At 27.0% G+C, this 230,686-nt stretch carries 216 protein-coding genes, 15 tRNA genes, 6 rRNA genes, 1 pseudogene and 1 CRISPR repeat array (2 of these 239 cut by a window edge); of the genes and pseudogenes, 149 read left to right on the top strand and 89 right to left on the bottom strand.

Annotation, left to right across the window (positions count from 1 at the left end; all coding sequences use genetic code 11):
• The 5 genes in view from AELL_RS11685 to AELL_RS11665 are tightly spaced (at most 10 nt apart) and all read left to right on the top strand, a layout consistent with a single transcriptional unit that may run on beyond the window.
• Positions 1–109 carry the 3' end of an efflux RND transporter periplasmic adaptor subunit gene (locus AELL_RS11685; RefSeq protein WP_118918123.1) on the top strand. 599 nt of this gene lie to the left of the window's left edge, so the window shows 109 of its 708 coding nt (coding positions 600–708); its start codon lies beyond the left edge, outside the window; the stop codon is at positions 107–109.
• Positions 96–1,802, top strand: coding sequence for a molybdopterin-dependent oxidoreductase (locus tag AELL_RS11680; RefSeq protein WP_118918122.1), 1,707 nt, complete (start codon positions 96–98; stop codon positions 1,800–1,802). The genes AELL_RS11685 and AELL_RS11680 overlap by 14 nt, the downstream gene beginning before the upstream one ends.
• A complete protein-coding gene (locus tag AELL_RS11675; RefSeq protein WP_118918121.1) occupies positions 1,789–2,970 on the top strand; it encodes an MFS transporter in 1,182 nt (393 codons plus the stop codon). Before AELL_RS11680 ends, AELL_RS11675 begins: the two co-directional genes overlap by 14 nt.
• A complete protein-coding gene (locus AELL_RS11670; protein WP_118918120.1) occupies positions 2,961–3,185 on the top strand; it encodes a hypothetical protein in 225 nt (74 codons plus the stop codon). The genes AELL_RS11675 and AELL_RS11670 overlap by 10 nt, the downstream gene beginning before the upstream one ends.
• Positions 3,186–3,195: 10 nt before the next feature.
• Positions 3,196–3,759, top strand: a complete 564-nt coding sequence (locus AELL_RS11665; RefSeq protein ID WP_118918119.1) for a flavin reductase family protein — start codon at positions 3,196–3,198, stop codon at positions 3,757–3,759.
• Between the two features lie 32 nt (positions 3,760–3,791).
• On the opposite strand, the gene mscL is transcribed toward AELL_RS11665, so the two are convergent.
• A complete protein-coding gene (gene mscL, locus AELL_RS11660; protein ID WP_118918118.1) occupies positions 3,792–4,223 on the bottom strand; it encodes a large conductance mechanosensitive channel protein MscL in 432 nt (143 codons plus the stop codon).
• Positions 4,224–4,422: 199 nt separating this feature from the next.
• Here mscL and AELL_RS11655 point away from each other — a divergent pair, with 199 nt between their 5' ends.
• Positions 4,423–7,344, top strand: coding sequence for a methyl-accepting chemotaxis protein (locus AELL_RS11655; protein ID WP_118918117.1), 2,922 nt, complete (start codon positions 4,423–4,425; stop codon positions 7,342–7,344).
• A 12-nt stretch (positions 7,345–7,356) separates the two neighbouring features.
• On the opposite strand, the gene AELL_RS11650 is transcribed toward AELL_RS11655, so the two are convergent.
• The 7 genes from AELL_RS11650 to bioD all read right to left on the bottom strand — a co-directional run bounded on the left by AELL_RS11650 (position 7,357) and on the right by bioD (position 16,713).
• Complete coding sequence (locus AELL_RS11650) at positions 7,357–8,196, bottom strand: DUF5718 family protein (RefSeq protein ID WP_118918116.1); 840 nt, start codon at positions 8,194–8,196, stop codon at positions 7,357–7,359.
• Positions 8,197–8,335: 139 nt separating this feature from the next.
• A complete protein-coding gene (locus tag AELL_RS11645) occupies positions 8,336–9,829 on the bottom strand; it encodes a fumarate hydratase (RefSeq protein WP_118918115.1) in 1,494 nt (497 codons plus the stop codon).
• Between the two features lie 185 nt (positions 9,830–10,014).
• Positions 10,015–10,998 carry an HpcH/HpaI aldolase/citrate lyase family protein gene (locus AELL_RS11640; RefSeq protein ID WP_118918114.1) on the bottom strand — a complete coding sequence of 328 codons (984 nt, stop codon included), beginning with the start codon at positions 10,996–10,998 and terminating at the stop codon, positions 10,015–10,017.
• 32 nt (positions 10,999–11,030) lie between these two features.
• Entirely contained in the window at positions 11,031–12,089 is a 1,059-nt protein-coding gene (locus AELL_RS11635) for a MaoC family dehydratase (RefSeq protein ID WP_118918113.1), read from the bottom strand.
• A 10-nt stretch (positions 12,090–12,099) separates the two neighbouring features.
• Positions 12,100–14,619, bottom strand: a complete 2,520-nt coding sequence (locus AELL_RS11630) for an aldolase/citrate lyase family protein (protein ID WP_118918112.1) — start codon at positions 14,617–14,619, stop codon at positions 12,100–12,102.
• A gap of 19 nt (positions 14,620–14,638) precedes the next feature.
• Entirely contained in the window at positions 14,639–15,769 is a 1,131-nt protein-coding gene (locus tag AELL_RS11625; RefSeq protein ID WP_118918111.1) for an HpcH/HpaI aldolase/citrate lyase family protein, read from the bottom strand.
• Positions 15,770–16,077: 308 nt separating this feature from the next.
• On the bottom strand, positions 16,078–16,713 hold the full coding sequence (gene bioD / locus AELL_RS11620) for a dethiobiotin synthase (protein WP_118918110.1): 636 nt from the start codon (positions 16,711–16,713) through the stop codon (positions 16,078–16,080).
• Positions 16,714–16,785: 72 nt separating this feature from the next.
• Between bioD and AELL_RS11615 the strand changes: the two genes are divergently transcribed.
• From AELL_RS11615 to AELL_RS11575, 9 genes are all read left to right on the top strand, one after another.
• A complete protein-coding gene (locus AELL_RS11615; RefSeq protein ID WP_118918109.1) occupies positions 16,786–17,085 on the top strand; it encodes an ATP-dependent Clp protease adaptor ClpS in 300 nt (99 codons plus the stop codon).
• Positions 17,086–17,087: 2 nt separating this feature from the next.
• Positions 17,088–19,316 carry an ATP-dependent Clp protease ATP-binding subunit ClpA gene (clpA, locus tag AELL_RS11610; protein WP_118918108.1) on the top strand — a complete coding sequence of 743 codons (2,229 nt, stop codon included), beginning with the start codon at positions 17,088–17,090 and terminating at the stop codon, positions 19,314–19,316.
• Between the two features lie 72 nt (positions 19,317–19,388).
• A complete protein-coding gene (locus AELL_RS11605) occupies positions 19,389–20,027 on the top strand; it encodes a c-type cytochrome (protein WP_118918107.1) in 639 nt (212 codons plus the stop codon).
• Positions 20,028–20,531: 504 nt separating this feature from the next.
• Positions 20,532–22,049, top strand: a 16S ribosomal RNA gene (locus tag AELL_RS11600).
• Positions 22,050–22,130: 81 nt separating this feature from the next.
• Positions 22,131–22,207 (top strand) — tRNA-Ile (locus AELL_RS11595).
• A gap of 31 nt (positions 22,208–22,238) precedes the next feature.
• A tRNA-Ala gene (locus AELL_RS11590) sits at positions 22,239–22,314 on the top strand.
• A gap of 319 nt (positions 22,315–22,633) precedes the next feature.
• A 23S ribosomal RNA gene (locus AELL_RS11585) occupies positions 22,634–25,546 on the top strand.
• A gap of 144 nt (positions 25,547–25,690) precedes the next feature.
• Positions 25,691–25,806 (top strand): 5S ribosomal RNA (rrf, locus tag AELL_RS11580).
• The 16S, 23S and 5S rRNA genes sit together here with 2 tRNA genes alongside, the layout of an rRNA operon.
• 224 nt (positions 25,807–26,030) lie before the next feature.
• The gene (locus AELL_RS11575; protein ID WP_118918106.1) at positions 26,031–27,800 is read left to right on the top strand and encodes a hypothetical protein; all 1,770 of its coding nucleotides are present in this window, start codon (positions 26,031–26,033) and stop codon (positions 27,798–27,800) included.
• 30 nt (positions 27,801–27,830) lie between these two features.
• Here AELL_RS11575 and AELL_RS11570 read toward each other — a convergent pair whose 3' ends face one another.
• The 7 genes from AELL_RS11570 to tlyA are packed head-to-tail and all read right to left on the bottom strand — an operon-like array spanning position 27,831 to position 33,813.
• Entirely contained in the window at positions 27,831–28,625 is a 795-nt protein-coding gene (locus AELL_RS11570) for a YihY family inner membrane protein (RefSeq protein WP_118918105.1), read from the bottom strand.
• Between the two features lie 6 nt (positions 28,626–28,631).
• Positions 28,632–30,020, bottom strand: coding sequence for an FAD-binding oxidoreductase (locus tag AELL_RS11565; RefSeq protein ID WP_118918104.1), 1,389 nt, complete (start codon positions 30,018–30,020; stop codon positions 28,632–28,634).
• Positions 30,020–31,018 carry a plasminogen-binding N-terminal domain-containing protein gene (locus AELL_RS11560; protein WP_118918103.1) on the bottom strand — a complete coding sequence of 333 codons (999 nt, stop codon included), beginning with the start codon at positions 31,016–31,018 and terminating at the stop codon, positions 30,020–30,022. Before AELL_RS11560 ends, AELL_RS11565 begins: the two co-directional genes overlap by 1 nt.
• A gap of 11 nt (positions 31,019–31,029) precedes the next feature.
• Positions 31,030–31,536 carry a thioredoxin-dependent thiol peroxidase gene (gene bcp, locus AELL_RS11555; RefSeq protein ID WP_118918102.1) on the bottom strand — a complete coding sequence of 169 codons (507 nt, stop codon included), beginning with the start codon at positions 31,534–31,536 and terminating at the stop codon, positions 31,030–31,032.
• A 17-nt stretch (positions 31,537–31,553) separates the two neighbouring features.
• Positions 31,554–32,264 (bottom strand): carboxy-S-adenosyl-L-methionine synthase CmoA, encoded by a 711-nt coding sequence (cmoA, locus tag AELL_RS11550; protein ID WP_118918101.1) that lies wholly within the window; start codon positions 32,262–32,264, stop codon positions 31,554–31,556.
• Positions 32,265–32,288: 24 nt separating this feature from the next.
• Positions 32,289–33,134 carry a bifunctional riboflavin kinase/FAD synthetase gene (locus AELL_RS11545; protein ID WP_118918659.1) on the bottom strand — a complete coding sequence of 282 codons (846 nt, stop codon included), beginning with the start codon at positions 33,132–33,134 and terminating at the stop codon, positions 32,289–32,291.
• The gene (gene tlyA, locus AELL_RS11540; RefSeq protein ID WP_118918100.1) at positions 33,103–33,813 is read right to left on the bottom strand and encodes a 23S rRNA (cytidine-2'-O)-methyltransferase TlyA; all 711 of its coding nucleotides are present in this window, start codon (positions 33,811–33,813) and stop codon (positions 33,103–33,105) included. The genes AELL_RS11545 and tlyA overlap by 32 nt, the downstream gene beginning before the upstream one ends.
• Positions 33,814–33,827: 14 nt before the next feature.
• Between tlyA and AELL_RS11535 the strand changes: the two genes are divergently transcribed.
• Together AELL_RS11535 and AELL_RS11530 are read left to right on the top strand one after the other, a co-directional pair.
• Positions 33,828–34,400: a YigZ family protein gene (locus AELL_RS11535; RefSeq protein ID WP_118918099.1), complete on the top strand. Its 573-nt coding sequence runs from the start codon at positions 33,828–33,830 to the stop codon at positions 34,398–34,400.
• Between the two features lie 43 nt (positions 34,401–34,443).
• Positions 34,444–36,150, top strand: coding sequence for a secretin N-terminal domain-containing protein (locus AELL_RS11530; protein ID WP_192941196.1), 1,707 nt, complete (start codon positions 34,444–34,446; stop codon positions 36,148–36,150).
• Positions 36,151–36,159: 9 nt separating this feature from the next.
• On the opposite strand, the gene AELL_RS11525 is transcribed toward AELL_RS11530, so the two are convergent.
• The 3 genes from AELL_RS11525 to murA form a co-directional block, all read right to left on the bottom strand.
• Positions 36,160–36,783, bottom strand: a complete 624-nt coding sequence (locus AELL_RS11525; protein ID WP_192941195.1) for an HNH endonuclease — start codon at positions 36,781–36,783, stop codon at positions 36,160–36,162.
• Between the two features lie 9 nt (positions 36,784–36,792).
• Positions 36,793–37,887 (bottom strand): DUF5644 domain-containing protein, encoded by a 1,095-nt coding sequence (locus AELL_RS11520; protein WP_118918098.1) that lies wholly within the window; start codon positions 37,885–37,887, stop codon positions 36,793–36,795.
• A gap of 98 nt (positions 37,888–37,985) precedes the next feature.
• Positions 37,986–39,251, bottom strand: coding sequence for a UDP-N-acetylglucosamine 1-carboxyvinyltransferase (gene murA / locus AELL_RS11515; protein WP_118918097.1), 1,266 nt, complete (start codon positions 39,249–39,251; stop codon positions 37,986–37,988).
• A 126-nt stretch (positions 39,252–39,377) separates the two neighbouring features.
• On the opposite strand from murA, the gene AELL_RS11510 reads away from it, so the two are divergent.
• From AELL_RS11510 to AELL_RS11415, 20 genes are all read left to right on the top strand, one after another.
• Entirely contained in the window at positions 39,378–40,262 is an 885-nt protein-coding gene (locus AELL_RS11510) for a DMT family transporter (RefSeq protein ID WP_118918096.1), read from the top strand.
• A gap of 1 nt (position 40,263) precedes the next feature.
• Complete coding sequence (locus AELL_RS11505; RefSeq protein ID WP_118918095.1) at positions 40,264–42,000, top strand: FMN-binding glutamate synthase family protein; 1,737 nt, start codon at positions 40,264–40,266, stop codon at positions 41,998–42,000.
• On the top strand, positions 41,987–42,367 hold the full coding sequence (locus tag AELL_RS11500) for a DUF6394 family protein (RefSeq protein ID WP_118918094.1): 381 nt from the start codon (positions 41,987–41,989) through the stop codon (positions 42,365–42,367). Before AELL_RS11505 ends, AELL_RS11500 begins: the two co-directional genes overlap by 14 nt.
• A 145-nt stretch (positions 42,368–42,512) precedes the next feature.
• Positions 42,513–44,066 carry a potassium channel family protein gene (locus tag AELL_RS11495; RefSeq protein ID WP_226805986.1) on the top strand — a complete coding sequence of 518 codons (1,554 nt, stop codon included), beginning with the start codon at positions 42,513–42,515 and terminating at the stop codon, positions 44,064–44,066.
• On the top strand, positions 44,063–44,863 hold the full coding sequence (gene kdsA / locus AELL_RS11490) for a 3-deoxy-8-phosphooctulonate synthase (RefSeq protein WP_118918092.1): 801 nt from the start codon (positions 44,063–44,065) through the stop codon (positions 44,861–44,863). Before AELL_RS11495 ends, kdsA begins: the two co-directional genes overlap by 4 nt.
• A 29-nt stretch (positions 44,864–44,892) precedes the next feature.
• Complete coding sequence (ribH, locus tag AELL_RS11485; protein WP_118918091.1) at positions 44,893–45,363, top strand: 6,7-dimethyl-8-ribityllumazine synthase; 471 nt, start codon at positions 44,893–44,895, stop codon at positions 45,361–45,363.
• 2 nt (positions 45,364–45,365) lie between these two features.
• Positions 45,366–45,761: a transcription antitermination factor NusB gene (gene nusB / locus AELL_RS11480; protein WP_118918090.1), complete on the top strand. Its 396-nt coding sequence runs from the start codon at positions 45,366–45,368 to the stop codon at positions 45,759–45,761.
• A gap of 3 nt (positions 45,762–45,764) precedes the next feature.
• Entirely contained in the window at positions 45,765–46,463 is a 699-nt protein-coding gene (gene pyrF / locus AELL_RS11475; RefSeq protein ID WP_118918089.1) for an orotidine-5'-phosphate decarboxylase, read from the top strand.
• A gap of 89 nt (positions 46,464–46,552) precedes the next feature.
• Positions 46,553–46,643 (top strand) — tRNA-Ser (locus tag AELL_RS11470).
• A 4-nt stretch (positions 46,644–46,647) separates the two neighbouring features.
• Positions 46,648–46,724: transfer RNA gene (locus AELL_RS11465), tRNA-Ile, on the top strand.
• Between the two features lie 276 nt (positions 46,725–47,000).
• Complete coding sequence (locus tag AELL_RS11460) at positions 47,001–48,212, top strand: tyrosine-type recombinase/integrase (RefSeq protein ID WP_118918088.1); 1,212 nt, start codon at positions 47,001–47,003, stop codon at positions 48,210–48,212.
• Between the two features lie 287 nt (positions 48,213–48,499).
• A complete protein-coding gene (locus AELL_RS11455; RefSeq protein WP_118918087.1) occupies positions 48,500–48,751 on the top strand; it encodes a type II toxin-antitoxin system Phd/YefM family antitoxin in 252 nt (83 codons plus the stop codon).
• Entirely contained in the window at positions 48,741–49,025 is a 285-nt protein-coding gene (locus AELL_RS11450) for a type II toxin-antitoxin system RelE family toxin (protein ID WP_118918086.1), read from the top strand. The genes AELL_RS11455 and AELL_RS11450 overlap by 11 nt, the downstream gene beginning before the upstream one ends.
• Before the next feature lie 273 nt (positions 49,026–49,298).
• Complete coding sequence (locus AELL_RS11445; protein ID WP_118918085.1) at positions 49,299–50,513, top strand: ATP-binding protein; 1,215 nt, start codon at positions 49,299–49,301, stop codon at positions 50,511–50,513.
• A gap of 449 nt (positions 50,514–50,962) precedes the next feature.
• Entirely contained in the window at positions 50,963–52,243 is a 1,281-nt protein-coding gene (locus AELL_RS11440; protein WP_118918084.1) for a type II toxin-antitoxin system HipA family toxin, read from the top strand.
• A gap of 1 nt (position 52,244) precedes the next feature.
• Entirely contained in the window at positions 52,245–52,622 is a 378-nt protein-coding gene (locus AELL_RS11435) for a hypothetical protein (RefSeq protein WP_118918083.1), read from the top strand.
• A gap of 293 nt (positions 52,623–52,915) precedes the next feature.
• A complete protein-coding gene (locus AELL_RS11430) occupies positions 52,916–53,128 on the top strand; it encodes a helix-turn-helix domain-containing protein (RefSeq protein ID WP_118918082.1) in 213 nt (70 codons plus the stop codon).
• A complete protein-coding gene (locus AELL_RS11425; protein ID WP_118918081.1) occupies positions 53,128–53,454 on the top strand; it encodes a HipA N-terminal domain-containing protein in 327 nt (108 codons plus the stop codon). Before AELL_RS11430 ends, AELL_RS11425 begins: the two co-directional genes overlap by 1 nt.
• A 2-nt stretch (positions 53,455–53,456) precedes the next feature.
• Positions 53,457–54,455, top strand: coding sequence for a HipA domain-containing protein (locus AELL_RS11420; RefSeq protein WP_118918080.1), 999 nt, complete (start codon positions 53,457–53,459; stop codon positions 54,453–54,455).
• A gap of 211 nt (positions 54,456–54,666) precedes the next feature.
• Positions 54,667–55,878 (top strand): tyrosine-type recombinase/integrase, encoded by a 1,212-nt coding sequence (locus tag AELL_RS11415; protein WP_118918079.1) that lies wholly within the window; start codon positions 54,667–54,669, stop codon positions 55,876–55,878.
• 54 nt (positions 55,879–55,932) lie between these two features.
• Here the strand turns inward: AELL_RS11415 and AELL_RS11410 are convergent, their stop codons facing one another.
• The 6 genes from AELL_RS11410 to AELL_RS11385 all read right to left on the bottom strand — a co-directional run bounded on the left by AELL_RS11410 (position 55,933) and on the right by AELL_RS11385 (position 61,295).
• Complete coding sequence (locus AELL_RS11410; protein WP_118918078.1) at positions 55,933–56,229, bottom strand: hypothetical protein; 297 nt, start codon at positions 56,227–56,229, stop codon at positions 55,933–55,935.
• A 116-nt stretch (positions 56,230–56,345) separates the two neighbouring features.
• Positions 56,346–57,755: a DnaB-like helicase N-terminal domain-containing protein gene (locus AELL_RS11405; protein WP_118918077.1), complete on the bottom strand. Its 1,410-nt coding sequence runs from the start codon at positions 57,753–57,755 to the stop codon at positions 56,346–56,348.
• Entirely contained in the window at positions 57,755–58,438 is a 684-nt protein-coding gene (locus AELL_RS11400) for a hypothetical protein (RefSeq protein ID WP_118918076.1), read from the bottom strand. The genes AELL_RS11405 and AELL_RS11400 overlap by 1 nt, the downstream gene beginning before the upstream one ends.
• Positions 58,439–58,581: 143 nt before the next feature.
• Positions 58,582–60,288, bottom strand: a complete 1,707-nt coding sequence (locus AELL_RS11395) for an N-6 DNA methylase (RefSeq protein WP_118918075.1) — start codon at positions 60,286–60,288, stop codon at positions 58,582–58,584.
• A gap of 567 nt (positions 60,289–60,855) precedes the next feature.
• Positions 60,856–61,038 carry a hypothetical protein gene (locus AELL_RS11390; RefSeq protein WP_118918074.1) on the bottom strand — a complete coding sequence of 61 codons (183 nt, stop codon included), beginning with the start codon at positions 61,036–61,038 and terminating at the stop codon, positions 60,856–60,858.
• Complete coding sequence (locus AELL_RS11385) at positions 61,038–61,295, bottom strand: hypothetical protein (RefSeq protein ID WP_118918073.1); 258 nt, start codon at positions 61,293–61,295, stop codon at positions 61,038–61,040. Before AELL_RS11385 ends, AELL_RS11390 begins: the two co-directional genes overlap by 1 nt.
• Positions 61,296–61,429: 134 nt before the next feature.
• Between AELL_RS11385 and AELL_RS11380 the strand changes: the two genes are divergently transcribed.
• Genes AELL_RS11380 through AELL_RS11370 form a run of 3 tightly spaced genes read left to right on the top strand, consistent with a single transcriptional unit; the run spans position 61,430 to position 63,171 of the window.
• The gene (locus AELL_RS11380; protein WP_118918072.1) at positions 61,430–61,834 is read left to right on the top strand and encodes a hypothetical protein; all 405 of its coding nucleotides are present in this window, start codon (positions 61,430–61,432) and stop codon (positions 61,832–61,834) included.
• 31 nt (positions 61,835–61,865) lie between these two features.
• Entirely contained in the window at positions 61,866–62,648 is a 783-nt protein-coding gene (locus AELL_RS11375; RefSeq protein WP_118918071.1) for a P-loop NTPase family protein, read from the top strand.
• Positions 62,649–62,652: 4 nt separating this feature from the next.
• Positions 62,653–63,171, top strand: a complete 519-nt coding sequence (locus AELL_RS11370; RefSeq protein WP_118918070.1) for a hypothetical protein — start codon at positions 62,653–62,655, stop codon at positions 63,169–63,171.
• 390 nt (positions 63,172–63,561) lie between these two features.
• Here the strand turns inward: AELL_RS11370 and AELL_RS11365 are convergent, their stop codons facing one another.
• A complete protein-coding gene (locus AELL_RS11365) occupies positions 63,562–63,807 on the bottom strand; it encodes a hypothetical protein (protein WP_118918069.1) in 246 nt (81 codons plus the stop codon).
• A 114-nt stretch (positions 63,808–63,921) separates the two neighbouring features.
• Here AELL_RS11365 and AELL_RS11360 point away from each other — a divergent pair, with 114 nt between their 5' ends.
• Positions 63,922–64,251 carry a plasmid mobilization protein gene (locus AELL_RS11360; RefSeq protein WP_118918068.1) on the top strand — a complete coding sequence of 110 codons (330 nt, stop codon included), beginning with the start codon at positions 63,922–63,924 and terminating at the stop codon, positions 64,249–64,251.
• Complete coding sequence (locus AELL_RS11355) at positions 64,252–65,976, top strand: hypothetical protein (RefSeq protein ID WP_118918067.1); 1,725 nt, start codon at positions 64,252–64,254, stop codon at positions 65,974–65,976.
• A 71-nt stretch (positions 65,977–66,047) separates the two neighbouring features.
• On the opposite strand, the gene AELL_RS11350 is transcribed toward AELL_RS11355, so the two are convergent.
• On the bottom strand, positions 66,048–66,527 hold the full coding sequence (locus AELL_RS11350; RefSeq protein WP_118918066.1) for a ribonuclease H family protein: 480 nt from the start codon (positions 66,525–66,527) through the stop codon (positions 66,048–66,050).
• Between the two features lie 457 nt (positions 66,528–66,984).
• On the opposite strand from AELL_RS11350, the gene AELL_RS11345 reads away from it, so the two are divergent.
• The 30 genes from AELL_RS11345 (at position 66,985) to AELL_RS11205 (ending at position 90,951) form a co-directional block, all read left to right on the top strand.
• Positions 66,985–67,566, top strand: a complete 582-nt coding sequence (locus AELL_RS11345) for a Wzz/FepE/Etk N-terminal domain-containing protein (protein ID WP_118918065.1) — start codon at positions 66,985–66,987, stop codon at positions 67,564–67,566.
• Complete coding sequence (gene galE, locus AELL_RS11340; RefSeq protein ID WP_118918064.1) at positions 67,567–68,598, top strand: UDP-glucose 4-epimerase GalE; 1,032 nt, start codon at positions 67,567–67,569, stop codon at positions 68,596–68,598.
• Entirely contained in the window at positions 68,595–69,968 is a 1,374-nt protein-coding gene (locus tag AELL_RS11335; RefSeq protein WP_118918063.1) for a mannose-1-phosphate guanylyltransferase/mannose-6-phosphate isomerase, read from the top strand. Before galE ends, AELL_RS11335 begins: the two co-directional genes overlap by 4 nt.
• A 3-nt stretch (positions 69,969–69,971) precedes the next feature.
• The gene (locus AELL_RS11330; RefSeq protein ID WP_118918062.1) at positions 69,972–70,433 is read left to right on the top strand and encodes a GDP-mannose mannosyl hydrolase; all 462 of its coding nucleotides are present in this window, start codon (positions 69,972–69,974) and stop codon (positions 70,431–70,433) included.
• Between the two features lies 1 nt (position 70,434).
• Positions 70,435–71,580, top strand: a complete 1,146-nt coding sequence (gene gmd, locus AELL_RS11325; RefSeq protein WP_118918061.1) for a GDP-mannose 4,6-dehydratase — start codon at positions 70,435–70,437, stop codon at positions 71,578–71,580.
• A gap of 8 nt (positions 71,581–71,588) precedes the next feature.
• Positions 71,589–72,644 (top strand): GDP-L-fucose synthase family protein, encoded by a 1,056-nt coding sequence (locus AELL_RS11320; protein WP_118918060.1) that lies wholly within the window; start codon positions 71,589–71,591, stop codon positions 72,642–72,644.
• Positions 72,641–73,516 carry a glucose-1-phosphate thymidylyltransferase RfbA gene (gene rfbA / locus AELL_RS11315; RefSeq protein ID WP_118918059.1) on the top strand — a complete coding sequence of 292 codons (876 nt, stop codon included), beginning with the start codon at positions 72,641–72,643 and terminating at the stop codon, positions 73,514–73,516. The genes AELL_RS11320 and rfbA overlap by 4 nt, the downstream gene beginning before the upstream one ends.
• Positions 73,509–74,552: a dTDP-glucose 4,6-dehydratase gene (gene rfbB / locus AELL_RS11310; RefSeq protein WP_118918058.1), complete on the top strand. Its 1,044-nt coding sequence runs from the start codon at positions 73,509–73,511 to the stop codon at positions 74,550–74,552. The genes rfbA and rfbB overlap by 8 nt, the downstream gene beginning before the upstream one ends.
• A complete protein-coding gene (locus tag AELL_RS11305) occupies positions 74,549–74,953 on the top strand; it encodes a sugar 3,4-ketoisomerase (RefSeq protein ID WP_118918057.1) in 405 nt (134 codons plus the stop codon). The genes rfbB and AELL_RS11305 overlap by 4 nt, the downstream gene beginning before the upstream one ends.
• Positions 74,943–75,455 carry an acyltransferase gene (locus tag AELL_RS11300; RefSeq protein ID WP_118918056.1) on the top strand — a complete coding sequence of 171 codons (513 nt, stop codon included), beginning with the start codon at positions 74,943–74,945 and terminating at the stop codon, positions 75,453–75,455. The genes AELL_RS11305 and AELL_RS11300 overlap by 11 nt, the downstream gene beginning before the upstream one ends.
• Positions 75,455–76,555 carry a DegT/DnrJ/EryC1/StrS family aminotransferase gene (locus tag AELL_RS11295; protein ID WP_118918055.1) on the top strand — a complete coding sequence of 367 codons (1,101 nt, stop codon included), beginning with the start codon at positions 75,455–75,457 and terminating at the stop codon, positions 76,553–76,555. Before AELL_RS11300 ends, AELL_RS11295 begins: the two co-directional genes overlap by 1 nt.
• A complete protein-coding gene (locus AELL_RS11290; RefSeq protein WP_118918054.1) occupies positions 76,542–77,153 on the top strand; it encodes an acyltransferase in 612 nt (203 codons plus the stop codon). The genes AELL_RS11295 and AELL_RS11290 overlap by 14 nt, the downstream gene beginning before the upstream one ends.
• A gap of 1 nt (position 77,154) precedes the next feature.
• On the top strand, positions 77,155–78,060 hold the full coding sequence (locus tag AELL_RS11285; RefSeq protein WP_118918053.1) for an alpha-1,2-fucosyltransferase: 906 nt from the start codon (positions 77,155–77,157) through the stop codon (positions 78,058–78,060).
• Positions 78,057–78,932 (top strand): glycosyltransferase family 2 protein, encoded by an 876-nt coding sequence (locus AELL_RS11280; protein ID WP_118918052.1) that lies wholly within the window; start codon positions 78,057–78,059, stop codon positions 78,930–78,932. Before AELL_RS11285 ends, AELL_RS11280 begins: the two co-directional genes overlap by 4 nt.
• Positions 78,929–80,182: a lipopolysaccharide biosynthesis protein gene (locus AELL_RS11275; protein WP_164967254.1), complete on the top strand. Its 1,254-nt coding sequence runs from the start codon at positions 78,929–78,931 to the stop codon at positions 80,180–80,182. The genes AELL_RS11280 and AELL_RS11275 overlap by 4 nt, the downstream gene beginning before the upstream one ends.
• On the top strand, positions 80,170–80,892 hold the full coding sequence (locus AELL_RS11270) for an FkbM family methyltransferase (RefSeq protein WP_118918050.1): 723 nt from the start codon (positions 80,170–80,172) through the stop codon (positions 80,890–80,892). Before AELL_RS11275 ends, AELL_RS11270 begins: the two co-directional genes overlap by 13 nt.
• Positions 80,893–81,066: 174 nt before the next feature.
• Positions 81,067–82,074 (top strand): hypothetical protein, encoded by a 1,008-nt coding sequence (locus AELL_RS11265; RefSeq protein WP_129096293.1) that lies wholly within the window; start codon positions 81,067–81,069, stop codon positions 82,072–82,074.
• Positions 82,067–82,852, top strand: a complete 786-nt coding sequence (locus tag AELL_RS11260) for a family 6 glucosyltransferase (RefSeq protein ID WP_118918048.1) — start codon at positions 82,067–82,069, stop codon at positions 82,850–82,852. Before AELL_RS11265 ends, AELL_RS11260 begins: the two co-directional genes overlap by 8 nt.
• 1 nt (position 82,853) lies before the next feature.
• Positions 82,854–83,660 (top strand): alpha-1,2-fucosyltransferase, encoded by an 807-nt coding sequence (locus AELL_RS11255; protein WP_118918047.1) that lies wholly within the window; start codon positions 82,854–82,856, stop codon positions 83,658–83,660.
• Positions 83,657–84,472, top strand: coding sequence for a glycosyltransferase (locus AELL_RS11250; protein ID WP_118918046.1), 816 nt, complete (start codon positions 83,657–83,659; stop codon positions 84,470–84,472). Before AELL_RS11255 ends, AELL_RS11250 begins: the two co-directional genes overlap by 4 nt.
• A gap of 10 nt (positions 84,473–84,482) precedes the next feature.
• Positions 84,483–85,445, top strand: a complete 963-nt coding sequence (locus tag AELL_RS11245; RefSeq protein WP_118918045.1) for an MraY family glycosyltransferase — start codon at positions 84,483–84,485, stop codon at positions 85,443–85,445.
• Positions 85,446–85,500: 55 nt separating this feature from the next.
• Positions 85,501–85,983, top strand: a complete 483-nt coding sequence (locus tag AELL_RS11240; protein WP_118918044.1) for a hypothetical protein — start codon at positions 85,501–85,503, stop codon at positions 85,981–85,983.
• The gene (locus tag AELL_RS11235; RefSeq protein ID WP_118918043.1) at positions 85,980–86,270 is read left to right on the top strand and encodes a nucleotidyltransferase family protein; all 291 of its coding nucleotides are present in this window, start codon (positions 85,980–85,982) and stop codon (positions 86,268–86,270) included. Before AELL_RS11240 ends, AELL_RS11235 begins: the two co-directional genes overlap by 4 nt.
• Positions 86,267–86,839, top strand: coding sequence for a dTDP-4-dehydrorhamnose 3,5-epimerase (gene rfbC / locus AELL_RS11230; RefSeq protein WP_118918042.1), 573 nt, complete (start codon positions 86,267–86,269; stop codon positions 86,837–86,839). The genes AELL_RS11235 and rfbC overlap by 4 nt, the downstream gene beginning before the upstream one ends.
• A gap of 14 nt (positions 86,840–86,853) precedes the next feature.
• Positions 86,854–88,620 carry a polysaccharide biosynthesis protein gene (locus AELL_RS11225; RefSeq protein ID WP_118918041.1) on the top strand — a complete coding sequence of 589 codons (1,767 nt, stop codon included), beginning with the start codon at positions 86,854–86,856 and terminating at the stop codon, positions 88,618–88,620.
• Positions 88,621–88,761: 141 nt separating this feature from the next.
• On the top strand, positions 88,762–89,952 hold the full coding sequence (locus tag AELL_RS11220; protein WP_118918040.1) for an ATP-binding protein: 1,191 nt from the start codon (positions 88,762–88,764) through the stop codon (positions 89,950–89,952).
• Between the two features lie 60 nt (positions 89,953–90,012).
• Positions 90,013–90,168 carry a hypothetical protein gene (locus AELL_RS14325; protein ID WP_164967253.1) on the top strand — a complete coding sequence of 52 codons (156 nt, stop codon included), beginning with the start codon at positions 90,013–90,015 and terminating at the stop codon, positions 90,166–90,168.
• Positions 90,169–90,684: 516 nt separating this feature from the next.
• Positions 90,685–90,761: transfer RNA gene (locus tag AELL_RS11215), tRNA-Gly, on the top strand.
• A gap of 29 nt (positions 90,762–90,790) precedes the next feature.
• Positions 90,791–90,867 (top strand) — tRNA-Met (locus AELL_RS11210).
• Positions 90,868–90,874: 7 nt separating this feature from the next.
• Positions 90,875–90,951 (top strand) — tRNA-Met (locus AELL_RS11205).
• 335 nt (positions 90,952–91,286) lie between these two features.
• Here the strand turns inward: AELL_RS11205 and AELL_RS11200 are convergent.
• The 12 genes from AELL_RS11200 to AELL_RS11150 all read right to left on the bottom strand — a co-directional run bounded on the left by AELL_RS11200 (position 91,287) and on the right by AELL_RS11150 (position 106,084).
• Positions 91,287–92,372 carry a Card1-like endonuclease domain-containing protein gene (locus tag AELL_RS11200; protein WP_118918039.1) on the bottom strand — a complete coding sequence of 362 codons (1,086 nt, stop codon included), beginning with the start codon at positions 92,370–92,372 and terminating at the stop codon, positions 91,287–91,289.
• A gap of 53 nt (positions 92,373–92,425) precedes the next feature.
• Complete coding sequence (locus tag AELL_RS14320) at positions 92,426–92,599, bottom strand: hypothetical protein (protein ID WP_164967252.1); 174 nt, start codon at positions 92,597–92,599, stop codon at positions 92,426–92,428.
• A gap of 137 nt (positions 92,600–92,736) precedes the next feature.
• A CRISPR array of direct repeats spans positions 92,737–94,378; the repeat unit is 37 nt; unit sequence GTCTCAAAATAACTACCTCTCTTGGAGAGAGGTTTTC.
• Positions 94,379–94,792: 414 nt separating this feature from the next.
• On the bottom strand, positions 94,793–95,068 hold the full coding sequence (gene cas2, locus AELL_RS11195; RefSeq protein ID WP_118918038.1) for a CRISPR-associated endonuclease Cas2: 276 nt from the start codon (positions 95,066–95,068) through the stop codon (positions 94,793–94,795).
• On the bottom strand, positions 95,068–97,299 hold the full coding sequence (cas1, locus tag AELL_RS11190) for a CRISPR-associated endonuclease Cas1 (protein ID WP_118918037.1): 2,232 nt from the start codon (positions 97,297–97,299) through the stop codon (positions 95,068–95,070). The genes cas2 and cas1 overlap by 1 nt, the downstream gene beginning before the upstream one ends.
• A gap of 12 nt (positions 97,300–97,311) precedes the next feature.
• Positions 97,312–98,121, bottom strand: a complete 810-nt coding sequence (gene cmr6 / locus AELL_RS11185) for a type III-B CRISPR module RAMP protein Cmr6 (protein ID WP_118918036.1) — start codon at positions 98,119–98,121, stop codon at positions 97,312–97,314.
• A 9-nt stretch (positions 98,122–98,130) separates the two neighbouring features.
• A complete protein-coding gene (locus AELL_RS11180; RefSeq protein ID WP_118918035.1) occupies positions 98,131–98,487 on the bottom strand; it encodes a type III-B CRISPR module-associated protein Cmr5 in 357 nt (118 codons plus the stop codon).
• Positions 98,484–99,308, bottom strand: a complete 825-nt coding sequence (cmr4, locus tag AELL_RS11175; protein WP_118918034.1) for a type III-B CRISPR module RAMP protein Cmr4 — start codon at positions 99,306–99,308, stop codon at positions 98,484–98,486. Before cmr4 ends, AELL_RS11180 begins: the two co-directional genes overlap by 4 nt.
• Positions 99,308–100,288: a hypothetical protein gene (locus AELL_RS11170; RefSeq protein ID WP_118918033.1), complete on the bottom strand. Its 981-nt coding sequence runs from the start codon at positions 100,286–100,288 to the stop codon at positions 99,308–99,310. Before AELL_RS11170 ends, cmr4 begins: the two co-directional genes overlap by 1 nt.
• Positions 100,285–101,625: a type III-B CRISPR-associated protein Cas10/Cmr2 gene (gene cas10, locus AELL_RS11165; RefSeq protein WP_118918032.1), complete on the bottom strand. Its 1,341-nt coding sequence runs from the start codon at positions 101,623–101,625 to the stop codon at positions 100,285–100,287. The genes AELL_RS11170 and cas10 overlap by 4 nt, the downstream gene beginning before the upstream one ends.
• Entirely contained in the window at positions 101,622–102,755 is a 1,134-nt protein-coding gene (locus AELL_RS11160; RefSeq protein ID WP_118918031.1) for a hypothetical protein, read from the bottom strand. Before AELL_RS11160 ends, cas10 begins: the two co-directional genes overlap by 4 nt.
• The gene (locus AELL_RS11155; protein WP_118918030.1) at positions 102,752–105,091 is read right to left on the bottom strand and encodes a CorA family divalent cation transporter; all 2,340 of its coding nucleotides are present in this window, start codon (positions 105,089–105,091) and stop codon (positions 102,752–102,754) included. The genes AELL_RS11160 and AELL_RS11155 overlap by 4 nt, the downstream gene beginning before the upstream one ends.
• A gap of 69 nt (positions 105,092–105,160) precedes the next feature.
• Positions 105,161–106,084 carry a helix-turn-helix transcriptional regulator gene (locus AELL_RS11150; protein ID WP_118918029.1) on the bottom strand — a complete coding sequence of 308 codons (924 nt, stop codon included), beginning with the start codon at positions 106,082–106,084 and terminating at the stop codon, positions 105,161–105,163.
• Between the two features lie 147 nt (positions 106,085–106,231).
• On the opposite strand from AELL_RS11150, the gene AELL_RS11145 reads away from it, so the two are divergent.
• From AELL_RS11145 to AELL_RS11120, 6 genes are all read left to right on the top strand, one after another.
• Positions 106,232–106,609 (top strand): hypothetical protein, encoded by a 378-nt coding sequence (locus AELL_RS11145; protein ID WP_118918028.1) that lies wholly within the window; start codon positions 106,232–106,234, stop codon positions 106,607–106,609.
• Positions 106,610–106,622: 13 nt separating this feature from the next.
• A complete protein-coding gene (locus AELL_RS11140) occupies positions 106,623–107,024 on the top strand; it encodes a hypothetical protein (protein WP_118918027.1) in 402 nt (133 codons plus the stop codon).
• Positions 107,025–107,120: 96 nt separating this feature from the next.
• Entirely contained in the window at positions 107,121–107,618 is a 498-nt protein-coding gene (locus AELL_RS11135) for an outer membrane protein (RefSeq protein ID WP_118918026.1), read from the top strand.
• 14 nt (positions 107,619–107,632) lie between these two features.
• Positions 107,633–108,181, top strand: coding sequence for a hypothetical protein (locus tag AELL_RS11130; protein WP_118918025.1), 549 nt, complete (start codon positions 107,633–107,635; stop codon positions 108,179–108,181).
• A 358-nt stretch (positions 108,182–108,539) separates the two neighbouring features.
• Positions 108,540–108,616 (top strand) — tRNA-Thr (locus tag AELL_RS11125).
• Positions 108,617–108,635: 19 nt separating this feature from the next.
• A tRNA-Gln gene (locus tag AELL_RS11120) sits at positions 108,636–108,710 on the top strand.
• Positions 108,711–108,795: 85 nt separating this feature from the next.
• Here the strand turns inward: AELL_RS11120 and AELL_RS11115 are convergent.
• The 7 genes and pseudogenes from AELL_RS11115 to AELL_RS11085 all read right to left on the bottom strand — a co-directional run bounded on the left by AELL_RS11115 (position 108,796) and on the right by AELL_RS11085 (position 120,006).
• Positions 108,796–110,220 carry a methyl-accepting chemotaxis protein gene (locus tag AELL_RS11115; protein ID WP_226806038.1) on the bottom strand — a complete coding sequence of 475 codons (1,425 nt, stop codon included), beginning with the start codon at positions 110,218–110,220 and terminating at the stop codon, positions 108,796–108,798.
• A gap of 71 nt (positions 110,221–110,291) precedes the next feature.
• Positions 110,292–112,487, bottom strand: a complete 2,196-nt coding sequence (locus AELL_RS11110) for a response regulator (protein WP_118918023.1) — start codon at positions 112,485–112,487, stop codon at positions 110,292–110,294.
• Positions 112,487–112,885 carry a PAS domain-containing protein gene (locus AELL_RS11105; RefSeq protein WP_118918022.1) on the bottom strand — a complete coding sequence of 133 codons (399 nt, stop codon included), beginning with the start codon at positions 112,883–112,885 and terminating at the stop codon, positions 112,487–112,489. The genes AELL_RS11110 and AELL_RS11105 overlap by 1 nt, the downstream gene beginning before the upstream one ends.
• A 12-nt stretch (positions 112,886–112,897) precedes the next feature.
• Positions 112,898–113,638, bottom strand: a pseudogene (locus tag AELL_RS14465) (methyl-accepting chemotaxis protein); the annotation flags it as partial.
• Between the two features lie 666 nt (positions 113,639–114,304).
• Entirely contained in the window at positions 114,305–115,897 is a 1,593-nt protein-coding gene (locus tag AELL_RS11095) for a PAS domain-containing sensor histidine kinase (RefSeq protein ID WP_118918020.1), read from the bottom strand.
• A 12-nt stretch (positions 115,898–115,909) separates the two neighbouring features.
• Positions 115,910–116,599, bottom strand: a complete 690-nt coding sequence (locus AELL_RS11090; protein ID WP_118918019.1) for a response regulator transcription factor — start codon at positions 116,597–116,599, stop codon at positions 115,910–115,912.
• Positions 116,599–120,006 (bottom strand): ABC transporter substrate-binding protein, encoded by a 3,408-nt coding sequence (locus AELL_RS11085; protein ID WP_118918018.1) that lies wholly within the window; start codon positions 120,004–120,006, stop codon positions 116,599–116,601. Before AELL_RS11085 ends, AELL_RS11090 begins: the two co-directional genes overlap by 1 nt.
• Before the next feature lie 113 nt (positions 120,007–120,119).
• On the opposite strand from AELL_RS11085, the gene AELL_RS11080 reads away from it, so the two are divergent.
• A complete protein-coding gene (locus AELL_RS11080; RefSeq protein WP_118918017.1) occupies positions 120,120–120,656 on the top strand; it encodes a hypothetical protein in 537 nt (178 codons plus the stop codon).
• 8 nt (positions 120,657–120,664) lie between these two features.
• Entirely contained in the window at positions 120,665–121,402 is a 738-nt protein-coding gene (locus tag AELL_RS11075; RefSeq protein ID WP_118918016.1) for a hypothetical protein, read from the top strand.
• Here the strand turns inward: AELL_RS11075 and AELL_RS11070 are convergent.
• A complete protein-coding gene (locus AELL_RS11070) occupies positions 121,399–121,722 on the bottom strand; it encodes a hypothetical protein (RefSeq protein ID WP_118918015.1) in 324 nt (107 codons plus the stop codon). The two genes, AELL_RS11075 and AELL_RS11070, sit on opposite strands and share 4 nt — an antisense overlap.
• Positions 121,723–121,832: 110 nt before the next feature.
• Between AELL_RS11070 and AELL_RS11065 the strand changes: the two genes are divergently transcribed.
• Positions 121,833–122,717, top strand: coding sequence for a radical SAM/SPASM domain-containing protein (locus tag AELL_RS11065; protein WP_118918014.1), 885 nt, complete (start codon positions 121,833–121,835; stop codon positions 122,715–122,717).
• 1 nt (position 122,718) lies between these two features.
• Positions 122,719–123,549 carry an EI24 domain-containing protein gene (locus tag AELL_RS11060; protein ID WP_118918013.1) on the top strand — a complete coding sequence of 277 codons (831 nt, stop codon included), beginning with the start codon at positions 122,719–122,721 and terminating at the stop codon, positions 123,547–123,549.
• Here the strand turns inward: AELL_RS11060 and AELL_RS11055 are convergent.
• On the bottom strand, positions 123,535–124,221 hold the full coding sequence (locus tag AELL_RS11055; protein WP_118918012.1) for a response regulator transcription factor: 687 nt from the start codon (positions 124,219–124,221) through the stop codon (positions 123,535–123,537). The genes AELL_RS11060 and AELL_RS11055 overlap by 15 nt on opposite strands.
• Positions 124,222–124,286: 65 nt before the next feature.
• Here AELL_RS11055 and AELL_RS11050 point away from each other — a divergent pair, with 65 nt between their 5' ends.
• Both AELL_RS11050 and AELL_RS11045 read left to right on the top strand, forming a co-directional pair.
• Positions 124,287–125,876: a cache domain-containing protein gene (locus tag AELL_RS11050; RefSeq protein WP_118918011.1), complete on the top strand. Its 1,590-nt coding sequence runs from the start codon at positions 124,287–124,289 to the stop codon at positions 125,874–125,876.
• On the top strand, positions 125,863–126,570 hold the full coding sequence (locus AELL_RS11045) for a glycerophosphodiester phosphodiesterase family protein (RefSeq protein WP_118918010.1): 708 nt from the start codon (positions 125,863–125,865) through the stop codon (positions 126,568–126,570). The genes AELL_RS11050 and AELL_RS11045 overlap by 14 nt, the downstream gene beginning before the upstream one ends.
• 29 nt (positions 126,571–126,599) lie before the next feature.
• Here the strand turns inward: AELL_RS11045 and AELL_RS11040 are convergent, their stop codons facing one another.
• From AELL_RS11040 to AELL_RS11030, 3 genes are read right to left on the bottom strand one after another with little or no spacing between them, the layout of a single operon-like run.
• Positions 126,600–127,880, bottom strand: coding sequence for a TRAP transporter large permease (locus AELL_RS11040; RefSeq protein ID WP_118918009.1), 1,281 nt, complete (start codon positions 127,878–127,880; stop codon positions 126,600–126,602).
• 1 nt (position 127,881) lies between these two features.
• The gene (locus AELL_RS11035) at positions 127,882–128,427 is read right to left on the bottom strand and encodes a TRAP transporter small permease (protein ID WP_118918008.1); all 546 of its coding nucleotides are present in this window, start codon (positions 128,425–128,427) and stop codon (positions 127,882–127,884) included.
• Positions 128,428–128,439: 12 nt separating this feature from the next.
• Positions 128,440–129,432 carry a TRAP transporter substrate-binding protein gene (locus AELL_RS11030; protein ID WP_118918007.1) on the bottom strand — a complete coding sequence of 331 codons (993 nt, stop codon included), beginning with the start codon at positions 129,430–129,432 and terminating at the stop codon, positions 128,440–128,442.
• 279 nt (positions 129,433–129,711) lie between these two features.
• On the opposite strand from AELL_RS11030, the gene gltB reads away from it, so the two are divergent.
• From gltB to AELL_RS10990, 8 genes are read left to right on the top strand one after another with little or no spacing between them, the layout of a single operon-like run.
• Positions 129,712–134,148, top strand: coding sequence for a glutamate synthase large subunit (gene gltB, locus AELL_RS11025; RefSeq protein ID WP_118918006.1), 4,437 nt, complete (start codon positions 129,712–129,714; stop codon positions 134,146–134,148).
• A 4-nt stretch (positions 134,149–134,152) separates the two neighbouring features.
• Complete coding sequence (locus AELL_RS11020) at positions 134,153–135,529, top strand: glutamate synthase subunit beta (RefSeq protein WP_118918005.1); 1,377 nt, start codon at positions 134,153–134,155, stop codon at positions 135,527–135,529.
• Positions 135,530–135,533: 4 nt separating this feature from the next.
• Complete coding sequence (locus AELL_RS11015) at positions 135,534–136,286, top strand: inositol monophosphatase family protein (RefSeq protein ID WP_118918004.1); 753 nt, start codon at positions 135,534–135,536, stop codon at positions 136,284–136,286.
• A 43-nt stretch (positions 136,287–136,329) separates the two neighbouring features.
• Positions 136,330–136,584 (top strand): YfhL family 4Fe-4S dicluster ferredoxin, encoded by a 255-nt coding sequence (locus tag AELL_RS11010; protein WP_118918003.1) that lies wholly within the window; start codon positions 136,330–136,332, stop codon positions 136,582–136,584.
• On the top strand, positions 136,584–138,053 hold the full coding sequence (locus AELL_RS11005; protein ID WP_118918002.1) for a Ppx/GppA phosphatase family protein: 1,470 nt from the start codon (positions 136,584–136,586) through the stop codon (positions 138,051–138,053). The genes AELL_RS11010 and AELL_RS11005 overlap by 1 nt, the downstream gene beginning before the upstream one ends.
• Positions 138,053–138,961 carry an LpxL/LpxP family acyltransferase gene (locus AELL_RS11000; protein ID WP_192941194.1) on the top strand — a complete coding sequence of 303 codons (909 nt, stop codon included), beginning with the start codon at positions 138,053–138,055 and terminating at the stop codon, positions 138,959–138,961. The genes AELL_RS11005 and AELL_RS11000 overlap by 1 nt, the downstream gene beginning before the upstream one ends.
• Positions 138,936–139,814 (top strand): ELM1/GtrOC1 family putative glycosyltransferase, encoded by an 879-nt coding sequence (locus AELL_RS10995; protein ID WP_118918000.1) that lies wholly within the window; start codon positions 138,936–138,938, stop codon positions 139,812–139,814. The genes AELL_RS11000 and AELL_RS10995 overlap by 26 nt, the downstream gene beginning before the upstream one ends.
• Before the next feature lie 3 nt (positions 139,815–139,817).
• Positions 139,818–140,903, top strand: a complete 1,086-nt coding sequence (locus tag AELL_RS10990; RefSeq protein WP_118917999.1) for a glycosyltransferase family 4 protein — start codon at positions 139,818–139,820, stop codon at positions 140,901–140,903.
• Positions 140,904–140,906: 3 nt separating this feature from the next.
• Here AELL_RS10990 and AELL_RS10985 read toward each other — a convergent pair whose 3' ends face one another.
• Both AELL_RS10985 and AELL_RS10980 read right to left on the bottom strand, forming a co-directional pair.
• Complete coding sequence (locus AELL_RS10985) at positions 140,907–141,950, bottom strand: hypothetical protein (RefSeq protein WP_118917998.1); 1,044 nt, start codon at positions 141,948–141,950, stop codon at positions 140,907–140,909.
• A gap of 9 nt (positions 141,951–141,959) precedes the next feature.
• On the bottom strand, positions 141,960–143,438 hold the full coding sequence (locus AELL_RS10980; RefSeq protein ID WP_118917997.1) for an MBOAT family O-acyltransferase: 1,479 nt from the start codon (positions 143,436–143,438) through the stop codon (positions 141,960–141,962).
• Positions 143,439–143,817: 379 nt separating this feature from the next.
• Here AELL_RS10980 and AELL_RS10975 point away from each other — a divergent pair, with 379 nt between their 5' ends.
• From AELL_RS10975 to AELL_RS10880, 20 genes are all read left to right on the top strand, one after another.
• On the top strand, positions 143,818–144,738 hold the full coding sequence (locus AELL_RS10975) for an O-antigen ligase family protein (protein WP_164967251.1): 921 nt from the start codon (positions 143,818–143,820) through the stop codon (positions 144,736–144,738).
• Complete coding sequence (locus AELL_RS10970; RefSeq protein ID WP_118917995.1) at positions 144,735–145,547, top strand: polysaccharide deacetylase family protein; 813 nt, start codon at positions 144,735–144,737, stop codon at positions 145,545–145,547. Before AELL_RS10975 ends, AELL_RS10970 begins: the two co-directional genes overlap by 4 nt.
• Entirely contained in the window at positions 145,544–146,530 is a 987-nt protein-coding gene (locus tag AELL_RS10965; protein ID WP_118917994.1) for a glycosyltransferase, read from the top strand. Before AELL_RS10970 ends, AELL_RS10965 begins: the two co-directional genes overlap by 4 nt.
• Positions 146,514–147,575: a glycosyltransferase family protein gene (locus tag AELL_RS10960; RefSeq protein WP_118917993.1), complete on the top strand. Its 1,062-nt coding sequence runs from the start codon at positions 146,514–146,516 to the stop codon at positions 147,573–147,575. Before AELL_RS10965 ends, AELL_RS10960 begins: the two co-directional genes overlap by 17 nt.
• Complete coding sequence (locus AELL_RS10955; RefSeq protein WP_118917992.1) at positions 147,572–148,558, top strand: glycosyltransferase; 987 nt, start codon at positions 147,572–147,574, stop codon at positions 148,556–148,558. The genes AELL_RS10960 and AELL_RS10955 overlap by 4 nt, the downstream gene beginning before the upstream one ends.
• Before the next feature lie 5 nt (positions 148,559–148,563).
• The gene (locus AELL_RS10950; RefSeq protein ID WP_118917991.1) at positions 148,564–149,349 is read left to right on the top strand and encodes a polysaccharide deacetylase family protein; all 786 of its coding nucleotides are present in this window, start codon (positions 148,564–148,566) and stop codon (positions 149,347–149,349) included.
• Complete coding sequence (locus tag AELL_RS10945; protein WP_118917990.1) at positions 149,346–150,098, top strand: glycosyltransferase family 2 protein; 753 nt, start codon at positions 149,346–149,348, stop codon at positions 150,096–150,098. Before AELL_RS10950 ends, AELL_RS10945 begins: the two co-directional genes overlap by 4 nt.
• 3 nt (positions 150,099–150,101) lie before the next feature.
• Positions 150,102–150,971, top strand: a complete 870-nt coding sequence (locus AELL_RS10940; RefSeq protein ID WP_118917989.1) for a glycosyltransferase — start codon at positions 150,102–150,104, stop codon at positions 150,969–150,971.
• A 61-nt stretch (positions 150,972–151,032) separates the two neighbouring features.
• On the top strand, positions 151,033–151,221 hold the full coding sequence (gene rpmB, locus AELL_RS10935; RefSeq protein ID WP_014474993.1) for a 50S ribosomal protein L28: 189 nt from the start codon (positions 151,033–151,035) through the stop codon (positions 151,219–151,221).
• Between the two features lie 23 nt (positions 151,222–151,244).
• Positions 151,245–152,372: a potassium channel family protein gene (locus AELL_RS10930; protein WP_118917988.1), complete on the top strand. Its 1,128-nt coding sequence runs from the start codon at positions 151,245–151,247 to the stop codon at positions 152,370–152,372.
• Between the two features lies 1 nt (position 152,373).
• The gene (argJ, locus tag AELL_RS10925; RefSeq protein WP_118917987.1) at positions 152,374–153,564 is read left to right on the top strand and encodes a bifunctional glutamate N-acetyltransferase/amino-acid acetyltransferase ArgJ; all 1,191 of its coding nucleotides are present in this window, start codon (positions 152,374–152,376) and stop codon (positions 153,562–153,564) included.
• Positions 153,565–153,643: 79 nt separating this feature from the next.
• Positions 153,644–153,859: an HP1242/YdcH family protein gene (locus tag AELL_RS10920; RefSeq protein ID WP_118917986.1), complete on the top strand. Its 216-nt coding sequence runs from the start codon at positions 153,644–153,646 to the stop codon at positions 153,857–153,859.
• Positions 153,860–154,008: 149 nt separating this feature from the next.
• Entirely contained in the window at positions 154,009–156,603 is a 2,595-nt protein-coding gene (gene gyrA, locus AELL_RS10915) for a DNA gyrase subunit A (protein WP_118917985.1), read from the top strand.
• 3 nt (positions 156,604–156,606) lie between these two features.
• Positions 156,607–157,644, top strand: coding sequence for an aspartate-semialdehyde dehydrogenase (locus AELL_RS10910; RefSeq protein WP_118917984.1), 1,038 nt, complete (start codon positions 156,607–156,609; stop codon positions 157,642–157,644).
• Position 157,645: 1 nt separating this feature from the next.
• Positions 157,646–158,152 carry a YqhA family protein gene (locus tag AELL_RS10905; RefSeq protein WP_118917983.1) on the top strand — a complete coding sequence of 169 codons (507 nt, stop codon included), beginning with the start codon at positions 157,646–157,648 and terminating at the stop codon, positions 158,150–158,152.
• A gap of 41 nt (positions 158,153–158,193) precedes the next feature.
• Positions 158,194–159,234, top strand: a complete 1,041-nt coding sequence (hemE, locus tag AELL_RS10900) for a uroporphyrinogen decarboxylase (RefSeq protein ID WP_118917982.1) — start codon at positions 158,194–158,196, stop codon at positions 159,232–159,234.
• A 77-nt stretch (positions 159,235–159,311) separates the two neighbouring features.
• Entirely contained in the window at positions 159,312–160,229 is a 918-nt protein-coding gene (locus tag AELL_RS10895; RefSeq protein ID WP_118917981.1) for a radical SAM protein, read from the top strand.
• Between the two features lie 65 nt (positions 160,230–160,294).
• Positions 160,295–160,369, top strand: a tRNA-Asn gene (locus tag AELL_RS10890).
• Between the two features lie 33 nt (positions 160,370–160,402).
• Positions 160,403–160,477, top strand: a tRNA-Asn gene (locus AELL_RS10885).
• Positions 160,478–160,514: 37 nt separating this feature from the next.
• A tRNA-Asn gene (locus AELL_RS10880) sits at positions 160,515–160,589 on the top strand.
• Between the two features lie 2 nt (positions 160,590–160,591).
• On the opposite strand, the gene AELL_RS10875 is transcribed toward AELL_RS10880, so the two are convergent.
• From AELL_RS10875 to AELL_RS10865, 3 genes are read right to left on the bottom strand one after another with little or no spacing between them, the layout of a single operon-like run.
• The gene (locus tag AELL_RS10875; RefSeq protein ID WP_118917980.1) at positions 160,592–161,164 is read right to left on the bottom strand and encodes a TetR/AcrR family transcriptional regulator; all 573 of its coding nucleotides are present in this window, start codon (positions 161,162–161,164) and stop codon (positions 160,592–160,594) included.
• A complete protein-coding gene (locus AELL_RS10870; RefSeq protein WP_118917979.1) occupies positions 161,151–161,552 on the bottom strand; it encodes a cupin domain-containing protein in 402 nt (133 codons plus the stop codon). Before AELL_RS10870 ends, AELL_RS10875 begins: the two co-directional genes overlap by 14 nt.
• Positions 161,553–161,555: 3 nt before the next feature.
• Positions 161,556–161,936, bottom strand: a complete 381-nt coding sequence (locus AELL_RS10865; RefSeq protein WP_118917978.1) for a tautomerase family protein — start codon at positions 161,934–161,936, stop codon at positions 161,556–161,558.
• Between the two features lie 501 nt (positions 161,937–162,437).
• Between AELL_RS10865 and AELL_RS10860 the strand changes: the two genes are divergently transcribed.
• The 7 genes from AELL_RS10860 (at position 162,438) to AELL_RS10830 (ending at position 168,915) form a co-directional block, all read left to right on the top strand.
• Positions 162,438–163,955: ribosomal RNA gene (locus AELL_RS10860) — 16S ribosomal RNA — on the top strand.
• 81 nt (positions 163,956–164,036) lie between these two features.
• Positions 164,037–164,113 (top strand) — tRNA-Ile (locus tag AELL_RS10855).
• A 31-nt stretch (positions 164,114–164,144) separates the two neighbouring features.
• A tRNA-Ala gene (locus tag AELL_RS10850) sits at positions 164,145–164,220 on the top strand.
• Positions 164,221–164,539: 319 nt separating this feature from the next.
• Positions 164,540–167,452: ribosomal RNA gene (locus AELL_RS10845) — 23S ribosomal RNA — on the top strand.
• Positions 167,453–167,596: 144 nt separating this feature from the next.
• Positions 167,597–167,712, top strand: a 5S ribosomal RNA gene (gene rrf / locus AELL_RS10840).
• Positions 167,713–167,858: 146 nt separating this feature from the next.
• On the top strand, positions 167,859–168,077 hold the full coding sequence (locus AELL_RS10835) for a VF530 family protein (protein WP_118917977.1): 219 nt from the start codon (positions 167,859–167,861) through the stop codon (positions 168,075–168,077).
• 91 nt (positions 168,078–168,168) lie between these two features.
• Positions 168,169–168,915, top strand: coding sequence for a ferredoxin-thioredoxin reductase catalytic domain-containing protein (locus AELL_RS10830; RefSeq protein ID WP_118917976.1), 747 nt, complete (start codon positions 168,169–168,171; stop codon positions 168,913–168,915).
• A gap of 19 nt (positions 168,916–168,934) precedes the next feature.
• Here AELL_RS10830 and AELL_RS10825 read toward each other — a convergent pair whose 3' ends face one another.
• Genes AELL_RS10825 through panB form a run of 3 tightly spaced genes read right to left on the bottom strand, consistent with a single transcriptional unit; the run spans position 168,935 to position 171,830 of the window.
• Positions 168,935–169,987: an AI-2E family transporter gene (locus AELL_RS10825; RefSeq protein ID WP_118917975.1), complete on the bottom strand. Its 1,053-nt coding sequence runs from the start codon at positions 169,985–169,987 to the stop codon at positions 168,935–168,937.
• Complete coding sequence (gene ruvB, locus AELL_RS10820) at positions 169,984–171,021, bottom strand: Holliday junction branch migration DNA helicase RuvB (protein ID WP_118917974.1); 1,038 nt, start codon at positions 171,019–171,021, stop codon at positions 169,984–169,986. Before ruvB ends, AELL_RS10825 begins: the two co-directional genes overlap by 4 nt.
• Positions 171,021–171,830 (bottom strand): 3-methyl-2-oxobutanoate hydroxymethyltransferase, encoded by an 810-nt coding sequence (panB, locus tag AELL_RS10815; protein ID WP_118917973.1) that lies wholly within the window; start codon positions 171,828–171,830, stop codon positions 171,021–171,023. Before panB ends, ruvB begins: the two co-directional genes overlap by 1 nt.
• Positions 171,831–172,008: 178 nt before the next feature.
• On the opposite strand from panB, the gene trpA reads away from it, so the two are divergent.
• The 4 genes from trpA to AELL_RS10795 are packed head-to-tail and all read left to right on the top strand — an operon-like array spanning position 172,009 to position 174,082.
• Positions 172,009–172,749, top strand: coding sequence for a tryptophan synthase subunit alpha (gene trpA / locus AELL_RS10810; protein ID WP_118917972.1), 741 nt, complete (start codon positions 172,009–172,011; stop codon positions 172,747–172,749).
• 2 nt (positions 172,750–172,751) lie between these two features.
• Entirely contained in the window at positions 172,752–173,489 is a 738-nt protein-coding gene (locus AELL_RS10805; protein WP_118917971.1) for an arginyltransferase, read from the top strand.
• Positions 173,479–173,706, top strand: coding sequence for a hypothetical protein (locus tag AELL_RS10800; protein ID WP_118917970.1), 228 nt, complete (start codon positions 173,479–173,481; stop codon positions 173,704–173,706). The genes AELL_RS10805 and AELL_RS10800 overlap by 11 nt, the downstream gene beginning before the upstream one ends.
• Complete coding sequence (locus AELL_RS10795) at positions 173,699–174,082, top strand: hypothetical protein (protein WP_118917969.1); 384 nt, start codon at positions 173,699–173,701, stop codon at positions 174,080–174,082. The genes AELL_RS10800 and AELL_RS10795 overlap by 8 nt, the downstream gene beginning before the upstream one ends.
• A 36-nt stretch (positions 174,083–174,118) precedes the next feature.
• On the opposite strand, the gene feoB is transcribed toward AELL_RS10795, so the two are convergent.
• A complete protein-coding gene (gene feoB / locus AELL_RS10790; RefSeq protein WP_118917968.1) occupies positions 174,119–176,227 on the bottom strand; it encodes a ferrous iron transport protein B in 2,109 nt (702 codons plus the stop codon).
• Positions 176,217–176,444, bottom strand: a complete 228-nt coding sequence (locus tag AELL_RS10785) for a FeoA family protein (RefSeq protein WP_118917967.1) — start codon at positions 176,442–176,444, stop codon at positions 176,217–176,219. Before AELL_RS10785 ends, feoB begins: the two co-directional genes overlap by 11 nt.
• A gap of 142 nt (positions 176,445–176,586) precedes the next feature.
• Here AELL_RS10785 and AELL_RS10780 point away from each other — a divergent pair, with 142 nt between their 5' ends.
• Complete coding sequence (locus AELL_RS10780) at positions 176,587–177,039, top strand: Fur family transcriptional regulator (protein ID WP_118917966.1); 453 nt, start codon at positions 176,587–176,589, stop codon at positions 177,037–177,039.
• Between the two features lie 35 nt (positions 177,040–177,074).
• On the opposite strand, the gene AELL_RS10775 is transcribed toward AELL_RS10780, so the two are convergent.
• From AELL_RS10775 to AELL_RS10760, 4 genes are all read right to left on the bottom strand, one after another.
• Entirely contained in the window at positions 177,075–177,572 is a 498-nt protein-coding gene (locus tag AELL_RS10775) for a flavodoxin (protein WP_118917965.1), read from the bottom strand.
• 21 nt (positions 177,573–177,593) lie between these two features.
• Positions 177,594–178,352: a hypothetical protein gene (locus tag AELL_RS10770; protein WP_118917964.1), complete on the bottom strand. Its 759-nt coding sequence runs from the start codon at positions 178,350–178,352 to the stop codon at positions 177,594–177,596.
• Complete coding sequence (locus AELL_RS10765; protein ID WP_118917963.1) at positions 178,346–178,681, bottom strand: DUF2325 domain-containing protein; 336 nt, start codon at positions 178,679–178,681, stop codon at positions 178,346–178,348. The genes AELL_RS10770 and AELL_RS10765 overlap by 7 nt, the downstream gene beginning before the upstream one ends.
• 245 nt (positions 178,682–178,926) lie before the next feature.
• The gene (locus tag AELL_RS10760; protein ID WP_118917962.1) at positions 178,927–179,424 is read right to left on the bottom strand and encodes a transglycosylase SLT domain-containing protein; all 498 of its coding nucleotides are present in this window, start codon (positions 179,422–179,424) and stop codon (positions 178,927–178,929) included.
• Between the two features lie 164 nt (positions 179,425–179,588).
• Here AELL_RS10760 and AELL_RS10755 point away from each other — a divergent pair, with 164 nt between their 5' ends.
• Positions 179,589–179,798 carry a hypothetical protein gene (locus AELL_RS10755; protein ID WP_118917961.1) on the top strand — a complete coding sequence of 70 codons (210 nt, stop codon included), beginning with the start codon at positions 179,589–179,591 and terminating at the stop codon, positions 179,796–179,798.
• 13 nt (positions 179,799–179,811) lie between these two features.
• Here AELL_RS10755 and AELL_RS10750 read toward each other — a convergent pair whose 3' ends face one another.
• From AELL_RS10750 to AELL_RS10740, 3 genes are read right to left on the bottom strand one after another with little or no spacing between them, the layout of a single operon-like run.
• Positions 179,812–180,534, bottom strand: a complete 723-nt coding sequence (locus tag AELL_RS10750) for a carbon-nitrogen hydrolase family protein (RefSeq protein WP_118917960.1) — start codon at positions 180,532–180,534, stop codon at positions 179,812–179,814.
• Complete coding sequence (locus AELL_RS10745) at positions 180,509–181,918, bottom strand: phosphomannomutase/phosphoglucomutase (RefSeq protein ID WP_118917959.1); 1,410 nt, start codon at positions 181,916–181,918, stop codon at positions 180,509–180,511. The genes AELL_RS10750 and AELL_RS10745 overlap by 26 nt, the downstream gene beginning before the upstream one ends.
• A complete protein-coding gene (locus tag AELL_RS10740) occupies positions 181,911–182,441 on the bottom strand; it encodes a methylated-DNA--[protein]-cysteine S-methyltransferase (protein WP_118917958.1) in 531 nt (176 codons plus the stop codon). The genes AELL_RS10745 and AELL_RS10740 overlap by 8 nt, the downstream gene beginning before the upstream one ends.
• A 41-nt stretch (positions 182,442–182,482) precedes the next feature.
• Between AELL_RS10740 and AELL_RS10735 the strand changes: the two genes are divergently transcribed.
• Positions 182,483–183,163, top strand: a complete 681-nt coding sequence (locus tag AELL_RS10735; RefSeq protein ID WP_118917957.1) for a response regulator transcription factor — start codon at positions 182,483–182,485, stop codon at positions 183,161–183,163.
• Positions 183,156–184,472 (top strand): sensor histidine kinase, encoded by a 1,317-nt coding sequence (locus tag AELL_RS10730; protein WP_118917956.1) that lies wholly within the window; start codon positions 183,156–183,158, stop codon positions 184,470–184,472. The genes AELL_RS10735 and AELL_RS10730 overlap by 8 nt, the downstream gene beginning before the upstream one ends.
• Position 184,473: 1 nt before the next feature.
• Here AELL_RS10730 and ccoG read toward each other — a convergent pair whose 3' ends face one another.
• Positions 184,474–185,790, bottom strand: a complete 1,317-nt coding sequence (ccoG, locus tag AELL_RS10725) for a cytochrome c oxidase accessory protein CcoG (protein ID WP_118917955.1) — start codon at positions 185,788–185,790, stop codon at positions 184,474–184,476.
• 125 nt (positions 185,791–185,915) lie between these two features.
• On the opposite strand from ccoG, the gene AELL_RS10720 reads away from it, so the two are divergent.
• Positions 185,916–186,605 carry a hypothetical protein gene (locus AELL_RS10720; protein WP_118917954.1) on the top strand — a complete coding sequence of 230 codons (690 nt, stop codon included), beginning with the start codon at positions 185,916–185,918 and terminating at the stop codon, positions 186,603–186,605.
• A 34-nt stretch (positions 186,606–186,639) separates the two neighbouring features.
• Here the strand turns inward: AELL_RS10720 and AELL_RS10715 are convergent, their stop codons facing one another.
• From AELL_RS10715 to AELL_RS10700, 4 genes are all read right to left on the bottom strand, one after another.
• On the bottom strand, positions 186,640–188,523 hold the full coding sequence (locus tag AELL_RS10715; protein ID WP_118917953.1) for a glycoside hydrolase family 17 protein: 1,884 nt from the start codon (positions 188,521–188,523) through the stop codon (positions 186,640–186,642).
• Positions 188,524–188,530: 7 nt separating this feature from the next.
• Positions 188,531–189,766: a glutamate-5-semialdehyde dehydrogenase gene (locus tag AELL_RS10710; protein WP_118917952.1), complete on the bottom strand. Its 1,236-nt coding sequence runs from the start codon at positions 189,764–189,766 to the stop codon at positions 188,531–188,533.
• Between the two features lie 21 nt (positions 189,767–189,787).
• Positions 189,788–190,087, bottom strand: a complete 300-nt coding sequence (locus AELL_RS10705) for a hypothetical protein (RefSeq protein ID WP_118917951.1) — start codon at positions 190,085–190,087, stop codon at positions 189,788–189,790.
• A 74-nt stretch (positions 190,088–190,161) separates the two neighbouring features.
• The gene (locus tag AELL_RS10700; protein WP_118917950.1) at positions 190,162–190,380 is read right to left on the bottom strand and encodes an XRE family transcriptional regulator; all 219 of its coding nucleotides are present in this window, start codon (positions 190,378–190,380) and stop codon (positions 190,162–190,164) included.
• A 391-nt stretch (positions 190,381–190,771) separates the two neighbouring features.
• Here AELL_RS10700 and AELL_RS10695 point away from each other — a divergent pair, with 391 nt between their 5' ends.
• Positions 190,772–191,086 carry a hypothetical protein gene (locus AELL_RS10695; RefSeq protein ID WP_118917949.1) on the top strand — a complete coding sequence of 105 codons (315 nt, stop codon included), beginning with the start codon at positions 190,772–190,774 and terminating at the stop codon, positions 191,084–191,086.
• Between the two features lie 9 nt (positions 191,087–191,095).
• Complete coding sequence (locus tag AELL_RS10690) at positions 191,096–191,491, top strand: hypothetical protein (protein WP_118917948.1); 396 nt, start codon at positions 191,096–191,098, stop codon at positions 191,489–191,491.
• A gap of 19 nt (positions 191,492–191,510) precedes the next feature.
• Here the strand turns inward: AELL_RS10690 and AELL_RS10685 are convergent, their stop codons facing one another.
• From AELL_RS10685 to AELL_RS10650, 8 genes are all read right to left on the bottom strand, one after another.
• Positions 191,511–193,346 (bottom strand): PAS domain-containing sensor histidine kinase, encoded by a 1,836-nt coding sequence (locus AELL_RS10685; protein WP_164967260.1) that lies wholly within the window; start codon positions 193,344–193,346, stop codon positions 191,511–191,513.
• On the bottom strand, positions 193,339–195,228 hold the full coding sequence (locus AELL_RS10680; RefSeq protein ID WP_118917946.1) for a mechanosensitive ion channel family protein: 1,890 nt from the start codon (positions 195,226–195,228) through the stop codon (positions 193,339–193,341). Before AELL_RS10680 ends, AELL_RS10685 begins: the two co-directional genes overlap by 8 nt.
• Positions 195,229–195,343: 115 nt before the next feature.
• Complete coding sequence (gene trxA / locus AELL_RS10675) at positions 195,344–195,661, bottom strand: thioredoxin (protein ID WP_118917945.1); 318 nt, start codon at positions 195,659–195,661, stop codon at positions 195,344–195,346.
• An 18-nt stretch (positions 195,662–195,679) separates the two neighbouring features.
• Positions 195,680–196,276: a peroxiredoxin gene (locus AELL_RS10670; RefSeq protein WP_118917944.1), complete on the bottom strand. Its 597-nt coding sequence runs from the start codon at positions 196,274–196,276 to the stop codon at positions 195,680–195,682.
• A 159-nt stretch (positions 196,277–196,435) separates the two neighbouring features.
• Positions 196,436–198,631, bottom strand: coding sequence for a catalase/peroxidase HPI (katG, locus tag AELL_RS10665; protein ID WP_118917943.1), 2,196 nt, complete (start codon positions 198,629–198,631; stop codon positions 196,436–196,438).
• A gap of 135 nt (positions 198,632–198,766) precedes the next feature.
• Positions 198,767–198,851 (bottom strand) — tRNA-Leu (locus AELL_RS10660).
• Between the two features lie 64 nt (positions 198,852–198,915).
• Positions 198,916–201,039, bottom strand: a complete 2,124-nt coding sequence (locus AELL_RS10655) for a methyl-accepting chemotaxis protein (RefSeq protein ID WP_118917942.1) — start codon at positions 201,037–201,039, stop codon at positions 198,916–198,918.
• A 140-nt stretch (positions 201,040–201,179) separates the two neighbouring features.
• On the bottom strand, positions 201,180–201,494 hold the full coding sequence (locus tag AELL_RS10650; protein WP_014474953.1) for a F0F1 ATP synthase subunit C: 315 nt from the start codon (positions 201,492–201,494) through the stop codon (positions 201,180–201,182).
• A 179-nt stretch (positions 201,495–201,673) separates the two neighbouring features.
• On the opposite strand from AELL_RS10650, the gene AELL_RS10645 reads away from it, so the two are divergent.
• From AELL_RS10645 to AELL_RS10615, 7 genes are all read left to right on the top strand, one after another.
• Positions 201,674–203,743 (top strand): hypothetical protein, encoded by a 2,070-nt coding sequence (locus AELL_RS10645; RefSeq protein ID WP_118917941.1) that lies wholly within the window; start codon positions 201,674–201,676, stop codon positions 203,741–203,743.
• Between the two features lie 101 nt (positions 203,744–203,844).
• Positions 203,845–205,194: an imelysin family protein gene (locus tag AELL_RS10640; RefSeq protein WP_192941193.1), complete on the top strand. Its 1,350-nt coding sequence runs from the start codon at positions 203,845–203,847 to the stop codon at positions 205,192–205,194.
• Positions 205,172–206,563 (top strand): di-heme oxidoreductase family protein, encoded by a 1,392-nt coding sequence (locus AELL_RS10635; protein WP_118917939.1) that lies wholly within the window; start codon positions 205,172–205,174, stop codon positions 206,561–206,563. The genes AELL_RS10640 and AELL_RS10635 overlap by 23 nt, the downstream gene beginning before the upstream one ends.
• Positions 206,563–207,510 carry an imelysin family protein gene (locus tag AELL_RS10630; protein WP_118917938.1) on the top strand — a complete coding sequence of 316 codons (948 nt, stop codon included), beginning with the start codon at positions 206,563–206,565 and terminating at the stop codon, positions 207,508–207,510. Before AELL_RS10635 ends, AELL_RS10630 begins: the two co-directional genes overlap by 1 nt.
• A 5-nt stretch (positions 207,511–207,515) precedes the next feature.
• Positions 207,516–208,478 (top strand): sterol desaturase family protein, encoded by a 963-nt coding sequence (locus AELL_RS10625; protein ID WP_118917937.1) that lies wholly within the window; start codon positions 207,516–207,518, stop codon positions 208,476–208,478.
• Positions 208,420–209,541, top strand: coding sequence for a cytochrome-c peroxidase (locus AELL_RS10620; RefSeq protein ID WP_118917936.1), 1,122 nt, complete (start codon positions 208,420–208,422; stop codon positions 209,539–209,541). The genes AELL_RS10625 and AELL_RS10620 overlap by 59 nt, the downstream gene beginning before the upstream one ends.
• Positions 209,542–209,614: 73 nt before the next feature.
• Positions 209,615–209,875, top strand: coding sequence for a hypothetical protein (locus AELL_RS10615; RefSeq protein WP_118917935.1), 261 nt, complete (start codon positions 209,615–209,617; stop codon positions 209,873–209,875).
• 2 nt (positions 209,876–209,877) lie between these two features.
• Here AELL_RS10615 and AELL_RS10610 read toward each other — a convergent pair whose 3' ends face one another.
• The gene (locus tag AELL_RS10610; protein WP_118917934.1) at positions 209,878–211,770 is read right to left on the bottom strand and encodes a sensor histidine kinase; all 1,893 of its coding nucleotides are present in this window, start codon (positions 211,768–211,770) and stop codon (positions 209,878–209,880) included.
• A 98-nt stretch (positions 211,771–211,868) separates the two neighbouring features.
• Between AELL_RS10610 and AELL_RS10605 the strand changes: the two genes are divergently transcribed.
• Together AELL_RS10605 and AELL_RS10600 are read left to right on the top strand one after the other, a co-directional pair.
• Entirely contained in the window at positions 211,869–212,573 is a 705-nt protein-coding gene (locus AELL_RS10605) for an SDR family NAD(P)-dependent oxidoreductase (RefSeq protein ID WP_118917933.1), read from the top strand.
• A 13-nt stretch (positions 212,574–212,586) separates the two neighbouring features.
• Positions 212,587–213,834 (top strand): dicarboxylate/amino acid:cation symporter, encoded by a 1,248-nt coding sequence (locus AELL_RS10600; RefSeq protein WP_118917932.1) that lies wholly within the window; start codon positions 212,587–212,589, stop codon positions 213,832–213,834.
• A gap of 24 nt (positions 213,835–213,858) precedes the next feature.
• Here AELL_RS10600 and nhaA read toward each other — a convergent pair whose 3' ends face one another.
• Complete coding sequence (gene nhaA / locus AELL_RS10595) at positions 213,859–215,151, bottom strand: Na+/H+ antiporter NhaA (RefSeq protein ID WP_118917931.1); 1,293 nt, start codon at positions 215,149–215,151, stop codon at positions 213,859–213,861.
• A complete protein-coding gene (locus tag AELL_RS10590; RefSeq protein ID WP_118917930.1) occupies positions 215,148–215,525 on the bottom strand; it encodes a Fur family transcriptional regulator in 378 nt (125 codons plus the stop codon). The genes nhaA and AELL_RS10590 overlap by 4 nt, the downstream gene beginning before the upstream one ends.
• 121 nt (positions 215,526–215,646) lie before the next feature.
• Between AELL_RS10590 and AELL_RS10585 the strand changes: the two genes are divergently transcribed.
• Positions 215,647–216,555: a metal ABC transporter solute-binding protein, Zn/Mn family gene (locus tag AELL_RS10585; protein WP_118917929.1), complete on the top strand. Its 909-nt coding sequence runs from the start codon at positions 215,647–215,649 to the stop codon at positions 216,553–216,555.
• On the top strand, positions 216,552–218,012 hold the full coding sequence (locus tag AELL_RS10580; protein ID WP_118917928.1) for a nickel/cobalt transporter: 1,461 nt from the start codon (positions 216,552–216,554) through the stop codon (positions 218,010–218,012). The genes AELL_RS10585 and AELL_RS10580 overlap by 4 nt, the downstream gene beginning before the upstream one ends.
• Positions 218,013–218,019: 7 nt before the next feature.
• Here the strand turns inward: AELL_RS10580 and AELL_RS10575 are convergent, their stop codons facing one another.
• Positions 218,020–218,574: a GNAT family N-acetyltransferase gene (locus AELL_RS10575; protein WP_118917927.1), complete on the bottom strand. Its 555-nt coding sequence runs from the start codon at positions 218,572–218,574 to the stop codon at positions 218,020–218,022.
• A gap of 100 nt (positions 218,575–218,674) precedes the next feature.
• On the opposite strand from AELL_RS10575, the gene AELL_RS10570 reads away from it, so the two are divergent.
• The 5 genes from AELL_RS10570 to AELL_RS10550 all read left to right on the top strand — a co-directional run bounded on the left by AELL_RS10570 (position 218,675) and on the right by AELL_RS10550 (position 223,462).
• Positions 218,675–219,337, top strand: coding sequence for a response regulator transcription factor (locus AELL_RS10570; protein ID WP_118917926.1), 663 nt, complete (start codon positions 218,675–218,677; stop codon positions 219,335–219,337).
• 90 nt (positions 219,338–219,427) lie between these two features.
• On the top strand, positions 219,428–220,822 hold the full coding sequence (locus AELL_RS10565; protein ID WP_118917925.1) for a c-type cytochrome: 1,395 nt from the start codon (positions 219,428–219,430) through the stop codon (positions 220,820–220,822).
• Positions 220,819–222,144: a c-type cytochrome gene (locus AELL_RS10560; protein WP_118917924.1), complete on the top strand. Its 1,326-nt coding sequence runs from the start codon at positions 220,819–220,821 to the stop codon at positions 222,142–222,144. Before AELL_RS10565 ends, AELL_RS10560 begins: the two co-directional genes overlap by 4 nt.
• Entirely contained in the window at positions 222,141–222,617 is a 477-nt protein-coding gene (locus AELL_RS10555) for a TlpA family protein disulfide reductase (RefSeq protein ID WP_192941192.1), read from the top strand. Before AELL_RS10560 ends, AELL_RS10555 begins: the two co-directional genes overlap by 4 nt.
• On the top strand, positions 222,596–223,462 hold the full coding sequence (locus tag AELL_RS10550; protein ID WP_118917923.1) for a 4Fe-4S binding protein: 867 nt from the start codon (positions 222,596–222,598) through the stop codon (positions 223,460–223,462). Before AELL_RS10555 ends, AELL_RS10550 begins: the two co-directional genes overlap by 22 nt.
• Positions 223,463–223,621: 159 nt before the next feature.
• Here the strand turns inward: AELL_RS10550 and AELL_RS10545 are convergent, their stop codons facing one another.
• On the bottom strand, positions 223,622–224,440 hold the full coding sequence (locus tag AELL_RS10545) for a LysR family transcriptional regulator (protein ID WP_118917922.1): 819 nt from the start codon (positions 224,438–224,440) through the stop codon (positions 223,622–223,624).
• A gap of 91 nt (positions 224,441–224,531) precedes the next feature.
• Between AELL_RS10545 and AELL_RS10540 the strand changes: the two genes are divergently transcribed.
• On the top strand, positions 224,532–225,407 hold the full coding sequence (locus tag AELL_RS10540; protein WP_118917921.1) for an AEC family transporter: 876 nt from the start codon (positions 224,532–224,534) through the stop codon (positions 225,405–225,407).
• Between the two features lie 14 nt (positions 225,408–225,421).
• Here the strand turns inward: AELL_RS10540 and AELL_RS10535 are convergent, their stop codons facing one another.
• The 4 genes from AELL_RS10535 to AELL_RS10520 all read right to left on the bottom strand — a co-directional run bounded on the left by AELL_RS10535 (position 225,422) and on the right by AELL_RS10520 (position 229,984).
• A complete protein-coding gene (locus AELL_RS10535; protein WP_118917920.1) occupies positions 225,422–225,817 on the bottom strand; it encodes a PAS domain-containing protein in 396 nt (131 codons plus the stop codon).
• Positions 225,818–225,832: 15 nt separating this feature from the next.
• The gene (locus AELL_RS10530; RefSeq protein ID WP_118917919.1) at positions 225,833–227,212 is read right to left on the bottom strand and encodes a methyl-accepting chemotaxis protein; all 1,380 of its coding nucleotides are present in this window, start codon (positions 227,210–227,212) and stop codon (positions 225,833–225,835) included.
• Between the two features lie 120 nt (positions 227,213–227,332).
• A complete protein-coding gene (locus tag AELL_RS10525; protein ID WP_118917918.1) occupies positions 227,333–228,832 on the bottom strand; it encodes a PLP-dependent transferase in 1,500 nt (499 codons plus the stop codon).
• Positions 228,833–229,984, bottom strand: coding sequence for a trans-sulfuration enzyme family protein (locus AELL_RS10520; protein ID WP_118917917.1), 1,152 nt, complete (start codon positions 229,982–229,984; stop codon positions 228,833–228,835).
• A gap of 131 nt (positions 229,985–230,115) precedes the next feature.
• On the opposite strand from AELL_RS10520, the gene AELL_RS14315 reads away from it, so the two are divergent.
• Positions 230,116–230,280 (top strand): hypothetical protein, encoded by a 165-nt coding sequence (locus AELL_RS14315; protein ID WP_164967261.1) that lies wholly within the window; start codon positions 230,116–230,118, stop codon positions 230,278–230,280.
• Positions 230,277–230,686, top strand: partial view of a L,D-transpeptidase gene (locus AELL_RS10515; RefSeq protein ID WP_118917916.1) — the 5' portion only. It continues 328 nt past the right edge of the window; only the first 410 of its 738 coding nucleotides appear in the window; its start codon is at positions 230,277–230,279; its stop codon lies beyond the right edge, outside the window. Before AELL_RS14315 ends, AELL_RS10515 begins: the two co-directional genes overlap by 4 nt.

Here is a 230,686-nt window from a genome sequence, read left to right as displayed (position 1 = left end):
AAAAATTTATGATGTAGCAGATAGTACAAATATTTCAGCATATAAAGTTGAATTGATTGTAACAAATGCTCAACAATTTTCAAGGTTGGTAAAAATTGAATTCAAATAATAAAGTAGCATGTCCACTTGATTGTTACGATGCTTGTCAAGGACAAATGATTGAAAATAATATAAAAGGCTCAAAAGAACATAAAACTACAAATGGAAAATTATGTGTTAATTTTGCAAATTTGTTAAAAGAAAAAAATTTAGAAAAAGCTATTTATGAAGGTAAAGAGATTTCATTGGATGAATCTTTAAATATTTTAGTAGATAAATTAAAACAAACAACACCAATAAAAACACTATTTTATAAAGGAAGTGGAAATATTGGAGTTATGCAAAGTGTAACTAAAAACTTTTTTACTTTATATGGTTCAACTTTAACACGTGGAAGTTTATGTGATGGCGGAGGCGGAGCTGGAATTGAAGCTGGTCGTACAAATGTAATAAATCCTCCACTTGAAAAACTTCTTAATGCTGATGTAATAGTCGTTTGGGGAAGAAATTTTAGTGTTACTTCTTCTCATATGTATAATTTGGTTAAAGATAAAACTTTTGTAACTATTGACCCAGTTTGCACGGATATTGCAAAAAAATCAAAAATTCATATGCAAATAAATCCAAAAACAGATTATGAATTGGCTTTATTACTTACAAGATTTGCTCATATGCAAGATTTGGAAGATAAAGAGTTTATTGAAGAGTTTGGAAATAATGCAGATGATTTTTTTGATATTTCAAGGGGAAGACCAGTTGTTTCTTATGAAGCAACAACTGGAATTCCTCTTTCTTTAGTAAATGATTTTTTTGATTTAATAGAGAATAAAAACGTTGCAATTATGGTTGGTCTTGGAGTTCAGAAATATTTTGAAGGTTCACAAATTATGAGATGTATTGACTCCTTTGCTGCTTTTATGGGTTATCATAAAAAAGAAGCAGGTGGAGTTTGGTATTTAAGTAATTCGGCTTTTGGATATAAAAAACCTTTTGAAATAAAAGGAAACAATAAAAAAGTTTCAATTCCTAAAGTTGATTTTGGCTCTTATGATTTAGTATTTATTCAAGGTGCAAATCCTGTTGTTTCACATCCAAATACAAAAAAAGTGATAGAGGGTTTAAAAAATAGTTTTGTAGTATATTTTGGGACAACTTTAAATGAAACTTGTGAATATGCAAATTTGATTATTCCCTCAACTTCATTTTTAAGTAAAAAAGATGTTAGATTGTCTTATGGACATGAATTAAAATCTATTTCTCAAATTGTAAAAGAGAAAACTCAAGAGAGTTTGAGTGAATATGAATTAACAAACTTTTTATTGGAAAAATTTGGATTTGAAAAATTAAAAGATGAAGATGAGATAATCTCTTATTTTGAAAATCATAAACCAGAATTAGAAGAGTTTGAAACATTTGAATTTTTAGATGAACTTGATATTGAACCACTTTATAAACAAAAAACGCAAGACAATTTTTATTTTATAACTGCAAAAAATAAAAATTCATTAAATTCTCAATTCTCAAAAGATGATTTTGTTTACTTAAATTCTAAAACAAATTTTAAAGATGGCGATATTGTAAATATCTCTTCAAAATATGGAAACGCAAAATTTGAAGTAAAAATAGATGATGATATAAAAGAAAATTGTGCATTCTTTTTTGCTGGAAATAAAAATGCAAACTATTTAACACCTGCTCTTGAAGATGAAGACTCATTTTCAGCGATGTATCAAGAGGTTTTAGTTCAAATTGAATTATCGTAAATTATTCCGTGAACATAAGATAATAAGAGATTTATCTTTAGTTCAATTTATAGCATACTTTGGTGCTTGGTTTTCAAACGTAGCAATTTATACTATGCTTGTTGATTTTGGTTCAACTGAAATGGCAATTTCAGTAGTAACAGCAATGCATTTTATTCCTGCGATATTAATTGCTCCACTTTCAGGGGCAATTATAGATAGGGTAAAAATCAAACCTTTAATGATTTTTTTACTTTCAACTGAACTTTTGATGACAATTTTATTTTTAACCATTGATAATAAAGAACAAATTTGGTTTTTGATGATTTTGATATTTATTAGAATGAGTGCAGCTTCTATGTTTTTTTCAACTGAGATGTCACTTTTAGCAAAACTTTTAAATGGGAAACCACTTCAAATGGCAAATGAGATACACTCAATTATTTGGTCATTTACATATGCTGTTGGCATGGCAGTTAGTGGATTTGTTGTTAACTCTTTTGGACATAAAACAGCTTTTATTATAGATGCAATAATTTTTGCAGTTGCTTTAATTGTTTTTATTAGAATAGATTTTGTTGTAAAAGCTAGCCAAACAACAGATAAAATATTTCAATTAATAAAAGATGGATTTATTTATATAAAAAACAATAAATTAATACTTCATCTTATATTCTTACACTCAAGTGTTGGACTTACATCTTTTGATGCACTTATAACTATTTTGGCAAAAAATGAGTATAAATATATTATTTCTGTTCCACTTGCAATTGGACTTTCAAATGCAGTAAGAGCAGTTGCACTTATGTTTGGACCAATGTTTATCTCAAAATATGTTACCAAAGAGAACTTGCACTATTTATTAGCTTTTCAAGGATTAGCGATAATTTTATGGAGTTTAACTCAAAGTAATTTTTATATTTCATTAATCTCTTTATTTATTGTTGGACTAAGTACTACGACTTTATGGTCATTTACTTATGCTTTATTACAAAATAATTGTGATGAAAAATATATAGGACGTGTGATTTCATACAATGATATGTTTTTTATGCTTGCTTGTGTCGTTACAACTTTATTTATTGGATTAATGGCAAGTTTAATTTCAACTGATATAATTACTATACTTTTAGGAATTGGTTTTTTAGCCTTTGCTTTTTATTATACAAGGATTTTAAAATGGATATAAATGAAAAAATTTTACTACTAGCAATTTTAAAAAAAGAGTCAAATGAGTCTTTAAATGAGGTGGTTTTAAAATTAGAAAATACAGGATTATTCACTTTAAAAGAGGGTAAAAAATTATTGAAAAAACTAAAAAGTGAAGAGTTTGTTAGTGATTCATTTTTAACTTTAAAAGGTGAATTAATAGCAAAAAACGTAGAACAAGAATTTAAAATATAAAAGGGAAAAGATGATTTTAGATTATAAAGATATTGATGACTTAAATAGATATAAGATAATGTCAGGAACTGTAATTCCAAGACCTATTGCTTGGATTGTTACAGAAGATGAAGGTGTATTAAATGCAGCGCCATTTTCATATTTTATTCCTATTTCTTCAAATCCTGCACTTTTGATTGTGGCAATTGGGAAAAAAGATGATGGAAGTCCAAAAGATAGTTTAGCAAATATTTTGAAAACAAAAAGAGCAACTATTTGTTTTGCAAATAAAGAGAATGTTGAATATGTACAAAAATGTGCTACACCTCTTGGAAAAGAAGTTAGTGAAATTGAGAAATTTGAAATTGAAGTAAAAAATGTAATGGAAGGTTTCCCTCCAATGATTGCATCTTCTCAAAGTGCATTATTTTGTGAATATTATGATACGTATAAAATTCCAGGAGATACAACACCTGTTGTTTTAGAGTTAAAATATCAGTTTATTGAAGATGACAGAATTAATGAAAGAAATCATATAAATCTTGAAAACATCGGAAGATGTGGAGTAACATTTAAAGCTTTAGTTGATTTATAATTAAAAGGCTTTTGCCTTTTAATTTCTAGTTTTTATACGGCTGTATTACCGCAGTGTCCACATTTTTTTGCTGCAACAGGAATTCCCATTGCACAATCACTACAAACTTTTGTTGTAGGTGCTGGTTTTATTTCCTCTTTTTTTAATTTATTATAAGATTTTATAAACATAAACATCACAAAACCTAAAATAATAAATGAAATTGTATCATTTAAAAATACTCCAATTTTAATTGCAGGTGCTCCAACTTTTTCTAAATCGGCAAGTGTTGCATATGAGATACCATCTAAAGAGATGAATAGTTGTGAAAAATCTACTCTTCCAAGTAATAATCCAATTGGAGGCATAATGATATTTGTAACAAGTGATTTTATAAGTGTTGCAAAAGCTGCTCCAAAAATAAATCCAACAGCCATATCTACAACATTTCCTTTTATAAGAAAATCTCTAAATTCTTTTAGCATTTTTAATCCTTTATAATTTTTTAGAATTATAATTAAAAGAACTTTATTGATAATAAAATAATAGAGTTTATAATTAAAAAAGAAAAAATAATTAAAAAATAATTCGTAAATTACAGCTTGGTTACAAGCTTTATACACATAACCTTTTATTCAAATAATAAAGAATATATTTCCAAGAAGATAATCTTTTGGAGAAAAAATGAATAATCTAAAACTAAAAAATAAGATATTATTAATATTGCTTTTACCTTTAATTACAATATTTATTCTATCTTCTATTCTAATCTCAACAAAAATTGAGAAAGAGAGAAATATGGCTAGAACTTCCAGTTATATTGAATTTACTGTTAAAATTTCTACTTTATTAACCAGTTTTCAAAAAGAGAGAGAACTATCAATATTGTATTTGAACAGTTATGGAAAAAATAAAAAAGATGAACTATTAACTCAAATTAAAAATAGTGATGAAAATCTACAATTACTAAATACTTTTATAGAGAGTTTTAAACTGATAAAAGATGATAAAAATCTATTAGAAAAAATAAATTTGTATAAAAAAGATTTAGAAGCCTTAGCAGAAAATAGAAAAAAAGTTATTGATTTAAAAATCAGTATAAGTGATTTAGTTAGTTATTATGATAAAAATTGTTTAAATTTAATCTCATTTTTTGATGATTTATTAATTTATTCAAATAGCAAAGAGTTATCTAAATCTTCACAAGCTTATGTATCTTTAGTAAATGTAATTGAAAAATCTTATAGTGAAAAAAATATTGTAAAAAATATTTTTGAACATAGTTCTATTACAAATAGCAATTATAATGATTTTATATCTTATGTGGCATCTCAAAATGCTTATATTGAAGTATTAATAAAAAATCTAACTCTAAAAGAACTTGAGTTATTAAAAAATGAAGCTCAAACAGAGAGTTTTAAAGAAGTTGATAAGTTTAGAGGAGTGTTGGTATCAAAAGTTGAAAAAGATGTTTTATTATCTTCAATAAAAGAAGCATTAGGATTTGGTGGATTAATTCATTTTTATAAAGACTTTGTGATAAATCAAGATGAAAATCTTTTAAATAAAATTCAAAAAAGTCATACAAAAATTTCAAGAGCAGTAAAAGAGTATAAAAGATTAGAAGGTGTTTCAAAAGAAGAGATTGAATTATTAAATATAATTGAATCAACAATAGATAATTATATGGCAAAAGCATATGATAATAATGAATTAAATGAAACAAAAGAGATGGATTTAAAGACTTTAAGAGCAATAGAAACTTTATCAAAAAATATCTATGGTTCAAATGGTTCTAAATGGGAAGAAGTATCTTCTAAAAGAATAGATTCTTTAGAAAAAATAAAGACTCAAATTGTTGATGATATGATAATGGATATTAAATCAAATGTTTCAACTTTAGATAATCAAGTGATAATGTTCTTATTAATATTATTAGCGATGATTGTAATTTTATTTATTGTAATTACTTTAATGACAAATAAAATCTCAAGTTCTATAAAAAAATTCCAAGATAATTTAGATGAATTTTTCTCTTATTCGATGAGAGAAAAAGATGAAATTAGATTAAATCAAATGGAAGGAAAAGATGAGTTTGCTTTAATGACTCAAAATATGAATATTCAAGTTGAAAAAATTGAAAAAATAATGGAAAATGACAAAAAAGTAGTTATTGAAATTACTGATATTATAGAAAAAGTAAATAATGGTTTCTTTGAATATTCTATAAAAACAAAAGCTTCATCAAAAGAGTTAGCTTCTTTAGTTGAAATCATAAATAAAATGATAAATAGAACTAAATTAAAAATTGATAGTTTAAATATCTTGTTAAATAATTATTCTCAAGGAAATTATAAATATAGATTAGATGAAGTTCATACAAGGGGAATGTATGGAGATTTTGGAACACTTTGTTCTTCAACAGTTCTTTTAGGACAATCTTCTTCTGAATTAATTGCAATGATTACAAATGCTGGAAATGATTTAGAAAAAAATACAAAAGTTTTAGCAAACTCTTCAAATGAATTGGCTATTTCATCAACAGAACAAGCAAGTTCTCTTGAACAAAGTTCAGCTGCACTTGAACAAATTACTGCAAATATTAAAAATAATAATGCAAATATGAATCAAATGTTACAAATTGCTGATGAGTTAAATGATGCTTCAACACATGGAAGTAAGGCAGCTAAAAAGACTTCTTTATCAATGGATGAGATAAATGAAAAAGTAAAAGCTATAAATGAAGCAATCACAGTAATTGACCAAATAGCTTTCCAAACAAATATTTTATCTTTAAACGCAGCAGTTGAAGCAGCAACTGCTGGAGAAGCTGGAAAAGGATTTGCAGTTGTTGCAGCAGAAGTTAGAAATTTAGCAAGTAGAAGTGCAGATGCCGCAAGAGAGATTAAAACTTTAGTTGAAAGTGCAAGTTTAAAATCTAACGAAGGAAAAGTTATCGCTGATGATATGATAAAAGGTTATGAAAATCTTACATCAAAAATCTCTCAAACAAAAGAGATTATAGATAGTGTAACTCAATTTAGTAAAGAGCAAGAGAGTGGAATTATTCAAATAAATGACACTATTTCAAGATTAGATAGTGCAACTCAAAAAAATGCAATGACGGCTTCAAATATTGATATTTTATCAAGTGAAGTTTCAAAACTCTCTAGTAGATTGTTAGAGATAACATCTTTGTCAAAAATTGATGAAAAATATTATGAAATGGTTGAAAATATCAATTTGATGAAAGAGATTTCAAAATATAAAAATGACCATATAAATTTTAAAAAGAGTTATTTTAAAACTTTAGATAGTTTTGAAAATTGTACAGTTGTTGATTGTAAATCTTGTAATTTAGGAAAATGGATTAGTTCTTGTGAAGCTAAAAATGAAGAGTTTACAAAAGTTAAAGAGTGGAATAATTTAAAACAAAACCATGAAAATGTACATAAAAAAGTTCAAGAATATATGACTAAAAATGCAACTAAAGCAGAGAATCAACATTTACGAAAAACAGCAAGTGAAATTGAAGAAGGAACTATAAAAGTATTTGATAGTTTAAATGATATTTTATATATTGAAGCAAAATCTAATAAAAGATAGAAAATCTATCTTTTATTGAACTATTTGATGAAGTTTTGAACACTGACCTAAATAAGTATCCATTCCACACATATCATTCATAATATCATTAAAACTATGTGCGTGAGCATTATAAACATAAACAAAAATCTCATCACCTTTTTTTAGAAAGTTATGTTTTCCAAACTCCGTATATGCTGTTGCACCTGCAGCTATTAAAATACCTTTTGCATCTTTAGCTGCAACTTTTAAGAATTGAGTTAACTCTTCAAGTGGTCCACAATCTTCTTGAGTATTTAATTTTTCAATCATCCAATCTTTTAATTGATTAAAGAAATAACTATATGATTTTACGGCACTTGTAGTTCCATAATCATAAACAATACCATCTCTTTTTATAAATGAAGAGATATGATATTTACTCAAAATACCTTTTTCTGTGAAATTATCAATTTCTATAAGGTCTTGAGAAATTCCTTTTGTATTTGTTCCCCAGTTTTTTTTCGTACTAAGTTTGTTTCCATCTTGAATTCTAATTGAACAGTCATTAAATGCCGAAAAATATTTTGGTACTATATCAATAACTTTATCATTTTCATAAATAAAATCGCAGATTAATGCAACTTCAGCTTCAACTTGTAAATTATCTTTTTCTCTACCATGAGTTAAAATAATTTCATCACAAATTGGATATGTTCCTAAAAAACTATTATGTCCTTTTATATAAAAAGGGAACATCCCTTTTGGTGCATCTTTTTCTTTTGTTTTTATTACAGAAAATTCATCGGCTTCTCCAGCTTCACCTAAGTGATTTGCAAAGTTTCCTGCAACTGCAAAGCCTAAATAGTCTTTTAAATCTTCTAATAAATTCATATTATTTCCTATAATATTTTCTTTGGACGGAACAATAGCATAAAGTTGGTCTTGAAAAAGTCAAAAAAGAAATATAGTTTGTTAGCCTAAGGATTATTTTAGGAAAGTGTTACAAAGGGTAGCCCCTTTGTAAATTAGATTAGATTGTTCTCCATTTAGCTGGACCTGTTGTATGAATAGAATTTCCTTCTGTATCAACAGCAACAGTAACTGGCATATCTTCAACTTCAAATTCGTAAATTGCTTCCATACCTAGTTCTTCAAATGCTAAAGTTTTTGCACCTTTGATTGATTGAGAAATTAAGTAAGCTGCTCCACCAGTTGCAATTAAATAAATAGATTTGTACTCTTTAATTAAATCAATTGTTGGTTGTTTTCTTTCAGCTTTACCAATCATACCCATGATACCGATTTCCATCATATCTTTAGTAAATTTATCCATTCTTGTAGATGTTGTTGGTCCTGCTGGTCCTACTACTTCATCTCTAACTGGATCAACTGGTCCAACGTAGTAGATAAATTTATCTTTTAAGTCAACACCATTTGGAAGTGGTTTTCCAGCATTTTTGTACTCAACGATTTTTTTATGAGCAGCATCTCTTGCTGTTAAAATTTTTCCTGATAATAATAAAGTATCTCCTGATTTGAATTGAGATAAGTTCTCTTTTGTTAAATCAGCAATGTTTACTCTTTTAATAGTATCCATTGGAAGTTTGATATCTGGCCATAAATCTAAAGATGGTTTTTTAAATACAGCTGGTCCATCACCTTTTAATTTAAAGTGAATGTGTCTTGTTGCTGCACAGTTTGGAATCATAGCAACTGGTAATGAAGCTGCGTGACAAGGATAATCTAAGATTTTAACATCTAAAACAGTTGTTAACCCTCCTAAACCTTGTGCACCAATTCCAACTTTATTGATATCTTCATAAAGTTTTAATCTTAATTCTTCTAAAGCATTTTGAGGACCTCTTGCTTGTAGCTCATGAATATCAACATGACCCATTAAAGACTCTTTTGCTAAAAGCATTGCTTTTTCTGGATTTCCACCAATTCCGATTCCTAAAATTCCTGGAGGACACCATCCAGCTCCCATTTCTCTTACATTAGCCATAACCCAGTCATAAATTGAATCAGAAGGATTTAATACAGCAAATTTAGATTTATTTTCACTTCCTCCACCTTTAGCTGCAACTGTGATATCTAATTCATCAGAATTATCAACTGTAACATGGATAACTGCTGGAGTATTGTTTTTTGTGTTTGTTCTTTTCCCTGCTGGATCAGCAACAACTGAATATCTTAAAGTATTATCAGGGTCTGTATAACCTTTAGCTACACCTTCATTTAATAAATCTTCTAAATTTTTTGTAATATCTAAGTTAGCTTTTAATCCAACTCTTACAAAAATATTAACACTTCCTGTATCTTGACAAAGTGGTCTGTGTCCCATTGCACACATTTTAGAGTTAATTAAAATTTGTCCAATTGCATTTTTAGCTGATTCAGATTGTTCTTTTTCATACGCCTCAACCATTCCTTTTACGAAATCTTCAGGATGGTAAAACGAAATATATTGACATGCTGAAGCAACTGAGTCTATAATATCTTGTTCTGTAATTTTTTTGCTCATTTTTTTCCTTTTTGCTTAGAAATTCAACAATTATACCAATGCACTTATGAAAATAGACTTTTTTAAACTAATAAAAAAGTGAATATTTATAAAAAGTGTTTAGTTTTGATATACTTGAAAATTTATGTAGAAATTGTTTGTTTAAAAAAGAAACAAAAGCCCCATAAGGGCTAATGTTTAAAATATTAAGCGAAGAATCTTTTTTCAGTCTCTTCCATTAATTTAGCACCAGAGAATTTAGCTCTTTGAACTAATTCCCAGAAATATCTATAAGTTGCTCTATCGTGTAACTCACCATCATATTGGATTGGTCCCCACTCAGCATCTTGAGCTTTGATTAAGATGTGTTGAGCAGCTTCTAATTCTGTAAAATCTGGTTTCATTGCATCAACGATTGCTTGTACTTGTGTTGGGTAAATAGACCACATTCTCATGAATCCGAACTCATTTCTAGCTCTTTCAGCATCTTTATAAGTTTGGTATGGGTTTTTTAAATCTAAAGTTACGTTGTGTGCAGGAATAACTTTATTTTGGATAGCTGCTTGTGCAACTCTAGCTTTTGCAGCTCCAATTAATCTGTGATCAAATTGACCTGGACTTCTCATGTTAATTGCTGGAATTGCTCCTTGGTATCCAGAAACGAAATCCATTAATCCGAAATCTAAAACTTGTAACCATGGTAATGTAGCAATTTTTTCTACATCTTGTAATGCACCATGAGTTTCAATTAATACGTGAATTGGGATTTCTCTTGAAATTCCAGCTTCTTTTGCCACTTTTTGAATGTACTCAATTTGAGTTTTTGCATCTTCATAACAAGTTGATTTTGGTAATGTGATATATGCTAATTTTTCTCCAGCACCTGGAACTAAAATATCAACATCTTGTCTCCAATCTGGGTGTGAATGGTCATGAATTCTAGTTCCAGCCATTGCATAAGGATTTTCATCAGAATTAACAACTCTTACGATCATTTGAGCATGTTCAACTTCTTTACCAGTTTCAGCACCATCTTCACAATCACAAGTAATATCAAAAACAGGTCCAAGTTTTTTTTGCATTTCAAAACCTTTTAGGATTAGCTTTTCGCTTCCTGCAAAGTGTTCACAAGTTGGGATAATTGGTAAAGATTTACCATTTTCAAATAAAGCTTCGCTTGGGTGTGTCATATTTTTTCCTTTTTGTTAAAATTAAATTTGTTTTATTTCTTTTCAGTAACTTTTTTTGGAATTACAATAGTGTAATCTAAATCAAGTACAACATTTGGTAAATATTTACCATCTTCACTTTTTGGAGTTGGAGTTTCTTTAGGAGTTTGATTTTTTAAACCAATAGTTCTAACTCTTAATAATCCAATATCATCTCTATTTACTTCAATTTTTTCTAAAATTTCAGTATAAGCATAAATAGTATCACCTGCATATGTAGGGTTTGCATGAGCTCCACTATTTATAGCACATACCCATTGAGCATTTTGTAAACCATTAAATGAAATAGCTCTTGCCATTGAAATAATGATTCCACCATACATCAATCTTTGACCCATTGGTGTACTTTTCATCATATGGTCATTAAAATGTACTTTTGCATTGTTTTGATATAACTTAGTAGCTAATGTATGGTCACTATTATCAACTGTAATTCCCTCTGGATGGTCTAATCTTTCACCTTCAACATAATCTTCAAAGAAATATTTTCCACCAGTTGAATCTGTATCAACACATTTAATAGTTGGAATATTAATTTGTGAAATAGGTGTTGTTTTTGCAAAAGTTGGAACTTCATTAACACCACTTAAATTAGAGTGGTCTTTTTTATGAACCATTACCCATCTTTTGAAATCAAGTACAACAGCACCATTTTGATTTACACCAACAGAGTGAACATAAACAACTCCACTTTTACCATTTGAATTCTCTTTTAATCCAATAACAGTTGAAGTCATACTTACTGTATCGCCAACATATACAGGATTTGGGAAAGCCATTTCTGCATATCCTAAATTTGCAATTGCATTTAAAGAGATATCTTGTACAGATTTTCCAAATGTTAAATGGAACATTAAAATATCATCAATTGGTCTTTTATCATATCCCATCTCAATTGCAACTACATCAGAAGAGTGTAGGGCAAATCTAGAACCAGTGAAAGCGATGTATAAAGATACATCTCCTTCGCTTATTGTTCTAGGAAGTGGATGAACTATTTTTTGACCGATTGAAAAATCTTCAAAAAAATTACCCATATTTATCTTAGACAAATTAAACTCCTTATTTACCAAATAAATTTTGACCTAATGATTTGTATGTTTCATACAATGTAATCATTTTTCTTGCCCATTTAATTTTAGAAGAGTCAACTAATCTATTATTATGTAAAATAACTTCTTTCCCTTCTTTTGCAGCTTCTTCATATTTTGCAATCATATTTTCATAATCTTCAACTTCAGATTGTTTTGGAGTGAAAATATCATTGATATATTCAATTTGAATTGGATGAATTAATGATTTACCATCAAATCCTAAATTAAATGCATCTTTTGTTGAATCTTCACAAGCAAATTCATCATGAACATCAAAGTGTGGTCCATCAATTACAGTTTTTCCATATGCTTTAGATGCAAGTGCAATTTGCGATAAGTAATTAAACATCGCTTTTGAACCTTTTTTGATATCAATTTGAAGTCTATTTGCAAGTTTGTTTGAACCAACAACTACAACTTCAACTTTAGGACTAGCTGCACAAATCTCATGAATATTTAAAACTGATAATGGAGTTTCAATCATAATCATTAAAGTTAGATTAGGATTAATCTCTTCAATTAGTTTAACTGCTTCTAAAACATCCTCTTTTGTTTGGATTTTAGAGAATAATAAACCATCAATTTCAATTTCACGAGCAAGTTCTAAATCTTTTTTAAGATCTTCAGTTCCAAGATTATTAATTCTTAAAACTCTTTCACTTTCCCCAAATTTAGAACCACTATCTTTATAAACTTCTTTAATAGTTTGTCTTCCAACTTCTCTTTGTTCTTGTAAAATTGCTTCTAAGTCAAAAATAACACTATCTGCTAAAACAGTTTTTGCTTTTTCAACATTATGTTTGTTATATGGTGGAACAAATAACATAGAACGTCTAGCTTTATATTCAACAATTTTTGTTCCTGTTTCAATTGCATGATATTTTTCATGTAATTGTTTTACAAGTTGTTTTCTTAAAACTTTTCCATTTTTTGTTCTTGGGTAATCAAGCATTGCAAAAATCTCTTTTGGAGCTTTATATTTTGCAAGATTTGCTTGAGCAAATGCTAAAATTTCCGCTTGTTTTTCTTCACTTAACTCTTCATGTCCAATAACTGCAATTGCAACTATTGTTTTATCTTTACCAATATCTAAACCAAAAGCAACACAATCAGCAACTGCATCATGAGTTTTTACAACTCTTTCGATTTCATGTGGAGATACTCTAAATCCAAATGTATTGATAATATCATCTTTTCTTCCAATAAACCAAATATATCCATCTTTATCACGTCTAGCATAATCTCCTGTGAAGAAGTATCCATCATGTCTTGATTTTGCAGTTTCTTCTTCTAATTGCCAATACTCTAAGAATAATCCTGGGTCATCTTCTCCAATACAAATCATACCTTCTTCTTCAACACCAACTTCTTCTAAAGTTTCAGGGTCTAAAAGTTTTACGATATGTCCTGGTTGTGGGAATCCCGCACTTCCTGGTCTAATTGGATTATATTTAGAGTGAGAAATATAATAAGAACACTCAGACATTCCAATTGCTTCATAAATATCTTGTTTAAATCTTTCTCTCCATAATCCTAACATTTCATCTGATAAATGCTCTCCTGCACTCATACAATATCTTAATGATGGACAATCATCAAGTGTGAAATCTGTTTTTTGGATGATTTGTCTATAAATTGTTGGAACTCCAATGAAAATTGTACATTGGTGTTTTTTAATTAAATCAATCCAAGTTGAGGCATCATTTGCTCCTTCATATGCAATAACTGTATGACCATTAAATAATGGGTCCATTAAAGCTGAACCTAAAACGTAAGTCCAGTTAAATTTACCAGAGTGCATGATTCTATCATTCTCTTTAAAATCAAACCAATAATCAGTTGCTGGTTTTCTTCCAATTAGTGATCTATGTGAATGTAAAACACCTTTTGGATAACCAGTTGTTCCTGATGTATAAACTAAATACGCAGGCTCACCTGATTTTGAATTATAATGATTTGGTGTTGTATCAGTATTTGCAAAGATTTCATTTAATGAATAAACATTAATATCTTTTGGTTTTTTTAACTCTTCAACACTATCAATTCCAGCAACAACAATAGTCTTTAAATTATCACAATTTTCTAAGTAAGGAACTAAGTTTTCATACATAGTAGCACTTAATACAATTGCTCTTGCTTGTGAATCTTCTGCAAGATATTTAACTTCACTACCACTTAAAAGTGTTGAAGTAGGAACTGCAATAATTCCAGCTTTCATAGTTCCAAAAAACGAAATAGGGTAAGCTAAAGAGTTTTTTAAACAAACTAATACTCTATCTCTTGGCTCTAGTCCAATTCCTGTAAAGAAATTACAAACTTGGTCAGATTTTTTTGCTAACTCTTTATAAGTTATTTCATCTGTTCCTAGTTTATCATCTTCAATAACCATCGCAATATTGTTCTCTTTTGCTGTTCCAACATGTGATGATGTACAAGCTACCCCAATATTTAAAAATTCAGGTACTTCTATTTTAATTGTTTCACTCATAATAAATCTCCTTACGAAATTACAGTTGACCGTATGGCCAGTTTTCTTTAAACGTATGAATTGGCATTCTATTTAATACAGATAATGCAAATAGTTCATCTTCTTTTTCTAAACTTCTTAAAGCATAAGCTCTTAAGATATTTTGTAGAGATTTACCGAACATTGGTGGATCTAACATTTCACCTTCGTATCTAATTGCTCCACTTAATAAAGCATCTGCTTCAATAGCAGCTTTTAAGATTGATACATCTTTTGCAATTTCATTTGGACTTGGTGTAAATGCAACTTTACAAACATTAATATGATTTGGAGTAATAACTTGTTTTCCAGTTAATCCCATTGCATTTTCTCTAATTGCATGAGCGTAAACATGTCTACTAGCTTCGTCACCGTGTAAATCTAACCATCTTCTAATGTCTTTTTTCTCAACACAAGAATCTGGTAATGAGTGAGGTGTTAACATAACTTCAACTCCTCCAATAACTCCTTTTCCTTTAATTCTTGCTTCCATTGTAAGCATATTAAAGAAAGTTTCTAATTCATCTATCCATCCTTTTGGAGTGATTTTATAAGCCATTGCTTTTGAAAAATCGTGAATACCAAATACGATGTGTTTAACAGTTGAATGTTCCATTAATCTATCAGCAATTTGTAAAGATTTTGGGTGCTCTACGATTGGCTGAATTGTTAATTTACTTCCAATAGATACTAACCAAGAAGATAAATCTCTGATTTCAGCTGAACCATAAACTTCTCCAGCTTTTGCTAAAACGATAACATCTATATATTGGTGAATTTGTTTTAACATTTTTAAATCTTCTTCATACTCATCAGTTCTGAATGGATTTATTCTTACAGCTATTTGAAAATTTCTTTCAGGAAATTTTGGTAACTCTTGAATTAAAAGTTCTCTTGACATAGCTTTTTGTCTACATCCATCTTCTAAGTCAAATAATACAGTATGAGCTTTTGTTTTATAAGCGTGTTTTTGTAATCTTAGTTTTGCTTGTTCCATACTCTCATATGTTCCATCTAATGGATTGAATTTAATTGGTGGGTAATAAATTTGGATACCAGGCCAATATCCACCTAAAATTGGTGTTAAATCATCATTTGCTGTTAATTTAGATAAATCTATTGCAGAAGTCATTTTTTATCTACCTTTCATAATTTGATTTTAATGCTATTTGTTCCATGTTTAGTAAACGTAATATTATACATGAAAACTAATAGAGAATTTATACACAATTTAAAATGAATTGTTTTTATGTCTTTTGAAATAGTAAATAAATTTAAGTTTAGAATTAAAAAAGTTCTTTTAAAGCCTATAATAAGGGAAACAAAACTTAAAGTTATGTCAAAAAAATGTAAAAAAGTAGTAAAAAGCTAGTGAAAATTAAGAGTAAAAAAATCGTAATTTAAAAAAAAACTGGAAAATTTTTCCAATTTTTCTATTTTTTACAAATCTTGTAAGAAATTTAACTCACCAAAATAGTCAATTAAAAATGGTTTTGAAACTTCATCAAATGTATCAATATCTTGAAATAAGTTTATAAAAAACTCAAAATCTATATTTTTATTTTTTAAAGCTTCACATGAGAGTAGGGTGTCATTTATACAACCTAGTTTTGAAGGAGTGATTAAAAAAGCAGAACTATCAAATATATTTATTAAATCTATCATAAACAAATCTTTTTTAACAGGAACCATAAGTCCACCAGCACCTTCAATAATCAAAATATCACAAAAAGATTGAAGATACTTTTTTTTCTCTTTTAAAAATTCTATATCTATAATAGTATCTTTTGATGCAACATAAGGAGCAGCAGGAAGTCTAAATTGATATGGAACAACATCATTTAAAGTTACATTTTCGAAATGTTTATTTAACTCTTTTGTTAGTTCAAACATTTTTGAACCATCTAGTGGTTTATCAATAACTCCTGTTTCACAAGGTTTAAAATAACCGACTTTAAGTCCAGCTTTTGCAAAATATTTTAAAAATTTTTCACAAGCGTAAGTTTTACCTACATCAGTGTTTGTTGCAGTTACAAATATTGATTTGTTTATATAATAATTAGCATCTTTTTTCATAATTATCTCTTTTTTGTTATAATTGGTTGTTTTTTATTAACAAATGAGATTTTATCAAAACAAAGGTTTGAAGTGAGTAATGAAATAGAAATAGAATTAAATGATGATTTAGATTTACAAGAGCCAAAGAAATATAATGTTTTTCTTTTAAATGATGATTTTTCAACTATGGATTTTGTGATTGATGTATTAGTAAGAGTATTTAGAAAATCTGTTGATGAAGCTTCAGTTATAATGTTAAACATTCATAATAATGGAAAAGAGTTATGTGGAACTTATACGTATGAAATTGCTTCAACAAAAGTTGCACAAGTAAAAACTATGGCTCGAGAAAAAGGCTTTCCTTTAAAAGCTGTAATGGAAGAAGAATAAAAATGATAAGTAAAGAATTAAGAAATATTTTTGCACAAGCTGTTGGTTATGCAAAAAGTAGTAAACATGAGTATTTAACAGTAGAACATATTTTTTTAATGTTAATACATGACCAAACAATAGAAAATCTTTTTATAGATTTGGGAGTTGATACAAATAAACTATTTGAAGAATTAAAAAAATATATTGATGAAAATACTCCAAAATTCCCAGCAGATCAAAATATAAATGAAGAACCAATGGAAACTTTATCTTTAGCTTCAACTATTGAATATATGGTTTCCCATACACAAACAAGTGGAAAAACAAATGCAAATGTTGAAGATATGTTTGTTGCTATTTTAAAAGATGAAAATTCATATGCTACATATTTATTGAAAAAATTAGGGATTCAAAGAGTTGATATACTTGAAGAGATTTCACATAAAGAGTTAGATGATGAAGATGAAACTTTAGAAAATAGCGCAGATAATGATAATAAAGTTTTAGATAAAAATTCTACTGAACTTGTTGCTCTTGCAAAAAAAGGTGAAATTGACCCTGTTATTGGAAGAGAAAAAGAGGTTTCAAGAGTAATTGAGATTTTAAGTAGAAGAAAAAAGAATAATCCGATACTTGTTGGTGAACCAGGAGTTGGGAAAACAGCAATTGCAGAAGGATTAGCTTTAAAAATTGCACAAGAACAAGTTCCAGAATTTTTATTAAAATCAAAAGTTTTTTCTTTAGATATGGGTTCTATGTTAGCTGGAACTAAATATAGAGGAGATTTTGAGAAAAAATTAAAAACTCTTTTAAAAGAAGTATCAAAAATAAAAAATGCAATTTTATTTATAGATGAAATTCACACTATTGTTGGCGCTGGAAGTGTTGGTGGAAGTGCTATGGATGCTTCAAATATTTTAAAACCAATGCTTGCAAATGGAAAATTAAGATGTATTGGTGCAACAACTTTTAGTGAATTTAGAAATGATTTTGCAAAAGATAAGGCTTTAAGTAGAAGATTTGCAAAAGTAGATGTTGAAGAACCAAGTATTGAAGATTCAATTTTAATTTTAGAGGGTTTAAAATCAAAATATGAAGAGTATCATGGCGTAAAATATTCAAAAAGTGCAATTTCTAGTGCAGTTGAACTTAGTAAAAAATATATCACTGATAGATTTTTACCTGATTGTGCTATTGATGTTATTGATGAGGTTGGGGCTTCTAAAAAAATTAGTTTATCAACATCTTTAAAAACAAAATCTGAATCAAATATAACAATTACTTCTAAAGATGTTGAATCAACTATTGCAAAAATGGCACATATTCCTGAAAGAAGTGCAACAAAATCAGATTTAACTCTTTTAAAATCATTAGAAAAAAATATGCAAAAAAGAGTATTTGGACAAGATAAAGCAATAACAACTATTGTTCAATCAATAAAAAGAAATAAAGCTGGACTTGGACTTGATAAAAAACCAATAGGAAGTTTCTTATTTAGTGGACCAACAGGAGTTGGTAAAACTGAAGTAGCAAAAGAGTTATCAACTCAATTAGGAATTCATTTTGAAAGATTTGATATGAGTGAATATATGGAAGCTCATACAGTTTCAAGATTAATTGGAGCACCTGCAGGGTATGTTGGATTTGAACAAGGTGGACTTTTAACAGAAGCTATTAGAAAACATCCTCATACAGTTTTATTATTAGATGAGATTGAAAAAGCTCATCCTGATTTAATGTCAATTTTACTTCAAGTTATGGATAATGCTGAATTAACTGATAATAGTGGAAATAAAGCAGATTTCCAAAATGTAGTTTTAATAATGACATCAAATCTAGGTGCAACAGAAGCAAATGTAATGGGATTTGCAAAAAATGAAAAATTAAATGAGAATAAAGCAATAAATAAATTCTTTGCTCCAGAATTTAGAAATAGACTTGATGCTGTTGTAACATTTGATTCATTAAGTATGGATATTGTTGCTAAAGTTGCAGGTAAATTTATAGAAGATTTAGAAAAACAATTAGTAGATAAAAAAATAAAAATTGAAATTAGTGCAAAAGCTAAAAAAGAGTTAGCAATACTTGGTTATGATAAAGCTATGGGTGCAAGACCACTTAATAGAGTTATTTCCGAAAGAATTAAAAATCCTTTAACAGATGAGATATTATTTGGAAAACTTAAAAAAGGTGGAATTGTAAAAATTGATTTTGATAATGACTTTGTATTTACATATAAAAGTCTTTGACACAATTTTTATACAATAGTTTAGTTATAATAAAAAATATGATTTTTAACAATTAATGAAAAAGGAAAAAGAATGAATAAAATTTTATTAAGTTCAGCTGCAATTGCAGTATTACTATTAAGTGGATGTGGTGATGATAAAAAAACAGAACAAGCAACAGCAGAGGTTACAACAAAACAAGAAACAACAAAAGAAGTTGTAAATGAAGCAGCAAAAGAAGTAGCACAAACAGTAACAACTGCTGCAACAGAAGTTTCAAAAACAGTTGAAGAAGCAACAAATAAAGTAACTGAAAATACTGTTCAAGATGTAAAAGAAGCGATTGTACCAGTTGCTCAAGAAGTTAAAGAAACAATTACAACTCAAGTATCTAATGTAGCTGAAAAAGTAAACGAAACACAAAATGATGTGAAAGAAGTAATATCAACTGCAACAAATGAAGTTCAAGAAGTAGTTAAAGTTGAAGAAGGACCTAATGGCGAACTATTATTTAAAGCATGTGCATCTTGTCATGGTCAAAAAGGTGAAAAAGAAGCTTTAGGAAAATCTCAAATTATTGCAGGTTGGGATAAAGAAAAAACTATTAATGCATTAAATGGTTATAAAGCTGGAACTTATGGTGGAGTTATGAAAAATATAATGAAAACACAAATTGATTCAAAAACTGATGCAGAAATTGATGCATTAGCTACATTTATCTCTAACTTATAATTCATCTACAATTAAAAATATAAAAGGTTTTTACCTTTTATATAATACTTATAAATTACTTTTCATAAAAAAGACAAAACAATACAATAAAAACCTAGTAAAAGAGAAAATGGGAGAGAAAAAGGCAATAAAAGAATAGTAAAAAGCATAAATTTAAAAATTTTAGCTAGATTTAAGCTGTAAGGTATTGACAAGTAAATAAAAATCTATTATAATTCCCGTCCAATTTGACTGGAACGCTTCAAACGAAAAGCTTGAAGAGAAACGATTCAATCGAGTCTGGAATGATCTTTAAAAATGAATGAAAGTTTGTAAAGTAATCTTTATAAACCGAATATAGAACTCTTATAAAAAATCTATGTTTATTTAGATTAAAAATAAGAATAAATGTTAAAAAATATAAAAACAAGAAAATTTGGTAAAACAAATACTTGTCTATAAAATTTGAGTGATAATTTTGTAATTGAAGAGTTATAAAATTTGTCAGTTTCAAAAACTCTATAATTTATGGAGAGTTTGATCCTGGCTCAGAGTGAACGCTGGCGGCGTGCTTAACACATGCAAGTCGAACGAGAACGGATTATAGCTTGCTATAATTGTCAGCTAAGTGGCGCACGGGTGAGTAATGTATAGATAACCTGCCCTTAAGAAAGGAATAACAGTTGGAAACGACTGCTAATGCCCTATATGCCTTTAATACATAAGTATGCAAGGGAAACGCTTTAGTGCTTAAGGATGGGTCTGTATGGTATCAGCTTGTTGGTGAGGTAATGGCTCACCAAGGCTATGACGCCTAACTGGTTTGAGAGGATGATCAGTCACACTGGAACTGAGACACGGTCCAGACTCCTACGGGAGGCAGCAGTGGGGAATATTGCACAATGGACGAAAGTCTGATGCAGCAACGCCGCGTGGAGGATGACACATTTCGGTGCGTAAACTCCTTTTATATAGGAAGATAATGACGGTACTATATGAATAAGCACCGGCTAACTCCGTGCCAGCAGCCGCGGTAATACGGAGGGTGCAAGCGTTACTCGGAATCACTGGGCGTAAAGAGCGTGTAGGCGGGTATATAAGTCAGAAGTGAAATCCAATAGCTCAACTATTGAACTGCTTTTGAAACTGTATACCTAGAATGTGGGAGAGGTAGATGGAATTTCTGGTGTAGGGGTAAAATCCGTAGAGATCAGAAGGAATACCGATTGCGAAGGCGATCTACTGGAACATTATTGACGCTGAGACGCGAAAGCGTGGGGAGCAAACAGGATTAGATACCCTGGTAGTCCACGCCCTAAACGATGTACACTAGTTGTTGTGAGGCTCGACCTTGCAGTAATGCAGTTAACACATTAAGTGTACCGCCTGGGGAGTACGGTCGCAAGATTAAAACTCAAAGGAATAGACGGGGACCCGCACAAGCGGTGGAGCATGTGGTTTAATTCGACGATACACGAAGAACCTTACCTGGACTTGACATAGTAAGAACTTTCTAGAGATAGATTGGTGTCTGCTTGCAGAAACTTATATACAGGTGCTGCACGGCTGTCGTCAGCTCGTGTCGTGAGATGTTGGGTTAAGTCCCGCAACGAGCGCAACCCTCGTCCTTAGTTGCTAACAGTTCGGCTGAGAACTCTAAGGAGACTGCCTACGCAAGTAGGAGGAAGGTGAGGACGACGTCAAGTCATCATGGCCCTTACGTCCAGGGCTACACACGTGCTACAATGGGGTATACAAAGAGCAGCAATACGGTGACGTGGAGCAAATCTCAAAAATATCTCCCAGTTCGGATTGTAGTCTGCAACTCGACTACATGAAGTTGGAATCGCTAGTAATCGTAGATCAGCTATGCTACGGTGAATACGTTCCCGGGTCTTGTACTCACCGCCCGTCACACCATGGGAGTTGAACTCATTCGAAGCGGGGATGCTAAAGTAGCTACCTTCCACAGTGGATTCAGCGACTGGGGTGAAGTCGTAACAAGGTAACCGTAGGAGAACCTGCGGTTGGATCACCTCCTTTCAGAGAGAGAAGTAAGATTCGTTTCTTACTTCCAGAGATTTTATATTCGGTTTATAAAGATTATTTAAATAGGTAGTAAAGGGGCCTATAGCTCAGCTGGCTAGAGCGCTCGACTGATAATCGTGAGGTCTCAGGTTCAAGTCCTGATAGGCCCACCATTAAATAATCTAGTAAAGATTAATTTAGGTTGGGGAATTAGCTCAGCTGGGAGAGCGCCTGCTTTGCACGCAGGAGGTCAGCGGTTCGATCCCGCTATTCTCCACCACCTATAACTAATAAGTTCATCAGATTTAAGAAGTTAAATATAAGTTCAATAAGAGATTGAATTTATATTTGATTTTCAAAATCAAAACGATATTTAAAAATATAATGTTAAAGTCTTTAATTTTTTCGTAAGAATTAAATAATAGATATAAAAAGAGATTTTTATATAGATTAAATAATTTAAAACAAAAAAAATTTCATATCTAAGAAATTAGATAGAACACAACATTATTTTATTGGATATATTTTAAATAATATGTTTAATAAGATAGTAGCCAAAGAATATTATCAAAAATGCGATAGAGTTTAACTCTATTTATTAATAAGCTATTAAGGGCTAATGGTGGATGCCTAGACTGTAAGAGGCGATGAAAGACGTATTAGGCTGCGATAAGCCTCGGGGAGCTGCCAAAGAGCTTTGATCCGGGGATTTCTGAATGGGGCAACCCAGCATATAGAGATATATGTTACCCTACGGGGAGCTAACCTGGTGAAGTGAAACATCTCAGTAGCCAGAGGAAGAGAAATCAAACGAGATTCCGTCAGTAGCGGCGAGCGAAAGCGGATTAGGACAAACCCAATGCTTGCATTGGGGGTTGTAGGACCATAACGTGAGACTAAAGAGGATAGATGAAATACTTGGAAAAGTGTAGCATAGAAGGTGAAACTCCTGTAATTTAAATTCTCAATAGCTCTAATGGTATCCTGAGTAGGTCGGAACACGTGATATTTTGACTGAAACCGGGGGGACCACCCTCCAATCCTAAATACTACTTACAGATCGATAGTGAACAAGTACCGTGAGGGAAAGGTGAAAAGTACTCCAGCGAGGAGAGTGAAATAGAACCTGAAACCATTAGCTTACAATCATTCAGAGCCCTATGATTTATCAGGGTGATGGACTGCCTTTTGCATAATGAGCCTGCGAGTTGTGGTATCTGGCAAGGTTAAGTCAAGTACGAAGCCGTAGCGAAAGCGAGTCTTAATAGGGCGATTTAGTCAGATGCTGCAGACCCGAAACGAAGTGATCTATCCATGAGCAGGTTGAAGCTGGTGTAAGAGCCAGTGGAGGACCGAACCGATAGGCGTTGAAAAGTCTCCGGATGACTTGTGGATAGGGGTGAAAGGCCAATCAAACTTCGTGATAGCTGGTTCTCTCCGAAATATATTTAGGTATAGCCTTGTGTTGTAGCATATGGGGGTAGAGCACTGAATGGGCTAGGGCTGCTTACCGCGGTACCAAACCCTATCAAACTATGAATACCATATGTGGAATCACAGGAGTCAGGCGGTGGGTGATAAAATCAATCGTCGAGAGGGGAACAACCCAGACTAACAGCTAAGGTCCCTAAGTTACATCTAAGTGGAAAACGATGTGGAGTTACTGTGACAACCAGGAGGTTGGCTTAGAAGCAGCCATCCTTTAAAGAAAGCGTAACAGCTCACTGGTCTAGTGATTCTGCGCGGAAAATATAACGGGGCTAAGATGTACACCGAAGCTTTAGATTCAATTTTAATTGAGTGGTAGGAGAGCGTTCTATTCAGCGTAGAAGATGTACCGGTAAGGAGCGTTGGAGCGGATAGAAGTGAGCATGCAGGCATGAGTAGCGATAATTGAGGTGAGAATCCTCAACGCCGAAAACCCAAGGTTTCCTACGCGATGCTCGTCATCGTAGGGTTAGTCGGGTCCTAAGTCGAGTCCGAAAGGGGTAGACGATGGCAAATTGATTAATATTTCAATACCAACATATAAGCGCGATGTGGGGACGCATAGAGTTAATCGAGGTCACTGATGGAATAGTGGCTCGAAGGACGTAGGCTGTTACTTAGGCAAATCCGGGTAACGTTAGGCCGAGATCTTACAGGCTCTTGACACTCTTCGGAGGAGATGGAGAATCGATGATACTGTCGTGCCAAGAAAAGCCACTAAGTATATTATATGTTGCCCGTACCGTAAACCGACACAGGTGGGTGGGATGAGTATTCTAAGGCGCGTGGAAGAACCCTGGTTAAGGAACTCTGCAAACTAGCACCGTATCTTCGGTATAAGGTGTGCCTACTTTTGTATATGAACTTGCTTCAAAAAGCGAAAGAGGTTGCAACAAAGAGTCCCTCCCGACTGTTTACCAAAAACACAGCACTTTGCTAACACGTAAGTGGATGTATAAGGTGTGACGCCTGCCCGGTGCTCGAAGGTTAACTGATGATGTCAGCGCAAGCGAAGCATTTGATTGAAGCCCGAGTAAACGGCGGCCGTAACTATAACGGTCCTAAGGTAGCGAAATTCCTTGTCGGTTAAATACCGACCTGCATGAATGGCGTAACGAGATGGGAGCTGTCTCAACCAGGGATCCAGTGAAATTGTAGTGGAGGTGAAAATTCCTCCTACCCGCGGAAAGACGGAAAGACCCCGTGCACCTTTACTACAGCTTGACACTGTAGCTTGGATATTCATGTGCAGGATAGGTGGGAGGCTATGATGACTAGACGCAAGTAGAGTCGGAGCCATCCTTGAGATACCACCCTTGAATATTTGAGTTACTAACTGCGTACAATTATCTTGTATCAGGACAATGTCTGGTGGGTAGTTTGACTGGGGCGGTCGCCTCCTAAAAAGTAACGGAGGCTTACAAAGGTTAGTTCATGGCGGATGGAAATCGCCAGTTGAGTATAATGGCATAAACTAGCTTGACTGTGAGACATACAAGTCGAACAGAGACGAAAGTCGGTCATAGTGATCCGGTGGTTCTGTGTGGAAGGGCCATCGCTCAAAGGATAAAAGGTACGCCGGGGATAACAGGCTGATCTCCCCCAAGAGCTCACATCGACGGGGAGGTTTGGCACCTCGATGTCGGCTCATCGCATCCTGGGGCTGAAGTAGGTCCCAAGGGTATGGCTGTTCGCCATTTAAAGCGGTACGCGAGCTGGGTTCAGAACGTCGTGAGACAGTTCGGTCCCTATCTTCCGTGGGCGTAGGAAAGTTGAAGAGATTTGTCCCTAGTACGAGAGGACCGGGATGAACGTACCACTGGTGTACCAATTGTTCTGCCAAGAGCATCGTTGGGTAGCTACGTACGGATGTGATAAGAGCTGAAAGCATCTAAGCTCGAAGCCAACTCTAAGATTAACTTTCCCTGAAGTTCCCAGCAAGACTAGCTGGTTGATAGGCTGGATGTGTAAGCGTTGTAAGGCGTTTAGCTGACCAGTACTAATAGAACGTTTGGCTTATTTACAAATTCTTTGGTTTACTATCTTATTAAATGTATATCTTATATATTTGATAGACAAAAATTGTGAAAGACTTTAACATTATTTTTTCTTAACTCCTTACGAGTTGAGTATTAAGTTTATTTTTTTTAGATTTAATACTCAACTTTGCTGGTGGCTATAGAGAAGTGGAAATACCCAGTCCCATTCCGAACCTGGAAGTCAAGCACTTCATCGCCGATAATACTGCCGGGTCCCCTGGTGGAAACGTAGGCCGCTGCCAGCTCTTGAGTTTTTTACACACAAAGCTTTTTCCAATTTGAACTCCTTACTCAAGTTCTTCTTGGAAGAAGCTTTTTTTTTACACCCCCCCTAAACACCTAGCCTTTTTACTCCTTGCTTTCTTTTCGGTTTTTAGCTTTACCCCTTTTTGCACCTAAGTACAATAGACAATTTATACAAAAATGGAATATACTTGTATATGAATAAAAATATTACTAGGAGATTACAATGGCAAATATAATTGGAAAAATAGTATCAGGAAATGGATCGTTTTTTATAAAACATCCAGATGGAACTTTAGAAGTTGCCAAAGTTGGAAGTACATTATTTGAAGGTGATAAGTTAATTGGTAGTTCATCAAATAGTAATGAAGATTCAATCTTAATTTCATTAGTAAATAATCTAGGTCAAACAAAAGTAGTTGGAAGTAATGAACAACTTTTTGATATTACATTATTATCAGGGGAAATCCCAGAAGATACAGTTGTTCCAAATAGTCAAGTTGGTGACTTATTAGAACAAGCAACAAATAATCAACAAGATCCTAACCAAAATAACGAACAAGCTACTCTTACTTTAGCTCAAATCGAAAATTTAGATGTAGCAGCAGCTGGTGCTGATCAAACTACAACTGAACCAGTTGGAATTGTACCTTTAAGATTAGAAGATAGAACAGCTGGTGAAACTAATGTTGTTACAGATTTAAGAGATGCTGAAGAAACTTTAGCTGTTATTGATGACACTGTGGAAGCTGATAATACTGTTTTAGGTGAAATTTTAACAGAAGCACCAATAGATGATGAACTAGATAATTCAGATAATCCAGATAAACCAGATAAACCAGATGAACCAGAAGAACCAGTTCCCGATTTAACTGCATCTGAACCAAATTTAGATATTGTTGTAAATGAAACAATTAAATATAATAAAATAGGAACTACTACCGTTATTGATACTGATAAGAATGAAGAAGAAGGTATCTTTAGTATAGGAGATAATTACTATAAAAATATTGATATTGATGTATTGTTAAATGGAAATGATAAAATAATTCTTAATAAAGGAAGTAAAGAATCTACAGGGAATTTGACTTTAGGTGGAGATACAAACACACTATCATTAACTGTTGATTTAACAGGTAATGAAAATGGTCATGGACAAAGTCAAGCTAATGGTGAAATTATATTTTATAATGATGGAGAACCACAAGGAAGTCTTGCTTTGGTAGATGGAAAATATTCTTATGCGACGGAATATTTATTTGATACATTTGAAGTGATACATACAGGAAGTTCTGGTAATGGCTCTTCTTCAATACACATAGATGCTTATGAAGCAACTATTATGCAAGAAGTTGAACCATATACAAAAGAGATTGATAATATAGTTACCTCTTATGAGTATGATATTTCACTTGATGCTTTATCAACAGATACAGATGGTAGTGAGACTTTATCTGATGTTAGTGTTAATATTGGTGGAGAAACAATAATAATTCCATTAGATGAAAATGGTCATGGTGAATATTTATATACAAGTGACGACCAAATCCCAAAAGATAGCATAGAGGCTTCAGTAATTTCAACTGAATCAAATGGCGGTGATACATTTGAAACATTTGCTTATGTTGATTCTAATGATGGGGTTGATACTTTGAGATTGACAGGTGGAAGTGATATTGATTTTTCAACTGTCGATACTTCAAATATTAAAGATATTGAACAAATTGATTTATCAAGGGATTCTGATTCAAATTACCTAACAAAATTGTCTTTTTCAGATGTAGTTGAAATGACAGATTCAGGAGGGGATAGTATTTTAAGAATTATGGGAGATAGTTCAGATAGTGTTAGTTTGGTTAGTGATAGTGGAATATGGAGTTCAGTTGGAACACAAAATATTGACAGTATTGACTATAACGTATATTCAAATAGTGAAGATACGAGTTATAAAGTATTAATTCAAAATACTATTCAAATAGATTTACCAGCTGACTAAAAAAACTAAAAGAGTAGTTTTACTACTCTTTTAAATTTTTTTCTTTAATTCTTCTATCATATTTAATTTATGACACATTTTTATGCCATAAAGGTAAATAATCCAAGAAATATATATCCAAAAAAATGTAAATAATAAAGTTGCAAGAGAACCATAAATCGTTGCATAAGTTTTATTATAGATTACATAATAGATAAATAAATTTTTTGTAACAGTTAAAACAATAAATGTTAAAAGGGAAGAGATAATAGCAGCTTTATCATCAATCTTTTTATTAACACTAAGTTTAAATAAACTAAAAAAAATAAGCCATGCAAAAATATATGATAAAACAATAGTTAAAATTGCATTATTATATAAAGAGATTAAAATATTTGAAGCTGTGAATAATAAAGCAACAACAATTAGATATAAAGTATAAAATATAAATGAAAAATGAATAGATTTTCTTTTTGCATGATGTATTTTATTTACAATATATTCATAATCTTTGAAAAACATTATAAATACAAAAATCATATAAACTATACCTAAAAATCCCAATTGATTAGAGTTTGATATATATTTTTTTAAAGCTTCTACAATATCTGTAGAGTGTGTAGGATTAATAAGGCTAAAAATGTAGTTTATAAAAATATCTAAATAGTTGTTAAATTCAGAAAAATTTGAGATTATTGCAATAATAAGTGCAATGATAGGTAAAATAGAGAAGATAGTAAAAAAGCTTAAAGAAGCTGCATAATAAGTTGTGTCATCATTAAAAAATGAATCTAAACCTTTTATAAACTTCTTTAAAAAGCTTTTTTCTTCTCCTATATTATTCATTTATCATTAAAGTCCCATTTTAAATGGATTTAAAATATTATTTGGGTCAAATGCTTTTTTTATACTTCTAAATAGATTCATTTCAGCTTCTGTGAATGCTATATGCATAAATGGAGCTTTTGAAGTTCCAATTCCGTGTTCACCACTTAAAGTTCCACCTAAATCAACAACATATTGGAAAATCTCTTCAATAGCTTTATGTCCATCTTCCATCTCTTTTTCATTGTTTTTATCTTTTACCATAACATTTACATGAATATTTCCATCACCTGCATGGCCAAAACAAGGAACGTTGAATCCATATTTTTCACCAATTTTATAGATTCCTTCTAATGCAACTGGAAGTTTACTTCTTGGAACTGAAATATCTTCATTTAATTTTTTTGTTCCATAAATCATTGTTGCTGGACTTGCATTTCGTCTTGCAAACCAAAGTTTTTTACCTTCTTCTTCATCACGTGCTATGATAAAATCAATTGAACCATTTGCAGCAAATGACTCTTTTAAAGTTTGAAGTTGTGATTCAATTTCAGCTTCACTACTTGCATCAACATCACCAACTAAAATTCCACCAGCATGTTCAGGAAGTGAAATTTGTGGGAATTTTTGTCTTAAAGCTTTAATTACAAGTGCATCTAAGAATTCCATAGCAACTGGATTTGCACCAGCTGCAAGTGATTTAAACACAGCTGTCATTGCACTATCAACTGAAGGGAAAACTCCCATATATGTTTTTTTGTATTTTGGTTTTGGAATTAGTTTTAAAGTAATCTCTGTGATAACTGCTAAAGTTCCTTCACTTGCTATTAAAATTCCAGCTGTGTTGTAACCAGCAACATCTTTAATAGTTTTTTTACCAGCAACTATAATATCTCCATTTGGAAGAACTGCTCTTAAAGCCATTACATAATCTTTTGTAATACCATATTTAGCTGCTCTCATTCCACCTGCGTTTTCACTTACATTTCCACCAAGTGTAGAATACTCTTCACTTGCAGGATCTGGTGGATAAAATAATCCAACTTCTTCTACTGCTTTTTGAAATTGCATATTTATAAGTCCTGGTTGAACAACTCCAACCATATTTTCCATATCAATTTCAAGAAGTTTATTCATGTGTCTCTCAAGACTTAAAATAATTCCACCATTTGCAGGTAATGCACCACCAGTAAATCCTGAACCTGCACCTCTTGGCACGATTATAATTTTGTGTTCATTACAATATTTTAAAATATCACTTACATCTTGCTCATGTCTTGGAAAAACAACAGCATCTGGTTCAAATCTTGTTCTTGTTGCATCATAACAAAAAGCGATTAAGTGAGCTTTATCGCTTTTTATATTTTCCTCACCTACAATAGAAGTAAGGTAATCTAAATGTTTTTTATCAATCATTATTTTAATCCTAAAACTTTTTCATAATATTCATCATAAGTTAAATCTTCATTACTTGAGAAGAATGAGAAATCAAATATTGAACCTTCAATTTCTTCAACTCTTGTGTAAAATGGCATTTGATACTCTTTATTTTCATATGCAAAATTATATTTTGCAAGAATAGTAAAAGTTTTTGTATCAACAACATATACTTTATTATTTAATACAAAGAAAATTGTTCCTAAATTTTGCTCAATTGCAAACTTTTGTATATCTTCTTTTGTTGGGAATGGAGTATTTGTAACTTTTAATTTTGCAGCAAAAATGTCTGAGTGTATAAAGTTATTTGATTTGAAATTACTTCTTACTGCCTGAAAAGAATCAAGTGATGGAGCAATTAAAAGCGAAGAGTTATACATATAATTTAATACAACAACATCGTTTATTGAAACTTGTCTATTTGATGTTGGAAGTGCTTCTTGTAAAAGGTCATCAAATGGGAAGAATTCTATTACAGAAGAGTTTGCATTTGTACTAATAACTTTTGTATTTGAAACGATTTGTCTTTTATCATTATCATAAATATGAACAACAATTCCTGTTTGACCAACTATTAAATTTCCAATATTTATTGTACTTTTGTTATTTTCAACATTTGTGATTTTTGTACCAATTGGTTTTACTGAAAATTCACTTGTATTTGTTGTTGGTTCTTGTGAAACTGAAGTTGTTAAAAGAGTTTTTGAAGTAGGAGTATTCCCTTTATAAAAATAGTATGAATAATTAAGTTTATTTTGAGAAGTTGAAATTTTTATATCTAAAACATCCCAACCATTACTTTTCATATCATTAACAGTTAAAGTTCCTTTACAAACATCTCCATCAAGTGCAACTTCTTCTATCATTGAAGGTTTATCAACACCATTTTTGAAACAAATAGTTTCTTGTGCCAATAAAGTATTTGACATTAAAGAAACAGCACCTAATAATAAAACTTTATTAAATATCTTTCCCATTTTTATTCCTATTAATTTGATTGTAATTCTTGAAGTTTTTCTCTAACTTCATCTACATGTAAAATCTCTATTTTTTCACCTTTTACACTTTTTTTCTTTCTAACGCTAACTTTATCCCAAATTGCAGCAATTTTTCCTTCAGGATTTATGATAAAAGTGCTTCTTACTACGCCCATAAACTCTTTACCCATAAATTGTTTTAATTGCCAAACTCCATAATCTTCACACATTTTTTTATTTGTATCAGATAAAAGAGTTATTGTTAAATCATATTTATCAATAAATTTTCTGTGTTTTTCAGTATCATCAGCACTAACACCTAAAATTACTGCATCTAAATCATCAAAAAATGAGTGTTTATCTGTAAAATCACAAGCTTGTGTTGTACAACCTGGAGTTAAATCTTTTGGATAAAAGTATAGAACTATCCATTTTCCTGCTAAATCTCTTGAACAAATTTCTACGTCATCTTGATTTGGTGCGCAAAAACTAGGTGCTATATCTCCAACTTTTAACATATTAAAAATCCTTTTATCTATTTTTTTATTGCTATAAATGTTGCAAAATTTACCCATTTGAAAATTGTTTCACAATGACTAAATCCAGCATCTAAAATCATTTTTTTATTTTCTTCTTCTGTATATGGAATCAATACATTTTCTAAAGCTTCTCTTTTTTGAGATATTTCAAATTCACTATATCCTTGAGTTTTTTTAAACTCATAATATTCATCAATAGATTGTTTATTTAAAGTAGAATTTGAAGAGATTACTTTTTCACTAAAGATAAAAATACCTTTTTCTTGTAAAGAATCATATATTTTTTTTACTAATTTTTCTCTTTGTAAAGGTCTGATAAATTGTAAAGTGTAGTTTGAAAGAATTAGTTTTGCATCATCATAAGAAACATCATGTAAATCAGCATTTATAAGGTTTATATCAACTCCAAATGCTTTAGCTTTTTTACTTGCTCGATTTAACATAGCTTCTGAATTATCTATACCAATTAGTTGTAAGTTATGAATACAGTGTTTGCTTAATTCTATTAAAGTTGAAGCAGTTGAACAACCTAAATCATAAACTTTATCATTTTCATTTAAAAAATTGCAAGCAAAATTTATTGATAATCTTTGCATCTCTTTGTAAAAAGGAACTGACCTATTTAACATATCGTCAAATACTGATGCTACTTCTTCATCAAATTCAAACTGTTTGGTAATTGATTTATTAAATACTTTATCTATCATTCTAATATTTTATCTAAATGCATATTAATAAACATTAATAAAGTAATTTTTTGTTGTTTCTATATCTTTATCTATTTGATTTTTTAACTCATCAAAACTATCAAATTTTAGATTATCTCTGATTTTTTTTATAAATTTTATCTGAATTGTATATGTGTCATTTATTATATTTTCATCTAAAATATGTGTTTCAACGGCATAACTTCCATCTGTTGTAACTCTATGACCTAAAAAAGTAACTGAGTTATATTCTATTTCATTTAAAATAGTTTTAGTAATATAAACTCCCTCTTTTGGAAGTAAAAATTGTTCCACTTTTAGATTTATTGTTGGAACAAAACTTTTAGTGCCAAGTCCTTGCCCTTTGATTTGATGCCCATAAATTTTATACTCTTTGCCTAAAAGTTTATTTGCAATTTCAATTTCACCATCTTTTAAATATTCTCTAATAACTCTTGAGTGAACAGCAATATCATCTATTTTTATTTCATCAATAATTTTTACATTTCCATGAAAAAGTTCTTTTAATTTTTCAATACAATATCTTCTATTTTTACCAAAACAAAAATCATAACCAACAACTATTTTTTTTAAATTTGGGAACTCTTCATTTAATAGTTTTATAAATTGGTCACCTTCAAGATGTTTTATATTATCAAGTACATAATAATAGATTGGATAACTACTATACTCTTGTCTATAAACTTTTGGAGTAAGATTTGCAAATCCTGATTCGATTGATACAATAGCACCATTTTCATCTAGGTTTTTAAAAAGTTCTTGATGGGCAACATGCATACCATCAAATCCTCCAATAGCAATAGATGTGATTGTATTTTTATTTACTAAAGTAGAAGAGTTCTTCTTCATTTCCATCTTTTCCTTGTAATTTACTAAAACTTGTATATATTTGTTTCCACTTTAAAGTTTCTGTTTTTTCTAAAAAAGTTTCTCTTGCTTTTTTTATAGCATTTTTATCTTTTACAACACCTTTTTTATCCCTTTTAACTTTTGTTCCAACTTCAAATTGAGGTTTGAAAAGAATAATAATATCTTTTGAAGCTAATCTATTTATATCTTCAATAATATTTAAAATAGAGATAAATGAAACATCACAAGTAATAACATCAAATATTTCATTACTTTGAAAATTTCTTATATCGGTGTTTTCAAAAAATGATATTTTTTTATCATTTTTTATTTTTTCATGTAGTTGATTACTTCCAACATCCACACAAGTAACTTTTGAAACTTTATTTTCTAGTAAAATTTGTGTAAATCCACCTGTACTACTTCCAATATCTAAAGCATTTTTATTTTTTAAATCAAAATTTTTTAATTCTTCTAAAAAATATTTTAGTTTATAAGCAGCTCTTGATACGTAAAAATCTTCTTCTAAAAGTTCAATTTTATGATTTTCCTCAACATTAAAAGATGGTTTTGTTATAATCACACCATCGCATTTAACTTTATTGGATTTTATTAGTTCGCTCGCTTTATTTCGGCTTTGGACATTAAAAGTTGTAGTTAAATATAAATCTAATCTCATGGGTGGAATTATAGTTGAAGTTTGTTCAAAAAGAGTTTAGTTGTTCAATTGAAGAAAAAAAGTCAAAATTTATGGCTTTTTTAATGCCTTATGAAAAATTTGATGAAGTAATGGCTAGATTAAGAAAAGAACATCCAAAAGCAGTTCATTTTGTTTATGCTTATAGATATTTTAATGAGTTTGAACAAATAGTTGAAAATAGTAGTGATGATGGAGAACCAAAAGGAACAAGTGGAAAACCAGCACTTGCTGTTTTAGCTGGGGCTGAAATTATTAATTGTGCAGTTATTATTGTACGATATTTTGGTGGAGTAAAACTTGGAACTGGAGGATTAGTTAGAGCATATGGTGATAGTGTAAATGAAGTTATTAAAATAGCAACTTTTAAAGAGTATAAAAAACTAATAAATAAAACATTAGAGTGTGAGTATAATAAACTTTCACTTCTTGAATATCTTTTAAATCAAGAAGATATTAATATAAAATCGAAAGATTTTTCTACAAATGTGAGTTTACAAATAGAACTTACAAGCGAACAATTTGATTTACTTTTACCTTTACTTTCAAGAAATATTATTATAAAATAATTCAATTTATTATTTATATTTAAAATATAAATGGAGTTGAGTTATGAAATTTGTCTGTAATCTTTTGTTTTTATGGCTTTTTGTTTTAGAATTAAATGTTTTAAGTAGTGAAAAAATCAATATAAATTTTAAAGATTTACAGATAATGGAGTTGATAAAAATAACTTCAAAAATCATAAATAAAAATATTTTAATCAATGAAGAGATAGAAGGAAATGTTGATTTTATTTCAAATAAACCTTTAAATGAAGAGGAATTAATCAAAATTTTAGAATTTGTTCTTGAAGATAAAGGTTTCTCTTTAGTTCAAGATAGTGGAATTTTAAGAGTTGTTAAGTTAGATAACTTTATAACAAAAGATAGTGTTATAGTTGAACTTAAAAATATTGATGTAAATGAAGCAAAAAAAAATTTAGAAGCAATTGCAAAATCAAAATTTAACGACAAACTAGAAAATGAAAAAATTTCAATTGTAGAAAATAAAGAGAATAATACTTTAGTAATTATTGGAGAAAAAGAGAATATTAGTTATTTAGCAAATTATATAAAAAATGTTGATAATGACACCTCTTTAATAAAAACAGAGATAAAAATATTTTCTTTAAAAAATATAGAAGCAACAAATGTGATAAAAATTCTTGATTCAGTTATTGGTAAAAAAACATATACTGAACAAAATAAAAAACCTTTACTCTCTTTTGATGAAGAGACAAATGCAATTATTGTTATGGGACCTGCTGATGAACTTGAATATATAAATAAATTAATAGATGAATTAGATAAAGAAAAAACACAAGTTTATGTACAAGCAAGAATTATTGAAGTTAATGATGAATTAGTAAATAACATAGGAGTTCAATATGGAATTTTTGGAGGAAGTGCTGGAAGTAATGGACTTGCAACTTTTTCTTCAAATCTAAATGGTGGTTCAACATCAATTAATGATGTATTAAATGTTATTGATTTGAATATTCCTGATATAAAATCAGGACTTGCTCTTGGAGCTTCACTTAATCTTTTGAAACAAAATGGAGCTTTAGATATTGTTTCAGAACCTTCAATTTTAGCTGTTAATAACAAAGAGAGTTCTATATATGTTGGAGAAAAAATTTCTGTGCAAACTTCAAGTTCTGTAACTGATGGTGGAACTCAAAGAACAAACTATCAAAGGGAAGATGTTGGGTTAACACTAAAAGTAAAACCAAGAATATCAAGTGAATCAAAAGTTACTTTAGAAATTAACACTTTATTAGAAGGCGTAAAAACTACACAAACAAGTAGTGGAAATCCTGATACTTTAAAAAAAGAGATTAAAACAACTGCTATTTTAAATAATGGTGAGAGTGTGATTATTGGAGGATTAATAGAAAATAAAAATGAATCAAAAATCCAAAAAGTTCCAGTTCTTGGTGAAATTCCTATTTTTGGAAATTTATTTACAAATGATTTATCCACAACTAAAAAAAATAATTTAGTGGTAATTGTTACTCCTTATATGATTCCAAAATCAAAAGATATTACTTTTGTTAGAAATCAGTTAGCTCAATTAAAAGCTATTGAAGATAGATATTTAGAAGATTCTTTAATTAGATTAAAAGAAGATGCTATTAAGAAAAAACTTGAAATACAAAAAAGAGAAAAAAAGATTGAAGAGTTAAATGAACAGTTAAAAGATTTAAGTGGTGAAAATAAAATTGTAGTTGATAAAAACGAACATGAAAAAAGAGTAAAAGAGATTTTAGGACAATAGTTTAGCTTTTTATTTTGTTTTTATTAAATGTAGGAGTTTATCATTTAAAATAAGTGAATCCATAGTGTTTTTTGGATTTGTAGAATTTAAAACTTTATTACAATCTATACATAAGATAATTATATTTTCTAATGTATAACTTCCACCATCTTTTATATCTTTAACAAAAGTTGTGTAAGTTTCATTTAATGAAGGAAGATTACAACCACATCTATTACAACATTTGTTATCTCTTCTAGAAGCTAACTCTTTTCTTTGTTGCCAATCACTTGGTAATTTTGCACTAGGAATTGATTTTTCATCATAATTTACCCAAAGTTTATCTCTTGGAACTGAAGGTTGAGTTTTCTTATTATATTCAAAGTTAAAAAATTGTTCAACAACTTTTTCAATTATAAAAGTTTCTCTAAATGTTAAATTTGATTCATTTTTTGTTTTTTCAATAATTGAATAATCAATATCTATTTTAGGATGATTAGTTTTCATATGGATTTTTAAATCTTTTAAAAAAGCATCAAAATCCCCCTTTTGAGGTTTTGAAGAAGAAAAAATCTTTTTTCTATAGATATAAAGAGGTAATAAGCAAACAATTAATAAGCTTGCGTAAATTATGAACTCTATATCTAATCTCAAAATTTAGCCTTATATAATTTCAGGGTTAATTTGATGTTTTTCTAATGTCTTCTTTGCTTCTTTATAATCACCTGAAATAAGTTTTTGTAACTCATTTTTATGGATTATTGGAAGTAAAATTTCTCTTCCACAAAGCTTTTGAATCTGTTTTCTATTGTAATCAAAAATATAAAAATCTTCATTTGTATCAACTACTAAAAAATCAGCGTTATTATCAAATGCATCAAGTAAAATTGTAGAAGCAACATGATATGTAATTATTGGATTTTTATTAAAACTATTTTTTGCTAAATCTAATTTCATACTATCAAGATTTAATATATTTGCTTTTAGTTTATTTAATAATTCTATTGTTTGTTTAGAGTTATTTGATGGATAATAGGCAATATTAAAATCTTTAAAATCATGTAAAACTTCAAAATTTTCTTCAAATTCACCAAAATCAATGATTAGTGTTTTATTTATTCTGAAATTTTGTTTTTCAAGTTCTTCAAAATAACCTAATTCACTTTGAATAGTTTGAATTTTTGTTTCAATAATATCTTCAAATTTATAAATTCTATTTTTTAAACTTGTATGAAATGAAGCACCAATTTCAACATCATCTAATAGTGATAATATATAACTTTCTATTTTTGGATTTTTTTGAATTAAATCATAAGCTAAAAGCAAAATTGAATCTCCAATATAATCACTTCTATAATTTAAAGTATTTGAAGCATAAAAATATTGTTTTAGATTAAAGTAATTTTTTCTATCTTCTTCATCAATAAAATCTTTGAAAATTTCGATTTTTTCAATAAAATCTTTATCATCAATCAATAAATCATTGTAAACTCTTCTTTGAGAAATAGGTTCGATAGTTAACTCTTTTCCAAAGTTTTCAACAAGCTCTTCTAAAGTTAATGAAGCTTTTACATAGATATTATTTACAACTAAATCAAAATCTAAAGAGTTTTCAAATCCTAATTTTTCACTTTTATTTAAAGTGTTTAAAATATCTAATAAATTTTTTTCATTTTCAATTTTTAAAAAATGTTTAGTGTAATATGGTAGATAATCTGAGTTTTTATCAAACTTAAATAAAGAGATTTCTAGTTTCATTAATAGTACCTTTTTTCGTTGTTGTTCGGATTTTAGTAAATTTATACTTAAAAAAAATGATAAGTAAATGATTTTTACTTATCATTTTTTAAGATGGGTTATTCTGCAAACCTTTTTACATCTGCACCAATAAGAGATAGTTTTCCTTCAAGATTTTCATAACCTCTATCTAAGTGATAAATTCTATGGATATTTGTTTCACCACTTGCAACTAAAGCGGCTAAAACAAGGGCTGAAGAGGCTCTTAAGTCAGTTGCCATAACATCAGTTCCATTTAATGTTCCTCTTTTTCCATTGATTGTCGCAATGTTTCCATTTAAGTGAATATCAGCACCAAGTCTTAATAGTTCACTAACGTGCATAAATCTATTTTCAAATAATCTTTCATCTATTGTACTTGTTCCATTTGCTTGAGTTGCAAGTGCCATAAATTGGGCTTGCATATCTGTTGGGAAACCTGGATATTCAGTTGTGATTATATTTACTGGTTTTATTTCAGTTGTGGGCATAATAGTAACACTATTTTCATCTTGTAATACTTCAAAATTCATCTCTTCAAGTTTTGAAATAACTGCTTCTAAATGTAGAGGAATAACTTTATCTATTTTTAGTTTTTGATTCATAATAGCTGCTGCACACATATAAGTTCCAGCTTCGATTCTATCTGGAATTACATCAAATGGTTTAATATCAAGAAGTTTTTGACCTGTTCCTTCAATTATAATTTTTGAAGTTCCAATACCTTCTATTTTAACGCCACTATTTGCAAGAACTTCACAAAGTTGTACGATTTCAGGCTCTTTTGCTGCATTTATTATAGTTGTTGTTCCATAAGCTAAAGCTGCTGCCATAACTGTATTTTCAGTTCCACCAACTGTTACTTTATCAAATACAATTTTTGCACCTTTTAAACCCTCAGGTGCCGTAGCACGAATATATCCATGTAAAATCTCTATTTTTGCACCCATTTGCTCTAAAGCTTTTAAGTGTAAATCAACAGGTCTTTGACCAATTGCACAACCACCTGGAAGTGAAACTTCACAATGACCAAATCTAGCTAAAATTGGTCCTAAAACTAAAATAGAAGCTCTCATAGTTTTTACAATATCATAAGTAGCTTTAGTGTTGTTGATTGTTGAAGTACTTATTTTTACAGAATTTTTATCTTTTACAAAATCTCCACCAAGGTTTTTTATAAGTTTTAAAAAAGTGTTAATATCTACAACATTTGGTAGATTTCCAATAGTTATTTCATTTTTTCCTAAGATAGTACAAGCAATTAAAGGTAAAGCTGCATTTTTTGCTCCAGATATTTCAACACTACCTGAAATATCTTTACCTCCAATAATTTTTAAGTATTCCATATTTCCCCTACAAAATTAGTGATATAAAGCAATTATATTATCTAAAACAAGCTTTAAGATATGAATGTAATAATCTTTTTTTAATTGGATTATAACTACAATCTTTCTTTTATTATAAGGAATTTGATGGAAGAACAGGTTAATAAAGGCATAAAATATATGCTTTTTGCTTCATTTTTATTCGCACTTATGGGAGCTGTTGCTAAAGAGTTAAGTGATAGTATGAGTTCAGTTGAAGTAGTTTTTTTTAGAAATGTTTTTGGTGTATTTTTTATTTTAATTTCAATTTATAATTCTCCTTTGAAGCAAATTGGTGGAAAATTTTGGTTATTGGTTTTTAGAGGAGTCGCTGGTTTTGTAGCACTTTTATTTTTCTTTTATAATATTTCAGAGATTTCACTTGGAGAAGCTATGACTTTTTCAAAAACTTCAACAATTTTTACAGCAATATTTGCATATATATTTTTAAAAGAAAAACTTGGATTTAAAGGTTGGCTTGGAGTTTTTGTAGGATTTATAGGAATTGTTTTTATAACAGAATTTGATGGAAGTAATTTAGAAAAAACTGATTATTTAGGGATACTTTCAGGTGTTGGTGCAGCTCTTGCTTATACATCAGTTAGAGAACTTAGAACATATTATGATTCAAGAGCAATTGTTTTATCTTTTATGACAATAGGAACAATAGGACCTATGATTTTATTAATAATTGGAAGTTTTTATTCAAATCCCCATTTGGATTTTATGTTAGGAACTTTTACTATGCCTAAAAATGAAGATTGGATATTTATTATTTTATTAGGAATATTTGCAACCCTTGCACAAATATATATGACAAAAGCATACTCTTTTGCAAAAGCTGGAATTATTGGAACAATTTCTTATAGTAATATAGTTTTTTCGATAATTTTAGGACTTATTTTAGGAGATTCTTTCCCTTCATTTTTAATTGTTTTAGGTATACTATTGATTATTTTTAGTGGGTTTTTAGTATCAGGGAAAAAGGAATAAAATGGATTTAACATTTTGGGAAGATTTTTGGATTGTTTTTGTTGTAATTATGATTGCGTGGTTTATTCATGATAAATATGTACAAAGAAAACATCAACTTTTAGTTAATTATCCAATAATTGGAAGATTAAGATATTTGTTTGAAGAAGCAAGGGAACCTTTTAGACAATATTTTGGTGATGAAAAGTTTTATGAATCAAAAGATAAGTTAGATTGGGTTTATAAAGCAGCACGTGATTTACCAAATTACGCCTCTTTTTCTCCCTCTCAACCTTTACCAAAACCAAAATTTATGATTAGACATTCAAATATTGTTTTAAACGATAATGAAGTAGATGAAAAATTTGAAGTTGTTTTTGGTGAAAATAGAAAAAAACCTTTTAAAGCAAAAAGTATCATTGCAAGGTCTGCTATGAGTGATGGTTCTATTTCTCCTGAGGGTACACGGGCATTTGTTCAAGGTGCATATTTAGGAGGGTTTCCTATAAATTCAGGTGAGGGTGGAGTAACATCAAATTTTTTTACTACCTATGAAAGTTATGATTCTTCATTTATGACAGTTGTTGATAGTTCATCATTAAATAAAACCTTTAAAAAAGTTGCAAAATTCTTTTTTAATGGAGCTTTAGCAGCTGATGTTTATAGAAAATTAGTTTTTAAAAATGACCCTGAAGCTGAAACATATATTTTAGATTTAAAGAAAAAACAGTTTTTTAGACCAAATTGGGATGCCCCTTTGGAAAATTTTCCAAAAGATGTACCTTCTGATATGCCTGATATTGTGTTTCAAATAAGTTCAGGATTATATGGAGCTAGGGATAAAGCTGGAAATTTTGACCCAAATAGATATCAAAAAGTTATGAGATTTTGTCGAATGACAGAAATCAAAATAGCTCAAGGTGCAAAACAAACAGGTGGAAAACTAGCAGGTCATAAAGTAACTCCTGCAATTGCTTATTATAGAAATGTAGAAGCTTATAAAGATGTTTTTTCTCCAAATAGATTTCCTTATGGAAACTCAATAGAAGAGTTGTTTGATTTTATTGGTGAATTACAAAAGTTATCAGAAAAACCTGTTGGTATGAAAATCGTAATTTCAGATTTAGAAAATATTGAACCATATGCAAAAGAGATAAAAAGAAGAATAGATTCGCAAAATGATGCTTATCCTGATTTTATAACTATTGATGGTGGAAGTGGTGGAAGTGCAACAGCACCATTAGAGATGATGGAAAGAGTTGGTCTTGAAATAAGAGATTCTATTTATTTAGTAGATAAAGTGTTAAGTGATTATGGAATAAGAGATAAAATTAAACTTGTTGCAAGTGGTAAAATATTAACTCCTGATGATATTGTTATAATTATGAGTTTAGGTGCAGATTTTGTTCAAATTGCTCGTGGATTTATGATGAGTGCAGGATGTATTAGAGCAAGATATTGTTCTGGAACAACAGGACGAGAGTGTCCAGTTGGACTTGCTACTCAAAATAAGAGTAAAAGAAGAAAATATTTTGTATTTAAACATGCAAATTATGTGGCAAATTATCATAAAAATCTTTTAAAAAATGTAAAAGGTTTGTTAGCAATAATGGGACTTAAAAGTATAAGTCAACTAAATAAACATAGATTGATTTTTGTGGATAAAAACTCAAGAGTATTTGATAATATGGATGAGGTATTTAAAAGAAAATTAAAAATTGGAAAAGATATGGAGGATGAATATCATGAACTTAGATAAGGTTATTTCAGGATTTTTTATAATTTTAGCAATGACGCTAAATTTTGGTTTTTTTTATGGAGACATTCACTCAGTTGAGAGTCATAGTAAATATGAATTATTTGCAGCAATAGTTATAAATTTAATAGCAACAATTTTAAAACTTGGAGATAAAACACAATTAGGTTCAGTTTTACTTGCAACTTCTTTAGTGGCAGATATTCAATTAATCGCTGCTGCTGTTGTATGGACTGTGGCTGTTTATAGTACAGGAGGATTAAATCCTGAAATCATGGCGGTAATTGTTTCGTTATCAGGTGGTGCATTGTTAGCAAATCTTACTTCAGTTGCACTTTATGTTGGTGATACTTTAAAATCAAAAAGATAAAGATTTAATTTTGAGAAATAATTCATTATTTATCATTTTACAAAAAATGAGGAAACCTTTTTTAGTAATTTTAATTAGTTATACGATTTCAATAATAGGTTTCCTCTTAATTGAGGGAAAAGATTCATCAGGAAATGTTTATCATATGACAATTTTTGATGCTTTCTATTTTGTATCTTATACCGCAACAACAATTGGTTTTGGGGAATTACCTTATACCTTTACTTATCCTCAAAGAATTTGGGTTACTTTTTCTACATATTTAAGTGTTTTAGGATGGTTATATAGTATTGGTTCTTTAATATCTTTATTTCAAGATAAACAATTTTTGCAAGAGATAGAAAAAGCAAAATTTTTAAGACAGATAAAAAATCTAAATGAAAAATTTATTGTTGTTTTAGGATATAACCAAATTACAAGAAAAATAATAATGAAAGCTATGGACCAAGGGCTTAGAACAGTTGTAATAGAAAAAGATAAAACAAAAATTCATAATTTAATATTGGAAAATTTTACTCCAACAGTTCCTGTTTTATATAGTGAAAGTTATTCTGTAAAAGTTTTAGAAATAGCTGGATTAAAAAAAAGAAATTGTAAAGCAATAGTTTCATTATTTGAAGATGATGCTTTAAATTTAAAAATAACACTTATTGCAAAAGCATTAAATAAAAATATAAAAGTAGCAGTTAAATCAACTACAACTAATCATACAGAAAATCTTAAAGATTTAGATGCTGAAATAGTTGTAAATCCATTTTCAATAATTTCTTCTGAAATAAATCTAGCTCTTTGGTCTCCAAATCTATTTAAACTTGAAAAATGGCTTTATGGAATAGATAATCTAAACGCATCTTTACCAATATTTCCAAAAGGACTTTACATAGTTTGTGGTTATGGAAGAATGGGAAGAAAGATTTTTGAAAAGTTAAATGAAAATGATATTGGAGTTAAATTAATTGAAATTGACAAAAATAAAAATGTTGAATATTCAAAAGATGAAATTTCAAATATAGTTTATGGAAATGCTGATGATAAAGAGTTATTATTAAATATAGGTATTAAAGAAGCTGTTGCAATTGCTGCTGTTACAGATGATGATACTACAAATTTATCAATTTTAGCAACTGCAAAAAAATTAAATCCAAATATTGTAACTATAGTTAGAGAAAATGAGATGATAGATGATTTTTTATTTAGAAATGCAAATATAAATCATATATTTACTCCATCTAAAATTTTAGTAAATAAAATCACAAATGCTTTAGTAATGCCTTTAAGTGATAAGTTTTTAAGATTAATAATCAAAAAAGATAATGAATGGGCTTCAAAATTAGTAAGTAGATTAGTAAGAGAAATTGATGAAAAACCACTTTTGATAGAATTTGAAATTTCAGAGCTTTATGCTCCTGAGGTTTACAACTATTTATTGAAAAATCAATCACTTTTTTTAAGTCTGTTTGGTACTTCATTACATAATAAAGAGTTAAGAAATAATGTTGTGCCTTTGTTACTTCAACGAGAAAATGATATAATGCTTCTCCCTGAATGGGAAACAGAGATAAAAATAGGCGATAAAATCTTACTTGCTTGTGATGAACACGCAAAAAATGATATTGAATATATCTGTAAAAATATTTATGAATTTTATTATGCATTAACAGGTAAAGAAAAACAAACAATTTTAAAAGGAATTTTATGAAAATTTTAACAGGACCTTGTGTACTTGAAGATAGAGATACAGTAATGAGAATTGCTGAAAAATTAAAACCATTAAGTGAAGATAAAAGAGTTGAATTTTATTTTAAAGCTTCATTTGATAAAGCAAACAGAACAAGTTTAAGTTCTTTTAGAGGACCTGGACTTGATGAAGGATTAAAAATATTCCAAGAGATAAAAGAGCAATTTGGATATAAAGTTGTAACAGATATTCACGAATCATATCAAGCAGCTCCTGCTGGAGAAATAATTGATATTTTACAAATTCCTGCCTTTTTATGTAGACAAACGGATTTATTAGTTGCAGCTGCAAAAACACCTGCAAAAGTAAATATCAAAAAAGGACAATTCTTAGCAGCAGATGCTATGAAACATCCAGTTGAAAAGATTTTAAATACAAGAGGAATTACAGAAGTAAACTATGAAAACTCAGATAAAGCTGGTGTTTGGCTTTGTGAAAGAGGAAATACTTTTGGATATGGTGCTTTAGTAGTTGATATGAGAAATTTAGTTTTAATGAGAAACTATGCTCCTGTAATTTTTGATGCAACACACTCTGTGCAAATTCCAAGCACTGGTGGAACAACAGGAGGAAACTCGGCTTTTGTTCCAACTATGGCAAAAGCAGCAGCAGCGGTTGGGGTTGATGGTTTCTTCTTTGAAACACATATTAACCCATCAGTAGCACTTAGTGATGGACCAAATATGCTTAAAGTGGATGATATGTATAAGCTTGTTGGTGACATTTTTGCAATACAAGACGCTTTAGGGTATAATTAATAACTATTTAGAAAAATTTGGAGAATTAGATGAGAGTAATTGAAGGTGTTTTAAGACTAAAAGGGACAGAAAAAGTTGCAATTATTAATGGTAGATTTAACCATATAATTACTGATAGATTAGTAGAAGGTGCGCAAGATGCTTTCAAAAGACATGGTGGAAATGTAGATAATTTAGATTTAATTTTAGTTCCTGGTGCTTTTGAAATACCATTTGCTTTAGAAAAAGCATTATCAAGTGGAAAATATGATGCAGTTTGTTGTGTTGGTGCAGTTATCCGTGGAGCAACACCTCATTTTGATTATATTTCAGCAGAAGCTACAAAAGGTATAGCAACAGTTGGTTTAAAATATGGAAAACCTGTTTCTAATGGAGTTTTAACAACTGATACAATTGAGCAAGCAATTGAAAGAGCTGGTTCAAAAGTTGGAAATAAAGGTGCAGAAGCAATGGTTACAATCATTGAGATGTTAGACTTATATAGTGAAATGGGGAAATAGATTTGGCAACTAGAACACAAGCAAGAGAGTCTGTAATTGGTTTATTATACGCTTATGATTTAGGAAATGAAGGAATTGCAAAATTTCTTGATGAAATTTTAGAAGAGAAAAAGATAAGAAATAACCAAAAAGATTTTGCTTTAAAATTATTTAATGGAACAATAGAAAATTTAGAAAGAATCAATGCAGAAATAGTTAGCCACTTAAACCAAGGAACTTTAGAAGATATAGGTTCTGTAGAAAAATCAATTTTAAGATTAGCAATTTTTGAAATTTTATTTGAAGATTTACCAAAAGCTGTTGTTATAAACGAAGCAATTGAACTATCAAAAAAATTAGCAAGTGATGGTGCTCCAAAGTTTGTAAATGGATTACTTGACAAAGTTGTAAAGGCTTAAGTTATGAGTAGTTCTATGAAATTGTGTGTCTCTTTAGATTTATCAACTACTGAAGAAAATCTTGAATTAGTAAAACAAATAAAAGATTTTGATGTTTGGCTAAAAGTTGGTTTTAGAAGTTATATAAGAGATGGGAAAAAGTTTTTAGAAGATTTAAAAGCAATTAATCCAAATTTTAAAATATTTTTAGATTTAAAACTTTACGATATTCCAAATACAATGGCAGATGCAGCAGAAGAAATAGCTAACTTTGGACTTGTTGATATGTTTAATGTTCATGCAAGTTCTGGAGTTGAAGCTATGAAAACAGTGATGAATAGAATCAAAGATATTCCAAATAAACCTTTAGTTTTAGCTGTAACTGCTCTTACATCTTTTGATAATGACAGTTTTAAAGCAATCTACAACGAAGATATAAGCACAAAAGCAACACAATTCGCAATTGATACCTTTGAATCAGGAATTGATGGAGTTGTTTGTTCTGCATTTGAAAGTTTAGATATTAAAAATAATACTTCAAAAGAGTTTATTACTTTATGTCCTGGAATACGTCCTTTTGGTGAAGATAGTGGAGATCAAAAAAGAGTTGCTGATATTCCATTTGCTAAAGAAAATTTAGTTGATTTTATAGTAGTTGGAAGACCAATTTACAAATCAGAAAATCCAAAAAAAGTTGTTGAAGAGATATTAAAAAATATTTAATTTCTCTTCTTATAATTTTAAGTATGTTTTAAGTGACATACTATTATAATCACCGTCCTGATTTTATGATAAATCAGACAGCTGAACATGGACAGTTGGGTGAGCTGGCTGAAACCACCTCCCTGCTAAGGAGACGTACTGGCAACGGTACCGAGGGTTCAAATCCCTCACTGTCCGCCATCGTGGGTCATTAGCTCAGCTGGTTAGAGCACTCGGCTCATAACCGAGTGGTCGAAGGTTCGAGTCCTTCATGACCCACCATTTACTCATTTACTTATGTTTATAAACGTTCAAAAACCCCTAAAAATCGAAATCCATTACTTTTAACTGTTCATCTCAATACATCAAAATTCAGCAAGATAAAACCATAATTGCAGTACGATTTGCAGTACGACCAATAAAAATTACATAACGTACTGCAATAAATGATAGAGCTACCTGTAAATAGGCTTTGTAGTACAATCAAAAAAATTAAAAGTGGTACTGCAATAAATAAATTTGCCGTACTGCTAAAAAATAAATGAGGTACTGTAATAAATGGCAAAAATTATTAAACCTTTGAGTGATGTTGAAATAAAAAAAGCAAAAGCTAAAGAGAAAGATTACTATTTATTTGATGGTGAAGGATTATGTCTATTAATTAAAAAAAATGGCTCAAAACTTTGGAGATGTAATTTTACTTTTAATAGCAAAAGAAATACAGTTAGTTTTGGTTCTTATCCTGAAATTAGTTTAAAAGAAGCTAGAGAAAAAAAAGATGAACTAAAACTTAAAGTATCAAAAGGAATTAATCCTGCTGTATCTAAAAATGATGAAGATGATCAAACTATGACTTTCCAGATTATTGCTGATAAATGGCTTCATCTTATGAAAGATGATTGGAGTACTTCTAATTATGAAAAAATAAAAGGTAATTTAGTAAAGAATGCTTATCCTTTTATTGCCAATAAAGCAATGAGTGAAATCACAAAAAAAGATATTTTTACAATAATTGAGAAAATGGAGCATAGAAATGCTGTTGAGTATTCAAATAGATTGTTAAATAATATAGAAAGAATATATAGATATGCAATAGCCAAAGAGTATATCAATCATAATGTTATTGCTGATATTGATAAGAAAAATTCATTAAAGAAAAGAAAAAAGGGTAGTATTCCAGCAATTACAGATAAAAAAGAATTAAAAGAACTTCATAATACAATTAAACATTACAATGATGATTTTAAAACAGATGTTATCATATCATATGCTTTAAAATTAGCTCCTTATCTTGCTCTTAGACCATACAATTTAAGATTCTTGGAATGGGAAGAGATAGATTTTGAAAATAAGTATATAAATATATCAGCAGATAAAATGAAAATGTCTGTAGATTTTGTAATGCCATTATCAAAACAGGCTTTGAAAATAATAAAGGATGTTGAAGTTTTTAGAACTTCAAGTAAATATGTTTTTTATAGTCCTAATACAAGTCTTAGATGTATAAGTGAAAATACATTAAATCATGCACTTCACAGATTAGGATATAAGGGTAAACATACAGTACATGGATTTAGAAGCAGTTTTTCTACAAATGCTCATGAAAATGTTCCTTTACATGGTAAAAACAGTGATATCATAGAATCTTGTTTGGCTCACGCTGAGTTAAATACCGTTAAAAAAGCTTATAATAGGGAATCAAAGTTCAAATATTTAGATGAAAAAAGAGAACTTATGCAATGGTGGGCTGATTGGCTTGATGATCTATAAAAGAAAAAAGTTATATTTTTATTCTTAAACTTATGAGCTAAGTTTTAAATTTAGAAAATCTTATTTGTTTAATTTTATCTTTATTATTAGTTATTACTTTTTATTAACTGATAAAAAATAATACTGAAAAATATATGCTGGAATTACAAAAGAATACTCAAAAAGTTGCTAATTTTTACACTTCATTTGACAATTAAATGATTCTTTATTTCTATAATAAAACTCTATATATTGACAAAAAGATACTATATTTAGTATGATATTTCATATTTAATTAAGGATGTAAAATGCAACCAATTTTAGCAAATTATAGTGCAAGTATAACAGAACTTAAAAAATCTCCTACACAATTATTAAATGAAGCTGATAATGAAGTTATAGCAATATTAAATCATAATATCCCTTGTGCCTATTTAGTCCCAAGTAAATTGTATGAAAAAATGATGGATATTATAGATGATTATCATTTGTCATTAGAAGTTGCAAAAGCTTTAAATGATGGTGAAAAACCAGTTAAAGTAAGTTTAGATGACTTATAATCTTGAATTTAAACCTCAAGCTTTAAAAGAATGGAGTAAATTAGCTTCAACAATAAAAGAGCAATTTAAAAAGAAATTAGAAGAAAGATTACAAAATCCAAAAGTAGAAAAAGATAAACTAAGTGGATATGAAAATGTTTATAAAATAAAATTAAAAACTTTGGGATATAGACTTGCTTATCAAGTTAAAGATGAAGAGATTGTTGTTTTAGTATTAAGTGTTGGAAAAAGAGAAAAAGATAAAATTTACAAGAATACAAAAGATAGATTCTAAATTTATTCTTTTTCTTAATGTATAATCCTAAAATTTATGAAGAACTATATCCCAAAAGCACAAGAGAGAGAAGAGATTTAAATTTATCCTAATGGTATTTTTAAATTTTTTATCTCAAAAATTTTAGATATATTTCCTCTGCTTTTTTTCTTACTTAACTGATTTATCATTATGTGTAAGTGAATGCAAATAAAATTTTATATTATTAGAAATATTTCATATTAAAAATATGTAAATTATAGTATTATAATCCATAAATTTAAAGGATTATATATGTATATTCAAAGATTAATTTTAGAAGATATAAAAGAGTATCAAAATTTTTTTCCAGTTTTACTTATTAGTGGTGCTAGGCAAGTTGGAAAATCAACTTTAGCATTACACTTAAATATTGATAATTATATAACTTTAGATGATATAAATATGTATGAAATGGCTAAAAATAATCCTAAAGGGTTTATTGAATCGCTAGATAAGCCAGTTGTTATTGATGAAATTCAAAGATTACCACAACTTCTTATATCTATAAAAGAGTATGTGGATAAAGACAGAATTAATGGAGAATTCATTTTAACTGGTTCAGCCTCACTTCAAGGATTTAAAGAAATATCAGATTCACTTGCTGGAAGAATTGGAATAGTTGAACTTTATCCATTTTCACTAAAAGAGAAAAATCAAAGCAGTGATAATATAATAGATATTTTTTCAAAAGATTTAGATAAATACCTTTTAACTAAATATGAAAATATAAGTGTAGAAAAAGATATTATAGATGGTGGATATCCTGAGATTAATAAAATTGATAGCCAAAAAGGTAAATATCTTTGGTTTAGCTCTTATATCAGAACATATATAGAATCAGATGCTAAAGAATTGGCAAATATTAGAAATATGGATAAGTTTATAAATATGTACAAACACTGTATGTTTAGAAGTGGAAGTATTTTTAATAAAAATGATATTCAAATACAAGTTGGACTTGATGGAAAAACATTTGATAGTTACTTTAGTGTTCTAGAACATACTTACCAAATACAAAAACTTCAACCATATTTTAATAATCAATTAAAAAGATTAGCAAAAACTCCTAAAATCTTTTCCATTGACACAGGAGTACTTTGTCATCTTTTACAAATTAATACAGAAGATGAGTTTAATAAATCACCACTAAAAGGTGAAATCCTTGAAACATTTATTTTTAGTGAATTACTAAAAGCAAACTCTTATGCTCAAAGTAGAGCTAATCTGTATTATTACAGAACAACTGATAAAAAAGAAATAGATTTTATTTTAGAGTATTCAAATAAAATTATAGCTCTTGAAATAAAAGCTTCTAAAACAGTTAAAAAAGATGATTTTAAACATATATATAAATTAAAAGAAGAGATAAACAAAGAATTTAATAAAGGGATTGTGCTTTATATGGGAGATACATTTTTGCAAATTGATGAAAATATGTATGCTGTACCTGTTGGGTTTTTGAAATAAATTTAATAAGATTATTTTATAAAGAGTAAATAATGAGCTATAAACCACCATTCAAAATTACAACTAAAATTATTGACTTAATTAGTAAAATTAGTTTAAACATTGAGAGATTGAAGAATATCCCCAAATACCATCAAGATAAGAAAGTGAATTTTTTGATTGAAAATTCACATTTCAAAAGAGAATAGAAAAATACAAGCAAAATTCAAATGTGAAGTTTACAAAACAGAACTTGCTATTGATTAGAATGATAGTTTAAATATTCACAATGCGGTAGGAACTACCGTTAAAGCCTTTTGATATTTTATAATTTAGATAACTTTAGGGCAGAGTGTCACGTATAGGTAAGTTCACATTAAGCTTTATAATATTGATAAAATACGCAGTAATATGTATATTTTAAATATTTTATGTAATAATACGCAGATAATAGCATATGTGGAGCAGCAATGGTAATTGTAAAAGCATGGGATAAAGAAGTAGCACAGCTTGTTGATAATAAAAAAGGTTCTATTTTATTTAAATATTCAGATGAGAATATTTTAGAATTTTCTCCTATTAAAATGCGAATAGGAAATAGAAGCGTACAAAATTTCAGTCATATTAAATATCAATATGGTCTACCTGGTCTTATAAGTGATAATTTACCAGGTAGATATGGTATGGAATACATGGATAGATTTTTATTTGAACATTTAAAAAGAAAGCCTACTATACTTGAAAGACTAAAATTTTTAGGAACTCACACTATTGGTGCTTTAGAGTTTCATCCTTCAGAATATGATACAGATGAGTATAAAAACATTCTAAGCATTTCTAATTTATATAAAGAATCTAAAAATTTATTAGATAAAGAGAATAAAGAACTTAACAATGCTCAAGCAGCTTTAAAAACATTAATTGCCATTTCAAATTCTGCAGGTGGTGGAGCTAGAGCAAAAGCAACTGTTGGTTTTAATAAAAAAGATAACACTATTAGTCTATTACGAAAACAAGATGAATTTCCAGAGGGATATTTACCTGTAATAATAAAATATGATGATAAAGATATTTCTATGTATCCTATGTTAGATAATAAATATAAAGATGCGTCTATACCAACGAAACTAGAATATATATACTACTTATTTACTAAACAATTAGATATAACAATGAGTGAGTGCCAACTACTAGAATGTGAAGGACATATTCACTTCTTAACTTATAGATTTGATAGAATAAAAAATCAAAGATTTCATATGCACTCATTTGCTGGTCTAATGCATATTGATCCAGCAGATACAACAAATGATTATATTGATCTTTTAAGATGTGCCAATAAATTAAACATATCAAGTTCACAAATAGAACAAATTGTAAAACTAATGCTATTTAATGCAATATTTGGAAATAAGGATGACCATGCAGCTAATTTCTCATTTCTTATGAATCATATTGGAAAATGGGCTTTTGCTCCTGCCTATGATTTAACATATGCAAGTAATGGCTATCATCAGATGTATGTAGGTGTTAATGTTCTAAATAGAATATCATACAATAAACTATACGAAGTCCTTAAACCTTTTAATATTACTGAGTCTTTTTTAAAAGAGAACATTAAAAAAATGATAGATTTAAAGCATAGTCAATTAGTTAAAATATTTTCAGAATATAATATGCCAGAAAGTTTTGCAAAACATATACTCGAAGATACAAAAGCTGTAGATGAGCTTTTAACTAAAGGAGTTTAAAATGGCAGAACTAGATTTCAGCCTAGCAACAACAGAAGAGATATTAAAAGAGTTGGGCAAAAGAGCAAAAGAAAAAAGAAAAAGAGAAATAGAATATTTTGGTAGTCAAAAAGATTTTGCAAAACATATAGGAATGACTAGTAGGAGATATCAAGAATTTGAAATAAGTGGAAAGATAACTTTAGAAAAATTCATTGATGTTTTAAGAGGACTAGAAGTATTAGAAGATATACAAAAACTATTAAATAAAAAAGATGAAGATTTTTTTCATAAAAAAAGAGATGTAAAGAAAACGACACTGGAAAAGAAAGATACAAAATCTAGTAACGATAAACAAAAAAATGATACGGATGTCTATATTCCAAATGTGTTTGAATAATAATATTTTCAATGCGTTCGTTAGGTTAAGAGTTTAAATATTCTTAGCTGAATGGGCTTAAATTCATTTAATGATTTATCAACTTTTCAAACTTTTTAAATCTTGCACTTGAACAAATAAACAAAAACTTATTTAATTTATATACTAAATACTAAGACACTTTATAAATTTCATAATAATTAGACTATATTTAGTATATAAACTAAATGTAAAGTAAATATTAATTTTAATACTTATATAATTAGTCATATTTAACTTATATACTAAATAAATGTATTAATAAAAGAGTAAAAATGGAACCAACGGTTAATAAGATAGGAAAAATCATAAAAAAAAGAAGAAAAGAGTTAAATCTTGAGTTAAAAGATTTACAAGATTATTCAGGTATAAATTATGCTTCTATTTCAGATATTGAAAATGGAAAAGCAAATCCAACAATTAAAACTCTTGAAAAGCTTTTAGATGTACTTGGAATGGAAATAAATATTGAAGTTGTGAGTAAATAATGCAAAGAGCTAAAGTTTTTAGAAACAATATATTTGCTGGATTACTTAGCAAGTTTAGTGAAAGTGAATATAGTTTTGTTTATGATAAAGAGTATTTAAAGCTACCAAATATAAAATCTATTAGTTTAACACTACCATTACAAGAGGATGAATTTAAATCAAATCATCTATTTCCTTTTTTTTATAATTTATTAGCTGAAGGTAAATTGAAAGATATCCAATGTCATGAACTTAGGATTGATAAAAATGATGATTTTTCAAGATTAATTCTTACTACAAAAGAGAATACTATTGGTTCAATTACAATAGAAAAAGATGAGATATAAATATGCAAAATGATACTTGTTTAGGTTGTTTAGCAACTAATAAAAAATTAACTAATAACTATTGTTCTAAATGTATAAAAGAACTTTTTGATGGAATTACTCCAAATCCACTAAATTTTGATAGGGTTGAATTTACTAAAAAAAGAGCTGAATTATCTTCTAGAATGTCAATTTCTGGAGTTCAAGATAAAATCTCCTTAATTTTTGAAAAAAAAGATTTAGTTCCAACTGTAACTAATGGAAAATATATTTTAAAACCAATAACAAGTGGAGATGGACATATCCAAAATGAAAAAGATATTGTTGCAAATGAACATATCTCTATGCTTATTTCAAAAAATATTTTTAATATTCCAACAGCAACTTGTGGATTAATTCAGTTTAGTGATAAAGAACTTGCATATATTACTAAAAGATTTGATTATGATGAAACAGGAATAAAATATGATCAAGAAGATTTTGCAGGAGTTTTAGAAGTATCTGCTTTTACCCATGGTGAGAATTATAAATATGATGCTTGTAGTTATCTTGATTGTGCAAGAATGATAAAAAAATATATTGCAACAAGTATGGTTTCAATTGAAGACTTTTTTAAAAGAATAATTTTAAATTATCTAATTTGTAATGGTGATGCTCATCTAAAAAACTTCTCACTATATAGTAAACCAAATTCAAATGAATATTTTCTAACTCCAAATTATGATTTACTAAATACAAGATTTCATGTAAATGAAAAATATGGTGACATGGCACTAGATTTATTGGATGATTATACACCTACTTATGAAAAATATGGATATTACACATATGATGATTTTAAAACCTTTGCAAAATATATAGATTTACCAGAAATTAGATTTAATAAAATTATGAGATTTATAGAAGATTCTTATCCAAAAGTTGAAGAACTAATCAATAAATCATTTTTAAGCCAAGAAGCAAAAGAGTTTTATATAGAAAGCTATAAAGATAGAATGAAAAGATTAGGAATAAATAAATAGATTTTTTTGTTGACAGTTACAGCTAAATTTTTGACATTTTTTTATTATACAAAATAAAAGCATTAAAAAAAGAGAAAAAAATTGAATTAACAGTTAATAGGTAAAATTGTAAATAATAGAAGAAAAATCACTTCAGTTTTATTTTAAAATCTATTTAAACTAAGTGAAAAAACAATAAAATAATAAAAAATTAATTGTGAGTAATTATAAAATGCCAAAAATTTCTATGCCTCTCAGTGATGTAAAAATTAGAACAGCTAAATATAAAGAAAAGGATTATAAATTAAGTGATGGTCGAGGATTGTATATAGTCATAAAATCCTGTAGAACAAAAATGTGGAGATTTGATTTTACTTTTTTAGGTAAAAGAAAGAGTATGAGTTTTGGAATTTATGATGAAGTCAGTTTAAAAGAAGCAAGACAAAAGAGAGAAAAGGCAAGAAAAAATATTGAAAGAGGAATAAATCCAATTGACTCAAAATCATCAAATTTTGAAGTTACTGTAAATTTTAAACAAATAAGTGAAAAATGGTTAGCTTTAATGAAAGATAGTTGGAGTAAATCAAATTATGAAAAAATAAGAGGAAATTTAGAAAAAAACGCCTATCCTTTTATAGGTCAGAGGGATATTAAAGATATTAATAGAAAAGATATTTTAGCTTTAGTTGAAAGTATGGAGAATCGTGATGCAATAGAATATGCATCAAGACTTTTAAATAATATTCAAAGAATCTATAAGTATGCAATTACAAATGAATATGTAGAACGAAATATAATATCTGACATTGATAAGCAAAACTCACTAAAAAAGCGCAAAACAAAAAATCTTCCTGCTCTTACAAAAAAAGAAGATATAAAAAAGTTGCTTGAAGATATAAATAGTTATAGTGATGAATTTAAAAGTGACATATGCACTATATATGCTTTAAAACTCGCTCCTTATCTTGCTTTAAGACCATTTAATCTTACTTCTTTAGAATGGAGTGAAATTAATTTTGAATCAAAAACAATCGAAATTTCAAAAGATAAAATGAAAATGTCTATAGATTTTGTTTTACCTTTATCTAATCAAGCTTTTGAATTATTAAAAGAAATCGAAAAATTTAAATCCTCAAAATTTGTTTTTCCATCTCCTACAACAAATACCAAAAGTATTAGTGGAAATACAATAAATGATGCTCTTCATAAAATGGGATATAAGAACAAACATACAAATCATGGATTTAGAGCTATGTTTTCAACAAATGCATATGAAAATGTAGCTAAACATCATTTACATAGTGATATCATAGAATCTTGTCTCGCTCATTCAGAGCCAAACAGGGTAAAAGCAGCTTATAATAGAGAATCAAAATATAAATATATAGAAGAAAAAAGAAAACTTATGCAATGGTGGGCAGATTGGTTGAATAATTTAGTGTAAGCTTAAGTCAATAAGAATAAATATACATTATCGTATATTTATTCTTGAAAATAATCAAGCTACATTTTTATATTTAATATAATCTAAAATTTTTTGAGCATATCCAGTTTTTATATGGGAAATGAATTGTTGAATTTGATTATATGACCAGATCGATGTTCTTCCGAATTTTTTTTGTTTTACGAGGACATATAGAGTTAGAATTTCTTGTTTTTTAGCTTCATTTTGTTCCCTTTCGGCTCCTTTTTTTAGTTCTTTAATTGTTTCGTAAAAATTTGTTTTTTTTATCCCTATTTCTTTTAACACTTCATCTAATCTTATTAATCTATCATTACTAGTTGGATTTTGCATATTATTTCCTTTAAAAAAATTATTAAATGTTAGTTGTCCAGGTTGTCCAAACAACACCAAAAAAATTGTTCTCTAGTAAAGCCCATAAAATGGACTTCCCCAGTTGTCTAAGTTATCTAACTTACTTTACGTACTTCATTTTCAAAAACAATTTTGATTGGTTTATTGAAATCTTTATTTTGATCTATTAATAAAAATATAGTTTTATTAAATTGCTTCAATTTTTTTGATTCCCAAAATTTGTCTTTACCATTTTTTAGTACATCAGTACTTTTCATTTTTGGATATCCATTATTCATCAAGTGATTTAGAATTTCACTATAATTAGGCTCTTCTTTTGAATTTGAAATAAAATCAATGATTTCATTTCTTATTTCTAGTTCTTCATTTGTCTCTTTTGCTATATCTAAATCAATTTGATTTAGAGTATGTGAATATTCACAATATGTAAATGCCATCTCTTTTAAATCTCCAGATCTCATTTTTATTGGTATAAAGATAAATGCTTTTTTATCTTTATTATTCTTTAGAATAAAAGCATTTGTGGAATCTTCTTCCCAAGCACTAGATCCCGCATACATCAATTCATCAATATCTTTTGATGGTTTATTAGAATGGTGTAGAAAAATAACAGTCGCACCATTGTTTCTAAGTGTTTTTAAAATTTCCATAACCTTAGAAACATCTCTGTTTTTGTCTCTATCTCCACCTTGCATGAAATTTTTAATTGAATCAAAAACTATTAATATATCATCTAAATTTGATTTTAATAAATTTTTAATCACTATATTAAATTCTGAAGCTTTTAATCCTTGTAAATAAATAAGTTTATCACCATGATTTTCTTTTACAATATGAACTTTTCTCTCTTTTATAGTAGTAAGCCCATTATCTCCATCAAGATATATTATTTTGGAAACTTTACTATTTAAAAGAATCATATTAACAAAAGCAAACGTTGTTAAACTTTTTCCAATTGCAGGACGTGCCACTATCATAGTAATTTCATTTTTTACAAGTAAATTATCAATTAAATACTCAAATTTAACATTCTCAACTTCTAAATAATTTAAATCATATTTTTGAAATAAAGAACTTATTTCATCTATGTTTTTTAATTCTTTAATAAATTTTAAATTTTCTAGTTCATTTTTCAATTCTGAAATTTTATCAATGATTTTAATATCAAATTGATGTTGTAATTTAGAACTTAAATGTTGTATTTGTCTTGTTAAACTATCTTTTTTTATTTCTTTTGCGTAAGCAATAGAATTTGTTATAGGATTAGCAGATAAAATATCAATTAACACATCATTTAATTTTGAATTATTCAATCTTTTTGAAATAAAATCTTCAACAATAGGCATTTCTTCATCATAAAGTTTTTGCATTACTTCAAAAATCTTTTGATGAGCAGACGAAAAAAAATCATCTGCTTTTAGAATCTCATTTATTTTCTCAAACTCTTCGGGATTGAATAAAATTGAGCTTAATACAGCTTTCTCGATATTAATTGCTATACTCATTATGCCACCATTAATTCTTCATTGAAATGTAGATATAACTGACTATTAGCTGCTTTTTTTAAATTTCTGAATTCTAAAGATAAATTTAATTCAGGGATAGCAGAAAAATCCATATTTAATTTTTCACCAAGTTCATCAATCTCACTTAATGTAATTTCAAAACTATTTGCTAGTTTGATTATATTGTCAATTATTATTTGAGGATTTGTATTAACTAATTTTCTTAAATCCCATAGAGTAGTATCTACTTCATAACTTTCATAAATATTATCCATTATCAATAAATCAATATTTAGAACGTTAATTTTTCTTTTTTTATCAAATAGATTTCTGATATTTGAGAGCAATCTCTCTTTTATCTTCTTGTAAATCAATGAATTATCATTATTTTCTATTTCAAAAAAACATTTTTTATTTTTTCTGATACTTTTTTTAACTTGTTTTATTGTAGCCTCAACAGCTAATTGATAACATGATTCAAAATCTAAATAAGTTAAATAACCACCTGTATTGTAAAAAAACTCTTCAACTTCTTCTTTAATCAAGAAGTATAAATTTGAATCAACATTTGTTAATTCTTCTATCCAATCATTTCTAGTGAATGAATTAAATAGAAATGAAAATTGATTTTTATTTTTATTTTGGTTATAATTTTTACCAAGTAAAGTAATTTTAAATAGCATAATTGCTCCTTTAAATTTATTTTGATTAAATTCTTCTTTATATAACTTTCCTAGGGTCAATTATAAGGAAGAATCACCTATATCATTAAAACCATCATATTTATATTTTAATAACCTCCTTGTTTTTAAGTTAGTTGTATAAACTAATTTAAAAAATTTCTATGAATTAGTTTGATTTTTTTATTTATTTCATTAATCTCTTCATTTAGCCTGTTTTCTAATTCAAAATTTTCTATTAATTTAAATTCTTGTTCTTTTGATAAAATAGGAATATTCAATTGTTTTATTTCATCAGTAGAAATTTGTGGCATTACTGTTCCAAAAACTAATGAAGATAAAATTGATTGTCCTAAATCAGATTTTAAAAACATATATAATGTAATTGCTTTATTCTTTTTATTATTTGTATCTTTTATTCTAATTACTTGTATAGCTTGAGAAGCTACCATTGGTTCTTTAATTTCTCCTATAATAGCAACTCCACCTATAGTCCCTTTGGTGCTCAGTAAAACATCGTAAGGTTCTAATTTATATAATTCAAGTTTTTTGATATTTTTATCAATTTTTTTAATTTTTCCACATTCCAAAGTAAAATTACTAGAAATAAAATCTGAAGGTGAAATCTCATAAACATTTATTCCTTTTTCCTCATCTTTTAATAATTGAGATCTTCTAACATCGGCAATTTTTTCTAAAGCAATTAGCTCAAATCCTTCTAATTTATTTTGAATATTTTCAAAAATAGGATCTTGTATATATCTATCAATTGCTAATGAGTAATTATTATTAATTATTTGTTCTTTTTCTACAATAGTTGAAATGTTTGATATCTCTTTTCTATTATTGTAAACATCACAAATTTCATTTATATCTTTAAATATAGTTTTTTTACCACTTTTAATCAAAAATGAGTCATTATTTAGATTAAGAAAATATATTTTATTATCAAGTTTATTCTTATTGATTATAAAAAATGTCATTTCAGTTTGTGTACCTAATAATATATTTCTAGGTAAAATAATAATTGTTTCTAATAGATTCTCTTCAATTAATTTTTTTCTAAAGTTTTCTTCATTGTTACTTCGATACGTAAATCCAACAGGTAATGAAATTAATGCTTTATTTTTTGTTTGTGCAATAACATGTTCAAAGTGAGCAATATCTAAAACTTTACTCTTTGGAAAATGAAATCTATCAAAAATATCTTTTGAAATATCAAGTTCTTCAATAACTCTAATTGGAGGAAATGATAATACACAATCGAATTTTCTTAAAAGATGTGAAGCATTTTTATCTATAAATGTTGGTTCTTTTAAAGCATTTGTCATATGAAACTCAATATCTTTATTTTCAAGTATATTTATAAGTTCAGCAATAATTGCTGCTTTAGTCATATAAAAATCAGCATAAATCTTTTTATTTGTAAAATTTGCATATGAAAAGCTATGTGTAAAAGGTACATATAATTCTTCAAAATTATTATCAAGTAATTTTATTCCAAGTTCGGCAATTTGGTCCGATACATAAGATCCGTCAGTTTTTGAATTATAAAAAATCTCATTTACATTTGGAAGAGTTTCTTTTTTAACTATATTTAACATTTCAATTAAATCTTTTTTATTGTAAATTTCTGGATTAAATTTATAAATATTAAAAAGTTTAACTGTTTTTGATAAGTTATTAAATATATTTAATAAATTTTCTACATTGATCTCTTGATTATAAAAATTTTCGAAAGAATATTTTTTATCTATTTTTTTCTCATCTGATAATTTTTTCCATGCTTTCAAAACATAAATAGTTTCAAGTGAATGATTTTCTAAATTTTCCAATAATTTTAAAATTTCCATATTTAATCTCCTAATGTAAATTTATAAGAGAATAATATCAGTTTTCTATTTTTAAGTCAATAGTTTTTAATAAACTACTATTTAAAAATAGATTAATTATCTAAAATATATAAAATATTGTAGATTAAATAGAAAAATAAAAATTAGAATTGTAATTTTAAATTTCCCCAAAATAGGAATATAAAAGTGAAAAACTAGAAATATTGTGTGAAATTTCTAAATTATTTTATATTTCATCTTTTTTTGTAAGTATAGATAATTTTTATATTTGATAAGTAAGTATTTGTTGAAATTGTAGGGATAAGATTATATTTTATGCTTATAAAAAAGAAGTGTTAGAAATTCTGTATCAAGTCACCTAAAGTAACAAATATCCATTTGCTACAACTTTAAATAATTATCTAATCTCTATTTGAAAATATCGCCAGTTGTGAAAGAGTTAATCTCCCATTCCACAATGGCATTGTTTATTTTTTTTCTACATTTTTTTACCTATAAACAGCAATTTTAACAGGCTATGACTATTTGGAAATACACCTTTTTAGCCTAAATTCTCTCTTTATAGTATTATATTCCACTATTGTATATAGCTATTATTTGTTTTTTAGTATATATCTTTATAAGCTCTTTTTTTGTACCTATGCCTTCAATCATCCAGCTTGTATAGACTGTTTGTTTTATTTTTATTTCTATTTTTTGTTTTAGAGCAATTGATCCATAACATAATATAATAGCGTCATATTTTTTCATTATTCCACCTCCGCATCAATAATAGGTGGATATCCTAAAATAGGTGGATATTCAAATTTCTTGTCATTTAACTTTTCTTCAAGTTCATTTATTCTTTTTATATATTCGTATTCATTTCTTTGAAATAAATAAATGTTTTTTAACATTTCAATTTTCATTTTAAAATGTGACGATTTCATATCAAAAATAAAATAATCAAATTGCTTTATTGTTTCTTCTAATTTATCACTTGCTTTTTTCCAGTCTAGGTTTTCCATTTTCCATCCTTTTTTTAATTTGTATTTACTCTATTCACAATTTCACTAATTTTTACTTTTTTTGAATTTTTGTGAATACCTATATGAGATTAAAAAATCTTTAAAAAAATTCCAGGAGAAGTAGGATGGTATAAATGGAAGAATTACTTTTTAAACGTAAAAAAGAGTTAGAAACTCTTTTTGGTAAAGAATTAAAAGAGATAAAAAAATCAACTAAATTTTTAAAGCTCATTAGAAATGAGTTAGTTTATTTAGATGATTTTCTCACAAAAGTAGAAATATTGGAGCTTATAAATTCTGTCTTTGAAACAAAAGTAAAATACAGCAATTTTTATAAGTGGTATGTAAAAAATATTGAAAGTAATGAAATAAAGATTTCAAAAATCAATACTAAAAAAGAAGATATTACTTCAAAAAATCAAATAGATAAAAGTGAAGTAAGAAATGATATTTCAAATAGTCAAGTTCAATTGGCACAGGTTAAAGAGTTGAAAGATGATGGTGAGCTAAAAAGAGCTGATAAATCAGATTTCAAATAATTATAAAAATAAAGTAAAAAGGATGAATAAAATGGCAAAAAATATACTTGCTTTAAATTTTAAAGGCGGAAGTGGGAAAACAACTCTAGCTTCAACAACTGCATCATATTTACATAATTCTATGTTAATTGAGATGGATACAATCAATCAAAGTGATAAAAGAATTAATTCAAAAAATTATTATGAATCAATACAGATGGATTTTTTAACAGAACTTGATGATGAGTTTTTTAAATTTGAAAGAATTTTAAGAAAATCTGATAAAAATATCATTATTGATGTTGGTGCCAATAAGCTATCAACTTTTCATAAATCTATGGTAACTAATGATTTATACCAATTTGTAGACTTATTTTTAATTCCTTGCATGGATGGAAGTGATGATTTCAACGTTGCTATGGATTTTTTAGAGTCTATCAAAGATCATGTTGACTTGGAAAATAAAGTAATATTTGTTTTTAATAGATTTAATGAGTATGAATATTCAAGTGTTCAGAATCAATTTGATCAATTTTTTGATAATGCAAAAATTATTCAAAAAAAATATAAAGTTGATCTAACTAATGAATCTAACTACTTTGCAATTAAAGATTCACTTCCTATAAAATATGCAAGAAGAAATGCAATTACAATTAAAGAGTTATGTGATACTAATCTTGATGCAATTAATCAAAAGATTGATGAAATTACAAATGAACAAGATGATGAATTAATGCAACTAATTAAAAAAAGAAATATTGTTAAAAGTGCTTTACTTTTGCAAAAGAATTATATTCTTCCTGGTATTGAAAAAATTATTAATAAATTAAAGTAAAAAAATGACACAAGATCAACTAGATATTATAAGTAAGGACTTAGTTAATACAATTAAACTTTTAAAAGGTAATCCACATGAGAGTGGATTACTTTTTGAATTAGATTTAATTAAAAATGAAATGCAAATATATAACTCTAATAAAACTAAAAATAACCTTGTTAAATTAATTTTATCTGGTGTTATATCTTTTTTTATAGGTTGGATTAGTTGTTCAATTTTTTATTTAGGTTTAACTCCACCAATTGTAAAAGAATCTAAAACTATTACACAAACAAATATTCCTGTACAAAAAGCTCAAACTTTAAATAATTCAATCAGATTTGAAAATATGGAAGAGTTTGAAAGTAAATTTGATGAATTTCAATTTATAGATAAAACTTTTATCTATAAAGGACAAATATTTAAAGAAGGTGATGTTTTAGGTAATATAAAAATTGAATATATAATTCCTGATGTTCATGTTAGAATTTGGGATATAAAAGAAGGGCATCCTTTTGTTATGGTTATTACAAATAAGTAAAATTAATTCAAATAAAAGTGAAAAACATTCCAAATTATTCAAAAAAGGTGAAAAGTTTTTCCAAAATATTCAAATAAAGTAAAATCTATGCTTTTAAAGAAAACCAAAATAGGAACGACAGCCATTGTGGGTACACTACGTTTTCCCACATGACATCGTTCTTTAAGGGAATCTTCCCTTAAAAATCCCAAATCAAATCTAATTTAATATTTTAATCCAAAAATATAGCTCTAAATTAAAAAAAAACAATTGTAAAATCTAAAAAACTTTTTGCTAAAATGCAGGTATAAAACATCTCTTGATTGTTTTTTTAATTTAAAAACAATCAGTTTCAAATAGTATTGCATCTATTTTGGGATGTTTTAGTTTATACTTTAAAAAATTAAATTTTTAACAATTTAACTCTTCTAATTTTTTCTCTAAAGCTTTTGGATCCATTTGTGAATAAAGATTATTTAAAATTTCATCAGGAACAATAAGTGTCATATTATCACATTTTATTGTCTGATAATTAAAGTTTTCACTTTCAATCTTATTTTCAATTTCACTTTCATTTTTACTATTAGTGTTATTGTCACTATCTAAAGTAAAATTATTTAAAAGTTCTACCATTCTATTTAGATCAATTTTTTCCATAAAATAATCCTTTTTAAAAAATTATAACAAAAAAACTAAATTTATCTTTTACTTTTAAAATTAAAAAATTGTGAATGTATTAAATGAAATAAATATTTGTATAAAAGGATTTTAATGCAAAATAAAATGTTTAAATTTAGATTATCACAACAACAAAAACAATTACTTAATTCCAAAGCAAAAGCTCTTAATATGAATAGTACTCAGTTTTTAATTAAATATATTGAATCTTCAAATATCAATGTAAAAACAAATAATAAAAAAGATTTAAAAGAGTTGATCTGGAATATAAATAAAATTGGTACAAACATTAATCAATTAGCTCATAGTTTAAATTATTCAATCCAAATGGAAAAACTTGATTCTTATAACTATAAAAATCTAATTAATAAACTTATCATTATTGAAAATCAATTAGATTCAATTTTAGATAAAGAGTTTTAAATGATAGTAAGAATTTCAAGAGCTAAAGAAGGATTTGCAGATTATTTAATAACAGGTACTAGAAAAGATAGTATTTATACAAGAGATCAAAAAGATAGAACCATTACACTATATGGAAATCTTCAAATTTTTAAACAAACAGAAAAATATCTAAATAAATATAAAAACTATGAAAGTAATTATATTCACATAACCCTATCATTCTCACAAGAGGAAATGGATAAATTAAATGAAATAGAAGATGAAAAAATTAGAGATGAACTTTTTAAAGAGTTAGTTCTTATATATATTAAACATCACACAAGTGGATATGATTTAAAAAATGAAGTAATAGCTTACAGTGAAGCCCATCTTCCAAAAATTCAAATAAATGAAAAAAACAGACAAAGATTCCCTCATATTCATATTGCTATTGCAAAATATAATCCACTTGATGATACTCAATTAAAAACACCATTTTTTAATAACTCTTTTTTAGATGATGTTTTACAAAGTTATGTTTGTAAAAAATATGGCTTTGAAATTCCTAGAAAAGATGAAACTGATACTAATGAAAAGATTGAAGATGAAAATAATTTAGAAGATAAAATAAAAAGTAAAATAGCAATTACAAGAGCTAATTGGATAGAACTTTTAAAAGATATAAAAACTTCAAATGAACTATTATACTTTTTACAAAATGATTTAAAATTAGAAGAAAACAGAGATTTTAAAATAGCTGGAAGTAAAACCTATAAATATATAAAAATATTAAATTTACAAGAAAGAAATAAAAAATCAAACTCTTTGAATCTAAATGGAAAAGATTTTTCAAGATTTATTTTAAAAAATGATAAAAATAGAACCTTTCCAAGACATAAATCAAAAAAAGAACTTGAAGATATTTTACTAAGCTATTATGAAACTAGAATTGAAAATATCTATAAAAGAAAATCAAATAAATCAAAAGAACTATTAAAAAATATCCATCACTTAGAAAATCAAAATATTAAAAAAAATATAAACTCCCTTACTTACCAATCATATCAACAAAAACTTTTTTATGAACACTATGATTATCTAATTAAAGACAAATTACAAGGGTATTATATAAAAAAAGTAGATAATCAAATAATCATTAACAACTTCTCAAAAAATATCAAAATTATTGATTTAGAAAATCAAATTATCTCTAACTCTAATTCAAATAACCTACAAGAAGAAGTAAGAATTATGATTGAAATAGCCCTTGCAAAAAATTGGAAATTAGAAAATATAGAACCAACAGGAAATGAGAATTTTATAAATGAAGCAAATAGACAAATTGCTGCTTTAATTTTAAAAAATAAAAAAGAACAAATTAAAAATACTGATATAGAAATTTTAAGAGCAAAATCACCAACTCAACAAGAAAAAGTAAAATTACAAAATGAAGAACTTAATTCTAAAATAAATTTACAAGAACTAAAAGAAAAACTTGATGCAAATTTAATCCTTGAATATGCAAAAAAGAATTTTAAACTTGATATTTCTAATTTTACAATAACAGATGATAATAAAATAGATAACTTAAAAAATAAACAAAAACCAAAAAATGTAATAGATTTTTTACAAAAGGAATTAAATTTGAGTACTAAAGAAGCGATTTGGGTTTGTGAAGAGATTTATGAAAACAGTGTTGTTTATTCTAGTGAAATTGAGAAAAAAAGTGAATATAGGAAAAAGCGAAATGAAAAATTGAGATGATTTTTTATATTCTCGTTTTTGTGAGATTCTATTTTTAGAACTTTTATATAGTCTTTTTCTTATGAAAAAGACTATGCTTTTGTTGGTTTTTGTGGAGTTTTATTATTTTTTACAGTTTCAGTTTCAACTTTTTTAGGTTGAGTTTCTTCAATTTTTTTTGGAAATATTAAATCATAAATAAAATCAATCGTATAAAATGTGTCATCTTTTTTTGTTGGTGTAAGTTTTGCAACTTTATCTGCAATAATATTTATTTCTCTTGGGATCCAAGATAGTTTAATTTTATGTTTTTCACATAAGTTTACAATATGACCATCTCTTACAGCTTGTTCATTATCACATAAAATAATTGTTTTTTTTAGAGCTTTTGATTTGATATATGTAATTGCATTTATTACAGCATATTTTTCAGCTATATGATTATTATCAATATTTATAAGTTTAACAATTGAAGTTAAATTTATATCTGGATCAAATAGTGCTATTTGAAACTCTTTATTTTCGTTTTGTCCTGCATCAACATATACAATTCTTCTTTTTTCTTGAGCCATAAATTTTCCTTTCTTTTAAAACTAGATTATAACTATAAAATGACTCATAAATAAGTTTTTTCGCAGATAAAATTTTTATTAATTTTATTGTTAAGAATAAAAAAAGAATCTTTTATGAGTCTTTTGTCTTGTATTATGTTGTAAAATTTAATTTAGGATGAATAAAATCTATGAAAATGGAATTTGATTTATTAGATTGGATCTTTATTGTAATTATAGTTGTTTGTTTATCTGTAATTTTATTTTTATAAACGCAACTCAAATAAAATAAATAACCATATTATCAGCATTATTTGAATATAATGATAGATATAAATTATGATAGTTACAAAATTACACAAAAAATAAGATTTAATTGAGATTTAGATCTGAATTACTTTTTTTATTAAAAAAGAGTCAAAAAAGAGTAATTTGATTTGATATAATATCCAACTAAAATTTTAATCAGGGAAAGACATTGCAGAATAAAGAACAAATAATAGAAGATGAAATAGATTTAAGAGAATTGTTTAAAACAATCTGGGAAAAAAAGATTTTTATTTTATTATTTACAAGTATTGTTACTATTATTAGCATAATGTATGTTTCTTTTAAAAATCCAATTCCTGTATACCAAGGTAAAACTTATATAGAAATAGGGCAAATTCATAGTCAGAATTTTGAACCAACTTCTTTAGACAATCCTATTGATTTATCAGAAATTTTAAAATTAGAATTAAATGTTGAAACAAAGATTCCAAAACAAACTCAGAAATTACTTGAAATTAGTTCAAATAATCAAAATAAAGAAGAGATAAAAAACAATTTAGAAAAAGCAGTAGAGTTTGTGATCAACAGACATAAAGAAAAAGCAAAATTTTATGAAAATGTAATAATGACTAAACAAATTGGAGATGTCAAAATAGATAATAATCCAATAAATAAACCTAAAAAATCACTTATTGTAGCAGTATCATTTGTAACTGGATTTATATTATCTATTTTTATAGTATTTTTTATGCAATTTATAAACTCTATTAGAAAAGAAGATACTAAATAAATGGCTATACTAATCACGGGTGGAGCTGGATATATAGGTTCTCATACTCTTGTTGCTTTAAGTGAAGCAGGTTATGATTTTGTAGTGTATGATAATTTATCAAATTCTTCAAAAGAAAGTATTAAAAGAGTAGAAGCAATCATAAATAAATATATATCTTTTGAAGAGGGTGATATTAGAGATAAAGAGGCATTAAAAAAAGTTTTTAAAAAATATGAAATTGATTCTGTTATACATTTTGCTGGATTAAAAGCTGTTGGAGAATCAGTAGAAAAACCACTTGAATATTATGATAACAATGTAGTTGGAACTCTTAGACTTCTTGAAGTTATGAAAGAATTTGATTGCAAAAAAATAGTTTTTTCAAGTTCTGCAACTGTATATGGAAATCCAAAATCAAATCCTATAAAAGAAAATTTTCCCGTTGGTGGAACAACAAATCCATATGGAACAAGTAAATATATGATAGAGCGAATTTTAGAAGATTTATATATATCAGATAACTCTTTTAAAATTGCTATTCTTAGATATTTTAATCCAGTTGGTGCACATGAAAGTGGAATGATCGGTGAAGACCCAAATGGAATACCAAATAATTTGATGCCATTTGTTTCTCAAGTAGCGGTTGGGAAAAGAGAATTTTTAAGTGTTTTTGGAACAGACTACGATACTCATGATGGAACAGGAGTAAGAGATTATATACATGTAGTTGACTTAGCCCATGGACATGTAAAAGCTATTGATTATCTAAACTCAAATATTGAAATGAAACCTTTAATTGTAAATTTAGGAACAGGTATTGGTTGTAGTGTTCTTGACATGGTAAAAGCTTTTGAAAAAGCAAGCAATAAAAAGATTTCATATAAAATAGTTAATAGAAGAGCTGGAGATATAGCAACATGTTATTCTGATCCAAGTTTTGCAAAAGAGATTTTAGGTTGGAAAGCAAAAAAAAGTATTGATGATATGTGTTTTGATAGTTGGAAATGGCAGAGTAATAATCCAGATGGGTACAAAGGGGAAAATAAATGACAAATATAATCCTATGCGGAGGAAGTGGCACAAGACTGTGGCCAATAAGTAGAACTTTACTTCCAAAACAATTTGTTAAACTTTTTTTAAATAAATCTTTATTTCAGTTAACTGTTGAAAGAAATAGTAAATTATGTAAATCTCAATTTATAGTTTCAAATGCTGAACAATATTTCCTGGCTTTAGATCAACTAGAAGAATTAGGAAAAAAGAATAATAAATATCTTCTTGAACCAATAGGAAGAAATACAGCTCCTGCTATTGCTTTAGCTTGTATGGCTTTAGAATATGATGAAATAGTTATTGTAACTCCAAGTGATCATCTAATTAAAGATGAAAAAGAGTATGAAAAAGTATTAAAAAAAGCAAAAGAATTAGCAAGTGATAATAAACTTGTAACCTTTGGAATAAAACCAACTTTTGCTGAAACAGGATTTGGATATATAGAAAGTGTAAATGAATTTGATGTAAAAGCTTTCCATGAGAAACCAAACTTTGAAACAGCAACTTCATATCTAAAAGCAGGAAATTATTACTGGAATAGTGGAATGTTTATGTTTAAAGCAGGTGTGTTCTTAGATGAATTAGAAAAATACTCTGTTGAAATTTATAATCAATCTAAAAACGCTTTTGATAATGCTTCTAAAGATGAAATAATTAGAATAAAACATGATGATATGATGTCAATACCTGAAGATAGTATTGATTACGCTGTTATGGAAAAATCTGATATTGTAAAAGTTATTCCTTCTAATATAAATTGGTCAGATGTTGGAAGCTTTGATGCTTTATTTGAAGAACTTCCAAAAGATAAAAATGGTAATACAAAAAATGATAAACATATATCAATAGACTCTAAATATAATCTAGTATATGGAAATGAAAGAGTAATTGCAACAGTAGATGTAGAAGATTTAATAATTATAGATACAGGAGATGCAATTTTAGTATCTAAAAAAGGAAGCTCTCAAAAAGTAAAAAGAGTTGTGGAAAAATTAAAAGAAACAAATTCACAACTTCATAATATTCATCTAACAGGTCATAGGCCATGGGGAACATATACTGTTTTAGAAGAATCTAATGGATATAAAATAAAAAGAATAGAAGTAAAACCAGGGAAAAGATTAAGTTTGCAAAAACATTTTCATAGAAATGAACACTGGATAGTAGTAAGTGGAACAGCTACTGTAACAGTAGGAAATGAAACAAGATATGTAAGACCAAATGAGAGTACATATATAAAAATGGGAGAAGTTCATAGACTAGAGAATGAAGGGAGAATTCCAGTAGTTCTTATAGAAGCACAAGTAGGTGAATATACAGGTGAAGATGATATTGTTAGAATTGATGATGATTTTAAAAGGGACTAAAATATGTTAAATATAGAAACTTTTAAAACAATAGTTGAAAATACCCCATTGATCTCTATAGATTTTGTGATAAGAAATAAAAAAAATAAAATACTTCTTGGAAAAAGAGTAAATAAACCAGCATGTAATTTTTTATTTACTCTTGGTGGAAGAGTTTATAAAAATGAAAAATTAGATGATGCAAAAAAAAGAATTTTAAAAGATGAAATTGGATTAAATATAGAAGAATACAATCTAAAATTTATTGGAATTTTTGAACATTTTTATGATGATAGTTTTGCAGATGATAATATAACTACACACTATGTAAATCTTGCCTATGAGATAAATGTATCTTATATACAAGACTTACCAAAAGAACAACACAATGAATATACATGGTTAAGCTTGTATGAAATAATGAACTCAAAAGTAGTTCATAAATATGTAAAAGAATATTTTAAAATAAGAGGGGAAAACGAATAATATGGCACAACAAAAAGTAGCACTAATAACAGGAATAACTGGACAAGATGGAAGTTATCTTGCTGAATTTTTACTAAAAAAAGGTTATATTGTTCATGGTATAAAAAGAAGGACTTCTTTATTTAATACAGATAGAATTGACCATTTATATGAAGATCCACATGTAGAAAATAGAAATCTTATCTTACACTATGGTGATATGACTGATAGTATGAATTTAACAAGAATAATCCAAGAAACTCAACCTGATGAAATCTATAATTTAGCTGCAATGAGCCATGTTGCTGTATCGTTTGAAACTCCTGAATATGTAGCAAATGCAGATGGTACTGGAACTTTAAGAATTCTTGAAGCTGTGAAATTACTTGGACTTACTAAAAAAACAAAAATCTATCAAGCATCAACTTCAGAGTTATATGGAAAAGTACAAGAAACTCCTCAAAAAGAAACAACTCCCTTTTATCCAAGAAGCCCATATGCAGTTGCTAAAATGTATGCTTATTGGATAACAGTAAATTATAGAGAAGCTTATGGAATGTTTGCGTGTAATGGGATACTTTTCAATCATGAATCACCAGTTAGAGGGGAAACATTTGTAACTAGAAAAATTACACGTGCAGCTTCAAAAATAGCATTAGGTTTACAAGATAAACTGTACTTAGGTAACCTTGATGCAAAAAGAGATTGGGGTCATGCAAAAGATTATGTAAGAATGATGTGGATGATTCTACAAGCTGAACAACCTGAAGATTGGGTTATTGCAACTGGACAAACAACAACAGTAAGAGATTTTGTAAAGTTTTCATTTGCATATGCTGGAATTAACTTAAGATTTGAAGGTGTTGGAGTTGATGAAGTTGGTATCGTTGATTCTTTAGATTTAGAAAAAGCAAAAGCATCAAATATAGATATTTCTCACCTTAAATTAGAACAAACAGTTGTTTGTGTAGACCCAAGATACTTTAGACCAACAGAAGTTGATTTACTTTTAGGAGATCCAACAAAAGCTGAACAAAAACTTGGATGGAATAGAGAATACAATCTACAAGATTTAGTAAATGATATGATGAAATCAGATTTAAAACTTATGACAAAAGATGTTTACCTAAAAGATGGTGGATATAAAACTATGAGTTATTTTGAGTAATTAAGATTATGAATAAAAATAGTAAAATATATGTAGCAGGACATAGGGGATTAGTTGGTTCTGCTATAGTAAAAAATTTACAACTAAAAGGTTATACAAATCTAGTTTACAGAACACATAAAGAACTGGATTTAACTAATCAAAAAGTTGTAGAAGAGTTTTTTGAAAAAGAAAAACCAGAATATGTGATACTTGCTGCTGCAAAAGTGGGTGGGATAATAGCAAACAATACTTACAGAGCAGATTTTATATATGAAAATCTTGCTATTCAAAATAATGTTATTCATCAAAGTTATGTACATGGAGTTAAAAAACTATTGTTTTTAGGTAGTACATGTATTTATCCAAAAAATGCACCACAGCCTATGAGTGAAGATTGTTTATTAACTTCTCCACTTGAATATACAAATGAACCTTATGCAATTGCAAAAATAGCTGGTATCAAAATGTGTGAAAGTTATAATATTCAATATGGTACAAATTTTATATCTGTAATGCCTACAAATTTATATGGACCTAATGATAATTTTGATTTAGAAAAATCTCATGTTTTACCTGCACTTATTAGAAAAATACATTGTGCAAAGCTTTTAAATGAGGGTAAAGTTCAAGAGGTATTAAATGATTTAAAACTTTCTACTTTAGAAGAAGTAAAAACTTATCTTTTAAAATTTGGTGTAAATGAAAATAGTGTAGAAATTTGGGGAACAGGGAAACCAAGACGAGAGTTTTTATACTCAGAAGATATGGCTGATGCCTGTGTGTTTTTATTAGAGAATAGAAATTTTACAGATACATATGCACATAATACAAAAGAAATTATAAATACTCATATAAATATTGGAACAGGAATAGATATATCTATCAAAGAATTAGCAGAATTAATACAAAAAATTATAGGATTTAATGGTGAACTTGTGTTTAATGCACAAAAACCAGATGGAACAATGGTAAAACTAACAGATCCAAGTAAACTTCATAGTTTAGGTTGGAAGCATAAAGTTGAGCTTGAAGATGGAATAAAAACTATGTATAACTGGTATTTAAAGGAAACAGAAAAATGAAAGGAATTATTCTAGCAGGTGGAAGTGGAACAAGACTTTATCCTATAACAAGAAGTATAAGTAAACAATTACTTCCAATCTATGATAAACCTATGATTTATTATCCTCTTTCTGTTTTAATGTTAGCAGGTATTAAAGAAATACTTATTATTTCAACTCCACAAGATATGAATAAGTTTGAAGAACTTTTAGGAGATGGAAGTGATTGGGGAATAAAATTAGAATATAAAATTCAACCAAATCCTGATGGTTTAGCACAAGCATTTATTTTAGGAGAAGAGTTTATTGGGAAAGATAGTGTTTGTTTAATTCTTGGGGACAATATTTTTTATGGACAAGGATTTTCTCCTATGCTTAAAAGTGCTGCTTCAATAAAAGATGGTGCAATAGTTTTTGGTTATCAAGTAAAGGATCCAGAAAGATTTGGTGTTGTTGAATTTGATAAAGATAGAAATGCAATAAGTATAGAAGAAAAACCAACTAAAGCAAAATCAAATTTTGCAGTTACTGGATTATATTTTTATGATAATGATGTGATAGAAATCGCAAAAAATGTAAAACCAAGTGAACGAGGTGAACTTGAAATAACATCTGTAAATCAAGAATATCTTAAAAAAGCAAAACTAAAAGTAGAACTTTTAGGTCGAGGATTCGCTTGGCTTGATACAGGAACTCATGATAGTTTACTTGATGCAGGACAATTTGTACAAACAATAGAACATAGACAAGGTTATAAAATGGCTTGTTTGGAAGAGATTGCTTATAACAATAAATGGATTTCTAAAGAACAAGTTTTAAAAATTGCAGAACCACTTTCAAAGAATGGTTATGGACAATACCTTTATGATTTAGTGAAAGATGATGATGTTTAGTAATTCAAATAAAAATATACTATTAACGGGAACAGCTGGATTTATAGGTTCAAACTTTGTACCTTATTTTTTAGAAAAATATCCAAATTATAATTTAATTAATCTTGACCTTTTAACATATGCTGGAAACTTAGAAAACCTAAAAGAGTGTGAAAATAATACAAGATATAAATTTATAAAGGGTGATATTTGTAATAGAGAATTAGTAGAGTTTATATTCACTGAATATGATATAACGGGTGTTATTCATTTTGCTGCTGAATCTCATGTTGATAACTCAATTAAAAATCCAGGTGTATTTGTTCAAACAAATGTAAATGGAACTTTTACTCTAATTGATGTAGCTTATAAATACTGGATGAATAAACCATTTGAATATAAAGAAAAATATCAAAACTCAAGATTTCATCATATCTCAACTGATGAAGTATATGGAACACTTTCGGAAAATCCAAATGATTTGTTTACTGAAAATACTCCATACGCACCAAACTCTCCATATTCAGCTTCTAAAGCTTCAAGTGATATGATAATTAGAGCATATAATGAAACTTATGGATTAAATACAGTAATAACAAACTGCTCGAATAATTATGGACCAAAACAACATGATGAGAAATTAATTCCAACAATTATAAGAAAAGCTCTTTCAAATCAAAATATTCCAATCTACGGAGATGGGAAAAATATTAGAGATTGGTTGTATGTACTTGACCATTGTAAAGGTATTGATATAGTTTACCATAATGGTAAAAAAGGTGAAACTTATAATATCGGTGGAAGAAATCAAAGAACAAATCTTCAAATAGTTAACACTATCTGTACGATTCTAGATAAAGAAGTTCCAAAAGCTGATAATTCTTCATATAAAGAATTAATTACATTTGTAGAAGATAGAGCAGGACATGATAGAAGATATGCAATAGATGCAACAAAGTTAGAGGATGAGCTTGGATGGAAAGCTGATGAGAACTTTGATAGTGGAATTATTAAGACTATTGAGTGGTATTTAATTAAATATGGAATCAAGAAATGATAACAAGATTAGAGGAATTTAAAGTTTTAGGAGACCATAGGGGTCAACTAGTAGCTCTTGAAGCAAATAAACAAATACCTTTTGATGTAAAAAGAGTATTTTATATCTATGGAACACAAGAGGGTATTCCAAGAGGAAATCATTCACATTATAAAACTAAACAGTTTTTAGTAGCTGTAAATGGTAGTTGTAAAGTTACTTTAGATAATGGTAAAACAAAAGAAACATTTGATTTAAATAAACCAAATTTAGGTCTTTTTCAAGATGCGCTTATTTGGGGAACTATGCATGATTTTAGCTCAGATTGTGTACTTATGGTTTTAGCAAATGAATATTATGATGCTAGTGATTATATTATTGATTATGATAAATTTTTAGAAGAAGTAAGAAATGATTCATAAATTAGCAGATGTACAAACACAAAATATTGGAGAAAATACAAATATTTGGCAATTTTGTGTAATTCTAAAAAATGCAAAAATAGGTAGTAACTGCAATATAAATGCTCAAGTATTAATTGAAAATGATGTAAGTATAGGAAATAATGTAACTGTAAAAAGTGGAGTACAAATTTGGGATGGGATTACTTTAGAAGATAATGTATTTATAGGTCCAAATGTAACTTTCACGAATGATTTTTTACCACGAAGTAAACAATATCCAAAAGAATTTTTAAAGACTACTATAAAAAAATCAGCTTCAATTGGAGCAAATAGCACAATTGTTGGAGGAATAACAATTAATGAATATGCAATGATTGGTGCAGGAAGTGTAATAACAAAAGATGTTGGAATACAAGAACTCTGGTATGGTAATCCTGCAATTTTTAAAGGCTATGTTTGTAAATGTGGGCAAAAATGTAATGAAAAATTAATTTGTGATGAATGTAAGGAAAATAAATAATGATTCCATTTCTAGATTTAAAAGGTATAAATACTCACTATAGAACAGAATTAATTGAAGCTTGTACAAGAGTAATTGATAGTGGTTGGTATATACAAGGTAATGAGTGTAAAGAATTTGAAAAAGAATTCGCACAATATTGTGGTACAAAATATGCTATAGGTGTTGCAAATGGTTTAGATGCACTTATTTTAATCTTAAGAGCTTATAAAGAATTAGGAGTTATGAAAGATGGTGATGAAGTGATTGTGCCTTCAAATACATATATAGCTTCTATCTTGGCGATTTCTCAGAATAATTTAGTTCCTGTTTTAGTTGAACCAGATAATAATACTTATCTAATAGATTCAACTAAAATAGAGGAAAAAATCACATCAAAAACAAAAGCTATTTTGCCAGTTCACCTTTATGGTCAAACTTGTGAAATGGATAAAATAAATGAAATTGCTAAAAAATATAATCTAAAAGTTATAGAAGATTCAGCTCAGTCTCATGGTGCATATTTTAAAGATAAAAGAAGTGGAAATCTAGGAGATGCTAGTGGATTTAGTTTTTATCCTGGAAAAAATTTAGGTGCTTTAGGTGATGGTGGAGCAGTTACAACGAATGATGAAGAACTTGCCAATGCTATAAAAGCACTAGGAAACTATGGAAGTCATAAAAAATATGAAAATCTTTATAAAGGTATTAATAGTAGACTTGATGAAATACAAGCTGCTATGCTTAGAGTAAAACTAAAATACCTTGATAATGAAGTGGAAAAAAGAAGAGAAATAGCAAACTATTATTTACAAAATATTAAAAATGATAAGTTGATTTTACCAACAGTAAGAGAACAAAATAACCATGTATGGCATTTGTTTGTAATAAGAATTACAAAAAGAGATAAATTACAAAAATATTTACTTGATAATAGTATTCAAACACTAATTCATTATCCAATTCCACCTCATAAACAAAATGCTTATAAAGAGTGGAATAAAGAAAGCTATCCCATAAGTGGACAAATTCATAATGAAGTTTTGAGTTTGCCTATTTTTGGTATTCAAAGCATTGGAAATACTAAAAATATTGTTCAGGTAATAAATGAATATAGATAGATTTATTTTCAAAGTAAAACAAAAAATTAAAAATTTGCTTGGATATATTGTATTTCAATATCCACGAGTTTTGAAATATAAAATTTTATCAAATTGTAAAAATGTAATAGGGAGTCCAATATATAATCAACCAACTCAATTATTAGGGGAAGGGACTATACTATTTGATAAAAATGTTAATTTAGGTGTAAAGAGAAGCCCTTTTTTTTATAATGGTTATGGATATATAGATGCTCGAAAAAGTAATTCTAAAATTATAATAAAGAATCATGTTACTATTAATAATAATTTCATGATCACAAGTGAAGGAGAGGGGATTGAAATAGGAGAAAATACACTTATTGGTTTAAACTTTGAAGTTAGTGATAGTGATTTTCATGATTTGCATCCAGATAGAAGAATCAGTGGTATTCCAAAAACAGCAAAAGTAGTTATTGGAAGAAATGTTTTTATTGGTTCTAATGTAAAAATATTAAAAGGTGTAACAATTGGAGATAATAGTGTAATAGCTAATAGTTCTGTTGTAATAAAATCTATTCCAAAAAATGTGATAGCTGGTGGTTGTCCTGCAAAAATAATTAGAAAGTTGGAAGTTTAGTATGATAATTATAAAAATTATGGGTGGATTAGCCAGTCAATTACATAAGTATGCAGTTGCAAAAAGTTTGTCATTAAAATATGATACAGAGTTAAAATTAGATTTATTTTGGTTTGATTCAATAAGAAAAATTGATACGAGTAGAGAATTAAAGTTAAGTTATTTTAATTTAGATATAGAAAATGCATCAAGAAAAGAAATAGATCGGTTAAGACCTAAAAATATTATTTGTAAAATTACTAATAAAATAAATAGATTTTTAGGGAAAGATTTAATTAGTTATAAAACTTACTCAAATAAAAGTAGTATGACTATAAATTATTTTAATAATTTAGGAAATGATCTTTATTTAGAAGGAGAGTGGATAGGTTATAAGTATTTTAACAACATAAAGAATATTTTACAAAATGATTTTACTTTAAAATCTGAATATGCTCTTAGAGTTAATACTTTTATACAAAATATTAATACAAATATATGTTATGTATCTCTTCATGTAAGAAGAGGTGATTTTGTGCATAATAAAGAAACTTCTAAATTACACTGTACTTGCGATATAGTGTATTATAAAAAAGCGATTAAGTATCTAGAAGAAACAATAGGTAATTTCCAAATATTAATTTTTTCAGATGATTTAGAATGGGTTAAGAATTCTTTTGATTTTCTAGAAGATATTAATCATAGATATATTGAGAACTTTGAAGATTATGAAGAATTTTATTTAATGACTCAATGTAAACATAATATTATAGCAAATAGTGGATTTAGTTGGTTATCTTCTTGGCTTAATAAAAATATTAATAAAATTGTAATAAGTCCATCAAAATGGGTATACGATGAAAATTTAAATAATTATATTATAGATAATATTAAAGATGAAAATATAATATTTATCGAGAATTTATGAAGCCATTAGTATCTATTCTAGTTCCATTATACAATCACGAAAGATATATTGAATTTGCAATTAAAAGTGTGATGAATCAAACATATAAAAATATAGAATTAATTGTTATAAATGATGGTTCAACTGATAATTCTGATCAAATAATACAATCTCTTTTAAAGAAATATAAATTTGAGTATTATAAACAAGAAAATAAAGGATTAATATTTACTATTGAGAAATTAAGAAATTTGGCAAAAGGTAAATATATTTCATTGTTAGCTTCAGATGATGCATTTGTCAATGATAAGATTGAAGTTTTAGTAGATTATTTAGAAAATAATCCACAATATTCTATGGTTTATTCAAATATGCATTTAATAAATATTGAAGATGAAATAATAGGAAATATTAAAGATGGTGGAAAAGAAGGATACATATTTGAAGATTTACTTTGTGGTAACTTCTTTATAAACAGTTTAACAACACTCTTAAAAAAAGAAATATATATGAAGTATGATTATGAAAAAGGTTATATTGAAGATTACCAAATGTGGTTAAAAATAGCAAAAGAAAATCAAATTGGATTTGTAGATAAACACTTATCTTTTTATAGAGTAGGTAATTCATTAAGCCTATCTTCTAATTTGCAAAAAATGCAAAATGCAGAATACGAAATAATTTCAAAATATTCAAATGAACCAATTTTTGATGAAGCGTTAAGAAAATGGAATATTAGATGGCTTGGTAGTTTTGGGAAATGTAATAAACTATATGCAATTAAGTATTTTTTATTTAAAAATATTTCATATAGAAACTTTTTTGATTTAAATTTTTATAAATCACTATTAAAACTATTGATACCATGTTTTATTTTAAAGAAAATACAATGAATATTTCTAAAGAATTTTTAATAGTTGTTATTGGACAAATAGTCGTGTTAATAGGAGGATTTATTTTTATAAAACTATTAAGTATACATTTAAGTGTAAGTGAATATGGAATATATTCTCTTTTAATCTCTGCAAGTACATTTTTTCTTCTTTTACCTTTTTCTTCTTTTGATCAAGCTGTTGCAAGAGATTTAAATAATCACAAAAATAATTTATCAAGATATTATTCTAATTCCATATGCTTATATATAATTATTTCAATAATACAAATGATAATTATTTTAATTTTATTTGAAATAATAAAGATAGATTTATTCAAAGAAATATATAAATTAAAATGGGAATTACTAGTATTTACTTTTTTTACAATTATCAGAAATTTATTGTTAACAATAGAAAATTTTAGAAGAAATAGAAATATAGTTACTATGTCAAAATTATATGAAAATATATTTAAAATATTAACTGTTATATTACTTTATAAATATTTTAATATTGATATAAAGAATATTTTAATCAGTATTAATTGTTTTCTCGGAATAAATATATTATACATATTATTTATAAATAATTCTATTTTAAAAACTAATTTAATAAGATTTAAAAATTTGTACATATTAAATAAAAAATTTATATTTTTTTCAACTCCTCTTTTAATTTGGACAGTATTTAGTTGGACTACTTTAAATGCACCAGTTTGGTTAATAAAAAATTTTTATGATTTAGAGTGGGTAGGATATTTTAATATGTTAAATAATATAGCTACAATTTTTCCTACTCAGTTAATTGGTATTTTAAGCGCTTATTTTTCTCCAATTTACTATCAAAAAGAATTAATTAATAATGAATATATTATTAAATCTACTAACAAAAATATAAAAAATTTATTTATATTATTTACTATTGGAGGATTTATTTTATTTATGTTTCATGATAAAATTATTATTTTACTAACAAGTGAAAAATATTTAGAACATTCTTGGTTAATTGTATACTTATTTATTATTTCTGCAATAACCAATATTGGAGCATTTTTAAGTATAGAAATTTTTGTTTATAAAAAAATGAAGAAGTTAATTTTACCAAATATTTTTACAGCTCTAATTACTGTATTTTGTGGATATTATGCTTTAAATATTTTTGCAATAAATGGTTTGATTTTTACGATGTTTTTATCATCATTAGTGTACACTATCACAGTTTATGTTAACGTAAAGAAATTAAGAAAAGGTTATGAATGTCAGAATTAGTGAATAAGTTAAGAAGATTTAAGTATACACTGAGTGGGTATTTCTCTAAAAAAAGTTTTTCTCAACAAGGTGAGGATTTAATAATAAGGTTTATTTTTAATCAGTTAAAAATAAAGAATCCATCATATATGGATATTGGTGCTCATGATCCCTATTATTTAAGTAATACTGCAATATTTTACAAAAATGGATCAAGAGGGATAAACATTGAACCAAATCCTAGCTTAATAAAAAGATTTAATTTTCTAAGAAGAAAAGATATAAACTTAAATATAGGAATTTCTGATACTATAGGAAATATAGATTTTTTTATTATGTCTGAACCTACAATGAGCACATTTTCTGAAAAAGAAGCACGATATCTTCAAGAAAACTCGAGAATAAAAATTAAAAAAATTACTAAAGTAGAAATACTTCCAATAAAAATAATTTTAGATAGATATTTTGATTCAAAATTCCCTGATTTTTTATCCATAGATGTAGAAGGCATAGAAGATTTAATTCTTAATTCAATAGATTTTTCAAATACATATCCAAAAGTAATTTGCCTTGAAACAATGACTTATTCTGAAAATGGTGAAGAATTAAAAAGAAATAATCTAATAGAGACACTCTTAAATAATAATTATTTTATTTATGCTGATAATTATATAAATACAATTTTTGTTCATAAAGATGTATGGAAAAATAGATTTTGCAATATTTCATAGTTTAATTATAATATGCTTCTAAAATACTATAAAACTAGTTTAATCTCTAAATATATTCTTGCTAGTATGATATTATTTTTTTTATATTTATTTGCTCCATTTTTTGTATATGAAAATAATTATTTAGATAATAATTTTTATAATGTATATTTATTTTCAACAAATCATATTTTTTTGCAAATAATAGATTTAATTATATTGTTATTGATGACATTTATATGTATTTATTTAATAAAGAAGATTAAATTTGAGTTTAAAGAGAATAAATTATTTAGAAAAGTTAATTTAATAATTGTAAATATAACAGTAACAGTATTTATAATTTCTAGATTACCATTATTGTATTATAAAATTATATATTTCGATTTAGGTAGGGATGAAGTATTAGAACATGTTGGATGGTTGTTATATAGTAATTATGTATCATATGTATTTTCCATTGCATTAATATCTTCAGTTATAGAATTGGCTTATGGTAATAAAAAATATATTTTTATTATATTTTTCGGATCATTATTAGAAATTACATTAGGTGCTAGAATTAGTTTATTCAGAATTCTTTTTCTTATGATTATTTTAATTAGATGGAATTTTAAAAATATATTAGTTCTCATAACATTATTTATTTTTATAGGTATTAGTAGAAGTTTGTTCAGTAATTATTCATTTTTTTCTCTGTATGACTTTATAATTTTATTCTTGGGAGACCCTTTAAATATTTTTTTAGGTAATTCAATACTTATAAATAATATTCCTTTAGAAAATTGTGGATATGATGGTTTACATTTCTTTAGAGCTTTTATTTTTCCTTTATTTCGATCTGAAATGGATTTTCTATTTCCTGATGTAGCTGCAATTTGTATGAATAAGTTAGGATTAATAGGATATGGCGGATCAATAACTAATGATTTGATTCTAGCTCCAATATCTGTTATTACTTCGTTTATTGCATTTTTATTTATAATTTTATTAATATTAGTATTAATTGAACTCAAGTATCTAAATCATTTGATATTAATATATTTTATATTAGCAATCGTATCATTTTATCCATATATATTAAGAAATGGATTTATAGCAACTATTAATTATCTCATTACAATGTTTATATGGTGTCTAATTTCTTTAATGATTACTGTTATATATTATTTAAGAAGAATTGAGGATAAAAATAATGAATAGACTTAAAAAAATAGGAATATTATTTATATGTACAGGAGAATATTGGAAATTTTGGGATGGTTTTTACAAAAGTTGTGAAGAAAATTTTTTAATTGAGGATGAAAAACATTATTTTATATTTACTGATAATGAAGAATTATTAAATATTAAAGATAAAAGAATACATCCTATTTTCCAGGAAAAAATGGATTGGCCATTTCCTACCTTATATAGATATAAAATATTTATGAAAAATAAAGCTAATTTTAATAATATGGATTATTTAATTTTTTGTAATGCAAATTTATTTTTTAGTGAAAAAGTTTCAAAGAGTGAGTTGTTTGCAAATAAGGATTTATTTGTAACTTTACATCCAGGATTTTTTAATAAAAAGCCTAAAAAATTTACTTATGAAACAAATGTAAAATCATTAGCTTATACTGAAAAAAGAGAAGATAGTGTTTATGTATGTGGTGGATTTAATGGAGGAACAAAAGATGAATTTCTTAATATGGCTGAAATATTAAACTATAATATAGACAAAGATTTTTCAGAAGGTATAGTGGCTATTTGGCATGATGAAAGTCACATAAATAATTATGTACAGATACATAAAGAAGAGTTTAATATTTTGACACCAAGTTTTTGCTATCCTCAGCATTATAACATAAATATTAGTAAAAAAATTATTGTACAAGATAAAGAAAAAATTATTAGTATAAAGCATAAAGGATTATTTTACAATATACGTTTTTTTATTGTTAAAATATTGAAAAAATTTTTAAGATATGGGAAATAAATTGATTTTAGTAAGATTAGCAGGTGGCTTAGGAAATCAAATATTCCAATTATCAGCCGCATTATTATTGGCAAAAAAGATAGGTGTAAATAATATATCTATTGATTTATCTGGACTTCAAAAATATGAAGCAAAACATAAAAATGAGCTTGTTTATTTTTTTGATTTTAAAAAACTTCAAATTAATTATATAAGAAATAGAATAGTTGATTTTAGAATTCCTAAAATTTTTCCTCTTAAAGTACCTTTTTATCCATTTATTAGTGATAAAAATTTTCAAGAGGCTTTAAAAAATCCAAACAAGCAATTTATGATTTTAGATGGTTATTTTCAAGATTGTTTAATTCAAGAAGATTTTGATAAAGAAATAGAAATATTAAAAGATTTTTTTTTACCCACTAAATATGAACAAGATGATCAAAGTTGTATTATTCATATTCGAGGTGGTGATTTTGTAAAACTTGGTTGGAATGTAATTTCTCCAAAAGAATATTATATTAATGCAATTAATATAATGAAAGATGAATATAAAAAGAATAAGTTTAAAGTAGTTACTGATGATAAAAAATATGCCAATACAGTTTTAGAACAATTGGATATTAATTATGAATTTATAGGAAATAGTATATACGATGATTTTTATTTAATTGGGAAATATAAATATCGTATTTTATCTTCAAGTACATTTTCAATGTGGGCGAGTGCATTAGCAAATAATGAAAATAGTATTGTAATATCGCCTGAATATTGGACACCTAATAATCTAAGAAAAATATTTATACCAAATGAAAGAAGGATAAAGTTTTGAATAAATTTTCAGTATTAATGTCAATTTATTATAAAGAAAATGCTAATTATTTTAATAGAGCGATGGTTAGTATTTGGGATGAACAAATATTAAAACCAAATGAAATAGTATTAGTTTTAGATGGTAAATTAACAGAAGAATTGATGCAGGCTATTTTCAAATGGAAAAATAAATTAAATGAAATAATGAAAATTGTACCTTTAGAAAATAATATGGGACTTGGGGATGCATTAAATGTTGGTTTAAAAGAATGTACAAATGAATTAGTAGCTAGAATGGATACAGATGATATATCTTTACCAACTAGATTCTTAGAACAAATTGAGATTTTTAACAAAAATAATATTGATTTGTGTAGTAGTTGGATTGATGAATTTGATAATGATGAAAATAAAATAATTTCTAGTAGAAAAGTTCCTGAATATAATGAAGATATAATAAAATTTTCAAAGATGAGAAATCCTATAAATCATCCAGCTGTTATGTTTAAAAAACAGAGTGTAATTGATGCTGGAAATTATAAAAAAATGTATTCATTTGAAGATTATTATTTGTGGATAAGAATGGTAATGAATAATTCAAAAGTATATAACATTCAAAAAAGTTTGGTAAAAATGAGAGCAGGGTATAATCAATTAGAAAGAAGAAGAGGATGGAAATATCTTATATATGAATTTAATTTTTGGACAAGTTTGTATAACGTTAAGTTTATAAATTTTATAGAATTGTTAAAAAATTTATCACTTAAATTACTAATAAGATTAATGCCCCGAAAAATAATAAAAGAAATATATAAAATAATAAGAGATTAGGAATACTTTAATGATTTATATAATACTTTTAATAATCTCATTTTTTTTAACATACGTTATAAAAAATTATATGATAAAAAAATCATTAGTAGCTACCGTAAATGAACGAAGTAGCCATACCATTCCTATACCTCATGGTGGAGGAATAGCAATATCAATAACTTGGTTTATTGGTTTGTTCTACTTATTTTTTATAAATCAAATTGAGCAAAATCTTTTTTTTGCTTTATTATGTGGTAGTGTTATATCAATAATTAGTTTTTTTGATGATATATATGAGTTAAGCCCAAAGTTAAGGTTAATAATCCAAGCTTTTGTAGCCGTTTTAGGATTATACTTTTTAGGTGGATTTGAAACTTTGACTTTTGGTATTTTTGATATTTCAAGTCTAATTTTGACAAATATTTTTGCATTTTTTATGATAATTTGGTTTGTAAATCTTTATAACTTTTTAGATGGAATAAATGGTTATGCAGGAAGTGAAGCTCTGTTTTTAGCACTTGCAGGATTTGTTTTATTTGGTGGAAATCATTTTTTAGTTTTAGCTGTTGCAACTATTGGATTTTTATATTGGAATTGGAATAAGGCTAAAATATTTATGGGAGATGTTGGAAGTACACTATTAGGGTATAACATTGCAATTTTTACCATATATTATGCAAATCAAGAATCAACAAATTTTTGGGTATGGATTATCTTATTTGGAGTTTATTGGTTTGATGCAACTCTGACTTTGATAAGAAGAAAATTAAATAAAGAAAAATTATCACAAGCCCATAAAAAACATGCTTATCAAAGACTTACTCAAGCTGGATGGAGTCATTATAAAGTAACAAATTATTCTATAGGATTAAATTTAATACTATTTTTAATAGTTTATTTTGTGTCAAATATTTTTGTAGCTTTTGTTTTATCGATGATTTTACTAATATTAAGTATGAAGTTTGTGGATAAAAAAAAGAAATTTGAATAAATTTATATCTATGATATAATAAAGTCAAAAAATCATCAATTATTGTGAGTATATTATGAGAGAAAGTGACACAAAACAGATTTTAGAAAAAAGATTTGAGAAGTTATCAAAACATTACGAAGCATTAAAAGATTATAAACTTTTGATAGATAAAATTTTAGTAAATAAAAATATTTATGACCAATTTATATTCAATACTTTAAAACCTGAAGAAAAAGCAATATTAGATGCTTATTTAAAAAGATTTAGTTCCATTCAAGATTTTTTAGGAGCTAAAATATTTTCTTTACTTCTTGATGTAGCTGGTATTAACAGTTCAAAAATGAGTGAAGTTTTATATTATATAGAAAAAGAAGAAATTATAGATAGCCTTGAAAGTTGGATTGAATTAAGAGAAGTTAGAAATGAATTAGAACATGATTATCCTGAAGAGTTAGAAGAGGCGTTAATAGATTTAAAGTTTTGTATAGATAGTTTTGAAAAGCTTGAAAGTTATTATTTTAATTCTTTGAAATTTGCAAATAAGTATTTAAAATGAGACTAGAAAAAATAATCATAAATAAAATAAAAGAAGCTATTTGCGATAGTTTTGGAAATGTAAATGTTTATCTTTTTGGGAGTAGAATAGATGATACAAAAAAAGGTGGAGATATTGATTTAGCCATTGATATAGATTTAGATTCATTAGAGTTTCGTAAAAAAAAGATAAAATTTTTAACTAACCTTTTTAAAAAAGATTTTCATTTAAAAATAGATGTAGTTAATTATAACACAAAAGATATACTACTAAAAAATCAAATAGAAAAAAACGCTGTATTACTATGAAATATTTAAGGCAAGGAATACCAGAAATTATAGTTTGTGAACCAATAATTCACTTTGATGATAGAGGTTTTGTATATGAAGCTTTCAAAAAAGAGTCTTTTGAAAACTTTTTAGGTTTTAATGTAGATTTTTGTCAAGATAATATTTCTTTTAGTAAACATGGAGTAATTAGAGGCTTACATACAAATACTTTGGAATTTGCCCAATCAAAACTTGTAACGGTTTTACAAGGAAAGATTTTAGATGTTGCAGTTGATTTTAGAGTTGGAAGTCCGACTTTTGGAAAGTATATTTCAATAGAATTAAGTAGTGAAAATAAAAAACAGCTATTTATTCCAAGAGGTTTTTTACACGGTTTTTCAGTTTTGAGTGAAGATGCAATTGTAAATATAAAAATAGATAGATATTTTGCACCAGATCAAAGTATAGGAGTAAAATATGATGATGAATATCTAAATATTGATTGGAAAATACCTAAAGAGTGTGTAATTCTCTCTAGTGCTGATAAAAAATTATTAAATTTTAATGATATTTCATCACCTTTTGATTATAATTCAAAACTTTATTAACTAAGGATTATTTTGTGTTAAAAGCATCTCCATTGAAAAGAATATCATTTTTTTTGTTAAGTGATATTATTATTTCACTTTTTACTTTATATTTTGCGTATAATTTAAGATTTAATTTTCAAATACCATCAAATTTTATCGATAATTTTTTCTCAATTTTTATAATACTTTTTTCGATGAAAATTTTAGTTTTTCTTTATTTTAGGCTTTATAGAACTGCTTGGAGATTTTTTTCTTTACATGAAGTAAAAAAAATATTGTTGGCACATATTATTGTTTATACAATATTTTTTATAATATTTTTGATTTTTAAAGAAAATATGCAACCACTTGCTAGAAGTATAATAATCATAGATTTTATGCTCTCTTTAGTTTTTATTACACTATTGCGTCTTTCAAAAAGAATTATTTTAGAAAGTGCTGGAAGTACAAAATATAAAAATACTTTGATTATTGGAGCAAATTCTACTGTTAAGAATTTATTTTGTGATAAAAAGAATTTTCATTATACTCCTGTTGCAATAATTGATGAAAATAAAATTTTAAAAAATACATATATTTTTGATTTAAGAGTTTATGATTTTGAGGATTTAAAAAAAGTTGTAAAAACAAAAAGTATTGAAGCAGCTATTATTTCAAAAGATTATTCTCAAAAAGAGTTAATAGCTATTTATGAAAAATTAAATGCCTTAAATATTTTAGATATAAAAATAATAAACACACTTTCTTCAAATGATAAAAAAGAGTTAAAAGATATAGGTGTTGAAGATTTACTTGCAAGGCATCCAAAAGATTTAGATAAAAATCAAATAGAAAATTTTATAAAAGATAAAGTAGTTCTAATAACTGGTGCTGGTGGAAGTATAGGAAGTGAGATAAGCAGACAATGTAAAGCTTATGGTGCAAAACAATTAATACTTTTAGACCATAGTGAGTTTAATCTTTATTCGATTATGGAAGAATTAAAAGATGAAAATGTAATTCCAGTTATGCAAACGGTTAGAAAAACAGAGTTCTTGGAAAGAACATTTGCTAAATATAAACCTCAAATCGTTATTCATGCAGCTGCTTATAAACATGTACCATTAGTTGAACATAATATTTTAGAAGGAATTTCAAACAATATAATAGGAACTAAAAACTGTATAGATTTATCTATCAAATATGAAGTTGAAAAATTTGTTTTAATATCAACTGATAAAGCAGTTCGACCAACAAATGTAATGGGAACTACAAAAAGAGTTTGTGAATTATATGCACAAAATGTAGATTCTAAAAATACAGAAATAGTTGCTGTTAGATTTGGAAATGTATTAGGAAGTAGTGGAAGTGTTATTCCAAAGTTTAAAGCTCAAATAGAAGCAGGTGGTCCAATAACTGTAACACATCCTGATATTACAAGATATTTTATGTTAATTCCTGAAGCCTGTGAACTTGTACTTCAAGCTGCAAGTATTGGAAAAGGTGGGGAGATATTTATACTTGACATGGGTGAACCTATAAAGATAGTTGATTTAGCTAAAAAAATGATTGAACTAAGTGGAAGAAATGAGATAAATATAGAGTTCTGTGGTTTAAGACCTGGAGAAAAACTATATGAAGAGTTATTGATAAATGATAGTGACCAAAAAACAAAATATGAATCTATCACAGTTGCAAGTTCTACTAATTTTGATATAAATAAACTGAATCAAAAAATTGAAGAGTTATTAGTTTGTGAAGATAAAATAGCAAAATTAAAAGAGATAGTTCCAGAATTTAATCATCAGTTGAATTTATAGATAAATATTCACTTGGATAACTAAGATAACTTGAGAAGACCATTTTATAAATAGTTTGAATAGAATATAAGATGGTTGTAAAGTGTATTTTATATCAAAATAGCTATTATTATAAAATACATTTTACAATAAGAGAAAAATATGGATTTAGCTACACTTCAAAAAATATCAATTCAAATCTTATCAAGAGAAGTTCCAACATATAAAAGATATCTTTATTCAAAAATTGATTTTAATAGTAAATTAATAGGAATAAAAGGAGCAAGAGGTGCTGGAAAAAGTACTATTCTTTTGCAATATGCAAAAAGTTTAGACTATCCAATCTCAAAAATACTTTATGTTAGTTGTGATCATCCTGCTATGAGTGGTGAATCATTGTATGATATTGCTGAAGCATTTTATGCAAGAGGTGGAAAACTTTTTATTATAGATGAAATACATAAAAATGAACATTTTTCAAAGGATTTAAAAGCAATATATGATGTTTTTGATTTACAAGTGTTATTTAGTGGATCTTCTGCTTTACAAATAGAAAACTCTCTTGCTGATTTATCAAGAAGAGCAGTTATTCATACTTTAGGAGTTTTATCTTTAAGAGAATTTTGTGAGTTACAGACTAATGAGACTTTTCAAAGTTATTCCCTAGAAGAGATTTTACAAAATCATGAAGATATAGCTTTTCAAATTTTAAAACATATAAGACCAGTTGAGCAATTTAATAATTATTTAAAATATGGCTGTTATCCTTTTTATCAAGAATCATTAAGTGATTATTCTATGAAACTTTTAGAAGTAATTAATCTTACAATTGACTCAGATTTATGTGGTATTTATAATATAGAACCTTCAAAATTAGATAAATTAAAAAAGATTATTTACATGCTTTGTAGTACAAAACCTTATGAATTAAATATTTCAAAACTAAGTTCAGCAGTTGGTACTTCTTGGCCAACTTTACAAAAATATCTAGAAAGAATGGATGCAGGAAGTTTGATAAATATTGTAAGAGGAGGTGAAGGAATGAGAGCTATTAATAAACCAGATAAACTTCTTTTAGATAATCCGAACCTTTTTGTTGTTGCTTGTGGAAATGGTGATATAGGTTCTATTAGAGAAAGTTTTTTTGTATCTCAACTTGGACTTCATAATCAAGTGCATTATCATGATAAAGGTGATTTTATAATAAATGATAACTATGTATTTGAAATAGGCGGTGCTTCAAAAAATGCAGCTCAATTAAAAGGAAATAAAAATGGCTATGTTGTTAATGATGATGTAGAAATTGGATTTGATAATAAAATACCACTTTGGCTTTTTGGTTTTTTATATTAGTATTTTAGTTAACACTTCGTTTGAGAACAGTGACCAAAAAACAAAGTATGAAATGAATCTATGACAGTTACAAGTTCTACTAATTTTGATATAAATGAATTAAATCAAAAAATTGAAGAGTTATTAGTTTGTGAAGATAAAATATTAAAATTAAAAGAGATAGTTCCAGAATTTAACCAATTAGTTAAATTTATAGATAAATATTCACTTGGATAACTAAGATAACTGGGGAAGTCTATTTTATGGGCTTTAAATTTCTTTTATGAGTAAAAAGCTGTTTGGATAACTTGTTAATCGTTTAATTTATATTTTAATAGCTATTGAATAAATATATAAAAATATTTAGTTATTGTTCTTTTTATTTTTTACAGTATAATTTACGGTAGCAAAAAAGAAAAAAGCTCTTTAAATGATGATTTTTAGGCTATCTTTGAGTCCTATTATCGGAATCATGAAAAAAGAAGAACCATTTCACGAAGTGTATGGTTTTTGCGGTACTATAACGGTACTGAGAAATTTAAAAACATCGTAAAAATGAGGATTGAACTTAAGCTTGAGTCCTTCATGAGGCCGACCTAAAAACTTTTTCAATCTGAGATATAAAACAAGAGTTTATTTTTTTAAGATTATTAAAAAATAGTGCTCATCATTAGAAATAGTGAAACAATTAAGTGTTTTTTAATAATATTTCGATTATAATTCCAGTCCTTTAACGATAAAGGTTTAAAATATGCGGGAGTAGCTCAGTTGGCTAGAGCTTCTGCCTTCCAAGCAGACTGTCGCGAGTTCGAGTCTCGTCTCCCGCTCCATTTTAAAGTTAAATAGTTCTTTTATAAATCGCGGAATAGAGCAGCTAGGTAGCTCGTCGGGCTCATAACCCGAAGGTCTCAGGTTCAAATCCTGATTCCGCAACCAATTTTGTGTCAAGGTAGCTCAGCTGGTTAGAGCGCTGGTCTCATAAGCCGGAGGTCGAGGGTTCGAGTCCCTCTCTTGACACCATATACCATAATTTTACTTAAAAACTTATTAAAAATTAATAAAATTTCAAAATATATCATCAAACTCACAAAATTTATTGGATTCCTATTTATTGCTATATATTTACACATTTTATTAAATTTATATCAATTTAAAAAACTTTATTTTACATTAATAGTTCATTCAAGTAGATCGCAGTTTATTTGAGCTTAAAATTTTAGCAGTACGGTTTGCAGTACGACAAAGAAATATTGTGAGGCGTACTGCAAAGATTATATAAGTTTTATAATTAGAAAGTTAAATCTCAAATATCATTTTATGTGTCTTAAGAAATCCAATTATAAGAAATTATTAAATCAACTAAAAAAATGTTTTTGAATATTGTCTAAAAATTCATTTTTGTTAAAAGTTTTTGCATGGTGTATCAAAATATCTGCACTTCTCGCTCGTGCTTTTGTGCCTAAAGAAAAAGCTCTTTTTAGATTACCTTTTGTTGTGATTTTATCATTTTCTCCACCAATAACTAAAATCATTCCTTTGCCATCATCATCTAAATAATCTACAACAGAATCTAGTTTATATACAAAATTTTCACCTTCAACAAATTTTTTTAATTTACACTCTATTACATGTAAATGATTATCTTTAATCATCAAAACATCAAATTCATTGAAAACATTTTCTTCAAATTCCACTTTTACATTAAACATAACTTGGTCAAAATCGAAGTTATCTTCAATCAGCCAATAAATATATTCTTCAAAAATTCCACCTTGAATAAAAGGTTTATCATCAAGTTTATCTATTTGAGAGATTAAACTTTTTAATCCATCAAAACCATTTATTTTTTCGATACTTTGATTTTGGATTTTATTTGCAAATTCATGTAATAGATCTATATTTTCACAAATTTTTAATATATGATTTTTTCTCTTAACTGCTTCAATTTTAGCTCCAGTGAAAACAATCTTATATCCTTTTAGCATTAAGTGAGTTCTTATATCTATATTTTGAGTGATTTTTCTTTTTTCCATTGAATTTTTTGTCACAAGATTAAAACCATTATCAAAAATATCATAAGCTATAACACTTGCACCATTGTCAAGAAGTTTATCTGAAAGAATTATCGAAGAAGATACCAAACCATCAGTTGCATTAAAATAGATATTTTTAAAATCATTATTTGAATAAATTTCAATTTTTTTATAACAAGAAATAATTGAATCATAAGAATCTTCATCAATTTGAATTGAAAAAGTTTGATAATTTAGAGAATAAAAATTTTTAAACTCTTCTTCTGAATTAATCACTTTTTTTATAATTGTTTTTTCATATTTTGAGTCATCATGAATAATAATGTGTTTTTTGATTTTGTCTTTAAATTCGAAAAGAATAGGGAAAATTGAAGAGTCGTGAACACCAAGAAGTGAAATTAAAATCATATTAGTCCTAAATAAATAATATCATTTTATCTTTTTTTATATTTGAATTTATTTTATTTTTCAAAAAAATAGATTAAAAAAGAGGTAATAAAAAATGAACCAAAAAATAAAACTACATTAAACAGAGTAAATGGTGAACTATTATATTTTTTAAGTAAATACTTATGTAATTTTATAGAAGAATAAATCAAAATGATAAAAATTGCAAAATTTAAAAATATTTTCATAATGTATATTTCCTTTTTTAAATAAATCTAAAATGGAAATATACATTTTTATAACGAAAATATAAGTTCGTTAAATTTTTCTTTCTTTGAAGAGAGGTTTTCATAATGTTTGCTTATGAAAAAAGATTACCTATTGTGTCTCAAAACAACTACCTCTCTTGGAGAGAGGTTTTCAACACGATCACTTATGCTGAAACTGCAAAGTTGTATTCGTCTCAAAATAACTACCTCTCTTGGAGAGAGGTTTTCAAATAAATTACCTAAATTAAGAGCAAAAGCGATTATTTGTCTCAAAATAACTACCTCTCTTGGAGAGAGGTTTTCCAACAAAAAATCAGACTTATACATAGGTTCTGCAAATGTCTCAAAATAACTACCTCTCTTGGAGAGAGGTTTTCAACTATTTGATGAATTTGTTGAAGAACATCTAATTGATCGTCTCAAAATAACTACCTCTCTTGGAGAGAGGTTTTCCCCAAACCAAGGTCAAGGTCATAACCCAAACCAGTCTCAAAATAACTACCTCTCTTGGAGAGAGGTTTTCTCATGGGATAGTCCAGTTGCTGCTGCACAAACTTGTCTCAAAATAACTACCTCTCTTGGAGAGAGGTTTTCTTAACGGAAGATGAAAAAAGAATCGCAATTGGTTGTCTCAAAATAACTACCTCTCTTGGAGAGAGGTTTTCTGTTTCTTTTCCTCTTTTGGCTGTTTCTGTAGTAATGTCTCAAAATAACTACCTCTCTTGGAGAGAGGTTTTCTCTATAAAAACAGCTAACGAAGAAGCACAAGATGTCTCAAAATAACTACCTCTCTTGGAGAGAGGTTTTCGAAGCAGAAAATAATATTGTTGCAGTGGAGATTTGTCTCAAAATAACTACCTCTCTTGGAGAGAGGTTTTCGATTTTTTAACAGAAACTATTTCTTTAATAAAAGAGTCTCAAAATAACTACCTCTCTTGGAGAGAGGTTTTCAAACTTCTTCTGTAGGAATATGGGGAGAAGCATTAATGTCTCAAAATAACTACCTCTCTTGGAGAGAGGTTTTCATATGGTGAAGATACAGTAGCCGAAAGGTTATGGTCTCAAAATAACTACCTCTCTTGGAGAGAGGTTTTCTAATTTTTATCTGGCAAATGGAAGAAAAATGCCCTAATTGTCTCAAAATAACTACCTCTCTTGGAGAGAGGTTTTCAAAAGATAAAGAACTATTGTTTCATTTTCACGGATGTCTCAAAATAACTACCTCTCTTGGAGAGAGGTTTTCCTCACAAAAATGATGGGACAATGGATGAGGAGTATATTGTCTCAAAATAACTACCTCTCTTGGAGAGAGGTTTTCTTATTAGAATTTCAAAAACAATTTGCAGGAGAAATTTGTCTCAAAATAACTACCTCTCTTGGAGAGAGGTTTTCCTAACTTTTGGAAAAGGGGAATTAAGACTGTAATAATGTCTCAAAATAACTACCTCTCTTGGAGAGAGGTTTTCAAAATAGAAAACCTATTTTCATAAAATCATTAAAAAGTCTCAAAATAACTACCTCTCTTGGAGAGAGGTTTTCTCAAAAACAATTAACTTAACTCAGCACGCTGCAAGTGTCTCAAAATAACTACCTCTCTTGGAGAGAGGTTTTCAAAATGAAAATAAAAAAAAATCAAAAAAATGCAGACCTATGTCTCAAAATAACTACCTCTCTTGGAGAGAGGTTTTCAAAAGGATTGAAATGCAAAATTTAGAATTTATGTCTCAAAATAACTACCTCTCTTGGAGAGAGGTTTTCAGCCATAAAATGGGCTATTTAAAAATTTAAAATTTAATCAAAATCTTTCAAACTCTCATTTTATCAATCTTTGTAAAAAGTTCGCAAAAGTATATCCTTTTTTAAAATACAACTTCATCATTTTGACAATAAATTTTTAAATATCTCCTATTTTAGGCATTTTAAATAAGAAAAAAGTTCGCAAACCTTTTTTTGATTTTTTGAAAAGTTGAGATTTTCTATTTTTTATAAAATTATAAGTTTATAAAGAGCACAAATATGGCTCTTTTAAACTTAATCAAAAATAAAAGTTCGCAAATCTCAAAAGATAGATTTTCATTAAACCTATTTTGCTAACTTTAATTAAGTGATTTTAACTAAAAGAGCCATAAAATGGGCTAAAAAAGTTCTCAAATCGATTTTTCTTTTTTTAAATCAAATAAAAAGCTCTTGAGATTCAAAAATATCAGCTTTATCACATATTTCAAAAGATTTTGGAATACAACTTTGGCATATATGATAAAATCTTAAACTATCTTCTTTTTTATCAATAATTTCTTCTAATTTTAGTCTTAGTCTTTTTAGTTTTGTTTTATTTAATTCACACTCAAATACTGAATAATTTACTCTAATTCCAAAAGCTTCAAGTTCATCAGAAATTTTTTTTCTTCGCTTATCATTTTGAATATCATAAGTTATTATAAAGTTCATCAATATTTTCCTATAAAAGGTTTATAATTTGCTTTGTTTTCATCAATAGATTTTGCTAGTTTGTGACACTGAGTTTGGATAATATTTTCAATTTTTATTGATTCTTTTTTCCACATTGTGTAACTTCCTAATTTTTCTTTGATGTTTTTAGATATTAGTTGTTTTGAATTTTTTGTTAATAAACCATCTTTGTCTAGTTTGATAGGCTCATTTTTGTTTAACATTGAAAATATAGTTCTATCAACTATAAATGTCCTAAACTCTTCTATCATATCATAAACTAAAGTTGGTTTTTGTTCATCTATTGCATGTAAAAATGAGATATTTAGACTAAGTCCTGCATGAACTAAACAATGTTGTACTTTTCCATATAATATTGCATAGGCATAATTTAATGAACTATTTACAATATCTTTTGCTCCAAAAGTAACTCTTGCTTCAAATGGAACTTCAAGAATTAGTTTTATACTATTCCAATATACAACAGAAATTGAGCCTTCATATCCCATAATTTCATCTATTGTAGAAGCTTTTTTGATATTTTTATGGAGTTTTTCCATATTTAAAATATTTGATTCTAATAGTTTATGATATTTGTTTAGATATTTTATATAATTGATTTGATTTTTTGCTTTGCCTTGAATAAATGCTTTTGCAAGGTGCAAATGTATTTTAGAGTTTAAAATCATAGATTGTTTTTGAATATTTTGTGTTGTTGCAGCTTTGTATGTTATCAAAGAAGCATAGGAAATGGCATTTTTATTTAAGAAATCTATTGTGATATTGTTTTCAACGGATTTTTTAATAACATCTGTTGAAAGTGAAATTCCTTCCCCTTCTAATATGATTCTTGAAATTTTCTCAAATGGAAAAGTCATTTTTACTTTTCCATACTCTTTTACTACAAATTTATTTTTACTAATACCTAAATTTAAACCAAAACTGTTTATATGTAAAGTAGAATCGTTTGCAAATTTTTTTGCATATTCATTTTTTTTCTTATCTATTTTTGTTTTACTATCTTTATATGATTTATTTGAAAGATATTGTTCATAGGCTTTTGCAATTATTAATTCAATTTTATCTTGGATAATTTCAATATCAAAAATAGTATCTAATTTAATTTGAGATAAAATTATTTTAAACTCTTTTTTTGTTTTTATCTCTTTGTTTTGTTTACAAATATAGACTTTATATGAAATTGAATCTATTAGATGTTGTTCTAAAAGAGAGTATTGTGTAGAGTTTTTTTCAATGATTTTTAGATAATAGTTTTTTATTGCAAATAAATAAGCGTTTAAATCTTTTGTGTATTTTACCAATGATGATTTTGATTTACTCAATTTATGAAGTTTTGAAAGAGTTTTTTGGAATCTTTCATTATCAACTATTTTTTGTTTTCCTTTAAAATGAATACCTAAAAACTCAAAACCATCTTGAATAGTGCTAAAGTAGGTTTTATCATTTCCTAGTTTTAAATCTAATGTAGATAAGAATATTTCTAAATTTTCTTGTATAGTTTTTAGTTGAGTTTCATTTTTATTTAAAATTACAAAATCATCAGCATATCTTACAAACAAAATTTCATTTTTTTCTAGCCATTGGTCCATTAAATCAAGATAGATATTTGAAAGAAGTGGTGATAAAATATCCCCTTGATGAACACCATCTTCATGCTCATGGTAATCTAAGTTTTTAAATCCTCCAGTTTGTAAAAATAGAGAAATTAGTCTAGTAATACTTCTATCTGATATTTGTTTATCTAAAATCATCAATAATTTTTCATGATTTATTGTTTCAAAAAAGTTATCAATATCTGTTTTTAGAATATAAATATTTCCTTCTTGAATAAACTGACTAACTCTATTTATTGCTGTAATTGTTGATTTGTTTTTTCTATATGCATATGATTTATTTGAAAATTGTTCATCGAAATAATCATTTAAAGCTTTGTACAAAACTCTTTGAACCAATTTATCTTTTATGGAACTTAATGCAATTGGTCTTGTTTCAAAACTATCTTCTTTTTGAATTTCAATCTTTTTTAAAGGTTCGGGTGAATAAATACCTGAAAGTATAGAGTTTATTAAATCTTTTATTTGATTTGAAAAATCTTCTTTAAATTCTTGATAACTCATATTATCTATACCCGTTGCATTTGATGATATTTCATCAAATGCAAATCGGAAGTTTTGAAGTGTAAAAATATGTGATAAAGTTGATGTAAACATCTATGTTATCCTTTATTCTTGGAATTTTCCATATCCTACATTTGTTTTTGCACCTAGCCCAAAGTCTAGGATTATTTGTTTGAAGAGGTTTAACTTTTGTTCTTTTTTGATTATTCCATCTTGTAGTAAAAATTGGAATTCAAAAGTAACTTCTGGAAGAACTTTTATAAATCTTAAAGGAATAGGATTTTTAGTAGCTTCCTTATGTGGAGTTATAAAATCATCTTCTAAAATTTTGTTGTTTTTCCCTGATTTTATAATAATTGCATCAAAAAATATATCATTATTATCAAATATTTCACTTTCTAACTTTTTTATATTTAAAGTATCATCTTTATCTAAAATTTCTTTGATATATTTTTCATTATTAAATGCACTTCTTAAAATACCTTTTATACTACTTCCTGTAATTTCTGGAAGACCACTTGTATAATCAAAATGAAATCCTAAAATAGCTTGACCTTTAATATCTGGAAGTTCATGAGTATTTCCACTTCCAATTAATAATCCAGGGTAAATAATTGAGAGTTCAAATTTAGTATTACCTAAATCTTTAGATTTTTGCATTGTGAATTTTTGATTTATGATATTATTTACTTTTTTATTGATTATATCTTCATTTTTAGAATCATCTAGTTTAGAATAATTCAAATCTTTAAAATAATCTTTATAAAATAACCATCCAATATTTGCTTTTGGTTTAAACTCTTTTTGCTCTTTTTCTTTTTTTACTGATGGAGTTGGTTGTTGACTTGATTTATTATTATCAAATATCTCTTTTTTTGATTTGTTCATATTTGCAAAAGCATTTGCGAAACTCATAACAATCTCCTAAACAAGTTTAAAAGTACGAATACTTAACTTTAAAGCTACGGCAATATCCAAAATCTCTTCTTTTAATGATTCTTCTTTTTGTTTATTGGCTAAAACAAATTTTAAAAGAGAATTTCCTTGAGTATTTGGTAGAAGTTTTAAAATAAGTTTAGTTAAATAACTTTTATCTTCTTTTGTTGAAGCATTTGTATTTTCAAAAACTGCAAGTGTTGGTTTGAGACCACTTTGTATAATACTTGCTCCAAAACTTGAAATATAACCATTGTATGAAGATGCAATTTTCCCTTCTGGAAATTCTTTTGTTAGAAGTTCTATTGCTTTTGGGATATAACTTTCTATTCTTTTTTTACTCATTTTACATCTCCATTTTTTATTTGTGTTACTTTACAAAAACCATAACCAATAGATTTATTTGCACCAATTTGAATAATTTCTTCATTGTCAAATCTTCTTTCAAAACCATCTATTTTTTGAATTTTGTCTTGTGCATCTAAGTTATCAGGTTTTATAATAAAAAAGTAAAATTGTGTTTCTTTTGGAACAATTTCTTCATACCATAAATTCTTACTTTCTCCATTGTCTAGTTTATTTCTGGCTAATACAGGAAGAGCTAAATTTTTTAAATCTTCATCACTAAAAAGTGCCAAATCTTTACCTAAAAAGTTTTTAAGTTTTGAAATATCAAATTGTTGGAATTGTGCTTCTAAATCTTCTAAAATAACATCTTTTATATCTTCAAAAATAAGTGGTTTATTTGGTTTTAATTCACTTAATTTTTGAAGAGTATTTTTTAGTTCACTATCAAGTTCAATTTTAAACAGTGTACAATTTTGTAAAAATTCACTTATTATTGATGGACTTGTAGCATTAAAGAAATATTTAACATTACTTCTTACAGGTCTTGTAAGTAATTTTGCTTCAAAAAAACTATATGCACCAGTTTGATGATTATCATCACATGTTGATTCTGGACCAAATATATAATTAATCATTCCATTTGCATCAAATTGAGTGAAATGTTCTCTAAAAGCACCTTTTAAACTTGAAGAGTTAATATTAGGTAATTTTGTAATAGAGTCTCTTTGAACTTGATTATCAATGATGTCAAAATTTGCATCGCCACTTCCTACATGTAAATTTGTTAGTGTTGTGATTTTATAAAGATTAGTTTGCATTATTTATTTTCTCCTAATGTATATGTGTTGTAGCCAATTTGTTGTAAATTTGGATTGTTTATATTGTCAATTAATGATTGTTTTGCACCAATTATTACCGAACCTTTTTCATAAAGATAAACTTTTTTACTTTTTGAAAAACTATTTTTATTTGTTTTTTTATTTTTTTGAATACCTTTTATATTTGTTAAATTTTGATAACTTATTTCTGAAGTTATTGCAAAATCACAATGCTCTTCTAAAGGTAGTGAAATATAACTATCGCTTAAAAGAATTAAATGAGAAGTTTTAATATCTAAATTTTGTGTTGATGATTCTACTTCCATGATAAAACTACTTTTATCTGCTCCAAGTGTTATAATAGACCCTTTTATTTCACAATCACATTCTAAAAAGAATACAAAACTAAAACCTTTTTCAAGCATGTAAGAGGTTTTTTTATATAGTGAATTTTCACTAGCATTTTTTTGATTAAGGGTTTGATTTATCTCTTTGAAAATGTCAGTTGTTTTATAATTTTTATTTCCATCTAATGTTTCAAAATTATCAAAAATATCAAATTTCGATGTAAAATTTTTAAGAAAAAAATTATTATCATTTTTTTCTATTGGAAAACTCTTTATATTTGCTTTTTTTATGATAATTTGATTATTTTGTTCAATAAAAATTGGACTAATTTTTTTTATTTTTCCAAAATTTTGAGGAGTATTTTGGAAAATATTAAATTTTTCTAATCCAACAAATTCATGGGCTGTTGTTGTTTTATTTTTATCAACCCATTCTCCTTTGATTTTTTTTGTTAATAAACCTTGTTGAGTCATAATTTCTTTTTTAAGCATTCCTAAAATAGCTGATTGTTGAGGGAATAACCTTGATTTAGTTATATATGTACCATTTTCCTTATCCCCAATTTTTCCATAGGTGTTATCTCCACCAAATAAAAATGGTTGTAATGGTTTTAGTGTTATTTTATATTTCACTCTTTATCCCCTTTTATGAATTTGATAAATCTAAGTGTTGCATAGATATTATCTATATTTTGTTCACTCATCATATAATCAATTAGTTTTACAAAAAAATCTTTGTATTCATTGTGTTCAGCCTCATTGAAATAGTTTTTGAAGAAATTTTCAAGTTTATTATTATCTGTTATGATTGTTTCGAGAGTTTTTTTATGTAAATTTATTTTATGATGTAATGAATGTAAAAAATTATCATTCAATGATTTTTCAATACTTACAAATGATAAAAATTTTTTATAGCTATTTGAACCTTTGTATAAAATTCCACCAAATGTTTGTCCACTATGTTTGATTATTTCATAAGCAATATTGTTTTTAGGTAATTGTTTAGCTTTTGAAAATAATAAATTTCTACTATTTTCTAAGGCTTCATAAAGGGGATATTTGTAATAAGTGATACTCACACCGAATGAAAGAGTTGCTTTTGGTTTAAACTTATCATCAAATTCATTTGATATTTCATCAAGAAGTTCAAAAATAGTTTTATTTTTACTCACAATAGGAGCGAAAAATAGTAAATCATCTCCTCCTGCAAATATTGTGTACCCACCAAATGTTTTAATTAGTTCATGAGATTTTATACAAAAATCAAAGAGTTTTTTTGAAGTGTCTTGCAATTTTGAAGTATCTTTGATAATTTCACTCATATTATCACCATCTGCATGAATTATAGCAATATATTTGTGGTAAGGTTTTAGTCTTTTGTCTTCAAAGGCTTTAGCATCATCTTTTTCCCATAAATCACTAAAATCTTGTAATGCAATTTCAGGTAGAGAAGGAAAATCTTTTCTTTTTACATCAAAAGCATCTTTTATAAGAAAACTATTATTGTTTTTTAGCATTTTTGAAAGTTCATTTTCTTTGTAGTGGTTAATTCTATAAAATTGTTCTAAACTATCAAGATATGGGCTAATTTCTAAAATAGGATTTGTATCATCATTTAATTCTATTTCCAAATGATTGATTTGAAAATAAGCTTTTAAAAATTCAAAACTAAGTGATGTATTATTTGAAAGTTCTTGTAAAACTTTATCAATAATCTTTTGCACACTCTGCTTAGTATCATTTGTATTTGCTCTAAAAATAAATCTATCATGAAATAAACCAACTTCTTTACCACTTTTAAATACATTCTCATCAACATATGGTGTAACAAATTCTCTATCTTTAAATTTTTCAATTATTTTTTTCATAATATAACTAAAAATATAACTACCACCCCAGAGTTCTCTGGTTTTTTTGCTATTTTTTAAGGTTTTATAAATTGGTCCAATTGTAAGCGCGATATATTTCATTTTGAAGCCTTTATACTGTCTAAAATTCGTTTAAGTGAGTTAAATTCTGGTTCTTTGTGAAATTTGCTATCAATATGTTTTGATAAATCAATTGATTTAACATATTCAAAGAATTCATCAAAACAAAAAATTTTTGGTGTTTTTAGATTTAGTGGAGTTCCTCTTGCACTTATTTTAAAAGTTTTATCAAGAATTTTTTCCACACTTTTATCTGCCCAAAAGTAAACTGTATTATTGATAATTTTAAAAGTTAAAGGTGATTTGAATCTTTCAATCTCTTCTTGTTTTTGCTCTTTTTCATGCTCTTTTTTAATACTTGCTCGATAATTCATCCACGATTGTTCACTTGAAAGACCAAATAAGTCACGAAGTAAAAAAGTATTTTGACCATTTGCATTTACAGGAGAATTTAGATCATATTTTTTTTGTTGATCTTTTAAATCATTTGGGAAAAAGTGTTGTTTTATTGCTTTTTTATCCCATATCCAATTTTTTGTAAGTGCATATGTGAAAATTGCTGGTTTAGAATAAAATCTTGATGGTAAATCTCTACCTTTTGGATAATTTATTCCTTGTCTTAAAAATGAATATAAGAGTTTTATATCTTGTTTCCAGTTGTTACTATTGAAACTATAAACTTCATAAGGAATTAAAGTTTTATCAAATGGGTTATCTAAATAAAAACATCCATATCCTTTATTTTGTCTTGTTCCAAAATTTGTATTTGCAAGAAATGCTTCAAATTTTTCTTCTATTGCTTTTTTTATTTCAGAAGAAAAACTGAAAAATTCAATTTCTAATTCTTTTGCTTGTGCAAATTTTTTTCTAACAATATTATCTCCCATATTCCCAAAAAATAAAGGGTCAGGTATTTCTTTATCATTTTTTGGATTTATTTTTTCAATAGTTTCAATAATATTATCATGTGCAATAATTTTTATTTTGTAATCAAGTGATTTTTCTCCATTTGCGTTTTTTCTAAAAGGTAAATCTTTTACATTTTCCAATAAAAACCTATCAAATTTAGGTTTTAACTCCGTTGCTCTTAATGTTGCACCCATTTGATCACTTTGAAAGTGAATGATTGGGGTGTGTTGTTTGAGTGTAAACTTAACTTTAAAATTACTCATTTTTCTCCTTTTTCTTTAGATAAAATTACTTCTATTGGTTGATTTTTTATTTCTATTTCTTGTGGTTTTTCTAAGTCTTTTTTATCTGAATATATTCCAAATATAGTTAGTAAAATTATAAACATTAATATAGTGGGTATTATGATTTTTAGCATTTTCATTTTTTTAAATGTAAATAGGAATCCTATTATTCCACTTAAAACAATAAGTAAAAGTGATACTGATTGATTCCAAAAAGTTTCATCTAAAATTAAAACATTCATCCCAAATAGCCCTGCTAAAAGTGATGGAGGAAGTAAAATAGCTCCTATTTTACTTATAAATTCTAGTTTGTCATTTCTCTCTTTTTCTTTTCTCATATCGACATAAGTGTGTAATTGTGTTATTTCATGGTCTAAATCACTCATATATTTTTCAATATCCATAACTTTCATTGCTTGATTATAAAGCTCTATTCCTTGGTCTTGTGCAGTTATTTCCTTAAAATATAACTTATTTAAAAAACTCAAATATTTTTCATAAATTTCTTCTGTATCTTTTGATAGTTTTTCTAAGTTTTGAGTTGTTTCATTTGTAACATTTTGAATATCATCTGAAAACTTAATAATAGTTGCTCTATATGCTAAAAGTAAAGTAAATATCTGAAAATACATTGTTTGAATATGAGGCAAAAGTCTATTTTTACCAAACCAACTTCCTGTAATTGAAACAAATGAATATCTACTAATTCCAAAAAGTGTACCCCATTCAATCCATCTATCATAAGTTGATTCAGAGATTAGTTTTTTTGTCATGTGTTTACTTTGGCAAGTTTTTTCATCACCATCTATAAAAATATATTTGTACCAGGAATCATTTGTTTCATATTCATATTGATTTGAACACTCTTTATAGTTTTGAAGTTTTGTTATTAATGCATCATTCATATATAAAGAAATTATAAACATCCTATCATCAATAATTGGACGAATTGTTGTAAGATTTTCTTCATCTTTTGAAAAATTATCTTCAATCAATTCTAATATAAAAGATGGTAGCAAATTCAATTTTTTTAGTTCTTTAAAACTATCTATAGTATTAAATTTAGTAAAATCTTCATTTATGATTTTATCATCTAATTCTAATGTTATACAATTTGATAATATGGCATTTTTAGTATTACCAGTAAATTTTTCTCCTAAAAATTGAGGATATATTCTTCTTCCAAAATCATTTATTGCTAATATAGAATTTTTATCAGAATATTTAGTATTTTTAAGATTAAAAGATAAAATTCCAACATCTGTATTAAAAATTCTTAAACTTAAACCATCAAGTTCAAGTTCAAAAACTCCTTTTTTACAATTTATTGAATATTTACCTTTTTGAAATTTATATTTATAATATTTTGAAATCCATTTTTCACTATTCTTATTATTTTTATTATAAATTGCATCTTGAATATGTTTATAAAAATACACATATTCATTAAAATCTTTTTGTTCTAAAATTTCAAAAGGTTTATATTCCCAATTTTTCGTTTTTTTAAAATGGTCTTTAAATGTAAAGGGAAACATAAAAGTATGATAACTATAAAGCTCTTCTTTTTTATCAAATTTTTTAAATTCTTCTAATAAATTATTGATTTTATCTTCACTTAAAATCCTATCTTTAATTCCTACAAAACCAAAATCTCCTCCACCATAATAGTAATTTGATTCATCTATATTTTGAGATAGCAAGAACTCTAAAATATTAGATTTTTTATATCCGTAAAATAAAATTTTTTCATTATTGTAAATAACATAATTATCAAATTTATAATAAGCTAAATCACTTACTACTGTAAATTTTGAAGTTTTTGAACAAATTAAATTCGAATTATTATTACAAGCTGTTTCAAAAGACTCTTTAGCTAACTTTTCATCTTCAAAAGTTATATTTTGAGCTTCTTTATCTCTTTTCCTAATTTCATCTATTTGTTCTTTTGTAGCACAAAGGTTTTGCATACCATTTATATATCTACTGTCATTTGCAGCTATTAATTTTTGTTCTTTAGACAATTCAATATTTAATATTTTTGCAACCTGTTCCAATGAAGAGGGATTATCTTCATTTTTACCATGATGGTCTATTTCAATATAATTTTTAGGAGCTTTAATATCTTCTTCTAACTCAATGCCATAAATTGTTATATCATCAGTATTATATTTTTCAAGTTCATTTCTGTAATCACTTAATTTTGCACCCCATGATAAATCTTTATTTTCATATGTTTCATTTTTTTCTGAAAGAATTTTTTTGATTTCTAACATTTCTAAATCTTTACCACCAAGTAAAAAAACTCTTTTGTTCATTTAAACCTCTTATGTTTTTAAATTTTAATAATATAATTTGTTTACGAAAATGTAAATTCGTTTTAATAATTAGAATTGAATTTTTTCTAAATATTCTTTTAATTCATTTTTTAATTTCTCTCTAAATCTTAGTGGTTCTATTATCTCTATATGTGGTAACCAAGCTTTGATAATATTATCTATATCTTCATCATGACTTATTTCAAAATTGATTATTAAACTTCCATCTTCTAGTTTTTTTTCTATTTCTTGAGATTGTAGAAACTCTTTTTGTTCAAAGAAATGGGCAATTTCACTATAAACTTTTACTTTTACATCATAAGTATTTCCATCTTGATAATATGGCGAATGTGCTTTGTCAAGCATTTGTTCAATTGCATGTTTAGGAAAATTATATTTTTTTGAAGTTAAATTAACAGATTTTATTTTTGAAATCATAAATGTTTTGATTTTATTATCTTTTGTATCTCGTGCAAATAAGTACCATATTCCTCCATAGTTTGTCATCTTATAGGCTTCAACTATTTTAGAACTATTTTTTGTATTTACTTCAATAATATTTGAATACTCTATTGCATCTTCTATTGTTTGAACTATTTTTGAATCAATATCTAAATCTTCAATATCATCATATTTCATAAAGTATGGATTGTTTAAGTTAGGTTTTAAAAGTTTTTTTAAAAGATTGTCTGTTGTTATATCAAAATCACTTACATCTTTAAATTTTGAAAGAGCTAAAGATAAAATTATCATTTCATCATTTGTTAAATGGGATTTAGTGATAGAAGCACCTTCACTTAATCTATATTCACCTTTTTTATACATATAAATTGGAAAGTTTGGCATAAGTTTATCTTTTAAATCTTTTTGAATAGTTCTAACACTAACATTAAACTCTTGGGCTAATTCTTTTGGATTTACAATCTCATTTTGAGAAAATTTTGAAAGAATTGTAATTAATCTTGTAACAGTTTTATCATAATCATGTTTCATTAAATTATTCCATTTTAAATAAATAAGAAAATATACCTTTTTAAAATAAAAGAATAATTAAATTAATAATATTTTTTTTAATAAAACGAATTTATATCTTCGTTTAGAGTTTTTATAATTCCTTTAATTTAAAACAAGGAAAACAAAATGAAAAAAATAATCTTAGGAACATTAATATCTACAATTTTATCTTCGCAATTATTTGCAAGTTGTGAAGTATTAAACTTTGGTTCATATACACCAACTCAAAAATTGAAACTTTTTGGAAAAGATGAAAAAACATTACAAGTTGTAGATTTTCAATCAGTGTATTCAACAACAGGAAGATTTTATAGAGATAGTGATGGAAAACTTCAATTAAAAAAGTTTAATGATGCTTATGGAGAGTTTTTTAATTATCTTAAAGAAACAGCATTTGAAGAGTGTAAAACAAATAAATATCAAGGTATTGTAAATGTTGATATAAAGTTTTTTGTTGATGAAAATAGTTATTTCTTTACAGCAACTTATAATCACTTAAATTAAAAAAGAGTTTATTATGAGTTGTAGTTGTGGTGACCCATTTTGTGATGGATATAACTGTAATAATGGTAGAGATGGATTTGCAATAATTTTATTTGTATTACTTTATCCATATTTACCTTTTATGATTTTTGGTTATGAGATAATGAATCATTTAGGAAATGGAGTAAATTTTATCAAATGGTTAGGTGCAATAATTGGACTTGGGCTAGGACTGTTTTTTTATTTTAAATTTTTTAAAAGAGTAGTTTTAGAGTTTTTGGGAATTGAAAATCAAATTTTATATTGGTTTTTTTGCTATATTTTAGCAAGTTTTATGTTTGTGTTTTTAGAAGCAATTTTCCCAGATAATCAAGTTTTAAATATAGTAATAAGTTTATGGAAGAAATTTTTTGATTGGTGTTTTTTAGTTTCATAAAAATAAAAATTTTTTACCATCTATAAAATAAACGAACTTATATGTTCGTCTTATTTTTTTATAATTCAAATCAATTCAAAACAACAAGGAAATAAAATGAAAAAATTAACAAAATTGGCAATAGTAACTTCTGCTTTAGCTTTAAATTTATCTGCTCAAAATGTGACAGATTATCATATTGGGGTTTCAAGTGCAAAAGTCTTAGAAAAAGATTTTACGGAAGTAAATGTTGGATATGGAGTAAATTGGTACACACAAAGTGATATTTATGTGGGAATAGTTATTGAGTTTGCTTATGGAAATGTAGATTTAGAAGACGGTAAAAGTGCAGATGTTTTTAGTTCAAATGCAGATTTAAAACTAGGTTATTCAATGTTTGATAACAATCTTGCTTTATATGCTATTGGTTCAGGAGCTTTACAATCTGTTGATACTATGAATGGAGCAGGTTTTGGTTATGGAGCAGGGGTTGATTATAGATTTACAAAAAACTTTGCAATGAATCTTGAGTATAAAACTTATGATATGACATCAGACAAAATGCCTAATTATACATATGAAAAAATCAATACAAATTTTAAATATACATTTTAATAAAAGGGAAAATAATGAAAAATAAAATATTAATATCAACATCTTTAGTTACAACTTTACTTTTTAGTGGTTGTGGGATAAAAACAAATGAGTACAATGTTTCAGCAGACAATGTTCAAATTCTAAGAAATTATAAAGATTTAAAACTTGATGTTTCAACTTTTACAGCTTCAAACAAAGATGAAAGTAGTGTAATGTGTAGACTTGCTGAAACTGTATCAACTCCAAAAGGTGAACCATTTTCACAATATATAGAAGAAGCTTTAATTAGTGAACTAAAAATGGCAGGTGTTTATGATAAAAATTCAGATTTAAAAATATCTGGAAATCTAAATAAAATTTATGGAAGTACAATGTTTGGAAATGCTTATTGGGAAATAAATGTAACAATAACTTCATCAAATGGTAAATCAATTACAGTTAACACAAAAAGAGATTATCCTTCATCATACTTAGCATCAACCGCTTGTAATAATATGGGTACATCTTTTGCTCCTTCAATTAAACAATTAATTGGAGATATTTTAGAACATAAAGATTTTAGAGAACTTTTAAATAAGTAACAAATAACAATGCTAAATTCTTAAAAGAGTTTAGCATTGCAAAGATATATTTGAAAAATATTTGTTTATATCTTATATAAAATTATCTAGTAATTATATAGATAGAAATATATAAAATTGTATATATATTTTATACAATATTTAAGGAAAAATTTATCTAATGTTGAATATAATTTCAACCGCATTCAGTTATAACATTTTTTAGGATATGTTTAAATTGATTTTGCATGAAAAGTAGATTTTTTTAGCAGTACCAGTAGCAGTACGGGTAACTTTAAAAAAGTTAAAACTTCGTAAGATAGGGCATTCAGAAAGATAAATCGAAGTTCCTCTCTTGACACCATTTATAATAAAGAATGCTGGTGTAGCTCAGTTGGCTAGAGCAGCTGATTTGTAATCAGCAGGTCGGGGGTTCGACTCCCTTCACCAGCTCCATTCTTTAATCACCTTTTTTTGGGGTATCGCCAAGCGGTAAGGCAACGGTTTTTGGTACCGTCATTCGAAGGTTCGAATCCTTCTACCCCATCCACATTACAAAATCAAACATTAAAAATCATCATTCACAAATAATAACAATATTTTAGTTCAAAATAATTTTCTTTTTTAGGAAGATTTTAGAATCTTCCCTTTTTGTTTGTATTTATATTTTTAGCTTTAACTTCATCTTTCCCAATAAATTCTTTATCATTTGCATTACTTACAACTAATTTTGCTATTTCATCAGTTAATACTGCTACATCATGAGTTTGACTAGCTATCATTGCATTTTGTTGTGTTTGTTGGTCAAGGCTATTTACTGCATCATTGATTTGTTCTATTCCCATTAATTGTTCTTTACTTGACATTTGTATATCTTGAATTAAATTTATTGTATTTGTGATATTTTGATTTAACTCTATATAACCCTCTATCATATGACTTGCTATCTCTTTTCCATCATTTGCTTTTTTAGTTGCATTTTCTACTATAGTTTTTATCTCTTTAGCTGCTTCTGCACTTCGTGAAGCTAGATTTCTTACCTCTTGAGCAACAACGGCAAATCCTTTTCCAGCTTCTCCAGCAGTTGCTGCTTCAACTGCTGCATTTAGACTTAGAATATTTGTTTGGAATGCTATTTGGTCAATTACAGTAATTGCTTCATTTATAGAATTAACTTGTATATTTATCTCTTCCATTGCAACAGTTGTTTGATTTGCTAATTTTTCTCCATCATTTGCTGATTTTGTTACACTATTTGAATAACTTGCCATTTTTTGAATATTTTCAGTATTGTTTCTAATATTTGAAGTGATTTGTTCAAGCGCTGCTGCTGTTTCTTCAAGGCTTGCTGCTGCTTCATTTGAACTAATATTTAATTTATCAACATTTGCTAATAAAATATTTGAACTTTCATCTAATGTTAATCCATTTGTTTTATTTTCTACTAACATTTCATTTACAACATTTGCAAGATTATTTAGACCAATTGCTACTTCTCCTAAATCATTTCCACTTATTCTATGTCTAAAATCTAATTTTTGATAAGATGATAAAGCATCTGATATTTTATTTAAGTTACCATCTACTTTATTAGATACAATCTCAAATAACTCATTTACACCATTTTTAAGTTCTTCAATTCCTTGATTTTGAGTTGTTTCTTTTATAGTTTGTTTTAAAATACCTGCTTTTGCTAAATCAATTGCTTTTTTTACAGCCTCTATCACTTTTTTAGAATCAGTTATATCTTGTGCAAATTTAACAACACGAGTTACTGTTCCATTTTTATTTCTTACAGGAGTATATGAAGCTTGAATCCAAATAGAACTTCCATCTTTTCTAAATCTTTCAAACTCATCTATCAGAGATATTCCATTTGCTAAATTGTTCCAAAACTCAGAATACTCTTTTGTATTTGTATATGTTTTATTACAAAACATTCTGTGATGATTACCAACAACTTCACTTAATTTATAACCTAAAGCATTTAAAAAATTGTCATTTGCATGTAGTATTGTGCCATCTGGTTTAAATGAAATAATTGCAAAGTTTTGTTCCATTGCATTTAATCTTCCTGCTTCTTCTTCTGTTTTTGTAAAATTAAACATAATTATTCTCCTTTTTCTAATACTTAATCTTTATATCTATCTCTAATTTCTTTAAATTTATCTATATTTTCAAAGAATAAATCAATCAATTTTGGGTCAAAATGTTTAGCTTTTTCTTCTTTAAAAAGTTTAAAAATCTCTTCTTTTTCCCAAGCTTTTTTATAACATCTATTACTTCCAAGTGCATCAAATACATCAGCAATTGCAGTAATTCTTCCATAAATATGAATCTTTTCTTCTTTTAAACCTCTTGGATAACCACTTCCATCCCATTTTTCATGATGTTCCATGGCTACTATTGCAGCTGCTTTTAATATTTCTCTTTTTGAATTTTTTAATATTTTATGACCAATAACAGTGTGTTTTTTCATAATTTTCCATTCATCTTCTGTTAGTTTGCCAGGTTTATTTAAAATAGAATCAGGAACACCAACTTTCCCAATATCATGCATTGGACTTGCTGTAAATAAAATATCACACTCTTTTTCATCTAAGCCATATAAAGTTGCTAAAAGTTTTGAATAATGGGCTACTCTTTTTACGTGATTTCCAGTTTCATTACTTCTACTCTCACCAATTTCACCCATTTTATAAATAATTTCTCTTTGAGTATCTTCTATCTCTTCATGTAATTTTATAACTTCTGTTATCTCTTTTCTAATACTTAAATATTCAATTATTTTACCTTGGGTATTAATAATTGGAACAACAGTTGCTAAAAAATGATGGATTTTATTATCTTTAAAAATATTACTTATTTGTCCTTTCCAAATCTCTTTATTTTCAATAGCTTGCCACATTTTTTCCATAAAAGAATCATCATTAAAGATTACTCTATTTATAAAATCATAGTGTTTCCCCACTAATTCTTCTTTTGTAAAACCACTTATTTTATAAAATTGTTCATTTGCATAGGTAATGATTTTATTTGTATCTACCCTTAAAATAATATTACTTCTTTCAATTGCATTTTCATAAAGTTTTGAAAGATTCATTACTTCTTGGAAATTATTTTGAGAGATATCATATTGGTCTTTAAAATACTCTTTTGTTTTTTCAATTTCAGTTATATCAGTTCTTATTCCAATAAATTCTAAGATGTTTCCATTTTCATCTAAAATAGGATTTATAATTGTTTGAACCCAATAACTACTTCCATCTTTTTTTCTATTTTTTACAATTCCAGTCCAAGGAATTTTTAAATCTTTGATAGTATGCCACATCTCTTTAAACACTAAAGAATCCATATCAGGATGTCTTACAATATTATGTGGTTTTCCTAAAAGTTCTTCTTGTGTATATCCTGAAATCTTACAAAAAGCTTCATTTACATAAGTTATTATTCCCTTTTCATTTGCTTTTGAAACAATTGAACTTCTATCAACTGTATCTTTATATTGATTTAGCAACTGAGTTTTACAAATCATTTCATCTTCAATATCTTTATCATTTATAAAAATATCAGTTTTTAAAATCAGTTCTTCTATAACAAATGGTTTTCTTATAATCTCTTTTACACCTAATCTAAAAGAGTCTCTAATAAGATTTGAGGAAATATTTCCTGTAATAATTACTACTTTGATATTTAATTTCTCAAGAATTAGAGTTCTATTTTTTATTAAAAAATCATAACCATTTGATTTTTCTAGTTCTAAGTCCAATAACATTAAATCAATTTTATTAAAATTAATAATATCAACAGCCTCTTTTACATCTTTTGCTTCTAAGATTTTGTAGTTTCTATTTTCTAAAATATCTTTTAGTTGTTCTCTTACAACAAAAGAGTCTTCAACAATCAAAATTGTTTTTGATTTATTTTTTTCAAATTGTTTTATTAGATTTGGTATTTCAGAAATTTTATATAAAAAGTTTTTATCTTTATTTATAAAATCAATTACACCTTTTTGATAAGAAACCTCTTTTAATTGTAAATCAGTTTGAGTTGTTAAAACGATGATTTTAACTGAACTAGATAACTCTTTTATTATTTCGTATCCATGTCCATCAGGAAGATTTATATCTAAAATTATATAGTCAATTTTATTTTTGCTAATTATATCTTTAGCCTCTTTTATTGTAGAGCTCAAAAATGTATTAAATCCATTTTTTTGAAAAATAGTATTTATGATTTTAATCATTGAAGTAGAGTCTTCAATGATTAAGATATTGTAATCGCTAGCTATAAAATTAAATTTATTAAAACAATTTATATTATTCATTAATTTTCTTTATTCCATTTTTCATAAAGAATTTCAGCTTTTTTTATCTCTTCAGGTGTAGCTCTTTTTCTACAAGATAGATATCCTCTTGTTCCATCACAACTTTCAAATGGATAAACTGTTGCAAAAACCCAATAATATCCACCATTTTTAGTTGCATTTTTTACATAACCTGTCCATACTTCACCTTTTTGTACAGTATCCCACAAAGATTTAAAAGCTTTTTTAGGCATATCTTTATGTCTTACCATGCTATGAGGTTTTCCTAATAATTCATCCAAAGAATATTCAGCAACTTTACAAAAATCTTCATTTGCAAATCTTATAATACCTTTTAAATCAGTTTCACTTACTAAAAAAGCATTTTTATCTAAAATTGTCTCTTTTTCATTTGCCATTTTCAATTTCCTTTAGTTAAACTTTTTAGTTTTTGCATCAGCTAATAATTCATTTGCTAATTGTGATACATTTTGAGCAATTGATTTTACTTGATTTGATTCAGAAGCATTTTCTTGCGTAACTCTATCTAACATATTTACAGCATCATTTATTTGCTCAATTCCAGTCATCTGTTCTTTTGAAGATCTTGATACATCTTCTATTATATGGATTGTTTCAGAGATATTTTTATTTAATTCTTTGTAACCTTCTATCATATCTGATGAAACAGTTTTCCCATCATTCGCTTTTTGATTAGCTTCTTCTACTAGATTTTTAATCTCTTTAGCAGCTTCTGCACTTCGTGAAGCTAGATTTCTCACTTCTTGTGCAACAACAGCAAATCCTTTCCCAGCTTCTCCAGCAGTTGCAGCTTCTACTGCTGCATTTAAACTTAGAATATTTGTTTGGAAAGCAATTTGGTCAATTACTGTGATTGCTTCATTTATAGCTTTTACTTTTTCATTTATTTCATCCATAGAGATAGCAGTTTTACTTGCTAATTGTTCACCACTAAAAACAGATTTTTTTACAATTTGCCCTAAAGTTGCCATTTTTGAAGCATTTTCGGCATTATTTCTAGTAATACTTGTTATCTCTTCAAGTGCTGCTGCTGTTTGTTCTAAAGAGGCTGCTTGTTCATTTGCTTTTGAAGCTAAATTATTCATAGATGAGGTCATAAGTGAAGAGTCATGTTGTAGAGTTTGACCATTTTGGAAATTAGTTTTTGCATTAATTTCTAAGGCTTTACCTAATTTATTAACATTTTCCATCAATAATTTCATTTCATCTTTATATTTATCTACAACTTTTATGCTATCTGTAAAATCATTATTTGTATAACTATTGATTACTCTTAAAATTCTTGAATTAGAGTCATTTATACTTGAAAGCATTTTATTAAGCGTATTTTTTAAAGTAGAGATTGTTGGATTTGAACTTTCTGATTTTATTTTACAATTGTATATACCTTTTTCTACTTTGTCAGCTGTTAATACAATCTCTCCTAAAACTCTCATATCATCTTTATTTCTTTTATCAAAAACTTTTATCTCTTCATTCCAGTTTCTTAAAATATCATCAAGTTTTTTGTTTCCTGTTGATTCAATATAATCAAATTCACTTTTTTCGTAAGAGATAAATTTGATAAATTGTTTAAAATAATTATCAATAATTTCTAACTCTTTATTTGAAATTGCTCCGAACATAAAACTCCCTTTTTTAATAATAGTTAAGATAATAACTTATGAAAAAGTATTTTGGTAGCTATAAAGTGTCGGTTCATAAAATCGACTCTTTTTCATAGTTTACTTGTAAATAATTGTATAAAAAAAGTGTGTTTTTTTTGTGAGTTTTTTAAAAAATAATTTATTTTAAAATTAAATAACCAAGATTGGCAATTTAATTTTAAATATCAGCCCATCATTTAGGTTTTTAACTTTTATTTTGCCACCTAAATTTTGTTCAATAATAATTTTTGTCATATATAATCCTATACCTGTTCCATGAGATTGTAGTTTTGTTGTAAAATATGGCTCAAACATAGATTTTAAAATCTCTTCATTTTCAACTCCTCCTCCATTATCTTGTATGAGTAATTCTATTGAAGAGTTTTTTCTTTTTGCACTTATTAAAATTATTCCATTTTTAATATCTCTATTTATAATTGCTTCTTTTGCATTTACTAATATATTTATTATTGCTTGTTGTAACTGATTTTCTAAACATATAAATGAAATAGAAGGATGAATATCCACCTTGATTTGGATATTATTTATTTTAAATTCAAAATTTACTAAAGAGGCTACTTTTAAAATAACTTCTTTTAAAAATATCTTTTTAAACTCCTCTTTTGGTTTATAAAAATTTTTAAAATCATCTATGGTTTGAGACATAAAATTTACTTGTTTATTTATTTTTTCAATCCACTTATTTAAGTAATTTTTATCTAATTTAGAGTTATCAAATTTTGTAGTTAAAGCAAGACATAATAAAGAAACAGTATTAAGAGGTTGTCTCCAATTATGTGCAATCGCACCTATCATCTCTCCCATTGCAGCCATTTTTGATTGTTGAATAAGTATTTTTTCTTGTTTGTTTTGTTTTTCTACCTCTTCTTTTACCTTTTTTTCTAATTTTTCTTGAAAAAGTTTTTCTTGAGTAACAACCTCAAAAGTACAAACAAACCCATGATTGAATTTCACTGCTTTATTTCTAAACCAATCTTTTATTCCATCTCCTTCAAAATAGAATTCTAATGATTTTGACTCTCCTGTTAAAACAACTTCTTTATAAATATCAAAAAGTGTTCTTCCTCCTAAAGAATCCAAGGGTTTAAAATTTCCACTATGTATTTTTGACAAACGTTGCCCAAGGAGTTGTTCTTCACTTAAATTAACTATTCTACAAGCCTCTTTATTTGACATTGTAAATATAAAATCAATAATTTCTCCATTTTTATCATAAAAATTTTCAAATGCCATTATTCCACTAAGAGAAGAGTCTAAAATTGCTTTTAACTCATCAGTTCTTTTTAGAAGTTTTTCTTCGTTATATTTCTGAACAGTAACATCATTATGAACACCTATCATTCTTATAGGTTTTTGATTTTTATCTCTTAAAATACTTCCTCTACATCTAATCCAAACTGTATGACCGTCTTTGTGTCTATATCTTACAATTTGGTCATAAGGATGATTTAGATCTTCATAATGTTTATTAAAATTTTCAATTGTTTTTTCTAAATCTTCGGGAAATATTAATTCTTGCCATTCAGATACTAAATGTTTTTTTTCTTCTGCTTCATAACCTAAAACTTCCCAAAATCTTGGACTTAACCATTCATTTTGGGGATTTTCCATATCCCAATACCATATTCCATCTAATGAATTTTTTTCTAAAAAATTAAAGATAGTTGAATCTTTTTGAATCATCTCATATAATTCAGTTTCTAAATAGTGCTTTTGATTCATTTTTACCTTTTATTAGTTATTCTCAATTATTAATCTATATCCAATTTTTGGCACATTTTCAATTATATCATTGGCAATTTTTTTTCTTAAATTTTTTACAAGTGTACGTAAACTTGTGCTTGACATCTGTTTATTTTCATCATACCAAATGATCTCTTCAATAGTTTTATATGGAACTAATTGCCCTTTTTTTTGTAATAATAATTTTAAAAAAGCTGTCTCTTTATTTGTCAGTTTTACAATTTTGTTTTCTTTTATAATTTGAGAATTTATCAAATCAAAATTTACTGTATCATTTAGTTGAACAAGTTTATCTATAAATTCATGGTTTTGATGATAGTAGATTTTTTTTATAATTGTATTTACATTATCTGATGTCAAAGGTTTTGTAATATATCCTTGAATATTACAATTACTAGCTTGTAGTAAAACATCTGAATCTGAGTATGCTGAAATTATTATAATAGGTATTAAATAATTAATTTCTCTTATTTTAATGATTAAATCTAAACCATTTAGTTTTGGAATATTTATATCACATAAAATTGCATTTATACTATTTTGTCTAAAAACTTCAAGTGCGCTATATCCATCACTGGCACTATAAATATTAGAGAATTTTGTTTCAAAAATCTCTATCATAAGTTCAAGGGTATCTTTTTCATCTTCAATGATTAAAAGATTTTGTTTAAAAAAATCCATTATTTATTTTCCAAAATTTTATTCTTTTCTATTTCAAGGGTAATTTTAAATTCTACACCTTTATAAATACTATTTTCAAATTCATATGTAACATTTGTTGCATCAATTTTTCCTTGAGCACTTTGAGTTATTAGTTTATATGTCATATTTAATCCAAGACCTGTTCCTTGAGATTTATGTTTTGTTGTAAAATATGGGTCATAAATTTTTGAAATTATATTTTCAGGAATTCCCCCACCATTATCTTTAATACTTATTATGGCTAAACCATTCTCCTCTTTTGTTTCTATAAAAAAGAGGGGATGAGTCTGTTTTATTTCAGAAAAAGCATCTTTTGAATTGTTAAAAATATTTATAAAACATTGAATTAATTCATTTGGATAACCAAGAATAAATATACTTTTATCTAAATCTAAAATTATAGTAATATTAGAATTTTTAATTGATGAATCAACAATATGCAAAAATTGATTAATTGTATCATTTAGATTATAAAGTTGAATTTTTCTATCACCTTTTATAAAATTTTTAAAATCATCTATAGTTTCAGATAGATATTGGGCATTTTTGTTTATTAAGTCCATATTCTTTAACAGCTCTTCATCTGTTAAAATATTTAACTCTTTTTGTAGTTTTATCCCAGTTGATACTGTAGAAATAATTGATAAAGGTTGTCTCCATTGGTGAGCAATATTACTTATCATCTCTCCCATGGAAGCTAGTTTATCAGATTTGAAAAGTTTTTCTTGAATCAATTTATTTTTTTCTACTTCCTCTTTTATTTTGATTTCAAGATTTTTATTTAGATTATAAAGTTCATTTTGTTTTTGTTCTAAAACTATATTTGAATGTTCTAATTGTTGAGTTCTTTTTATAACTTCAGCTTGTAAATATTTATTTGTATGTTTTAGTAAATATTGTCTATATAAAAAGAAGATAGATAAAATTGAAATCATAATTAAAAGTACCCAAAAATAAGTGTAATCTTGAACTTTTTCATATTTTATTACAACCCATTTATTTATAATATCTTCAATCTCTTTTTTATCCATATGAAAAATTGCTTTATTTAAAATATTTACAAGGGTAAAGTTGTCTTTTATTACACCAATTCTTAAATAATTTTCATAACCTTTTGGTTGATTTACTATTTTAAGATTAAATAAATTATTTTTTTTGATTGTATATGCTGTAATAATCATTGAACGCATTGTTAAATCAGCTTTTTTATTTTCTACTAATTTGAAAGCTTCATCTTCTGAGTTTGTTGGAATAATAATTAAATTTGGAAAATCTTTTGCAAATATTTCAGACATTGCTGTACCTTTTGGTAGTGCAATTGATGCTTTTATTTTTGATAAATCTTTTATCTCTTGATTTTCAATTCTTCCTACAATAACATTTGGGTCTTCAAAAATAGGTTCAGTAAAATCTAACCACTCTTTTCTTTTTGGTGTTTCATTTAAAAAACTCAAAATATCACACTTTTTCTCTTTTGAAAAAGTTATACTTTGTTCCCAAGATTTTGTTGGGATAAGTTTTATTTTTACATTCAATTTTGAAGAGATTAGTTTGATAATATCTGCTGCTATTCCTTCGTGTTCACCTTTATCATTGATTTTTTCAAAAGGCTCCCAATCTGGGTCTACACACATAGTAATTACTCTTTTTTCTTTTAAATAATCTTTCTCTTCTTTGTTTAAATAAATAGCTGTATTTTTATCATTTTCATTTGGATTAATCCATTTTCTTTTTAATTCTAAAAGTTCTTCTTCACTTATTTGGTCTTTACCTTTTTCTAAAATATTTCTTAATATCTCATTTTGTTTATTTGTTGCAAGAAACATATCTAAATTAAATCTTTCATCATTTACAGAAAAAGCAGGTTTTAAATTTGAAAGATGATTGTTTTGTATATAATAATTCCCAACTGCAAAATTATCAATTGAACCCTCAACTTCTCCAAAAGCAACTTTTTCTAAAGCTTCTAATGAGTCTTTAACCAATATTAATTTTATATCAGGATAATATTTTTTTAAAAGTTCTTCCTCATAAAAACCTTTTATAACAGCAAGGGTTTTTCCATTAAAATCTTCTATTTTTTTTAGTTTTGTATTATCTATTTTTGTAAAAATTGTATCTATTGCTTTTGCATAATCACTTGTAAATATAAAATCTTCTTCTCTTTTTGATGTTTTTGCAATGTTTAACATCACATCAATCTCTTGATTTTTTAATTTTTCAATATATTCATTCCAAGTAAAACCAGAGATATATTCAACATCAATTTTTAATTTTGATGCTAAAAGATTCATATAATCTATTGAAAATCCAGTTGGTGTTCCTTTTATATTATAGTTAAAAGGAGGCCAACTCATTTCGTTGTGTACTTTTATTATTGGATGTGTTTCTAAATATATTTTTTCTTCTTCTGTAAAAAATATTGGGTTTTTATTTTGATTTAAAAGATAATAAGAGTTTAAAAGGGAAGTAATATTAAAATTTTCACTAACTAAACCTAGTTTTGTATATAAATCTGCGTTTAGTTTGATTAATTCAGGAGCAATAGCACCTATTTTAAAAATATTTGTTTTAAATATCTCTTCTGTTTTATTTGCTTCAAACAATAAAGATTCTTTTGTTTTTCTTTTTGTATATTTATTGTAAATTAAATCAACAATCTCTTCTTTATTTTTAAAAGCATATTCCCAACCTTTATTTGTTGCTTCAACAAATTTTTTAACCATTTTTGGATTTTTGTTTACAACACTTTCACTTGTAAAAAGTTCTACATCATAAGAATAAATCCCAAAATTTGCAGGATTTAGAATATTATAATCTACTCCTAATTTGTCCAGTTCAAAAGGTTGAGAAGTTATAAATATACTCATAGCATCAACTTCATTATTTATAAATTTATCAATTTCATAGTTATGTGATACCAAAGTATAATCATCTGACTTTATTTTAAAATCTTTTAACATAACCCCTAAACTTGTATGTTCCATCTCCCAATCTAAAGCCATAATCTTTTTATTTTTTAAATCAGCAGGAGTTTTTATATGTGGTTTGGTAACTAAGGCTAAAGCATTTTGTTTGAAATATGAAGCAACTAAAACAACAGGTTTTCCTTTTAATCTTTCTAAAATCAAAGCAGAAGAGGAAATACCAAAAGTAGATTTACCATTTATTACATCTTGACTGATATTAATTCCATCTTGAAACTCTTTTATTTCAACTTCTAAACCAACATCTTTATAATAACCCTTTTCAATAGCAGTATAAAATCCTGCAAATTCAAATTGGTGTTTCCATTCAAGTTGCAAAGTTATTTTTTCTGAATTTGCAAATAGAGTTATGTTTAAAATCAAAATAGATAAAAATAGTTGTTTTATTAAGTTTTGCATTTTTTTTCTTAGTGTTTTTATAATTTAATCATTTCAATAATTATGATAGCACATTTTATAATAATATTAAAATCTATTTTGGATACAATATATAAAATTATAAAAGGGAATCTATGAGTGATAGATTACATGAAATTATTGGACAAATAGGTGTTTTACATAATACCTTAATTGAGAATGGTAAAATTAATAATTCTAATGAAGTTTTTGAAGTTTTAGAAGATTATAATATTGATGTTCAAGAACATTATTTGAATCTTTTATTGCAATACTATTTTCAAAAAAATGATATAACAAATTTACAAGAAGTGCTTTTAGTTGGTGCTAAATTTGATATGAGATTTGAAGATGTTAAAGAAGCATTTTTAAATATAATAAGTGATGAAGATAATGTTATAGAGTTTATGCAAGAAAATGTGGTGTTTATCAAAGATAATGATATAGCAAATAATTTAGAAGCTATGTATGAGTATTATGAAAACAATCCATCTTTGAGAAAAATTTTGGATAAAAGTGTGGAATTAATAAAGAAAAATAGATATGTTTGTGCTTTTTGTTATAAAAATCCAGAAGCTAGATATTCAAAATTCTTTTTAAATGAAGATTTATTAGAATCATTAAAAAGGGATTTACCCTATTTATTAAATTAAGGAGATAGATGCCATCTTTTGAGTTAGTTGTTCCTGAAAATATTTTATTTATTTTGTCAAATTTGTCTTTTATCTCTTTTTGTTTTTTTATAAGTTTTATCTTATCAAAAATTTTAAAAAGTGTAATTGTGTTTTTTATTTTATTGCTTACGCTTTTAAGTTTTGCGTATTATGATATTTTTATAAAATATAGTATAAAAAACTTTTATGAACTAACTCAAATGGATTCAAAAATATATTCAAAACCAATTAAAAATGAGAACTTGAAAATAGATAGTTTATCAATGATTGGAGTATATATTTATCCTTTAAAATACTCAACAAATATCACTGAAGCTGAAATAAATGAGATAAAAAATCTTCATAAAGATTATGTTGAAAAGTTTATAGATATTTCAACTTATGCTTATAAATTTAATAGATATATTTATAATACACAAAGAATTTATCTAAACTCTTATACTAATGAAAATATAAAAATTGAAGAACAAAATCCAAGATATGAAGTGACAAAAACTTTAGTTGATACATATTTACCAAAAATTTATGGAAAATATCAATACAAAGTTATTGATAAACAGACAAAAAATGTAATAGCAACTGCTTTTAACATATTTTTTATAAGCAGCCACAATAAATTTAGAAATAAATATCTATTTTGGTCAAATGAAAAGGAAAGTGATTTTAATCTTATTCCTGTTCAAAACTTTGACATTATTTATAAAAAGTTATTTATTGATAATTAGATTAAATTTCCCATTTCATCACCAAGGTATTCATCAATTTTTTCGATGAATGCTTCAAATGGTTTATCTCCAATTTTATTAAAAACAACTATCTCTTCACCAAAATCATCTTCTATAAAATGTTCTTCTTTTAAAACTTTTTTGTAAAGTTTTTGTAAATCTTCTTCACTCTCTTCTTTGTTAAATAAGAACCAATTTGCCGTAGAATCTTCTATTCTAATCAATCCATATGTTTTGTTATCATCAACATAATCTTGAATAGTTCCATTTTCAAATCTAGCACCAACTACTAAATCATTTTCATTTAAAATCATTTCCATGTTTTTACCTTTATTAATAGTGAGATAGATTATAGTTAAACTCAATTTAGTAATTGATTATTTTTAATAACTATTCGGTACAATTTGGAAATTAAAATAAGGAAAAAGTTATTAAAAAATTTAAAAAAGTACATATTGAAATAACAAATATCTGTAATTTAAAGTGTACATTTTGTCCTCCAAAAACCTTACCAAATGGAATAATGAGTTTAGAACACTTTGATAGTTTAAATTCTCAATTAAAACCATATACAAAAGAGTTAGCTTATCATGTTGTTGGTGACCCACTTGTTTTATCAAATTTAAATGAATATCTAAACATTAGTTTAAAACATGGATTAAAAGTAAATATTACAACAACAGCAAATAATATAAATGAAAAACATTATGAAACACTTTTAAATCCTACAATTAAGCAAATAAATTTTTCAATAAATTCATATAATGCAAATTCTCATAAAAAGAGTTTAGATGAATATTTAGAACCAATTATAAATTTTGTAAAGTTTGCTCAAAGTAGAAAACATGAATATTTTATAAATTTTAGAATTTGGAATTTGGATGAAGAAAAAAGTGCAAAAGAGTTTAATACAAAAGTTTTTAATAAAATAAATGAAGCATTTAATACAGATATAAATATAGAAGAAGTTTATAAACAAAGACCTAAAAATATAAGAATAGATAGAAAAATATTTTTTAATTTTGATGAATATTTTAACTGGCCATCTTTAAATAATGAAATAGTTTCAACAAAAGGTTTTTGTTATGGTTTAGATTCACATTTTGGGATTTTAACAAATGGTGATGTTATTCCTTGTTGTTTAGACCAAAATGCAGTTATAAATCTAGGGAATACAAACAATACACAAATTGACGATATATTAAACTCAAAACGTGTAAAAGATATTCAAAATGGATTTAAAAAAAACATTTTAGTTGAAGAACTTTGTCAAAAGTGTGAATATCGAACAAGATTTGATAAAAAGGAAAATTAATATGAATGAAATAGAAATAATATTTAAAAGCGTAAAAGATTTTTTTACAAGTTCAATGTTAAAAATTGCATTAATACCTCTATTTATTACAATGCTAATTTTATACTCTATGTTTTTTGCAGCAGCAGATTTTGGCATAACAAATCTTCAAGAAATAGCACAAGCTTCACAAAATGGACAAGAAGTTGTTATTGATGAAAATGCTCCTTTTTATTTTGTTTGGTTTACTTATTTAATAGTTTTTTTGTTTAAATATTCAGTTACATCTTGGCTGGCTGGATTTTTACTTTATACTATTGGAACAGTTTTGATTTTACAAGCTTCAGTTATTTTATCAATTATAATTATAGGTTTTTTAACACCAATGATTTTGGGAATTTTGCATAAAAGATATTATTCACATTTGGAATTAAATGGATATGGAACACTATTTTCATCATTATGGGAACTATTTAAAAGTTTATCTATGATGGTTTTACTATTTTTGATTCTAATTCCTGTTTATTTTGTGCCAGTTTTAAATATTATTGCTTTTGCTTTACCACTTTATTATTTTTTTCATAAGCTTTTAAATTTTGATGTTAGTTCAACAATTTTAACAAAAGAACAATACAAAGAGATTTATAAAAAAGAAGCAAATAGTTTTAGACTTAGAACTTTATTTTTATATCTTATTTCTATGATTCCTTTTGCAACTTTATTTAGTGCAGTTTATTTTATAATTTATTTAGGACATTCATATTTTATACAATTGGATAAATTGGAGAAAAATCCTAATAAACAAGAGGAAAAAAATCAAGAACAAGAAGATATAAAGTTAATCTCTAACTAACTTATATCCAACTCCTTGAACATTTTTTAAAAAATCTTTAGGAAGTTTTTTTCTAAAGTTTTTTATAAAAAGTCTCATAGCATTTGAAGTCATAACAGAATCTTCATCCCAAATATTCGTTTCTAATTCTTCATAAGTGATAATTCTATTTTTACTAATAAGTAACTTTAAGAAGGTATTTTCCTTTTTTGTTAAAGTAAACTCCTCTTTTCCATTTGAAACAATGGCTTTACTGTAATCAAAAATCCAGTTAGGAATTAGATTATAAATTTTTGAGTTATCATAACTATTTACAAAAGCTTCTAATGCTTCCATTAATTTATCTTGAGTTATTGGTTTTACTATATATTTAATCAAATGAAGTTCTGTTGCTTGAAGTAAATATTCTAAATCTGTAAATGCTGAGGTAATAATAATTCTTGTTTTAGAATCTGATTTTCTGATTTTTTTAACTAAATCAATACCTGTTTCATTTCCCATTTTTATATCAGTTATAATTAAATCAGGATTAGTTTCAAGATATTTCATATATGCTTCACTAGCATTTTTTGCACTATAAACTTCCTTAAATAGATGTTGAAGAATCTCTTGAATATTATTTCTAATTCCATCTTCATCTTCTGCGTATAAAACTGTAAAGGCATTAAGTTTATTTATAAAATCATTTTGCATATTCTAAAAATCCTTATTATAATAATTATGTTATCATAGCAAAATTAGGTTAAGAAGGTTTAAAATTGGGATTAGTTACTGAAAAAAATTTATCAAAAATTATTATTTTTACATTTATTGTAATTATGTCCACAATGGTTTTTGCAATGTCATATTTTTATGTGAAAAATACTTATAGTGATTTTGATGTTGAGATGGAAAAATTCCAAGAAGAGTATTATGCAGATAAAAAAAATACCTTAAAAAAAGAGATAAATACGGTTATTGATATTTTAAATTACAATATTGTTAAGTCTGATTTAGATGATGAAGAACAAAAAATGGATGCAATTCGACTTTTTAATAACATCACTTTTGAAGAAAATACAAGTAATTATTTTTTTGTTTATGAAGTAAAAAATATGCAAGGTGGAGATGATTTTGCAAAATTAATTGTAAATCCAAATAGACTTGATTTAGTTGGAACTTATATCTCTACAAATTATACTGATTCTGATGGTAAAAAATTCAGGGAAGATTTTTTAAGAGATATACGACAAAAAGGTGAATCATTTACAAAATATTCATATAAAAAACCAGATACAAAAGAGATAAAACAAAAAATCTCATATTTTAAATATTACGAAAAATGGAACTGGATTATTGCTGTTGGTGTTTATACAGATGATATGGAAAATGAACTAGCAGCAAAAACAAAAGAGTTTAAAAAACGAGTAAAAAATCAAATAGTTCAAAATGTTGTTTTGTTTATTATGTTTTTATCTATTGCAATTTTAATCTCTATTTTTATATCTCAAAAAATCGATGAAGTTCTTAAAAACTATGAAAATAAAGTTTTATCAAATGCAAAAGAATTAGAAGAGTTAAATCAATCTTTAGAAGAAAAAGTAAAAAATGAGATAGAAAAAAATAGGGAAAAAGAACAGCTTTTGGTTCAAAAATCAAAATTTATAGCACTTGGAGAGATGATTTCAAATATTGCTCATCAATGGCGACAACCTTTAAGTGAACTCTCTTCAATATTGATGTTTATAAAGTTCAAATATAGTATTAATGCACTTGATGAAAAAACAATGGAACAAAAATCTTTGGAAGCTGATAAAGTTTTGGAATATATGTCTAGGACTATTGATGATTTTAGAAACTTTTTTATGCCAAAAAAAGAGAAAGAGGAGTTTTATTTATATAAAGTTATTGAACTTGTTATGAATATTATTTCAAGTACATTAAAAAATTATAATATAAATATAGAAATAAATGTTGATAAAAATATTGTTTTAAAAACATATCTAAATGAATATCAACAAGTTTTATTAAATATTATTAATAATGCAAAAGATGTGTTAATAGAAAAAAATATTAAAAATCCAACTATAAAAATAAGTGCTTATGAAGAGGATACTTATGTAGTTTTATATGTTGAAGATAATGGTGGTGGAGTTTTAGTTGAACCAAAAGGAAAAATTTTTGAGCCATATTTTACAACAAAATCAGAAAGTGATGGAACAGGAATAGGGCTTTATATGTCAAAAATTATTGTTGATAAAAATATGAAAGGTAAATTAAGAGTTAGAAACACAAAAGAGGGGGCAAAATTTGCTATTTTTGTCCCAAAAGATAGTTCAATAAAAGATATAAATTATGAGTTTGTTTAAAAATAAATTAATAGCTCACCGTGGTTTACATAAAAACAGAGTAGTTCCTGAAAACTCTTTATTGGCTTTTAAAAAAGCAATAGAAAAAAATTATGCAATAGAGTTTGATATTAATATTACAAAAGATAATCAAATAGTAGTTTTTCATGATGATGATTTAAAAAGATTATGTGGTAAAAAAGAGAAAATTGAAGAGCTTGAATTCTCTTTTTTGAATGAATTGAAATTATATGAAACAGAAGAAAAAATACCTTTATTTGATGATTTGTTAAATTTGATAAAAGGAGAAATACCTTTAATTATAGAGATAAAAAAACATCAAAATATTGGTTTATTGGAAAATATTTTGATGAAAAAATTAGAAAAATATGAGGGGAACTATTTTTTATGCTCCTTTGAAAAAGATATTTTAGTTTGGTTGAAAAAAAATAGTTCAAATAAAAATAGAGGTTTGATTTTTGAAAGTGTTCCTAAAAGAGTAAAAAAATATGAAACTATACTTTTTTTATATAGATATTTTAAAACTAAACCAAGTTTTGTCTCTTTGGAAGATAAATTAATAGATAGTTCGATTTTTAATTTTTGTAAAAAAAGAAATTTAGAAGTTGTAGTTTGGACAATAAAAAATGAAAAAAGTTTTAAAAAGATAGAAAATAGAGTTTCAGCAGTTATTTTTGAGAATTTTATAATTTAAAAAAGAGGAGATTAAAATCTCTCTCTTTTTTATCCATACATTAAACGTGGTAACCACAATGAAATTTCTGGGATATATGTAACTAGTAATAAACCAATCAGTAATATAGTTGTCATTGGTAAAGAAGCAACAATTACTTGTTTTAGACTAAGTCCTGTTATTCCACTAGCAACAAATAGATTAAGCCCAACTGGTGGGGTAATCATACCAATTTCCATATTTACAACCATAATAACACCAAGATGAATAGGGTCAATTCCTAAAGCCATACCAATTGGTAATAACAATGGAACTGTAATCATAACCACTGAACTTGGTTCCATAAATTGTCCCATTAATAAAAGTAAAATATTTACAATTAATAAGAACATTAAAGGTCCCATGTTTGCTTCAATAATCATCTCAGTAATATGCTGAGGAATTTGCTCATCTGTTAAGAAATGAGCAAAAAGCATAGCATTTGCAATGATAAAGAAAATCATTGAACTTGTTTGTGCTGAATCTAAAATGATTTTATATAAATCTTTAAATTTAGTATCTCTATAAATAAAGAATGAAACAAAGAAAGCATACATAACACTGAATGCACCAGCTTCTGTTGGAGTAAATATACCTCCATAAATTCCACCAATAACAATAACAATGATTAATAATGCCCAAAATGCATTTTTAAATGCTGTAAATTGTTCTTTAAATGATGCTCTTTTTCCAGCTTTGAAACCACTTCTTTTAGCTAAGAAATAAGTTGCAATCATCATCATAGCACCAATCATAAGTCCAGGAATAACCCCAGCCATAAATAGTTTTCCAATAGATTGATCAGCTGTTACCCCAAAAACGATAAAAACAATTGATGGTGGAATTAAAATACCTAATGTTCCAGATGTTGCAATTGTTCCAATTGCAAATTGTTCATTATATCCTGCTTGTTTTATTGCTCCATACATAACAGAACCAATAGCAGCAACAGTTGCAGGAGAACTTCCACTTACAGCTGCAAAAATTATTGATGCAAGAATTGCAGCAATTGGAAGTCCACCAGGAAGATGTCCTACTAAACTCTTTGCAAATTCAATTATTCTATGTGCTGATGATCCTCTTGATAATAAAGAACCAGCTAGGATAAACATTGGAATAGCCATAAGTGTATATTTATTTAAACCATCAAAAATCTTAGATGGAATTCCCATTAAATCCATATCTGTAAAGAAAAATGAAGTTAATAATGTTGTTGTTCCTAATGCAACAGCAACAGGTACTCCTAATAGCATAAGTGCAAAAAGTAAGATAAATAGTGTTGCAATAACCATATTATTTTTCTCCTTTTATTTCGTTTATTACTGCTTCATGTTCGTTAAATAGTTGAATATCATTTGAATCTGTTCTATAAATTTCAACTAATTTTTCTGCAGTTCTATATGCAGCTAGTGCAAATGCTATAGGAAGTACTAAATGTGGAATCCATAATGGAATACCTAAATCAACACTCATTTCTCCAAAATCCATTAACATAAGTATTAGTTCATATCCGAAATAAGATATTAAAGCAAGATATGCAATTGAAATAAAATTTGCAAAAATCAAAAAGAATTTTGTAATAACAGGAGGAAATTTCTCAATAACTAAAGATACAGAAATATGAGCTCCTTGTTTAAATCCATATGCTGCACCAAAAAGTGCTGACCAAATAAAAAGATAATTAGTAAGTTCTGCTGCCCATGTAATACTCATGTCAAAAGCATATCTTAATATAACGTTGATAAATGCAAGTAAAACCCCCAATGACAGTCCGAAAACTGCCATTGTTTGGTTGATAGTACCTACAATTATGTCGATAATTTCAAAAAATTTTTTCATATTCAAACTTTATTATTTTGTATCAATTGCTTTTTTGATTAAATCTTCACCTATTACATCATAGAATTGTGGATAAACAACTGACATAGCTTTTTTCCATTGTTCTTTTTGCTCAGGTGTTAATTCTACAATTTGAAGTTTACCAGTCTCTTTTGAGTATTTAGTTAACTCTTCCATGATTTTTGCATCTTCAACTGCTGACTCTTTTCTTTCTAATTCAGTTGCTTCTTTCATAGCTTGAGCAACATTTGCTTGTAAATCTTTTGGTAATTTATCCCAGAATTTGCTATTCATAACAACAAGGTAACCTAAATACCCATGGTTACTTAAAGTAAGATTAGATTGTACTTCGTGGAATTTTTTTGTATAGAAATTTGATAATGGATTTTCAGTTCCATCTACAACACCTTGTTGTAATGCTGAATAAACTTCAGAGAATGGTAAAACTTGTGGGTTTCCTCCAACAGCTTTAAATTGTGCTTCTAAAACTTTTGAACTTTGAATTCTAAATTTTAAACCTTTTGCATCTTCTGGAGTTACAATTGGTTGTTTACTACTTGAGAAGTGTTTAAATCCTGCATCCCAATAATCCATTGCCATCATTTGTTTTTTCTCATCAACGAATGATTTTAAAGTTTTACCAACTTCACCGTCCATTACATTATAAAGGTGTGCTTTATCTCTAAAAATAAAAGGTAAGTCAAATAATTGCATTTGTGGTGCAATACTTGTAAATTTTGATAAACTTGGCATAATTAATTGCACATTGTTCATAACAAGTGCTTTCATCTCTTCACCATCACCATATAATTGAGAATTTGGGAATACTTGAACATCAATTTTTCCACCTGTTAATTCTTCAACTCTTTTTTCAAAAAAGTCTGCTGCTTTTCCTTTTGGTGTACTAGCACTTACAACGTGACTTACTTTCATTGTATAGTCTGCTGCTAATCCTGAAGTTGATAACATTGCTGCCGCAATTGTTCCTAAAACTAATTTTTTCATATCTTTGCTCTCCTTAATTTTTGATATAAAAAATTATAGTTAAAAGTTATGTAACTATTATGTATAAATATGTACAAAATTGTAAATAAATTTTTTTAAAAATATTTTCTGTATATATTTTATATAGGTTGTTAACAAATTTACACTTTATTATAATGTATAATGTTAGATTGAAGAAATTCAATATTCTGTGTATTTAACTACGTTTAAACTAATTTATAGTATATTATTATCCAACTTTACTACGGAATATAAAAGATTAATATATAAAGGAAAATGATGGGGTGCAATTTAGACTTACTAACATCTTTTAAAGATAATTGTGGGTTTGGTTTAGTAGCTGATATGAAAAATCGACCAAGTCATAAAAATTTAGAAGATGCAATTACTTCACTTGAAAGAATGATGCATAGAGGTGCAGTGGCAGCTGATGGTAAAACTGGAGATGGTTCAGGTTTATTATTATCAATGCCAGATTCTTTCATGAGAAAAATAGCGACACAAAAAGGTGTTGATTTACCAGAAATCTATGCAGTAGCAATGATTTTTGCAAAAGATTTAGAAGATATTGATACATTTAAAGAGTATTGTGAAAAGAATGATTTAAAAGTTATCTTAACAAGAACTGTACCTGTTGATACAGACGCTTTAGGTCAACAAGCTTTAGAAAGCTTACCAAATATTATTCAAGTATTTGTTACACCAAATACTTTAATGTCATCAAAAAGATTTGATGCGATGCTTTACTTAACAAGAAAAGAGTGTGAGCATAAATTAATAGAGAAGAAAGATTTTTATATTCCTACATTTTCGTCAAAGGTTATCGCGTATAAAGGGCTAATTATGCCTACGCACATTAAACATTTTTATATTGATTTAAGGGATGAAGATTTTAAAATCTCTTTTTCATTATTTCATCAAAGATTTTCAACAAATACTCTTCCTTTATGGAGATTAGCACAACCTTTTAGAGCAATTGCTCATAATGGAGAGATAAATTCTGTTGAAGCAAATAGATTTAATGTTGAAGTAAAATCAGAACAATTAAAATCAGAAATTTTTTCTGAAGAAGAGATGAAAAGATTATTACCAATTTTACAAAATGTTGGTTCAGATTCTACATCTTTAGATAATATGTTTGAATTTTTATTAGCAAATGGTGTTGACTTTTTCAAAGCTGCACGTGCATTAGTACCTGCTCCTTGGCAAAATGCTCCGCACATGGACTCAAACTTAAGAGCTTTTTATGAATATACATCAACTGCAATGGAAGCTTGGGATGGACCTGCTGCTGTTTCATTAACAGATGGAAGACATATTGGTTGTTTAATTGATAGAAATGGATTAAGACCTTCTAAATATGTTATCACAAAAGATGATAAATTATATATTACATCTGAGTATGGAACATTAAAAATTGAAGATGATAATATTCTTGAAAGAGGAAGATTACAATCAGGACAAATGATTGCCCTTGACCTTAAACACGGGAAAATCTTAAAAGAAGATGATATTAACAACTATTTAAAATCATCACAACACTATTCAAAATGGTTAAATGATGATATGGATTATGTTCAAGAATATATTGAAGATACATTCTTAAATGTTAAAGACTATAAATTAGAAAATTTAGAGAAAAAACAAAAATTCTTTAATGTAACATATGAAGTATTAGACCAAGTAATTGAACCAATGGCAAAAGATGGGAAAGAACCAGTTGGTTCTATGGGAGATGATACTCCATTAGCATGTTTTTCAAATGTAAATAGAAATTTTACTGATTTCTTTAGACAAAAATTTGCACAAGTTACAAACCCACCAATTGACCCTTATAGAGAAAAAGTGGTGATGTCACTTGAAACTGGTTTTGGTAAAATTCATAATATTTTAGATGAAAAACCAGAATATGCAAGAAGATTAAAAGTAACAAGTCCAATTTTAATGAAAGAAAAATATGATGTTCTTTACTCTTTTGGAGATGAAAAATCACCAAGATATGAAGAATATTATAAAAATAGAATTTTCTCTACAACTTTTAAATCAGATTTAAAAGCATCATTAGAAACTTTAGCTTCTTATGTTGTTAAGGCTGTTAAAGAAGATGGTGTATCTGTAATTATTTTAGATGATAGATCTGTTAATGAAAATGAAAAAGTAATTCCTGCAGCTATGGCAGTTGGTTACGTAAATCAAAAATTATTAAAAGAGGGAATTAGACATAAAGCTTCTATTGTTTCAATTACTGGAGAAGTTTATGATCCACATATGGCAGCTGTTTTAATTGCATTTGGTGTTACAGCAATTTATCCATATATGATGTATGCATCAACTGTTGCATTTTTCCAAAGAGAAAAACCAACAAAATATGAAATGCAAAAATATTTAAAAAATACTCAAAAATCAGTTAATGCAGGTTTATTAAAAATTATGTCAAAAATGGGAATCTGTACAATTGCTTCGTACAGAAATTCTGGATTATTTGATATTATTGGATTAAGTGATGAGATTATTAATGACTGTTTTACAGGTGCTCATAGTGAATTAGCAGGTTTAACTTATAGTGATATAGAAGAAAGAATTAATAAAGCTCATCATAATGCATTTAAAGAAGAGAATACAGTTTTTCCTCTTGATTTAGGTGGATTCTATAAATATTCAAATGGTGGTGAATACCATGATTATGGTCCAGCTACAACAAAAGCTATGCACAATAAACATGCTTCTTCAAAAGAAGATATTACTGATTTTGAAGGATTAAGAGAGTTAGTAAAAAATAGAGATAAAAAGTTTATTAGAGACTTCTTAGAATTTAATTCAGATAGAAAACCTATAGATATTAATGAAGTTGAATCAAAAGAAGATATCTTCAAAAGATTTGCAACGGCTGCTATGTCATTAGGTTCTATCTCTCCTGAAGCTCACGAAGCAATGGCAACAGCAATGAATACAATTGGTGGTATGTCTAACTCAGGTGAGGGTGGAGAAGATTCAAAAAGATTTGGAACTATTAGAAATTCTAAAATCAAACAAGTTGCATCAGGAAGATTTGGGGTTACACCTGCATATTTAAGAAGTGCAGAAGAGCTACAAATCAAAGTAGCTCAAGGTGCAAAACCAGGTGAGGGTGGACAATTACCAGGACATAAAGTTACTGGTCTTATTGCAACATTAAGACATACAGTTCCAGGTGTTACTTTAATTTCACCACCACCACACCATGATATTTATTCAATTGAAGATTTGGCTCAATTAATTTTTGACTTAAAACAAATTAATCCATTAGCTAAAATCACAGTAAAACTTGTATCTTCAATTGGTGTTGGAACAATTGCTGCTGGGGTTGCAAAAGCTTATGCAGATAAAATCATTATCTCTGGTGGAGATGGTGGAACAGGAGCTGCTCCTTTAACATCAATTAAACATGCAGGAAATCCATGGGAAATGGGACTTTCTGAAGCACATAATGCTTTAAAAGCAAACCATTTAAGAGAGTTTGTTCACGTTCAAACAGATGGTGGATTAAAAACTGGTCTTGATGTTGTAAAAGCTGCAATGCTTGGTGCTGAATCTTATGCATTTGGAACAGCTTCATTAACATTACTTGGATGTAAAATTTTAAGAATTTGTCATACAAATAAATGTTCAGTTGGGGTTGCAACTCAAGATGAAACATTAAGAGACCACTTCACTGGAACTGTTGAAAGATTAATTTCTTACTTCACATTTATAGCTGAAGATGTAAGAAATATTCTTGCAAGTTTAGGTTATAAAACAATTGAAGAAATTGTTGGAAGATCTGATTTATTAAAAGTTATTGATGACAAATTTGCACAAAAATTTGATTTCCAAAATATCTTAAGAAGAGTTGATGGAATTGATACTTGTCAAAAAGAGACAAATGCTCCTTTTGATGATAATAAATTTGAAAAAGAGTTATTGAAAAAAGTTCACAGAACTATTGAAAATCCAAGCTCACCTGTAAAAGTAAGTGCTGAAATATCTAACTTAAATAGAAGTTTTGGTGCATTAATTTCTGGAGAAATTGCAAGATTCTATGGAGATAAAGGACTTCCTGAAAATTCTATTACAATTAATTTAAAAGGAATTGCTGGTCAATCTTTTGGTGCATTCTTATCAAAAGGTATGAATTTACATCTTGAAGGTGCAGCTAATGATTATGTTGGAAAAGGTATGAATGGTGGAAAAATCATCATTAATCCAGCACATCAAGGTCCAAGTTTCGCAGGTGCTGGTAATACTTGTTTATATGGAGCAACTGGTGGAAAACTATATGTTAGAGCAGCAGTTGGTGAGAGATTTGGAGTAAGAAACTCTGGAGCTATTACAGTTGTTGAAGGAACTGGTGATAATCCATGCGAATATATGACTGGTGGTATTGCTGTAATTTTAGGAAATACTGGTATTAATTTTGGAGCAGGTATGACAGGTGGTTTAGCATTTGTTTATGACCCAGAAAAAACTTTTGTTGATAAAATGAATCAAGAGTTAATTGAACCAGTTAGAGTTGATACAGATGATACTGAAAGAGAAAGATTATATTTAAAAAGATTATTATTAGATTATTTACACGAAACACAAAGTGAAATAGCTGAATATATATTGCAAAACTTTAGAGCAGAAATTAGAAATTTCTGGATGGTAAAACCAAAAAATATGACAGTGTTACCACTGGATCCGGACAAGGGAGATTAATAGAATGTTAAATTTTACAAAATTTGAAAGAGTAAATCCTGAAAAAAGAGATGTTCTTCAAAGATTGAAAGACTTTGATGAAGTTTATCAAGTATTTACTAAACAAAGAGCAACAGAACAAGCTGATAGATGTATGCAATGTGGTGACCCATATTGTCATACTGGTTGTCCATTAGGAAATTATATTCCTGCTTGGTTAAAACAAACAGCAACAAAAAATCCAGATATGGCATTTGCTTTATCAAATGAAACATCTCCTTTCCCAGAAATTTTAGGAAGAATTTGTCCTCAAGATGTATTATGTGAAGGTGCATGTTCTTTAAATACTGGACATGGTGCAATTTCAATTGGTGCTATTGAAACATATATTTCAGAAAATGCTTTTGAAAATGGTTTAAAACCTCAGTTTACAACTAAGAAAAATGGAAAAAGAGTAGCCGTTATTGGTTCTGGACCTTCTGGAATTTCAGCTGCAACTTTTTTACTTAGACGTGGTTTTGAAGTTGAAATGTTTGAAAGAGCAGATAGAGCTGGTGGACTTTTAATGTATGGAATTCCAGGATTTAAACTTGATAAAACAACAGTTGATAGAAGAATTAACTGGTTACTTGAAGCAGGAATGAAATTACATACAAATTGCGAGATTGGAAAAGATAAATCAATTTCTGATTTAGAAAAAGATTTTGATGCAATTTATTTAGGAATTGGTGCAACAGCAAGTAACAAAGTTAAAATTGATGGTGAAAATGCATCTAATGTATATTTTGCAATTGATTTTTTAACAGGAATTCAAAAAAGAAATCTTGGAAGTAAAAATGTAGATTACATTGATGTTAAAGATAAAAGAGTTGTTGTTATTGGTGGTGGAGATACTGCAATGGACTGTGTTAGAACATCTGTTAGAGAAGGTGCGGAAACTGTAAAATGTCTTTATAGAAGAGATGAAAAAAATATGCCTGGATCTAAAAAAGAGGTTGTTAATGCTAAAGAAGAGGGTGTTGAATTTGTATTTAATGTTGCACCTAAATCTATCAAAGTAGAAAATAACTCTGCTGTTGCAGTTGAATTACTTGAAACTTCAATGAGTGAACCAGATTCTTCAGGAAGACAAAAAGTTGTAATAAATGAAGGTAGTGAATATCTTGAAGAAGCTGATGTTGTGATTTTAGCACTTGGTTTCTCTCCAGAAGTTCCAGCATTTTTAAAAGAATTAAATGTTGAAACTAACTCTTGGGGTGGAATTGTAATTGATTCTAATTTCAAAACTTCAAATAAAAAAGTTTATGCTGGTGGAGATTGTAGAAGAGGTGCTCACTTAGCTGTAACTGCTGCAGTTGATGGAAGAGAAGCTGCAAAAGCTATCATAAGAGATTTAGCATAATAAAATGAAAAATATTACAGCCTTATATAAAAATTCTTTTATAGAGGCTGTAAAGCTTGCAAATAAAGAATTATATACTTACATAAATAACAATCTATCTTTAAATGATTTCCAATATACAAATCAAATCGGTTTTGGTGGAGACAATTGTTTAAATATGGATTTAACTGCTGAAAATATCTTTATAAAACATCTTGAAAAATTTGGGAATATCTATTCTGAAGAGTCAGGATTATTATCAAATGATAAAGAGTTTACAATTGTGATTGACCCACTTGATGGAAGTAATAATTTTTATTCAAATTTACCATATTTTGGTACTTCAATTGCTTTACAAAAAAACAATGAAACAATTGCTGGATTTGTTACAAATTTAATCTCTGGAATTATTACTTATAGAGCCTTTGAAAATGATATTAAATTTTTTTCTTTAGAAAAAATGGAATACAAAAATATAATTGAAGTTCCAAAAAATAAAATATCAATTTTTGAAAGAGCTTATAATTATCCAAAAATTTGTGAAAAACTTACATCAAATCATATAAAATTTAGAACTTTAGGAGCAGTTGCACTTAGTTTAAGTAATGCCTTTAATTATGAATTTGTTTTATATGGTGGAAATTTAAGAGAATTTGATATTGCAGCTGCATTATATATTTGTAAAGATTTATATATTTATAAAACAAATGAATATTTATTTATAACAAAAAATAAAGAAAGATATAACTTACTTAAAGAAATTATTAAAGAATTTTAGGTTATAACTCCAAGACAATTAAATTACAATAGGAAGAAATTATATGTCTTTAATGATTACTGATGAATGTATTGCATGTGATGCATGTAGAGAAGAGTGCCCAAATTATGCTATTGAAGAGGGTGATCCAATTTATGTAATTGATCCAGATAGATGTACAGAGTGTGTTGGTCATTATGAAGAACCACAATGTGTTGAAGTTTGTCCTGTTGACTGTATTATTATTGATCCAGATAATGAAGAGACAATGGAAGAGTTAAAGTTCAAATATGAACAACTAATGGAAGAAGATAATTAATGTCTAAAGTGACTACAATCATCGACATTGGTTCAAACTCAATGCGAATGGTTGTCTTACAAAAGAGTAGTAGATTTGCATTTAGTCTAATAAATGAGACTAAAAGTAGGGTGAAAATATCTGAAGGTTGTTATGAAAATGATGGTAATCTTCAGGATATTCCAATGCAAAGAGCTTATGAATCTTTAAAATCTTTTTTAAATATATCAAATGCATTAAAATCAAGAAAAATTATATGTGTTGCTACATCTGCTTTAAGAGATGCTCCAAATTCAAAAGTTTTTATCAACAGAGTAAGAAATGAATTAGGTCTAAATATTAAAGTAATTGATGGAGAAAAAGAGGCATATTTTGGTGGAGTTGCAGCTTCAAATTTATTACATGATGATACATTTGTAACAGTTGATATTGGTGGTGGTTCAACGGAATTTTCATTTGTTAGAAATGGAAAAATTGAAAAATCAATTTCATTAAATATTGGAACTGTAAGAATAAAAGAGCTTTATTTTAATAAAAATAATATCGAAGGTGCAAAAAATTATATATTTGATAATTTAAAAAAGATTTTTGATTTAGATATTGAAATTCCTCAAAAAGTTGTAGGAATTGGTGGAAGTATTAGAGCATTATCAAAAATTGTAATGGTTAAAAATCAGTATCCATTAGATATTTTACATGGCTTTACTTATGATGTAAAAAATGAAATCTCTTTATTTGATAGAATTTCAAGAGCAAAAGATAATGATGATTTAAAATCTTTTGGGGTAAAAAAAGATAGATTTGATACCATAAAAGAGGGTGCATTTATCTTTAAAACAATTTTAGATGAATTAAAGATAGAAAAAGTTGTAACTTCAGGAGTTGGTGTTAGAGAAGGTGTTTATTTAACTGATTTATTGAGAAATTCAAATCATAAATTCCCTGAAAACTTCAATGTAAGTGTTAGAAGTTTACTTGATAGATTTGAAATTGATGATAAACAAAGTGCATATTTAGGTAATAATGCAAAAAAGATATTTGATGTTTTAAAACCACTTCATAATTTAGATGAAAAATCTAGAAGTTTACTTGTAATTTCTTCAAAACTTCATTCTATTGGTTCAACACTGAATTTTTATAAATCAAATGATAATGCTTTTGATTTTATTTTAAATGGTTTAAATTATGATTTTTTACATACTTCAAGAATGGTTGTTGCTCATACTATAAAATTCTCAAAAAAATCGCTTCCAACAAAAAGTGATATTTCAAAATATGAGGATTTATTACCATCATTGAGAGTTATGCAATGGATGTCATTTATGATTTCATTAAATATTGCAGTAAATCAAGATTTTTCAAGACCAAATGTTGAATATAGTTTAAAAGATAATCTTTTAGAAATAAATCTACCAAACAAATCATTTTTGATTGAATCAAATATTGATAAACTTGAAACTCCTGAGAATTTAGAAATAAAGATTTTATGATGAAAAAAGTAGTTTATAGACTTTTTTTGGTAGTTGTTTTTATTTTAAGAAAACTTCCAAAATCAATAAGAAGAGCTTTTTTTAGATTTATTGCAACTTGTGGTTACTTGTTTGCAAAAAATACAAATAAAATTATAGAAACAAATTTAATATTTGTTTTTAATAACTCTTTATCAAATGATGAAATAAAAAGTATTCAAAAATATTCATATTTTAATATGATTTTATGGGTTCAATCTTTAATAGAAAATTTAGATGTAAGTGATGAAGAGTTAAAAAAAACAGTTAAAATTGAAAATGAAGAGATTCTTTTAAATTTAAAAAAAGAGAATAAACCAATTATTTTAATTTCTGCACATTTTGGAAATATGGAGATGTTGAGTTGTTATATAAATAAATTTGTAATACCTTTACATCAAGTAGCCAGAGAATCAAATTTTAGTGAAATTGATGAGTTTATTGTAAAAGCAAGGGAAGCATCAGGAAGTAAAATTGTTTTTAGAGATGGGGCATTAAAAAAACTTGTAAAAGCAATGATGAAAAAAGAGGCTATCTCTTTGATTATTGACCAAAATATAAATGCAAGAGATGGAGAAGAGGTTGAATTTTTAGGTAAAAAAGCATATCAATCAGCTTCAAGTGCTTCACTAGCTAGAAAATTTGATGCTTATATTGTTCCTCTTGCAATTTTTAATCAAGAAAATTACACATATAAAATAAAAATTTATGAACCAATAATTCCAGTTAAAACAGATGATGAGAAAAATGATATAAAAATTATTTCTCAATTAGAAGCTAATGCAATATCTGCTATAATAAAAGAAGATAAAAAACAGTGGTTCTGGCCACATAAAAGATTTAAAAGTCATTATAGAGAGATATATGAAAAGAATTTTAATAATAAGTGATGGTAAGCCAGGACACTTAAATCAATCAATAGCTTTTTGTAAAATTAAAGATGTAAGTTATGATATTTTAGAAGTAAAGTTTAAATCTAAATTTCATAAAGCCTTATCATATCTTTTTGATAGATTTGATTTTTTTACAGATTTTTTATTTGATGATTATAAAAAGTATTATTTTGATTTTTATGATGCAGTTGTTAGTACTGGTTCAGGAACTTATTATTTTAACAAATTTATAGGTCAAAAATATAATAAAAAATCAATTGCTTTAATGCTTCCAAAATCTTATAAATTCAAAAACTTTTATTATATAATCGCTCAAGAACACGATAATCCTGTAAGATTAGATAATATTTTGACTCTTCCTTTAAATCTTTCTTATCCTAAAGAAAAAGGTTATGTAAAAAAAGTTGAAAATAAAAAATCTTTAGCTGTAATTATTGGTGGAGATAATGATGTATTTAATATGGAATATGAATTAATCAAAGATGAGTTAGATTATATATTTGAAAAATATCCTGATTATTTAAAATATGTTACGACTTCAAGAAGAACTTCTAAATTGATTGAAAATTTAGTTGATAAATATAAATTTGATTATAAACTTATTTATTCAAAAGAACCAAATATAAATCCAATTGGTGATTTTATTGCAGTTTGTGATGAGTTTTTTATTACAACAGATTCAACTTCAATGTTAAGTGAAGTAAGAGCAAATAGTGATGCAAAAATTAATATTATAGATTTAGATTCAAAAAAAGAGAATACAAAATTCCATAGATTGGTAAATATAATTGAAGATATGGATAATGAAAAAATTAATTTTGCAAAATTATTAAAAAAAGTTAAAATATAATATATGAGAGTTGTTCAATTATTACCTGAGTTAAATGAGGGTGGAGTAGAAAGAGGAGTTGTAGAACTAAATCGTGAATTTGTAAAAAAAGGAATAGACTCTTTTGTAATAAGTGCTGGTGGAAAACTAGAAAAACAAATAAATCTTGATGGTGGAACTTTTATAAAATTTGATGTTTGTAGTAAAAATATTTTTACAGTTATTTCAAGAGTGAATGGTTTAAAAAAAATATTAAAAGAGATAAAACCTGATATTATTCATGTACGTAGTCGTGTTCCTGCTTGGCTTGTTTATTTCGCAAATAAAAGCCTAAAAATAAAAGTAGTTAGTACTGTTCATGGTTTTAATAGTGTTGGATTTTATAGCTCAATCATGCAAAAAGCAGATGCTGTAATTTGTGTGAGTAATAGTATAAAAGAGTACATTCAAAAACATTATCAAACGAATGAAAATAAAATTGCAGTAATTCCAAGAGGAATTGATTTAGAACTTTTTAATCCAAAAAATATTGATGAAACTTTTATAGAAAATTTTAAAAAAGAGTTTAATTTAGAAGATAAATTTGTAGTTTCAAGTGTTGGAAGAGTTACGCAACTAAAAGATTATGAGACTTTTATAAAAGCTATAATGCTAGTAAAAAAAGAGATTCCAAATATTGTAGGTTTAATTGTTGGTGGGGTTAGAATTGATAAAGAGGATTATTTAAACTCTTTGAAAAACTTAATAAAAGAATTAAATTTAGAAGAAAATATCATTTTTACAGGAAGCCAAAATAAAATCGAGCAAATTTATGCTTTAAGTAATGTGGTAATTAGTAGTTCAAAAAAACCAGAAAGTTTTGGACGTGCAGTTGCAGAAGCCATTTGTATGAATAAACCTGTAATTGCTACAAATCATGGTGGAGTAAAAGATATAATTATAGAAAATGAAAATGGCTTTTTCTTTGAAGTGGGAGATGAAAAAGAGTTAGCAAGTGAGATTTTAAAATCAAGAAATCTAAGTTTTGATGGATATAATTATATAGCTTCTAATTTTTCTTTGGAAAACATGGTAAATAAAACTTTAAAAGTTTATTCTAAGTTTATATAAAAATTATTTATAGTTATTTATCTCAATTTTTAGATTTTCTAAAAAATTATCTATATTTGATTTTGTGAGTAAAATCCCAAAATCTTTTGGTATGTCTTCACTGTTTGTTTCGGATATCTTTTGGGCAATAAGACTAACAATATTTGGGTAAGCATGATCCGCATCTGGATAATTATTTAAATTTTTTGTAATGGAATTGATTGTCATAAAATGATTTATTTCTCCAAATACTTCCAGAGTTTCTTTTAACCATCTTTCATATTCATTAATCCTTTTTTTATCTTCTAAAATAGAAATTAATAAATCAGAAGTAATGGCTGAAGTAAAAATTATAAATTTTGTATTTGGATTCTCATTTTTTAATTCTTTTAAAATATTTATATATTCATTATTATAAATATATTTTGAATCATCAAAATTTGAAGGTTGAGATATCATGTTCATTGAAAACTTTTTTATTCTTTCATTTTCACTTACTACAGATTGATATTTTATATTATTTCTATCATAAAATAGTTTCTCATCAAATAAAGAATTTCTGATATTTTTTAAAGATTTTTTTAAAGTTGAAAAAGATAATAACATTTTATATTTATAAAATAAATTTTGAGTTTTACTTATATAATAATTAGGCTCTTTTATTTTTACTTCACTTAAAAGATTTGTTCCAAAAAAATCTAAACCTATAATAATATATTTAAAATCTTTACCTTTACATTTTTTTGCAAAATTTATATAGTCTTTATATTCATTAGGTTTCATTGCATTAAATGAATAATTATAAATTCTCATATTTTTAAAGCTGTTTTGATTAATAAATGTTGTTCTACTACTTCCTAAAAGAATTCCATCAAAATTTTTTAATCCATTATTAAAAATAAAATTACTTTTTTGCTGTCTTTCATCAAAGCCATCTTGTACATTATTAAATTTATTAGAATGAGAAAAAGTCCAAAGAGGGTCTATTATATAATTAATACTTATAGTCAATAACATTACTAAAAAGGAAAATATAATAAATAAATTAATCCATCTTTTTGTTTTCATTTTATTACCTTAAAAATTAAAATATAAAAATTCTGAAACTTGATTAAGAGACAAAATTGAACTTAAGAAATAAATAAGAGTAAGAAATAAAGATTTATTATTTATAGCAAATTCTTTTGATTTTTCTGTAGAATTTTTAAAAAACAAAATAAAAAATATTCCAAAACCAATCCAAATTAAACTTTTACTTCCATCTCCAATATTTCCTGTTACTTTATCAAAAATAATTCCATAATTATTTAAAAAAGAAAAAATTGTATTATATTTTTCAGCTAAAACAACTCCAGATAAACCAACCATTCCCTTTAAAACCTTAATAGCATCATCCCACTCTTTAGCTCTAAAAAACATCCATGCCACATTTACAAAGTTAAATGTTATAAACCAAGCTAAAATTGTATTCATTTTAAAGCCTAGGTTTGACCAAATTCTATGAATAATTAATGCCATTCCATGCAAAAATCCCCAAAATACAAATGTCCATCCAGCTCCATGCCAAAGTCCACCTATTACAAAAGTAGCTAGTAGATTTGAGTATGTTCTAAAACTTGAGATTTTATTTCCACCAAGAGGAATATAAATATAATCTCTTAAAAATCTTGAAAGTGTTATATGCCATCTTCTCCAGAAGTCTTGGATATTTGTTGCTTTATATGGAGAATTAAAGTTAATAGGAAGTTTGATATTAAACATTAATGCTATTCCTATTGCCATATCTGTATAACCTGAAAAGTCAAAATATAATTGAAAAGTATAACTTAGAGATGTTGCCCAAGCTTCAAAAAGATTTAAAGTTGTTGCCGTATCAAAGCCAGCTGTTGCCCAAACTGCAAAGGTATCAGCAATTACTACTTTTTTAAACAATCCAATTGAAAATATAAACAAACCAAGAGCTATATTTTTATAATTTTTTACCATATTCCAAGAAGATGCAAATTGAGGCATCATCTCTTTATGATGAACAATAGGACCTGCTATTAATTGTGGAAAAAAAGTAACAAACAGAGCATAATTTAAAAAGTCATACTCTTTTGTTTCACCTCTATAACTATCAACTAAATAAGCTATTTGTTGGAAGGTAAAAAATGATATAGCCAAAGGTAAAACTAAATGCAAAAAATTTACATTAGAAGAAGTTACTAAATTAAAATTTTCAATAAAAAAATCTGCATATTTATAATATGCTAATAAAGCAACATTACAAACTATTCCAAAAACTAAAATAGATTTATTTGAAAAGGTTTTTTTTAAACCTTTTCTATTTTCACCATCATTCTTTGATAAACTATTTCCAATAGTGTAATTAAACAACATAGAGATTAAAATCAAAGGTAGATAAGCAATATTCCACCAAGAATAAAAAAACAAACTAGCAAAAACTAAAAAACCTTTTGAGGCTATTGTTAATCTTTTACTATTTAGATAAAAATAAATGAAAAATGTTATTGGTAGAAATGCGAAGATAAATTCGTAGGAGTTGAAGAGCATATTATAAACCTTTTTTAATTTGGAAATTTATCTAATTTTTCCTTTGTTTCTTATATTTATTATTATTTTTTTTTAATTTAAGATTACTAAGATATAATTAAATCCTTTATAAAAAAGATGAAAAATTTGATTGGAATTAAGGTGTATGTTAAATCTCTATAATAAAATAAATCCTAGTAGTATTTTTAAATTTTTAATTTTTATTTGGATTCTTTCAATACCATTTAAAAATGCAGTTTTTCAGATTTCAATTGTTTTAATTTCCATATTTTTTCTATATCATCTTTTAAAGACAAGAAGTTTTAACATTCTATTTGATAATTTAAAAGAAACTAAGAATTTATTTATCGGATTTTCTTTTATTATTTTTGCAATGATATTGTCAAATCTACTAAATCCTGAATTTTTAGATAAAAAATCTTGGCATACAATTTTTTCATTTATTTTCAGATATGGATTGATATTAATAATACTTGCATACTTTTATAGATTAGATTTTTTTAAAAAAAAAGATATTATAGTTGTTACTTTATTTTCATTTTTCTTTTTGTTATTAACTGGAGTTTATCAAATAATTCAAGAACCAAATATTGTTATGGGAGAAGGAATAAAAGGTACTCTTAATAATAGAAATGCTTTTGGTTTAATGATGGGAATGGGGTTTGTCACAAGTTTTTATTTATTAAATTATAAAAGAAATTTTGGGTTAGTTCTTTTATTATTATTTTCATTTTTTATGATTTTCTCATTTTCTAGATCTTCTTGGGTTGCTAGTAGTTTTTCTTTTATTATACTTTTAGCATTAAATTATAAAAATATAAAAATTTCTCATATAGTATATTTTTCATTTTTTATGATTTTTTTAGCACTTTTATACTTTAGCTTTGATTCTTTTCAGCATAGATTTGAACAACTTTTAAATGGAAATTCAAGTAATAGAACAACTATTTGGTTATATACTATTGAATTTATAAAAGAAAAGATTTTTTTTGGATATGGATTAAATTCATTTAAAAATTTACCAAATGATTTTTTAAATCAATTTCCTGATCCTCATAATTCAATCTTAGAAATATTACTTTATACAGGATTATTTGGTTTAATCTCTTGTGTATTTACAATTTTTATAGTTTTAAAAAAAATTTATGATAGTAAAAATTTCATTTTATTTCCTATTGCTACTTATTTTATTGTAGTTACACAATTTGATTTTGGTGCTTATGGTTCTAAAGAATTACTTAGTTTTTTAACAATATTTGTTTTTTTTGTTTATGCTGATAGTTTTAGGAAAACTGTATGATATATGTAATTATTATCGTAGTAGCTGTTTTTATATTTTTTTCATTAAGATTTTCATGGTGGAGAAAAGATATATCTTTTTCGTATCCTAGAGTTTTTATGTACCATATGATTAGTGAGCACTTGCCAAAAAATCAATCAAAATTTAATAGACTTAGAGTTAGACCAAAAGAGTTTGAAAAACAATTAATTTGGTTAAAAGAAAATGGATTTAAGAGTTTTACTTTAAGTGAGCTAGTTCAATTAGAAAATATCCCTGAAAAATCTGTAGTATTAACTTTTGATGATGGTTATGAAGATAATTTTACAAATGCTTTTCCTCTTTTACAAAAGTATGGTTTTAAAGCAACGATTTATATTGTACTTAATAGGTTTGAAAATAATTGGGCAACAGATAAAGATTTAGATAAAGCTTCAAGTGAATTGAATAAGGAAAAGATGTTAAATAATGAACAAATTAAAACTATGCTTGAGAGTGGATTAATTGAAATTGGTTCTCATACACTTGATCATGTAAATTTACCAAAATTAAATAAAGAAGAGAAAGAGAAACAATTAATAGAATCTAAAAAACAAATAGAAGAAATTTTTGATATTAAATGTGATTCGTTTGCATATCCATTTGGTTTTTATGATAAAGATTCTGTAGCTATAGTTGAAAAAACAGGTTACACTAATGCAACTACAACTGTAAATGGAGTTTTTGATAAAAATAAATATTCTAATTTTGAAATACCAAGAATTATGGTTAGTGGTAGACAAGGATTATATGCATTTATTTTAAAAATGAAAAAAGGAAGAAATAGATGAAAATTTGTTATTTTTCATGTTCATCTATTTACGGTGGTGTAGAAAAAATTGTTGTTGATTCTCTAAATGAAATTAGTAAATATTATGAATGTGCTTTGATTGTTCCAAATGGTTGTAGATATAAAGATAAAGTCTCTTCAAATGTAAAGATTGTAGAGTATAAATCATATGATAAAAGATATAATCCATTTTTATATTTAGAAGTATTAAATGTGATTAAAAACTATGATATTGTTCATACCCATGGTGCTAAGGCTACACAAATTACTTATTTATTAAATAAAATATCTTCTTTCATACATGTAGCAACAAAACACAATACAAGAAAAGGGAAAATTTTCAATAAAGTTAAAAACGTAATTAGTGTTTCATCTGAAGTTGCAAAAACTATTACTAATCCTAGTAAAGTTTTATATTTTGGGATACAAAAAAGTGAGAATTTAATTTTTGAAAAAAATGAGATTTTTACAATTTTAGCAGTAGGAAGATTAGACCCAATAAAAGGTTTTGATAAATTAATTGAACAAGTTTCAAAGTTAGAATTTGATTTTAAATTGAATATTATTGGTGAAGGTTCTCAAAAACTAAAATTAGAAAAATTGATTATTGATAATAAATTAGAAAAGAAGGTATCACTTTTAGGTTTTAAAAATAATATTCCAGAATATTTGGCAAGTAGTCATCTTCAAGTAATTTCCTCTTTAACTGAAGGTTTGCCTTTGACTTTACTTGAAGGAATAATGAATAGTCCAGTAATTATTTCAACTCCAGTTGGAGGAATTGTTGAAGTTTTAGATAAAGACTATTTAGTAAAAATTGAAGATTTCTCAACTAAAATTAGTGAAATTTACAATAATTATGAAAATATTTGTGAAGATTTTAAATTAAAACATGAGCATTTTAAACAAAAATTTGATTTCAATGACTATTCAAAAAATTTATTAGAATATTACAAAGGTTGTATTAATGCAAAAACATTATAAAATAGTTCATTGTGGTATCTTTAACGAAAAAGATAATGGTAATTTCTTTTATGGACTTGAGAGAAAAATAAGTCATGGATTGATTCAAAATGGACACTTTGTTTATGATTTTAGTTATAGAGATGTAGAGCGAAATTCACGTTTTTTAAGAATAAAAGATAGTGGATTAAAAAAAATGAATCAAAAGCTGATTAATATTTGTAAAAATATAGATGCAGATATTTTATTTTTAGCAAAAGCTGAAAAAATAGATAAAGAGACATTAATTAAAATTAGAGAAATTTTGCCAAATATTAAAATTGTACAATGGTATGTAGATCATTTGTTAGAGAAAGATGAATTTTTTGATAAATTAGATTGTATTGATATTTTTTACTATGCAAATGCAAAAGAGTTACAAAATTTGTCAAAGAAATATCAAAATACAGTTTTTTCATTTTTTCCAAACATTTCAGATCCTGCATTTGATAAAAAATTAGAATCAGAAAAAATAAATGATGTAATATATATCGCAAGAGATTACAATGAAGATGTTAGAACAAAATTTGCAGTTTTATTAAAAGATTTTTGTGACAAAGAAAATATAAAATTGAAAGTATATGCTTCACTTGGAAATCCTGCAATTTTTGGAAATGATTTTCACAAAGCTATAGCTCAAACTAAAATAGCAATAAATTTTAATAGAGATGATAATTTAAATGAAGTTAATCAAGAAAAAATTCTTGGAGCTTCAGATAGAATGGCACAATTTTTAGGTTCAGGAATTTGTACATTTTCTCCTAGAATAAAAGGATTTGAAAAACTTTATAAAGATAAAGAAGAGATTGTCTATTTTGACACACCAAATGATTGTTTTGAAAAATTAAAATATTATTTAAAAGATAAAAATTATGAATTAATTGCTAAAAAAGGTCAAGAAAAAACTTATGAAATAGCAAATGCAAAAAGAGTAACTCAATTTATGTTGGAATTATTGTTTAAAGATGATAAATCAAATAATTATGAGTGGAGTGAATATAAATTTAAACAAGGAAATCAAATATGATAATCTTACATACATTACATTGGGTACAATTTGCTGGAACTGAGAAAGTATGTGTAGATTTGTGTAACGAATTATCAAAAGAACATACAGTTTATTTATTAACAAATGAGAAAATCAAACCTTATTTAGAAGAAAATGTAAATTTTATAGAGTTAGATTTTGAAAAGAATAGATATAACCCATTTTTTTTATATAAAGTTGCAAAAATAGTTGAAAAGATTAATCCAGATGTAATACATATTCATAATACAAAAGAACTTGAAATTATGTATAATGCAAGATTTTTTATGAAGAAAAAAGTACCAATTATTGGTAGTCGTCATAATCCTGTTGTAAAGAAAAAATTCTCTTTGGCTGATTTGGGTGTTGCAGTTTCTGAAGAGACTAGAATTTATACAAATGCAAAAAGAAACATAACAATATTAAATGGTATACCTTTTAAAGAAGTAAGAGAGTTTGAAAATAAAAATAAATTCACTATTGTTGGAGTTGGAAGATTAGCCCAAGTAAAAGGTTTTCATACATTAATTAACGCACTTTCTAAAGTTAATTTTGATTTTAAATTAAATATTGTTGGTGAAGGTGAACAAAAAGAAGAATTATTAAATCTTATCAAATCACTTAAATTAGAAAATAAAATTGAGTTAGTTGGATTTGTAAGAAACGTTCAAGATTATATATATAATAGTGATTTACAAATAATATCTTCAAGTGAAGAAGGCTTGTCTTTAGCTTTAATTGAAGGTATTTTCTATGCTAGAGTACTAGTTGCAACTGATATTGCAAACCATAAAGAGATATTAGGTGAAGAGTTGGTATTTGATAATAGAGTAGATGCTTTTGTTAATAAATTAAATGATGTTTATGAAGATTACAAAAAGTATGAAAAGTTGTTTGGAAAAGTTAAAGAAACTAAAGAAGAATATAGTATTGAAAAAATGGTTAAACAATACGTTGAAGCATATAAAAGTCTTATAAAGTGAAGTAGATGATTTATTTTTTAATATTTTTATTTATTTTAATTTTAATAATTTCTTTACGATATAACTGGTGGAGAATCCCTCAAAGTTATAAAAAAGCTAGAGTTTTAATGTATCACAGTATTCGTGAGCATGTAGGAAATGAAAAACATAATAAGTGGAGAGTGAAACCTCAAGATTTTGAAAAACAGATGAATTGGTTTTATAAAAATAATTGGAAATCATTTACTATTTCGGAACTTTCAAAATTAGATGAAATTCCAGAAAAATCATTTGTAATTACGTTTGATGATGGATATGAGGACAATTATTTAAATGCTTTCCCTATTTTAAAAAAGTATGATTTTAAGGCTACTATTTATCTTGTTCCCAATCAAAAAACAAATCACTGGGAAGAAAAAAATACTTCTGTTTTATCAAATCTTTTAAATGAAAAACAGATTTTAGAGATGCTAAATTCAGGATTAATAGAGTTTGGTTCTCACACTTTATCCCATGTAAATTTATCAACAATAAATGATGAACAACTATTAAATGAATTAAAAAAATCAAAAGAAGAAGTTGAAAAAATTACAAATAAAGAGTGTGAAGCTTTTGCTTATCCTTACGGAAAATTTGATGATAAAATTGTTCAAGCAGTTAAAAATGTTGGATACAAAAATGCCACAGTTGTAAAAAGAGGTTTATTTGAAGAAAATGATGATGTATTTACAATTAAAAGAGTTGGAATTTTAGGAACAGAGAATTTTGTGGATTTTTTATTAAAAGTATCAAGAGTTAGGAATAAATTATGATTAAAGCCTCTGTTTATATCATTTGTAAAAATGAAGAAAAACATATAAAAAGAGTTCTGGAAAGTGTTAAAGATTTTGATGAAATTGTAGTCGTTGATAGTGGAAGTACGGATAATACTTTAAATATTGCAAAAGAGTATACAAATAAGATTTTTCATCAAGATTGGCTAGGATTTGCCAAGCAAAAAGAGTATGCAAAAAGTTTATGTCAAAATGAATGGGTTTTAAATTTAGATGCTGATGAACAATTAACAGAAGAATTAAAAAAAGAGATTGAAAAAGTAATTGAAGAGAATAAAATAGATGGTTTAGATATAAAAATATCAAGTCAGTTTTTAGGAAAATTTAATAGTGAAAAATCAAAATTTAATAGAAGAATTAGATTTTTCAGAAAAAGTGTAGGACATTATCCTGATAAATTAGTTCACGAGTCAATTCTTGTAAAAGGTAAAATAAACAAAGCTAATGGATTTATTTATGATTACGGAACAATGGATTTAAAGACACATTTAAGTAAAATTAATGAATATTCAAGTTTAAGAGCTGATGAGAAATTTGCAAAAAATAAAAAAGCTTCATTTGCTAAATTACTTTTTGTTTTTCCTCTTTCATTTTTTAAATCATTTATTATTAAAAGAGGATTTTTAAACGGTATGAGAGGTTTTATTGCAGCAATGAATAATTCATTTTACGCATTTTTGAAAGAAGCAAAACTGTATGAATTAAATAATAAAAGTGAAGAAAAATAATTTATGAAAAAAACATCTATTTCTTACAAATCATCAAATTTATTAATAGAAAATCTAAAAAAACAAGAAAATATTGAAGTTCTAAAAAAAGAGAATTTTATAAGTTCTTTATTTGGCAAAAAAAAATATGCAGATGTATATTTTCATAGTGGAAATTTAGATGAAAAGTCTATTGAAAATATTAAAAATTCAAAAATCACAATTGTAAATTCTTTTGCATCTATGAACTATATTATTGCCAAAACAAAGATTTCCCATGAAAAAATAAAGGTTATTTATCCTTCAATCAATATTGAATATAAAAAAACAAAAGAGGTAAAAATTAAACTTTGTGAAGAGTTAAATATAGATCCTAAAACTAAACTTATTTTATTTACAGCAAAGAACTTTAAAACTTCGGGAGTTAAAGAGTTTTTAGATATTTGTTCTTCTATAACTTATTCAGATTTTAAAATTATAATCGCTGGTGAACAAAAACAGATAACTGCTTTGCAATTTCAACTTCCAAAATATCAAAATTTACAAGATAAAATTATATTATTAGAAAATTACAAAAATATTGATGATCTATTTTTAGCTTCAGATATTTTTTTATTACCAACTTATAATAAAACTTTTTCATCAAATATTTTAAAAGCGATGTATTGTAAATGTGTGGTTTTTTTAAGTATTGATAATGATGCAAAAGAGGTTGTAGATGTTTTTGCTTCAATGGATTCACCAACAGATCCAAGTATTGCGTTTAAAATAGATGCTGTTTTATTAGATAAAAATGAGTTAAAAAAAATAAAAAAAGAGAATAAAAAATTAGCAAAAGAGTTCGAATTAGAGGCAAATTTGAATAAAATGAATTTTATCCTAGAAAATGTTTAAATTTGCCTTAAGAAATTTAAGATACAATACGCAAATATTTTTCACTACGTAAGGAAGACAAATGTCAAGAAAATGTGCAATTTCTGGAAAAGGACCAATGGTTGGTAACAACGTAAGTCACGCAAAAAACAGAACTAGAAGAAGATTTTTACCAAATATTAGAACAGTTAGAGTTACATTAGAAGATGGAACAACAACTAAGTTAAAAATTTCTGCAAAAGAGTTAAGAACTCTTAAAAAACACTCATAAGAAGGCGCTAGAATAGTGCTTTCATGAGCATCTTTAGTAAGATCAAAAAAACTATTGGCTGGGAAATAAGAGCAGCCAAACCCCAATATGATTTAAATCCACTTATTTATGCCCAATTAAAACCTTTTAGATTACCATTAATCCTTATTCAACTTGTTATGATGATAGGAACTCTAGGGTATGTTTATATTGAAGATTATTCAATTATGCATGCAATTTTCCAATCAGCTTATACTTTTACTACTACTGGATTTGGTGCATTAAATGAAGCAAATTTTAGTAATCAAGGTATTGTTTTTACTGTAACACTTATGATTGCAGGATTTTTGATTTTAACATTTTCTGTGGGTATTGTAATTGATGTTATTGCAAATGGTTCATTATTAGAGTTATTAAAGGAAAGAAAAATGCTTTATAAAATAGCAAGGTTAAGACGTCATTTCGTAATATGTTATCACAATGAATATACAGCTCAATTAGCTAGACAATTTAGAGACAATCATATCCCTTTTGTTGTTGTTGATCCAAGTGATGATATTGAACAAATTGCAAAAGAACACAATTATCCATATTATGTAAAAGAAGAACCATATAAAGAGATTGCCTTTTTAAAATCACATTTGAGTTCAGCAAAAGGAGCAATCTCATTATCTAAAAATATTTCAGATAATATTACTTTAATTGCTTCTGTTAGACTTTATGAAAAAGAGTTAGGAAGACCACCATTTTTGATTATTTCAAATGCAGAAACACAAAATGAAAAAATAAGGCTAAAAAAGCTTGGAGCTGATAAAGTGGTTGCTACACCATCTTTAATGGCAAAAAGAGTAACTGCCATGGCAATAAGACCAGATATGGAAAATGTTCTTGAAGAGTTTTTATATAAAAAAGATACTCCAATTGATATGGAAGAAGTTTTTGTAAGAGAAAATTCATGGGTAATAAATAGAGAATTGAAAGATTTAAGATTAAGAGATATATTAAAAGTTTCTGTTATTGGTATAACTGAAGATAATGGAAAATTTATCCAAATGCCAAAAGGTACAACTTCTATAAATACTAATTGCAAGTTATTATTAGTTGGTTCTCAAAGAGGAATAGCAAGAGCTAAAAGAATTATAAATTTAACAAAACAACCAGAGGATATATAAAATGTTTACTATTTTACCAATAAAAGGTTATATTGATCAAATTGATGGATTTTATTGTGATGGAATTCATGCAGGTCTTAAACCAAATGGAAATAATGATTTAGGATTTATTTATACAAAAGAGGCTTGTACTGTTGCAGCTGTTTTTACAGAAAATAGATTTCAAGCAGCACCTTTAAAACATTTTTTACAATATGGTGAAAATTTCAAAACAAATTTTGTTTTAATAAATTCAAAAAATGCAAACGCTTTAACAGGTAAAAAAGGTATTGAATCTATTAATACTCTATTTTCTCAACTTGATTTTGGCTCTTTAGAACTTATTAATCCAGTTATGAGTAGTACAGGAGTTATTGGAAATCCCTTACCAATTGAAAAATTAGTAACAGGTGCTAAAAAATTCGATTTAACAGCTAAAAATGGTGAAAACTTATCAAAAGCAATTATGACAACGGATGCATATCCTAAAACTTGTATTTATGAAGTGAAACTTGAAAACGGAACTTCATTTAAAATTGGTGCTGTTGCAAAAGGTGCAGGAATGATAAATCCAAACTTAGCAACAATGTTATGTTTTATTTGTACAGATGCAGCTGCTCCTTATGAAGATATTAAAGAGGCTTTAAATATAAATAAAGAGACAACTTTTAATGCTATTTCTGTTGATGGAGATACTTCTACAAACGATACGGTTATGGTTTTAGCAAATGGAAAATCAAATTCTTATGATAAAGAAGCATTTAAAGAAGCCTTAAGACTTGTAATGCATGATATGGCAATGTTAATGGTTGCAGATGGAGAGGGCGCTAAAAAAGTTGCTGCATTTGAAGTTATAAATGCAAAAGATGATAAACAAGCTGAAATTGCTGCGAAAGCTTTATCAAATTCACTTTTAGTAAAAACAGCTCTTTTTGGAGAAGATCCAAATTTTGGAAGAATTGCTTCAACTATTGGAGCTTCAAGAATTGATTGTGATGATGAAAAATTAGTGATTTCATATAATGATGTTGTTGTATTCAATAAGGGAGAGATTTGTTTTGATGCTCAAACTGAAGCAAAAGCGGCTGAAGTTTTAAAAAAAGATAAATATAAAATTATTTGTGATATTGGTTTAGGTGATGGTAAATTCACTGCATATGGGTGTGATTTAGGTTACAAATATGTAGAAATTAATGCTGATTATAGAAGTTAATGTATTATTTTTTTACAAAAGATTAAGTACTTAGATTGTATAATCGCCCAATTCAAATTTAAACATATAGGATACAAGAATGTTTCACGAATATAGAGATGTAATTACAGAGTTAAAGCAAAAAGATGCACATTTTCATAAACTTTTTGAGAAGCACAATGAGTTAGATGATTTAATTGCTAAACTTGAAGAATCACATGCTGATCAATTTGAAATTGAATCTAAGAAAAAAGAAAAATTAAAATTAAAAGATGAAATTTATTCTATTATTGTAAAACACAACAACGAAAAATAATTTTTAATTTTAGTTAAAAATATAAGGGGATGAAAGTTTGACTTTTGTCCCCTTTTTTTATAATTTAATTTTATTAAAATTTATTACAAGAAGTGCTAAGCGCAATTTAGATACAATAATCCAATTTTATATTACAAAGGCCTTTTTTTATGGAAAACCTTTTCGAAAATCAAGATATTATAGACATAAATATTGAGGACTCAGTTAAAGCCTCTTATTTAGATTACTCTATGAGTGTTATTATTGGTCGGGCATTACCCGATGCAAAAGATGGTTTAAAACCTGTTCATAGAAGAATCTTATATGCTATGCATGATTTAAGTATTACTTCAAAATCAGCTTATAAAAAATCAGCAAGAATTGTTGGAGATGTTATTGGTAAATACCATCCTCATGGAGATACTTCTGTTTATGATGCACTAGTAAGAATGGCTCAAAATTTCTCAATGAGAGCCCCATTAGTTGATGGACAAGGAAACTTCGGTTCTATTGATGGTGATAGTGCAGCTGCTATGAGATATACGGAAGCTAGAATGACTAGAATTGCTGAAGAAGTATTAAGAGATTTAGACAAAGATACTGTAAATTTTGTTCCAAATTATGATGATACAATGAAAGAGCCTTCAGTTCTTCCTACAAGAGTTCCTACACTTTTATTAAATGGAAGTGAAGGAATTGCTGTTGGTATGGCTACTAAAATTCCTCCTCATAATATTAATGAGTTATTAAATGCTGTTTTATACACAATTGATAATCCAGATGCAACTGCTGATGAATTAATGCAATTTATTCAAGGTCCAGATTTCCCAACGGGTGGAACTATTTTTGGTAGACGTGGAATTATTGATGCATATAATACTGGACGAGGAAGAGTTAGAATTAGAGCTAAACATCACATTGAAACAAGAGGTAAAAAAGAGATTATAGTTCTTGATGAATTACCTTATCAAGTGAATAAAGCAAGATTAATTGAGCTTATCGCAAACCTTGCAAAAGATAAACAAATTGATGGTATTTCAGAAGTTAGAGATGAGTCTGATAGAGAAGGTATTAGAGTTGTAATTGAGCTTAAAAAAGATGCAATGAGCGAGATTGTTTTAAATAATCTTTATAAATCAACTCCAATGGAAACAACTTTTGGGATTATTTTATTAGCAGTTTATAATAAAGAGCCAAAAGTATTTAATTTACCTCAATTATTAAATATTTTCTTATCTCATAGAAAAACTGTAATTATTAGAAGAACAATTTTTGATTTAGAAAAAGCAAAAGCTAGAGCTCATATTTTAGAAGGTTTAAAAATTGCTTTAGACAATATTGATGAAGTTGTTAAAATCATCAGAGCAAGTGCAAACGATCAAGAAGCAAAAGATAGTTTACAAAATAGATTTGGTTTAAGTCCAATTCAATCTCAAGCTATTTTAGATATGAGACTTGGAAGATTAACAGGTCTTCAAAGAGATAAACTTGAAGCTGAATATGCTGAACTTATGATATTAATTGCAGAATTAGAATCAATTCTAAAATCTGAAGAGAAATTAAATGAAATTATCAAAGAAGAATTAACTGAAATCCAAGAAAAATTCTCAAGTGATAGAAGAACAGAAATTGAAGATTCATATGATGAAATTGATGTTGAAGATTTAATTCCAAATGAGCCAATGGTAGTAACAATTACTCATAATGGATATGTAAAAAGAGTTCCAATTAAATCTTATGAAAAACAAAAAAGAGGTGGTAAAGGTAAAGTTGCCGTTACTACTCATGATGATGACTTTATCGAAAAATTCTTCGTAAGTAATACTCATGATACTTTAATGTTTGTTACAAATATGGGGCAATTATATTGGTTAAAAGTTTACAAAATTCCTGAAGGAAGTAGAACTGCAAAAGGTAAAGCAGTTGTTAACTTAATCAATTTAAGACCTGATGAGAAGATTATGGAGATTATTCCAACTCCTGATTTTGATGAATCTAAATCTTTAGTATTCTTTACAAGAAATGGAATTATCAAAAGAACATCATTAAATGAATTCTCTAATATCAGAAGTAATGGAGTAAGAGCTATCGTTCTTGATGATGCAGATGAGATAGTAACAGCAAAAATTGCTGATGTACAAACTCAATATATTATGATATTTACAAGTCTTGGTCAATGTATTAGATTTGAACTTGATAAAACAAGAGACCAAGGAAGAAGCACAAGAGGAGTAAGAGGTATTAAATTTAAAATTGATACTGACTTTGTTGTTGATGCTGATGTAATTAATCATGAAGATCAAGAGATTTTAACAGTTTCTGAAAAAGGAATTGGAAAACGAACAACAGTTGAAGAGTACAGACTTACAAATAGAGCTGGTTCTGGAGTTATTGCGATGAAACTTTCTCCAAAAACTGGAAATATTGTTGGGGAAGTTTTAGTTGATGATTCACAAGATTTAATGTTATTAACTTCAATTGGAAAAATGATTAGAGTTGATATGAATACAATTAGAAAAGCTGGAAGAAACACTTCTGGTGTAATAATTGTAAATGTTGATAAAGATGATAAAGTTGTATCAATTGCAAAATGTCCAAAAGAGGATGAAGAGATAGAACTTGATGAAAATGGAAATGTGATTAGATACAATGAAGATGGAGAAATTTTAGAAACAAATACTGAAATTTCTACAAATGTAAAAAATCAAACTTTATTAGATGTTTTAGAAAATAATGATAATTTAGAAAAAGATGAGGAAGAGTAAGAGATGAGAAAGTTTAATGTTGCAGTTGTTGGAGCAACTGGTGCAGTTGGTGAAGAGTTATTTAGAGTTTTAGAAGAAGTAAATTTCCCAATAAATAAATTAATACCATTAGCTAGTGCAAGAAGTGCAGGTTCTAAAATTGAATATATGAACAAAGAAGTTACAGTTTTAGAATTAACTGAAACTGTTTTTGAAGAAAATGATGTTGAAATTGCATTTTTTAGTGCAGGTGGGAGCGTTTCTGAAAAATTTGCAAAATTTGCAGTTGAAGCAGGGGCAGTTGTAATTGATAATACAAGTCACTTTAGAATGGATCCAAAAGTTCCATTAGTAGTTCCAGAAGTTAATCCAGAAGATATTAAATTATGGAAAGATACAGGAATTATTGCAAATCCAAATTGTTCAACAATTCAAATGGTTCAAAGTTTAAAACCTTTAGATGATTTATATGGAATTAAAAGAGTTGATGTTTCAACTTATCAAGCTGTTTCAGGTGCTGGAAAAACTGGTATGGAAGAACTTGTAAAACAAATGCAAGATTTTTTTGCATTTAGATTAGATGAAACAGAAATTAAAGCTTTTCCTTATCAAATAGCTTTAAATGTAATTCCTCAAATTGATGTTGCAAAAGAGAATGGATTTACTAAAGAAGAGATGAAAATGGTAAATGAAACTCAAAAAATTATGCACAAAAATATTCAAGTTGCAGCAACTTGTGTAAGAGTTCCAGTTTTAAGATCTCATAGTGAGTCAATTACAGTTACTTTTGGTGAAAATGTAGAAGTTAATTTAGATGATGTAAGAGAAGCTTTAAATAATTTTGAAAATCTAAAAGTAATTGATGATTTACCAAATAAAAAATATCCAATGCCAATTATTTCAACTGACACTGATTATACGTATGTTGGAAGAATTAGAAAAGATGTTTATGCTTCAAACATTGTTCACTATTTTAACGTAGCTGACCAAGTAAGAGTAGGGGCTGCAACAAATGCAGTTAGAATCGCTCTTAAATGGATAGATATGGAAAACGATATTTAATATGTTAGAAAAATTTTTTGAAACTACAATGTGGCAAGCAAGACTTTTTGTTTTGCTTGCGGTAATATTTGGATTATTAGGTTCGATAATACTTTTTATTGTTGCTTCAATGGATATTTACGAAGTTATTAAATATGCAGCTGATGTATATATAAATGGATTACATCCAGAAGATTTTCATGAAGAGATTGTAAGTAAGATAATAGGTGCTGTTGATTTATATTTAATTGCAGTTGTTATGCTTATTTTTGCATTTGGTATTTATGAACTATTTATTTCTAAAATAGATGCAGCTGAATCAAGTGGTAGCAATATTCTTGCAATTCACTCTTTAGACCAACTAAAAGATAAAATTGCAAAAGTAATTGTTATGGTATTAATTGTAAGCTTTTTCCAAAAAGTTTTACATACAAAATATGATGGTGCATTAGAGATGCTTTATTTTGCAGTTTCAATAGCACTATTATCTTTAGGACTTTATTTTTTAAATAAAGTAGGAAAACATTAAATAATTTGTCCCTTAAAATAGGGACTATTTTAAGGATTAAAATGTCAAAAATTTTTGTAGATGCATGTTTTAGAAAAGAGACTCCTTATACTCCTGTTTGGATGATGAGACAAGCTGGAAGATATTTACCAGAATATATGGAAGTTAGAGCAAAAGCTGGAAACTTTTTAAATTTATGTCACAATCCAGAACTTGCAGCTGAAGTTACAATTCAACCTTTAGATATTGTTGGTGTTGATGCAGCTATTTTATTTAGTGATATTCTAGTTGTTCCAAATGAAATGGGAATGAAATTAGATTTTTTAAAAGGTGAAGGTCCAGTTTTTGATAAACCAATAAAAACAGAAGAAGACTTAGATGCTTTAATTGGTGGTGAAGAAGCTGCAAATAAATTAACTTATGTTTATGAAACTATTAAAATTTTAAAACAAAGATTGCCAGAAGATAAAGCTTTAATTGGATTTACAGGTGCTCCTTGGACACTTGCTACTTATATGATTGAAGGCCAAGGAACAAAAACATACAATCTTTGTAAAAAAATGATGTATTCGAATCCAGAATTTTTACATAAAATCCTTAGACGTGTAACTGATGTAGTTAAGTTTTATATGGAAAAACAAATTGAAGCTGGAGTTGATGTAGTTCAAATCTTTGATTCATGGGCAGCAGCAATTGAACCAGCACGTTATGATGAATTTTCATGGAAATATATGGTAGAAATTGCTGAATATTTAAAAGAGAAATATCCACATATTCCAGTTATTATGTTCCCAAAAGGAATAGCTGCATTTATTGAAAGAGGTTTAGTTTATGGAAACTTCGATGTATTTGGAGTAGATTGGGGAACACCAATGGCTCTTGCAAAAGAAAAATTAGGTGAGAAATATGTATTACAAGGAAATATGGAACCTTGTAGATTATATGATAAAGTTGCTACAACTATGTGTGTTGAAGCAATTCAAAACATAATGAAAGGTGAAGGACATATTTTCAATCTTGGTCATGGAATTTTACCTGATGTTCCTGTTGAAAATGCAATTCACTTTGTAAAAGAGTGTCAAAGAGTTTCAAAAAAAGCATAAAACAAATTTGTTTTAGAAAATTATTATAAAAGAGAAGCTATTTAGCTTCTCTTTTTTTATTTAAAAGGATTTTTATTTTGTCTTATTCAAATTCTATTATTTTTGGACCAATTCCTTCAAGAAGATTTGGAATATCATTAGGTATTGATTTATCGCCATCAAAGAAACAGTGTAATTTTGATTGTTTATATTGTGAATTAGAATCAGCTAAAACTATTGAAAAAATGGATATATTTCCAAGTGTTGAAGAAATTATAAGTGCAATAAAAGATAGTTTTAAAAAACATCCAAAAATTGATGTGATTACAATAACATGTAATGGTGAACCAACTTTATATCCCAAATTAAATGATTTAGTTGAAGAAATTAATAAAATAAAAGGTGAAACAAAAACTTTGATTTTATCAAATGGAAGTACAATTTATAAAAAAGAGATTTTTAATGTTTTATTAAAAATTGATATAGTTAAATTATCTTTAGATTGTGTAAGTGAAAAATGTTTTAAAAAACTTGATAGACAAAATAAAAGTGTAGAAATTGAAAAAATAGTTCCTTCAATGATTGAATTCTCACAAAAAACTACAAAAAATTTTGTTTTAGAAATTTTATTTGTTAAAGATGTAAATGATAAAGATGAAGAAATAGAGTTATTGTTTAATGCTGTAAAACAAATTAATCCTAAAAGAGTTGATATTGGAACTATTGATAGGCCACCTGCATATAAAGTGAATCCAGTTAGTTATGAATTTTTAGAAAAAGTTGCAAATAGATTTGAAAATATAAATGTAAATATAGTTTTTAAAAATAGACCAAAATTGATTCAAACTTATAGTGAAGATGAAGTACTTTTTATGTTAAAAAGAAGACCTCTTACAAAAGAAGATATAGAAAATATGTTTGATGATAAATCAAAAGATATTTTGTTAAAACTTTTAGAAGAAAAGAAAATATCAATTGTAAATAGTAGTGGAGTCGATTTTTACAAAAATGTATGAAAAAGTCTTGACAATAAAAACTTTTTTTACTATAATTCCACCCCATTAAAGTTAAAGTCATAAATTCCGGCATAGCTCAGCGGTAGAGTAGATGACTGTTAATCATTTGGTCCCTGGTTCGAATCCAGGTGCCGGAGCCATTACTTTGACTTTGATACTTATAATTTATAGATTCCGGCATAGCTCAGCGGTAGAGTAGATGACTGTTAATCATTTGGTCCCTGGTTCGAATCCAGGTGCCGGAGCCATTTATAAATTAAAACTTACAATAAATAAAAATCAAATTCCGGCATAGCTCAGCGGTAGAGTAGATGACTGTTAATCATTTGGTCCCTGGTTCGAATCCAGGTGCCGGAGCCATTTTATTTAATTAAAATATCTTTTAACATTTTTATACACTTCTTATATTCAATATCTGATTTTGATAGTTTTGACAATAACAATCCACCTTGAATAGTTGAAATGATTAATAGTGATGTATCATATGCAGATATATCTTTTATTTCTTTATTTTTTATAGCTTCAAGAATTACATTTTCAAATATTTTTTGCCAAGAGTTAATGCAGTTTTGTAAAGCTTTCAAAATATCATCATCAATATTAGATAGTTCCAAAATTAAATTTCCTAAAGGACATCCTTTATCAAAGTTTTCATTTCTACTTTCTAGTATATCAAGTAAAGCATTTAACTTATTACCTTCTATTTCATCTAAACTTGCATATTTTTTTAAAGAGTTTGGACAAATTCTTTCATTTATAATTGCAATAACTAAATCTTTTTTTGAATTAAAATGATGATATAAACCACCTTTTGCAACATTCGCTTTTTCTAAAATTTTATTTAATCCTGTTGCACTATATCCATTTGTATAAAACTCTTCATATGCAATGTCTAATAAATTATCTCTTAATGTTTTCATATTATATTTTTTCATATCCTTTTGTCATTATTCTATCTGTTGTAATATGAGAATTAGAACATCCAACTATACAAATAAGTGGTTTATCTGTAAGATTTATTAATTGGTGGATTTCATTTGCATTAATATTTAAACACTCACCTTCATTCATATTTTTAGGTTCATCCCATATAATAGTATCACTATCTTTTTTCCCTATCATCATAGAACCACTTCCTTGAATAATTTGATAAGTTTCATTTCCAATAGTATGATAATGAGCACCAACTCTTTTTTTAGCAGGTATTTCTAATACATATAAATTAAAAGTTTCACCTTCACAGATTCTTGCTAATTTAACACCAACTTTTTCATCAACATTTGCTGTATCTAGTATTTTGTAAATATTTTTTACTTTATTCATTTTTTACTCCATTAATTGTGCTATACCATTACCAAATGACCAATTATCTTGATTATTTTCAATAATAGTTATAAAAATATCATCTTTTTTAATTTTTGTTTTTTCACTAATAGTTTTTGCACACAATTCATATAGTTTTCTCTTTTGCTCTTTAGTTCTACCTTCTTTACAAGTTATATTAATAAATAGAATATTTGAATAACTATTTCCTAAATATTCAACTGGAAAAATTAAATCTTCTTTATCTACCTCAATAAATACTTGAAATTTATCTTTTATAGGTACATTAAAACTTTCAATCAAACTATTATGAATTGCATTTGATATCTCTTTTTTATTCTCTTTTGATATTGACTTATCAATATATATTCTAATAAATGGCATAAAAACTCCTTACAGACTAATTAGTCTGTAGTAATAGAACATAAATATTCATTTGTCAAGAGTAAAAATCGATAATAGTTGCAATAAAAACCTAGTAAAAGAGAAAATGGGAGAGAAAAAGGCAATAAAAGAATAGTAAAAAGCATAAATTTAAAAATTTTAGCTAGATTTAAGCTGTAAGGTATTGACAAGTAAATAAAAATCTATTATAATTCCCGTCCAATTTGACTGGAACGCTTCAAACGAAAAGCTTGAAGAGAAACGATTCAATCGAGTCTGGAATGATCTTTAAAAATGAATGAAAGTTTGTAAAGTAATCTTTATAAACCGAATATAGAACTCTTATAAAAAATCTATGTTTATTTAGATTAAAAATAAGAATAAATGTTAAAAAATATAAAAACAAGAAAATTTGGTAAAACAAATACTTGTCTATAAAATTTGAGTGATAATTTTGTAATTGAAGAGTTATAAAATTTGTCAGTTTCAAAAACTCTATAATTTATGGAGAGTTTGATCCTGGCTCAGAGTGAACGCTGGCGGCGTGCTTAACACATGCAAGTCGAACGAGAACGGATTATAGCTTGCTATAATTGTCAGCTAAGTGGCGCACGGGTGAGTAATGTATAGATAACCTGCCCTTAAGAAAGGAATAACAGTTGGAAACGACTGCTAATGCCCTATATGCCTTTAATACATAAGTATGCAAGGGAAACGCTTTAGTGCTTAAGGATGGGTCTGTATGGTATCAGCTTGTTGGTGAGGTAATGGCTCACCAAGGCTATGACGCCTAACTGGTTTGAGAGGATGATCAGTCACACTGGAACTGAGACACGGTCCAGACTCCTACGGGAGGCAGCAGTGGGGAATATTGCACAATGGACGAAAGTCTGATGCAGCAACGCCGCGTGGAGGATGACACATTTCGGTGCGTAAACTCCTTTTATATAGGAAGATAATGACGGTACTATATGAATAAGCACCGGCTAACTCCGTGCCAGCAGCCGCGGTAATACGGAGGGTGCAAGCGTTACTCGGAATCACTGGGCGTAAAGAGCGTGTAGGCGGGTATATAAGTCAGAAGTGAAATCCAATAGCTCAACTATTGAACTGCTTTTGAAACTGTATACCTAGAATGTGGGAGAGGTAGATGGAATTTCTGGTGTAGGGGTAAAATCCGTAGAGATCAGAAGGAATACCGATTGCGAAGGCGATCTACTGGAACATTATTGACGCTGAGACGCGAAAGCGTGGGGAGCAAACAGGATTAGATACCCTGGTAGTCCACGCCCTAAACGATGTACACTAGTTGTTGTGAGGCTCGACCTTGCAGTAATGCAGTTAACACATTAAGTGTACCGCCTGGGGAGTACGGTCGCAAGATTAAAACTCAAAGGAATAGACGGGGACCCGCACAAGCGGTGGAGCATGTGGTTTAATTCGACGATACACGAAGAACCTTACCTGGACTTGACATAGTAAGAACTTTCTAGAGATAGATTGGTGTCTGCTTGCAGAAACTTATATACAGGTGCTGCACGGCTGTCGTCAGCTCGTGTCGTGAGATGTTGGGTTAAGTCCCGCAACGAGCGCAACCCTCGTCCTTAGTTGCTAACAGTTCGGCTGAGAACTCTAAGGAGACTGCCTACGCAAGTAGGAGGAAGGTGAGGACGACGTCAAGTCATCATGGCCCTTACGTCCAGGGCTACACACGTGCTACAATGGGGTATACAAAGAGCAGCAATACGGTGACGTGGAGCAAATCTCAAAAATATCTCCCAGTTCGGATTGTAGTCTGCAACTCGACTACATGAAGTTGGAATCGCTAGTAATCGTAGATCAGCTATGCTACGGTGAATACGTTCCCGGGTCTTGTACTCACCGCCCGTCACACCATGGGAGTTGAACTCATTCGAAGCGGGGATGCTAAAGTAGCTACCTTCCACAGTGGATTCAGCGACTGGGGTGAAGTCGTAACAAGGTAACCGTAGGAGAACCTGCGGTTGGATCACCTCCTTTCAGAGAGAGAAGTAAGATTCGTTTCTTACTTCCAGAGATTTTATATTCGGTTTATAAAGATTATTTAAATAGGTAGTAAAGGGGCCTATAGCTCAGCTGGCTAGAGCGCTCGACTGATAATCGTGAGGTCTCAGGTTCAAGTCCTGATAGGCCCACCATTAAATAATCTAGTAAAGATTAATTTAGGTTGGGGAATTAGCTCAGCTGGGAGAGCGCCTGCTTTGCACGCAGGAGGTCAGCGGTTCGATCCCGCTATTCTCCACCACCTATAACTAATAAGTTCATCAGATTTAAGAAGTTAAATATAAGTTCAATAAGAGATTGAATTTATATTTGATTTTCAAAATCAAAACGATATTTAAAAATATAATGTTAAAGTCTTTAATTTTTTCGTAAGAATTAAATAATAGATATAAAAAGAGATTTTTATATAGATTAAATAATTTAAAACAAAAAAAATTTCATATCTAAGAAATTAGATAGAACACAACATTATTTTATTGGATATATTTTAAATAATATGTTTAATAAGATAGTAGCCAAAGAATATTATCAAAAATGCGATAGAGTTTAACTCTATTTATTAATAAGCTATTAAGGGCTAATGGTGGATGCCTAGACTGTAAGAGGCGATGAAAGACGTATTAGGCTGCGATAAGCCTCGGGGAGCTGCCAAAGAGCTTTGATCCGGGGATTTCTGAATGGGGCAACCCAGCATATAGAGATATATGTTACCCTACGGGGAGCTAACCTGGTGAAGTGAAACATCTCAGTAGCCAGAGGAAGAGAAATCAAACGAGATTCCGTCAGTAGCGGCGAGCGAAAGCGGATTAGGACAAACCCAATGCTTGCATTGGGGGTTGTAGGACCATAACGTGAGACTAAAGAGGATAGATGAAATACTTGGAAAAGTGTAGCATAGAAGGTGAAACTCCTGTAATTTAAATTCTCAATAGCTCTAATGGTATCCTGAGTAGGTCGGAACACGTGATATTTTGACTGAAACCGGGGGGACCACCCTCCAATCCTAAATACTACTTACAGATCGATAGTGAACAAGTACCGTGAGGGAAAGGTGAAAAGTACTCCAGCGAGGAGAGTGAAATAGAACCTGAAACCATTAGCTTACAATCATTCAGAGCCCTATGATTTATCAGGGTGATGGACTGCCTTTTGCATAATGAGCCTGCGAGTTGTGGTATCTGGCAAGGTTAAGTCAAGTACGAAGCCGTAGCGAAAGCGAGTCTTAATAGGGCGATTTAGTCAGATGCTGCAGACCCGAAACGAAGTGATCTATCCATGAGCAGGTTGAAGCTGGTGTAAGAGCCAGTGGAGGACCGAACCGATAGGCGTTGAAAAGTCTCCGGATGACTTGTGGATAGGGGTGAAAGGCCAATCAAACTTCGTGATAGCTGGTTCTCTCCGAAATATATTTAGGTATAGCCTTGTGTTGTAGCATATGGGGGTAGAGCACTGAATGGGCTAGGGCTGCTTACCGCGGTACCAAACCCTATCAAACTATGAATACCATATGTGGAATCACAGGAGTCAGGCGGTGGGTGATAAAATCAATCGTCGAGAGGGGAACAACCCAGACTAACAGCTAAGGTCCCTAAGTTACATCTAAGTGGAAAACGATGTGGAGTTACTGTGACAACCAGGAGGTTGGCTTAGAAGCAGCCATCCTTTAAAGAAAGCGTAACAGCTCACTGGTCTAGTGATTCTGCGCGGAAAATATAACGGGGCTAAGATGTACACCGAAGCTTTAGATTCAATTTTAATTGAGTGGTAGGAGAGCGTTCTATTCAGCGTAGAAGATGTACCGGTAAGGAGCGTTGGAGCGGATAGAAGTGAGCATGCAGGCATGAGTAGCGATAATTGAGGTGAGAATCCTCAACGCCGAAAACCCAAGGTTTCCTACGCGATGCTCGTCATCGTAGGGTTAGTCGGGTCCTAAGTCGAGTCCGAAAGGGGTAGACGATGGCAAATTGATTAATATTTCAATACCAACATATAAGCGCGATGTGGGGACGCATAGAGTTAATCGAGGTCACTGATGGAATAGTGGCTCGAAGGACGTAGGCTGTTACTTAGGCAAATCCGGGTAACGTTAGGCCGAGATCTTACAGGCTCTTGACACTCTTCGGAGGAGATGGAGAATCGATGATACTGTCGTGCCAAGAAAAGCCACTAAGTATATTATATGTTGCCCGTACCGTAAACCGACACAGGTGGGTGGGATGAGTATTCTAAGGCGCGTGGAAGAACCCTGGTTAAGGAACTCTGCAAACTAGCACCGTATCTTCGGTATAAGGTGTGCCTACTTTTGTATATGAACTTGCTTCAAAAAGCGAAAGAGGTTGCAACAAAGAGTCCCTCCCGACTGTTTACCAAAAACACAGCACTTTGCTAACACGTAAGTGGATGTATAAGGTGTGACGCCTGCCCGGTGCTCGAAGGTTAACTGATGATGTCAGCGCAAGCGAAGCATTTGATTGAAGCCCGAGTAAACGGCGGCCGTAACTATAACGGTCCTAAGGTAGCGAAATTCCTTGTCGGTTAAATACCGACCTGCATGAATGGCGTAACGAGATGGGAGCTGTCTCAACCAGGGATCCAGTGAAATTGTAGTGGAGGTGAAAATTCCTCCTACCCGCGGAAAGACGGAAAGACCCCGTGCACCTTTACTACAGCTTGACACTGTAGCTTGGATATTCATGTGCAGGATAGGTGGGAGGCTATGATGACTAGACGCAAGTAGAGTCGGAGCCATCCTTGAGATACCACCCTTGAATATTTGAGTTACTAACTGCGTACAATTATCTTGTATCAGGACAATGTCTGGTGGGTAGTTTGACTGGGGCGGTCGCCTCCTAAAAAGTAACGGAGGCTTACAAAGGTTAGTTCATGGCGGATGGAAATCGCCAGTTGAGTATAATGGCATAAACTAGCTTGACTGTGAGACATACAAGTCGAACAGAGACGAAAGTCGGTCATAGTGATCCGGTGGTTCTGTGTGGAAGGGCCATCGCTCAAAGGATAAAAGGTACGCCGGGGATAACAGGCTGATCTCCCCCAAGAGCTCACATCGACGGGGAGGTTTGGCACCTCGATGTCGGCTCATCGCATCCTGGGGCTGAAGTAGGTCCCAAGGGTATGGCTGTTCGCCATTTAAAGCGGTACGCGAGCTGGGTTCAGAACGTCGTGAGACAGTTCGGTCCCTATCTTCCGTGGGCGTAGGAAAGTTGAAGAGATTTGTCCCTAGTACGAGAGGACCGGGATGAACGTACCACTGGTGTACCAATTGTTCTGCCAAGAGCATCGTTGGGTAGCTACGTACGGATGTGATAAGAGCTGAAAGCATCTAAGCTCGAAGCCAACTCTAAGATTAACTTTCCCTGAAGTTCCCAGCAAGACTAGCTGGTTGATAGGCTGGATGTGTAAGCGTTGTAAGGCGTTTAGCTGACCAGTACTAATAGAACGTTTGGCTTATTTACAAATTCTTTGGTTTACTATCTTATTAAATGTATATCTTATATATTTGATAGACAAAAATTGTGAAAGACTTTAACATTATTTTTTCTTAACTCCTTACGAGTTGAGTATTAAGTTTATTTTTTTTAGATTTAATACTCAACTTTGCTGGTGGCTATAGAGAAGTGGAAATACCCAGTCCCATTCCGAACCTGGAAGTCAAGCACTTCATCGCCGATAATACTGCCGGGTCCCCTGGTGGAAACGTAGGCCGCTGCCAGCTCTTGAGTTTTTATTCAGGCTTTTATCTTTTCTCAGTATTTCTGGGTTATGATAAGAGCCTTTTTTTTCGCCTGCCTTTTTCTCTTCATTTCACATTACTTTGTATTACTTCTTATATGTTATAATTATCAAAAATTAGGAATAAAATTGAATAATAATCCAAATAATCCATTACATGGAATAAAATTAGAAATGATAATAAATTCTTTAGTTGACTACTATGGCTGGGATGAATTAGGTAGAAGAATTAATATTAATTGTTTCAATTATGACCCTAGCGTTAAATCTTCTTTAAAATTTCTTAGAAAAACTCCCTGGGCAAGAGAGAAAGTTGAAAAACTGTATTTATCTATGATTGATAAATGAATTTATTATATAAATATCAATTCTTGCATTGAATACAAATATTAATATAAATTATATTACTATTACAAACTTTAAAATATTAGGATAATTTATGATTAGAAAAATAGATATAAATAGTGATGAATTTCAAACAGAACTTGAATTAACAAAACAATTTACAAATAAGGTTTTAGATGAACATGGATTAGTTTATAATCCTGATGATGAAGTTAATGAATCTATTCAAATGGGATTAACTAGAAACAAGTTAATCTATGGAAAAAGATTTTGCCCATGTTTTATGGTTATTGGAAATACTCCAGCTGAACAAGAAAATAGTGATAATAGACTTTGTCCTTGTACTCCTGCATTAACAAATGAAATACCATCAAAAGGTTCATGTCACTGTGGAATTTTTTGTACAGAACAAAAAGCAAATGAAATTAAAAAACAAATTGATGTACACGATGCAATAGCAACACATTCTAGAGGTTTAACAAAAGAGGAGTGTGCTAATTTATTAACTAAAGAAGAAATAAATTCTTTAGAACTTGAATCATTACTTGAAGCAAGAGATTTAGGATTTGTTGATTTTAACTTAGTTGATACAAGAGAATGGATGGAGTGGGTTGGAACAAGAATTAAAGGAACAGATTATTTAATACCAACTACATCATTTTATCACGCTTTAGAAAGAATCAATAATCAAAAAGATATTCCTGTTATTGTTTATTGTCATAGTGGAAGTAGAAGTGCATATTGCCAAAGAATAATGCTTGATTTAGGTTTTAAATCAGTTGCTAACCTAGATTATGGGATTTCTTCTTATGGTGGAGAAAGAGAGAGTGGAGATAATTAATCTTTAAAGAAAATGTATCTTAGTCATAAGATACATTTTCTTTAAAATCATCAGAGTATTTTTTCAGTAAATGCATTATTGAAATAAAAAAAGTCACCATAGCTGGTCCTATAATCATTCCCCAAAAACCAAATGTTGAAAGTCCAGCAACAATAGAGAAGAATATTAAAAGTTCATTTACACTTGTTGGAGTTTTTACTACTTTTTTATTTATATATTTTATTATCATTGGTTTTACAAAGGTATCTGCAAATATTGAAATTACAACTATAGAATAGATTGCAATAATCAAAGCATTTGTTATTGAATTTGTTGTTGCTTCATAAATCACTATTGGAAGCCACATTATTACTCCACCAATAACTGGAATTAATGATGCAAATCCATATAAAACTCCAAATAGTAATCCATCATAATTAAAAAATGTTAAGAAAAAACCAAATAAAAAACCTTCAAATATTGCAGTAACTAAAATAGAGTATAAAACTACAGTCATTACATTTGATGATTCACTAAATAATATTACAGAATCCTCTTTTTTAATTGGTAATAACTCTTTTATAAAAGTTAAAAGAGGTGTTGAGTAAAGAGTAAAAAAGAAGAAAAATATTAAAATCATAACCATGTCAATCATAAATTTAGCAGAGTTTTTCCCTAAATAAGCACTAATTGCAAATATATCTTGTACCGTTTTTCCTACATCAATTTTTGAACTAAGATTATCTAAAATGTTATTTAGAAAAGTTAGATTTACAGATTTTTCTTGTATAAAAGTTTTTATATCATCTAGATTTTTTACTAATAATTCTTGGTCAACTTGATTAAAAAAATTGATAAATGAGAAAATACAATATAAAATAGGAATGAAAAATAGAGCAGCAAGGGCAATTGTAATAAATGATGTTGCAGCTATTCTACTTCTTGATTTTTTTTCTAAAAAATGTGTTAAAGAACTTGTTGCTACAGTTAATAGTATTGATACAAGTATTGCTTTTAGAAAGGGATTAAACAGTTCCACCATAAAAAAAATCATAACAATTGCAATTGCAATTATAAAATAGGCTGCTTTCAAAATAATTTACCTTGTTTTACATCATCATCTAATTTTAAACTTCCAGGATATGAAAGCCTAAACATTTCATAGGTTTTAACACTTGCAACTCTTCCTCGTGCTGTTCTTTCAATATAACCATTTGCAAGTAAATAAGGCTCAATTGCATCTTCAATTGTTCCTTCATCTTCACTAAGAGCTGCTGCAATAGTTGATAATCCCATTGGTTTTCCTCTATTTGAAATTAGTAATTCAAGTAGATTTATATCCATCTCATCAAATCCACTTTCATTTACACCTAATTCATCTAAAGCGTATTGACATCTTTTCATATGAATATATTTTTCATTTTCAACTTCAGAGAAATCTCTAACACGTCTTAGTAATCTTAATGCAACCCTTGGTGTTCCTCGACTTCTTTTTGAAATTTCTAAAGCAGCATCATCTTCACAACTTTTACCAAGTTTAATGGCAGCTTTTTGAATAATTTTTGCTAACTCTTCATGTGTATAAAACTGCATTCTAAAGTGCATACCAAATCTCTCTCTTAAAGGATTTGAAAGCATTCCAGCACGTGTAGTTGCTCCAATGAGAGTAAATCTTGGTAAATCTATTTTTACAGTTTGAGCAGCTGGTCCTGAACCAATTATGATATCTAATCTATAATCTTCCATCGCTGGGTATAAAATCTCTTCAACAGCTGGAGAGAGTCTATGAATTTCATCAATAAATAAAATATCTCCTTCTTCAAGATTTGTTAAAATTGCAGCTAAATCCCCACTTTTTTCTATCATAGGACCTGCTGTTACTTTTATATTTGTATTCATCTCATTTGAAATAAGATATGATAAAGTAGTTTTTCCAAGTCCAGGAGGTCCATAAAATAGAATATGGTCAAGGGCTTCTTTTCTTTTTTTTGAAGCATCAATAAAAACTCTTAAATTTTTTTTGATTTTTTCTTGTCCTATATAATCATCCCAATTTGAAGGTCTTAGACTTATTTCATTATTATCTTCTTCAAAAGATACAGATTCTACTTCAACTAATCGCTCCATTAATACTCTTCCTCTTTTGAAGGGAAAGTAGAGTCTTGTACATCACTTCTATATTGATTTACAGCTTCTTTTACAAGTTCAGCACCATTTAGATAGTGTCTTACAAATTTTGGTTTAAACTCTTCAAAAAATCCTAACATATCTGACCAAACTAAAACTTGGCCATCAGTTACATTTCCAGCACCAATTCCAATTATTGGAATATTTACAGCTTGAGTAATTTTTTCTGCAACATTACTCATAACTCCTTCTACAACAATAGCAAAAGCTCCAGCTTTTTCAACTGCAATTGCATCACGAATAAGCTGTTCTTCATCCTCTTTTGTTTTTCCTCTTACTTTGTATCCACCTTCACTTCTTACATATTGAGGCATTAGTCCAATATGACCCATAACAGCAATAGAGTTTGAAGTTAAATGTTTGATAATATCAGCTCTATCTTCTCCACCTTCTATTTTAATAGCTGCAGCATTTGTTTGTCTATAAACTTCAATAGCATTTTTTAAAGCTTCATCTTTATTTATGTAAGTTCCAAAAGGCATATCTAAAATTACAAAAGCCTTTGGCGCACCAGTACAAACAGCATTTGTATGATAAATCATCTGCTCTAAAGTTGTTGAAAGAGTGTCTAGACGACCTGCAAAACTCATATTAAGACTATCTCCTACAAGTATCATATCTGCAATTTCTTCAAACAGTTTTGCAAAAAGTGCATCATAAGCTGTAATAACTGTTAGTTTTTTTTGATTTTTTGATTTTTTGATTTTTGTGATGTTCATTTTTTCAAAATCGTTTTTAATAATGCTCATTTTTTTTCCTAAATAATTATTAATAATTTGTAATGATTATATCTAAAACAAACTTTTTTAATAAAAATTTTAATATTTCTTAATAGGAATTAAAATATAAAAAATAGAATAATCATAAGTAATTAATAGTTTGAAAGAAGATTTTTGATAGAATATTTAAAAAAATAGGATTACAGTTTTGAAAAAATTAGTAGGTTATATAACTGCATCACTTCCAAGTAATAGTTTTACAATAGATTTAGCGTTTAGTTTAAAAGAAGCTGGTGTTGATATTTTGGAATTAGGAATACCTTTTTCAGATCCAGTTGCTGATGGTCCAGTTATTGAAAAGGCAAATTTAATTGCTTTAAATAATGGTTTTAAATTAAAAGATTTATTTGAAATCTCTTCAAAAATTGGAAATGATATTGATACTTTATGGATGGGATATATGAACCCATTTTATCATTATGGAATGGAAAAATTCTTACAAAAAGCTGCTGAATATAATATTCAAGGAACAATTATTCCAGATCTTCCTTTTGAAATGGCTCAAAATTATGAGGATTTATTTACTAAATATAATAAAGCAAATATCTCTTTTGTAGCTCCAACAGATAGTGAAGAGAGAATAAAAGAGTTAGTAACAAATGCTAAAAAATTTATTTATATGGTTGCTTATGCTGGAATTACTGGAAGTGGACAAAAAGAGGATTTATCTTTAATAATAAAAAATGTAAGAAAATATTCACAAACACCACTTTATATTGGTTTTGGAGTTGATGAAAAAACTTGTAAAGAAAAAGCTAAAGATGTTGATGGGGTTATTGTTGGAAGTGCATTTGTAAAACATATAATTGATGATAGTTTATCAAATGATGAAAAAATTAAAAGAATTTTCTCTATAGCAAAAGAGATAAAAGAAAAAATAAACGAATAATCATGCAAATTTTGAATCAAGATGTTGAATTTTTAGAAGAGAATAGAACTTGTTCTTATTATAATGAAAAACTTTCAGATATAAGATATAGGTATATTTATTCTTGTGCAACTTCTGAATATCAAAAAATGTTAGAGCGTGGTTGGAGAAGATTTGGACGAATGCATTTTGTTCCTGAATGTAAAACATGTAACAAATGTGTCTCTATGAGAATAGATGTTAAAAATTATAAATTTTCAAAATCAGAAAAAAGAGTAATTGCAAAAAATAGAGATACAAAACTTTATATAAGACCACCTTCAATGACTATGGAACATCTTAATTTATATGATAAATATCATAGATTTATGAATGATAAAAAGGATTGGCCTTATACACCTATTGAACCTGATGATTATTCACGTTCTTATGTTGAGGCTACAGAAAATTATGCAAAAGAATTTTTATATGTAAGAGATGATAAATTAATAGGAGTTGCATTAGTAGATATTTTGCCTCAATCAATTTCTGCTATTTATTGTTATTATGACCATGAGTATGCTGATTTATCTATTGGTAAATTTTCTATTTTAGCTCAAATAAAAATAGCAAAAGAACTTAATATCCCTTATATTTATTTGGGATATTGGATAGAAAATCATTTTTCAATGGGCTATAAAGTTGCATATTCACCTTTTGAAACTCTAGAAAATAGAGCTACATTAAATGAAACCCCAATTTGGAAAAAATATGAACTATAATTTTTTAATTATTATAAGTATTGTAATTTGTGCTATAATTTCCTTTATTTTGAGTTACTATTTAGCTTTATTTACAGTTGGAGAAAAGAGTAGTTTTTTTAAAATTGTTCAGCTTATTGTTGCAATAGTTTCAATGACAACATTTTATGCTCCAATAAAACATGTATTAATAAAATTTACAAATCTTGAAGAAGATGAAAGAGAGAAAAATGAATAGATACTTAGTATCTTTTTTAGCCTTAACTGCTACACTTTTTGCAGAAGCTACAGTAACAAATGAAGTAAAACCACTTGAAAAAAATGTTGTACAAGAACAACCTTATAATCCAAATGTAGATTGTCTAATTTTAGAAGATGAAAAATCAATTATTTGTAAATTTGAAGTTATAAGAGATCCCCAACAAGAACAACTAATAATTATTAATTGGATAAGCCCTACAGGTGAAGTCTCAAGAACAAGAGAGATGATAATTCCAGCTGGAGATAGTTCAGCTTATGATTATAGATATCTAGATGGTAGAGAAGGTGGAAAATGGGATTTTAAAATTATTTATAGTGGAAAAGAGTATTCATCTCAATTTGAATTGAAATAAATACTTTTTTATTTACTAATAAGTTAAGAGAAGTTCTTAATTTATTAGTAATTTAGTTATATTATAAGTGATAAAAGACATAATCCAAGCAGTTGATGTTGTAAAAATAAATAGATACCATAAATATTTCCAATTTCCTGCTTCTCTCATAAATACCATTGATGCTGCTAAACAAGGTAAATAAATCATTACAAATACAATAAATGATATTGCTGAAGCAAAAGGTATATTATTTTTAATTTTTTCTACTAAACTATCTGATGTTTCATTATTGTCACTTCCTAAACCATAAAGAATAGATAAAGTAGAAACAACAATCTCTTTAGCAGCAAGTCCTGTTTCTAAAGCAACTGACATTTTCCAATCAAATCCTAAAGGTCTAAATAGAGGTTCTGAAAATTTTCCAAGATAACCTAAATAAGAGTTTTCAAGATTATATAAACTTAGTTCATTTTGTAAATTTATTTTTTCTTCTTCACTTTGTGCTAATTCTATTTTTGTATTAAAATCATTTTCAACATCAAGATGTTTTGGGTAGTTACTTGCAAACCAAATAAGTAATGACGCCGCAAGAATATATGTTCCTGCTTTTTTTAGATACATTAAAGCTTGATTTGAAACTGTATGCCAAATTAGTTTAAATGAAGGAACTCTATATTTTGGCATCTCCATAACAAAAGGTTCATCTTCACTTTTAAATACAATAACTTTTAATATTTTTGCTGCAAATAAACCTAAAATGGCACCACAAATATAGATTAAAAATAATACATTTCCAGCATTTTGATTTCCAAAAAATGCTCCAACAAAAAGTACATAAATAGGAAGTCTTGCCCCACAAGACATAAATCCAATAATAAATAGAGTTAAAAGTCTATCTCTTTCATTTTTTAAAGTACGTGCAGCCATATATGCAGGAACTGAACATCCAAAACCTGTTACAAGTGGAATAAAAGATTTACCATGAAGTCCAAATTTATGAAAGAAACCATCAAGTAAAAAAGCAACTCTACTCATATATCCAGTTGTTTCAAGTAAAGCAATACCAAAAAATAGAATCATAATATTTGGTAAAAATAAAATAACTGAACCAACTCCTGCAATAACCCCATCTCCAATAATTGAAGAGAGTTGATTATCTCCTAAAACAGTTTTAGTTTTATCAATTACACTTGCAAAAAAGGCATCAATTAAATCCATTGGAATATTCCCAATTTCAAAAGTTAATTGAAACAATCCCCACATCAAAAATAAAAATATAGGTAATCCAAAGAATTTATGAATTAATATTGAATCAAATTTTTCAGTTAAAGTTTTTTCTCTTTTTAATGATTGTTTTACAGTTTCAGTTGTTGCACCTTTTGCAAAAGCAAATTTTTCATCATTAAAAATGTCTTCCATATTTTTTGTTTGATAATGAATATATAAATGTTTAAATGCTTCAGTTAAAAGATTTTGAAGCTTTATCCATATTGGTTCTTCTTTTAATTGTCTATAAGTTTGAGTATCTTCTTTTAAAAGTTTTATTGCAATTTGTCTATATGTTTGGTTTGTTTTATAATTACACTCTTGTAAAAGTTTTGAGATAGTTTCTATCTCTTCTTCTATTACATCTGAGAAAAAAAGTTTTGTTGGAAGTTTTTCATTTTCAAATTTAAAAACAATTTCATCTAAAAGTTTTTGAATCCCTATTTTTTTTGCAGCACTTGTTTTTATACAAGGTTTTCCAAGAATTTTACTTAGTTGAACTTCGTCAATCATTATAGATTCTTTTTGGGCTTCATCACTCATATTAAGTGCAATTATCATTTTTTTATCTAAAGCTAATAGTTCAGCAGTTAAAAATAGGTTTCTTTGTAAGTTTGTTGAGTCTAAAACATTTAGAATAATGTCATAATGAGAGTTATCTAAAAACTCTTTAGTAACTTTTTCTTCTAAAGTATAATTATTTAAAGAATATGCACCAGGTAAATCAATAATTTGAATTTGATAACCTTTGTATTCTAAAAAAACCTCCTCTTTTGTAACTGTAACCCCTGAAAAATTCCCAACTTTTAATCTAGCATTTGATAAAGAGTTGATAAGCATAGATTTTCCCACATTTGGTTGACCTACAAGTGCAATAGTTATAACTTTATTTTGCATATTCAACCTCAATTTTTGAAGCTTCACTTAATCTTAATGCGATTTTTGATTGGTTGATTTTTATCTCTATTGTACTTTTTGTTAGAGTTAAACCTTCTATTGTTACAATTGCACCTTTTACAATTCCAAAAGAGTAGAGTCTATTTCTTAAAATACTATCGCAATTAATGGCGACTATTTGCCCACTTTCATGCAATTTTAATTCATCTAACGTCATATGTTTCCTTTTGTAAGATTAATAATGATTATTATAATACAATTAGTCTTGCTTATACTTGATTAGAGTCAATAAAGTGATTTGTAATTTATGGGAAGTTTTAGATATACTAAAATGTTATAATTTTTTAAGGGTGATTTTAATGTTAAATGAAAACAATAATGAAGAAATAATTGATGAATTAAAAAAAATAGTAAAGCAAAAAGGTCTTAAATATACAGAACAAAGAGAGATTGTTTTAAATATTTTATTACATGCAAAAGAACATTTAACTGCTGAAGAAATTTATAATCAAATAAAAAAAGATTATAAAGATTCTAATATAGGAATTGCAACTGTATATAGAGCTCTTAGTTTCTTAGAAGAAGTAGATTTAATCACTTCAATCACATTTGGAACAGATGGGAAAAAATATGAAAGTAATGCAAAATCTCATCACGATCATTTAATATGCACAAGTTGTGGTAAGATAATTGAGTTTATTGATGATGAAATTGAAAAGAGACAAGATAAAATTGCTAAAAAAAATAAGTTTAAAATAACAAGTCACTCTATGCAGTTGTATGGTACTTGTGATACTTGTCAAGATTCATAGTATATTAAGAAATTCTTAATATACTAACTTCTAATTTATAAAATCTCAGATTTAATATTATTTACCCAGTTTTCAATTCTTTCATCAGTTAAATCACTTTGATTATCTTCATCTAATACAAGTCCAACAAAATTATTTTCAATTTGTGCTTTTGAACCATCATGATAATAACCATCAGTTGAAGTAAAACCAACAATTTTTGCATTATTAGATTTTATTTGTTCATAAATAATACCCATTGCACTACAAAATTCATCACTATAACTCTCTTGATCTCCTAAACCAAAAAGGGCAATAGTTTTTCCTGATAAATCTAATTTACAAAAATCGCCCCACGCATCTTCCCAATCATCATTTAATTCTCCATCTCCCCAAGTTGAGCCACCAAGAATTAATTTATCATATTCATTTACTCTATCGATTTTAGTTCCAGCCAAATCAAATACTTCAATATCTCCAAGTTTTGAAGCAATTTTATTTGCTATCTCTTCAGAATTTCCAGTACTACTTGCAAAAAATATTGCTGTTGCCATTTTATGTTCTCCTAAATAATATTAATTTTTTATAATTGATCTTAAAGAGTAAGGAATAGCTTTTATTTGATACTCTTTATTTTTTAATTCATCTACATAAACAGGTATTTGTTTTGTAAATTCATTATTTTTTGGATAAGCCAAATATATTTGAAAATATTCGCCTTTTTTTATAGATTTAATTGCACTTTCTAGTTCATCTTTTATATTTGGTTTTTTTACTTCTATATCTTTCCAAGATGTATAAATTTTTAATCCTACAAACTCTTCTGATTTGATACAAATAGAGTTTCCTAAATCTATAACAGTTTTATCACTATGAAGTTTTTTTATTTTCTTTAAAACAAATTCATGGAATAGTAAATGTTTATCAATCAATAATTGATGTTTGTTATTTACATAACAAACAGAGATTAATTTTGCTAAAGGTAAAAGTTTATTATTTGAAATAAAAATAGGTTCTTTGTTGTTTGGATTAAAATAATTGTTAATAATTTTTGTTGAATTTAGACAAAATCTAAAATTTTTACTTTTAGGTTTATTTATTTTTACAAAACTTAATGGTTGCATATTTTTTATTTTATATATGAAAGCTTTTTCCAAATCATAATTAGATAAAACTCTTTGTTCATATTTTGTGAAATTGCAATAAGAATTTAAAATATTGTTACTTAGATTTAAAAATAGCTGTCTCAATCTATTTAATGAGTTAAATTCATCAAAATCTTTTGGTAAATACTCTTTATCTTGTGAAAAGCCGATTAAATTATTTTCTAACATTTTAATTCCTTATCACAATTTGCATAACACTCTTTGCAATCTTTTATTCCCATTATTTTTACATATTCATCATAAACACAGTTTATTGACCGTTTTGCACAAATAAATGGTATGTTTTTCTTTTTTGCTTCATTTTTATATTTAAGCATAGTATTATGATTTAAAAAAGATGTAAGCATTACAATACAATCTGTATCTTGTGGAACTTTTTTCTTTGGAGCAGAAGATTTTTTTCTTGCATCCCAATGATTTATTGTTTTTGCACCAAGTTCAGTAAGCATCGTTGAAATTTGTGAGATTTGATCTCCACCAATAATTAAAATACTCATCTTTTATCCTTTTTTTAACAAGTACAACCGGTTGGTTTTACAAGGTCTTTTTTATTTTCAAAATTTTCAAACATTTTTTATCCTTTATATTGATAATCATTATTGAAATACTATAAGAATAAAACTTAATTCTTGATTAATATTAAGAATGATTATCAATTAAATATAATTTGTTTATAGATTTTTTGTTTTTTGTAAGATTTATGTTGAGAGGATTAACTAGGAAATTCCTAGTTAAAAAGGTTTTAAACGTCGATTTTTCTAAGCTCTCTAATGATTGCTGCTATTTCTTGAGAATATTCTCTTGCTTCTTTACTATTATATTTCCATCCACCATTATAACTGCTCCATACTTTTGACCAGTCATTTTTGTGGATTTTTTGCCAATAAACTAATTCATCAATTGCATTTTTTGTTGCAAATTGGAAATCAGAAATCAATTTAGTAGCAAACATATTTCTATTCCAAGAAGTATCTTTTACATTTTGTCTACTAATTACTGTTTTTATATTAGCTTGATAAATTCCAAAATCTTTTGAATCCATATTTATCATAACTTTTCCTAGTCCTGATTCTTTAATAGCAATTGCCATTAATGAGTAACTAAGTCCGTGTTGTTGACCTTGTTTTTTAATTTCTTTTAGTGTTTCAATTTCTTGTTGTGTTAAGTTTTTAATATCAAAATCTGATGCAAAAACATTAGAAATGAATAGTAGAATAAGTAAAATTACTCTTAATCTCAATTTTTTCTCCTTTGTTTTTCTTTTTTTAAAGTGGGTGATTGTAGCTGAAAATTGAAATTTTGTCAAATATTACTATATTTTGCTTGTTTTTTGGGAATTGATTAATAATTTATTTAGTTTATTCAAACTATAATTCCAAAAAAATTTTATGAGAATAGTAGACATTGGAAAAGAAAGAATTTAAGAAAATAATCAAGGAAATTGGTTTTTCTTCTCAGGGTAAATTTGCAGAAGAAATAGGTGTAAAAGCATCAACTTTTACAACATATAAAGTGATACCTTCACATATTAGAAGAATAACAAAATTAGCACTTCTTGCTAAAAAAAGTGGCGTTCCTTTAGAGGAAATTAGAAATTCTTTGAAAGTAGATTAAAATCTACTTTTCATTATTTTTTATTTAATCCAATATCAATATATTTTCTAACTTTATTTATCTCATCTTTATCAAAAATTGTTTCAATTTTATTTTTAGAATCATCTTTTATTACATTTCCAAATGGACTTATGATTGCACTTCCTTTTGCCATATTATAATCAGCACTGTTACAAGCAACTACAAAACATTGATTCACTAAAGCTAAAGCTTTTGAAATAGATTCATAATGCTCTTTTCTTTTTAATCCCCACATTGCTGGATTTAAAATTATATCTGCACCTTTTATTTTTTCCCAAAGCTCTGGAAATCTTAGTTCAAAACAGATTAATGCTGCTATTTTTATACCATCTATTTCTAAAATTTTTAAATCTTTTAAATCTCCTTCACTAAAATGTTCTAGTTCATTTCCTAAAGGAAAAAGTTTAATTTTTGATTGAGTATGAATGATTTTTTTATTGTGAAATAAATATAAAGTATTAAAATATTTTTCATCTTTTTTTGTAATAAATGTTAAAGAAATAATTTTATTTTGGCTTAATTCTTTTATCTCTTCAATGGCTTTTATTGAAAAAGTAGAAGCTTCATCCATTCTATCATAAGAAAATCCACTCAAAGCTAATTCAGGAGCTAAAATTAAAGAGTTTTCTTCACACGAATTTATTAATTCTTTTAATTCATTTAGATTTGTTTGAAAATCTAACGAAGTTTTAATTTGTAGAGTTATTAATTTCATTTATTACCTCATTTAAAATATTTTCAACTGCAACTTTATAACTCATAGCTGTTGCGTAAGTGCTAGCTTCATATTTAGTAACTATTATAGAATTTGTATTTGAAGCACGAATTAATGCCCAACCATATTCAAAATTTATTCTAAGTCCATCAATTTTTATAATATCTTTTATAATAGGAAATCCTCGTTGAACTTTTTTTAATTTATTTTCAATCTCTTTTATAATTAAAAATTTATTTTTTTCACTAACTTCTATTTCAATATTAGAACTTGTATAAACTTTTGGAAGTTTATCTAACTCAAAATCTAAATTTATTCCTTTATATAAAAGTTCTAATACTCTAAAAGTTGCATAAATAGCATCATCATAACCATAATATCTATCATTAAAAAAGATATGTCCTGAAACTTCTGCTGCAAGGTCTGCATTTAATTCTTTTAGTTTTAATCGTAAGTTTGAATAACCAGTTTTATTCATTATTGTTTTAGCTTCACTATTTAATTCATCAAAAATATTTTGTGAGTAGGTAACTTCTCCAATAATTACTGGATTTTTCATAGTTTTTGAAAAAAGTAGGGCTAACATATCACCTTTGATATTATATTTTTGAGTTAAAACAGCAATTCTATCAGCATCTCCATCATAAGCAAAACCTAAATTACACTCATCTTTTAATAAAGCTTTTATATCTTCAAGATTTTTTTCATTTGTTGGGTCTGGATGATGATTTGGAAACTCTCCATCTGGAGTTAGGTGTAAACCTTTATAGTTTAGATTTAATTCATCTAAAATATCACATAAAACTGTATTTGCAACGCCATTTCCACAATCAACTACAAAAGGAGTTTTAAAATTTTTTAGATGTGAAAATTGATTAACCATAAAATCTACGTACAATTTTTTTGCATCAATTTTTATAAAATCAAAATTATTTGGAATTTCTATATTTTGATTTTTACTAATTTTTTCATATAAAGCTAAAAGCTCTTCCCCAAAAAATGGTTCATTGTTTATTGTGATTTTAAAACCATTATATTTTTTTGCATTATGACTTCCTGTAATCATAATTGACGCAGTTGGTTTTATAGTTTTATTTTCTATCAAAAACTCTTGAAAAGAGGCAAAATAGTTTACGCCAGTTGCAACTAGTCCAATATTTAAAACTTTACACTCTGATAGATTAAGTCCTGAGATTAGAGCTTCAAAAAGCATTTGAGAGTGAGTTCTTACATCATAACCAACCACAATATATGGCGTTGATGAAATTTTTTCTTTTATATGAAGACCTAAATAATAACCTATTAATTTTGAATTTTCATAGGTTAAATCATCATTTACAACACCTCTAATGTCATATTGTCTAAAAATTGTTTTATTAATCATTTTGTTCTAACTTTAATAAAAACTCTTTTTTTTCAATTCCTCCACTATAACCACCTAATGTTCTATCATTTGAAATAACTCTATGACATGGAACCAAAATATCAATCATATTTTGTGAATTTGCATTTGCAACTGCTCGATAAGCTTTTTCATTTTCAATATTTTTTGCTTGTTCTTTATAACTAAGAGTTTTACCATAAGGAATTTTTAGTAACTCTTTCCAGCATTTTACTTGAAAAGAAGTACCAATTAGTTGTAAAGGTATTTCAAAAGTTGTTCTTTGTTTATTAAAATACTCTTCTAGTTGGATTTTTAGAAGTTCAAATATTTCACAATTTCCTGGAATTACATCGGCATTTAAACTATTTTTTAAAACTTCAATTTTTGCTTCTATATGAAAAGGAACAAAATATGTAAAAATAATTATTCCTTTTTTTGAAGCAGCAGCGAACATTTCTCCTAAAGGAGTTGAAAATGTCGTTGTAACAATGATTTCTTTGTTTTCAAAATTATATTTTCTCATGGCGGAATTTTAACATAATCATATATAAGATATAATTTTAAATGTTAAAAAATAGTTATAAAAATATAAAAATTCTATATGTTGAAGATGATGAAATAGCTAGAGAAAATGGTGTTGAGTATTTGCAAAACTTTTTTGAAACTATTTATGAAGCAAGTGATGCCATAGTTGCATTACAACTTTATGAAAAATATAAACCTGATATTATAATAACTGATATTCAAATGCCAAAATTAAATGGTTTGGAATTTGTAAAAAAAATTAGACAAAAAGATAAAAAAACTCAAATCATAATTATCACAGCTTTTTGTGATAAAAATTATTTATTAAAAGCTATTGAACTTCAACTTGTGAAATATCTAATAAAACCTGTAAAAGAAAAAGAGTTTGAAGAGGCTTTATTTTTATGTGTAAACTCTTTACAAGAGGATAATTCAAATATTGTAAAACTTGAAAATGAAATATATTTTGATACTTTTAATAAAAACTTAGTAATAAAAGATGAAATTGTAAAACTAAGAGCAAAAGAGATTTTATTTTTAGAACTTCTTATAAAAAACAAAAATCGATATGTAACCTATGAAGAGATTGAAAACTATGTTTGGCGTGAGTCTGTTATGACAAAAGATGCTTTAAAAACTTTGGTTAAAAATTTAAAAACAAAAATTCCAAAAGATTTGATTTTGAATCTTACAAATAGTGGTTATAAAATAAATGTTTGATATTAATACAATTCTTTTTTATGGGATTACTTTTGGTATTTTAATAATGACGATTGTATATACCTTTATTAGATATTTGTATTCAAAAGAGATATTTTATATAAGTTATTGTTTTATGCAAATTTTTTCTTTGATTTTTATAATCTCATATAGTAAACTTTTTACAATTAGTTATTTTATTCAAGAGTTATCTTTTGTTATCGCTTCAATTTTTGCAATGATTTTTGCAATAAATTATTATGAAGGAAAATTTTTACCAAAAATTACAAATTATAAAGAACTAATAATCAATACCTTTTTATTGAATGTTGTTATTTTAACGGCATTTTATCACTATGTTTTATTTGAATATTTACCTTATACAATCATTTATGCGATTTTATTTGTCTCTTTGATTTTTAATTTAAAACAAGGTTTTAAACCAGCACTTATTTATGTTATTGGTTGGTCTGTTTTTTGTATTTTGTTATTTATTTTTGATTTTAAAAATTTTTATACACAAAGTGGATATTTTGATTTAGTTTTATTGGTTTTTGCAATTGAAGCTATGCTTTTTACAATCTCAATTGCATATAAATATAATGACTTAAAAATAAAAAATAAAAACTTTGAAAAGATGGTAATTCAACAATCAAAGTTTGTAAAATCAGGTGAAATGATTGCAAATATAACTCACCAATTTAGACAACCTTTAAATAATATCTCTTATATTTTAATGAATCTAAAAAAAAGATTTGAAAATAAAAACTTAGATGAACTCTATTTTGATAAAAAAATAAATCAAGCAAATGAACAGATTGATTTTTTATCAAAAACAATTGATGATTTTAAAGAGTTTTATAATGAAACTAAAAAAAGAGAGAATTTTAGTGTAAAAGAAGCCATAGAAAATGCCTTTACGATTTTAGATGCAGATTTAAAAAATCATAATATAGATTTAAAAATAGATTTTCAAACCTTTGAAGAGATAAAAATTTTTGGGGTAAAAAATGAACTTTCACAAGTTATATTTTCAATCGTTTCAAATTCAATTGATGTATTAAAAAATATAAAAAACCCAAAAATAAAAATAGAGGTTTCTTCTTCAAGTGCTGAGGTAAAAATAGATATCACAGATAATGGTGGAGGAATAAAAACAAAAAATCTAAAAAAGATTTTTGAACCATATTTTACAACTAAAATAGAAGGAACAGGAATAGGGCTTTATTTGGTAAAAATGATTGTTGAAGAGAGTTTTGGTGGAAAAATTTTGGTTGAAAACAAAAAAGAGGGAGCTTGTTTTTGCCTCTTTTTTGAAAAAGTAATTTAGTTTATGGATGAACAAAAGATATATTTTTAGTGATTTTATATCTATTATCTTGTGAAAATATCTCAATAGTTATATTTGAATTTTTTGTTATATTTTTATCATAATCTTTAGAAGTTTCGATTATCAATATTTTTTTTGTTTTTGCACCAGCAACTAAAGAGAACTTTTCAAATCTTTTGATTTTATAATTTTTTTCATCTTTTAATTTTATATCAAAAGTTAAAGTTTCATCTTTTGTATTATGAATAGTTAAAATATAGTTATTTGAAACAATACCCTCTTCATTTTGTTTATAAAGCTCTGTTGTTTTATTTACATTTACTAAAAAATCCTCTTTTTCAAGTGAAAAATAAAAAGCTAAAAATAGACATAAAAACAAAGATACAAAATAAGTAACATTTCTTTTTGTGAAAAGTGAAACATTTTGTTTATTTATAACTTTGTTTGTACTTCCCCAATTTATTAAAGATATTTTTCCAAGTTTTCCCATAACACTTGCACAGGCATCACTACATTCAAGACAATTTATGCACTCAACTTGTAAACCTTTTCTAATATCTATATGAGTTGGACAAACTTTTACACAAGCTTCACAAGTTGTACACTCTTCGTTATTACTCCAATCTTTAACTTTAAAAATAGATTTATTTCCATTTTCATAAACTTTTCCACCACGAGTAAAATCATAAGTTACTTGTTTTGTGTTGTTATCATATAAAACAGATTGTATTCTTGAGTATGGACAAACAAATACACAAAAATTTTCTTTCATAAAAACAATATCATAAAATAAAAATAGGGCAATACTGATTATAAATAAAATCATAAAACTATGATTTAATGGCTCTTGTATATAAACAAAAAAATCTTCAGGTGGAACAAAATATAACATAAAATTACAAGAGATGATTAATGTTATAACTGCCCATAAAATTAAAGATATATATTTTTTTATTTTATTTGAACCTTTATTATAATCTATCTCTTTTTGTTTGTTTTTGATTTTTCTTAAATCTAGAATTGTACTTTCGATTAAGTCTCTATAAATTACTCTAAAAATAGTTTGTGGACATAACCAGCCACACCAAATTCTTCCTAGCATTGAAGTAATAGCAAAAATACCAATAAATAAAAACATTAGTAAAAATGGCATTACATAAAGTTCACTAACATTAAACACAATTCCTAAAAAATGAAATTGTAATTTGTCAAAAGATAACAATAATAAGTGGTTGTCATTTATTGTTATAAAAGGTATTAGCATTATTGAAATTGTGCTAATAAAATATACTAAATATCTTTTTTTAGTATAAGACATATAAAACTCCTTTTGTTTTTTTTATCTTAAATAAAAATGGTGTTTATTTGGTGGTATGTAAAAAATATATTGCATATTTTTTTTATTAGCTGTATAATTCCGCCAATTTATAAGAGGAAAAGAAAGTGGGAAAAATAAGATATATACTTATATTTTTGTTAGTAGGTTTTGTTGATTTATTTGCAGCAAATAGATATAACATTAAATCAGGTATTGTTGAATATGAAATAATAGGAAACACAGAAGGTGGAGCTAAAGGCGACACAATAAGTGGAACTAGTAAGTTGTATTTTAAAGATTTTGGAAATCTTGAATTAACAGATGAAAGAATTATTCAAACAATAATGGGAGAAAAAGAAGAAGAAAGAACTATCTCAAAAATTGTAAATGAAAAACTTCTTACGGTTGATTTTAATGATGAGGTTATTTATTCTCAAAAATTAGTTTTAGATGAAGAAAATCCAATACAAAATATCAAAACTTATGAAGCATTTATTCAAATGGGTGCAAAAAATCTTGGAACAGAAGAGATTTTAGGTTACAAATGTGAAGTTTGGCAATTAGGAGAAGATAAAATCTGGGTTTATAATACAGTTCCTTTAAAACAAGTTAGTCAATCTTTAGGAATTGTTCAAATTCAACAAGCAAAATTTGCTGTTTTTAATATAGATATAAAAGATGATAAATTTAAACTTCCTTCATTTCCTGTAAAACCAATTGAAGAGATTATTGGTGATGGTGAAGGTGAGTTTCCAAACATTTCTCCTGAACAAGAAAAAATGATGGGTGAGATGATGAAAGCACCTAAAAAATAAAGATTGTGCAAAAGCACAATCTTCTAATTAAAATCTAATTTAAACTTTTTGTTTCATCTTTTGTAAGAAGATAAACTGCTATTAAAAATGAAATCGAACCTAAGAAAGTATTTGTAAGAATTAATGAACCTACACTAAAGAATAGGGCAATTAAAGAGTAAGATTTTTTATTTGCTATAAATGCAATTACCGTTACTAAAATAGTAATAAATCCTATATAACCAAAATAAACAGCTGCTCCCATTAAATCTTTTATTCCACAAGATAAAGATGATGAATCTAAATTACATTGTGTTGCTAAAGCTTTATTTGATACAAATCCATATTTAAAACCAATAAATATTGCTGCAAATACTAAAGTATAAATTGCTAAGCTTTTTAAATCACATAAAGAGATATTTTTGTTTGTACCTTTATTTAAAATATAAGCAAAAACTAATGCTAAAATAACCCAAATATTAGAGAAAATATTTAAAAAAGTTTCGTTGTAGATTGTAATAATTGAACCAATAACTAAAACTAAAGCTAATACTTTTTCAAATTTACCGAAATTTAATTTTTCATATTGATTTTTATATAACCAAATAAATGAAATAGCTAAAATGATAAATCCATAAATTTCAAAGTTTTCATATCTTCCATTAAATGCTAAATTCATAGTTAAAATAAAAGCAATAAACGAAGCTAAATAGAATAAGATACTTGGAATAACATCTGTTTTTTTCTCTTTTATGATATATGAAAGCATAAAATAATAAACAAAAATTTGTGTTAATAATACAATTATTGCCCAAGAAAATTCTAAATAATTTCTAGCGATAATATTATATTGTTCAACTTGTAACATATAAAGTATTGCAAAAGAAGTATTTACAACACTAAATAAGAAGATTTTTTTAGTTGAAATATCTTTGTTTCTTAATAATAAAGAAAAAGCAAGGATTAAAACTAACGAACCAAATGCTAAATATTTATAATTTGGGAAGTTTGAAACATCACCTGCAAAAACATTTTTATCAAGTCTATCTTTGTCAAATAATCCCCAAAATCCTCCAACAGCACCTTCACTAGCTCTTTTCCAAGGTTGATCATATGCTTCAATAATGTTGTAGTTCCAATTTTTTTCTTGAGCTAAAGAGACAAAATCTCTTACAAATTTTGCTTGGTTGATTTTACTCGGGAAGGCATCTTCTCTCATTCTTCCTTCACTTGGCCAACCTGTTTCTCCAATTAAAATATCAGAAGTTCCTAAAATTCCTTCAACTTCGTGTCTAACTTCAGCTAAATGTTTGATTGACTCATTTATATTCATTGGGTCATCTTCCCAATAAGGTAAAATATGAATAGTTACAAAATCAGTTACTTCTTTGATACTTGGGTGTTTAATCCAAAATTCCCAAACATCTGCATAAGTTACTTTTGTGTTTGGAAGAGCTGATTTTACCTCTTTTATATATTCATAAAGTTTTTTATCAGAGATATCTCCTCTTAATAAAACTTCATTCCCAACAATTACTGCTCTTACAACTTCAGGATTTTCATTTACTAATTTAATTAGAGTTGAAATTTCATCTTTTGTCTGTTTTTCATCAGAACTAACCCAAGCTCCCATTAGCATTTGAAGATTAAACTCACGTGCTATTTTTGGAACCATTTCTAAACCAACAGTTGAGTATGTTCTAATACAAGTAGTATATTTTGAAAGAAGTTTTAAATCATTTCTTACGTTCTCTTCTGAAATTACTAAACCTTTATCAAATAAAAAAGGTGATTCATCTTTTGCAAAAGGTGCGTAAGAAACACATTGAAGTTTAGAAAAAGAGTTTGAATCATCTTTTAATATAGCTTTAGCTCCTAAATAATACCAAAAAAGTAGAGCAACAAAAACACTACAAAGTGTTAAAAATATTTTTTTCATTTTTTTCCTAATTTCTAATTTGACCTGAACCATAAACTTTATATTTAAAAGTTGTTAAATCATTTATTCCCATTGGTCCTCTTGAATGAAGTTTATTTGTAGAAATTCCAACTTCAGCTCCAAGTCCAAATGCTCCACCATCTGTAAATCTTGTACTTGCATTTGCATAAACACAAGCTGCATCAACTTCACTTAAAAATTTATTTACAGTTGTGTAGTTTTCACTTAAAATTGATTCAGAGTGACCTGAACCGTGTCTTTGAATATGTGTGATTGCTTCATCGATATTTTTTACAATTTTAATATTTAAGATATTTGCTAAATATTCTGTATCAAAATCTTCTAAAGTTGCTGGAATTACTTTGATATATTTTAAAGTTTCTGCACAACCTTTTAAAATAGTTCCCATTTCTAAAAATGCATCTTCTAAACCATTTATGATATATGGAGCTATATCTTCGTGAATTAGTAAAGTCTCTATTGAATTACAAGCACTTGGTCTTTGACATTTTGCATTAATTACAATATCAATGATTTTAGCAGCAGCTGCATCTTTATCGATATAAATATGGCAAATTCCTTTATCATGTTTTATTACTGGAATTGATGAATTTTCACTTACAAATCTTATTAATGCTTCTCCACCACGTGGTACAATTAAATCAACATATTTATCTTGTTTTATAAGTTTTGCAACACCTTCTCTACTTGAATCAGGTAAAAGTGAAATAGCTTGTTCTGGAAGTCTATTTTTTGTTAAAACTTCTCTTAAAACCATTGCAATTGCTTTATTTGAGTGTTCAGCTTCTTTCCCACCTTTTAAAACACATACATTTCCACTTTTAAAACATAAAGCTGCTGTATCACTTGTAACATTTGGTCGGCTTTCATAAATAATCCCAATTACTCCAATTGGTATAGATACTTTTTGAATATTTAATCCATCTTTTGTAACCCAACCATCAAGTATTCTTCCAACTGGTTCTGCTTGAGATGCAATTTGTCTAATTGCATTAGCCATATCTTTTACTCTATCACCAGTTAAAAGTAATCTATCAAGTAAAGCTTCACCTAGATTATTTAATCTTGCTTCACTCATATCTTTTTCATTATGAGATATTATAAAATCACAATGATTCATTAAAGCATCTGCCATTTCGTTTAAAACTTTATTTTTTACAGCAGTACTTAGATTTGCAATAGTTCGGCTAGATTTTTTAGCCTCTTCTAAAAATGCTTGCATAGTAATTCCTACAATTAAAATTTATTTTTTGTTATTTGGTATATATTTGAAGAATAGATATAAAACTGCTAACATTACAACTACAGTTAAAACACCTACAAAAGTTAGTTCTACTTCGGGGCCAGCGCCTCTTTGATAGTTTTTAGGTACAAATAGAATCATCGAAGATAACAGCATAAAAGAACCTGTTATTACTGCTATTAAATGGGCAAAAATTTTATGAAATTTTGTGCTATAAAAATCTTTTACCATTTTCCATGTCATTGCTGAAGCTGTAATTACAATAATTAGTACAATGATTTTTTCATATTGTGCTTCCAATAATTTTCCCTTTATAATAATTTATTTATTCGCGCATAGTATACTTAAAAAAGCCTTTGTTCAGGCTTTTTTCTTTATTTACAAATACCACTATCTTTTAACATATCTTTTATTTGTTTACATTTGTTGTTGTCAATATACAAATGTAGCCAAGACTCAACCCAATAAGGAACATTTCTTCCGTTGTTTCCCCACGAATTTACACTTTGATATTTTAAGCCTAAATGCTCTGAAAATGTGCGTTTATTAAAATTTGCTTTTTTTAATAATAATTTAAAATTATCCTTATCCATCTTGCTTCCAAAAATAATATGCAAAAGTATATCATAAAATTTAAAAAAATATATAAAAATATATATTATTTAAGTATATTATTATTTAAAATTTAATATTATTTACTTACGAAAATACTAGGATTCAAAAATGAGAATAAAAGCATTTTTAACAAGTGGAAGATTCAAAATTATCAAAGTATTCAAATTTGATGAAATGAAAGCAATAGCAGCAGCTTATCCACGTTGGGAGTATATTCTTTAAAGTTGTTTTCTAAAATTTAGAAAACTTTTTATAAATAATGGCTATTTAAAGCCATTATTTAATCTCTTTATCTTCATAAAAAATCACTTTTTAAAACTTTGTTAATTGTTAAATGCTAGAATAAAATAAATTTTAATGGAAAAAAATATGGGAATAAAAGATAAATTAAAAGAGAATTCTAATAAGTTAATAAATTTAGCAAGTGAAAATGCTACGAAAGCTTTTGATTATCCAAAAATAAAAAGCCAACAACTAAAAGATGCAATAAATTCAAAAATCAGAGAAAAAGCAGTTCTTGCAACAAAAGCTAGACTAGTTGAAAATCATAAAACTTTTGATGATTATAGTGATGAAGAATTAGAAATAATTATTGCAGATGAAGAGAGAAAAATAGTTGATGATTTAAAAACAAAATCTTTAGTGGTTGCACTTGCAGCTTTAGGTTTAAACTTTTTTGTTTAGGAATTAAAAATGTTCAAGCAAGTAAAATCTGCAGTTTTTTGGTACTATTTATTCAAATTTAGAAAAAGAGTTACTTTTGTTGCACTTCTTTTAATTATTGCTCTATTTGCAAATATAATTTATGGTGATGTTGTTGAATATTTAAAACTAAAAGATAAACTTCAATATTTAGAAATTGCTCTTATTTCAAAATGGGTGATTATTATTTTTAATTTAGTTTTTTCAATATATCTACTTTTAACAATGTTTAAAAATGAAGAAAAAATTGAAGAGAAAAAAGTAAAAAAAGAAAAAAAAGAAAAAGTATGCCAACCAATAAAAGAAGAAAAGTTTACAGAGCGAGAAAAAGAGTTTTTATATAAAAAGAAGATTCGTTCTAAGGCTGATTTATTGGTAGAAAAATAAAAATTTCTACCAATAATTTTTATTTAAAAGTTATTTTAAAGCAAGCACCTTTGTAATTTTTATTGTTGTAAATATACTCTTCATTATAAACATCAATTGATGCATTATGTCTTTCAGTTATCATTTTATAAGTCATAGAAAGACCAATCCCTGTTCCTACAGTTTTATTTTTTGTTGTAAAATAAGGCTCAAATATTCTATGAATTATATTATCAGAAATTCCACCTCCATTATCTTTTATGGTAATAATTAAAGAAGAATCCTCTTTTTTTGTATCTATAAAAATTAATTTTTCATCATTTTTTACATTTTCTTTTACAGCATCTTTTGCATTATTAATTATATTGATAAATGATTGGATTAATTCATTTTCATAACCTTCAATTTCGATATCATCTTTTAAGTCAGTTATTATTGTAATAGAGTTATTAATCATTGCTGAGTGCAAAATCGATAAAGTTTTTTCAATAGTATCTTTTAAACTTAATTTATGAACATCTTTTGTATTTCTTATAAAGTTTCTAAAATCATCAATAGTTTTTGATAAATATTGTGCTTGTTGCATTATGATATTCATATCAGATTCAATATCATAATCTTCTAATTGGTCATATTCACTACGAAGTTTGATATTACTTGAGATAGTTGTAATAACACTTAAAGGTTGTCTCCACTGATGAGCTATATTTCCTATCATCTCACCCATTGCAGCTAATTTACTTTGTTCTTCAAAAAGTTTATTTTTTGTAATATCTTTCATACTTAAAAGAATATGTTTTTTGTCAGGCATCCATGAAGCAGATAAAGTAACATTTATTCTTTTATTTTTTATTATACAAACCTTTTCAAAATTATCTATAACACCTTTTTGCATAAATTCATTCATAATAGCACTTACTCTTTCTCTATCTTGTGGGTCACTAAGAGCTAAACAAGAAGTTCCTAATAGTTCTTCTTCACTAAGTCCTGTTATTTCACAATATGCTTTATTTACTTTAACAAAATTAGTTTTCATGTCAACTATTGCCAAACCATCTTTTGTTGTGTTATAAATAGATTGTAACTCTTCTTGTTGTTCAGTTAGTTTAACTTCTTTATCTCTAAGTTCAGTTAAATCCCTACCAATACCTAAAACTCCAAGGATATTACCATTTGAATCGATAACTTTTGATTTAATAGATTGTAAATATTCTTTATGTCCATCACTTGCAAAAGTAATATCTTCGAAATTAGATAAAGGTTTTTTTGAATTCATGGCTTTTATGTCATGCTCTTTGAAAAAATCTGCAAGTTTTTTATCTACAAAATCATAATCTGTTTTGTTTATAATATCTTTTTCTTTAGCTCCAAAAAAATCCTCAAATCTTTTGTTACAAGTGATATAAACTCCATTTACATCTTTTATCCATAATAAATCAGGAATATTTTCTAAAATGGCTTTTAATTTATTATGTTCATTTTGTGCTTCTATTTTTGCTAGTGATAATTCAGTTATATCTTGAACAGTACCTCTTGATATAAGAGGATTTCCTTTTTCATCAAAAAGTGTATTACCTGACTCTTCTACGTATTTAACTCTTCCATCATTCATCAGTAATCTATGATTAATTTTAAATTTTTCTTTTGTTTTTAAAGAGTTAAGATAAGCATTTTCTAGTAGTTCTTTATCTTCTGGATGAACTATTTTAAAAAAATCTTCATAAGTTGGAATAAATGTTTTATTATCCATTTCAAAAATATTATATATTTCATTTGACCAAGTCAAAGTTTTTGTTGTTAAATCAAATTCCCAAAGACCAATATGAGCCAATTCTTGTAAAGTCTCAAGTTGGTTTTTATATTCATATTTATTCATATTTTTCTTCATTTTTTAAATGAAGGGTTTGAGTAGGGTAGGCAAATTCGCAGTTGTTTTTTTCTACAAGTTTTGCAATTTCAATTATAACTTCCTCTTTTGTTTCAAGCCACTCTTCCCAAACTGGACTTTTAGAAAAGCAGTAAATTAAAATATCAATTGATGAACTAGAGTATTCATCAATAAAAACTAATAGAGTATTTTTTATTCCTTCTAAATCCTCTTTTTTTATGGCTTCAAAAGCTTTTGTTTTTGAAATATTTATTGTTTTATTAGATGCGATTTTTGGATGATTTAATAACATATCTTGAATGTCGTGTTTTAATCTAATAATATCTTCCATTTTGCTTTCATAAGTTATTCCAATACTCATTTTTATTCTTCTTCCAATTATTCTTTTTGACCAATTCATAATGTGAGCATTTGCAATTTGTGAGTTTGGAACAGTAATCATTGCATTATCAAAGGTTCTAATTCTTGTTGTTCTCATTCTAATATCAACAACTGTTCCTTCAAAATCATCTGTTCTAATCCAATCACCTTGAGAAAAAGAGTTATCAGTCATAATATTTAATGAAGCAAAGAAGTTTGCTAAAGTATCTTTAGCAGCAAGTGCGATAGCAATACCTCCAACTCCAAGAGAAGCAGCAATAGCTTTTACATCAATTCCAAGTTGAGTAAATAAAAATAAAACAACTATCAAAATTAACATTACTTTGATTATTTTTAAAATAAAAACAATCATCTCTTTTCTTACATTTTGATATTTTTCAAGTAGATTTTGTGCATATATAGAGATACTATTATCTAAAATTGCATAAATTGCCCATGTTAATAAAGCCATATAAATTGTATTTATCCAAGGCATTAAATTGTTTATAAAAGTTTGGTCTTTTACTAAAATAAACATTGAAAGTTGAATAGAAAAAAGATATAAACTATAAATTAATGGTGTATTTATGGCATCTTTTATATGATATAAAATATTCTCTTCTAAATTCTTTTTATTGTTTTTGATAAAAAATTTTGATAAAAAGTTTGTGATTAAAACTATTAGATATCTATTAATTAATCTAAAAAATAGAATTATTAATAAAGCAATAGTTAGTTCACCAATTGAAAAATTAAAATGATAAGAAGTTAATGAAGATACAAAAGAGATACCTTTTATATTATCAATTTTGTTCATAAAATATTTAAGATTAAATTCATCAATAAAAAAGTTTGAAGCTCTAAATTTTTGTATATTTGAATATAAATATTGTAAAACAAAAAGTTGAGTATGTTTTTGATTGTAAAGTTCAATATAATTATCAACCAAATCAGAAGAGACTTTGTTTGTATTTACATTTTTTAATTCACTATCATATAAAAATTTATACTCATCTAAATTAAAAGTTTGAATAAATTTTATATTTGTATCTAAAAGTTCTTCAAAATATTTTTTATTTTTAAACTCTTGTTTTCCAATAATGATATTTTTTAAAGTTGTTTCATAAGTTGCTTTTTCTTTTAAAAATTCAAGTTTAATCTCATCTCTTTTTACAGCAAGTGAATTTCCTTGAAGATTATTTGCATTTATTCTATTTGTTAAAAAATTAATCTCATTATCATAATAATTTTTTTCAGGCAATGTAGTTAAATAAGATTCATTATTTATATTATTGATTATTTCCTCTAATAATTTAGTTTGTGAATCAATTTGTTCTTCAATACTTTGACTAACTTCTTTAGTATTAGTTTGTTCAGCTTTTAGAGTTGTTGTTTGTTGACTCTCTTTTATTAAAAGTTTAACAGGTGTAGTTGGAGTTTGAATATCTTCAGCAAATATTAAAAGGGGTAGAAATAAAATTATAAATAAATTTTTATAGAGTTTTGACATAAAATTCCTTTATAGATTTTGGAAATTATAGTATTTTTATAATTAGTTAAACTTAACTTAGTTTATTGAAAGAGGATTTAGCTAAAGACAAAAGTGTCTTTAGCTATTTTAGATTTTATAAGTATTTATTTATTTTTTCTTCTAGTGTAGCTTTATTTGTAGCACCAATTAATTGCTCAACTATTTTTCCATCTTTAAAGAAAAGAATTGTTGGAATTGAACGTACTTGATATTGTGCCGTTAACTCAGGCTCTTCTTCTGTATTTACTTTACAAATTTTTGCTTTTCCTTCGAACTCAACTGCAAGTTGGTCTATAACAGGAGCTATCATTCTACAAGGTCCACACCAAGGTGCCCAAAAATCAACTAAAGAAACTCCTTCTTTAATTGTTTCTTCCATACTATTTTGATTTAATTCTATATATTTTCCCATAATAATTATTCCTATTTTTTATAATTTATTTTCATTTTTAGCTAAGTATTCTGCAACACCAGCAGTATCTGCTTTCATACCTTCATCACCTTTTGCCCAACCAGCAGGACAAACTTCACCATGCTCATTTGTAAATAACATAGCATCTACCATTCTAATCATTTCATCTACATTTCTTCCAAGTGGTAAATCGTTGATAACTGCATGTCTAATTGTTCCATCTGCATCAATTAAGAATGAACCTCTTAATGCAACTGATTCACCAAATAAAACATCATAATCTCTTGAAATTTGTTTACTTAAATCAGCAACCATTGGGAATTTAACTCTTCCAATTCCACCATTTTCAACTGCTGTTTCTCTCCAAGCAAAGTGAGAAAATTGTGAATCAACTGAACAACCAATTACTTGAATTCCTCTTGAGTTAAACTCATCAACTCTTTTTGAGAAAGCTATGATTTCTGATGGACAAACGAAAGTAAAATCTAAAGGCCAGAAAAATAATACTGCACCTTTTTTCCCAATATTTTTATATAAATTAAAATCTTCAACTATTTGACCATCTGCAAGTACAGCTGTTGCTGTAAAATCTGGAGCTTTTTTTGTAACTAACATTTTTTAAATCCTTTTTTATTTTATAAATTTTTATATATTTTGTAGTGAAATTATATAGGAATAAACTTAAATATTAATTAATAATAGTTATTATTGGAAAATTTTTTTCCAATGAGGAAAAGTTTGTTATTTTTTTAAGTAAAAGGGAAACCCTTTTACTTATTTTAAATCGAATCTATCAAGATTCATAACTTTTGTCCAAGCTGCAACAAAATCAGTTACGAACTTCTCTTTTGCATCTTCTTGTGCATAAACTTCTGCTATTGCTCTTAATTGAGAATTTGAACCAAATACTAAGTCAACTCTACTTGCTGTAAATTTAACTTCACTCATTGTTCTTGTTTTAGCTTCAAACTCCTCTTCCTCTTCATTAACACTTTTCCAAACATTATTCATATCAAGAAGATTTACAAAAAAATCATTTGTTAATGTACCAACTCTATAAGTGAAAACACCTTTTGAAGAATTATTATAAGTTGCACCAAGAACTCTCATTCCTCCAACTAAAACTGTCATTTCAGGAGCAGTAAGAGATAAAAGTTGAGCTTTATCAATCAATAATTCTTCTGCACTAACTGCATATTTTTTCTTTTGATAGTTTCTAAATCCATCTGCAATTGGTTCTAAATGTGAAAAAGATTCAATATGTGTTTGTTCTTGAGTAGCATCTGTTCTTCCTGGATTAAATGGAACTTTTATATCAAAACCTGCATTTTTTGAAGCTTTTTCAACAGCAGCACTTCCTGCTAGAACTATTAAATCAGCAAGAGAAACTTTTTTAGAATTTGAATTATTAAACTCTTTTTGAATCTCTTCAAGTTTAGAAATAACTACACTTGTACCTTGATTTGCTTCCCAATCTTTTTGTGGAGCAAGTCTAATTCTAGCACCATTTGCTCCACCTCTTTTGTCAGAATCTCTATATGTTGAAGCAGATGCCCAAGCTGTATAAACAAGTTGAGAAATAGTTAATCCTGAAGATAAAATTGTTGTTTTTAATTTTTCTATATCATTATCATCTATTAATTCATAATCAACTTTTGGAATAATATCTTGCCAAATTAAATCTTCTTTTGGAACTTCTGGTCCTAAATATCTTGATTTTGGTCCTAAATCTCTATGTGTTAGTTTAAACCATGCACGTGCGAATGCATCAGCAAATTCTTCTGGATTTTCATGGAATCTTTTTGAAATAGGTCCATAAATTGGATCCATTCTCATAGCCATATCAGCTGTTGTCATAATAGTTTTAACTTTTTTATTTGGATTATGAGCTGATGGCGCAAGATGTTCTTCTTTTGGATTAATTGGAGTCCATTGCCAAGCACCAGCAGGAGATTTTTCAAGATTCCATTCATATCCAAATAAAATATCAAAATATTCATTATCCCATCTTGTTGGGTTTGCTGTCCAAGAACCTTCTATTCCACTTGTGATTGTATCATCACCTTTTCCACTTAGAAATTTACTTAGCCAACCAAGACCTTGTGCAATAATTCCTTCTGCTTCAGGTTCTGGTCCAACATTTGAGGCACTTCCTGCACCATGACATTTACCAAAAGTATGCCCACCTGCAACAAGAGCAACAGTCTCTTTATCTCCCATTGCCATTCTTGCAAAAGTTTCTCTTATATCTTTTCCAGAAGCTAGAATATTTGGTTCTCCATCTGGACCTTCTGGATTTACGTAAATCAATCCCATTTGAACAGCAGCAAGAGGATTTTCTAAATCTCTATCTCCTGAATATCTACTATTTTCTTTATCACTTGTAGCAAGCCACTCTTTTTCATTTCCCCAGTAAATATCTTCTTCAGGTTCCCAAACATCAACTCTTCCACCTGCAAATCCAAATGTTTTAAATCCCATTGATTCTAAAGCAACATTTCCAGCAAGTATCATTAAATCTGCCCAAGAGATTTTATTCCCATATTTTTGTTTAATTGGCCATAAAAGTCTTCTTGCTTTATCTAAGTTTGCATTATCAGGCCAGCTATTTAAAGGAGCTAATCTTTGATTTCCAGTTGCAGCTCCACCTCTACCATCACCTGTTCTATAAGTTCCTGCACTATGCCAAGCCATTCTAATAAATAGTGGTCCATAATGCCCATAATCAGCAGGCCACCAATCTTGAGAATTTGTCATTAAATCTGTTAAATCTTTTTTTAAAGCATCATAATCTAATTTTTTAAACTCTTCTGCATAATTAAAATTATCTCCTAAAGGATTAACTTTATTTGATTGTTGAGAAAGAATTTTTAAGTTTAGCTGATTTGGCCACCAATCTTTATTGTATGTACCTTTGTTACTTGTTGTTGGATTACCACCAAGCCCTGTTATTGGACATTTACCACCCATAATACACCCCTTAAAAACAAGATTTTGATTTATTAAAATCATTGATTAAGTCTTGCATAATGAAACTAAAAAATAAGTTAAATGATAATTATTATTTTTAAAGATTTTTTATTGAATAAATTTTGAGTTTTTTTGTGGTGCGGTTAGCGAGATTTGAACTCGCACACCCGTAGGGCGCTACCACCTCAAGGTAGTGTGTCTACCGTTCCACCATAACCGCAAATAGAGTTGAAATGTTACTATCATAATACTTAAATTCATATCAAGTATTATGATAAGTAGATTTAGTTATTTCTAAATTTTTTTTGATTAACTGTTTCTAATATTTTTTGTGCAATATTTGAAGTATTTATTGCAATATCATGTGTTTCATTTGCGATTGAAGCATTATTTTGAGTCTGTCTATCTAGTTTTGTAATTACATCATTTATCTGTTCTATACTTGTTCTTTGTTCTTTTGAAGAGATAGAAATATCATGAATTACTTCAGTTGTTTTAGATATGTTTTCTTTTAATTTAACATATCCTTTTATCATATCATCAGCAATTTTTTTACCACTATTTGTTTTATTTGTTGCATTTTCAACAAGCTCTTTTATCTCACGAGCAGCTTCTGCTGAACGTGAAGCTAGATTTCTAACTTCTTGTGCAACAACAGCAAATCCTCGTCCAGCTTCACCAGCAGTTGCAGCTTCAACGGCTGCATTTAAAGATAAAATATTAGTTTGAAATGCTATTTGGTCAATAATTGTAATTGCCTCTGCAATTGCCTGAGTTTGTTCATTTATTGAATCCATTGATTCAACTGTAATATTTGCAAGTTTTTGACCATCTTCAATTGAGATTGAAAGCTCTTTTGAATGGTTTGCCATTATTGAAATTCTTTCTGTATTATTTATTACTGTACTTGTAATCTCTTCTAGTGCAGCTGCTGTTTCTTCTAAAGCAACAGCTGTTTCATTAGAAGTTTTATTTAATAAATTTACATTATTTAGTAAAAGATTTGAACTTTTATCTAAAACAAGACCATTTGATTTATTTTCTTGTAACATTTGATTTATTATGTTTGATAAGTTATTTAAACCAATTGCAACATTACCTGTTGGATTTGAAATATTTTTAACAAAATCTAATTTTGAGTATTCTTCAAGTGAAACTAAAATAGTATTAATATCTTGATTTACATTTAAACTTATTGTTTTTATCATATCATTTAACATACTTTTTAATTCATTAAGTGATTCATTTGAGCTTTTTTGTTTTATTTGTAAATCTAAATTTCCCTCTTTAACTCTATTTACAATCATCTTAACTTCATTTATTAAAGCTTTGTCTTCTTCAAGATTTTTGGCAATTATTTCCATTTGTTTATCAATTTCTAAAGCCATTTTCCCTAATTCATCATTTGTATTGATATTTAGTTTTATGATATTTTTTTCTTCACCTTTTAAATATTTAAAGAAAAAGTTTAACCCCTCTTCAAAAGTTTTTAAAGGAGATAAAATTTTAACTAAAGCATAAAATAAAATTCCAAGAATAATTATCAGTAAAAAAACATATAAAAATATCTCTTTGATTAGATTTTCATTGATTTTTTTAGAAATAGCATTTTTATCAAGTTGAATCACTAATTTCCAATTTGTAATAGGAATATTACTATATGCAATTAATTGGGGATTGTTATTAAGTAAAGCCTCACCAAAATGTAAACTATTATTTGATTTTACTTGTGCATAAATTTCATTTTGTTTTTCAAGCTCTTTTTCATCTTTATGAATTATAGTTTTTCCTTCAAAATCTGTTAAATAAGCAAAACCCTCTTCATTAAGATTTATATTTAAAACTGTATTTACAACAGTATCAAGAGCAATATCAGAACCAATTACTCCAATTATTTTTCCATCTTTTTTTATAGGTGCAGATACTGAAATAACCAGTTTTTTTGTAGAATAATCAATGTAAGGTTCACTAATTCCTACTTTATTTGTCTCAACAGCTTTTTTATACCAAGGTCTTTTTCTTGAATCATAATCATGTGTTTGAGGTGTTCTAAAAGTAGCGTCATATTGTAAAAAATTTCCATTTTCTTCAATTCCAAGATATAATCCTGAAAACTTTCCTGATAAATTTCCTAGTCTTAATTTATCAATAATCTCTTTATTTTTTACATCTAAATTTAATGATGATACCTCGTGTGCAACTGCTTCAACAATATCAATTTTTGATTGTAAGTAGTTGTTGATTGATTTTGAAGTTTCTTGTGCTAAATCTAACTCTTTTTGTTTAATTAAATTATATTCGGAACTATAATTATTGTATGTATTGTAAAATCCTAATATAAGAAATGAGATAGAAACACTAAAAAGAGTCAAAACAAGAAGTTTGTTTTTGATAGTTGTGCTTTTCAATTTTTTTCCTTTTTACATTATAAAAGAAATTTTACTTTTAAAGAGTGTCAAAAAGGTGTCAAAATTTAGATAAAAAAAAAGGGTCAAGAAGAAAACTTCTTGACCCTTTAAAGTATTTATTAAATCTGTAGATTTAAAGATTACCCTAAAAATGGATTTGCATATAATGCAATCATAGCAACAACAAGTGCATAAATAACTTGAGCTTCAATCATCGCTAAAGCAATGAACATAGTAGTCATTAATTTTCCACCTAAACCTGGGTTTCTAGCAGTACCAGCAATAGTTGCAGCAGCAGTATTACCCATACCAATAGCACCACCAAGCGCAGCAAGACCTAATCCAATTCCAGCAGCAACTACAGAGTATGCTTTTAAAGTTTCATTTACAACAGCTTCATCAGCAGCGAATGCAAAACCAGCGATAGCTAGCATTAAAAGAACGATTTTTTTCATTTCTTTTCCTTATATAAGTTTTTATTTCCAAAGTCTGTTCGGCTTGCGTATCCCTACTAAACACTTTGTTGGACGAGATTATAAAAAAATAAAACTAAAAATAAGCTAAAACAATTTAAAATAGTTATTTTATAAACAATTTGTTATAATTTTCTCACTTTATCAAAAGGTTTATTCTTATGCAAAAATTATTTTTTTCTCTAACAATTTTAATTATTTTAATTATAGGTTCAATATACGGAATTTTATTCACAAAATACGGAAATAGCATTATCTCTTCATACATAGAGAGTAAAGTAAATAATGAGCAAGAAAAAGTAAAACTAAAAGTAAATAATTTTATATTGACACTAAAAACTATTGATTTTAATGCCGTTATTAATGATGATTCTTATATAAATATTTCTGGTGATTTATCTATATTTAAAAAGAGTGTAGATTTAAAATATGATATAAAAATTGAAAATTTATCAACACTAAAAAATTTAATACATCAAGATTTAAAAGGAAAATTTTATACAAATGGTATTTTTAAAGGGAATAAACAAGAAGCGATTATTCAAGGATTTTCAAATCTTGCAAGTAGCCAAACTAAATATTATATCAATCTAAATAAATTTGAAATAAATAATATACAACTTGATTTAAAAGAAGCAAAAATTGAAGAGCTGTTAAGTTTAATAAATAAACCTGAATATTTAAAAGGTACTTTAAATATAAATGCAAACATAAAAAACATAGATATAAATAATCTTGATGGTATTTTTGTGGCAAATATGACAAAAGGTATATTAAACAATGATGTTATAAATAAAGAGTTCAATCAAACTTTATCTTCACCAATAAACTTTCAAGGGGATATAAATGCTTCTTTATTAGGAAATAAGGCGGAGGTAAAATCAGAATTATTAACTTCAATCGCAGATATTTTTTTAGATAAAACTATAATAGATTTAAACAATAAGAATTTTTTTAGTGATTATAAAATTGATGTAAAAAATCTAAATAGATTAGAAGGTGTTCTTGGTAGAAAATTAAATGCAGAGTTTTCAAATATTGGTAAAGTTTCAATGGAAAACTCTCTTATTTCAATAAATGGAAATTCAAATATTTTTGAAAGTACAACTAATTATAAATTAGAGTTAAAAGATTTTGTAGCTCAAAATGTTGATTTTAAAATTGAAAATGCAAAAATTGAAAAACTTTTACATATGTTAAATGAGCCAGTTTATTTAATAGGTGATTTTAATGTAAAAGGGCAAATTAAAGATAGTTCTTTAGATAAATTAAATGGATTAATTGTTTCAAAAATATCAAATGCAAAGATTATAAATGAAGTTGTAAATGCGGTTTATAAACAAGAATTAACAGATGTTATAACTTTTGATTCTACAATTAATACTTCATTAGTTCCAAATCAAGCTATTTCAAAAGTTGAAGTTTTATCAAATATTGGAAAACTAAATTTAGAAAAAGCAATTTATAATTTGAGTGATAAATCATTTAATAGTGATTATGTATTAAATATTTTAGCTTTGGAAAAAATAAAAGGTTTAACAAAAAGTGATTTAAGAGGAGAACTTGATTTAAAAGGGGAAGTTAAATCTTTAGATAAAAATCTTTTTTTAACTGGTAATTCAAATATAGTTGGTGGAACTTTAAATTTTAATTTAAAAAATGACATTTTTAATTTGAAATTAGATAATGCAAATATGAAAGATTTATTATATAAAATGAATAAACCAGAGATATTTGATTCAAAGGCAAATTTTGACCTTCAATATGATTTAGCTATAAAAAAAGGTAAATTAAATGCAAATCTTCTAAATGGTCATTTTTTACCAAATGATTACTCAAATATTATTAGTCAATTAGCAAAATTTGACTTAACAAAAGAGATATATGAAACGGTTAAAATAGAGAGTAATATAAATGAAAAACAGTTTGTTTCAAATCTAAATATGCAAAGTAAAAATACACAAATTCAAGCTGATGATGCATTTTTGGATTTTGATAAAAATCTAATTGATGCAAAATTAAATACTAAAATTAAAGATAATAATTTTGTAATTACACTAAAAGGTGATATGAAAAAACCAAATATTGGTTTAGATACAAAAGAGTTATTAAAAAATGAAGTAGAAAAAAATAGGGATAAAATAGAAGAAAAACTAAACAAAGTTTTAGATGAAAAGATAAAAGACGAGAAGACAAAAGATATTATAAACAACTTAAAAAATATATTCTAAATATTTATGATAATAATTATCACTTTAAGAGAGGATAAAGTTTTTTTTTGATTTAATTCATTATGATAATTAATATTAAAATTAACAAAAGGAATTAGATTATGAATTTAACTAAAAAAGTGTTAGTTTCGTTTTCTGTTGTTGCTGCAATTGCTTTAACTTCAAATGCTGCAACTAATACTGAACCAAAAAAACTTGAAGTAACTCAAGTAAAATCTATCTTAGAAGCTTATTCAGATATTGCTTTAGCAAATTATAGTGATGCGTTAAAAGATGCAAAAGCTTTAAAAACTGCAATTGATACATTTAGTAAAAATCCTACACAAGCAAATCTTGATATGGCAAAAAAAGCTTGGTTAGAATCAAGAGAATCTTATGGACAAACTGAAATCTTTAGACTTGCAAATGGTCCTGTTGATGCAGAAGAAGGATGGGTTGCTGAAGCTTATGGTTCATTAGAAGGACAAATTAATGCTTGGCCATTAGATGAAAATATGATTGATTATACAGTTGATGCTGATGGAAAATTAACTAGTGGAAATATTATTGATACGGTTGGAAAATTTAATCCAGGTGGAGAAGAGTCAAAAGAAGTTGATGTAACAAAAATCACAGCTGATGCTTTAACTGAATTAAATGAAAATGGTGGTGATGCAAATGTTTCAACTGGTTATCATGCAATTGAATTTTTATTATGGGGACAAGACCAAGATTATTCTAATTTTATGACAGATGGTATAACAAAAGGTGCAATGACAGCTGGTCAAAGAGCTCTTACAGATTTTACTACAGATAAAAATGCAAAAAGAAGATTAGCTTATTTACAAGCAGTAACAACAAAATTAGTTGATGATTTAACAGTTATTACTTCTGCTTGGGAAAAAAATGTAAAAGGAAATAATGGTTTATACCAAGCTGCTTTAAAAGGTGAGCTAAAAGGTAAAGAAGCTTCAAAAAATATTGAAAGTTCTGAGGCATTAAAACAAATTATTGCAGGAATGGGTGTATTTATTAAATCTGAATTAGCAAATGAAAGAATTGCCGTTGCTGTTTTAACTCCAAGTGAAGAAGATGAACACTCTTGTTTTTCAGATAATACACACAGAGATATCGTAACAAACTATTTAGGGTTTAAAAATATTTTAACAGCAACTTATAATGGTAAAAAATATGGAAAAGCTCTTTTAGATGCAACTGATAAAGAGACAAAAGAGAGAATTGAAAAATTAATGGCATCTATTGAAGATAAAATCAATAGTATTGATGAAGTTGCAAAAACAAAAGCTCATTTTGATTATCAAATCAGACCAGATAATGAACAATCAAAAGTTATTGTAAAACTTAAAAATGAGATGAGAAAACTTGGTGATGAAATGGTAAATGTTGCAGCTGCTAATGGAATTAGTCTAACTACTGAAGATGTAACGGATGCTGAAGAAACAAAAATCTAATTTTTTATTTGTTAAAAAAACAATTTTATTAAAAAGCCTTGTAGCAATATTTGCTACAGGGCTTTTTGCAGTTAATGATGATAGTAAATTTTTATCAAGTAATAAAAATAGTTCATTGCTTTTAAAACCTATTGATGGATTAAATGATAAAGAGTATGATGAATTTATTCTTGGAAGAAGTTTTTTTTCAATTCCTTGGGTTGAAGCACCAAGTGTTACAACAGCACGTGATGGTTTAGGTCCACTTTTTAATGCAAATACTTGTGTAAATTGTCATCCAAAAAATGGAAGAGGAACTCTAATTGCAGAGCAAAATATGACTTCAAGATCATTAGTTGCAAGATTATCTATAAAATCTGATAATAGTTTTGAACATCAAGAACTTTTAAAATATAAAGGTTTTGTTCCTGAACCAAATTATGGAAATCAGTTATCAATAAATGGAATTTTCGGAGTAGATTTTGAAGGAAAAATCAAAATAGATTTTGATGAGATTGAAGTAAATTTCCCCGATGGAGAAAAACAGGTTCTTCTTAAACCAAAATATAATCTAGAAAATCTAAATTATGGAAATTTACATAAAGATGCAAATATTTCATATAGAATAGCTCCAACTTTAAATGGTATGGGCTTAATAAATCTAATTTCCCATGAAGATATTTTGGCAAATGTTGATGAAAATGATTCAAATAATGATGGAATATCTGGACGAGCAAATTTCGTTTACTCAAATATTACAAAAAAAACTGAACTAGGACTTTATACTTGGAAAGCAAGTGTTGCCTTTTTAAAAGAGCAAGTTGCTGGTGCGGCTGTAAATGATATGGGATTAACAACAACAATTTTTCCAGATGATAATTGTACAAAATTTCAAAAAGAGTGTAATGATGCCCCAAAAGCAAGAGATAAGATAGATTTACCAGATGATAGATTAGAAGCGGTTACTTCTTATTTAAAAAATATAAAAGCATATTCACCTAAAAAAACAAAAGAGTATGAAGAAGGCTTAGCTTTATTTGAAGCAATTTCTTGTTCAAAATGTCATATAAGTAGTTTTGATACAAAAAATGGTTTTAAAGTATCACCATTTTCTGATTTTTTATTACATGATATGGGAGAAGATTTAGCTGATGGAAGAGTTGAATTTATGGCATCAGGAAGTGAGTGGAGAACAGCTCCTTTATGGGGATTAACACTTCATGAAAAAATAAATAAAGAGAAACCTAGACTTTTACATGATGGAAGGGCAAGAAGTTTCCAAGAGGCAATTTTATGGCATGGTGGTGAAGCAAAAAGTAGTAAAGAAAACTATATGAATTTACCAAAAGAACAAAGAGAAAAATTGATTAAATTTTTAGAGGAATTATAATGATAAAAAAGATTTTATTTTTGATGTTTTTTTCTACATCAATGATATTTGCACAAGATAGAGGACTTTTAAATATAGTTAAAAATATATCTATCCCAAATGTAGAAACAGCGATTAAAGATGCACAAACTTTAAAAACTGAAATAAATGATAAAAATTTCACAAATTTTATTAAATCATGGAAAAAAGTTGAAGCTATATATTTCGCAGGTGAAATAGATGATGCTTATTTAGATACTCCAAGATATATGGATGTTTTTAATAATCTAAAAGAGGATTTAAACTCGCAAATGCAAAGAGTAATTGAATCAAATGATGAGCCAAAAACAGCTTTATTTAAAAACTCTTTTAAAACTGTAAATGCTTTAGAGTATGTTTTATATAATGATAAAGAGCTTACAAAAAGAGAAAAAGAGTTAGCAAAAGTTATTTTAGATTCATTGATTTCTCATTTAGAAGATATCAAAGGTGTTTATGAAGAGTATTTAACTTCTAAACCAAAAGATGAAAAACTTGAAAATGCAATAGTTATTAATACATTAATTGCAAGTTCATATAGACTAAAAGAGTGGAGAGTTGGAAATGCTGCTGGATTATCTTCAAAATATAAAAATGATGCAAAAAATGAAAGAGCAGAATATTTTTTAAGTCAAAACTCTTTTGAGGCAATAGATGCTATTTTAGATGCTCATAAAGAGATTTTAGAGAAGAAGAATTATTATGGATTTGCAGATATTTCTAAAAAAATGGATGCACAAAAAGAGTTAGAAACAGCACTTTTAAAAATAAATGAATCAAAAGTAATCTTAAGAAAATTAAAAAAAGATGATTTTTTAAATGCAAAAGAGTTATTTACAAGTTTAAGAGAGTTGCATAATGCTTATTATTTATCATTGATAGTAAAACTTGGTTTACAAGCTGATGTTTTAGATGCTGATGGAGATTAATTAAAATGGATGAACTTCTTGCACTAGATTATTTAACTAATCCTAGTAAAAGGTTGTATTGGCTTTATATTTTAAGTTCAATATTTTTAGCAATAATCTATTTTTATGTGACCAAAAAAAATAGTAGGGTAATCACCTCTTCAAAGTTGTGGTTACATCCAAGTGCAAAACTTGATTATTATTATGTTTTTTTATCATATTTTATAAATATGGTTTTATTAATTCCTTTTATTATTAGTGCAAAAAGTGTTGCTTTATTTGTAAATAAAGAGTTGTATTTATATTTTGATTATTATGAAAATGAATTTTTTTCATATAATCAAATAGTTTTGATGTACACAATTTGTGTTTTTATTGTGAGCGATTTTACAAGATATTGGTTACATAGATTTTTACATACAATTCCATTTTTATGGGAATTTCATAAGGTACATCATAGTGCAAAAGTTTTAACTCCAGTTACTTTTTATAGGGTTCATCCAGTCGAAAATTTTTTATTTGGACTTCGATACTCTTTAAGTATTGGTTTAGTTACAGGAGTTTTTATCTATCTATTTGGTGCAAAAATAGATATTTATATGGTTTTAGGTGTTAATGTTTTTTTATTTATATTTTCACTTTTTGGTTCAAATCTTAGACACTCTCATGTGCCATTTTCTTTTGGGAAATTTATAGAAAAATGGTTACTCTCTCCAAAACAGCATCAAATACATCATGATAAAAAACATTTTAATAAAAATTATGGTGGATATATTGCTATTTGGGATAGAGTTTTTGGCTCACTTTGTTTGTCAAATGAGGTCAAAATAATGAAGTTTGGATTAAGAAAAGAACAGATGAAAGATTATTTATCTTTAAAAGATTTAATTTTAAGACCATTTTATAATTTACTAAAAAAAGGGGGATTTAGTGAAAAATTCAAGTTTATTAATTTCGGTATTTTTAGCATTTTCAAGTCTAAATGCTAGTGAGGTTTTATCAAAAGAGGCTTTAGGTCAAGCTTTATATTTTGATGTAAATTTATCAAAAAACAGAACACAAAGCTGTGCAACATGTCATAATCCAAATGCTGGATTTGTTGATGATAGGGAAAATGGCATATCAAAAATGGCATCACTTGGTGATGATGGAAAATCATTGGGAGATAGACAAGCTCCAACTGCATCTTATGCAAAATTTTCACCAAATTTTCATTTTGATGAGAAAAAACAAAAATATATTGGTGGACAGTTTTGGGATGGAAGAGCTGCTACTTTAGAAGAACAAGCTGGTGGTCCTCCACTTAATCCAATCGAAATGGGAATGGAAAGTAAAAAAGAGGTAGTTGAAAGAATCAAAGAGAATAGTTTATATGTAAATTCATTTAAAAATATTTTTGGTGAAGAGATTTTCAAAGATGAAAACAAAACTTATGATGCTATGACTGTTGCTATTGCTTCTTTTGAAAGAACAGAAGAATTTTCACCATTTGATTCAAAATATGATAGATATTTAAAAGGTGAATATGATTTAACTCCACTTGAAGATTTAGGAAAATCAATATTCTTTTCAAATAATAATAACTCTTGTGCCACTTGTCACGTTTTAAAAGGGGAAGATAAAGCAGGGGAGACTTTTACAAATTATGAGTATCATAATATTGGAACACCTGCAAATAATGAATTAAGAGCTAAAAATGGTGTAAAAGAAATAGATAAAGGATTATTAGCAAATCCAAATGTTAAAGATGAAAAAGAGTTAGGAAAACATAAAGTTCCAACACTTAGAAATGTAGCTGTAACTGCTCCATATATGCATAATGGTGTATTTAAAGATTTAAAAACTGTTGTTGAGTTTTATGATAAATATAATAATAAAGATAGAACTATCAATAATGAAACAGGAAAAGTTTGGGATGAACCAGAAGTTAAAGATACAATTTCACTTAAAGAGTTAAAAGCAAATGCTTTAAACGATAGAAAAGTTGAAGCACTTGTAGCTTTTATGAAATTATTAACTGATAAAAAGTATGAGCATTTATTAGATAAATAAATTTTCACAAAGAAGTTATTTTATTAATATTTTATTATAGGAAACTATGATAGTATTCAAAAAAAGGCTTCTTTTGAAGAGTAAATTAATACCATTTTTTATTATTTTTGAGTTGTGTGCAAAAGAAAATATTGTTGAATTAGAAAAAGAAAAAGAGAATTTGATTTTTAAATATATAGAAAGAATTGAATCTGCAAAAAATGAAAATTTAGAAGATAGAATTATTTTATTGGATAAAACTTTAACTTGTATAATTAATTCAAAAACAAAAAAAGATATAACTAACTGCAAAATTGATGAAAGAAAAAGAGTGATGAGTTTAATTAACGGTTAAACTCAACTCTCTTTATTTAATAAAATAGTAACTTCAGCTCCAACATATTCTTCATTTTCATAAGAAAATTTACAATTATTTATCTCTAAAATTCCATTCATATGTTTTTCAATAATCTCTTCAGCCATATAAAGTCCAATTCCCGTTCCTGTTGATTGGTGTTTTGTTGTAAAATAAGGTTCACAAACTTTATCTAAAATTTTATTTTCAATTCCTCCACCATTATCTTTTATTTTGATAACAAAATTATTTTCATCGTCTTCAAATGTTTTTATAAAAATTAATTTATTCTCTTTTTTGTTAATCAAAGCATCTTTTGAATTATTTAAAATATTTATTAATACTTGAATAAACTCATTTTTAAATCCATAAATTTGAAAATCATCTATCTCTTTTATTATTGTTATTTCATGGTTTTTAAATTGAGAATTTGTAAGTTTTAAAACTTTTTCAAAAGTCTCTTTTATACTAAAAAAAGTCTCTTTTTTATCTGATTTAAAAAAACTTCTAAAATCATCAATTGTTTTTGATAAATATAAAGCTGAATTAGTGATATTTTCAATTGCTTCATCAAAGGTTTTATCATCAAGATTTTCAAACTCTTTTTGAAGTTTCATTCCCGTTGCAACGGTTGTGATAACTGAAAGTGGTTGTCTCCATTGATGAGCAATATTTCCAAGCATTTCTCCCATTGCTGCCATTTTTGATTGTTGGGCTAGAATGTGTTGTTGTTTTTTTAATTCCATTTTATAATCTTGAAATTTTTTTTCTAATTTTTTTGAAATATAAATTGAAATACTCAATAAAATTAGTGTTAAAATTAAAGTTATAATAAAAATATTTTTAATTTTTTTATGGAATTTTTCGTTTAGTTCAATACTCTTTTTTTCAATAATCTTATTTACATAATCATGGAAAAAACCTTTACCAATTATCCATTTCCAGTTTAATAAAGCTTTTACATAACTTGTTTTAGTAAGAGCAGTTGTTTCATCTATAATCTTGTAATTATATGTGATAAATCCACCACCATTTTTTGATAAATCCAAAATCTCATTAAATAGATTCATTTCATCATCACTACTAATTTTTTGAAAAGATTTATCAACTAAATTATCAATTTTTTGAAAAAGTGATTTTTTGTCATAATCTAATATAAAAAAATAGTCATTTTCATTTGTTTTTAGTTTAGAAATATACTCTAAAATCTCTTCTTTCATATTTTCTTCAAAATCTACAACATATTCCCCACTTCCAATAAACCAATCATAAGGTTTAAAATGAACATTAAAACCTATTTTTTTAAAATCTTTTTTTTCTAAATTTTCAGGTTTTGGATAGTGCCAGGTTAAAAATGCTTCATCATTATTTTGAAGACTTTTAACTATTTCTCTTCCTAAATATAGACCTTTTGAATCTTGAAAATCATATACACTTTTCCCTTCGTTCTCTCTATTTATTGGTAACAAAATACACTCATAATCAAAACCATAAATAAAAATATAACCTCTACCATCATTGAATCTTATATCAACTAAAGCATCTTTTATCATTTTTATAATTTCATTTTTTGTTTTTGTATCTTTATTTTCATTATAGATTCTATTAGCTATATTATTTGCTTCAAGAACCCTTTGTCTAATACTATTTTTTAGTTTTTCTTCTGTTTTTTCTTGAGTTCTAATAATAAAGTTATAAAGATTTTCAACCTCAGATTTTATTAGTTCTTGATTTTTTTCTAAATACTCTTTTTTTATAGACTCTTTTTCTATCTCAAGTTCATTTTGTTTTTGAAAATATAAAGAGATAGAAATTATTAAAGATAGAGATATAATAAATATAAAAGGTGTGTATTTTATTATATTAATAAGAGATTTTTCATTTTTATAAATCATTTATTTCCTATTTTATGGCTGATTAATTATATAACAAATTAAATTTCAATACAATGATTAAAATCAATAGTTTAACAATAAATACAAAAGGAGAATAAATGTCAAAAAAAGTATTAATCACAGGTGGAAATAAAGGAATAGGGTTAGCTGTTTCAAGAGCTATGTTAGAATTTGGTTATGAAATTGTTATAGTTGCAAGAGATTTTGACACTTGTCCTTTAGTTGGTGTTGAAAAAGTTACTTGTATAGAGTATGATTTATCAGATGTTGATGGTTTAAAAGAGTTAGCAAATACAGTGGGAAATATTGATATTTTAATTAATAATGCTGGATATATGCAACCAAAATATACTTATAACAACTATCCAAAAGAGGCACGAGAGCATATAATGAATGTTGATTTATATACTCCTGTTGAACTTATGAATATTTTTTCTGAGCATATGAAAAAACAAAAATATGGAAGAATTGTAAATACAGCTTCAATTGCTGGACAAATTGGGCATCCAGATGTTTGGTATGGTATGGCAAAAGCTGCACTTATAAATGCAACAAAAATTTATGGAAAACTTTTAGGAAGTTATGGAATAACTGTTAATTGTGTTGCTCCAAGTCCAACTGAAACAGATATGCAAAAAGATAATTCTGAAGAGAGAAAAGCTGAGTTCAAAAAAACAGTTGCAACAGGAAGATTTGCAACTCCTGAAGAGGTTGCAAAAGCTATTGTTTGGTTGGCAACTGATTGTCCTGAGTATATAAATGGAATTTGTATAGATATTAATAATTGTTCATATCCAAGATAAAAAAGAATTTTAAATGCTAAAAAAATTATGGTTTCAAGTTATTTTAGGGATGATTGCTGGATTGGTTTTAGGTTTGTTTTTATCTCCTAGTGCATTTGCAATAGTTGATGAAAAAATCTCTTTTATGTTAGCTCCTTGGATAGCACTTATTGGAAATATTTTTTTAGCATTGATTAAAATGATAGTTATTCCTTTGGTTGTAAGTTCTATTATTTTAGGAATAATGAGTGCAAAAAATGTTGAAACTTTAAAAAAATTGGGATTTTATATCTTTCCTTATTTTATTCTAACAACTTTTGTTGCTGTGATTTTAGGAATAATAAATACAACAATAATTAATCCTGGTTCTTATGTTTCAAAAGATGTAATAGCTCAAATGAATTTAGCAAATACCCAAGTTACAAAAACAATTGAAAATATTTCAATACCTGATATGATAGTTGATTTAATTCCTGTAAGTATCGCAAAAGCTGAACTTGCAGGTAATATTTTAGCTTTTGTAATTTTGGCTATTTTTATTGGAGTTGCACTTTTAAATCTAAAAGTTGAAGAATCAAAACCTTTGGTTGATTTATCAAAATCACTTCAAGCTTTTTCAATGAAAATAGTTGAATGGGCTATGAAACTAGCCCCTTATGCTGTGTTTGGACTTATATGTAATATTACTATTAAAATAGGTTTTCAAGCAATCTCTTCAATGTTTATGTATATTTTAACTGTTCTTTTTGGATTGGTTTTACTTTTAGGTTTTTATTTAATAATAGTCTATTTTTCTTCAAAAATGAAACCTTTTGAATTTTTAGGAAAAATAAAAGAGGTTCAACTAATGGCATTTTCAACTTCAAGTTCAGCTGCTGTTATGCCTTTATCAATAAAAACAGCAGAAAATAATCTTGAAATTCCTCCAACAATTTCAAAGTTTGTAATTCCTTTAGGTGCAACTATAAATATGGATGGAACAGCACTTTATCAAGTAAGTGCAGCTATATTTTTAACTCAACTTTTTGGAATAGAATTAAGTTTTTTTGAGTTAATTGTTTTAGCAATAACAACTGTTGGAGCATCTATTGGAACACCAAGTACTCCTGGAGTTGGAATAGTAATCTTAGCCACAATTTTACAAAGTATTGGAGTTCCACTTGAAGGAATAGCTCTTATTTTAGGAGTTGATAGAATTTTAGATATGTGTAGAACAACGATAAATGTGACAGGAGATTTAACAGCCTCTTTATTTATAAAAAGAGTCTTAGGAATAAAATAAAAACTCATAAAGAGTTTTTATTTTTTAAGAGTTATATTTTCTTTTACTACTTGCTAAAATTAATAAAATACCAAATACAGCAGCTATAAATGAAGCTCCAAATATTCCAAGTTTAACAGCAGCTATTATTCCCTCATCAACAAAAGCTAAATGAGTAATAAAAATTGACATTGTAAATCCAATTCCACCTAAGAATCCAACTGCAATTACTTCAAACCAAGTAATATTGTCTGGTTTTTTGATAATTTTTAGTTTTGTTAAAAGATAAGTTAATCCAAAAATACCAACTGGTTTTCCAATTAATAAACCAAAAACAACTCCTGAAACAATCATTAGATTTGCTGAAACTGTTGAGAAGTCTATTAAAACTCCTGCATTTGAAAAAGCAAATAAAGGCATAATAAAAAATGCAGATAAACCATGAAGATTATGTTCAAGTCTAACAAGTGGATTTTGAACTTTGTCATAGCCATAAGCAATACTTTCTAAAGCATCTGTTTGATGATGGTTTAAAATAGGAATTTCATCTATATTTTTTTCAAAATCATCCACTGATGCTCTTGTTTTTTCTATAAACTCTTTTTCATCTATTTTAGAACTAATTGGAATTGCAAAAGCTAATAAAACTCCAGCAATTGTTGCGTGAATTCCAATTTCGTGGATAAATATCCATAAAAAAATACCTAAAATTAGATAAGGTAAGATTTTTTTTACACCACTATAATTTAAAAACCAAATAAGCCCATATGCAATTCCAGCATGTAAAAAATATTCAGCTTTTATTTCACTTGTATAAACTGTTGCCACAACTAAAACAGCTCCTAAGTCATCAACAACAGCAAGGGCAACTAAAAATAGTTTAACCGCTGGATTTACTTTTGCTCCTAAAAGCATTAAGATACCTAAAGCAAAAGCAATATCAGTTGCCATTGGAATACCAAATCCCATAGGATTTTCTGTATTAAATGCTACATAAATAAGTGCTGGAATTGCCATTCCCCCTATTGCTGCAACTATTGGAAAAGAGGCTTTACTTACACTTGAAAGTTCACCTAAAACCATCTCTCTTTTTATTTCAAGTCCAACCATTAAGAAAAATAGAGCCATAAGACCATCATTTATCCAATAAGTTAAAGTCATAGAAATAGTTCTATCTCCTAAAGTTACACCTAAAGGCATATGCCATAAATCATAATAATCTTGACCAAAACTTGAATTCGCAACTATAACAGCTGCAACAGTTGCAATAAATAGGATAATCCCACTTAATGCTTCTTTTGAAATAAAATCTTCAATTACTAAAAACTTTTTTATCATTCTTTTCCCTCCATACAATTTTTACATACACCTTTGATAATAATATTTTCTATTTTATATCCAGGCATAACAAAATCTAATTTTTCATGAATACACTCTATTTTTGAACATAATGAGCAGATAAAATGAGCATGTTGCGTTTTTTTTATCTCAAAATATCTTTTTTTGTCATTTGATTCAAAAGAACTAATCAAATTTTCCTCTTCAAAAATAGTAATATTTCTATAAAAAGTTGCCTTATCCATAGAAATATACTCTTTCATATCTTCATATGATAAAGGTTTATTTGAATTTACCAAAAGTTCTAAAATAGATTTTCTAGCACTTGTAAGTTTGATATTTGTAATGGTTGTTAAATTATCTAATATATTCATAGTTAAGATTATAGCAATTTTTTTTTAAAATTAGTTTTACGACTAAGTTGCATTAAAGAATAATTGCATTAAAATCACAAAAAATATTGCAACCTAGTTGCAAAAATAGAAAGGAAAAATTTTGAAAAAAGTAATATTTTTATTTATAACTTTAGTTTCATTTTTATATGCAAACAAACCAGAATTAACAGTAAATATTTTACCTCAAAAATATTTTGTTCAAAAAATAGTAAAAGATAAGTATGAGATAAATGTAATGGTAAAACCTGGAAGTTCTCCACATAATTATGAACCAAAACCATCTCAAATGAAATCTTTAGTTGCTTCAAAAGTATATTTTTTAGCTGGAGATACATCAGAAAAAGTTTGGTTAGAAAAATTTAAACAAAGTGCAAAAAATACTCTATTTGTAGATACAACAATAGGTATTGAAAAAATGGAAATGGAAAAACATGAGCATCATGAAGAAGCAAAAGATGAGCATAAACATGAAGCTAAACATGAACATGAAGATGAACACGAAGAAGAAGGACATGACCATTCTGGATTAGACCCTCATGTTTGGTTAGACCCAATTTTAGTAAAAATTCAAGCAAAAAATATTTATGAAGCTATGGTAAAAGTAGATTCACAAAATAGTGATTTTTATAAAACAAATTACGAAGAGTTTTTAAAAGAGCTTGATGAGTTAGATAAAGAGATTAAAAACATTTTAGCTCCATACAAAGAAAAAGCTTTTATGGTTTTTCATCCATCTTGGGGATATTTTGCAAAAAGATATGAGTTAGAACAAATTTCTATTGAAATTGAAGGAAAAGAAGCAAAACCAAATGAGTTGGTTGAATTAATAGAAGAGGCTAAAAAACATAATATAAAAATAGTTTTTGTATCTCCACAATTTTCTCAAAAAAGTGCTCAAACCATCTCTAAAAATATTGGGGCAAAAGTTGTAGCAATTGACCCTTTATCTGAGAACTGGTCAAAAGATTTATTAAAAACGGCAAATGAAATAGCAAATAGTTATAAATGATTCGTCTTTTATTAATACTTATTTTTTTTAAAGGCATCCTTTTTGGATGCTCTTTATGTTCCATTTATAGTCCAAAAACTCATGTAACCACCCAACTAAAAGCAGATAAAGAGTATATAAAAACTTTAAAAGTAAATTGGAGTTTTGCAAAAGAGTTTCAAGAAGAGTTATTTAAAATTTATGATTTAAACTTAAATAAAAGTTTTGAAGAAAAAGAGTTAAAACTTATCGAAGAATCTTTAATTGATTATATAAAACCAAAAAATTTCCTTACAACAATCTCTTATTCTAATGAAAAAAATAAAAATTCTCTTCCTTTTGAAGTAACAAATTATAAACTAAGTTACAAAAATTCAAATCTATCTTTTGATTATACAATCGATTTAAACTATAAAATTTATGATAAAAATATTTTAACAATAAAAATTTTTGATGATTTGAGTTATTTTTTAATTGTTTTTGATGAAAAAAGACAGTTATTTAATATTCCTTATAAAATCTTTAAAAGTACAGATATAAACGAAGTTTCATATACAATAAATGCTCCAAATTTATCTATTCAAGAAAATATTGAAGAAGCTAAAAAAGAAGAGATAATAGCAGAAAAAGTTGAAGAGAAAAAAGAGCAAATTGGGGTTAAAAATGAACAAATAAAAGAAGAAAATATTTTAGATAAATTTGTAAATAATATTAAAAAATATTTAGTTGATATAGAAAATGGCGACAAATTTGCTTTAATTTTTTTACTTATGGCTTCATTTCTATATGGCTCAATTCACGCTTTAGGTCCAGGGCATGGAAAAGCTTTAGCCTTTTCATATTTTTCTTCACAAAAAAGTTCTTATTTTGAAGCTTTTGTTATCTCATTGGTTACGGCTTTTGTTCATATTATTGGAGCTTTAATTTTAGTTTTAATCTCTATTTTTGTGCTTGAAAGTGTTTTAAATAGATTTATGGAAGATTCTATTTCATATGTAACAGCATTTTGTGCAATTATTATAATGCTTTTAGCTTTATATATTTTATATAGAAAATTAAATAAAAAATCATGTAGTTGTTGTTCTTGTAGTGTTTCTTTAGAAACTACAAAATTTTCAGTAAATCCACAAAATATAAACTTTGTAAAAACAAGCCAAAATAGACCAATAACAGTTACAAAAAGAAATAAAAAACAAGATTTGATTTTTGTTTTAACAGCTGGAATAATACCTTGTCCTGGAACAGTTTTACTTTTTGTTTATGCATTTTTATTAAAAACATATTTTGCAGTAATTTTAGCAAGTATTAGTATAAGTCTTGGAATGGCAACAGTTATTTTTGCTTCATCTTTTTTAGGGGTAACTCTTCATAAAGTTTCAAATAAATCACAAAAATTTGCAAATATTTTAGAAATAGTTGCTCCAATTTTTATGTTTATTTTAGCTTTAGTTTTACTTTTAAATTCTAAAGTTTTTTAATAAAATTTCAAACCATTTTTATCATATGATGATAATTGTGGTTTGATACTTTTAGAATAGTGTTTTTTTTAAATCCTAATTTTTCATAAAGTTTTAAAGCCTTTTCATTTTCAAAATCTACTAAAAGTGAAACTTTTTTAAAACCTTTCTCTTTTGCTTTTTTTTCAACAAAAGAGAATAACTCTTTTGCTATTCCTCTTCCTTGGAAATTGGGACTAACACTTACTGTATCAATATAAAATTCATCTTCAAAACACTCTTTTTCAAATGAATCTAAATAAATATTTTTTGTTTTTAGATGTTCTAATATTGGCTTATCGAGTTTTTTTACATCATTTGAATTATAGGCAAGTATTAAGCCTACAATTTGATTTTCTATTTCATAGGTATAAATATTTTTATAACTTAATCTATTTACATCCATTTTTATATAAAAATCTAAAGTTTCAAGGATTTTTTCCTCTTTTTCTTCTCCTGTTAAAGTGTTTGCAATATTTAAAATTGCATTAAAAATAAGAGTTGAGATATTTGTAATATTATCTTTTTGAGCTTGTTTTATCATAATTGTCCAAAATAATTTTTTTGGATTTTAACAACTTTAAACTAACAGATAATTAATAGATTTGTTCTAGAATTTGTTATTAAAAATTTTGGAGAAAATTTTGAATGGTTTAAAAGTTTTAGTTTTAGAAAGTAGTGATAATTCAATTTCTCAAATTATAGAAATTCTAGAAAAATATGAGTTTTGTGTAGATATTTGTAGTAACAATAGTGATTTTTTGGAGTGTATTTATAATAATTTATATGATTTGTATTTGATAAATATAAATGAAAAATCCCTTCCACGATTTCAATTAATTCAGTTATTAAATGAGTATCACGATATGACTATGAAAATGGTAATTGCATCAATTCCAAATATAATAAAACCCTCTTTTTTATCTGGATGTGATGAGTGTATTATAAAAAATATTGATGAAGAAGAGATACTTTTAAGAATAAAAGCTCTTATTAGAAGACAATTTAAAATTTATTCTGATTCTATTCATATAAAAAAAGATATTGAATATGAAATCTTTCAGAAAAAAATATTAATTAATAAAAATGAAGTTCACTTAGGAGAAAAACCTTTATTAATTTTAGATTATCTACTTAAATTTAGAGGAATTTTTGTCTCTTCTGAAAATTTAGAAAATGGAGTTTATCCTGCAAATAGTAATAATAAAAATGGAGTAATTCGTTTTCATATACATAAACTTAGACAAATTTTAGGGAATGATGTAATTGTTTCAAATAGAGTAAATGGCTATAAAATCAATATCTAAATCTTACAAAAACACAAACGCATAATTAACACAGTAGCATTAAAATAGCATTCGCAAATAGTAAAATAATTATATAGGGAGGATTTGGGTATGTTTGATTACCCCATATTTCAAATGCCTTTTATAGGACAAAGAATGTTGATGGCTATAAATGCAATTATTCACGTTTTTGTTTCTCATGGAGGTGCTGTTGGAGGCTCTGTTGTACTTGCTGCAATGGCTTGGTGGGCAAATAAGAAAAACGATATGGCAGCATATAACTTAACTTATAAAGTTGTTATGGTTTTCTTTATTATTTCTACTTCAGTTGGAGCATTAACTGGTATTGGTATGTGGATACATGCAAATATTTTAAGTCCAAATGCAATTGGTGGATTAATTAGAGTATTTTTTTGGAAATGGTTTATAGAGTGGATAGTGTTTAACTTTGAAGTTGTACTTTTACTTTTACTGTTTATGAGTTGGAAGAAAAATCAGGTTACGCCAGAGGGAAGGGCGAAAACTGTTAGAATTGGTGTTTATTACGCTATTTCTTCTTGGCTTACAATGGTAATTATCACTGCAATTTTAGCATTTATGCTTACTCCAAATTTTGATGGACAACCTTGGGTTGACCCTGAAGTTTATCCTGGAAATGTAAACTATAATAATGCTTTATTTAATCCAACTTGGTGGCCTTCACTTGCATTTAGAACTTTTACATCTATTGCATTTGCAGCGGCTCTTGCTATTATGTGGACTTGGATAATTGGGACTTTCTCAAAAAATGAAGAGGATAAAGAAGCAAAAGCTAAACTTGTTAAGTTTTTAGCAGGAATTATGATGATTACAGTTCCTGTAAGTGCTATTTTTGGATATTGGTATTACATTGAAATTCCAGCAGCAGCTCTTGCTATGATTCCAACAGCTGTTATGACAAGAGCTTTTGAAGATAGATTTGATTTAATGTATCTTATAGCTATTGGTATTGGTGGAAGTATTATTATCACAACAATTATCGCTTATATTTCACCAAAAAGAATGCCATATTTAGCAGCTAGTTTAATGGTTGCTGGATTTTTAGTTCTTTGGGGGTATGAAGAAAGAGTAAGAGAGTTTATACGAAAACCTTTTTTAATTTATAACTATATGTATTCAAATGGAATTAGAACAACAGATGTTCCATACTTAAATAAAGTGGGAATTTTAAAACATGCTGTTTTCTTAGATGAAAACAAAAAAACAGTAAATGAAGATAAATCAAATATTTTAGAAGTTGGTAAATCAATTTATCAAATAGAGTGTCGTATCTGTCACACTGAAAATGGTATTAATGGATTAAAAGGATTAACAACTGGTTGGTCACATGATGCTATTAGAAATAGATTAAATAATCTTCCAGGTGGTGGAACTCCATATATGCCTCCATTTGTTGGAACTGAAGCTGAAAAAGATGCTCTTGCAGCTTATATTAAATCTTTAAATACTAAAGGAGTTATAAAATGAATTGGAAATTACCATTTGATATTCCATTAATTACACCAACTTTAGGGCTTCCTTTAGAGTTTTTTAGTATTTTGGGAATTATAGTTTTTGTTGTTCATATCTGTTTTATTTATATGTTAATTGGAGCTTCAACTGCTTCTGTTATTTATAATATTGTTGGAGTATTTAAAAAAGATTCAAATTATGACAAGTTTGCATATAGAATGACAAACTTTACAACAGTATCTGAAAATATGGGTACTTTATGGGGAGTTGCTCCTTTACTTGTGATTTCTGTACTTTTTACTGGATTTTTTTATACAGCAATTTTAAAAGTTAGTCCACATATTTTGCATATCATTTATGGAAATATTATTGCCTTTTTACTTTCGTATGCTTATAAATTTTCTTGGCATGCTTTACAAAACCATAAAGGTTTTCATATAACAATTGGAATATCTGCTGTATTAGCATTTTTTACACTTCCTTTTGTGTTTATGTCAATGACAAATTTATATATGCAACCAGAACTTTTTGCAACTATTCAAAATATTTGGGACATTATGTTTACTCCTGTTACTGGATTTAGACTTTTAAATTTCTTTTTATCTGCATTTATGGCAACTGGAGTTGTTTTAATATTTATTGGTGCTAGATGGGTAAAAAAAGGTGATGTTGAAATTGGAAAAATTGCAATTAGCCAAGGTAAAAAATGGTTTTTACTTGCAACTCCTTTAAATATTGTTGTAATGCCTTTATTGCCATTTGTATTTACAGCTAGAATTAGTGAAGCTTTAATGCATACAGCATTTATTTATTTACCATTTATTGCTTCAATACTTTTAATTATTGCAGTTTTATTTATATTAAATAAATTTAATGATGAGGTTATAACTCCTCAATCAGCTATTAGAGTAGTTGCCCTTGTATTATTATCAATTTTTTTAATGGCAACAACGAGAGAGGGTGTGAGAGTTGTTTCTTTTGCTGAACCACTTGCACTTCAAGCACAAGCTACAGAAGAGTTTATGAATGCTTCACTTGCTGAATATAAAAAATATAAAGAAGAACTTGCTAATAAACCAGCACTTGACTTAAATGACCCAGCTGTATTAGCTGAATCGAAAGGTTGTTTATCTTGTCATAGTATTGATGTAAAACTTGTAGGTCCATCATATAAAGAAGTAGCACTTAAAAATTCTGATGAAACTACTTTAATAAAAAGTATGATGGAAGGAAGTGAAAACAAATATGATGTTGTTCCTATGCCAGCACAAGATGTGAGTGAAGCTGAAGCTAAAAAATTAGCTTTATGGATTTTAAAAATGAAAGAGACTAAATGATAAAAGTTTTTAGGCTTTTATTTTTATTAGTAGTTTTAAAAGGAGTGGCAAGTGCTGCTCCTTTTTTAATTGAGAATTTGAATAAAAATAGAATAAATATCGTTACTTTTGTAACTTCTTGGTGTTCATCTTGTCAAAAAACGAATGAATATCTGCTTTCTTTGAGTGAAAAAAATAGTGATGTTTTTGTCACTTTACTTTTTGTAGATGAAGAAATTCCTTCAACAATTTCTAAAAATAAAAATTTAGAGTTAATATCAATTAGTTTAAATGATGCAAAAAAGTTTGGAGTAAGCAAAAGTGTTCCATATATTTTGGTTTTAGATAAAGAGTTAAAAGTTGTAAAAAAATATAGCACTTTTAATGAAGATTTACTCTTTAGATTAATCAATAATTTAAAAAATGGTTTATATGAAAATGGTACTTTACCACCTGAACAAAGGATAGATTTATGGCAAAAAAACAGATTTTAGCGCCAACTTTATTTATAACACTTTTTTTATATGTTTTATTTCCTTGGCTGAGTTTTAATAATATTCATTTTTTGATGTTTAATTTTGAATTTCATAGATTTGAGTTTTTATTTATGGCTTTTGAGGTTTCAACACATCAACTGATTTATATTGTGCTTACTTTATTTATTGGTTTAATAGTGGGATTAAATCTTACAATTTCAAGGTTTTATTGTGGATATTTTTGTCCATCATCAATTGCTTCATTTATCTCTTTGAGATTTAAAAATCCATTTTTGATTTTTGTAAGTGTATTAACTTTGGCTTTTATTTTGTCATTTTCTACGATTTCATATTTTACTTCAGCTGTTGATTTGTTTTTAAATTTTACAAAATTTGACACAGCCTCTATTTTTGTGGGAGTATTAACAACAGCATTTACAAGTATTTTTTTAGTTTTTAGAGGATGGTATTGCTCAATTTTATGTCCATATTTTTTTGTAAGCGCAGTTTTACCACAAGAAGAGAAACAAACTTTTGAGTTTTTTGATAAAAATAGTTGCATAGATTGTGATAAATGTGTAAAAGTTTGTCCTATTGATGAACTTGATATAAAAGCTGGTTTTGATATAAGATGTGTTCAATGTGGACTTTGTGAAACGGCTTGTGATAGTGTAATGATAAAATTTAATAAATCTTCATTAATAACGAAAAAATATAAAGATAGAAATATTTTCAAAAGTTTTTCAAAAAATGGATATATTTGGGGAATTATTGTTTTTACAATTATGATTTTTACAATAATTTATATTTTAGATAGTTTAAATTTGGATAACTGCTATTTTATAAATAAAAATTTGTATTAAACAAAATGGTCACTTCTTATTAAATTTAGAGATTACATTCAGAAAATTAGTAGGAAAAGACTGTTTGTACATAAAATTTATTTTGTATAGTTGATAAATTATTTTATGACCATTTTTGAAATTTTAGAAAAAAATTGTTAATTTAAAGTTTGGAAAATTTTATAATTTTATTTTCTTCAAATAAGTTGCAATCATAGGAATATAATCTTTTCTACAAACTAAATGGGTTTCTAACTCATTTGGCAATTTTGTAAGTTTCAATTCATTTGTATAAAAGTATTTGTCTATAATCATTTTTGAAACATAGGCTTTCCCCATTCCTGCTTTTACACAACCTAACATCACTTCATAATTTTCTATAAATATTGTTTTAAAATCTAAATTTCCTCTTTCTTTTTCATGAGAAGCTAAAAATTTATAGTGGGTACTATCTTGTTTATATGCAATAAGTGTGTTGTTATACTCTAAATTTTTTGGTTCAACCATATATAAATCATCATAAAACTTGTTTAAAACTATCAAATCTTTATGGTTTGGCTCACCTGTTATAAAAGCAATATCAAGTTTATAATCAAGAAGTTTTTCTAAAATTTGTGGGTTTGCATTTGCATAAAATTCTAATTGCATATTTGGATATTTTTTATTTAATTTATCTATAAAAGAGAGTAATCTCAAAGCTACATTTGCTTGTCCAGAGCCAATTCTAAGGGTTTCTTGATGGGTTAAATTTTTCATTTTAAGTTCAGCAATTTCAACTTTTTTTACAATTTCACTTGCAAGGGGATAGAGTTTTTCTCCCTCTTTTGTCAAAATCACACCACTTGGTACTCTATGAAAAAGTAGATATCCTAAATTTTTTTCTAATTGTTTTATTCTTAGAGTTACATTTGATTGAGTAAAGTTGAGTTCAAGTGCTGCTAAAGAGATAGATTTTTTATTTGCAACACTTACAAACACTTTTAATAGAGTTGATTCCATATTACTATCCATTATGTAGTATATTATTTTGTATTATTTGACATTATATTATAAATTGTTTATAGTTCCAAAAATTTATAAAGGATTTTAGTTGATAGAACTTTTGTTTAATAAACTTATGCCAATTGTAATACTAATAATTATTGGTTACTATTGGAAGAAAAAAGAGTTACCTTTTGATAAAGATATGATTAGTTCTTTAATTATGAATTTAGGAACACCAGCTCTTTTAATAGCTTCAATAAATAATAAAGATTTAACTAGTGAAAATATAATAACAATTCTAATTTATGGAACAATAATTATTGCTATTTGTACTATTCTAACAATAGCTTATTTGAAATTAGAAAATAAACCAATAAGACCATTTTTACAAAGTTTTATTTTCCCAAACACTGGTGGTTTAGGAATTCCTATTGTTTATGTATTATTGGGACAAACTGCGTTTGTTTATGCAATTACCTTTTCAGTTTTAATAAATATTTACCATTTTACTATTGGATTATGGCTTTCAAATAGTTCTTTAAATCTAAAAAAAGCTTTACAAACACCAGTTTTATACGCTTTGGTTGTTGCGTTAGTTTTTAAAGGAACGAATACAGAACTTCCTTTTATAATAGAAGATGTGTGTAAAATGTTAGGAGGAATAGTAATTCCTTTATTACTTATAGCTTTTGGTTCATCACTTGTTGGTATAAAAATAGGGCAGAATATAAAAGCAGTTAGAATGGGAGTAGTTCGTGTAATTTTAGGATTTTTAGTTGTTTATACTATTTTTTATTTTGGAAATTTTGAAGCAGTTTTAATTTATACTTTATTGATTCAATACTCTATGCCAATTGCAACTACAAGTTATCTTTTTGCTTTAAGATTTAATGGACCTTTTGAAGAAATTGCAGTTATGACAGCTTCAAGTACAATAGCAATTTTATTTTTACTACCTCTAATAATCTATGTAATAAATTAAATTACATAGATTATTTATTCCTCTTCTTTTAAACTTTTATATAGTTTTTCATAAACTTCAATCTCTTCTTTTGAGGCTTTTTTTCTACAACTTAAATAACCTTTTTCTCCATCACAACTCTCAAAAGGATAAACCGTTGCAAAAACCCAATAATAGTTATCATCTTTTGTTCTATTTTTTACATAACCAGTCCAAATCTCACCTTTTTTTACAGTTTCCCATAAATCTTTAAAGGCAGTTTTTGGCATATCTTCGTGTCTTACAATATTATGTGGTTTTCCTATTAATTCATCCAATGTAAAACCTGCAATTTCACAAAAATCATTATTTGCAAAAGTTATAATACCTTTTTCATTAGTTTCACTTACTAAAAAAGCATATTCACTTAATTGAGTTTCATTGCTACTCATAATCAACTCCTTAAATTAGAATTTTTTATTTCTTGCTTCAGATACAAGTTCTTCAGCCATTTTTTGTGTTGTAGTTGTAATTTTTGCAACATTTTTTGCTTGATTAACATTTTCTAAAGATAATTGATTTAATACATTTATCATTCTATTTATCTCTTCAATTCCTTCTAATTGTTTGTTGCTAGAACTACTTACATCTTGGATAATCTCTATTGTTTGGGCAATATCATTATTTAATTTTTCATAACCTTCAATCATCATATCACTAATTTTTTTCCCTTCATTTGCTTTTGTTGTGGCATTTTCAACTATGTTTTTAATTTCACGTGCTGCATCGGCACTTCTATTTGCTAAATTTCGCACTTCCGCTGCAACAACTGCAAATCCACGTCCAGCTTCTCCAGCCGTTGCAGCTTCAACAGCTGCATTTAAAGATAAAATATTTGTTTGAAATGCTATTTGGTCGATAATAGAGATAGCTTCGTTTATAAAGGTAATTTCTTTATTTATCTCATCCATAGAATTAGCTGTTTTAGAGGCTAAATCTTGACCATTTGTAACGGCAACTTTTACAACTTTTCCCAATTCATACATCTTTTGTGCATTTTGTGTATTGTTTTTTGTTGTATCAGTTATTTGAGAGAGGGTATTTGTTGTTTTTTCTAAAGATGAGGTTTGTTCATTTGCTTTTTGTCCAAAGAAATTTACACTTTCTATCATATTTTTTGAATTATTTTCTAAAATTAGACCATTGTCTAGATTTTTTTTGGCGTTTAAATTTAGAGTTTCTCCTAAAAAATTTATGCTAGTTAGAACTTTTAACATCTCTCCTTTTACTTTTTTATCAATAGTAATCTGTTTTGTAAAATCATCTTTTGAATAAGATTCTAAAATATTTACAAGATTATTCATATCTTTACTAACTTCATCTAACATTTTATTTATAGTGTTTCTTAGTGTCATAATCATTGGATTTGTAGTTTCAGAGGTAATTCTTGAACTATATATTCCTTGTTCAACTCTGTCCATTGTTATTACAATTTCTCCCAAAACTCTCATATCGTATTTCATTCTTTTATCAATTTCAACAGAGATTTCATTTAGTTTTTTTGATAGTTGAGCAATTCCACTATTTCCTTCTATTTCTAAAGGAATAAATTTATTTGTTTTTGAGTTTATAAAAGTTGAGAAATTTTCAAATGCTTTATTAAAGTTTTTAAAATCTTCTGTAATAGAACGAAAAAACGAAAAACAAATCAATCCTAAAAAGATAGAAAAAAGAGTGGTAAAGATTATAGTTAAATCTGTTCCTAAATTTATTGCTGTTAAGGGGATAATAATAAATCCTATTTGTGCAACAAAAAATAGGAAAAGTAGTTTATATTTTATTTTCATTTTTATTATTTCTTTCAAAATTACAATTTAGTAAATATCTTGCAATAAGTATTCCATCGTAATTTATAGCGAAAAAATAAATAATAAAAATATTGAAAAATTATTATTTATTTAAAAAGATTATAGATTTTTAATTTTTTCAAACTCTTTTTTTATCTCTTCTATATTTTCAGTTCCAACTGAAATTCTAAGAAGATTTATAGGAAGTCCAATTTGTTTTAAAAACTCTTGTCCTTTTTTTGAAGTAATTAAATCATAATGGGCAAGGTAAGTATATGGCATCAAAAGTGTAAACTCAGTTCCAAGACTTGGACCTTTTGCAAAAGCTAAAGAGTCATAAACTTTAGCAAACTCTTTTTTAAATGTAACAGAAACTATTCCTGTATATGAATCTTCATCTATCATTAGTTTTTTATAATTTGTAGCATATTTATCTTGTAAACAATAAAAAATTTCATCTATAAAAGGGGCTGTTTTAAAATATTTTACCAACTCTTTTGTATTTTTTCCAATCTGTTTTACTCTTTTTTCATAACCTTTTATTTGATAAGCCATTCTTTGAATATCTTTGATATATGGCTCATCGGCATGTTTGAAAAACTCATAAGAAATATGAGAGATTTTTGAATTTTTATTTAAAATTATTGCACCCATTAAAACATCGGCATTTCCACAAGCAAATTTTGTTAAAGACTCCACATAAATATCTGCATAAGGGTTTAAATCCAAATTATAAGGAGTTGCAAAAGTTGAATCAATAACTAAAGGAATATTATAAGTATCACAAAGAGTTTTTAATTTTTCCAAATCGACTGTTTGAACAAGTGGATTTGTTGGAATTTCTGTAACTATTGTTGAAACTTTTAAACCATCTTTTTTTAAAAACTCTTCAAGTAAATCTAAATTTGTAACATCATAAAAGATTTTACTCTCTTCAAAATAGTGATTTACTATATTCATAGTATCAAGATAAAGCCATCCAAGTTGTACTAAAATAGGTCTTCCATTTCTTGCTTGAATATTTTTAATTCCCTTTAAAACGCAATACATTGCATTCATTCCAGATGGATTTAAACAAATATTTTCAAGTGGCTGTTTATAAGCATTTGCTAAACTTGAAACTAAAATCTCTTTTGCTTTTGATTTATCTTCAAGTTTTTCCTCGTGAAGTTTGTTTATCAAACCAACTTTATATAAATAATCTTCTGCTAATCTTGAAGATAAGTTGTATCCCACATGTTGAATAAATTTTAAAACTTTTTGAAGCTGAGTTGTTCCATTTTGAACTAAAATTACTCCAAAAGGCTCATTTATTTCTATCTTATTATGGATAAAATATACTGAACTAACTACTTCAACAGCCTTTTGAGAACTTAAAAGTACAACTTCATAACTATCACTAATTTTGTATTTTTCTTTTATATATTTAGCTAAAGTTTTTAGATATGGATGCATTACAAATCTAGGATATGCAATAGTGATTTTTTCTAAAATCTCTGGTGTTTGTTCTTCATAATCAATCACATCTTGTAAAGAGGGCATACTAACAGAAACTGCGTGAATATTATTTAAAGGTAACGTTTGACCGCAAGGAATATGACTAAAAATTTCTTGATTCATCTATTTTACTGCTTGTTCTATATCTTTTATTAAATCTTCTACACTTTCTAAACCAATAGAAAATCTAACTGTACTATCACTTATTCCAATAGCTTTTAACTCTTCTTTAGAAAAACTTGCGTGGGAAATTTTTGCAGGAATTTCAACTCTACTATCAGGGCTTCCAAATGAACATTTTTCACCAAAGATTTTTGTATTTTCAATAAATTTTTCAGCTAATTCCACGCTTGTAAAATCTACACAAAAAACTCCAGGAATATATTTCATCTGTTTTTTTGCCAACTCATATTGTGGATGAGATGGAAGTGCAGGGTGAGTTACTTTTTTTATGTAACTTTGTTTTTCTAAATATTTGGCAATAGTAATTGAATTTTTTTCATGTTCAATCATTCTGATTTTTAAAGTTGGAATTCCAAGGCTAATTAAAAAAACATCCATTGGATTTTGACTTCTTCCGTGGGCATTTGCATAATAGTGAATTTGCTGTGATAACTCTTTTGTTTTAGCAACAATTGCACCTGCAACTACACTTCCATGACCACTTATATATTTTGTAGTTGAAAAAAGTGAAAAATCAGCTCCAAACTCTAAAGGTCTTTGAGAGATAAAAGTTGCAAGTGAATTATCAACTGCAAATAAAGCATCATATTTATGTGATAAATTTGCGATAAGTTCTAAATCAATGATTTTAAGTCCAGGATTTGTTGGGCTTTCACATAAAACTAAATCAATAGGATTTGTTTTTAAAATATGTTCTATCATCTCAACATCACAAAAATTTGCAAAATGAACTTGAATATTATATTTTTCTTTGAAGATTTTTAAAAGTCTAAATGTTCCACCATAACAATCAGCTTCTACTAAAACTTGTGAGTTTGCTTTTAAAACAGTCTCAAATAGAAGTGAAACACAAGCAATTCCTGTATGTGTACAAACGCATCCTGCTCCACCTTCAACATGAGTAAAAAGGTTTTCTAAAACTTCCCTTGTTGGATTATCACTTCTTGTATAATCATAGATTTTATCGCCAGTTTGTTTTTTTAAATCAAAAGTTCCAGTGTTGTAAATTGGAAAATGTGAAGCACCACTAACATCATCAAATGGTGCAAATTTTGCAATATGGCATAAAGAAGTTTCTAATTGTTCACTCATAATAATCCTAAAATTTTTTGGCAATTGTATCTAAAAACTAATTAATGAAATGCCCAAAATGCTTAATTTTCTTTAATAATAAAAAATGGTATAACTATAAATATAATTTTATTTTCAAGGAGAGTTAAGTAATGATAAAATTTATATTATTAACAATTCTTATAGTTGTTTTTCAAGGATGTGCAACTTGGACAGGAATAAAACAAGATAGTAACAGAGCTTGGGAAGCTACAAAAGATACTTCAAGTGATGTTTATCACTCTGTAAAAAAATCAATTCACGAGGCAACTGAGTGATAAAAAAGATTTTTTTATCTTTAATCATTTTTTCTTTTAGTTTATATGCAAATAATGAAAAAGATTCTATTTTAGAAACAAAAGAGTTCTTAGAAAAATCTTCAAATTATCTAAAAGAGCAAGTAATTATAAAGAAAAACTCTTTCAATGAAGAGAAATTTTTTGAAGATTTTTCAACTATTGGAACAAAAATTTTTGATAAATACACTCCAAAACTTTCAACTTTTAAAAAAGTAGATAATCTATTATCAGAAATGGGAGCTTATGATAGTTTGATTATTGAGGTTGATTCTTCAAAAAATTTGATGAAAGTAATTGGTAAATATGATAATAAAACTAAAAATCTAAAAACATACAAAGTTTCAACTGCAAAAAAAGATATAAAAAAACCTTTGGGTGTTGGACA

Source organism: Arcobacter ellisii, assembly GCF_003544915.1.
In the GTDB taxonomy this organism is placed as follows: Bacteria; Campylobacterota; Campylobacteria; order Campylobacterales; family Arcobacteraceae; genus Aliarcobacter; species Aliarcobacter ellisii.
Note: the sequence above shows the minus strand (reverse complement) of the source record. Positions and strands in the feature narration are given on the sequence as shown.

Coding starts and splice junctions, on each gene's coding strand:
- AELL_RS11370 (WP_118918070.1), top strand. CDS start 62,653: ATGACACAAGATCAACTAGATATTATAAGTAAGGACTTAGTTAATACA.
- AELL_RS11385 (WP_118918073.1), bottom strand. CDS start 61,295: ATGGAAAACCTAGACTGGAAAAAAGCAAGTGATAAATTAGAAGAAACA.
- AELL_RS11505 (WP_118918095.1), top strand. CDS start 40,264: ATGGATTTAACATTTTGGGAAGATTTTTGGATTGTTTTTGTTGTAATT.
- AELL_RS11295 (WP_118918055.1), top strand. CDS start 75,455: ATGATTCCATTTCTAGATTTAAAAGGTATAAATACTCACTATAGAACA.
- AELL_RS10535 (WP_118917920.1), bottom strand. CDS start 225,817: ATGAGTAGCAATGAAACTCAATTAAGTGAATATGCTTTTTTAGTAAGT.
- AELL_RS11070 (WP_118918015.1), bottom strand. CDS start 121,722: ATGGAAATGATTTTAAATGAAAATGATTTAGTAGTTGGTGCTAGATTT.
- AELL_RS10950 (WP_118917991.1), top strand. CDS start 148,564: ATGATTTATTTTTTAATATTTTTATTTATTTTAATTTTAATAATTTCT.
- AELL_RS11280 (WP_118918052.1), top strand. CDS start 78,057: ATGAAGCCATTAGTATCTATTCTAGTTCCATTATACAATCACGAAAGA.
- AELL_RS10995 (WP_118918000.1), top strand. CDS start 138,936: ATGAAAAGAATTTTAATAATAAGTGATGGTAAGCCAGGACACTTAAAT.
- AELL_RS11000 (WP_192941194.1), top strand. CDS start 138,053: ATGAAAAAAGTAGTTTATAGACTTTTTTTGGTAGTTGTTTTTATTTTA.
- AELL_RS11095 (WP_118918020.1), bottom strand. CDS start 115,897: ATGAATCAAAAGCACTATTTAGAAACTGAATTATATGAGATGATTCAA.
- rfbB (WP_118918058.1), top strand. CDS start 73,509: ATGTTTAGTAATTCAAATAAAAATATACTATTAACGGGAACAGCTGGA.
- AELL_RS11565 (WP_118918104.1), bottom strand. CDS start 30,020: ATGATTGATAAAAAACATTTAGATTACCTTACTTCTATTGTAGGTGAG.
- AELL_RS10960 (WP_118917993.1), top strand. CDS start 146,514: ATGCAAAAACATTATAAAATAGTTCATTGTGGTATCTTTAACGAAAAA.
- AELL_RS11575 (WP_118918106.1), top strand. CDS start 26,031: ATGGCAAATATAATTGGAAAAATAGTATCAGGAAATGGATCGTTTTTT.
- AELL_RS10635 (WP_118917939.1), top strand. CDS start 205,172: ATGCTGAAGAAACAAAAATCTAATTTTTTATTTGTTAAAAAAACAATT.
- AELL_RS11285 (WP_118918053.1), top strand. CDS start 77,155: ATGATAATTATAAAAATTATGGGTGGATTAGCCAGTCAATTACATAAG.
- panB (WP_118917973.1), bottom strand. CDS start 171,830: ATGAGCATTATTAAAAACGATTTTGAAAAAATGAACATCACAAAAATC.
- AELL_RS10955 (WP_118917992.1), top strand. CDS start 147,572: ATGATAATCTTACATACATTACATTGGGTACAATTTGCTGGAACTGAG.
- hemE (WP_118917982.1), top strand. CDS start 158,194: ATGTCAAAAATTTTTGTAGATGCATGTTTTAGAAAAGAGACTCCTTAT.
- AELL_RS11435 (WP_118918083.1), top strand. CDS start 52,245: ATGGCAGAACTAGATTTCAGCCTAGCAACAACAGAAGAGATATTAAAA.
- AELL_RS10830 (WP_118917976.1), top strand. CDS start 168,169: ATGATTAGAAAAATAGATATAAATAGTGATGAATTTCAAACAGAACTT.
- AELL_RS10765 (WP_118917963.1), bottom strand. CDS start 178,681: ATGAGTATTTTAATTATTGGTGGAGATCAAATCTCACAAATTTCAACG.
- AELL_RS11040 (WP_118918009.1), bottom strand. CDS start 127,880: ATGGTTATTGCAACACTATTTATCTTACTTTTTGCACTTATGCTATTA.
- AELL_RS10520 (WP_118917917.1), bottom strand. CDS start 229,984: ATGAGTGAACAATTAGAAACTTCTTTATGCCATATTGCAAAATTTGCA.
- AELL_RS11300 (WP_118918056.1), top strand. CDS start 74,943: ATGATTCATAAATTAGCAGATGTACAAACACAAAATATTGGAGAAAAT.
- AELL_RS11455 (WP_118918087.1), top strand. CDS start 48,500: ATGCAACCAATTTTAGCAAATTATAGTGCAAGTATAACAGAACTTAAA.
- AELL_RS10630 (WP_118917938.1), top strand. CDS start 206,563: ATGATAAAAAAGATTTTATTTTTGATGTTTTTTTCTACATCAATGATA.
- AELL_RS11410 (WP_118918078.1), bottom strand. CDS start 56,229: ATGCAAAATCCAACTAGTAATGATAGATTAATAAGATTAGATGAAGTG.
- AELL_RS11035 (WP_118918008.1), bottom strand. CDS start 128,427: ATGAAAAAATTTTTTGAAATTATCGACATAATTGTAGGTACTATCAAC.
- AELL_RS14325 (WP_164967253.1), top strand. CDS start 90,013: ATGACAGTTACAAGTTCTACTAATTTTGATATAAATGAATTAAATCAA.
- AELL_RS11105 (WP_118918022.1), bottom strand. CDS start 112,885: ATGGCAAATGAAAAAGAGACAATTTTAGATAAAAATGCTTTTTTAGTA.
- AELL_RS10785 (WP_118917967.1), bottom strand. CDS start 176,444: ATGACGTTAGATGAATTAAAATTGCATGAAAGTGGGCAAATAGTCGCC.
- AELL_RS10780 (WP_118917966.1), top strand. CDS start 176,587: ATGTTAAATGAAAACAATAATGAAGAAATAATTGATGAATTAAAAAAA.
- tlyA (WP_118918100.1), bottom strand. CDS start 33,813: ATGAGATTAGATTTATATTTAACTACAACTTTTAATGTCCAAAGCCGA.
- cas1 (WP_118918037.1), bottom strand. CDS start 97,299: ATGTTTACATCAACTTTATCACATATTTTTACACTTCAAAACTTCCGA.
- rpmB (WP_014474993.1), top strand. CDS start 151,033: ATGTCAAGAAAATGTGCAATTTCTGGAAAAGGACCAATGGTTGGTAAC.
- AELL_RS10745 (WP_118917959.1), bottom strand. CDS start 181,918: ATGATTAATAAAACAATTTTTAGACAATATGACATTAGAGGTGTTGTA.
- AELL_RS11005 (WP_118918002.1), top strand. CDS start 136,584: ATGTCTAAAGTGACTACAATCATCGACATTGGTTCAAACTCAATGCGA.
- ruvB (WP_118917974.1), bottom strand. CDS start 171,021: ATGGAGCGATTAGTTGAAGTAGAATCTGTATCTTTTGAAGAAGATAAT.
- galE (WP_118918064.1), top strand. CDS start 67,567: ATGGCTATACTAATCACGGGTGGAGCTGGATATATAGGTTCTCATACT.
- AELL_RS11115 (WP_226806038.1), bottom strand. CDS start 110,220: ATGGAACAAAACTTTGCAATTATTTCATTTAAACCAGATGGCACAATA.
- AELL_RS11015 (WP_118918004.1), top strand. CDS start 135,534: ATGAAAAATATTACAGCCTTATATAAAAATTCTTTTATAGAGGCTGTA.
- AELL_RS11090 (WP_118918019.1), bottom strand. CDS start 116,599: ATGGATTTTTTTAAACAAAATCTTTTAATCATTGAAGATGAAAAAGAT.
- cmoA (WP_118918101.1), bottom strand. CDS start 32,264: ATGATAGATAAAGTATTTAATAAATCAATTACCAAACAGTTTGAATTT.
- trxA (WP_118917945.1), bottom strand. CDS start 195,661: ATGGGAAAATATATAGAATTAAATCAAAATAGTATGGAAGAAACAATT.
- AELL_RS11655 (WP_118918117.1), top strand. CDS start 4,423: ATGAATAATCTAAAACTAAAAAATAAGATATTATTAATATTGCTTTTA.
- AELL_RS10710 (WP_118917952.1), bottom strand. CDS start 189,766: ATGCAAGCATTTTTAGAAGAGGCTAAAAAATCTAGCCGAACTATTGCA.
- cmr6 (WP_118918036.1), bottom strand. CDS start 98,121: ATGAGTTTCGCAAATGCTTTTGCAAATATGAACAAATCAAAAAAAGAG.
- rfbA (WP_118918059.1), top strand. CDS start 72,641: ATGAAAGGAATTATTCTAGCAGGTGGAAGTGGAACAAGACTTTATCCT.
- AELL_RS11200 (WP_118918039.1), bottom strand. CDS start 92,372: ATGATTTTAATTTCACTTCTTGGTGTTCACGACTCTTCAATTTTCCCT.
- AELL_RS10545 (WP_118917922.1), bottom strand. CDS start 224,440: ATGGAATCAACTCTATTAAAAGTGTTTGTAAGTGTTGCAAATAAAAAA.
- AELL_RS11275 (WP_164967254.1), top strand. CDS start 78,929: ATGAATATTTCTAAAGAATTTTTAATAGTTGTTATTGGACAAATAGTC.
- AELL_RS11395 (WP_118918075.1), bottom strand. CDS start 60,288: ATGGAAATTTTAAAATTATTGGAAAATTTAGAAAATCATTCACTTGAA.
- AELL_RS10980 (WP_118917997.1), bottom strand. CDS start 143,438: ATGCTCTTCAACTCCTACGAATTTATCTTCGCATTTCTACCAATAACA.
- cas10 (WP_118918032.1), bottom strand. CDS start 101,625: ATGAAATATATCGCGCTTACAATTGGACCAATTTATAAAACCTTAAAA.
- cas2 (WP_118918038.1), bottom strand. CDS start 95,068: ATGAACTTTATAATAACTTATGATATTCAAAATGATAAGCGAAGAAAA.
- AELL_RS11440 (WP_118918084.1), top strand. CDS start 50,963: ATGGTAATTGTAAAAGCATGGGATAAAGAAGTAGCACAGCTTGTTGAT.
- AELL_RS10640 (WP_192941193.1), top strand. CDS start 203,845: ATGAATTTAACTAAAAAAGTGTTAGTTTCGTTTTCTGTTGTTGCTGCA.
- AELL_RS11160 (WP_118918031.1), bottom strand. CDS start 102,755: ATGAGTAATTTTAAAGTTAAGTTTACACTCAAACAACACACCCCAATC.
- AELL_RS11055 (WP_118918012.1), bottom strand. CDS start 124,221: ATGCAAAATGATTTTATAAATAAACTTAATGCCTTTACAGTTTTATAC.
- AELL_RS11405 (WP_118918077.1), bottom strand. CDS start 57,755: ATGAGTATAGCAATTAATATCGAGAAAGCTGTATTAAGCTCAATTTTA.
- AELL_RS10870 (WP_118917979.1), bottom strand. CDS start 161,552: ATGAATAAAGTAAAAAATATTTACAAAATACTAGATACAGCAAATGTT.
- rfbC (WP_118918042.1), top strand. CDS start 86,267: ATGAAATATTTAAGGCAAGGAATACCAGAAATTATAGTTTGTGAACCA.
- AELL_RS10555 (WP_192941192.1), top strand. CDS start 222,141: ATGATAAAAGTTTTTAGGCTTTTATTTTTATTAGTAGTTTTAAAAGGA.
- AELL_RS10645 (WP_118917941.1), top strand. CDS start 201,674: ATGCAAAAATTATTTTTTTCTCTAACAATTTTAATTATTTTAATTATA.
- AELL_RS10770 (WP_118917964.1), bottom strand. CDS start 178,352: ATGTTAGAAAATAATTTAATCGGCTTTTCACAAGATAAAGAGTATTTA.
- AELL_RS11670 (WP_118918120.1), top strand. CDS start 2,961: ATGGATATAAATGAAAAAATTTTACTACTAGCAATTTTAAAAAAAGAG.
- gyrA (WP_118917985.1), top strand. CDS start 154,009: ATGGAAAACCTTTTCGAAAATCAAGATATTATAGACATAAATATTGAG.
- AELL_RS11135 (WP_118918026.1), top strand. CDS start 107,121: ATGAAAAAATTAACAAAATTGGCAATAGTAACTTCTGCTTTAGCTTTA.
- AELL_RS11305 (WP_118918057.1), top strand. CDS start 74,549: ATGATAACAAGATTAGAGGAATTTAAAGTTTTAGGAGACCATAGGGGT.
- AELL_RS10625 (WP_118917937.1), top strand. CDS start 207,516: ATGGATGAACTTCTTGCACTAGATTATTTAACTAATCCTAGTAAAAGG.
- AELL_RS10735 (WP_118917957.1), top strand. CDS start 182,483: ATGTTAAAAAATAGTTATAAAAATATAAAAATTCTATATGTTGAAGAT.
- AELL_RS10575 (WP_118917927.1), bottom strand. CDS start 218,574: ATGATAAAACAAGCTCAAAAAGATAATATTACAAATATCTCAACTCTT.
- AELL_RS10565 (WP_118917925.1), top strand. CDS start 219,428: ATGTTTGATTACCCCATATTTCAAATGCCTTTTATAGGACAAAGAATG.
- AELL_RS11240 (WP_118918044.1), top strand. CDS start 85,501: ATGAGAGAAAGTGACACAAAACAGATTTTAGAAAAAAGATTTGAGAAG.
- AELL_RS10875 (WP_118917980.1), bottom strand. CDS start 161,164: ATGAAAAAATATAATATGAAAACATTAAGAGATAATTTATTAGACATT.
- AELL_RS10670 (WP_118917944.1), bottom strand. CDS start 196,276: ATGTTAGTTACAAAAAAAGCTCCAGATTTTACAGCAACAGCTGTACTT.
- pyrF (WP_118918089.1), top strand. CDS start 45,765: ATGAGTAGTTCTATGAAATTGTGTGTCTCTTTAGATTTATCAACTACT.
- feoB (WP_118917968.1), bottom strand. CDS start 176,227: ATGCAAAATAAAGTTATAACTATTGCACTTGTAGGTCAACCAAATGTG.
- AELL_RS10965 (WP_118917994.1), top strand. CDS start 145,544: ATGAAAATTTGTTATTTTTCATGTTCATCTATTTACGGTGGTGTAGAA.
- bcp (WP_118918102.1), bottom strand. CDS start 31,536: ATGTTAAAAGTTGGAGATATAGCACCTAGTTTTTGCGCACCAAATCAA.
- AELL_RS11400 (WP_118918076.1), bottom strand. CDS start 58,438: ATGCTATTTAAAATTACTTTACTTGGTAAAAATTATAACCAAAATAAA.
- AELL_RS10905 (WP_118917983.1), top strand. CDS start 157,646: ATGTTAGAAAAATTTTTTGAAACTACAATGTGGCAAGCAAGACTTTTT.
- AELL_RS11605 (WP_118918107.1), top strand. CDS start 19,389: ATGAATAAAATTTTATTAAGTTCAGCTGCAATTGCAGTATTACTATTA.
- AELL_RS10945 (WP_118917990.1), top strand. CDS start 149,346: ATGATTAAAGCCTCTGTTTATATCATTTGTAAAAATGAAGAAAAACAT.
- AELL_RS11630 (WP_118918112.1), bottom strand. CDS start 14,619: ATGAGTGAAACAATTAAAATAGAAGTACCTGAATTTTTAAATATTGGG.
- AELL_RS11330 (WP_118918062.1), top strand. CDS start 69,972: ATGTTAAATATAGAAACTTTTAAAACAATAGTTGAAAATACCCCATTG.
- AELL_RS11500 (WP_118918094.1), top strand. CDS start 41,987: ATGAACTTAGATAAGGTTATTTCAGGATTTTTTATAATTTTAGCAATG.
- AELL_RS11060 (WP_118918013.1), top strand. CDS start 122,719: ATGAATGAAATAGAAATAATATTTAAAAGCGTAAAAGATTTTTTTACA.
- AELL_RS11560 (WP_118918103.1), bottom strand. CDS start 31,018: ATGGGAAAGATATTTAATAAAGTTTTATTATTAGGTGCTGTTTCTTTA.
- AELL_RS10800 (WP_118917970.1), top strand. CDS start 173,479: ATGAACTATAATTTTTTAATTATTATAAGTATTGTAATTTGTGCTATA.
- AELL_RS10650 (WP_014474953.1), bottom strand. CDS start 201,494: ATGAAAAAAATCGTTCTTTTAATGCTAGCTATCGCTGGTTTTGCATTC.
- AELL_RS14315 (WP_164967261.1), top strand. CDS start 230,116: ATGATAAAATTTATATTATTAACAATTCTTATAGTTGTTTTTCAAGGA.
- AELL_RS11510 (WP_118918096.1), top strand. CDS start 39,378: ATGGAAGAACAGGTTAATAAAGGCATAAAATATATGCTTTTTGCTTCA.
- AELL_RS10580 (WP_118917928.1), top strand. CDS start 216,552: ATGATTCGTCTTTTATTAATACTTATTTTTTTTAAAGGCATCCTTTTT.
- katG (WP_118917943.1), bottom strand. CDS start 198,631: ATGGGTGGTAAATGTCCAATAACAGGGCTTGGTGGTAATCCAACAACA.
- AELL_RS11030 (WP_118918007.1), bottom strand. CDS start 129,432: ATGAAAAAATTAGTTTTAGGAACAATTGCGGCAGCAATGTTATCAACT.
- AELL_RS11075 (WP_118918016.1), top strand. CDS start 120,665: ATGCCATCTTTTGAGTTAGTTGTTCCTGAAAATATTTTATTTATTTTG.
- AELL_RS11420 (WP_118918080.1), top strand. CDS start 53,457: ATGCAAAATGATACTTGTTTAGGTTGTTTAGCAACTAATAAAAAATTA.
- AELL_RS11450 (WP_118918086.1), top strand. CDS start 48,741: ATGACTTATAATCTTGAATTTAAACCTCAAGCTTTAAAAGAATGGAGT.
- gltB (WP_118918006.1), top strand. CDS start 129,712: ATGGGGTGCAATTTAGACTTACTAACATCTTTTAAAGATAATTGTGGG.
- AELL_RS11365 (WP_118918069.1), bottom strand. CDS start 63,807: ATGGAAAAAATTGATCTAAATAGAATGGTAGAACTTTTAAATAATTTT.
- AELL_RS10970 (WP_118917995.1), top strand. CDS start 144,735: ATGATATATGTAATTATTATCGTAGTAGCTGTTTTTATATTTTTTTCA.
- ribH (WP_118918091.1), top strand. CDS start 44,893: ATGAGAGTAATTGAAGGTGTTTTAAGACTAAAAGGGACAGAAAAAGTT.
- AELL_RS11430 (WP_118918082.1), top strand. CDS start 52,916: ATGGAACCAACGGTTAATAAGATAGGAAAAATCATAAAAAAAAGAAGA.
- AELL_RS11495 (WP_226805986.1), top strand. CDS start 42,513: ATGACAATTTTTGATGCTTTCTATTTTGTATCTTATACCGCAACAACA.
- AELL_RS11245 (WP_118918045.1), top strand. CDS start 84,483: ATGATTTATATAATACTTTTAATAATCTCATTTTTTTTAACATACGTT.
- AELL_RS10920 (WP_118917986.1), top strand. CDS start 153,644: ATGTTTCACGAATATAGAGATGTAATTACAGAGTTAAAGCAAAAAGAT.
- ccoG (WP_118917955.1), bottom strand. CDS start 185,790: ATGTCTTATACTAAAAAAAGATATTTAGTATATTTTATTAGCACAATT.
- argJ (WP_118917987.1), top strand. CDS start 152,374: ATGTTTACTATTTTACCAATAAAAGGTTATATTGATCAAATTGATGGA.
- AELL_RS11640 (WP_118918114.1), bottom strand. CDS start 10,998: ATGACACACCCAAGCGAAGCTTTATTTGAAAATGGTAAATCTTTACCA.
- nhaA (WP_118917931.1), bottom strand. CDS start 215,151: ATGATAAAAAAGTTTTTAGTAATTGAAGATTTTATTTCAAAAGAAGCA.
- AELL_RS10910 (WP_118917984.1), top strand. CDS start 156,607: ATGAGAAAGTTTAATGTTGCAGTTGTTGGAGCAACTGGTGCAGTTGGT.
- AELL_RS11145 (WP_118918028.1), top strand. CDS start 106,232: ATGAAAAAAATAATCTTAGGAACATTAATATCTACAATTTTATCTTCG.
- AELL_RS11150 (WP_118918029.1), bottom strand. CDS start 106,084: ATGAAACATGATTATGATAAAACTGTTACAAGATTAATTACAATTCTT.
- AELL_RS11375 (WP_118918071.1), top strand. CDS start 61,866: ATGGCAAAAAATATACTTGCTTTAAATTTTAAAGGCGGAAGTGGGAAA.
- AELL_RS10795 (WP_118917969.1), top strand. CDS start 173,699: ATGAATAGATACTTAGTATCTTTTTTAGCCTTAACTGCTACACTTTTT.
- AELL_RS11445 (WP_118918085.1), top strand. CDS start 49,299: ATGTATATTCAAAGATTAATTTTAGAAGATATAAAAGAGTATCAAAAT.
- AELL_RS11235 (WP_118918043.1), top strand. CDS start 85,980: ATGAGACTAGAAAAAATAATCATAAATAAAATAAAAGAAGCTATTTGC.
- AELL_RS10805 (WP_118917971.1), top strand. CDS start 172,752: ATGCAAATTTTGAATCAAGATGTTGAATTTTTAGAAGAGAATAGAACT.
- AELL_RS10530 (WP_118917919.1), bottom strand. CDS start 227,212: ATGAAAATAAAATATAAACTACTTTTCCTATTTTTTGTTGCACAAATA.
- AELL_RS10680 (WP_118917946.1), bottom strand. CDS start 195,228: ATGTCAAAACTCTATAAAAATTTATTTATAATTTTATTTCTACCCCTT.
- murA (WP_118918097.1), bottom strand. CDS start 39,251: ATGGAATACTTAAAAATTATTGGAGGTAAAGATATTTCAGGTAGTGTT.
- bioD (WP_118918110.1), bottom strand. CDS start 16,713: ATGAAAAAAGATGCTAATTATTATATAAACAAATCAATATTTGTAACT.
- AELL_RS11045 (WP_118918010.1), top strand. CDS start 125,863: ATGAGTTTGTTTAAAAATAAATTAATAGCTCACCGTGGTTTACATAAA.
- AELL_RS11270 (WP_118918050.1), top strand. CDS start 80,170: ATGTCAGAATTAGTGAATAAGTTAAGAAGATTTAAGTATACACTGAGT.
- AELL_RS10690 (WP_118917948.1), top strand. CDS start 191,096: ATGTTCAAGCAAGTAAAATCTGCAGTTTTTTGGTACTATTTATTCAAA.
- AELL_RS10610 (WP_118917934.1), bottom strand. CDS start 211,770: ATGATTTATAAAAATGAAAAATCTCTTATTAATATAATAAAATACACA.
- AELL_RS11020 (WP_118918005.1), top strand. CDS start 134,153: ATGTTAAATTTTACAAAATTTGAAAGAGTAAATCCTGAAAAAAGAGAT.
- AELL_RS14320 (WP_164967252.1), bottom strand. CDS start 92,599: ATGAAAATATTTTTAAATTTTGCAATTTTTATCATTTTGATTTATTCT.
- AELL_RS10715 (WP_118917953.1), bottom strand. CDS start 188,523: ATGAAAAAAATATTTTTAACACTTTGTAGTGTTTTTGTTGCTCTACTT.
- AELL_RS11350 (WP_118918066.1), bottom strand. CDS start 66,527: ATGGCTCAAGAAAAAAGAAGAATTGTATATGTTGATGCAGGACAAAAC.
- AELL_RS11390 (WP_118918074.1), bottom strand. CDS start 61,038: ATGAAAAAATATGACGCTATTATATTATGTTATGGATCAATTGCTCTA.
- AELL_RS10930 (WP_118917988.1), top strand. CDS start 151,245: ATGAGCATCTTTAGTAAGATCAAAAAAACTATTGGCTGGGAAATAAGA.
- cmr4 (WP_118918034.1), bottom strand. CDS start 99,308: ATGCAAACTAATCTTTATAAAATCACAACACTAACAAATTTACATGTA.
- AELL_RS11010 (WP_118918003.1), top strand. CDS start 136,330: ATGTCTTTAATGATTACTGATGAATGTATTGCATGTGATGCATGTAGA.
- AELL_RS10590 (WP_118917930.1), bottom strand. CDS start 215,525: ATGAATATATTAGATAATTTAACAACCATTACAAATATCAAACTTACA.
- AELL_RS10600 (WP_118917932.1), top strand. CDS start 212,587: ATGCTAAAAAAATTATGGTTTCAAGTTATTTTAGGGATGATTGCTGGA.
- AELL_RS10740 (WP_118917958.1), bottom strand. CDS start 182,441: ATGAGAAAATATAATTTTGAAAACAAAGAAATCATTGTTACAACGACA.
- AELL_RS11570 (WP_118918105.1), bottom strand. CDS start 28,625: ATGAATAATATAGGAGAAGAAAAAAGCTTTTTAAAGAAGTTTATAAAA.
- AELL_RS10730 (WP_118917956.1), top strand. CDS start 183,156: ATGTTTGATATTAATACAATTCTTTTTTATGGGATTACTTTTGGTATT.
- AELL_RS11625 (WP_118918111.1), bottom strand. CDS start 15,769: ATGACTTCTGCAATAGATTTATCTAAATTAACAGCAAATGATGATTTA.
- AELL_RS11520 (WP_118918098.1), bottom strand. CDS start 37,887: ATGAAACTAGAAATCTCTTTATTTAAGTTTGATAAAAACTCAGATTAT.
- AELL_RS11460 (WP_118918088.1), top strand. CDS start 47,001: ATGGCAAAAATTATTAAACCTTTGAGTGATGTTGAAATAAAAAAAGCA.
- AELL_RS10525 (WP_118917918.1), bottom strand. CDS start 228,832: ATGAATCAAGAAATTTTTAGTCATATTCCTTGCGGTCAAACGTTACCT.
- AELL_RS10695 (WP_118917949.1), top strand. CDS start 190,772: ATGGGAATAAAAGATAAATTAAAAGAGAATTCTAATAAGTTAATAAAT.
- AELL_RS10985 (WP_118917998.1), bottom strand. CDS start 141,950: ATGAAAACAAAAAGATGGATTAATTTATTTATTATATTTTCCTTTTTA.
- AELL_RS11220 (WP_118918040.1), top strand. CDS start 88,762: ATGGATTTAGCTACACTTCAAAAAATATCAATTCAAATCTTATCAAGA.
- AELL_RS11155 (WP_118918030.1), bottom strand. CDS start 105,091: ATGAACAAAAGAGTTTTTTTACTTGGTGGTAAAGATTTAGAAATGTTA.
- AELL_RS10550 (WP_118917923.1), top strand. CDS start 222,596: ATGGCAAAAAAACAGATTTTAGCGCCAACTTTATTTATAACACTTTTT.
- AELL_RS11080 (WP_118918017.1), top strand. CDS start 120,120: ATGAGTGATAGATTACATGAAATTATTGGACAAATAGGTGTTTTACAT.
- AELL_RS10990 (WP_118917999.1), top strand. CDS start 139,818: ATGAGAGTTGTTCAATTATTACCTGAGTTAAATGAGGGTGGAGTAGAA.
- AELL_RS11130 (WP_118918025.1), top strand. CDS start 107,633: ATGAAAAATAAAATATTAATATCAACATCTTTAGTTACAACTTTACTT.
- mscL (WP_118918118.1), bottom strand. CDS start 4,223: ATGCTAAAAGAATTTAGAGATTTTCTTATAAAAGGAAATGTTGTAGAT.
- AELL_RS11650 (WP_118918116.1), bottom strand. CDS start 8,196: ATGAATTTATTAGAAGATTTAAAAGACTATTTAGGCTTTGCAGTTGCA.
- AELL_RS11380 (WP_118918072.1), top strand. CDS start 61,430: ATGGAAGAATTACTTTTTAAACGTAAAAAAGAGTTAGAAACTCTTTTT.
- AELL_RS11355 (WP_118918067.1), top strand. CDS start 64,252: ATGATAGTAAGAATTTCAAGAGCTAAAGAAGGATTTGCAGATTATTTA.
- AELL_RS11360 (WP_118918068.1), top strand. CDS start 63,922: ATGCAAAATAAAATGTTTAAATTTAGATTATCACAACAACAAAAACAA.
- kdsA (WP_118918092.1), top strand. CDS start 44,063: ATGAAAATTTTAACAGGACCTTGTGTACTTGAAGATAGAGATACAGTA.
- gmd (WP_118918061.1), top strand. CDS start 70,435: ATGGCACAACAAAAAGTAGCACTAATAACAGGAATAACTGGACAAGAT.
- AELL_RS10685 (WP_164967260.1), bottom strand. CDS start 193,346: ATGAATAAATATGAATATAAAAACCAACTTGAGACTTTACAAGAATTG.
- AELL_RS11260 (WP_118918048.1), top strand. CDS start 82,067: ATGAATAGACTTAAAAAAATAGGAATATTATTTATATGTACAGGAGAA.
- clpA (WP_118918108.1), top strand. CDS start 17,088: ATGATAAGTAAAGAATTAAGAAATATTTTTGCACAAGCTGTTGGTTAT.
- AELL_RS10775 (WP_118917965.1), bottom strand. CDS start 177,572: ATGGCAACAGCAATATTTTTTGCAAGTAGTACTGGAAATTCTGAAGAG.
- AELL_RS10605 (WP_118917933.1), top strand. CDS start 211,869: ATGTCAAAAAAAGTATTAATCACAGGTGGAAATAAAGGAATAGGGTTA.
- AELL_RS11545 (WP_118918659.1), bottom strand. CDS start 33,134: ATGAAGAAGAACTCTTCTACTTTAGTAAATAAAAATACAATCACATCT.
- AELL_RS11665 (WP_118918119.1), top strand. CDS start 3,196: ATGATTTTAGATTATAAAGATATTGATGACTTAAATAGATATAAGATA.
- AELL_RS11415 (WP_118918079.1), top strand. CDS start 54,667: ATGCCAAAAATTTCTATGCCTCTCAGTGATGTAAAAATTAGAACAGCT.
- AELL_RS10560 (WP_118917924.1), top strand. CDS start 220,819: ATGAATTGGAAATTACCATTTGATATTCCATTAATTACACCAACTTTA.
- AELL_RS11335 (WP_118918063.1), top strand. CDS start 68,595: ATGACAAATATAATCCTATGCGGAGGAAGTGGCACAAGACTGTGGCCA.
- AELL_RS11645 (WP_118918115.1), bottom strand. CDS start 9,829: ATGAGCAAAAAAATTACAGAACAAGATATTATAGACTCAGTTGCTTCA.
- AELL_RS10700 (WP_118917950.1), bottom strand. CDS start 190,380: ATGGATAAGGATAATTTTAAATTATTATTAAAAAAAGCAAATTTTAAT.
- AELL_RS10750 (WP_118917960.1), bottom strand. CDS start 180,534: ATGAAATTAATAACTCTACAAATTAAAACTTCGTTAGATTTTCAAACA.
- AELL_RS11530 (WP_192941196.1), top strand. CDS start 34,444: ATGAAATTTGTCTGTAATCTTTTGTTTTTATGGCTTTTTGTTTTAGAA.
- AELL_RS11290 (WP_118918054.1), top strand. CDS start 76,542: ATGAATATAGATAGATTTATTTTCAAAGTAAAACAAAAAATTAAAAAT.
- AELL_RS11425 (WP_118918081.1), top strand. CDS start 53,128: ATGCAAAGAGCTAAAGTTTTTAGAAACAATATATTTGCTGGATTACTT.
- AELL_RS11140 (WP_118918027.1), top strand. CDS start 106,623: ATGAGTTGTAGTTGTGGTGACCCATTTTGTGATGGATATAACTGTAAT.
- AELL_RS11110 (WP_118918023.1), bottom strand. CDS start 112,487: ATGAATAATATAAATTGTTTTAATAAATTTAATTTTATAGCTAGCGAT.
- AELL_RS11180 (WP_118918035.1), bottom strand. CDS start 98,487: ATGAGTAAAAAAAGAATAGAAAGTTATATCCCAAAAGCAATAGAACTT.
- AELL_RS11085 (WP_118918018.1), bottom strand. CDS start 120,006: ATGCAAAACTTAATAAAACAACTATTTTTATCTATTTTGATTTTAAAC.
- AELL_RS10865 (WP_118917978.1), bottom strand. CDS start 161,936: ATGCCATTTATTAGAATATATATTGATAAGTCAATATCAAAAGAGAAT.
- AELL_RS10940 (WP_118917989.1), top strand. CDS start 150,102: ATGAAAAAAACATCTATTTCTTACAAATCATCAAATTTATTAATAGAA.
- AELL_RS11320 (WP_118918060.1), top strand. CDS start 71,589: ATGAATAAAAATAGTAAAATATATGTAGCAGGACATAGGGGATTAGTT.